At 65.1% G+C, this 226,280-nt stretch carries 206 protein-coding genes, 2 tRNA genes, 1 other RNA gene and 1 riboswitch (2 of these 210 only partly in view); of the genes, 124 read left to right on the plus strand and 85 right to left on the minus strand.

Annotated elements, in window-relative coordinates; genetic code table 11:
* A protein-coding gene (locus ABIC76_RS14465) for an MFS transporter (RefSeq protein WP_354534394.1) crosses the window boundary here: on the minus strand, positions 1 to 480 show its start. The gene continues 1,077 nt to the left of window position 1, outside the view; only the first 480 of its 1,557 coding nucleotides appear in the window; its start codon is at positions 478 to 480; its stop codon lies beyond the left edge, outside the window.
* Between the two features lie 73 nt (positions 481 to 553).
* Here ABIC76_RS14465 and ABIC76_RS14470 point away from each other — a divergent pair, with 73 nt between their 5' ends.
* The 3 genes from ABIC76_RS14470 to ABIC76_RS14480 all read left to right on the plus strand — a co-directional run bounded on the left by ABIC76_RS14470 (position 554) and on the right by ABIC76_RS14480 (position 2,995).
* Complete coding sequence (locus ABIC76_RS14470; RefSeq protein ID WP_354534718.1) at positions 554 to 1,462, plus strand: LysR family transcriptional regulator; 909 nt, start codon at positions 554 to 556, stop codon at positions 1,460 to 1,462.
* A gap of 64 nt (positions 1,463 to 1,526) precedes the next feature.
* Positions 1,527 to 2,492, plus strand: coding sequence for a LysR family transcriptional regulator (locus ABIC76_RS14475; RefSeq protein ID WP_012762713.1), 966 nt, complete (start codon positions 1,527 to 1,529; stop codon positions 2,490 to 2,492).
* 35 nt (positions 2,493 to 2,527) lie between these two features.
* Positions 2,528 to 2,995 carry an MliC family protein gene (locus ABIC76_RS14480; RefSeq protein WP_354534395.1) on the plus strand — a complete coding sequence of 156 codons (468 nt, stop codon included), beginning with the start codon at positions 2,528 to 2,530 and terminating at the stop codon, positions 2,993 to 2,995.
* Here ABIC76_RS14480 and ABIC76_RS14485 read toward each other — a convergent pair.
* From ABIC76_RS14485 to ABIC76_RS14505, 5 genes are all read right to left on the minus strand, one after another.
* The gene (locus ABIC76_RS14485) at positions 2,992 to 3,957 is read right to left on the minus strand and encodes an MBL fold metallo-hydrolase (protein ID WP_354534396.1); all 966 of its coding nucleotides are present in this window, start codon (positions 3,955 to 3,957) and stop codon (positions 2,992 to 2,994) included. The genes ABIC76_RS14480 and ABIC76_RS14485 overlap by 4 nt on opposite strands.
* Before the next feature lie 38 nt (positions 3,958 to 3,995).
* Positions 3,996 to 4,448 carry a DUF192 domain-containing protein gene (locus ABIC76_RS14490; protein WP_102066664.1) on the minus strand — a complete coding sequence of 151 codons (453 nt, stop codon included), beginning with the start codon at positions 4,446 to 4,448 and terminating at the stop codon, positions 3,996 to 3,998.
* Between the two features lie 91 nt (positions 4,449 to 4,539).
* On the minus strand, positions 4,540 to 5,871 hold the full coding sequence (locus tag ABIC76_RS14495) for a cytochrome-c peroxidase (protein WP_354534397.1): 1,332 nt from the start codon (positions 5,869 to 5,871) through the stop codon (positions 4,540 to 4,542).
* Positions 5,868 to 7,382, minus strand: a complete 1,515-nt coding sequence (locus ABIC76_RS14500) for a metallophosphoesterase (protein ID WP_354534398.1) — start codon at positions 7,380 to 7,382, stop codon at positions 5,868 to 5,870. The genes ABIC76_RS14495 and ABIC76_RS14500 overlap by 4 nt, the downstream gene beginning before the upstream one ends.
* Positions 7,383 to 7,568: 186 nt before the next feature.
* The gene (locus ABIC76_RS14505) at positions 7,569 to 7,778 is read right to left on the minus strand and encodes a hypothetical protein (RefSeq protein ID WP_009241324.1); all 210 of its coding nucleotides are present in this window, start codon (positions 7,776 to 7,778) and stop codon (positions 7,569 to 7,571) included.
* A 278-nt stretch (positions 7,779 to 8,056) separates the two neighbouring features.
* Here ABIC76_RS14505 and ABIC76_RS14510 point away from each other — a divergent pair, with 278 nt between their 5' ends.
* The 3 genes from ABIC76_RS14510 (at position 8,057) to ABIC76_RS14520 (ending at position 11,041) form a co-directional block, all read left to right on the plus strand.
* On the plus strand, positions 8,057 to 8,539 hold the full coding sequence (locus ABIC76_RS14510) for a sugar dehydrogenase complex small subunit (protein ID WP_354534399.1): 483 nt from the start codon (positions 8,057 to 8,059) through the stop codon (positions 8,537 to 8,539).
* A 259-nt stretch (positions 8,540 to 8,798) separates the two neighbouring features.
* The gene (icd, locus tag ABIC76_RS14515) at positions 8,799 to 10,049 is read left to right on the plus strand and encodes an NADP-dependent isocitrate dehydrogenase (protein ID WP_004631917.1); all 1,251 of its coding nucleotides are present in this window, start codon (positions 8,799 to 8,801) and stop codon (positions 10,047 to 10,049) included.
* Between the two features lie 341 nt (positions 10,050 to 10,390).
* Positions 10,391 to 11,041, plus strand: a complete 651-nt coding sequence (locus ABIC76_RS14520; protein WP_354534400.1) for a hypothetical protein — start codon at positions 10,391 to 10,393, stop codon at positions 11,039 to 11,041.
* A 124-nt stretch (positions 11,042 to 11,165) separates the two neighbouring features.
* Here ABIC76_RS14520 and ABIC76_RS14525 read toward each other — a convergent pair whose 3' ends face one another.
* The 3 genes from ABIC76_RS14525 to ABIC76_RS14535 form a co-directional block, all read right to left on the minus strand.
* Positions 11,166 to 11,786 (minus strand): DUF4126 domain-containing protein, encoded by a 621-nt coding sequence (locus ABIC76_RS14525; protein WP_354534401.1) that lies wholly within the window; start codon positions 11,784 to 11,786, stop codon positions 11,166 to 11,168.
* Between the two features lie 82 nt (positions 11,787 to 11,868).
* On the minus strand, positions 11,869 to 12,324 hold the full coding sequence (locus tag ABIC76_RS14530; protein ID WP_354534402.1) for a YjjA family protein: 456 nt from the start codon (positions 12,322 to 12,324) through the stop codon (positions 11,869 to 11,871).
* Positions 12,325 to 12,509: 185 nt separating this feature from the next.
* Complete coding sequence (locus ABIC76_RS14535) at positions 12,510 to 12,713, minus strand: cold-shock protein (RefSeq protein ID WP_004631953.1); 204 nt, start codon at positions 12,711 to 12,713, stop codon at positions 12,510 to 12,512.
* A gap of 576 nt (positions 12,714 to 13,289) precedes the next feature.
* On the opposite strand from ABIC76_RS14535, the gene clpS reads away from it, so the two are divergent.
* The gene (gene clpS / locus ABIC76_RS14540; protein ID WP_003261876.1) at positions 13,290 to 13,616 is read left to right on the plus strand and encodes an ATP-dependent Clp protease adapter ClpS; all 327 of its coding nucleotides are present in this window, start codon (positions 13,290 to 13,292) and stop codon (positions 13,614 to 13,616) included.
* Positions 13,613 to 15,901 carry an ATP-dependent Clp protease ATP-binding subunit ClpA gene (clpA, locus tag ABIC76_RS14545; RefSeq protein ID WP_012762704.1) on the plus strand — a complete coding sequence of 763 codons (2,289 nt, stop codon included), beginning with the start codon at positions 13,613 to 13,615 and terminating at the stop codon, positions 15,899 to 15,901. Before clpS ends, clpA begins: the two co-directional genes overlap by 4 nt.
* Positions 15,902 to 15,968: 67 nt before the next feature.
* Here the strand turns inward: clpA and dut are convergent, their stop codons facing one another.
* The 3 genes from dut to coaBC are packed head-to-tail and all read right to left on the minus strand — an operon-like array spanning position 15,969 to position 18,660.
* Positions 15,969 to 16,415, minus strand: coding sequence for a dUTP diphosphatase (dut, locus tag ABIC76_RS14550; protein ID WP_024974963.1), 447 nt, complete (start codon positions 16,413 to 16,415; stop codon positions 15,969 to 15,971).
* Entirely contained in the window at positions 16,412 to 17,458 is a 1,047-nt protein-coding gene (locus tag ABIC76_RS14555; RefSeq protein ID WP_343547619.1) for an LLM class flavin-dependent oxidoreductase, read from the minus strand. The genes dut and ABIC76_RS14555 overlap by 4 nt, the downstream gene beginning before the upstream one ends.
* Entirely contained in the window at positions 17,455 to 18,660 is a 1,206-nt protein-coding gene (gene coaBC, locus ABIC76_RS14560; protein ID WP_316889875.1) for a bifunctional phosphopantothenoylcysteine decarboxylase/phosphopantothenate--cysteine ligase CoaBC, read from the minus strand. Before coaBC ends, ABIC76_RS14555 begins: the two co-directional genes overlap by 4 nt.
* A 149-nt stretch (positions 18,661 to 18,809) precedes the next feature.
* Here coaBC and ABIC76_RS14565 point away from each other — a divergent pair, with 149 nt between their 5' ends.
* Positions 18,810 to 19,388: a YdcF family protein gene (locus tag ABIC76_RS14565; RefSeq protein WP_354534403.1), complete on the plus strand. Its 579-nt coding sequence runs from the start codon at positions 18,810 to 18,812 to the stop codon at positions 19,386 to 19,388.
* Between the two features lie 3 nt (positions 19,389 to 19,391).
* Here ABIC76_RS14565 and ABIC76_RS14570 read toward each other — a convergent pair whose 3' ends face one another.
* From ABIC76_RS14570 to ABIC76_RS14585, 4 genes are all read right to left on the minus strand, one after another.
* A complete protein-coding gene (locus tag ABIC76_RS14570; protein ID WP_354534404.1) occupies positions 19,392 to 19,769 on the minus strand; it encodes a DUF4180 domain-containing protein in 378 nt (125 codons plus the stop codon).
* A 7-nt stretch (positions 19,770 to 19,776) separates the two neighbouring features.
* Positions 19,777 to 20,301, minus strand: a complete 525-nt coding sequence (lspA, locus tag ABIC76_RS14575) for a signal peptidase II (protein ID WP_354534405.1) — start codon at positions 20,299 to 20,301, stop codon at positions 19,777 to 19,779.
* Positions 20,301 to 23,180, minus strand: coding sequence for an isoleucine--tRNA ligase (gene ileS, locus ABIC76_RS14580; RefSeq protein ID WP_102066653.1), 2,880 nt, complete (start codon positions 23,178 to 23,180; stop codon positions 20,301 to 20,303). The genes lspA and ileS overlap by 1 nt, the downstream gene beginning before the upstream one ends.
* A 109-nt stretch (positions 23,181 to 23,289) precedes the next feature.
* The gene (locus ABIC76_RS14585) at positions 23,290 to 24,288 is read right to left on the minus strand and encodes a bifunctional riboflavin kinase/FAD synthetase (RefSeq protein WP_045787515.1); all 999 of its coding nucleotides are present in this window, start codon (positions 24,286 to 24,288) and stop codon (positions 23,290 to 23,292) included.
* Positions 24,289 to 24,508: 220 nt separating this feature from the next.
* On the opposite strand from ABIC76_RS14585, the gene ABIC76_RS14590 reads away from it, so the two are divergent.
* Positions 24,509 to 26,341 (plus strand): ATP-binding response regulator, encoded by a 1,833-nt coding sequence (locus tag ABIC76_RS14590; RefSeq protein WP_027680728.1) that lies wholly within the window; start codon positions 24,509 to 24,511, stop codon positions 26,339 to 26,341.
* Positions 26,342 to 26,407: 66 nt separating this feature from the next.
* Here the strand turns inward: ABIC76_RS14590 and ABIC76_RS14595 are convergent, their stop codons facing one another.
* Positions 26,408 to 27,073 (minus strand): response regulator transcription factor, encoded by a 666-nt coding sequence (locus ABIC76_RS14595; protein WP_027680729.1) that lies wholly within the window; start codon positions 27,071 to 27,073, stop codon positions 26,408 to 26,410.
* Between the two features lie 402 nt (positions 27,074 to 27,475).
* Between ABIC76_RS14595 and purN the strand changes: the two genes are divergently transcribed.
* The 7 genes from purN to nadC all read left to right on the plus strand — a co-directional run bounded on the left by purN (position 27,476) and on the right by nadC (position 35,278).
* Positions 27,476 to 28,126: a phosphoribosylglycinamide formyltransferase gene (purN, locus tag ABIC76_RS14600; RefSeq protein ID WP_354534406.1), complete on the plus strand. Its 651-nt coding sequence runs from the start codon at positions 27,476 to 27,478 to the stop codon at positions 28,124 to 28,126.
* The gene (locus ABIC76_RS14605; protein ID WP_102066651.1) at positions 28,123 to 29,517 is read left to right on the plus strand and encodes an RsmB/NOP family class I SAM-dependent RNA methyltransferase; all 1,395 of its coding nucleotides are present in this window, start codon (positions 28,123 to 28,125) and stop codon (positions 29,515 to 29,517) included. Before purN ends, ABIC76_RS14605 begins: the two co-directional genes overlap by 4 nt.
* Complete coding sequence (locus ABIC76_RS14610) at positions 29,514 to 30,083, plus strand: phospholipase D family nuclease (protein ID WP_354534408.1); 570 nt, start codon at positions 29,514 to 29,516, stop codon at positions 30,081 to 30,083. Before ABIC76_RS14605 ends, ABIC76_RS14610 begins: the two co-directional genes overlap by 4 nt.
* Positions 30,084 to 30,108: 25 nt before the next feature.
* Positions 30,109 to 31,485 carry a mechanosensitive ion channel family protein gene (locus ABIC76_RS14615; protein WP_354534409.1) on the plus strand — a complete coding sequence of 459 codons (1,377 nt, stop codon included), beginning with the start codon at positions 30,109 to 30,111 and terminating at the stop codon, positions 31,483 to 31,485.
* A gap of 370 nt (positions 31,486 to 31,855) precedes the next feature.
* A complete protein-coding gene (locus ABIC76_RS14620; protein ID WP_009241308.1) occupies positions 31,856 to 33,046 on the plus strand; it encodes a DesA family fatty acid desaturase in 1,191 nt (396 codons plus the stop codon).
* A gap of 187 nt (positions 33,047 to 33,233) precedes the next feature.
* Entirely contained in the window at positions 33,234 to 34,382 is a 1,149-nt protein-coding gene (nadA, locus tag ABIC76_RS14625) for a quinolinate synthase NadA (RefSeq protein ID WP_354534410.1), read from the plus strand.
* Positions 34,379 to 35,278: a carboxylating nicotinate-nucleotide diphosphorylase gene (gene nadC / locus ABIC76_RS14630; RefSeq protein ID WP_354534411.1), complete on the plus strand. Its 900-nt coding sequence runs from the start codon at positions 34,379 to 34,381 to the stop codon at positions 35,276 to 35,278. Before nadA ends, nadC begins: the two co-directional genes overlap by 4 nt.
* Positions 35,279 to 35,287: 9 nt before the next feature.
* Here the strand turns inward: nadC and nadB are convergent, their stop codons facing one another.
* The 4 genes from nadB to radC all read right to left on the minus strand — a co-directional run bounded on the left by nadB (position 35,288) and on the right by radC (position 38,339).
* Positions 35,288 to 36,889 (minus strand): L-aspartate oxidase, encoded by a 1,602-nt coding sequence (gene nadB / locus ABIC76_RS14635; RefSeq protein ID WP_102066646.1) that lies wholly within the window; start codon positions 36,887 to 36,889, stop codon positions 35,288 to 35,290.
* A 177-nt stretch (positions 36,890 to 37,066) separates the two neighbouring features.
* Positions 37,067 to 37,237 carry a 50S ribosomal protein L33 gene (gene rpmG / locus ABIC76_RS14640; RefSeq protein WP_003262397.1) on the minus strand — a complete coding sequence of 57 codons (171 nt, stop codon included), beginning with the start codon at positions 37,235 to 37,237 and terminating at the stop codon, positions 37,067 to 37,069.
* 13 nt (positions 37,238 to 37,250) lie between these two features.
* Positions 37,251 to 37,484 carry a 50S ribosomal protein L28 gene (gene rpmB, locus ABIC76_RS14645; RefSeq protein WP_004631999.1) on the minus strand — a complete coding sequence of 78 codons (234 nt, stop codon included), beginning with the start codon at positions 37,482 to 37,484 and terminating at the stop codon, positions 37,251 to 37,253.
* A 180-nt stretch (positions 37,485 to 37,664) separates the two neighbouring features.
* A complete protein-coding gene (gene radC / locus ABIC76_RS14650; RefSeq protein ID WP_027680736.1) occupies positions 37,665 to 38,339 on the minus strand; it encodes a RadC family protein in 675 nt (224 codons plus the stop codon).
* Between the two features lie 119 nt (positions 38,340 to 38,458).
* Between radC and ABIC76_RS14655 the strand changes: the two genes are divergently transcribed.
* The 7 genes from ABIC76_RS14655 (at position 38,459) to ABIC76_RS14685 (ending at position 45,406) form a co-directional block, all read left to right on the plus strand.
* Positions 38,459 to 38,947 (plus strand): FKBP-type peptidyl-prolyl cis-trans isomerase, encoded by a 489-nt coding sequence (locus tag ABIC76_RS14655; RefSeq protein WP_027680737.1) that lies wholly within the window; start codon positions 38,459 to 38,461, stop codon positions 38,945 to 38,947.
* 1 nt (position 38,948) lies between these two features.
* On the plus strand, positions 38,949 to 39,932 hold the full coding sequence (gene ispH / locus ABIC76_RS14660) for a 4-hydroxy-3-methylbut-2-enyl diphosphate reductase (protein WP_354534412.1): 984 nt from the start codon (positions 38,949 to 38,951) through the stop codon (positions 39,930 to 39,932).
* A 454-nt stretch (positions 39,933 to 40,386) separates the two neighbouring features.
* On the plus strand, positions 40,387 to 41,595 hold the full coding sequence (locus tag ABIC76_RS14665; RefSeq protein WP_027680739.1) for a branched-chain amino acid ABC transporter substrate-binding protein: 1,209 nt from the start codon (positions 40,387 to 40,389) through the stop codon (positions 41,593 to 41,595).
* 210 nt (positions 41,596 to 41,805) lie between these two features.
* Positions 41,806 to 42,741 carry a branched-chain amino acid ABC transporter permease gene (locus tag ABIC76_RS14670; protein ID WP_027680740.1) on the plus strand — a complete coding sequence of 312 codons (936 nt, stop codon included), beginning with the start codon at positions 41,806 to 41,808 and terminating at the stop codon, positions 42,739 to 42,741.
* Between the two features lie 13 nt (positions 42,742 to 42,754).
* Positions 42,755 to 43,882 carry an ABC transporter permease subunit gene (locus ABIC76_RS14675; protein ID WP_027680741.1) on the plus strand — a complete coding sequence of 376 codons (1,128 nt, stop codon included), beginning with the start codon at positions 42,755 to 42,757 and terminating at the stop codon, positions 43,880 to 43,882.
* 13 nt (positions 43,883 to 43,895) lie between these two features.
* On the plus strand, positions 43,896 to 44,672 hold the full coding sequence (locus tag ABIC76_RS14680; protein ID WP_004632013.1) for an ABC transporter ATP-binding protein: 777 nt from the start codon (positions 43,896 to 43,898) through the stop codon (positions 44,670 to 44,672).
* Positions 44,673 to 44,689: 17 nt separating this feature from the next.
* Positions 44,690 to 45,406, plus strand: coding sequence for an ABC transporter ATP-binding protein (locus ABIC76_RS14685; protein ID WP_009241298.1), 717 nt, complete (start codon positions 44,690 to 44,692; stop codon positions 45,404 to 45,406).
* Between the two features lie 75 nt (positions 45,407 to 45,481).
* Here the strand turns inward: ABIC76_RS14685 and ABIC76_RS14690 are convergent, their stop codons facing one another.
* The 3 genes from ABIC76_RS14690 to ABIC76_RS14700 form a co-directional block, all read right to left on the minus strand.
* Entirely contained in the window at positions 45,482 to 45,958 is a 477-nt protein-coding gene (locus ABIC76_RS14690) for a GNAT family N-acetyltransferase (protein WP_354534413.1), read from the minus strand.
* A gap of 79 nt (positions 45,959 to 46,037) precedes the next feature.
* Positions 46,038 to 47,225, minus strand: coding sequence for an acetylornithine transaminase (locus ABIC76_RS14695; protein WP_004632019.1), 1,188 nt, complete (start codon positions 47,223 to 47,225; stop codon positions 46,038 to 46,040).
* 271 nt (positions 47,226 to 47,496) lie between these two features.
* Positions 47,497 to 48,546, minus strand: a complete 1,050-nt coding sequence (locus ABIC76_RS14700; protein ID WP_354534414.1) for a CDP-6-deoxy-delta-3,4-glucoseen reductase — start codon at positions 48,544 to 48,546, stop codon at positions 47,497 to 47,499.
* A 79-nt stretch (positions 48,547 to 48,625) separates the two neighbouring features.
* On the opposite strand from ABIC76_RS14700, the gene ABIC76_RS14705 reads away from it, so the two are divergent.
* The gene (locus ABIC76_RS14705) at positions 48,626 to 49,627 is read left to right on the plus strand and encodes an NAD-dependent epimerase/dehydratase family protein (protein ID WP_354534415.1); all 1,002 of its coding nucleotides are present in this window, start codon (positions 48,626 to 48,628) and stop codon (positions 49,625 to 49,627) included.
* Between the two features lies 1 nt (position 49,628).
* Positions 49,629 to 51,293, plus strand: a complete 1,665-nt coding sequence (locus tag ABIC76_RS14710; protein ID WP_354534416.1) for a sensor domain-containing diguanylate cyclase — start codon at positions 49,629 to 49,631, stop codon at positions 51,291 to 51,293.
* A gap of 9 nt (positions 51,294 to 51,302) precedes the next feature.
* Here ABIC76_RS14710 and ABIC76_RS14715 read toward each other — a convergent pair whose 3' ends face one another.
* Positions 51,303 to 53,120 carry a chloride channel protein gene (locus tag ABIC76_RS14715; protein ID WP_354534417.1) on the minus strand — a complete coding sequence of 606 codons (1,818 nt, stop codon included), beginning with the start codon at positions 53,118 to 53,120 and terminating at the stop codon, positions 51,303 to 51,305.
* A gap of 4 nt (positions 53,121 to 53,124) precedes the next feature.
* The gene (locus tag ABIC76_RS14720; protein ID WP_354534418.1) at positions 53,125 to 53,562 is read right to left on the minus strand and encodes a MarR family winged helix-turn-helix transcriptional regulator; all 438 of its coding nucleotides are present in this window, start codon (positions 53,560 to 53,562) and stop codon (positions 53,125 to 53,127) included.
* Between the two features lie 242 nt (positions 53,563 to 53,804).
* Between ABIC76_RS14720 and ABIC76_RS14725 the strand changes: the two genes are divergently transcribed.
* The 3 genes from ABIC76_RS14725 to dkgB are packed head-to-tail and all read left to right on the plus strand — an operon-like array spanning position 53,805 to position 56,778.
* Positions 53,805 to 54,749, plus strand: a complete 945-nt coding sequence (locus ABIC76_RS14725) for a TIGR03571 family LLM class oxidoreductase (RefSeq protein WP_354534719.1) — start codon at positions 53,805 to 53,807, stop codon at positions 54,747 to 54,749.
* A complete protein-coding gene (locus tag ABIC76_RS14730) occupies positions 54,746 to 55,948 on the plus strand; it encodes an MFS transporter (protein ID WP_354534419.1) in 1,203 nt (400 codons plus the stop codon). Before ABIC76_RS14725 ends, ABIC76_RS14730 begins: the two co-directional genes overlap by 4 nt.
* Before the next feature lie 23 nt (positions 55,949 to 55,971).
* Positions 55,972 to 56,778: a 2,5-didehydrogluconate reductase DkgB gene (dkgB, locus tag ABIC76_RS14735; RefSeq protein WP_354534420.1), complete on the plus strand. Its 807-nt coding sequence runs from the start codon at positions 55,972 to 55,974 to the stop codon at positions 56,776 to 56,778.
* 83 nt (positions 56,779 to 56,861) lie between these two features.
* Here dkgB and ilvD (ABIC76_RS14740) read toward each other — a convergent pair whose 3' ends face one another.
* The 5 genes from ilvD (ABIC76_RS14740) to ABIC76_RS14760 all read right to left on the minus strand — a co-directional run bounded on the left by ilvD (ABIC76_RS14740) (position 56,862) and on the right by ABIC76_RS14760 (position 62,147).
* Positions 56,862 to 58,721 (minus strand): dihydroxy-acid dehydratase, encoded by a 1,860-nt coding sequence (gene ilvD, locus ABIC76_RS14740; protein WP_102066636.1) that lies wholly within the window; start codon positions 58,719 to 58,721, stop codon positions 56,862 to 56,864.
* A 202-nt stretch (positions 58,722 to 58,923) separates the two neighbouring features.
* A tRNA-Leu gene (locus ABIC76_RS14745) sits at positions 58,924 to 59,008 on the minus strand.
* A gap of 66 nt (positions 59,009 to 59,074) precedes the next feature.
* Positions 59,075 to 59,959 (minus strand): NAD(P)-dependent oxidoreductase, encoded by an 885-nt coding sequence (locus tag ABIC76_RS14750; protein ID WP_354534421.1) that lies wholly within the window; start codon positions 59,957 to 59,959, stop codon positions 59,075 to 59,077.
* A gap of 34 nt (positions 59,960 to 59,993) precedes the next feature.
* Positions 59,994 to 61,163 (minus strand): ABC transporter substrate-binding protein, encoded by a 1,170-nt coding sequence (locus tag ABIC76_RS14755; protein ID WP_354534422.1) that lies wholly within the window; start codon positions 61,161 to 61,163, stop codon positions 59,994 to 59,996.
* Between the two features lie 42 nt (positions 61,164 to 61,205).
* Positions 61,206 to 62,147, minus strand: a complete 942-nt coding sequence (locus tag ABIC76_RS14760) for a CysB family HTH-type transcriptional regulator (RefSeq protein ID WP_012762606.1) — start codon at positions 62,145 to 62,147, stop codon at positions 61,206 to 61,208.
* A 153-nt stretch (positions 62,148 to 62,300) separates the two neighbouring features.
* On the opposite strand from ABIC76_RS14760, the gene ABIC76_RS14765 reads away from it, so the two are divergent.
* The 7 genes from ABIC76_RS14765 (at position 62,301) to cobA (ending at position 69,405) form a co-directional block, all read left to right on the plus strand.
* Positions 62,301 to 63,074, plus strand: coding sequence for a sulfite exporter TauE/SafE family protein (locus tag ABIC76_RS14765; RefSeq protein WP_102066633.1), 774 nt, complete (start codon positions 62,301 to 62,303; stop codon positions 63,072 to 63,074).
* 125 nt (positions 63,075 to 63,199) lie between these two features.
* Complete coding sequence (locus ABIC76_RS14770) at positions 63,200 to 64,861, plus strand: nitrite/sulfite reductase (protein WP_027680756.1); 1,662 nt, start codon at positions 63,200 to 63,202, stop codon at positions 64,859 to 64,861.
* An 18-nt stretch (positions 64,862 to 64,879) separates the two neighbouring features.
* The gene (locus ABIC76_RS14775; protein WP_354534423.1) at positions 64,880 to 65,425 is read left to right on the plus strand and encodes a DUF934 domain-containing protein; all 546 of its coding nucleotides are present in this window, start codon (positions 64,880 to 64,882) and stop codon (positions 65,423 to 65,425) included.
* Complete coding sequence (locus ABIC76_RS14780; RefSeq protein ID WP_102066631.1) at positions 65,422 to 66,249, plus strand: phosphoadenylyl-sulfate reductase; 828 nt, start codon at positions 65,422 to 65,424, stop codon at positions 66,247 to 66,249. Before ABIC76_RS14775 ends, ABIC76_RS14780 begins: the two co-directional genes overlap by 4 nt.
* 20 nt (positions 66,250 to 66,269) lie before the next feature.
* Entirely contained in the window at positions 66,270 to 67,220 is a 951-nt protein-coding gene (gene cysD, locus ABIC76_RS14785; protein ID WP_102066630.1) for a sulfate adenylyltransferase subunit CysD, read from the plus strand.
* 2 nt (positions 67,221 to 67,222) lie between these two features.
* Positions 67,223 to 68,542, plus strand: coding sequence for a sulfate adenylyltransferase subunit 1 (locus tag ABIC76_RS14790; protein WP_354534424.1), 1,320 nt, complete (start codon positions 67,223 to 67,225; stop codon positions 68,540 to 68,542).
* A gap of 56 nt (positions 68,543 to 68,598) precedes the next feature.
* Entirely contained in the window at positions 68,599 to 69,405 is an 807-nt protein-coding gene (cobA, locus tag ABIC76_RS14795; protein WP_354534425.1) for a uroporphyrinogen-III C-methyltransferase, read from the plus strand.
* Positions 69,406 to 69,420: 15 nt separating this feature from the next.
* Here the strand turns inward: cobA and ABIC76_RS14800 are convergent, their stop codons facing one another.
* The gene (locus ABIC76_RS14800; protein WP_354534426.1) at positions 69,421 to 70,437 is read right to left on the minus strand and encodes a zinc-dependent alcohol dehydrogenase family protein; all 1,017 of its coding nucleotides are present in this window, start codon (positions 70,435 to 70,437) and stop codon (positions 69,421 to 69,423) included.
* Positions 70,438 to 70,562: 125 nt separating this feature from the next.
* Here ABIC76_RS14800 and ABIC76_RS14805 point away from each other — a divergent pair, with 125 nt between their 5' ends.
* Both ABIC76_RS14805 and ABIC76_RS14810 read left to right on the plus strand, forming a co-directional pair.
* Positions 70,563 to 71,459: a LysR family transcriptional regulator gene (locus tag ABIC76_RS14805; RefSeq protein ID WP_354534427.1), complete on the plus strand. Its 897-nt coding sequence runs from the start codon at positions 70,563 to 70,565 to the stop codon at positions 71,457 to 71,459.
* A 29-nt stretch (positions 71,460 to 71,488) separates the two neighbouring features.
* The gene (locus ABIC76_RS14810) at positions 71,489 to 71,905 is read left to right on the plus strand and encodes a 5-carboxymethyl-2-hydroxymuconate Delta-isomerase (RefSeq protein WP_354534428.1); all 417 of its coding nucleotides are present in this window, start codon (positions 71,489 to 71,491) and stop codon (positions 71,903 to 71,905) included.
* On the opposite strand, the gene ABIC76_RS14815 is transcribed toward ABIC76_RS14810, so the two are convergent.
* The 3 genes from ABIC76_RS14815 to lptF are packed head-to-tail and all read right to left on the minus strand — an operon-like array spanning position 71,902 to position 74,584.
* On the minus strand, positions 71,902 to 72,273 hold the full coding sequence (locus ABIC76_RS14815; protein WP_354534429.1) for a sirohydrochlorin chelatase: 372 nt from the start codon (positions 72,271 to 72,273) through the stop codon (positions 71,902 to 71,904). The genes ABIC76_RS14810 and ABIC76_RS14815 overlap by 4 nt on opposite strands.
* The gene (gene lptG, locus ABIC76_RS14820) at positions 72,273 to 73,466 is read right to left on the minus strand and encodes an LPS export ABC transporter permease LptG (protein ID WP_102066917.1); all 1,194 of its coding nucleotides are present in this window, start codon (positions 73,464 to 73,466) and stop codon (positions 72,273 to 72,275) included. The genes ABIC76_RS14815 and lptG overlap by 1 nt, the downstream gene beginning before the upstream one ends.
* Complete coding sequence (gene lptF, locus ABIC76_RS14825) at positions 73,466 to 74,584, minus strand: LPS export ABC transporter permease LptF (protein ID WP_027680766.1); 1,119 nt, start codon at positions 74,582 to 74,584, stop codon at positions 73,466 to 73,468. The genes lptG and lptF overlap by 1 nt, the downstream gene beginning before the upstream one ends.
* A gap of 114 nt (positions 74,585 to 74,698) precedes the next feature.
* Between lptF and ABIC76_RS14830 the strand changes: the two genes are divergently transcribed.
* From ABIC76_RS14830 to ABIC76_RS14840, 3 genes are read left to right on the plus strand one after another with little or no spacing between them, the layout of a single operon-like run.
* Positions 74,699 to 76,207, plus strand: a complete 1,509-nt coding sequence (locus tag ABIC76_RS14830; RefSeq protein ID WP_027680767.1) for a leucyl aminopeptidase — start codon at positions 74,699 to 74,701, stop codon at positions 76,205 to 76,207.
* A gap of 22 nt (positions 76,208 to 76,229) precedes the next feature.
* Entirely contained in the window at positions 76,230 to 76,658 is a 429-nt protein-coding gene (locus tag ABIC76_RS14835) for a DNA polymerase III subunit chi (RefSeq protein ID WP_354534430.1), read from the plus strand.
* Positions 76,655 to 77,080, plus strand: a complete 426-nt coding sequence (locus tag ABIC76_RS14840; RefSeq protein ID WP_354534431.1) for a DUF2486 family protein — start codon at positions 76,655 to 76,657, stop codon at positions 77,078 to 77,080. The genes ABIC76_RS14835 and ABIC76_RS14840 overlap by 4 nt, the downstream gene beginning before the upstream one ends.
* 55 nt (positions 77,081 to 77,135) lie before the next feature.
* On the opposite strand, the gene ilvD (ABIC76_RS14845) is transcribed toward ABIC76_RS14840, so the two are convergent.
* Positions 77,136 to 78,809, minus strand: coding sequence for a dihydroxy-acid dehydratase (gene ilvD / locus ABIC76_RS14845; RefSeq protein ID WP_354534432.1), 1,674 nt, complete (start codon positions 78,807 to 78,809; stop codon positions 77,136 to 77,138).
* 128 nt (positions 78,810 to 78,937) lie between these two features.
* Between ilvD (ABIC76_RS14845) and ABIC76_RS14850 the strand changes: the two genes are divergently transcribed.
* Together ABIC76_RS14850 and lgt are read left to right on the plus strand one after the other, a co-directional pair.
* Positions 78,938 to 79,882, plus strand: coding sequence for a LysR substrate-binding domain-containing protein (locus ABIC76_RS14850; RefSeq protein WP_102066620.1), 945 nt, complete (start codon positions 78,938 to 78,940; stop codon positions 79,880 to 79,882).
* A 14-nt stretch (positions 79,883 to 79,896) separates the two neighbouring features.
* The gene (gene lgt, locus ABIC76_RS14855; RefSeq protein WP_354534433.1) at positions 79,897 to 80,799 is read left to right on the plus strand and encodes a prolipoprotein diacylglyceryl transferase; all 903 of its coding nucleotides are present in this window, start codon (positions 79,897 to 79,899) and stop codon (positions 80,797 to 80,799) included.
* A gap of 66 nt (positions 80,800 to 80,865) precedes the next feature.
* On the opposite strand, the gene ABIC76_RS14860 is transcribed toward lgt, so the two are convergent.
* The 5 genes from ABIC76_RS14860 to ABIC76_RS14880 form a co-directional block, all read right to left on the minus strand.
* Positions 80,866 to 81,567, minus strand: coding sequence for an SIMPL domain-containing protein (locus ABIC76_RS14860; protein WP_102066618.1), 702 nt, complete (start codon positions 81,565 to 81,567; stop codon positions 80,866 to 80,868).
* Between the two features lie 94 nt (positions 81,568 to 81,661).
* Positions 81,662 to 82,132 (minus strand): EVE domain-containing protein, encoded by a 471-nt coding sequence (locus ABIC76_RS14865; RefSeq protein ID WP_102066916.1) that lies wholly within the window; start codon positions 82,130 to 82,132, stop codon positions 81,662 to 81,664.
* Between the two features lie 153 nt (positions 82,133 to 82,285).
* Positions 82,286 to 82,505, minus strand: a non-coding RNA gene (gene ssrS / locus ABIC76_RS14870) — 6S RNA.
* 215 nt (positions 82,506 to 82,720) lie between these two features.
* On the minus strand, positions 82,721 to 83,038 hold the full coding sequence (locus tag ABIC76_RS14875) for a cell division protein ZapA (protein ID WP_027680775.1): 318 nt from the start codon (positions 83,036 to 83,038) through the stop codon (positions 82,721 to 82,723).
* A gap of 2 nt (positions 83,039 to 83,040) precedes the next feature.
* Complete coding sequence (locus ABIC76_RS14880; RefSeq protein WP_012762586.1) at positions 83,041 to 83,361, minus strand: hypothetical protein; 321 nt, start codon at positions 83,359 to 83,361, stop codon at positions 83,041 to 83,043.
* A 166-nt stretch (positions 83,362 to 83,527) separates the two neighbouring features.
* Positions 83,528 to 83,778, plus strand: a riboswitch (cobalamin riboswitch).
* 240 nt (positions 83,779 to 84,018) lie between these two features.
* Between ABIC76_RS14880 and ABIC76_RS14885 the strand changes: the two genes are divergently transcribed.
* From ABIC76_RS14885 to cobC, 7 genes are read left to right on the plus strand one after another with little or no spacing between them, the layout of a single operon-like run.
* The gene (locus ABIC76_RS14885; RefSeq protein WP_180815256.1) at positions 84,019 to 85,908 is read left to right on the plus strand and encodes a TonB-dependent receptor plug domain-containing protein; all 1,890 of its coding nucleotides are present in this window, start codon (positions 84,019 to 84,021) and stop codon (positions 85,906 to 85,908) included.
* Entirely contained in the window at positions 85,905 to 86,924 is a 1,020-nt protein-coding gene (locus ABIC76_RS14890; protein ID WP_102066616.1) for a FecCD family ABC transporter permease, read from the plus strand. The genes ABIC76_RS14885 and ABIC76_RS14890 overlap by 4 nt, the downstream gene beginning before the upstream one ends.
* Positions 86,921 to 87,760 carry an ABC transporter ATP-binding protein gene (locus ABIC76_RS14895; RefSeq protein ID WP_354534434.1) on the plus strand — a complete coding sequence of 280 codons (840 nt, stop codon included), beginning with the start codon at positions 86,921 to 86,923 and terminating at the stop codon, positions 87,758 to 87,760. The genes ABIC76_RS14890 and ABIC76_RS14895 overlap by 4 nt, the downstream gene beginning before the upstream one ends.
* Positions 87,750 to 88,370: a cob(I)yrinic acid a,c-diamide adenosyltransferase gene (cobO, locus tag ABIC76_RS14900; protein ID WP_316878800.1), complete on the plus strand. Its 621-nt coding sequence runs from the start codon at positions 87,750 to 87,752 to the stop codon at positions 88,368 to 88,370. The genes ABIC76_RS14895 and cobO overlap by 11 nt, the downstream gene beginning before the upstream one ends.
* A complete protein-coding gene (gene cobT / locus ABIC76_RS14905) occupies positions 88,370 to 89,434 on the plus strand; it encodes a nicotinate-nucleotide--dimethylbenzimidazole phosphoribosyltransferase (RefSeq protein ID WP_502947858.1) in 1,065 nt (354 codons plus the stop codon). The genes cobO and cobT overlap by 1 nt, the downstream gene beginning before the upstream one ends.
* Positions 89,431 to 90,201, plus strand: a complete 771-nt coding sequence (locus ABIC76_RS14910; RefSeq protein ID WP_354534435.1) for an adenosylcobinamide-GDP ribazoletransferase — start codon at positions 89,431 to 89,433, stop codon at positions 90,199 to 90,201. Before cobT ends, ABIC76_RS14910 begins: the two co-directional genes overlap by 4 nt.
* Entirely contained in the window at positions 90,186 to 90,764 is a 579-nt protein-coding gene (gene cobC / locus ABIC76_RS14915; protein WP_354534436.1) for an alpha-ribazole phosphatase, read from the plus strand. Before ABIC76_RS14910 ends, cobC begins: the two co-directional genes overlap by 16 nt.
* Before the next feature lie 12 nt (positions 90,765 to 90,776).
* Here the strand turns inward: cobC and ABIC76_RS14920 are convergent, their stop codons facing one another.
* Genes ABIC76_RS14920 through cobU form a run of 4 tightly spaced genes read right to left on the minus strand, consistent with a single transcriptional unit; the run spans position 90,777 to position 94,301 of the window.
* A complete protein-coding gene (locus ABIC76_RS14920; protein WP_354534437.1) occupies positions 90,777 to 91,733 on the minus strand; it encodes a cobalamin-binding protein in 957 nt (318 codons plus the stop codon).
* An 11-nt stretch (positions 91,734 to 91,744) separates the two neighbouring features.
* Entirely contained in the window at positions 91,745 to 92,752 is a 1,008-nt protein-coding gene (gene cobD / locus ABIC76_RS14925) for a threonine-phosphate decarboxylase CobD (protein ID WP_354534438.1), read from the minus strand.
* Positions 92,749 to 93,729, minus strand: a complete 981-nt coding sequence (gene cbiB / locus ABIC76_RS14930) for an adenosylcobinamide-phosphate synthase CbiB (RefSeq protein ID WP_354534439.1) — start codon at positions 93,727 to 93,729, stop codon at positions 92,749 to 92,751. Before cbiB ends, cobD begins: the two co-directional genes overlap by 4 nt.
* Complete coding sequence (gene cobU, locus ABIC76_RS14935) at positions 93,726 to 94,301, minus strand: bifunctional adenosylcobinamide kinase/adenosylcobinamide-phosphate guanylyltransferase (RefSeq protein ID WP_354534441.1); 576 nt, start codon at positions 94,299 to 94,301, stop codon at positions 93,726 to 93,728. Before cobU ends, cbiB begins: the two co-directional genes overlap by 4 nt.
* Before the next feature lie 61 nt (positions 94,302 to 94,362).
* Between cobU and ABIC76_RS14940 the strand changes: the two genes are divergently transcribed.
* Together ABIC76_RS14940 and ABIC76_RS14945 are read left to right on the plus strand one after the other, a co-directional pair.
* On the plus strand, positions 94,363 to 95,859 hold the full coding sequence (locus tag ABIC76_RS14940) for a cobyric acid synthase (protein WP_354534442.1): 1,497 nt from the start codon (positions 94,363 to 94,365) through the stop codon (positions 95,857 to 95,859).
* Positions 95,860 to 95,934: 75 nt separating this feature from the next.
* Positions 95,935 to 96,600 carry a nucleotide-binding protein gene (locus ABIC76_RS14945; protein WP_343547576.1) on the plus strand — a complete coding sequence of 222 codons (666 nt, stop codon included), beginning with the start codon at positions 95,935 to 95,937 and terminating at the stop codon, positions 96,598 to 96,600.
* 48 nt (positions 96,601 to 96,648) lie between these two features.
* On the opposite strand, the gene panC is transcribed toward ABIC76_RS14945, so the two are convergent.
* From panC to ABIC76_RS14960, 3 genes are read right to left on the minus strand one after another with little or no spacing between them, the layout of a single operon-like run.
* Positions 96,649 to 97,500 carry a pantoate--beta-alanine ligase gene (gene panC / locus ABIC76_RS14950; protein WP_027680789.1) on the minus strand — a complete coding sequence of 284 codons (852 nt, stop codon included), beginning with the start codon at positions 97,498 to 97,500 and terminating at the stop codon, positions 96,649 to 96,651.
* A gap of 39 nt (positions 97,501 to 97,539) precedes the next feature.
* The gene (locus ABIC76_RS14955; RefSeq protein ID WP_354534443.1) at positions 97,540 to 98,421 is read right to left on the minus strand and encodes a segregation and condensation protein A; all 882 of its coding nucleotides are present in this window, start codon (positions 98,419 to 98,421) and stop codon (positions 97,540 to 97,542) included.
* 39 nt (positions 98,422 to 98,460) lie between these two features.
* Entirely contained in the window at positions 98,461 to 98,649 is a 189-nt protein-coding gene (locus tag ABIC76_RS14960) for a DUF3460 family protein (protein WP_012762570.1), read from the minus strand.
* 237 nt (positions 98,650 to 98,886) lie between these two features.
* Here ABIC76_RS14960 and ABIC76_RS14965 point away from each other — a divergent pair, with 237 nt between their 5' ends.
* The 3 genes from ABIC76_RS14965 to ABIC76_RS14975 all read left to right on the plus strand — a co-directional run bounded on the left by ABIC76_RS14965 (position 98,887) and on the right by ABIC76_RS14975 (position 105,229).
* Complete coding sequence (locus tag ABIC76_RS14965) at positions 98,887 to 100,674, plus strand: autotransporter assembly complex protein TamA (protein WP_027680791.1); 1,788 nt, start codon at positions 98,887 to 98,889, stop codon at positions 100,672 to 100,674.
* An 8-nt stretch (positions 100,675 to 100,682) separates the two neighbouring features.
* Entirely contained in the window at positions 100,683 to 104,591 is a 3,909-nt protein-coding gene (locus tag ABIC76_RS14970; protein ID WP_502947864.1) for a translocation/assembly module TamB domain-containing protein, read from the plus strand.
* 95 nt (positions 104,592 to 104,686) lie between these two features.
* Positions 104,687 to 105,229, plus strand: coding sequence for a hypothetical protein (locus tag ABIC76_RS14975; protein WP_354534445.1), 543 nt, complete (start codon positions 104,687 to 104,689; stop codon positions 105,227 to 105,229).
* A gap of 578 nt (positions 105,230 to 105,807) precedes the next feature.
* Here the strand turns inward: ABIC76_RS14975 and metG are convergent.
* Entirely contained in the window at positions 105,808 to 107,877 is a 2,070-nt protein-coding gene (metG, locus tag ABIC76_RS14980) for a methionine--tRNA ligase (RefSeq protein ID WP_354534446.1), read from the minus strand.
* 307 nt (positions 107,878 to 108,184) lie between these two features.
* Positions 108,185 to 108,814, minus strand: a complete 630-nt coding sequence (locus tag ABIC76_RS14985; protein ID WP_012762565.1) for a YiaD family glycine zipper/OmpA-like lipoprotein — start codon at positions 108,812 to 108,814, stop codon at positions 108,185 to 108,187.
* Positions 108,815 to 109,018: 204 nt separating this feature from the next.
* Here ABIC76_RS14985 and apbC point away from each other — a divergent pair, with 204 nt between their 5' ends.
* From apbC to ABIC76_RS15060, 15 genes are all read left to right on the plus strand, one after another.
* Entirely contained in the window at positions 109,019 to 110,107 is a 1,089-nt protein-coding gene (gene apbC, locus ABIC76_RS14990) for an iron-sulfur cluster carrier protein ApbC (RefSeq protein ID WP_027680795.1), read from the plus strand.
* A gap of 4 nt (positions 110,108 to 110,111) precedes the next feature.
* Positions 110,112 to 110,639 carry a DUF3305 domain-containing protein gene (locus ABIC76_RS14995; protein ID WP_354534447.1) on the plus strand — a complete coding sequence of 176 codons (528 nt, stop codon included), beginning with the start codon at positions 110,112 to 110,114 and terminating at the stop codon, positions 110,637 to 110,639.
* Between the two features lie 11 nt (positions 110,640 to 110,650).
* Positions 110,651 to 111,220, plus strand: coding sequence for a DUF3306 domain-containing protein (locus tag ABIC76_RS15000; RefSeq protein WP_354534448.1), 570 nt, complete (start codon positions 110,651 to 110,653; stop codon positions 111,218 to 111,220).
* Between the two features lie 82 nt (positions 111,221 to 111,302).
* Positions 111,303 to 113,462, plus strand: coding sequence for a 4Fe-4S binding protein (locus tag ABIC76_RS15005; protein ID WP_354534449.1), 2,160 nt, complete (start codon positions 111,303 to 111,305; stop codon positions 113,460 to 113,462).
* Positions 113,463 to 113,505: 43 nt separating this feature from the next.
* Positions 113,506 to 114,177, plus strand: a complete 672-nt coding sequence (locus ABIC76_RS15010) for a TorD/DmsD family molecular chaperone (RefSeq protein WP_354534450.1) — start codon at positions 113,506 to 113,508, stop codon at positions 114,175 to 114,177.
* Between the two features lie 234 nt (positions 114,178 to 114,411).
* Positions 114,412 to 114,663, plus strand: coding sequence for a twin-arginine translocation signal domain-containing protein (locus ABIC76_RS15015; protein ID WP_065859915.1), 252 nt, complete (start codon positions 114,412 to 114,414; stop codon positions 114,661 to 114,663).
* Positions 114,664 to 114,730: 67 nt separating this feature from the next.
* Positions 114,731 to 117,736: a molybdopterin-dependent oxidoreductase gene (locus ABIC76_RS15020; RefSeq protein ID WP_354534451.1), complete on the plus strand. Its 3,006-nt coding sequence runs from the start codon at positions 114,731 to 114,733 to the stop codon at positions 117,734 to 117,736.
* A 16-nt stretch (positions 117,737 to 117,752) separates the two neighbouring features.
* A complete protein-coding gene (gene fdh3B, locus ABIC76_RS15025) occupies positions 117,753 to 118,430 on the plus strand; it encodes a formate dehydrogenase FDH3 subunit beta (protein ID WP_354534452.1) in 678 nt (225 codons plus the stop codon).
* A complete protein-coding gene (locus tag ABIC76_RS15030; protein WP_027680803.1) occupies positions 118,427 to 118,672 on the plus strand; it encodes a hypothetical protein in 246 nt (81 codons plus the stop codon). The genes fdh3B and ABIC76_RS15030 overlap by 4 nt, the downstream gene beginning before the upstream one ends.
* Positions 118,673 to 118,695: 23 nt before the next feature.
* A complete protein-coding gene (locus ABIC76_RS15035; protein WP_027680804.1) occupies positions 118,696 to 119,859 on the plus strand; it encodes a formate dehydrogenase subunit gamma in 1,164 nt (387 codons plus the stop codon).
* 34 nt (positions 119,860 to 119,893) lie between these two features.
* Positions 119,894 to 120,211, plus strand: coding sequence for a hypothetical protein (locus ABIC76_RS15040; protein WP_027680805.1), 318 nt, complete (start codon positions 119,894 to 119,896; stop codon positions 120,209 to 120,211).
* Positions 120,212 to 120,305: 94 nt separating this feature from the next.
* A complete protein-coding gene (locus ABIC76_RS15045) occupies positions 120,306 to 120,857 on the plus strand; it encodes a superoxide dismutase family protein (protein WP_027680806.1) in 552 nt (183 codons plus the stop codon).
* A 90-nt stretch (positions 120,858 to 120,947) separates the two neighbouring features.
* Positions 120,948 to 121,823 carry a formate dehydrogenase accessory sulfurtransferase FdhD gene (locus ABIC76_RS15050; RefSeq protein WP_354534453.1) on the plus strand — a complete coding sequence of 292 codons (876 nt, stop codon included), beginning with the start codon at positions 120,948 to 120,950 and terminating at the stop codon, positions 121,821 to 121,823.
* A gap of 194 nt (positions 121,824 to 122,017) precedes the next feature.
* Positions 122,018 to 122,584 carry a dCTP deaminase gene (dcd, locus tag ABIC76_RS15055; protein ID WP_012762552.1) on the plus strand — a complete coding sequence of 189 codons (567 nt, stop codon included), beginning with the start codon at positions 122,018 to 122,020 and terminating at the stop codon, positions 122,582 to 122,584.
* Between the two features lie 73 nt (positions 122,585 to 122,657).
* On the plus strand, positions 122,658 to 124,937 hold the full coding sequence (locus ABIC76_RS15060) for an Orn/Lys/Arg family decarboxylase (protein ID WP_354534454.1): 2,280 nt from the start codon (positions 122,658 to 122,660) through the stop codon (positions 124,935 to 124,937).
* 121 nt (positions 124,938 to 125,058) lie between these two features.
* Here the strand turns inward: ABIC76_RS15060 and ABIC76_RS15065 are convergent, their stop codons facing one another.
* From ABIC76_RS15065 to ABIC76_RS15080, 4 genes are all read right to left on the minus strand, one after another.
* The gene (locus tag ABIC76_RS15065) at positions 125,059 to 125,790 is read right to left on the minus strand and encodes a DNA alkylation repair protein (RefSeq protein WP_354534455.1); all 732 of its coding nucleotides are present in this window, start codon (positions 125,788 to 125,790) and stop codon (positions 125,059 to 125,061) included.
* Between the two features lie 162 nt (positions 125,791 to 125,952).
* A complete protein-coding gene (argH, locus tag ABIC76_RS15070; RefSeq protein WP_027680809.1) occupies positions 125,953 to 127,368 on the minus strand; it encodes an argininosuccinate lyase in 1,416 nt (471 codons plus the stop codon).
* A 103-nt stretch (positions 127,369 to 127,471) separates the two neighbouring features.
* A complete protein-coding gene (locus tag ABIC76_RS15075) occupies positions 127,472 to 128,191 on the minus strand; it encodes an anti-sigma factor (protein WP_354534456.1) in 720 nt (239 codons plus the stop codon).
* Positions 128,191 to 128,838, minus strand: coding sequence for an RNA polymerase sigma factor (locus ABIC76_RS15080; protein ID WP_102066589.1), 648 nt, complete (start codon positions 128,836 to 128,838; stop codon positions 128,191 to 128,193). The genes ABIC76_RS15075 and ABIC76_RS15080 overlap by 1 nt, the downstream gene beginning before the upstream one ends.
* A 206-nt stretch (positions 128,839 to 129,044) precedes the next feature.
* Here ABIC76_RS15080 and ABIC76_RS15085 point away from each other — a divergent pair, with 206 nt between their 5' ends.
* Positions 129,045 to 129,650 carry a ferritin-like domain-containing protein gene (locus ABIC76_RS15085; protein ID WP_354534457.1) on the plus strand — a complete coding sequence of 202 codons (606 nt, stop codon included), beginning with the start codon at positions 129,045 to 129,047 and terminating at the stop codon, positions 129,648 to 129,650.
* A gap of 32 nt (positions 129,651 to 129,682) precedes the next feature.
* On the opposite strand, the gene ABIC76_RS15090 is transcribed toward ABIC76_RS15085, so the two are convergent.
* A complete protein-coding gene (locus ABIC76_RS15090) occupies positions 129,683 to 130,567 on the minus strand; it encodes a LysR family transcriptional regulator (RefSeq protein ID WP_354534458.1) in 885 nt (294 codons plus the stop codon).
* 125 nt (positions 130,568 to 130,692) lie between these two features.
* On the opposite strand from ABIC76_RS15090, the gene ABIC76_RS15095 reads away from it, so the two are divergent.
* A complete protein-coding gene (locus ABIC76_RS15095) occupies positions 130,693 to 132,120 on the plus strand; it encodes an MFS transporter (RefSeq protein WP_354534459.1) in 1,428 nt (475 codons plus the stop codon).
* Here the strand turns inward: ABIC76_RS15095 and ppc are convergent, their stop codons facing one another.
* Positions 132,121 to 135,129, minus strand: coding sequence for a phosphoenolpyruvate carboxylase (gene ppc / locus ABIC76_RS15100; RefSeq protein WP_102066586.1), 3,009 nt, complete (start codon positions 135,127 to 135,129; stop codon positions 132,121 to 132,123).
* Positions 135,130 to 135,238: 109 nt separating this feature from the next.
* Here ppc and hemC point away from each other — a divergent pair, with 109 nt between their 5' ends.
* The 3 genes from hemC to ABIC76_RS15115 are packed head-to-tail and all read left to right on the plus strand — an operon-like array spanning position 135,239 to position 139,581.
* Positions 135,239 to 136,255, plus strand: a complete 1,017-nt coding sequence (hemC, locus tag ABIC76_RS15105) for a hydroxymethylbilane synthase (RefSeq protein WP_354534460.1) — start codon at positions 135,239 to 135,241, stop codon at positions 136,253 to 136,255.
* Between the two features lie 15 nt (positions 136,256 to 136,270).
* Positions 136,271 to 138,385 carry a fused uroporphyrinogen-III synthase HemD/membrane protein HemX gene (hemDX, locus tag ABIC76_RS15110; RefSeq protein ID WP_354534461.1) on the plus strand — a complete coding sequence of 705 codons (2,115 nt, stop codon included), beginning with the start codon at positions 136,271 to 136,273 and terminating at the stop codon, positions 138,383 to 138,385.
* Between the two features lie 2 nt (positions 138,386 to 138,387).
* A complete protein-coding gene (locus ABIC76_RS15115) occupies positions 138,388 to 139,581 on the plus strand; it encodes a heme biosynthesis protein HemY (protein ID WP_027680818.1) in 1,194 nt (397 codons plus the stop codon).
* 45 nt (positions 139,582 to 139,626) lie between these two features.
* Here ABIC76_RS15115 and ABIC76_RS15120 read toward each other — a convergent pair whose 3' ends face one another.
* The 3 genes from ABIC76_RS15120 to ABIC76_RS15130 all read right to left on the minus strand — a co-directional run bounded on the left by ABIC76_RS15120 (position 139,627) and on the right by ABIC76_RS15130 (position 143,318).
* A complete protein-coding gene (locus tag ABIC76_RS15120; RefSeq protein ID WP_354534462.1) occupies positions 139,627 to 140,961 on the minus strand; it encodes an MFS transporter in 1,335 nt (444 codons plus the stop codon).
* Positions 140,962 to 141,083: 122 nt separating this feature from the next.
* On the minus strand, positions 141,084 to 141,842 hold the full coding sequence (locus tag ABIC76_RS15125) for an SDR family oxidoreductase (protein ID WP_004636373.1): 759 nt from the start codon (positions 141,840 to 141,842) through the stop codon (positions 141,084 to 141,086).
* Positions 141,843 to 141,881: 39 nt separating this feature from the next.
* Positions 141,882 to 143,318, minus strand: coding sequence for an aldehyde dehydrogenase family protein (locus tag ABIC76_RS15130; RefSeq protein ID WP_354534463.1), 1,437 nt, complete (start codon positions 143,316 to 143,318; stop codon positions 141,882 to 141,884).
* A 169-nt stretch (positions 143,319 to 143,487) separates the two neighbouring features.
* Here ABIC76_RS15130 and ppa point away from each other — a divergent pair, with 169 nt between their 5' ends.
* A complete protein-coding gene (gene ppa, locus ABIC76_RS15135) occupies positions 143,488 to 144,015 on the plus strand; it encodes an inorganic diphosphatase (RefSeq protein WP_009241241.1) in 528 nt (175 codons plus the stop codon).
* Between the two features lie 299 nt (positions 144,016 to 144,314).
* Positions 144,315 to 144,506, plus strand: a complete 192-nt coding sequence (locus ABIC76_RS15140) for a hypothetical protein (RefSeq protein WP_027680822.1) — start codon at positions 144,315 to 144,317, stop codon at positions 144,504 to 144,506.
* A 66-nt stretch (positions 144,507 to 144,572) separates the two neighbouring features.
* On the opposite strand, the gene ABIC76_RS15145 is transcribed toward ABIC76_RS15140, so the two are convergent.
* Positions 144,573 to 145,805, minus strand: coding sequence for a GNAT family N-acetyltransferase (locus tag ABIC76_RS15145; protein ID WP_354534464.1), 1,233 nt, complete (start codon positions 145,803 to 145,805; stop codon positions 144,573 to 144,575).
* Positions 145,806 to 145,860: 55 nt separating this feature from the next.
* On the opposite strand from ABIC76_RS15145, the gene ABIC76_RS15150 reads away from it, so the two are divergent.
* From ABIC76_RS15150 to ABIC76_RS15160, 3 genes are read left to right on the plus strand one after another with little or no spacing between them, the layout of a single operon-like run.
* The gene (locus tag ABIC76_RS15150) at positions 145,861 to 147,498 is read left to right on the plus strand and encodes an NAD+ synthase (protein ID WP_354534465.1); all 1,638 of its coding nucleotides are present in this window, start codon (positions 145,861 to 145,863) and stop codon (positions 147,496 to 147,498) included.
* A gap of 9 nt (positions 147,499 to 147,507) precedes the next feature.
* Complete coding sequence (locus tag ABIC76_RS15155) at positions 147,508 to 148,134, plus strand: class I SAM-dependent methyltransferase (RefSeq protein WP_206275018.1); 627 nt, start codon at positions 147,508 to 147,510, stop codon at positions 148,132 to 148,134.
* 14 nt (positions 148,135 to 148,148) lie between these two features.
* Complete coding sequence (locus ABIC76_RS15160; protein ID WP_004631293.1) at positions 148,149 to 148,487, plus strand: P-II family nitrogen regulator; 339 nt, start codon at positions 148,149 to 148,151, stop codon at positions 148,485 to 148,487.
* A gap of 43 nt (positions 148,488 to 148,530) precedes the next feature.
* Here ABIC76_RS15160 and ABIC76_RS15165 read toward each other — a convergent pair whose 3' ends face one another.
* From ABIC76_RS15165 to trxB, 3 genes are all read right to left on the minus strand, one after another.
* Positions 148,531 to 149,154, minus strand: coding sequence for a trimeric intracellular cation channel family protein (locus ABIC76_RS15165; protein ID WP_037028273.1), 624 nt, complete (start codon positions 149,152 to 149,154; stop codon positions 148,531 to 148,533).
* Positions 149,155 to 149,176: 22 nt separating this feature from the next.
* Positions 149,177 to 149,842, minus strand: a complete 666-nt coding sequence (locus ABIC76_RS15170; RefSeq protein WP_027680827.1) for a Smr/MutS family protein — start codon at positions 149,840 to 149,842, stop codon at positions 149,177 to 149,179.
* Between the two features lie 129 nt (positions 149,843 to 149,971).
* On the minus strand, positions 149,972 to 150,928 hold the full coding sequence (trxB, locus tag ABIC76_RS15175; protein ID WP_102066576.1) for a thioredoxin-disulfide reductase: 957 nt from the start codon (positions 150,926 to 150,928) through the stop codon (positions 149,972 to 149,974).
* A gap of 219 nt (positions 150,929 to 151,147) precedes the next feature.
* On the opposite strand from trxB, the gene ABIC76_RS15180 reads away from it, so the two are divergent.
* From ABIC76_RS15180 to ABIC76_RS15190, 3 genes are all read left to right on the plus strand, one after another.
* Positions 151,148 to 153,493: a DNA translocase FtsK gene (locus ABIC76_RS15180; RefSeq protein ID WP_102066575.1), complete on the plus strand. Its 2,346-nt coding sequence runs from the start codon at positions 151,148 to 151,150 to the stop codon at positions 153,491 to 153,493.
* Positions 153,494 to 153,592: 99 nt separating this feature from the next.
* A complete protein-coding gene (lolA, locus tag ABIC76_RS15185; protein ID WP_354534466.1) occupies positions 153,593 to 154,240 on the plus strand; it encodes an outer membrane lipoprotein chaperone LolA in 648 nt (215 codons plus the stop codon).
* A gap of 46 nt (positions 154,241 to 154,286) precedes the next feature.
* On the plus strand, positions 154,287 to 154,712 hold the full coding sequence (locus ABIC76_RS15190) for a hypothetical protein (RefSeq protein WP_102066574.1): 426 nt from the start codon (positions 154,287 to 154,289) through the stop codon (positions 154,710 to 154,712).
* A 15-nt stretch (positions 154,713 to 154,727) separates the two neighbouring features.
* On the opposite strand, the gene ABIC76_RS15195 is transcribed toward ABIC76_RS15190, so the two are convergent.
* Entirely contained in the window at positions 154,728 to 155,624 is an 897-nt protein-coding gene (locus ABIC76_RS15195; RefSeq protein WP_354534467.1) for a LysR family transcriptional regulator, read from the minus strand.
* Between the two features lie 130 nt (positions 155,625 to 155,754).
* Here ABIC76_RS15195 and speB point away from each other — a divergent pair, with 130 nt between their 5' ends.
* From speB to ABIC76_RS15220, 5 genes are all read left to right on the plus strand, one after another.
* Positions 155,755 to 156,714: an agmatinase gene (speB, locus tag ABIC76_RS15200; protein ID WP_354534468.1), complete on the plus strand. Its 960-nt coding sequence runs from the start codon at positions 155,755 to 155,757 to the stop codon at positions 156,712 to 156,714.
* Between the two features lie 30 nt (positions 156,715 to 156,744).
* Positions 156,745 to 158,049: an MFS transporter gene (locus tag ABIC76_RS15205; protein WP_354534469.1), complete on the plus strand. Its 1,305-nt coding sequence runs from the start codon at positions 156,745 to 156,747 to the stop codon at positions 158,047 to 158,049.
* Positions 158,050 to 158,138: 89 nt separating this feature from the next.
* Positions 158,139 to 159,446, plus strand: coding sequence for a replication-associated recombination protein A (locus ABIC76_RS15210; RefSeq protein ID WP_354534721.1), 1,308 nt, complete (start codon positions 158,139 to 158,141; stop codon positions 159,444 to 159,446).
* A gap of 79 nt (positions 159,447 to 159,525) precedes the next feature.
* Positions 159,526 to 160,842: a serine--tRNA ligase gene (gene serS, locus ABIC76_RS15215; protein ID WP_027680835.1), complete on the plus strand. Its 1,317-nt coding sequence runs from the start codon at positions 159,526 to 159,528 to the stop codon at positions 160,840 to 160,842.
* 79 nt (positions 160,843 to 160,921) lie between these two features.
* Positions 160,922 to 161,011, plus strand: a tRNA-Ser gene (locus tag ABIC76_RS15220).
* 52 nt (positions 161,012 to 161,063) lie between these two features.
* On the opposite strand, the gene yihG is transcribed toward ABIC76_RS15220, so the two are convergent.
* The 5 genes from yihG to ABIC76_RS15245 form a co-directional block, all read right to left on the minus strand.
* Entirely contained in the window at positions 161,064 to 162,014 is a 951-nt protein-coding gene (gene yihG, locus ABIC76_RS15225) for a 1-acylglycerol-3-phosphate O-acyltransferase, YihG family (protein ID WP_354534470.1), read from the minus strand.
* A gap of 183 nt (positions 162,015 to 162,197) precedes the next feature.
* The gene (locus tag ABIC76_RS15230; protein ID WP_354534471.1) at positions 162,198 to 163,328 is read right to left on the minus strand and encodes a porin; all 1,131 of its coding nucleotides are present in this window, start codon (positions 163,326 to 163,328) and stop codon (positions 162,198 to 162,200) included.
* A 260-nt stretch (positions 163,329 to 163,588) separates the two neighbouring features.
* Positions 163,589 to 164,518 (minus strand): MBL fold metallo-hydrolase, encoded by a 930-nt coding sequence (locus ABIC76_RS15235; RefSeq protein ID WP_354534722.1) that lies wholly within the window; start codon positions 164,516 to 164,518, stop codon positions 163,589 to 163,591.
* A gap of 40 nt (positions 164,519 to 164,558) precedes the next feature.
* Entirely contained in the window at positions 164,559 to 165,506 is a 948-nt protein-coding gene (locus tag ABIC76_RS15240; RefSeq protein WP_354534472.1) for a quinoprotein relay system zinc metallohydrolase 1, read from the minus strand.
* On the minus strand, positions 165,503 to 166,282 hold the full coding sequence (locus ABIC76_RS15245) for a quinoprotein dehydrogenase-associated SoxYZ-like carrier (protein ID WP_354534473.1): 780 nt from the start codon (positions 166,280 to 166,282) through the stop codon (positions 165,503 to 165,505). Before ABIC76_RS15245 ends, ABIC76_RS15240 begins: the two co-directional genes overlap by 4 nt.
* 285 nt (positions 166,283 to 166,567) lie before the next feature.
* Here ABIC76_RS15245 and exaC point away from each other — a divergent pair, with 285 nt between their 5' ends.
* From exaC to ABIC76_RS15275, 6 genes are all read left to right on the plus strand, one after another.
* Positions 166,568 to 168,088, plus strand: a complete 1,521-nt coding sequence (gene exaC / locus ABIC76_RS15250) for an acetaldehyde dehydrogenase ExaC (protein WP_024972380.1) — start codon at positions 166,568 to 166,570, stop codon at positions 168,086 to 168,088.
* 261 nt (positions 168,089 to 168,349) lie between these two features.
* A complete protein-coding gene (locus ABIC76_RS15255) occupies positions 168,350 to 170,971 on the plus strand; it encodes a TonB-dependent receptor domain-containing protein (RefSeq protein ID WP_354534474.1) in 2,622 nt (873 codons plus the stop codon).
* A 20-nt stretch (positions 170,972 to 170,991) separates the two neighbouring features.
* The gene (locus tag ABIC76_RS15260; protein WP_354534475.1) at positions 170,992 to 172,065 is read left to right on the plus strand and encodes a beta-propeller fold lactonase family protein; all 1,074 of its coding nucleotides are present in this window, start codon (positions 170,992 to 170,994) and stop codon (positions 172,063 to 172,065) included.
* Positions 172,052 to 172,609 carry a cytochrome b gene (locus ABIC76_RS15265; protein WP_354534476.1) on the plus strand — a complete coding sequence of 186 codons (558 nt, stop codon included), beginning with the start codon at positions 172,052 to 172,054 and terminating at the stop codon, positions 172,607 to 172,609. The genes ABIC76_RS15260 and ABIC76_RS15265 overlap by 14 nt, the downstream gene beginning before the upstream one ends.
* Positions 172,610 to 172,815: 206 nt before the next feature.
* The gene (locus ABIC76_RS15270) at positions 172,816 to 174,570 is read left to right on the plus strand and encodes a PQQ-dependent methanol/ethanol family dehydrogenase (protein ID WP_354534477.1); all 1,755 of its coding nucleotides are present in this window, start codon (positions 172,816 to 172,818) and stop codon (positions 174,568 to 174,570) included.
* Between the two features lie 71 nt (positions 174,571 to 174,641).
* Complete coding sequence (locus ABIC76_RS15275) at positions 174,642 to 174,974, plus strand: c-type cytochrome (RefSeq protein WP_354534478.1); 333 nt, start codon at positions 174,642 to 174,644, stop codon at positions 174,972 to 174,974.
* A 71-nt stretch (positions 174,975 to 175,045) separates the two neighbouring features.
* Here the strand turns inward: ABIC76_RS15275 and pqqE are convergent, their stop codons facing one another.
* The 5 genes from pqqE to pqqA all read right to left on the minus strand — a co-directional run bounded on the left by pqqE (position 175,046) and on the right by pqqA (position 178,314).
* Positions 175,046 to 176,248, minus strand: a complete 1,203-nt coding sequence (gene pqqE, locus ABIC76_RS15280; RefSeq protein ID WP_354534479.1) for a pyrroloquinoline quinone biosynthesis protein PqqE — start codon at positions 176,246 to 176,248, stop codon at positions 175,046 to 175,048.
* Positions 176,220 to 176,492: a pyrroloquinoline quinone biosynthesis peptide chaperone PqqD gene (gene pqqD / locus ABIC76_RS15285; protein WP_027680847.1), complete on the minus strand. Its 273-nt coding sequence runs from the start codon at positions 176,490 to 176,492 to the stop codon at positions 176,220 to 176,222. The genes pqqE and pqqD overlap by 29 nt, the downstream gene beginning before the upstream one ends.
* Positions 176,473 to 177,183, minus strand: a complete 711-nt coding sequence (gene pqqC, locus ABIC76_RS15290) for a pyrroloquinoline-quinone synthase PqqC (RefSeq protein WP_354534480.1) — start codon at positions 177,181 to 177,183, stop codon at positions 176,473 to 176,475. The genes pqqD and pqqC overlap by 20 nt, the downstream gene beginning before the upstream one ends.
* Positions 177,180 to 178,097: a pyrroloquinoline quinone biosynthesis protein PqqB gene (pqqB, locus tag ABIC76_RS15295; RefSeq protein ID WP_354534481.1), complete on the minus strand. Its 918-nt coding sequence runs from the start codon at positions 178,095 to 178,097 to the stop codon at positions 177,180 to 177,182. The genes pqqC and pqqB overlap by 4 nt, the downstream gene beginning before the upstream one ends.
* A 142-nt stretch (positions 178,098 to 178,239) precedes the next feature.
* Positions 178,240 to 178,314, minus strand: a complete 75-nt coding sequence (gene pqqA / locus ABIC76_RS15300) for a pyrroloquinoline quinone precursor peptide PqqA (RefSeq protein WP_009277446.1) — start codon at positions 178,312 to 178,314, stop codon at positions 178,240 to 178,242.
* 103 nt (positions 178,315 to 178,417) lie between these two features.
* On the opposite strand from pqqA, the gene ABIC76_RS15305 reads away from it, so the two are divergent.
* The gene (locus tag ABIC76_RS15305; protein WP_354534482.1) at positions 178,418 to 179,362 is read left to right on the plus strand and encodes an alpha/beta fold hydrolase; all 945 of its coding nucleotides are present in this window, start codon (positions 178,418 to 178,420) and stop codon (positions 179,360 to 179,362) included.
* Here the strand turns inward: ABIC76_RS15305 and ABIC76_RS15310 are convergent.
* Positions 179,348 to 181,360 (minus strand): sigma-54-dependent Fis family transcriptional regulator, encoded by a 2,013-nt coding sequence (locus tag ABIC76_RS15310; protein ID WP_354534483.1) that lies wholly within the window; start codon positions 181,358 to 181,360, stop codon positions 179,348 to 179,350. The genes ABIC76_RS15305 and ABIC76_RS15310 overlap by 15 nt on opposite strands.
* Before the next feature lie 266 nt (positions 181,361 to 181,626).
* On the opposite strand from ABIC76_RS15310, the gene pedF reads away from it, so the two are divergent.
* Positions 181,627 to 182,112, plus strand: a complete 486-nt coding sequence (gene pedF, locus ABIC76_RS15315; protein WP_041668233.1) for a cytochrome c-550 PedF — start codon at positions 181,627 to 181,629, stop codon at positions 182,110 to 182,112.
* Positions 182,113 to 182,208: 96 nt separating this feature from the next.
* A complete protein-coding gene (locus tag ABIC76_RS15320) occupies positions 182,209 to 183,090 on the plus strand; it encodes a substrate-binding periplasmic protein (protein WP_354534484.1) in 882 nt (293 codons plus the stop codon).
* An 86-nt stretch (positions 183,091 to 183,176) separates the two neighbouring features.
* Here ABIC76_RS15320 and ABIC76_RS15325 read toward each other — a convergent pair whose 3' ends face one another.
* From ABIC76_RS15325 to ABIC76_RS15335, 3 genes are all read right to left on the minus strand, one after another.
* Entirely contained in the window at positions 183,177 to 183,617 is a 441-nt protein-coding gene (locus ABIC76_RS15325; protein ID WP_231479648.1) for a hypothetical protein, read from the minus strand.
* Between the two features lie 326 nt (positions 183,618 to 183,943).
* Positions 183,944 to 184,759, minus strand: a complete 816-nt coding sequence (locus tag ABIC76_RS15330) for a MipA/OmpV family protein (RefSeq protein WP_354534485.1) — start codon at positions 184,757 to 184,759, stop codon at positions 183,944 to 183,946.
* Positions 184,760 to 184,944: 185 nt separating this feature from the next.
* Positions 184,945 to 185,217 (minus strand): hypothetical protein, encoded by a 273-nt coding sequence (locus ABIC76_RS15335; RefSeq protein WP_004631175.1) that lies wholly within the window; start codon positions 185,215 to 185,217, stop codon positions 184,945 to 184,947.
* Between the two features lie 443 nt (positions 185,218 to 185,660).
* Between ABIC76_RS15335 and ABIC76_RS15340 the strand changes: the two genes are divergently transcribed.
* The 3 genes from ABIC76_RS15340 (at position 185,661) to ABIC76_RS15350 (ending at position 186,979) form a co-directional block, all read left to right on the plus strand.
* Positions 185,661 to 185,891 (plus strand): signal peptidase, encoded by a 231-nt coding sequence (locus tag ABIC76_RS15340; RefSeq protein WP_102066553.1) that lies wholly within the window; start codon positions 185,661 to 185,663, stop codon positions 185,889 to 185,891.
* Between the two features lie 139 nt (positions 185,892 to 186,030).
* Positions 186,031 to 186,606, plus strand: coding sequence for a MerR family transcriptional regulator (locus ABIC76_RS15345; protein ID WP_354534486.1), 576 nt, complete (start codon positions 186,031 to 186,033; stop codon positions 186,604 to 186,606).
* Entirely contained in the window at positions 186,509 to 186,979 is a 471-nt protein-coding gene (locus tag ABIC76_RS15350) for a carboxymuconolactone decarboxylase family protein (RefSeq protein ID WP_354534487.1), read from the plus strand. Before ABIC76_RS15345 ends, ABIC76_RS15350 begins: the two co-directional genes overlap by 98 nt.
* Here the strand turns inward: ABIC76_RS15350 and paeA are convergent.
* The gene (gene paeA, locus ABIC76_RS15355) at positions 186,919 to 188,235 is read right to left on the minus strand and encodes a polyamine export protein PaeA (RefSeq protein ID WP_354534488.1); all 1,317 of its coding nucleotides are present in this window, start codon (positions 188,233 to 188,235) and stop codon (positions 186,919 to 186,921) included. The two genes, ABIC76_RS15350 and paeA, sit on opposite strands and share 61 nt — an antisense overlap.
* Positions 188,236 to 188,742: 507 nt before the next feature.
* On the opposite strand from paeA, the gene ABIC76_RS15360 reads away from it, so the two are divergent.
* From ABIC76_RS15360 to ABIC76_RS15440, 17 genes are all read left to right on the plus strand, one after another.
* Positions 188,743 to 191,559: a bifunctional glycoside hydrolase/polysaccharide deacetylase family protein gene (locus tag ABIC76_RS15360; protein ID WP_502947859.1), complete on the plus strand. Its 2,817-nt coding sequence runs from the start codon at positions 188,743 to 188,745 to the stop codon at positions 191,557 to 191,559.
* On the plus strand, positions 191,546 to 195,649 hold the full coding sequence (locus ABIC76_RS15365) for a tetratricopeptide repeat protein (RefSeq protein ID WP_354534489.1): 4,104 nt from the start codon (positions 191,546 to 191,548) through the stop codon (positions 195,647 to 195,649). Before ABIC76_RS15360 ends, ABIC76_RS15365 begins: the two co-directional genes overlap by 14 nt.
* A gap of 69 nt (positions 195,650 to 195,718) precedes the next feature.
* Positions 195,719 to 196,279: a hypothetical protein gene (locus ABIC76_RS15370; protein ID WP_027680861.1), complete on the plus strand. Its 561-nt coding sequence runs from the start codon at positions 195,719 to 195,721 to the stop codon at positions 196,277 to 196,279.
* The gene (locus tag ABIC76_RS15375; protein WP_354534490.1) at positions 196,279 to 197,772 is read left to right on the plus strand and encodes a PelD GGDEF domain-containing protein; all 1,494 of its coding nucleotides are present in this window, start codon (positions 196,279 to 196,281) and stop codon (positions 197,770 to 197,772) included. The genes ABIC76_RS15370 and ABIC76_RS15375 overlap by 1 nt, the downstream gene beginning before the upstream one ends.
* A 25-nt stretch (positions 197,773 to 197,797) precedes the next feature.
* Positions 197,798 to 198,784 (plus strand): tetratricopeptide repeat protein, encoded by a 987-nt coding sequence (locus tag ABIC76_RS15380; RefSeq protein WP_004631158.1) that lies wholly within the window; start codon positions 197,798 to 197,800, stop codon positions 198,782 to 198,784.
* A complete protein-coding gene (pelF, locus tag ABIC76_RS15385) occupies positions 198,781 to 200,394 on the plus strand; it encodes a GT4 family glycosyltransferase PelF (protein WP_354534491.1) in 1,614 nt (537 codons plus the stop codon). Before ABIC76_RS15380 ends, pelF begins: the two co-directional genes overlap by 4 nt.
* The gene (gene pelG / locus ABIC76_RS15390; RefSeq protein ID WP_092969166.1) at positions 200,394 to 201,764 is read left to right on the plus strand and encodes an exopolysaccharide Pel transporter PelG; all 1,371 of its coding nucleotides are present in this window, start codon (positions 200,394 to 200,396) and stop codon (positions 201,762 to 201,764) included. The genes pelF and pelG overlap by 1 nt, the downstream gene beginning before the upstream one ends.
* A 1,063-nt stretch (positions 201,765 to 202,827) precedes the next feature.
* On the plus strand, positions 202,828 to 204,327 hold the full coding sequence (locus ABIC76_RS15395) for an ATP-binding protein (RefSeq protein ID WP_354534724.1): 1,500 nt from the start codon (positions 202,828 to 202,830) through the stop codon (positions 204,325 to 204,327).
* On the plus strand, positions 204,309 to 205,682 hold the full coding sequence (locus ABIC76_RS15400; protein ID WP_354534492.1) for a sigma-54-dependent transcriptional regulator: 1,374 nt from the start codon (positions 204,309 to 204,311) through the stop codon (positions 205,680 to 205,682). The genes ABIC76_RS15395 and ABIC76_RS15400 overlap by 19 nt, the downstream gene beginning before the upstream one ends.
* Before the next feature lie 439 nt (positions 205,683 to 206,121).
* Complete coding sequence (locus ABIC76_RS15405) at positions 206,122 to 206,655, plus strand: hypothetical protein (protein ID WP_354534493.1); 534 nt, start codon at positions 206,122 to 206,124, stop codon at positions 206,653 to 206,655.
* On the plus strand, positions 206,652 to 207,944 hold the full coding sequence (locus ABIC76_RS15410; RefSeq protein ID WP_354534494.1) for an MFS transporter: 1,293 nt from the start codon (positions 206,652 to 206,654) through the stop codon (positions 207,942 to 207,944). Before ABIC76_RS15405 ends, ABIC76_RS15410 begins: the two co-directional genes overlap by 4 nt.
* A 136-nt stretch (positions 207,945 to 208,080) precedes the next feature.
* Positions 208,081 to 209,634, plus strand: coding sequence for a methyl-accepting chemotaxis protein (locus ABIC76_RS15415; protein WP_354534495.1), 1,554 nt, complete (start codon positions 208,081 to 208,083; stop codon positions 209,632 to 209,634).
* An 83-nt stretch (positions 209,635 to 209,717) separates the two neighbouring features.
* On the plus strand, positions 209,718 to 209,963 hold the full coding sequence (locus ABIC76_RS15420; RefSeq protein WP_354534496.1) for a hypothetical protein: 246 nt from the start codon (positions 209,718 to 209,720) through the stop codon (positions 209,961 to 209,963).
* Positions 209,915 to 210,379 (plus strand): hypothetical protein, encoded by a 465-nt coding sequence (locus ABIC76_RS15425; protein WP_354534497.1) that lies wholly within the window; start codon positions 209,915 to 209,917, stop codon positions 210,377 to 210,379. The genes ABIC76_RS15420 and ABIC76_RS15425 overlap by 49 nt, the downstream gene beginning before the upstream one ends.
* 316 nt (positions 210,380 to 210,695) lie before the next feature.
* Positions 210,696 to 212,249, plus strand: a complete 1,554-nt coding sequence (locus ABIC76_RS15430) for a methyl-accepting chemotaxis protein (RefSeq protein WP_354534498.1) — start codon at positions 210,696 to 210,698, stop codon at positions 212,247 to 212,249.
* Between the two features lie 471 nt (positions 212,250 to 212,720).
* Positions 212,721 to 213,989, plus strand: a complete 1,269-nt coding sequence (locus tag ABIC76_RS15435; protein WP_354534499.1) for a D-amino acid dehydrogenase — start codon at positions 212,721 to 212,723, stop codon at positions 213,987 to 213,989.
* A gap of 112 nt (positions 213,990 to 214,101) precedes the next feature.
* Positions 214,102 to 215,025, plus strand: coding sequence for a glutamate/aspartate ABC transporter substrate-binding protein (locus ABIC76_RS15440; RefSeq protein ID WP_354534500.1), 924 nt, complete (start codon positions 214,102 to 214,104; stop codon positions 215,023 to 215,025).
* 75 nt (positions 215,026 to 215,100) lie between these two features.
* Here ABIC76_RS15440 and ABIC76_RS15445 read toward each other — a convergent pair whose 3' ends face one another.
* The 6 genes from ABIC76_RS15445 to ABIC76_RS15470 form a co-directional block, all read right to left on the minus strand.
* Complete coding sequence (locus ABIC76_RS15445; protein WP_102066542.1) at positions 215,101 to 215,850, minus strand: amino acid ABC transporter ATP-binding protein; 750 nt, start codon at positions 215,848 to 215,850, stop codon at positions 215,101 to 215,103.
* Positions 215,847 to 216,539, minus strand: a complete 693-nt coding sequence (locus tag ABIC76_RS15450; protein WP_027680869.1) for an amino acid ABC transporter permease — start codon at positions 216,537 to 216,539, stop codon at positions 215,847 to 215,849. Before ABIC76_RS15450 ends, ABIC76_RS15445 begins: the two co-directional genes overlap by 4 nt.
* 2 nt (positions 216,540 to 216,541) lie before the next feature.
* Positions 216,542 to 217,237, minus strand: coding sequence for an amino acid ABC transporter permease (locus tag ABIC76_RS15455; RefSeq protein ID WP_102066541.1), 696 nt, complete (start codon positions 217,235 to 217,237; stop codon positions 216,542 to 216,544).
* A 60-nt stretch (positions 217,238 to 217,297) separates the two neighbouring features.
* Positions 217,298 to 218,143: an ABC transporter substrate-binding protein gene (locus tag ABIC76_RS15460; RefSeq protein ID WP_027680871.1), complete on the minus strand. Its 846-nt coding sequence runs from the start codon at positions 218,141 to 218,143 to the stop codon at positions 217,298 to 217,300.
* A gap of 356 nt (positions 218,144 to 218,499) precedes the next feature.
* Complete coding sequence (locus tag ABIC76_RS15465) at positions 218,500 to 219,078, minus strand: hypothetical protein (protein ID WP_102066539.1); 579 nt, start codon at positions 219,076 to 219,078, stop codon at positions 218,500 to 218,502.
* An 89-nt stretch (positions 219,079 to 219,167) separates the two neighbouring features.
* A complete protein-coding gene (locus ABIC76_RS15470; protein WP_354534501.1) occupies positions 219,168 to 219,959 on the minus strand; it encodes an IclR family transcriptional regulator in 792 nt (263 codons plus the stop codon).
* A gap of 320 nt (positions 219,960 to 220,279) precedes the next feature.
* Here ABIC76_RS15470 and ABIC76_RS15475 point away from each other — a divergent pair, with 320 nt between their 5' ends.
* From ABIC76_RS15475 to ABIC76_RS15505, 7 genes are all read left to right on the plus strand, one after another.
* On the plus strand, positions 220,280 to 220,975 hold the full coding sequence (locus ABIC76_RS15475) for a 3-oxoacid CoA-transferase subunit A (protein WP_446928547.1): 696 nt from the start codon (positions 220,280 to 220,282) through the stop codon (positions 220,973 to 220,975).
* Positions 220,972 to 221,634 carry a CoA transferase subunit B gene (locus ABIC76_RS15480; protein WP_354534503.1) on the plus strand — a complete coding sequence of 221 codons (663 nt, stop codon included), beginning with the start codon at positions 220,972 to 220,974 and terminating at the stop codon, positions 221,632 to 221,634. Before ABIC76_RS15475 ends, ABIC76_RS15480 begins: the two co-directional genes overlap by 4 nt.
* Before the next feature lie 22 nt (positions 221,635 to 221,656).
* On the plus strand, positions 221,657 to 222,859 hold the full coding sequence (pcaF, locus tag ABIC76_RS15485) for a 3-oxoadipyl-CoA thiolase (RefSeq protein ID WP_354534504.1): 1,203 nt from the start codon (positions 221,657 to 221,659) through the stop codon (positions 222,857 to 222,859).
* A gap of 13 nt (positions 222,860 to 222,872) precedes the next feature.
* Entirely contained in the window at positions 222,873 to 224,234 is a 1,362-nt protein-coding gene (locus tag ABIC76_RS15490; protein WP_354534505.1) for a 3-carboxy-cis,cis-muconate cycloisomerase, read from the plus strand.
* Positions 224,235 to 224,256: 22 nt separating this feature from the next.
* Positions 224,257 to 225,069, plus strand: coding sequence for a 3-oxoadipate enol-lactonase (gene pcaD, locus ABIC76_RS15495; protein WP_354534506.1), 813 nt, complete (start codon positions 224,257 to 224,259; stop codon positions 225,067 to 225,069).
* Positions 225,062 to 225,460, plus strand: coding sequence for a 4-carboxymuconolactone decarboxylase (gene pcaC / locus ABIC76_RS15500; RefSeq protein WP_354534507.1), 399 nt, complete (start codon positions 225,062 to 225,064; stop codon positions 225,458 to 225,460). The genes pcaD and pcaC overlap by 8 nt, the downstream gene beginning before the upstream one ends.
* A gap of 84 nt (positions 225,461 to 225,544) precedes the next feature.
* Positions 225,545 to 226,280: the 5' portion of a branched-chain amino acid ABC transporter permease gene (locus ABIC76_RS15505; RefSeq protein WP_316884114.1), read on the plus strand. Its footprint extends 134 nt past the window's final position; 736 of the gene's 870 nt are visible here — the first part of the coding sequence; its start codon is at positions 225,545 to 225,547; its stop codon lies beyond the right edge, outside the window.

The raw sequence follows: 226,280 nt of genomic DNA on the forward strand, positions 1-226,280 counted from the left end.
CAGCCCGAACAAGCCGACGCTGAACATCAGCATTGGCGGAATGCGCTCGTCCGGCTCCGCCGTGAGCTGCACGAGGATGCGCGACGCCGAGAACAGCCCGCCCGCGCCCAGGCCCTGAATGGTCCGTCCGATGACGAGTTCGCCGATGTTGTTGGACTGCGCGCACACCACGCAGCCAATGGCGAACAGCACGATGCCCACCAGCGAATACATCCGGTAACCCACGTGCGCCGCAATGCGGCCGATGGCGAGGTTGGCGACGACGGCTGCCACGGCATACGCTGTGACAGCGTACAGATAGGCATCGGGGCTCGCATGCACACCGCCCTGGATGTGCTGGCCCGCCACGGCGAACATTTGCGACGAGACGAAATCGAGACCCGTTGAGAGCCCCATCGCCAGCCCGAAAGCATGGACGCGCGCCGAAGAAAAGTGGGGAAATGCCCGCAGCGACGCGGGTTTGAGGATTTGCAGCGACATGTGCCCGAGCATAAACTTGCCCGCCAGCCGGATAAACGGCCAACTCTAGGAACACTGTCCAGTCATGCGAACAATGGAGTGGAACGACTGGGAAACCTTCTGCCGTGTGGTGGAGGCCGGCAGCTTCACCGCCGCCGCCGAGGCGCTGGGCATCCCCAAATCGACCGCCAGCGCCGCCGTATCGCGGCTCGAAGCCGCGCTGGGCGTGCGGCTCATGACACGTACCACGCGCCAGTTGCGGTTGACCGAAGCGGGCTCGCACTTCTATGACGACATCGCCCCCCTGTTCGAGCGCCTGCGCGAAGTGCACGCCGACACCACCGCCGCCAGCGAGACCGTGGCCGGTACGCTGCGCATCGCCGCGCCGTACGAAGTGGGCGCCCAGCACCTGACCGAACCGGTGTGCCGCACGCTCGAGAACTATCCGCATCTGCAAATCCAGGTGCACATCTCGTGGGAACAACCCGACCTGCTCGCCAGCGGCTACGACATCGTCTTCGTGATGGTCGATCAGGTGCTGCCGGATTCCTCGCTGGTGGCGCGTCGCGTGGTGCTGATCCCGCGCGGTTTGTATGCGTCGCCGACCTTGCTGGCGGAACGCCCGCCGCTCAAGACGCCAGCAGACCTTGCCGGCTGGCCCTGCCTTTCGGGCCCCGACGACGCGAGTTGGGCCTTCCGCCCCGTCGGCGAGCCGACCGCCGAGCCGATCGAAGTCCCGATCCAGCCGCGCCTGCAGACCCTGAACGCCGAAATGCGCGCCCGCGCCGCCGTGCGCGGCCTGGGGGTGGCACGCATGGCGCGCTCCGTGGGCGATACGGAAGTCGCGGCCGGCAGGCTCGTGCGCGTGCTGCCCGATTTCGAGCTGACCGCGCTGCGCGTCTACGCGCTGATGCCGGCTCGCAAGCTGGTGCCGCGCAAGGTGCGCGTGTTTCTGGATGCGCTGGAAGCAGAGGGCGCTTCCGCCATACCCGCGCCCGCCTAGCCGAAGACCGGCGCTGGATGTCACAATCGGCGCTTCCCTATTCGGATTGTGAGGACCGGCGGCCATGCGTCTGCGCCAGATTGAAGTCTTCCGCGCCGTGATGCTGGTCGGGACGGTCAGCGAGGCGGCGCGCATGCTGAACGTGTCGCAACCCGTGGTGACGCGCGTGCTGCAGCACACCGAGCTGCAACTCGGTTTCCGCCTGTTCGACCGCACCAAGGGCCGCCTGCAGCCCACCGCCGAGGCGTTCGAGCTGTTCAGCGAAGTCGAGCGGCTGTACCAGGAGGTCGAGCGCGTGCGGCGCGTGTCGGCCAATCTGCGCCACAAGGGCGCCGGGCGCTTGCGCGTGGCGGCAACGCCCAGCCTGGCCCCAAGCATCCTCGCACCGGCCGTGCGGCGTTTCTCGCAGCGCCATCCCGATACGCTGGTGCGCGTGTTCACGCATCACACGGCCGAGATCGTGCAGGGGTTGCTCTCGCAGGACATCGACGTCGGCTTTGCCTTTGCGCCGCCCGTGCATCCGGCCATCAGCACCACGCCGGTCGCGCAGGGCCGCATCCTCCTGGCCGCGCCGCGCGCCTGGGTGGGCGGCAAGACCGACGGCCGCGCGCTGCACAAGCTCGTTGCCGAGAAGCCGTTCATCGGACTGGAAGACCAGATCTCGCTCGGCTCGCTGGTCGGGCAGACGCTGGCGCGCGGCGGGCTGGCGCCGCAGTCGACGCTGGAAGTGCAGACGTATTCGCTGGCGCGCTCGCTGGTGGAGGAATCGCTCGGCGTGACGATGCTCGATCAGTTCACGGCCGCCACCGGCAGCATGGAGCGCATCGCGCTGTTCGCGCTGGAGCCGGCGCAGACATTCGATGTGCGTGCCATGCGTGCCGAGCATCATGCACCGTCATCGTTGGCCGACAGCCTGGTGCAGTGCTTTGCGGAGGCCGCGCGTGCGCTGTCGGACGAACTTCCGCAGCGCGTCGAACCGACCGCATTCGTGCTCAAGCCCACCGAACCTGACAGCGACGCGGCGGACTAACCGACTTGCGCTGACCATTCTCAGGAGACGGATCCATGCGTCGTTTTGCAACTGCAGTGATGTTCGGGCTGGCGCTGGGCGCCGGTGTCTTCAGCGGTGTCGCCACCGCCCAGCAATCGCCGGTGCCCGGCATGTCGTCCGACGATCTGAACACCGCGCTCGACTTCGCCAAGGCGGGGCTCAACAAGGCGATCGATCACGCGCGCGCGTATTCCGCGTTGCCGATCAAAGACCCGCACGACGTGCGCTACACGTGCGAGGGCGGCAAGACGCTCCTCGTGAAATACATGACGGTGGGCGACACACCGCTGGCCGCCATGACGCTCAACGGCAAGACGCTGGTGTTTGCCAACGTGATGGCCGCTTCGGGTGCGCGCTATGCGTCGGGCCAGTATGTCTGGTGGACGAAGGGCGCCACCGGCTTCCTTGTCGACGAGACCTTGCCCGGCAGCCGCAATCAGCTCTACCGCGATTGCAGCGAAGCCACCAGCGGCCGGCCTTAAATTTCCTGCAGATCGTGCCCGACGATGATCTCGCCCTTGAAGTGCGGGCGCACGGCATCGAGCCAGACTGAATCTTCCAGATACGGATAGCCGCCGGGCACGAAGTGCGACAGCACCAGCGTCTTCACCTTGGCCTCGGTGGCGATGCGGCCGACCTCTTCGGTGGAGGTGTGGCTCGCCAGCAGATGCTCGCGCAGCGTCTTGGCGTTGGGCTCGGTGGACAGCAGCTTGTCGAGCGACGGCAGGTGCATCACCTCATGGACGAGCACATCGGCGCCGTATGCCAGGCGCACGAGGTTTTCGCTCGGTGCCGTATCTCCGGAAATGACGATCGAGCGGTCCGCTGAATCGAAGCGAAACGCAAATGCCGGCGACACCGGCGGATGCTTGACCAGCGCGCTCGTCACCTTCACGTTGGCATCCTGCATGACGAGCCCGCCTTCGGTCAGTTCGTGCGGATGCAGCATCGGCGCCAGCGGCGGGCGACCTTCGTCGGCAATGCGGGTGCGGATGTCGTAGTCGTACAGCTCGAGGAACTTGGTCGTCATCGCGGCCAGCGGGGGCGGGCCCCAGGCATCGACGGGGCCGGTCAGGTCGGTGGCCCACGCCAGCAGCATCAGCGTGCCGTAGTCGGCGTTGTGATCGGAGTGCTGATGCGTGAGGAAGACGTGGCGGATGTCCTTGAGCTTGAGGCCCGCCGTCACATACTGGCGTGCAACACCGTTGCCGCAATCGATCACGTACGACACGCCGTTGATGACGATCACCTGTGCCGGCGCCGAGCGGTTCTTCTTGGGCGTCGGCCCGCCTGCCGTGCCGAGCAGGATCAACCGCGTGCCCTTCTTGGGCGCATCGGCGGCCAAGGCACCCAGCGGCAATCCTGCCGACGCCGCGCCCGCACCCACGGCCAGCGCGCCGGCCTGCCGCATCCAGCGGCGACGGTTGTTGTCGAAAGCGTGCATGCGGCGGTCTCCTCTCTGTTGTTGCAGGTGCGTGGGCTTCAGCGCGGCAGCCCGCCCACCTTCATGCCGGGCTTGACGCCCTTGCGAGCAAACCAACCCTTGTTCATTTCCAGCGCATAGCTGCCGGCCTTGGTGGGGCAGTGGTTGTCTTCGGTCTGCGGCTTCATCTCGGCAATGTCGGAGATGGTGCCGTCGTCGGTGATGAAAGCGATGGACAGCGGCAGGTCGGTGTTCTTCATCCAGAAGCAGTGGCCGGCGGATTCATCGAACACGAACAGCATGCCCGCGGTATCGGGCATGGTCTTGCGGAACATTAGGCCGGTCTCGCGCGTTTGCGGGGTGGCCGCCACCTCGGCTTTGACCTTGTACATGCCGATGGTCAGGTCGACCACGGGCAGGCCGGTATTGGGCGCAGTGGGTGTCTGGGCGAGCGCTCCGGTGGCGGCAACGGCCAGCGACAGAGCGACAAAGAGGCGGGACAGGGTGGTCATGGCGCGAACGGGTCGGAAACGAAACGCTCCATGATCGGCACTCGGCCAGCCGCCGTCAATCAGACTGCGGCTGGCCAGGGCGACGAAGTTGTTACCGCGTATTGGTGGCTTGCCGGCCGACGACGATCGTCTGCGCGGCCACCTTGGGCGCATGCGCAGCGCGCGCCTTGTCCGCCGCCGGGTCGGGCATCAGTGCCACGTAACGCGCATCGGTGAGCGTGCGCAGGAACGCAACGATGTCGTCGATCTCGTCTTCCGTCAGCGCGGGCGTGGTGCCGGGGCGGCGGTTCATCGGCACGGCATTCACGTTGATATTGCCCTGGTATTTGGCGGGCACGTCGTTGAAACGCTTGCCGTCGGGGTACCACTGCGCGGGGTCGGTCGAGCGTGTGGCATAGAAGGCCACCGTGTCGCGCAGGGTGCGGAACACGCCGTTGTGCATGAACGTCTGGCGCACCGCCACGTTGCGCAGGCCCGCCGTGCGGAAGTAGCCGCACCACTGGTCAGGCTCCGGCCACTTCAGCGTGCGGGCGGTCTGGCACAGGCCGACGTCGAAGTGGCGTGCGTCCTTGTTGGCGGGCAGCAGCGGGTTGCGCGGCACGGCGATGGCGTCGTAGCCGAAATCCGTAAACAGAGAGCGCTCGGGGCGTGACGACGATTCCACCATCAGGTGACAAGACGCGCAGTTACCTTTGTCCGGATTGCGGAACAGGGCGAGGCCGCGCATCTCTGCGGGCGAAAGGGGCGTGCGCTTGCGCAGGAAATCGTCAAAGCGTGAGGTGAACGGCGCCAATTCGTCGCTCTGGAAATACGCCTCCAGCGCCTTGCCCAACGCGCCGACGAGGCGTTCAGGCTCACGCACTGCATCGGCGCCGAACTGTTTCGTCAAGGCCTGGCCGAGGTCCGTGCCGGCCACCTTGCGCTGCAGCTCGCGCGCCGAACGGTTGCCCATCTCATCGGGATTGAACAGCGGGCCGCGGATCTGCTCGGGGATGGAGTCGGCACGGCCATCGGCAAAGAAGCCGCCAAACGGCGACGGGAAGCTCGCGTCGTCGTCCTGGAAGAAATAGCGACGCGGGATGTAGCGCAGATACAGCAGCGACGGCGCATTGCGTGCCGCCACATGCCCGGGGCGGCTGCCCGCCGGCACGCCGATGCGCAGCGCCTCGCCCTTCAGCGTGGGCGCGAACGCGCGGCCGGGGTCATGGCACGCCGCGCACGACGTGCCTTGCGGCTCCGACAGGCGCGGGTCGAAAAACACCCGCTTGCCGAGCGCGACGAGGTTCGGGTCCGGCTTGAACGCGGTCGACTCGGCAGGCGGCGGCACGGCGTCCAGCTTGGGCGTCATGCCGATCGATTCGGCGGCCGCCGCACCCGGGATGAGAGCAGCGGCGACCCACAGCGCAATGCTCAGGCGCTTCAAGGTGCGACGAAGCCGGTCTTGTCGCACACCAGGCTCGTGCCGTTCTGCGTGCACGTGGTCAGCAGCTTGCCGGCCACGGTGTAGGCCTTGAACAGCCAGCCCTTGGCGGGCGCGGGCTGGCGGTCCATCACCATGAAGCCGAACGAGTTGTTGTGCGAGATGCTGCCCACCGTCACGCCCGAAGCCGGGCTGATCGCCGGGAACGGATCGGGCAGGGCCACGTCGAGCGAGTCTCCGGCGTTGCCCGCAACGATGGTCGCCGGATGGTTGCTGGTGAAGTTGATGGCCTGGAAGTCATGCACGTGGCCGTGCAGCGCGACTTGCACGCCCGGCGGGTAATACGCCGTGGCGTTCAGGCTGTTCATGACCGAAAGCAGCGCCGCATTGCCGCCCAGCGGCGTGCTGCCCGCGATGGGCACGAAACCCAGGATCGGGTGGTGATTGGTAAAGATCGACATCACGCCCGGCTTGGCGGCCAGCGTGCCGACCGTGCTGAACTGCTTCTGGTAGGTCTGGAACCACGGGTCGGTCGTCGCCAATGCCGTCGTGCCCGCCTTAGCCGAATCGAACACGATGACCTGCGTATCGCTGCCGATGGCCACGGCGTACGGGTCCGACGCGTTAGCTGCCGTGTCGTTGGCCGGGTTGTCACACGAGCGGTCGGCCGAATACGGACGCGGATCCAGGAAGCGGTACCACCCCTGGCCGGCACGCGCGCATTCCTCGTGGTTGCCGCGCACCAGCACCCACGGCGCCGCAGCCATCAGCGGGGCGGCGGGCTGGAACAGGTCGGCCTGCCACGTATCCCAGCCGTAGCCCCAGGGGCTGCCCTGGCACCCGGCCACGTCGGGCGGGCAGGCGTTTTCGCGGTAGTGGTAGTCGCCCACGTGAAGGACGAGGTCCGGGTTCATCTTGGCGGCCGTGGCGGCAGCGCTGGCAAACGGCCACGACAGCGGGTCGTTGCACGACTGGAACGTGTTGCTCGACTTCTTCATGCGGCAGCCGGTGTCCGCCAGGATCACCACGCGCTGCGGGTTGGCTTTCGGCAACGGCAGCACGCGCGAGCCGATCGACGCGGCCTTGGCCGTGGAGGCCACGGTGGCTTCGCAGGCATTCACAGGGAACGACGAGGCTTTCGAATCGCTGGCGGCGCTGGCCGTGGTGCGCTGCGCCGGCGTGCCGGCCGCCACACGCAGCGTCATGCGCGTGGAGGTGCCGTCCACCGTCAGCAGCGGGCAGACCGAGCTGTCGACGGGCGAGGTGCTGTTCGTATAGCTCGTGACGGCGCGTACGACAGCCTGGTTGCTGTCGCCGATCTCCACCCACGCGGCCTGGATGTTGGCGTCAGCCGTGGCCGCATCCGACGGCGTGGCCGTCGACACCGGCGTCGAATCGGACGACGAGCCACCGCAGCCTGCAATCACAGCGGCAGCGGCCAGCGCGGCAAGAGAGAGCATCGTGAACACGGTGCGTTTTCGTCGCACCGGAGCGAACATCGATCGGAATTCCATTGCGCCATCCCTGTTTCTTGTTGTGAGGAATGGGCAAGGTACTCAAGCTTGATGGCGCTATTTTGACAGCCCTGCATGCGCGTCCGGGTTTCCGCTCAGCACGTGAGGGCGAAAAAAAAAGCAGATGCATAAGCACCTGCTTTTTCTGTATCGGCCGAGCCGCGTGGGCCCGGCAGAAACACAAGCTTATTGCTTGGCGGCGTCAGCAGCCGGAGCCGAAGCGTCAGCAGCCTTCTTGGCAGCCTTCTTGTGGTGGTGCTTCTTGGCCTTCTTGGCCTTCGGGGCAGCCTTTTCAGCAGCCGGAGCAGCAGCTGCGTCAGCAGCCGGAGCGGAGGCTTGGGCGAACACACCGGTGGCGAACAGGCCGGCGATCAGGGCAGCGATCAGCTTCTTCATGGTGAATCCTTTTATAGATCAGTGAGTTAACCAACGACCCGCTAAATGAGTCATCTGCAATAACGCAGGCCGTTACAGGCGCGTTGACATGTTCCATCGAATTTTTTGTGGGCCCCGGCGAAAGCCTCTGCGCCGCCCGATCCGCCATGTGGCGCATGTTGCGCTGCGCAAGAAAGGTGCCCGCCGGCCGATGCGTCGTGACTGCGTTTCGGACCCATCTGATTGGACGCCGGGGCCCGCGCCTTGAAAATGCGAGCCGATTTTGCTCAAGGCCCGCCGTGTCTCTGCCGTCGTCATCTCCCCGCCCCACCAAGCCCGCCCAGCCCAGCAAGCCGGCCCATTTCCGGCGCCGCGATTTTGTTCTGGGCTGCGGCGCCTTGCTTGTGCTGGGCGCCGCGCCGGGTTTTCGTCCGCCTTCGCATGACGCTTCCAGCCTCGACGATTTCATGCTGGTGTCGCAGACGATCGCCGGTGCCCCGCTGGACCGCCACGTCGGCCTCGCCTGCTTCAGCCATTTGCACGGGGCCGACGATCGCTTCATCCAACACATCCAGACCCTTGCGTGGCTGGTCCGGCGCAATCCGGGCCTGGACGGCGTGGGCCTGGTCCGCTTGCTCGACGCCGACAACGCGTACGAACTGCGCGCCGCCTTGGCTCGACTGGTGGATGCCTGGGGCGTCCGGCTGGACGCGCATCCCGCATGGGGCGACGTCCGGCCGCTCATCGTCAGCGTTTCCGGCGCCGGCCTGCCAGGCAGTTGACAGGGGCCCCGCCGCGTGCAGCAGTATGGCGGATGGTGAAATTTTCCGGCATAATGCGGAATTCACTCTTGTGTCTTATATAAGAGTTGCGGCTTGCGCGGGATGCGAGATTTGTGCGGTGCATCGTGAGCGCGTCATCGTAGGCCGTTAGAATCGCCAGTTCATTGCAGCGCGCCACGCCGGCCAACCCGAGAGCGGCGCGCTGTGCTGTCAACCCCCACCGTCCACCCGCTACCTGCGGTCTGCACTGGAGTCGTCCATGTATCAACACATCAAGGTCCCGGCCGGCGAGAAGATCACCGTCAACCAAGACTTCTCCCTGAATGTTCCGAACAACCCGATCATTCCGTACATCGAAGGTGACGGCACCGGCTTCGACATCACCCCGGTGATGATCAAGGTGGTGGATGCGGCGGTTGAGAAGGCTTACAAGGGCGAGCGCAAGATTTCCTGGATGGAAATCTACGCCGGCGAGAAGTCGACCAAGGTGTACGGCCCGGACGTGTGGCTGCCGGAAGAGACCCTGCAAGTCCTGAAGGACTACGTGGTGTCCATCAAGGGCCCGCTGACGACGCCGGTGGGCGGCGGCATCCGTTCGCTGAACGTGGCGCTGCGCCAGGAGCTGGACCTGTACGTCTGCCTGCGCCCGGTGCGCTACTTCAAGGGCGTGCCTTCGCCGGTCAAAGAGCCGGAGAAGACCGACATGGTCATCTTCCGCGAGAACTCGGAAGACATCTACGCCGGCATCGAATTCGAAGCCCAGAGCGACAAGGCCAAGAAGCTCATCAAGATCCTGCAAGACGAATTCGGCGTGAAGAAGATCCGCTTCCCGGAAACGTCGGGCATCGGCGTGAAGCCGGTTTCGCGCGAAGGCACGGAGCGTCTGGTGCGCAAGGCCATCCAGTACGCGATCGACAACGACAAGCCGTCGGTCACGATCGTGCACAAGGGCAACATCATGAAATTCACGGAAGGTGGTTTCCGTGACTGGGCCTACGCGCTGGCACAGAAGGAATTCGGCGCCGAGCTGATCGACGGCGGCCCGTGGTGCAAGTTCAAGAACCCGAAGACGGGCAAGGAAATCATCGTCAAGGACGCGATTGCCGACGCCTTCCTGCAGCAGATCCTGCTGCGTCCGGCCGAGTACTCGGTTGTGGCCACGCTGAACCTGAACGGCGACTACATCTCCGACGCCCTGGCTGCACAAGTCGGCGGTATCGGTATCGCTCCGGGTGCCAACCTGTCGGATTCGGTGGCGATGTTCGAAGCCACCCACGGCACCGCGCCGAAGTACGCTGGCAAGGACTACGTGAACCCGGGTTCGGAAATTCTGTCGGCCGAAATGATGCTGCGCCACATGGGCTGGACGGAAGCCGCTGACCTGATCATCTCGTCGATCGAGAAGTCGATCCTGTCGAAGAAGGTCACGTATGACTTCGCCCGCCTGCTGGAAGGTGCGACCCAAGTGTCGTGCTCGGGCTTCGGTCAGGTGATGATCGACAATATGTAAGCATGTCGCTCGCGGCTCCGGCCGCGATGGATGTGGCAAAACCCCGGCAGCTTCGGCTGGCCGGGGTTTTTTGTTTCGAATGTTCCAGTGCGCGAGTCGTCCGAGTGTCGTGATCGAGTCCGCCCGCGGGGGGGTGATCGGCAGGTCGCCGCTGCGGAAAAAGCGCTGTGATATAACCGCGAGCATTCTGTACTTTCGCGAGCAAATTGCACGTGGTTCCGTCAGACGCCCAGCCCCCGAAGCGAGTCTTTGCCGCCGGCTTCTTTGCATTGGTCGCGCTGGGTACGGCGGCATTGCTTTCGCCGTTCCTGCTGCCGCCATCTCGCCAATGGGCGATTGCGATGCCCTTCCTGGCGGCAGCCTGCGCGTATGTCTGGGCTTGGGTGCTCTATCCCCGCGATGGCGCGGAGCTGTACGGTGCGCTGCGCGGTGTTGGGGTCGCGTTGTTGGCCTACTTGAGTTTTACGGCGATTCTTGCGGTCTCGGGCTATCCGGAGGCGGGGCTCCTGCTCGCGGGCTTCCTATGGACGCCCTTTCCGTGGTTGGTGCTGACGGCAGGTGCGGCAACCGGCGGTACGAACCTGCGCAACGTCCGCGCGCGTATCGATGCGTCGGCTGCGTTCGCGTGTCGTGTCTGGGCGACGTGTGTTGCCGCTGTGCGGGCCACCTATGCACGGCTTGACCAGTGGGCTGCCGACCCGCGCGCCTTTGCAATCGTCACGATGATCGTCAGCGGCTCCCTCTTGTTCGCAGGAGGCGCGTTGGGCCTTGCATGGCTTTCGCCTCGTCTCGCATCCGCCGGCGAGGGTCTCAGCATGTCGCAACGATTGCTGCCCGGCATGGTGGCATTGATTTTGGCCGTGACGGGGCGGACCTGCGGGCGCGCGTTGCTGGCCGTCATGCCGGCCGCCCACCGTCTGCATGTCACGCTGACGGCGGTCGCCATCGCCGGTGTTTCGGCAGTCTGGTTCTCAATCAACCTCGTCGCCTGAGGCGGGGTCGCCGGAAATTTGCGTTGGTCTCGTACCTGGAGGCGAGGCTCTCAGCATGTCGGAACGATTGCTGCCCGGCATGGGAAGGCGCATGCGCGTTCTCGCCGCTGCGCGCGGATGGCGCCTAGTGCGGCAACCGCGTTGTGCCGGGCGATTGCGGCCCCGGCGAGCGCCCGCGCAGCACATCGCGCAGCCGCCGCACGCCGCGCCACAGCTTGGGCAGCAGCCACGCCGATACCAACAGCAGCAGCGCGAGCACCACCAAAAACGCAATCGGCAGGAAGAACGCCATCAACAAACCGCCGCTTGCCGCCACGTCCTCGCTGAACGACGCCACCCAGTTCGAGAACGGTTCCGGCGACGTGTTGATCAGCGCGCGCGTGCCGGCTTTGGTGGCATGCGCCGTGCCGGCCAGCGTCCCGCCGATCAGTCCGGCGGCCACCATCCATTGCGGATCGAGCTGTCCGAACGCAGCTGCAGCCAGGATCGCACCCGCAGGCACGCGGATGAGGGTCTGGATGCCATCCCACACCGAATCGAAACCGGGAATCTTGTCGGCCAGGAATTCCGCCACCGCCAGCACGCCGGCCAGGCCGATGACCCACCATGATTCCAGCATCTGCAGGCCGGGCGGCAAATGCAGCCAACCCGTGCGGCCCAGCACGCCCGCAGCAAATACGGCCAGGTAGAGACGGAATCCGCTGGTCCAGGAGAGTCCGGCAGCCAGCGCGGCGGTTTCCAGCATGAGGTTCCTCGGAAGCGAAGAAAGGGACAGGCGAACGGCCGATCGATATTGCAGTGTAGTGCGCGCTTGCCTGCGCAGCGGCTTAAAGCAGCGATTTGCCCTGCGCGAGGATCTTGTCGCAAGCCTGCCGGGTGATCTGCGACTTGAGGTTGCTCAGGTCGAACGTGTTGCCATCCGCGCTGGTCAGGATGCCCTTTGTGCCGTCGGTGTAACCCGGGTTGGAGGCCGGCGCAGCGCCCAGCTTGCCGAGCAGCCTGTCTTTGACCGAGGCCGCGTCGGTGGCACCCCCCAAGTAGTTGTTTTTCATGCAAAACTCCAACACGCCCGCCACATTGCTGGTGCTTCCCGACGTCAATGCGCCGAGCGACGGCATACCGCCCAGGCTACCGATGCTGCCGAGGCTACCCGTGCCGCCCTGGCCGTTGCCCTGCGTGGCCCCCTTGAGGAGTTCTCCCAACTGGGCGTGGGCGGCGGCGGGAAGCAGCGCGGCAATCAGCAGCGTTGCTGTGGCGGCGGTGCGGGTCAGATGGCGTTTCATGTGGGGGGCTCCTGGAAATGACACGGGGATTACCACACCGTGGTGCGCGACCCGCCGAAATGACGTGTTGCGCGCGGTGCATCCCTGTCATTGTCCTGCGCCCGGGCAACAAAAAACCCGGCATGTCGCCGGGTTTTTTGCATTTGGACACCGCCGCCGTCAGGCCGGGTGCCGCGCAACGCCAATCAGGCAGCCTGGATGTTGGTAGCCTGCTTGCCCTTCGGGCCTTGCGTCACTTCGAACGAGACGCGCTGATTTTCCTTGAGCGTCTTGAAGCCAGCCATTTGGATGGCCGAGAAATGCGCGAACAGCTCTTCGCCGCCTTCGTCAGGCGAGATGAAACCGAAACCCTTGGCGTCGTTAAACCATTTGACCGTACCGAGTGCCATGAAAACCCCTCCGTTAAAACACAAGTCAGAGCCGGGAGGGTATGCCTGTCGGGGCAGTGCAGAGCGGTACCGCGCAGTCATCGCCCGGCCGCCGGCCTGCGAGGCACGACGAATGGCGCGGGTGGAACCGCGCCGCAAGCGATCGGTCTTCTTGTGGCAAACACCACAGCCTGAAGCGGTTGTCGATCTGTTGTCGACTGGTGTGAGGCCTCCCGGGCTCACCATTCATGCGGCTCGCTGCCAACGGTTTGCGGGGCAGTAGGGCGCACATGTTGAATTCGATTGTTCGAGGAATGCAACAGACTGTCAAGGCCACAATAGGTGGGTCTGTGGCGAAAAACGGTCAGTTTCTGAAGAGGATTTGCTCGAAATCGGGTTGATCGTCCCAAAGTACAGAAAACGATTGGCGTTTCAGGCCCGGACCTTGCGGCCGTTCCCACCAGCGTGCAGGCGGTAAAACCCTTCGCGTCCGAGGGCTGATGGACGCACGCGGCGCTGGCCAAACCGTTTGTAGACCTTGAAGTCGGCGTTATTTCCCCAAATTGCGAACTCGAAAGGAGTGGTTAGAATAAGACCATGGCAATCCGGCAAGCGACCACTCCACAACACGATGCAGGCACCGTCCTGGAGCGGAAAGAGCAAGCGCTCAAACCGCCCGCGATGTACAAGGTGCTGCTGCTCAACGACGACTACACCCCGATGGAATTCGTCGTGATGATTCTTCAGCAATACTTCAGCAAAGACCGGGAGACTGCCACACAGATCATGCTGACTGTGCATCGGGAAGGTAAGGGCGTGTGCGGTATCTACACTCGGGATATCGCCGCGACGAAAGTGGAATTGGTATCAACCCATGCACGGCAAGCGGGTCATCCGCTGCAGTGCGTGATGGAGGAAGCATGATCGCGCAAGAACTGGAAGTCAGCCTGCACATGGCGTTTGTCGAAGCCCGCCAGGCTCGCCACGAATTCATTACGGTGGAGCACCTGCTGCTTGCGCTGCTGGACAATCCGACGGCCGCGGAGGTGCTGCGCGCCTGCGCCGCCAACATCGAAGATCTCCGCACGCACCTGAAGAACTTCATCGCTGACAACACGCCTGTCGTGCCCGGCACCGACGAGGTGGACACGCAGCCGACGCTCGGCTTTCAGCGCGTGATCCAGCGCGCCATCATGCACGTGCAATCGACCTCCAACGGCAAGAAGGAAGTCACGGGCGCGAATGTGCTGGTGGCCATCTTCGGCGAGAAGGATTCGCACGCGGTGTACTACCTGCAGCAACAGGGCGTGACCCGGCTGGATGTCGTCAACTTCATCAGCCACGGCATCCGCAAGGACCAGGCGGAGCCCGCCAAGCAAGGTGAGGGCAACCCCGAAGGCGAAGGCGGCGACGGCAAGGAAAGCCCGCTCGAGCAGTTCACCCAGAACCTGAACGCGCTGGCCAAGGCCGGCAAGATCGATCCGCTGATCGGTCGCGAGCAGGAAGTCGAGCGCGTGGTGCAGGTGCTGTGCCGCCGCCGCAAGAACAACCCGCTGCTGGTCGGCGAGGCCGGTGTCGGCAAGACAGCCATCGCCGAAGGCCTGGCATGGCGCATCACGAAGGGCGAAGTGCCGGACATCCTCGCGAAGTCCGTCGTCTACTCGCTCGACATGGGCGCGCTGCTGGCCGGCACCAAATACCGCGGCGACTTTGAACAACGCCTGAAGGGCGTGCTGAAGTCGCTCAAGGACAACCCGAACGCGATCCTGTTCATCGACGAAATCCATACGCTGATCGGCGCTGGCGCCGCTTCGGGCGGCACGCTGGACGCGAGCAATCTGCTCAAGCCGGCGCTGTCGTCGGGCGCGCTCAAGTGCATTGGCGCGACGACGTTCACGGAATACCGCGGCATCTTCGAGAAGGACGCAGCGCTGTCCCGCCGCTTCCAGAAGATCGACGTGGTGGAGCCGACCGTCGACCAGACCGTGCAGATTCTGCGCGGTCTGAAGTCGCGCTTCGAAGAACACCATGGCGTGAAGTACGCGTCGTCGGCGTTGACTGCGGCGGCTGAGCTGTCGGCGCGCTTCATCACCGACCGTCATTTGCCGGACAAGGCGATCGACGTGATCGACGAAGCCGGTGCGGCCCAACGCATCCTGCCGAAGTCGAAGCAGAAGAAGACGATTGGCAAGGGCGAGATCGAAGACATCGTTTCGCGCATCGCACGCGTCCCGCCGCAAAGCGTGTCGCAGGACGATCGCAGCAAGCTGCAGACGCTGGAGCGCGACCTGAAGTCGGTCGTGTTCGGGCAGGATCCGGCCATCGACGCGCTGGCTTCGGCCATCAAGATGTCGCGTGCCGGCCTGGGCAAGACGGACAAGCCGATCGGCTCGTTCCTGTTCAGCGGCCCGACGGGCGTGGGCAAGACGGAGGTCGCCAAGCAGCTCGCGTTCATCCTCGGCATCGAGCTGATCCGCTTCGACATGTCGGAGTACATGGAGCGCCACGCGGTGAGCCGGCTCATCGGCGCGCCTCCGGGCTACGTGGGCTTCGACCAAGGCGGTCTGCTGACGGAAGCCGTGACCAAGAAGCCGCACTGCGTGCTGCTGCTGGACGAGATCGAGAAGGCGCACCCGGACATCTTCAACATCCTGCTGCAGGTGATGGACCACGGCGCGCTGACGGACAACAACGGCCGCAAGGCGGACTTCCGCAACGTGATCATCATCATGACGACCAATGCGGGCGCCGAGACGATGAACAAGGCAACGATCGGTTTCACCACGGCGCGCGAACAGGGCGACGAGATGGCCGACATCAAGCGCATGTTCACGCCGGAGTTCCGCAACCGTCTGGACGCAACCATCAGCTTCCGCTCGCTCGATGAGGAAATTATCATGCGCGTGGTCGACAAGTTCCTCATGCAGCTGGAAGAACAGCTGCACGAGAAGAAGGTGGATGCCATCTTCACCGAGAAGCTGCGTCGCTTCCTGGCGAAGAAGGGTTTCGACCCGCTGATGGGCGCGCGCCCGATGCAGCGTCTGATTCAGGATTTGATCCGCAAGGCGTTGGCCGACGAGCTGCTGTTCGGCAAGCTGGTCAACGGCGGAAAGGTGGTCGTGGATCTGGACGATGCGGATGCGGTGAAGCTGGAGTTCTCCGAGAACGAAGCGCCGCCGGCACCTGCCCAGGAAGAAGCGGAAGCTTGACGCGTTTGTCGCACCAAACAAAAAGGCCCGGAAGTTCCGGGCCTTTTTTTATGTCGAGGCGATGTTGTCAGTGGCGCCCGGTGCTGCCGAAACCACCGGCGCCGCGCTCGCTCTCGGCAAAGTCGTCGACGATGTTCAGCTCGGCTTGCACGACCGGCACGATCACGAGTTGTGCAAGGCGCTCCATCGGGTTGAGCACGAACGCCGTGCTGCCACGATTCCAGGTGCTGACCATCAGCTGGCCCTGGTAATCCGAATCGATCAGGCCGACCAGGTTGCCGAGGACGATGCCATGTTTGTGGCCCATGCCCGAGCGCGGCAGGATCAGCGCGGCATAACCGGGGTCGGCCAGGTGGATGGCCATGCCGGTCGGGACCAGATGCGTAGTGCCGGGCTCGATGGTGAGCGGGGCGTCGATGCAGGCGCGCAGGTCCAGCCCGGCGCTGCCGGTGGTGGCGTACTGCGGGAGTTGCTCGTGCAGGCGGGCGTCGAGGATCTTGACGTCGAGTTTCATGCGGGGCAGGCCGAAGAGGTTGCAGAAGCCGGAGATGGTAGCGCAAACGCCTCGGCCAGCAGCTCGTACGAGCGCAGGCGCGCCTTGTAGCTCGGCGCGACGGTCAGCACGATGAGCTCGTCGGCGACAAAGCGGTCCTTGAGCGCATGCATTTGCTCGGCCACGGATTCCGGCGTGCCGATGATGCTGCGCGGCCGCTCGCGCATGACGATGGCCTGGTCGCGTTCGGTGTAGACGTGTGCTTCGCCTTGCTCGACGGTCGGAATCGGGCCGTTCACGCCAATCGCCATCTGCACGCGGCGCAAGTCAATCGCAGCTTCGTAGCGGCGCGCCTCGGCCTCGGTGTCTGCCGCGATCACGAAGACGGCGGCAGCGCTGTACGGCCGTGCGTCGTAGCCGGGTTCGAAATCCGTGCGGTACTGCTGTGCGACGATGTGCCCGACGTGCGGATTGATGAAGTGCGCAAACGCGAAACGGATACCGAGGCGCGCGGCCAGCGCGCCGCCAAAATCGCTGGAGCCCAGCACCCACAGTTCGGGTTGGGTGTCGATCTCGGGCTGCAGGATGACGCCGTAGGCGGGGTGATCCGGCGGCAGCGTGCCCGTCAGGTGCCAGATCAGTTCCTGGACCTGCTGCGGGAAGATGTCGCCGCGGTTGTAGTCGCCCATGGCCACGGCCTGGGCGGTACGCATATCGCCGCCGGGTGCGCGGCCGACGCCCAGGTCGATGCGGTTCGGGAACAGTGCCTCCAGCAGGCGGAACTGCTCGGCCAGCTTGAACGGGCTGTAATACGGCAGCATCACGCCGCCAGAGCCCACGCGCAGGTGCTTCGTGGCGCTCGCCACGCGGGCGATCATCACTTCCGGCGCCGGGTTGCTGACGCCCCGCAGGCCGTGGTGCTCGGCGCACCAGTAGCGCGTGTAGCCGAGCGAATCCGTCAGTTGCGCCAGGTCGACCGTCGCGGCGATGGCATCGCGTGCGCTGTGGCCGTAGATGACGGGGCTTTGGTCCAGGACCGATAGACGGATCGGCGCGGCGCTCATGACCGTGCTCCGTGCACGCGGTCGGCGATGGCGGCGACGATCTGGCGCGCCAGCGTCAGCTTGTCGGCGCGCGGCAGGCGCGTGATGCCCTTTGCATCGAAGAGCGCGACTTCATTGTCGTCGCGGCCGAAGGTCTGATGGCCGAGATTGCCGACCAGCAACGGGATGCCTTTTTTCTGACGCTTGGCCTCGCCGAACTCTTCCAGGCGTTCGGTTTCTGCTGCAAAGCCGACGCAGAAGGGCGCATTCGCACGGCGTGCCACGGCGGCCAGGATGTCCGGGTTTTGCGTGAACGTAAGTGTCGGTACGTCGGAGTCGCTCTGCTTCTTGAGCTTCTGCTCCGCGGCTTGAGCCACACGCCAATCCGCCACGGCGGCCACGGCGATGAAGATGTCGTTCTTCGTGGTGTCCAGCTCGCGCATGACGGCATCGTGCATCTGCTGGGCGGTCTGCACGTCGATGCGTAATACGCCTGCAGGCGTGTCCTGATGGCACGGACCGGCGACGAGCGTGACTTCGGCACCGGCCTGCGATGCAGCCCGCGCCAGCGCAAAGCCCATCTTGCCGCTGGACAGGTTCGTGATGCCGCGCACCGGGTCGATCGGCTCGAAGGTCGGGCCGGCTGTCAACAGCACGCGGTGGCCGCGCAGCAGCTTGGGCTGGAAGAAGCCGATGAGTTGCTCGACGATGTCTTCCGGCTCGAGCATGCGGCCGTCGCCGACTTCGCCGCAGGCCTGGTCGCCGGCATCGGGGCCGAGCAGGGTGACGTCGTCGGCGCGCAGTTGAGCGGCATTGCGTTGCGTGGCGGGCGCGGCCCACATCTGGCGGTTCATCGCGGGTGCCACAAGCAGCGGGCAATCGCGCGCGATGCACAGCGTGGAGAGCAGGTCGTCGGCCATGCCGTGCGCGAGCTTGGCGAGAAAGTCGGTGGACGCCGGCGCGATGATGATCGCATCCGCCTCGCGCGAGAGGTCGATGTGCGGCATGTTGTTGCCGATGCGGCCGTCCCATTGCGACGTGAAGACCGGGCGACCGGAAAGCGCCTGCATCGTCACCGGCGTGATGAAGTGCGTGGCGGCCTCGGTCATCACCACCTGCACGGTTGCGCCCGCCTTGGTCAAGAGCCGCACCAGCTCGGCCGACTTGTAGCACGCGATGCCCCCGGTCAGGCCGAGCACGAAATGTTTGCCTTGCAGTTCCATAACAACCCGCTTGGGAATCCGATTGACGCAATATGCGCGGGCAGGATACAACCCGGTGCCCGGGCTTCCTGCTGAACAGTGGCGATGATACCGGCTTGCCCCGGGGCGCGTCTGGCGCTCGGGTTTTTCCTCAAACGCGCATTCTCGATATGGTTTTCGGTCGTTCCGCAGTTCGCAATGTCCTCGCCTGGATTGGCGGTTGCGCCATCGTGGCGGTGGTGGTCGGCGCTACGCTCGTGTGTGGAGCGAAGACATGGCTGCGCGAGGAGCCGAAGCTTGGGCACGCAGACGTGATCGTCGTGCTGGGCGGCGAATCGGGCCAGCGCGTGATCGGCGCCGCCGAGCTGTACCACGCAGGCATCGCGCCACGCGTGTTTGTCAGCGGGCAGGGGGATTGCCTTCTCATCGCGCGCCGCCTAGTGATGGCCGGTGTGCCGGCAGAGCGCATCGGCCAAGAATGTGTGTCCGGCAGCACGATGGAGAATGCGCGGATGACGCGAGAGACGCTGGCAGACCAGCACGTCAACAGCGCAATACTGGTCACGAGCTGGTATCACACCGGCCGGGCGCTGGCCGTGTTCCGCAAGGTATGGCCGGAGGTCAACTGGGGTGCACAGGGCGTATTCCCGGGTGACACGCTGGCCAAGTCGGTTCCGATCTACGAAGCCGGGTCGATTCTTGCCGAGTACGTCAAACGGGCGTGGTACGCCGTCCGCTACTGGGCGTGAGCCTCATTCGGCAGGCATGGGCCGCGCATCGGCGGCCAGGTCGTCCAGCGAGGGGACGAAGCGGATCGTGTCGCGCTTGTTGGATTCCCGCACCCAGTCGCGCAGCGCGCTGCTGGCGTCCAGGTGCGCGGAGATGTCGCCGACCACGGCGAGCTTCAGTCGGTAGTTCGTGATCTTCTGCGCGATGCCGCCGGCCAGGCCGGTGCGCAGCGCAAAGAACGCGGCGTCGAGGCGGCTGACCGGCACGGCAACCATCGATGCGCCATGCCCCAGCGCCTCGCCGATCAGATGGTCCAGTGCGTCCTGTTCGGTAGCGATGCGCGGGCCGGTCTCATCGAGGCACAGCACCGCTTCGCCGTTCCAACGCTGGAGATTTGACACGGCAGCCTTAGCGACGCACGCGCCGCAGTTCGTCGACGATCAGCAGCACCGCACCGATGCAGATACCGCAGTCCGCCACGTTGAAGGCCGGCCAGTGGTAGTTGTGCAGGTAGAAGTCGAGGAAGTCCACCACGTGACCGTAGAGGACGCGGTCGATCACGTTGCCCAGCGCGCCGCCCAGAATCAGTGCCAGCGCAAAGCAGAACATCTTCTGCCCGCTGTGCCGCTTGAGCAGCCACACGATGAACAGCGCAGCCGCCACGCCCAGGCCCGTGAAGAACCAGCGTTGCCAGCCGCCCGCCGCCGCCAGGAACGAGAACGCCGCTCCCTTGTTATAGGCCAGCACCAGGTTGAAGAACCCGGTGACCGGCCGCGACTCGCCGTACGTGAAGGTTTTGAGGACGGCGATCTTGGTCAACTGGTCCAGCAGGATCCAGATGACGGCCAGGCCCAGCCAGGGGCCCACGCCATGACCGCCGCCGCTCTTCTTCATCCCGATCGATTTGCTCTTGCCGTTGTTGCGAGTGGCCATCAGGCAGCGCTCCGTTGTTCGCCGGCGCCGAACAGGTTGTCGGTGCAGCGCTTGCAGAGGGTCGGGTGGGCGTGGTCGTGGCCGACGTCGGCGCGGTAGTGCCAGCAGCGCTCGCACTTGGCGTGCGTCGACGGCACCACGGTGATGAGCAGATCGCCGCCTTCCGGGGCGCGTTCCAGCTTGGCCGCCGACGTGATCAGCACGAAGCGCAGGTCGTCACCGAGGCTGGCCAGTGCGTCATGTACCGACTCACCCGCCGACACCGTCACTTCCGCCTGCAGCGACGAACCGATCTTGCCGTCGATGCGCAGCGCTTCCAGTTGCTTGGTCACTTCGCCGCGCACGTTGCGGATGGCGGCCCACTTCTCCAGCAGCGCGCTGGCGCCTTGCGGCACCGGGGCGTCGTAGTAGGTGCTGGTGAAGATGGTGTCGGTGTGCTCGGTGCCGTGTGCGAAGACCTGCCATGCCTCTTCGGCCGTGAACGACAGGAACGGCGCCATCCAATGCAGCATCGCCTGGGTGATGTGATACAGCGCGTTCTGTGCCGAGCGGCGCGCCACGGAATCGGGCGCCGTGGTGTACAGGCGGTCCTTCAGCACGTCGAGGTAGAAGCCGCCCAGGTCTTCCGAGCAGAACGTCTGCAGCTTGGCGACGACCGGGTGGAATTCATAGACGTCGTAGTGCGACAGGACTTCCTTCTGCAACGCATCCGTCAGCGCGACGGCATAGCGATCGATTTCGAGCCATTGCTCGGTCGGCAGCGCGTGCTTGGCGTGGTCGTAGTCGGTCAGGTTGGCGAGCAGGAAGCGCAGCGTGTTGCGGATGCGGCGATAGCCTTCCACCACGCGCTTCAGGATCTCGTCCGAGATGGCGAGTTCGCCCGAATAATCGGTCGAGGCCACCCACAGGCGGATGATCTCTGCGCCCATCTTGTTGGCGATTTCCTGCGGCGCGATCGTGTTGCCGATCGACTTCGACATCTTCCGGCCTTCGCCGTCCACCGTGAAGCCGTGCGTGAGCAGGCCCTTGTACGGCGGCTTGCCGTACAGCATCGACGCCGTCAGCAGCGACGAGTGGAACCAGCCGCGGTGCTGGTCGGAGCCTTCCAGGTACAAGTCGGCCAGGCGACCGTCGGGCAGGTCGGCCGAAGCGTCGTACAGATCCGCCGCATGCGAGCCGCGGATGACGTGCCAGTGCGTCGTGCCCGAGTCGAACCACACGTCGAGCGTGTCGCGATTCTTCTCGTACATGTCAGCCTCGTCGCCGAGCAGCTCGCGCGGGTCGAGCGTTTGCCAGGCTTCGATGCCGCTCTGTTCGATGCGCTGCGCGACCTGTTCCAGCAGCTCGGGCGTGCGCGGGTGCAGCGCGCCGGTTTCCTTGTGCACGAAGAAGGCCATCGGCACGCCCCATTGGCGCTGGCGCGACAGCGTCCAGTCCGGGCGGTTGGCGATCATGTTGTGCAGGCGCTGCTTGCCCCACGACGGGTAGAACGCGGTGGCATCGATGCCGGCCAGCGCCGTTTCGCGCAGCGTGGCGTTGCCGTCGTTGGGCTGCACGTCCATCCCCGCAAACCACTGCGACGTGGCGCGATAGATGATCGGCGTCTTGTGGCGCCAGCAGTGCATGTAGCTGTGCGCGTACTTGTGCGCATCGAACAGGTTGCCCGAGTCGCGCAGCACCTCGACGATCTTCGGATTGGCATCCCAGATCATCTGGCCGCCGAACAGCGGCAGCGTCGATGCGTACACGCCGTTGCCCATGACCGGGTTGATGATTTCCGAGTCGGGCATGTTGTGCGCCTTGCACGACTGGAAGTCTTCCACGCCGTAGGCGGGCGCGGAGTGGACGATGCCGGTGCCGGTGTCGATGGTCACGTAGTCGCCCAGGTAGACGGGCGAGGTGCGATCGTAGCCCGCGTCCATCTTGGCGAGCGGATGGTGGAAACGCACGCCCGAGAGCGCTGCGCCTTCGCACGTGGCCAGCACGGTGCCTTCGAGCTTCCAGCTTTGCAGGCAGGCCTCGACGCGCTCCTTGGCGACGATCAGCAGCCCGCGCGGCGTGTCGACCAGCGCGTATTCGATTTCCGGGTGCAGGTTCAGCGCCTGGTTGGAAGGGATCGTCCACGGCGTGGTGGTCCAGATCACGATCCAGCCCGGCTTGGCCTTGAGCACATCGGCGCCGACGTGGAAGGCGCTCGCCAGCGCGTCGATATCGGCGAACGGGAAGCCGACGTCGATCGACAGGTCGGTGCGATCCGCATATTCGACTTCGGCTTCGGCCAATGCGGAGCCGCAGTCGAAGCACCAGTTGACCGGCTTCAGGCCGCGGAAGACGTAGCCCTTTTCCAGGATCTTGCCCAGCGCGCGCACTTCATCCGCTTCGTTGCGGAAGTTCATGGTCAGGTACGGATCGGCCCAATCGCCCAGCACGCCCAGGCGTTCGAAATCCGCCTTCTGGCGGGCGATCTGGCCCGTGGCGTACGCGCGCGCTTTCTCTTGCACTTCTTTGACCGGCAGGCCCTTGCCAAATTGCTTTTCGATCTGGATTTCGATCGGCATGCCGTGGCAGTCCCAGCCCGGCACGTAGACGGCGTCCAGCCCGGTCAGGCCGCGCGCCTTGATCACCATGTCCTTGAGGATCTTGTTGACCGCGTGGCCGATGTGCAGATCGCCATTGGCATACGGCGGGCCGTCGTGAAGGATGAACTTCTTCGCGCCTTTGCGCGCGGCGCGGATCTTCTTGTACAGCTGCTTGTCCTGCCATTGCTTGACCCACAGCGGTTCGCGCTTGGGCAGGTCGCCGCGCATGGGGAAGGGCGTGTCCAGCAGGTTGACCGGGTACTTGCTCTTCTCCGGCGTAGGCTTCTTGGAATCGGACATGGTGTGATGTGGGGCAGATTCGGGCAATTCGGGTGGGTGCAGGCGCGGCTGACAGTGCAGGACGCGCGTGCGCAGCGTGTGGCTTCTGGGCGGCGAACGTGTCGGCCGCCTACTGAATTCGGTCGGTGGCGGAGGTGGCGAAGTCGCGCCGCAGCGTGGGCGACTCGCCGGCCGGCGGGACGGGCAGGCCGAAGAACTGCCGCGCGTGAACACAGTCCTGCGCGATGGCGTCCTTGAGCGCATCGAGCGAATCGTAGCGAGCCTCGTCGCGCAGCTTCTTCATGAATTCCACGCGGACCAGCTTGCCGTAGACGCTGGCGTTGTAATCGAAGACGTGCACTTCGAGCAGCACGCGGCCGGAGTCGTCCACCGTCGGGCGTACGCCAATGCTCGCGACGGCCGGCAGCGGCTTTTCAGCCAGCCCGTGCACCTGCACGACAAAGATGCCGGCCACTGCCGGCTTGCGGTGCGAGATGCGCAGATTCAGCGTCGGGAAGCCGAGCGAGCGGCCGAGCTTTTGCCCATGCACCACGTGCCCGCTGATGGCATAACCGTGACCGAGCAGGCGGCGGGCATGTTCGAGGTCGCCCGCGGCCAGCGCCTCCCGCACCGCCGAGCTGGAGATGCGGATGCCGGACTCGGACACCGAGCCCATCTGCTCGACTTCAAAGCCGAACTGCGCGCCGGCGGCCTGCAGGTAGGTGAAATCTCCGGCGCGCTTGGCGCCAAAGCGGAAGTCATCGCCCACCAACAGCCAGCGCGCGTGCAGACCATCCACCAGGACATTGCGGACGAATTCGTCGGGCGTTTGGCCCGCAAAATGCGCGTTGAAATGCTCCACGACCACGCGATCGACGCCCTGGCGGCGCAGGCTTTCCAGCTTGTCGCGCAGCAGCGCGATGCGGGTGGGCGCGCGGTCCGGCATGAAGAATTCGCGCGGATGCGGCTCGAACGTCATCACCGTGAGCGGCAATCCGCGTGCGTCGGCCGCCGCGCGTGCGCGGGCCAGCAGAGACTGGTGCCCGCGGTGCACGCCGTCGAAGTTGCCGATGGTCAACGCGCAGGGCGCGCGACTTTCGGCGTTAGGCAGGCCGCGAAAGACTTTCACGAGAAGCGTCGGTGGTCGAGGAAGGGGAAATGCGTTTTTGGACCGGATTGGCGTAGCAGCCGGCCAAAATCCAGCAAAACGCACATTATATAAGGGATTGCCCCATCCCCGGCGGGTCAAGGGAGGATGAGGCTGGGTGTTGCGCAATCGTCCGAACGATGCGCCCGCGCGGTTCATGCTTGCGGCACAATCCGGTATCCAGTTTCTTGCCGACATCTCCTTGAACGCCTCGCTGCGCCTTTTCTTCGCCAAGTTCGGGCTTGCCAGCCGCGCGCCGCTTGAACTGGACGCCCGAGCCAAGCTGCTCGCCGCCGTGCATCGCGGGGCGCCCATGGGGATCGCCGCCTCGGTCGTCCTGCCTGCCTTGACGGTCGCCGCATTCTGGGATGCCTCGAACCGCCCGGGGCTGCTGGGCTGGTGCCTCATCATGCTGTGCCTGACGGCGTCGGGCCTGCGCTTCTATTTCGGTTATCGCTACGACCTGACCCGCATGACGCTGGCCGCGCACACCCGCAAGTGGTGGACGGGCATGCACGTCATGTCGGCGGTGGGCGGGGTGGCGTGGGGCTGTTCGGCAGGGCTGTATCTGATGTCGCCGTCGCTGGAGTTCAGCAGCCTGCTGATGATCGTGATCATCGGTGTGGCGGCAGCGGCGGTGTTGTCGCAGGCGCCGGTGCCATCCAGTTTGCTGATCCTCGGGACGGGCATCCTGGCGCCGCACTTTGTGCTGGCCGAGCAGGCGTTTCCGGGGCACGGGCTGTATTTGCGCGGCGTGCTGCTGTTTTTTGCGGCGCTGCTGACGCGGCATGCGGTGAACATCCACAACACGCTGGTGCGCGAAATCCAGCTTGAGAACGAGAGCCGCCAGCTCGCGCGCCGCTACCAGGATGAAAAGCAGCGCGCCTTGTCGGCGTCGGAAGAAAAATCGCGCTTCCTGGCCGCGGCCAGCCACGACTTGCGCCAGCCGGTGCATGCAATCGTGCTGCTGGTGGAGGCCCTGCGGGCGCGCAACCAGTCGGAATCCTTGGCGCCGCTCGTGGAGCAACTCGCTTCGGGCGCTGCGACCATCGATTTGCTGTTCCGCTCACTGCTGGACTTGTCCAAGCTGGAGAGCCGCAAGACCTCGCCGACGCTGGAGCCGGTGGATCTGGGCGAAGTGATCACCGAGGTGGTCCAGCAGTTCATGCCGGATGCGCGCGCCAAGGGCCTGACGCTCGCGGCGCGTATTCCGCCGCTGCCCGTGTTCGGGATGGCCGAGCCGGTGCTGCTGCGTCGGGCGCTGTTCAACCTCCTGCAGAACGCGCTGCGCTACACCGAGCGCGGCGGCGTGATGGTGGCACTGCGCGTGCGTCAGAAGCATCTGCGGATCGAGGTCTGGGATACCGGCATCGGCATCGCGCCGGAGCACCAGAAAGACATCTTCTCGACGTACTACCAGGTCGAAAACCCGGAGCGCGACCCGAGCCAGGGTCTCGGTTTGGGCCTGTCGATCTACAAGGAATGTGTGCGTCTGCTGCGCGGCACGTTTGGCGTGCGCTCGGTGCCGGGGCGCGGCTCGATGTTCTGGATGGCGCTGCGGCCGGTGCCCGCCGAGATCAAGGCGCCGCTGGCGACGCAGCCGCGCGCCGAGCAGAAGCGCGCCGTGCTCGACCAGCCGCGGTTCTCTGGCGTGGTGCTGGTGGTGGATGATGATCCGCAGATCCGCAAGGCCTGGCACGCGTTGCTCGAAGCGTGGGGCGTGGAGGTCCACAGCGCGGCAGATGGCCGTTCCGCCGAGCAACTGCTCGCGCGCGGCATCCGTCCGCAGATCATCTTCTGCGACTTGCGCTTGCCCGGCGAGGAAGACGGCCTGCAACTGCTCGAACGCTGGCAGGTCAGCCACCCCGATGCCCACGCTGTGCTGCTGACCGGCGATCGCAACTCCGCCGCCCTGGCGCGCGCCGAAGAAGCCGGCTACCTGCTGCTGGCCAAGCCGATGGACCCGAACATGCTGCGCGTGCTGCTCAAGCGCTGGCTGCGCGGCCGCTCAGCCGAGCCGCAGGTCGCTTACTGATACGGACGGGAATGTAAAACGGCGCCGTCGATGGCGGCGCCGCGATGATCAGGCCAAGCGTGCAGATCAGGCCGCGCCCGTCAGGCGGAAGCGCTCCATGCGCGAAATGATCTGGATGCGCGTGCGCACGCCGAGCCGCTGCAAAATCGCCGAGACGTGTTCTTTGACGGTGTTTTCCGTCAGGCCCAACTGACGCGCAATCGACTTGTTCGGCAGACCTTCGAGCAGCAGCGCCAGCACCGAGCCCTGACGCGGCGTCAGCCCCAGTTCCGCCGGCGTGATCGGGATGCCGTGCGAGGCGCCGCCCTTGCCGTTCGTGCCGCCCATATCGTCTTCCGACGGGAAGGATGCATCGCCGCCAAAGATGCCGGCGACTGCCTTGGAGAAGGCATGCGCATCGGCGTGCTTGCCGATGAAGCCGATGGCGCCCAGCGCTTGGGCCTTGGCGACGATTTCTGGCGTGTTTTCCGCCGACATGAAGGCAAAGCGCGCTTCCGGCAGTTTGCCGCGCAGCTCCCGCATGGCGTCGAAGCCGGTGCAGTCGGACAGCCACACGTCCAGCAGCACGACGTCCGGACGGACGCCTTCTTCCACCAGCGCAAGCGCCTGGCGCCGGCCAATGGCCGCGTGCACCTGGACTTCAGGCAAGGCGTGTGCAAGAAACGTGGTCGTGCCAGATAAGGCGAGAGGGTGGTCGTCGACCACCAGCAGGCTACGCAGCGAGCTCGTCATTCTTATTCCCCGGTGAGGGCAGAGCCCTCTTGTTGTTGTACGCGTGTCGACCCGGCGCGGGCGATGGCCGACGGGCCGGGCGTCTCACCCTGTGCCGATCGACCGTCACGGTATCGCCCGCACGATGTTGCAGCGCGGGATGAACGGCGGCCGCATACGCGTCGGATCATCGCTGGCTGCACACCCGACCCCTCGGGAGCGCGGACAATTATGGTGCTGAGATTATCAGAGCGCGCCAAAGCACGCCAACGGTTGCCCCTTCCTTTTGCCGGCGCGACAGGGTTTTTGCCGGCACGCGTCGGCAAAATGCCACGGTGACTGCAAAAGCGCCCGCGGCATGGCCCCGCAGCCGTCACACCCGATTTTCTCGGGGAACTGCGGCGCACTTGATAAAATGCCGCGATGAAAAACATCGTCATTCTCATTTCCGGACGCGGCTCCAATATGGAAGCCATTGTCCGCGCCTGTCAGGCCGAAGGTTGGTCGGGACGCATTGCCGCCGTCATTTCTAATCGGCCCGAAGCGGCAGGACTTAAATTTGCCGCGTCGCACGGCATTGCGACCGCGGTGGTCGACCACAAGACTTTCCCCGATCGGGACAGCTTCGACGCCGCTCTGGCGCAGGTGATCGACGGCTTTTCGCCTGATCTCGTGGTGCTGGCCGGTTTCATGCGCATCCTTACGCCCGGCTTTGTAAAGCGCTACGCGGGCCGCATGCTGAACATTCACCCATCTCTGCTGCCGTGCTTCCCTGGTTTGCATACGCACGAGGCGGCGCTGGCCATGGGCGTGAAGGTGCACGGCGCCACAGTGCATTTCGTGACCGCTGACCTGGACCACGGCCCGATCGTGCTGCAGGCCGTCATCGACGTGCGTCAGGACGACACGCCTGACTCGCTCGCCGGGCGGCTGCTGGCACAGGAACACACGATCTACCCGCGTGCCGTGCGCTGGTTCGTGGAAGGGCGGTTGTCGATCGAAGACGGTGTCGTGCGCGTCTCGCCGGATGAATCGCAGCTTGTCATTGGCGCCAACGCCCGGGAGGCAGCATGAGCCAGGATCGTCAGCGTTCGCGCGGCAACGGAAACGGCGGATCGGGCAACAAGCGGGCGGGTTCGGGTGGCGGTGGCTGGTACCGCGCACCGCAGGGCAAGCCTGCCCCCCGCAGCGCTCCGCGTCCCCGCACGGGCGTGCATGGCAGCCATCTGGAGCACCTCGACAAGGTGCTTGCGCGCCTGCTGCACTTTGCGGCGCCCGCCGACATGGTGGTCAGCCAGTACTTCCGGGAGCACCACGAACTTGGCCACCGCGAGCGCGGCATCATCGCCGAAGCCGCCTTTGCCGTGCTGCGCCGCAAGGTGGAATTCGGCCAGTTTGCCGAGAGCGGCACGGGCCCGGCGCGTCGCCGTCTGGTACTGCTTGGCTTGTTGCAGACTGCCGGACGTGAGGCGATTGCCCCGTTCCTGAACCCGGCCGAAGCCGAATGGCTGGATCGCTGGGAAAACCGCGACCGCGCGGCGTTGGCGGCCCGCGTGCGCGCCAATCTGCCCGACTGGCTGTTCGACGCGCTGGTTGCCCAGCACGGTGCGGAGTTCACCGAAGCGTTGGCTCAGGCGTGGTTGACGCCCGCACCGCTGGATCTGCGTGTGAACACGCTCAAGGGCGAACGCGACGCCGTGCTCGGCACGCTGGCCGAAGCCGGCATTGAAGGCGCTGCGGCGCCGCTCTCGCCGGTGGGCATCCGCCTAGCGGGCAAGCCGGCGCTGAACAAGCTCGACATCTTCACCAACGGCACGGTCGAGGTGCAGGACGAGGGCAGCCAACTGCTGTGCCAATTGCTGGCACCCAAGCGCGGCGAAATGGTGGTCGATTTCTGCGCCGGTGCCGGCGGCAAGACCCTGGCGATTGGCGCGGCGATGCGCTCGACGGGGCGCCTGTATGCCTTCGACGTATCGGAAAAGCGCTTGTCGAACCTCGGCCCGCGACTGGCGCGCAGCGGCCTGTCCAACGTGCACCCGGGCCGTATCGACAGCGAGCACGATGCCAAGGTCAAGCGTCTGGCCGGCAAGATCGATCGCGTGTTGGTCGACGCGCCGTGCAGCGGCCTCGGCACGCTGCGCCGCAATCCGGACCTGAAGTGGCGCCAGTCGGCGCAGGCCGTGGAAGAAATGTCGGCCAAGCAGCTGTCGATCCTGACATCGGCGGCGCGGCTGCTGAAGGCGGGTGGCCGCCTCGTCTACGCGACTTGCAGCGTACTTGCGCGCGAGAACCAGCGGGTGGTGGAGCAGTTCCTGGCGGCACATGAAGACTTCGTGCTCGTGCCCGCCGGCGAGGTGCTGGCCGCGCAGAAGATCGCGCTGGAAATGGGGCCCTACCTCGAGCTGTATCCGCACACGCACCAGACCGACGGCTTCTTCGCGGCCGTGCTGGAGCGCCGCGCATGATGGTGCGCCGCTTCGGTTGGCTGCTGGCCGCATGGCTGGCGTTGGCTGCAGGTGGCGTCGCACTGGCCCGCAGCGCGCCGCCGGTGCAGCCGGCCAAGGGCACGGTGCAGGCCGCGTTCACGCCCGATGACGACATCGAAGGATTGTTGGCCGATGCCATCGACGAGGCGCGCGAGCAGGTGCTGGTGCAGGCGTATCTGCTGTCGAACAAGGCCATCACGCGTGCGCTGCTGGCGGCGCATCAACGTGGTGTGGATGTTCGCGTGCTCGCCGACCGTGAGCAGATGACGCGCTCCGGCGGCAGCCGCGTGCCGGAGGTCGCCAACGCAGGCATTCCCGTCTGGCTGGAGGTGCGCTACAAGAATGCGCACAACAAGGTCATCGTGATCGACCCGCGCGGCGCGCATCCGGTGCTGGTCACCGGCAGCTTCAATTTCACGCAGACTGCGCAGCGCGGCAACGCCGAGAACGTCCTGATCGTGCGCGGCGATGCCGATCTCGCCCAGCGTTATGCCGCCAACTGGCAGAAGCATGTGGCTGACGCGTTGCCCTATCGGACCCAGTAAGGGTTTGCAATCACCCGCTAACCCAATGAACGGATTGCCGCTGAACCTGAACCACATCGCGCTGGGCCACATGATCGACGACATCGTCTCCGATCTGGGTGGTCCGCGCTTTATCTGGCAACTGGGCGCGCTGCTGCTGGTGCTCGTTGCGGCCTGGCTGATTGCGCGGCCGATCTCGCGGCGCCTGCATGCGGCGCATGTGAACGAGACCTTCGCCCTGCGTTTTGCCTGGTCGAGCCTGGAGCGGGCGATGTTCCCGCTGATCGGCTGGCTGCTGGTGGTGGGTGCGCGCTATGCCCTGGTTGGCACCATGCCGATCAGCGTGTTCCGGCTGGCCGCGGTGCCGCTGTTTGGCCTAGCGATTCTTTATCTCGGCTTCTACGTGTTGCGCCGCGTGCTGTCGGCCAACGGCGAGCTGCACGGCATGCTCGTCCTCGCAGAGCGCGTGCTGACCACGCTGATGTGGATCGGCATGGTGCTCTACGTGCTCGGCGTGCTCGGCGATGTGGTGGATTACCTCGACGGCATCCGCTTTGCGCTGGGTGGCAAGCAGAAGGTGAGCCTGGCGGCCATGCTGATGGGCGTGGTGTGGATTCTCGTCACGGTGCTCGTGGCAATGTGGTTCGGCTCGTGGCTGGACAGCCGCATCACGCGTGCTTCGGCCATTGACGCCAACCTGAAGGTGGTGCTGTCGCGCGTGACCAAGGCAGTGCTGCTGCTGGTGTCGCTGCTGCTGAGCCTGTCGCTGGTGGGCATCGACCTGACGGTGCTGTCGGTGTTTGGCGGCGCGCTTGGCGTGGGCCTGGGCTTTGGCTTGCAGAAAATCGCCAGCAATTACGTCTCGGGCTTCATCATCCTGCTGGAGCGTTCGCTCAAGCTGGGCGATCAGATTACGGTCAGCACGTACACCGGCATCGTCACGCAGATCCGCACCCGCTACACCGTGGTGCGCAATGGCGACGGCGATACGCTCGTCCCGAACGAACTGATGGTCGCGCAGGCCGTGCAGAACCACAACGAGCGCGGCACCGTGCGCGTGGCGGTGCGCGTGCAGGCGTCGTATGCCGCTGATCCTGAAAGCGTGCTGGCGCTGCTGCTGCAATGCGCCGAGGGCATCCCGCGCGTTCTGCCTGAGCCAGCGCCCGCCGCTTTCATGGCGTTGTTTGCCGACAGCGGCATCGAGTACGAACTAGGGGTGTGGATCGGCGACCCGCACAACGGCAAGCTCGGCGTGCAATCCGACCTGAACCGCGCCATCTATCGCCGCTTCAAGGAAGCTGGCATCGAGATCCCATACCCGCAACGTGAAGTGCGGGTGCTCGGGGCCCAGGCGCTGCAACAGGGCGCTCCGAGCACTTCGGGTGATGTGGGAGCCGCATCGAACCCGTCCCCCTCGGCCTAACACACCTACGCGGGGAACGGCGCCCCCTTGTCCGAGGTCAAAACGGCGGTTTTCCCCCATGGAATAGAGGGGGTGTTCGGTTAAAATGCCGATTGCTCCCACGAAGGATTAGACGGCTCGTCGCAAAGGCTCGGTATTTGCGACAAAGCGCTGCGAATGCCTTGTATTGCGCAGGGGCGGAGGTCATATCAATGGCGGCAGGAAGCTGGCCGATGTGACGCGCAAGCCGGGTGCCAACACCCGCATCCCCGCCAACACGACCCCGTTGTCGTAACGCTGCGACAACGGATGGCCTTAAGAGGCAGCATGGTTTGTTCGATTGACGGACCAAGGGCTGCTTTGATCACCCGAGTTGACCACGGAGAACACTTTGATCGACTCCTTTCTGACTTTCCTTGCCAACGGCACCCTGGATTGGGCCTGGTGGCAAATCCTGATTTTCACGCTGGTGATGACGCACATCACCATCGCCAGCGTCACGATTTTTCTGCACCGTTGCCAGGCGCACCGGGCGCTGGATGTGCATCCCATCGCCGGACACTTCTTCCGTTTCTGGCTGTGGCTGACCACTGGCATGGTCACGAAGGAATGGACCGCCATTCACCGCAAGCACCACGCCAAGTGCGAAACCGAAGAGGATCCGCATAGCCCGCAGACCCGAGGCATCCGCAAGGTGCTGATGGAAGGCGCCGAGCTGTATCGCGCCGAGGCCAAGAACAAGGAAACGATCCAGAAGTTCGGCCACGGTACGCCGGACGATTGGGTCGAGAAGAACGTGTATTCGAAGTTCACGTGGCAAGGCGTCGGTCTGATGCTGATCCTGGACGTGCTGATGTTCGGTGCGCTCGGCCTGACGGTGTGGGCCGTGCAGATGCTGTGGATCCCGATCCACGCTGCCGGCATCATCAACGGTCTGGGCCACTTCTGGGGCTACCGCAACTTCGACTGCGAAGACGCTTCGACGAACGTGTCGCCGTGGGGCATCATCATCGGCGGCGAAGAGCTGCACAACAACCACCATACGTATGCCACGTCGGCCAAGTTCTCGGTCAAGTGGTATGAGTTCGACATCGGCTGGGGCTACATCCGCGCGCTCGAAATCGTCGGTTTGGCGAAGGTCAAGAAGGTGGCGCCCAAGGCCCGCTTTGGCGACGTGAAGCCGGTCGACCAGAACACGCTGGAAGCCATCATCGCCAACCGCTACGACGTGATGGCCCGCTATGCCAAGACCGTCAAGGCGGCCTATCGCCAGGAGCTGGCCAAGCTGAAGGATTCGCGCGCTGTCGAGTACCGCGCGCTGAAGCCCGCCCGCAAGTGGTTCCACCGCGACGAGACCAAGCTGGGCGCGCCGCAGCGCGAGCAGCTCTCGCAAATCGTGTCGGACCATTCGGCGCTGCACACCTTCGTTGAGATGCGCCGTGAGCTTGGCGCGCTCTGGGGCCGTTCGAACGCCACGCGCGAGCAATTGCTGCATCAGCTGCAGGAATGGTGCAAGCGCGCTGAGGAAAGCGGTATTCACGCACTGCAGGAATTTGCTGTGCGCCTGCGCCGCTACGCCTGAGTTTCTTGTTTCATAGGTGAAGCCCCGCTCCGCAGCGGGGCTTTTCTTTTGGGTAAACTGCCCCAATTCCCATTTTTAATACGCCGCGACAATGTATCGCGGTGCCAGTCCTCCTCACACGCCGTCCGTTTCATTGCCGCGCCAGCTTCTTGGCGCCTTCACAGCGCGAATGGACGCGGAGACCACCATGGAAACCCACATCAAGACGGTTGAATTCGAGCGCCCGGATATGCTTTCCGAGGCGCAATCCGGCGCAAGCTGCGTCGCCCACGCCTGGGCCAAGGTGCCGCCGGTGCTGTCGCGCGAGGAACGCGACGGCCTGAAAGCCCGCATCAAGCGCCTGCTCAAGGAGCGTGAGGCCGTGTTGGTTGCGCACTACTACGTTGACGCCGACCTGCAGGACCTGGCCGAAGAAACCGGTGGCTGCGTATCCGATTCGCTGGAAATGGCGCGCTTTGGCCGCGACCATTCGGCCAAGACATTGGTTGTGGCGGGCGTGCGCTTCATGGGCGAGACCGCCAAGATTCTGAGCCCCGAGAAGACCGTGCTGATGCCGGATCTTGACGCCACCTGCTCGTTGGATCTGGGTTGCCCGCCGGATGAATTCGCCGCCTTCTGCGATGCGCATCCGGATCGCACCGTGGTCGTCTATGCCAATACCAGCGCCGCAGTGAAGGCGCGCGCCGACTGGATGGTGACCTCGTCCATTGGCCTGAAGATCGTGCAGCACCTGCACGCCCAGGGAAAGAAGATCCTGTGGGCACCGGATCGTCATCTCGGCAGCTACATTCAGAAGCAGACCGGTGCCGACATGCTGATGTGGCAGGGCTCGTGCCTGGTGCACGACGAATTCAAGGGCGTCGAGCTTGACCTGCTGCGTGCCGAACACCCGAACGCGAAGATTCTCGTGCACCCGGAATCGCCGGAATCGGTGGTGGCGCAGGCTGATGTGGTGGGTTCGACTTCGCAACTGATTGCCGCGGCGCAGTCGTTGTCGGCGCAGGAATTCATCGTCGCGACCGACAACGGCATCCTGCACAAGATGCGGATGGCCGCCCCCGGCAAGCGCTTCATCGAGGCCCCGACGGCGGGTAACGCTGCCACGTGCAAGAGCTGCGCGCATTGCCCGTGGATGGCGATGAACGCGCTGACCAATCTGGCCGAGGTGCTGGAAACCGGTCGCAACGAGATTCACGTCGATCCGGCCATCGGGCGGCAAGCCGTGGTCTGCATCGACCGCATGCTCGACTTTGCCGCGCGCGAGAAAGCCGCGGTTCGCCCGCAAGGCGACCTGGCCGCCAACGCACAACTCTTTCAAGGAATCGGCCCGGCATGACGGCAACACAGATGAACACGACAAGTCCTGCCCCTTCGGCTGAGGCAATTTTCGATAGCTTTGGTCCGGCGCTGCGCGAGGCGTTGTCCGCCAACGTGGCCGCAGCCATTGCAGAGGACGTCGGCACGGGCGACCGCACCGGCTTGCTGATCCCCGCCGATCGCCATGCGCGGGCCCGCGTGATCGTGCGCGAGGACGCTGTGCTCTGCGGCACGCCCTGGTTTGACGCCTGCATGCGCGCCGTTGACCCGACGCTGCGTGTCACGTGGCGCCAGCACGAAGGCGATCGCATGGCGCCCGATTCCGTGGTGTGCGAGATCGAAGGCCCGGCGCGTTCGCTGTTGACGGCGGAACGCCCGTCGCTGAACTTCCTGCAGTTGCTGTCCGGTGTGGCGACGGCAACTTCGCGTTACGCCGCTGCCGTCGAAGGCACGCGTGCCCGCGTGCTCGATACGCGCAAGACGCTGCCGGGCTTGCGCCTGGCGCAGAAGTACGCCGTGCGAATCGGTGGCGGCGAGAATCAGCGTCTAGCCTTGTACGACGGCATCCTCATCAAGGAAAACCATATCGCGGCGGCAGGTGGTGTGACGGCCGCCCTGCGCGCGGCGCAGGCGTTGAATGCCGGCGTGACGATCCAGATTGAGGTGGAAACGCTCGCGCAGCTGGATGAAGCGCTGGCGGCCGGTGCCACCTCTGTGCTGCTCGACAACTTCGAGCCGGCTGCGATGCGCGAGGCTGTGCGGGTGACCGCGGGCAGGGCGCTGCTGGAGGTGTCCGGCGGCGTGAACATCGAGACGATCCGCACCTTTGCCGAGACGGGCGTGGACCGCATCTCCGTCGGTGCGCTCACGAAGGACGTGCGCGCAACCGACTTCTCTTTGCGGATCGTCGAGTAAGCCTAAGCCTCAGCGTTTCCGGGCGATCTGCCGATGGGTCGGCTGCATGACCGTCGGCAGCGCCTTGGGCAACGTTTCGGGGTAGTCGCGCGAGAAATGCAGGCCGCGGCTCTCATGCCGTGACAGCGCGCTGTCGACGATCAGCGAGGCAGCCTCGACGAGGTTGCGCAATTCCAGCAGATCGTGGCTCACGCGGAAGTTGGCGTAGTACTCCGTGATCTCTTCGCGCAACAGCGCAATGCGGTGCTGCGCCCGCTCCAGCCGCTTGTTCGTACGCACGATGCCGACGTAGTTCCACATCATGCGACGCAGTTCGTCCCAGTTGTGCGAGACGACGACTTCCTCATCGGGATCGGTCACGCGGCTTTCGTCCCATGCGGGAATTTGCACCGATGTGGGGTCCGAGGCCGGTTGCGCGAGGATGTCTTCCGCCGCGCCGCGTCCGATCACCATGCATTCGAGCAACGAATTGCTCGCCAGCCGGTTAGCGCCGTGCAGGCCGGTGTAAGCCGTCTCGCCGACGGCGTACAGGCCAGCGATGTCCGTGCGCCCAAGATGGTCGGTCACCACGCCGCCGCACGTGTAGTGCGCTGCCGGCACGACCGGAATCGGTTGGCGCGTGATGTCGATGCCCAGCTCCAGGCAGCGCGCCATGATGGTCGGGAAATGCTCCTGGAGGAACGCCGGGCTCTGATGGCTGATGTCCAGATAGACGCAGTCCAGGCCGCGCTTCTTCATCTCGAAGTCGATGGCGCGCGCGACGATATCGCGCGGCGCCAGCTCCGCTCGCTCATCGTGCGCAGGCATGAAGCGCGTGCCGTCGGGCAGGATCAGCTTGCCGCCTTCGCCGCGCACGGCTTCGGTAATCAGGAAGGACTTCGCGAACGGGTGGTACAGGCACGTGGGATGGAACTGGATGAACTCCATGTTCGCCACCCGGCAGCCTGCACGCCACGCCATGGCAATGCCGTCGCCGCTGGCCGTGTCCGGATTCGTCGTGTAGAGATAGACCTTGCCCGCACCGCCCGTGGCCATCACGGTTTGGCTCGCGGTAATCGTCTTGACGTGGCCCGACGCAATGTCGAGCGCGTACAGGCCATGGCAGCGCATGCCGGGCAGGCCCAGCTTCGCGTCGGTAATCAGGTCGATCGCGAAATGGTCTTCCAGCAGCGTGATGTTCGGGTGATTGCGCACCTTCTCGACCAGCGTCGTGACCACGGCATGGCCGGTAGCATCGGCGGCGTGGATGATGCGTCGATGGCGATGGCCGCCTTCACGCGTCAGGTGGAAGCCGAGTTCGGCCTGCTCGTCACGCGTAAAAGGCACGCCATGGCCGATCAACCATTCAATGGCCGAGCGCCCGTTCTCGACGATGTAGCGGGTCGCGGCTTCATCGCACAGGCCTGCCCCGGCAATGAGCGTGTCGTCGACGTGCTCGTCATGGCTGTCGCCCGAATCGAGCACCGCGGCAATGCCGCCCTGTGCCCAGTCGCTGGCGCCTTCCGGCAGGCTGCGTTTGCTGATGACGACCACGCGGCGGTGATCGGCTAGGTGCAGGGCGACGGTCAGGCCCGCCAAGCCGCTGCCAACAACGGCAACATCGAAATTCATGGAAGACGCGGGATGCGGTGCAGGCGCGGCTGGAGGTAACACAGTCGCGTGTCAATCGGAAAGAGAAGCAGTGTACACCGCAGCATGTGCCAAACAGCAGGCAACAAAAAACCCGCCTGAAAGCGGGTTTTTGCTGTCGGTCATGCCGACGGAAACAAGATGCGCAATCCGCGAGGATTACTTGATCTTGGTTTCCTTGTAAGCGACGTGCTTGCGGGCGACGGGATCGAACTTCATGATCTCCATCTTTTCCGGCTTGGTGCGCTTGTTCTTGGTGGTCGTGTAGAAATGACCCGTACCTGCGGTCGATTCCAGCTTGATCTTGTCGCGTCCGCCTTTGCTGGCCATGTTTAACTCCTAATTAGACTTCGCCGCGTGCGCGCAGATCCACGAGCACTTCGTCGATGCCTTTTTTATCGATCAGGCGCAGACCAGCGTTCGAGACGCGCAGGCTCACCCAGCGGTTTTCGGATTCGACCCAGAAGCGGCGATTCTGCAGGTTCGGCAGAAAACGGCGCTTGGTCTTGTTGTTTGCGTGGGAAACGTTATTGCCGACCATCGGCGCTTTCCCGGTCACTTGACAGACGCGTGCCATGGAGCACTCCTAACTAAATTCGTTGGCTACAGTTTGCGACCGGGCGCTGGGACCAAAACCAAGCGCAGCGCCACTGTAGAGGTGGGACTTCAGCGAAACGCGGATTATACACACAAAACCGCTGACAAATCAACGAGATCGATGGATTGCTGTTGGGCACCGTGCGATGCGGTGTCGGCACTACATTTTGCCGTGTTCCAGGAAGCCGTAGACGTGGCTGCGGCCGACGATCATGTGATCGAGGACGATCACGTCGAGCATGGCCAGCGCGCGGCGCAACTCGCGGGTGAGGGTGATATCCGATTCGCTGGGCTGCGTATCGCCCGTGGGGTGGTTGTGGGCCAGGATCACGGCGGCTGCATTGTGATGGAGGGCGCGCTTGGCGATCTCGCGAGGGTAGACGCGCGCTTCGGTCAGGGTGCCGCGAAAGAGCTCTTCCCAGGCGATCAGCCGGTGCCGTACATCTAGAAAGAAGCAGGCGAACACCTCGTGCGGGCGGTGCCCCAGGGTCAGGCGCAAGAAATCCTTCACGCTTTGAGGCGATTCAAAGGTCTGACCGTGCGCGAAGTCTTCTTTCAGTGCACGCCGGGCAACTTCCAGCAGCGCATGCAGTTGTGCGTATTTGGCCGGGCCCATGCCGTTGATCGAAGAGAACTCTTGTTGGGAGGCGTGGCACAGCCGCGCGAGCGACCCAAAGTGAGAAAGCAGTTCGCGGGCGAGGTCGACGGCGCTTTTGCCTGGCATGCCGACGCGCAGGAAGATGGCCAGCAGCTCCGCATCGGAGAGAGCGGCGGGGCCGTGGGCGAGCAGTTTCTCACGCGGCCGCTCGTGGGCGGGCCAGTCGACGATTGCCATAGGGTGACATGAGCGATGGAAAAGCCCTCGACCGCAGGAGTGCGGCGTACGTCGCGCCTGCGGCCGCGCGGAGGGCTGACGTACAATAACGGGTTACTTTTTGGTCAAGCAGGTTGAGCGTGCAAAATTTGGTGAACGAGGCGTCCGCGACGACGCCAGACGGCGCAGGCAAGGTGGTCGGTCCGGATTCATTTCTGACGCTGCACTATCGCATCGCGCTGGAAAACGACACGGACATCGTCACCACCTTCGACGACAAGCCGGCCACGCTGCTGCTCGGCCAAGGCCAGATGGCGCCCACGCTGGAGCAGGCGCTGCTCGGGATGCGCGAGGGCGAGCGCACGACGTTCCGCCTGGCGCCCGAGCATGCGTTCGGCCCGCGCAATCCGGAACTGCTGCAGCGTGTGTCGCTGGCCACGCTGCGCGAAAACTCTTCGTTCGAAGAGGATTACCAGCCGGGCGACCTGGTTGAGTTCAATGCGCCCAGCGGCGGTAAATATGCCGGCGTGCTGAAGGAAGTCGGCGAGACGTCGGCGCTGTTCGACTTCAACCACCCGCTGGCCGGCCAGACGATCGTGTTTGAAGTCCAGCTGATCGGCATTCTTTGATATGGGTAACCCTGTGAACGCCCCGCTCGACTCCATTGATCCGGTCACCCAGGCTGACGCCGAGGTTTTGCTGGCGCAGCCACGCGGCTTCTGTGCCGGCGTGGATCGCGCCATCGAAATCGTCGAGCGCGCCCTGGAGCTGTTTGGCGCGCCCATTTACGTGCGTCACGAGATCGTCCACAACGCCTATGTGGTGGGCGATCTGCGCAACAAGGGCGCGGTGTTCGTGCAGGAACTCGACGATGTGCCGGTGGGCGGCACGGTCATCTTCAGTGCGCACGGTGTGTCGCGGGCGGTGCGCGAGGCGGCCGAAGCGCGCGGCCTGCGTGTATTCGATGCGACGTGCCCGCTGGTGACGAAGGTGCACGTGGAAGTCTCGAAGATGCGTGCGCAAGGCTTCGAGATCATCATGATCGGGCACAAGGGCCATCCCGAGGTGGAAGGCACCATGGGCCAGGCCAACGACGGGATGCTGCTGGTCGAATCCGTCAATGACGTGGCGCATCTCGAGGTGAAAGACCCGACGCGCCTGGCCTACGTCACGCAAACCACGCTGTCGGTGGATGAGACCCAGGAAATCGTGGCCGCCATCAAGGCACGCTTCCCGGCGGTGCACGAGCCGAAGAAGCAGGACATCTGCTACGCGACGCAGAATCGGCAGGACGCCGTGAAGTTCATGGCGCCGCAGGTGGAAGTGGTGATCGTTGTTGGCAGCCCGAACAGCTCGAACTCGAATCGTCTGCGTGAGCTGGCCGAAAAGCTGGGTGTGCCTGCCTATATGGTGGATACGCCCGAACAGGTCAAGCCCGAGTGGGTGGCCGGCAAGCGTCGCGTCGGCCTGACCGCCGGTGCATCGGCGCCAGAAGAGTTGGCGCAATCGATCGTCGATCGGCTCAAGGCGCTGGGCGCGCGCACCGTGCGTCCGCTGGACGGGATCCAGGAAAACATGTCCTTCCCCCTTCCGAGGGGGCTTCAAATGAATTGAATGCGTTTATGTAAATGCCCACTTAAAAGCGCACAAAAACTGTGCGCCCTAATGCGGTGCATAAATCGCTTTTGATGATTCAACGGCCACTTCTTTCGGGAGTGGCCGTTTTGTTTTGTGCATTGCAGAAACCCCTTCAACGCCCGCGAAGCCTTGATTTACCGTGGAAATCGCCCGCCAAGCCGCCTGGATAGGGGGTTTCCCCTACTCTGGCACGGTTCTTGATATGGCTATGCGCCGTTCGCGAATGCCTGCGCGAAATGACGCCTGTTTGGGCATTGGGGAAAGCCCGTAAAGCGGCGTAGTTACTGTAAAAATCGTTGTTGCGACGCGTATTGCATCCGCAATAAAAGGGGATACAATTCGCGCGTTTCAAATTGAAACAATCGGCGCGGGGGGAGCGGCCGGGAGGCAGGACGCTCTTCTTGCTCTTGCGAGATCTAGGAGATCACTCATGCAAATTAAGTTTGCCAAAGTTCTGCCGCTTGCGGCTGCCGTGGCACTCGTAGCAGCTTGCGGTAAGAACGAGGAAAAGCCCGCAGACCAAGCTGCTGCACCTGCAGCAACGTCGGCTCCGGCTGCTGCTGCCGGTGGCGGCGAGACCGTCATCAAGATCGGTCACGCGGCTCCGCTCACGGGCGGTATTGCTCACCTTGGCAAAGACAACGAAAACGGTGCCCGCCTGGCCGTTGAAGAAGCCAACAAGGAAGGCCTGACCATCGACGGCAAGAAGATCAAGCTGGAACTGGTCGGTGAAGACGATGCAGGCGATCCGAAGACCGGCACCGCCGTGGCGCAGAAGCTGGTTGACGAGCACGTTGTTGCCGTCGTCGGCCACCTGAACTCGGGCGTTTCGATCCCGGCCTCGAAGATCTACAGCGACGCAGGCATCGTGCAGATCTCGCCGTCGTCGACCAACCCCGACTACACCAAGCAAGGCTTCAAGACGACCTACCGCGTGGTTGCAACCGACGCGCAACAAGGTCCGGCACTGGCGAACTACGCCGCCAAGACCCTGGGCGCCAAGACCGTGGCCATCGTTGACGATGCCACCGCCTACGGCAAGGGCCTGGCCGACGAGTTCGAGAAGACCGCGAAGGCAGGTGGCGTGAATGTCGTGGCGCGTGAGGCAACCAACGACAAGGCGACCGACTTCAAGGCCATTCTGACCAAGATCAAGGGCAAGAAGCCGGACGTGATCATGTACGGCGGCATGGACGCCACCGGTGGTCCGTTCGCCAAGCAAGCCAAGGAACTGGGCATCACGGCCAAGATCGTTGGCGGCGACGGCGTGTGTACCGACAAGGTGGCCGAACTGGCTGGCGACGCGATCGACAACATCGTCTGCTCGGAAGCAGGCCTGGCGCTGTCGAAGATGGAGAAGGGCGCAGACTTCGAGAAGAAGTACCAAGCGCGCTTCAACACGCCGGTGCAGATCTATGCACCGTTCACGTATGACGCCGTCAACGTGATCATCGACGCGATGAAGCGTGCCAACTCGACCGACGCTGCCAAGATCCTGGCTGCCATGCCGGCAACCAACTACAACGGCGTGATCGGCAACATCGCGTTCGACGACAAGGGTGACCTGAAGCAAGGCTCCATCACCCTGTACAACTACAAGGACAAGAAGAAGAGCGTTCTTGACGTTGTGAAGATGTAATCGAAGGGCTACCGCCCTGAAAACGGCACCGCGCCTACCCTAGCGGTGCCGTTTTTTATAGCCTCGCCAGTTACACAAGGCCCTCACCATGGGCGCGTTCGGCAGGCCGCTTACCAGCAACCTCACCTTACCCATCCGATTGATCGCATACCTTGCGGGCACGTCATCCCGTCGCCTACAACAAAGCAAGGCATAGCAGGAGCTGTTCTCATGGATATCTTTATCCAGCAGATCGTGAACGGTCTGGTGCTCGGCAGCATTTACGCGCTGATCGCACTTGGCTACACCATGGTCTACGGTATTCTCGGCATCATCAACTTCGCCCACGGCGATGTTCTGATGGTCGGTGCAATGTCTGCCCTGACTGCCATCAACTTCCTCCAGAAATATTTCCCCAATCTGCCTGACTGGCTCACGCTGGTGTTCGCATTGCTGTTTGCAATGCCGGTCTGCGCCATCGTTGCCTACACCATTGAACGTGTCGCTTACCGGCCGCTGCGCAATGCGCCGCGCCTGGCGCCGCTGATCACCGCCATCGGCGTGTCGATCGTGCTGCAGACGCTGGCGATGATGATCTGGTCGCGCAACCCGCTGACCTTCCCGCAACTGCTGCCCTCGAACCCGATCGATATCGGCTCCACGGGCGCGACCATTACGGGCAAGGAAATCGTCATCATCGTGGTGTCGATCCTGGTCATGGTCGGGCTGATCCTGCTGGTCAACCGCACCAAGCTCGGCCGTGCCATGCGCGCGACCGCCGAGAACCAGCGTGTGGCGGGCCTGATGGGCGTCAACCCGAACTTCGTGATCTCCGCCACGTTCATGATCGGTGCTGCCATGGCAGCGGTTGCCGGCGTGATGATGGCGACCAACTACGGCAACGCCCACTTCTACATGGGCTTCATCCCCGGCCTGAAGGCGTTTACCGCTGCAGTGCTGGGCGGCATCGGCAACCTGGCTGGCGCCATGGTCGGCGGCATGCTGCTGGGCCTGATCGAAGCACTGGGTGCCGGTTATATCGGCGATCTGACTGGCGGTGTGTTCGGTTCGAACTACCAGGATGTGTTCGCATTCATCGTGCTGATTGGCGTGCTGCTGTTCCGCCCGTCCGGCATCATGGGTGAACGCGTTGCGGACCGCGCATAAGAAGGGGAGCGCCATGACAGAAAATTTCAAAGCGCCGATGAAGACGCGCGCCGCGTTGTACGGCTTCCTGATCCTTGCGATCTTCGCGCCGTTCATCGTGGGAGCCGCAGGTGGCAACTACTGGGTGCGCGTGCTGGACTTCGCACTGCTGTACATCATGCTGGCCCTGGGCCTGAACATCGTGGTGGGCTTTGCCGGCCTGCTCGACTTGGGCTACATCGCGTTCTACGCGGTCGGTGCCTACATGATGGCGTTGCTGGGTTCGCCGCACCTGACCAACCAGTTCGAGTGGATCCACAACCTGTTCCCCAATGGGCTGCACCTCATCGTCTGGTGGGTGATTCCGCTGGGTGCCGGGCTGGCGGCGCTGTTCGGCATTCTGCTGGGCACGCCGGTGCTGAAGCTGCGCGGTGACTACCTCGCCATCGTGACGCTGGGCTTTGGTGAAATCATCCGGATCTTCATGAACAACCTCGACCGCCCGGTGAACATCACCAACGGTCCGAAGGGCATCAACCTGATCGAGCCGGTCAAGATCTTCGGGTTCGACTTTTCGAAGCGCCACGATTTCTTCGGCATCCGCTTCGACTCGGTCTACATGTACTACTACCTGTTCGTGATCCTGGCCGCGATCATCATCATCGTGTGCCTGCGGTTGCAGAACTCGCGTATCGGTCGTGCATGGGTGGCGCTGCGTGAAGATGAAATCGCCGCCAAGGCGATGGGCATCAACACGCGCAACATCAAGCTGCTGGCCTTTGCGATGGGTGCGTCGTTCGGTGGTGTGTCGGGTGCGATGTTCGCGTCGTTCCAGGGCTTCGTGTCGCCGGAATCGTTCGTGCTGTGGGAGTCGATCTACATCCTGGCGATCGTGGTGCTGGGTGGTATGGGGCATATCCCGGGCGTGATCCTGGGCGGCATTCTGCTGGTCGGTTTCCAGGAGTTGCTGCGTGCGCTGGCCGAGCCGGTGCAGAACAAGCTGTTCGGCCATGTGATCGTGGAAGCGGAAGTGCTTCGTCAGCTGCTGTTCGGCCTGGCGATGGTGGTGGTGATGCTGTATCGCCCTGCGGGCCTGTGGCCCTCGCCGCGCAAGGAAGACCGTCCGCAAAAGCAGCGGGCTGGTGGACTGTCCCGTATCTGATGGAGGCACGCACATGAGCAACAACAACGTCCTCCTCTCGATCCGAGGAGTGCAGAAGCGTTTCGGCGGCCTGCAAGCGCTGTCCGACGTGAGCCTGGAAATTCGCGAAGGCGAAATCTACGGTCTGATCGGCCCGAACGGCGCCGGCAAGACCACGTTCTTCAATGTCATCACGGGGCTGTACACGCCGGACGCGGGCGAGTTCGTGCTGGGCGGTACGCCCTACCAGCCGACCGCCGTGCATGAAGTGGCCAAGGCTGGCATTGCGCGCACGTTCCAGAACATCCGCCTGTTTGGCGACATGACCGCGGCGGAAAACGTCATGGTCGGCCGCCACGTCCGCACCAAGGCCGGCCTGATCGGCGCGGTGTTCCGCACCAAGGCGGCACGCGAAGAAGAGCAGTCGATCGAAGACTGGGCGCACGACCTGCTGGACTATGTCGGTATCGGCAAGTACGCCAACTACACGGCGCGCAACCTGTCGTACGGTCACCAGCGTCGTCTGGAAATCGCCCGTGCCCTGGCCACGCAGCCCAAGCTGCTGGCCCTGGACGAGCCGGCCGCCGGCATGAACGCCACGGAAAAGGTGGAACTCCGCGGCCTGCTCGACAAGATCCGTTCCGACGGCAAGACCATCCTGCTGATCGAGCACGATGTGAAGCTGGTGATGGGCCTGTGCAACCGCCTGACCGTGCTCGATTACGGCAAGGTGATCGCACAAGGCCTGCCGCAGGAAGTGCAGAGCAACCCGGCCGTGATCGAGGCCTACCTCGGCGCATCGGCGCACTGATGCGGAGGAACGGAACAATGAAACCAGTAATGTTGAAGATCGACAGCCTGAAGGTCGCTTACGGCGGCATCCAGGCGGTCAAGGGCGTGGATCTGGAGATTCGCGAAGGTGAGCTGGTCACGCTGATCGGTGCCAACGGCGCCGGCAAGACGACCACCATGAAGGCCATCACCGGCCTGCAGGGCTGGGCCGGCGGTGATGTGCAGTATCTGGGCAAGTCCATCAAGGGCGTGCCGAGCTACAACCTGCTCAAGCAGGGTCTGGCGATGGTGCCGGAAGGCCGCGGCGTGTTCGCGCGCATGACCATCGTCGAGAACCTGCAGATGGGTGCCTTCACGCGCAACGACGAGGCCAACATCAAGGCCGACATCGACCGCATGTTCGGCATCTTCCCGCGCCTGAAGGAACGTGCAAACCAGCTGGCCGGCACGATGTCGGGCGGCGAGCAGCAGATGCTGGCCATGGCGCGTGCGCTGATGAGCCAACCGAAGCTGCTGTTGCTGGACGAGCCGTCGATGGGTCTCTCGCCGATCATGGTGGAGAAGATCTTCGAGGTCGTGCGCGACATCTCGGCGCAAGGCGTGACCGTGCTGCTCGTTGAGCAGAACGCGCGTCTGGCGTTGCAGGCTGCGCACCGCGGCTACGTGATGGACTCCGGTCTCATCACCATGAGCGGCGATGCCAAGCAGATGCTCGACGACCCGAAGGTGCGTGCCGCCTACTTGGGCGAATAAGCACCATCAAGCACCATCAGCATCATGAAGAAGCCCCGCAATTGCGGGGCTTTTTCTTTGCGTGTGCCCGACGTTTCAGGGCGACGTTGCTGTGTAGATGTTCGGCCGATGCAATTGCATGAAGCCGATGCCCTCGGGCACATCGGTAAAGCCATGCTTGCGATAGAGCCAGTCGGCGCCCGTTGTCACCAGCACTGTGCGGCGCAGCGTCTGCAGGTCAGGATGCTCGCGCAGGAATTCCATCAGCACGTGCGAGACGCCTTTTCCGCGCCACGCCGGCAGCACGAACACGTCGCACAGATACGCAAACGTCGCGCGGTCGGTGATGACCCGCGCAAAGCCCACGAGGTCGCCATGCGAGTCATCGTCGTTCCGACGATAGGCGGCGAAGCACAGCGAGTTCGCGACCGATCGGTCGAACACCTCTCGCGGCAGACCGCGGGCCCAATGCGTTTCCTGCGAAAGGAACTGGTAGATCTGGTCCAGCGGAAGCCACGCGGAATCATCGGACAAAACGATCCCCGTGGCCGGAACTTCTCGCGTCACGGCCATGGCAAACCTCAGAGTGGGAACAGGGGTAAGGCGATGCAGGGCGACGCATTGCGCGCCGCCCCAGGGTATGCGGTGCGCCTTAGGCGTGTGCCTTCAGCAGCGTGCGCAGCATGCCGATCATCGTGTCGATTTCTTCAGTCGTCACGTTCAGCGCGGGCATGAAGCGCAGGATGTTCGGACGCGGGGCGTTCAGCAGCAGGCCCGTCGGGTTCATCTCGCGTGCCGCTTCGACGAGTTGGCCGCCGATGTCCTTGCCGAGCAGCAGCGCGCGCAGCAGACCGTTACCGCGCTCGCCGGCCAGGCCGAACTCTTCGCTCAGCTTGAGCAGTTGCGTGCGCAGATAGGCGCCGCGTTCTTCCACGCCAGCCAGAAAGCCCGGCGCCAGCAGTTGCTCGATCACCGAGCAGCCGACGGCCGTCATCAGCGGGTTGCCGTTGTAGGTGCCGCCCTGGTCACCGGCTTCGAAGCTCGCCACTTCATCGGTGCACAGCAGGGCCGACAGCGGCACGCCGCCGCCGATGCCCTTGCCCAGCGTCATGATGTCCGGCTCGATGTTCGAGAGCTGGTAGGCGAAGAGCGTGCCGCAGCGGCCGCAACCGGCTTGCACTTCATCGACGATCAACAGGATCTTGTGCTTCTTGGTCAGCGCGCGCAGTTGCTGCATGAATTCCGGCGTGGCCGGCAGCACGCCGCCTTCGCCTTGCACCGGCTCCAGCATCACGCCGACCGTCTCGTCGGTGATGAGCGCTTCGACCGAGGCGATGTCGTTCAGGATGGCCTTCGGGAAGCCCGGCACCTGCGGGGCGAAGATGGTGTCCCAGCCTGCCTTGCCGGATGCGCTCATGGTGGCGAGCGTGCGGCCGTGGAAGCTGTGGTCGAACGTGATGATCTGGAAGGCGCCGTTCTTATGCTTCTTGCCCCACTTGCGGGCGAGCTTGATGGCGCCTTCGTTGGCTTCGGCGCCGCTGTTCGCGAAGAACACCTTGTCAAAGCAGCTGTGCGCCGTGAGCAGACCGGCCAGCTTGGCCATCGGCTCGTTGTAGAACGCCGGGCTCGGGTTGATCAGCTTGCGAGCCTGCGCGTTCAGCGCTTCGATCATGCCGTCGTTGGAGTGGCCGAGGCAGTTGACGGCCCAGCCTTGCACGAAGTCCAGGTATCGCTTGCCGTTGTGGTCCGTCAGCCACGAGCCCTTGCCTTCGGTGAAGACGATCTCGGGCCGGTTGGTGATGTACATCAGGGACTGGACGGGGTAGTCAGCAAACGCCATGGCAAAGCTCCAGAAAAAGGCGGCAGGAAGATGAAAAACCGAAAAAACGCGCGTTGGAAAAAGACAAAGGCCACGGGGGGCGCCCCGTGGCCTTGTGATCGTCGAATCCTGTGAACCCGATATGCAATCAGCAGACAGCCGCGTGGCTTCCCGGAGGGAGCAACGTACGGCGGCGTCGGAGGTGCAGGGCTTGGTTCATAAGGCGCAAGAATAAGACGGATGCCAAGTCAAGTCAAAACGAAATTTTGGCCTTCTTTGGATTTGTGCAACGTCAGCCGGCCGGATGGAGATCGGCCTCCGAGGTGAACGAATCGGCGAAGAATGCGTCCGGATGCATTCCGCACTGGGCAGCGAAGTCCGCGCGGGCGGAGTTGATCACCACCGGCGCGCCGCAGGCGTAGACCTCGTGCCCCGACAGATCGGGGTAGTCGGCCATCACCGCCTGGTGAACGAAACCGGTGCGGCCCGTCCAGGCGTCTTCGGGCAGGGCGTTGGAGACGACCGGCACGTACGTGAAGTTCGGCAGCGTGCGCGCCCATTCTTCGGCCTTGGCGTGCATGTACAGGTCTTGCGGGCGGCGGCCGCCCCAGTACAGCGTCATCGGGCGCGTGCTGCCGATGAACTGGGCATGCTCGATGATTGCCTTGATGGGCGCAAAGCCGGTGCCCGAGGCCAGCAGGATGATCGGCTTGTCGGATTCTTCACGCAGGAAGAAGCTGCCCAGCGGACCTTCGAAGCGCAGGATGTCGCGCTCCTTCATGGCCGGGGCGCCTTCCTTGGCGCCAAACACGTAGTCGGTAAACGCGCCGCCCGGCATGTGGCGGATGTGCAGCTCGATCGGGCCGTCGTCGTGCGGCGGGTTGGCGATCGAGTAGCTGCGGCGCTTGCCGTCGCGCAGGAGAAATTCCACGTACTGCCCGGCCAGAAATTGCATACGCTCGGTGGCAGGCAGTTGCAGCTTGACGATGGTGACGTCCGGCGCGGCCTTCTCCAGCGACGCGACGCGGCATGGGATCTTCTTGATGGGGACATCGCCGGCGCCGTGCACTTCGCGCACTTCGATGGTGACGTCCGTGGCAGGCGTGGCGCAGCAGAACAGCGCGCGGCCTTCGGTGGCCTCCTGGGCGGTCAGCGCGTTGGGCGAGTGGTTGCCCTGAACGATGGAGCCCTCGCGCACTTGGCCCTTGCACGAGCCGCACGCGCCGTTCTTGCAGCCGTACGGCAGGCCGATGCCCTGGCGCAGCGCTGCTGCAAGGATGGTCTCGCCGTCTTCGGCCTGGAACTGGCGGCCGCTGGGCAGCACGTTGATCTGGTAAGCCATCTACAATCCGAATATGTTGAAAAGAGTGTCTGGTCGCCCTGATGGGCATGCAATCGTGGTCAATCCGGCAGCACGTCCGATGGTGAATCAGTCAGTCGCTCGGCCATCCAATCCTGCACCACGCCTGGGACGCCCGCGCGTGCTGATCGTCGGCTGCGGCGATGTCGGGCAGCGCTGCCTGACGTTGCTGCGCTCGCGTTTTCGCGTCTTTGCCGTCACCTCGCGCCTTGAAGGCCGCGCTTCGTTGCGCGAAGCGGGTGCCGTGCCGATTGTCGCCAACCTGGACGATGCCGCGTCGCTGCAACGGCTGCGAGGGTTGAGCCCCCGCGTGCTGCATCTGGCACCGCCGCCCGCAGTTGGCAACGATGATCCGCGTACCGCCGCGCTCCTGCATACGCTGGCGCAACCATCCCCGAATTCCACCGCCACAAAACGTCGCATTTTACCCGAGCGGGCGCACAAGTCCGGTGGCCTCACTGGCCGCTTGAAAACCCGCCTCCAAGCGCGCGCGTTTGTCTATGCCAGCACCAGCGGCGTCTACGGTGATGCGGGAGGCGCCTGGGTGGACGAAGCCCGGCCCGTGAAGCCCACCACGGCGCGTGCGCAGCGCCGGGTCGCCGCCGAGCGCCGCGTGCGCTGGTTCGGCGCGGGCGGCGGCTGGCGCACGTCGATCCTGCGCATTCCCGGCATTTATGCGGCGGACCGGCTGCCCGTCGCGCGGCTCCAGCGCGGTACGCCCGCCCTGCGCGCGGAGGATGACGTTTACACCAACCACATTCACGCTGACGACCTCGCGCGCGCCGTCATTGCCGCGCTGTTCCGGGGCCGGCCACAGCGCGTCGTGCACGCCAGCGACGCCTCTGAGTTGCGCATGGGCGATTACTTCGACGCCGTGGCCGATGCGCGCGGCTTGCAGCGGCCGCCGCGCATTTCGCGCGCCGAGGCGATCCAGCAGATCGAGCCGGCGCTGCTGTCGTTCATGAGCGAATCGCGCCGGCTGCGCAACACCCGGCTTGCGCGTGAGCTGCGGGTGGCGCTGCGCTACCCGACGGTCGCGGATTTCCTGGGCAGCGAGGCCTGACATGAAGGCGCCGGCGCCCGCCCCAACGTCGTCGCATGGCGCCCGGCTGCGCATTGCGCGATGGGCGCTTTGGCTGTCTGCGGCGCTGGTGGGCGTGGGTGTCTCGTGGTTTGCCGCCTGCTTCGTGGCCGATTCGATGAGCGCGCGCGACGTGCAGCAGATGGTGGATGCGCGGCGCCAGTTGGCCGCCCAGGTGGCGGAGGGGATGTCGAGCCAGATCACGGCGGACGTGGCCCTGCTGCGCGCGCTGCCGCAGACGCTTGCGCAGATCGACGCCATCCCGCGCGCGGTGCAGCGCGTCGACACCCGGCGCTGGAACCTGATGGACCAGGGCTCGCGTGCGCAACAGGCGATGTCGCATCCCGAAGTGGTCGACATCGACGCATTCCTGAACGCCACCGCCGGCAATCTCGGGCTGGACTACGTGTGGGTCGTGAACCAGAACAATTACGTGGTGCTGGCCAACAACGCCGGTCGTGCCGATTCGTTCGTCGGCGTGCAGTCGAGCATGCAGCCGTACATGAAGGAGGCGATGCTGGGCGGCCTGGGCGAGCAGTTCACGGTGGGCCGGGTGACGGGCGTGCCGGGCCTGTTCTTCGCCGCGCCGGTGTATGACGCGGGTGGATACCTGATCGCGGTGATGGGCACCAAGGTGAGCCTCGCGCGGTTGCAGCACTGGGTATCGCACCCGACCTCGCTGGTGACCGATCCGAATGGGCTGATCATTCTGTCGACCGATGCGTCGCTGGTGGGCAAGATCCTGCCGGATGCGCGCCTGCAGCGCATGGGCGCCAGCGACCGGTACAACGCCTACCAGCGCGTCGACTTCGAACCGTGGCCCTATCAGCCGACCGCGAAGGCGCATCCCGACGTGCCGAGCTGGGTGCCGCCCGAGGTGCGCGATACGCTGGCCTGGCGCGAGGGCAGCGCGATGCCATCGCTGACCGTGTCGCGCAATGCGAGCGCAGACCTCACCGTCGTCGTGGCCGAGCCGCTGCCGGCGTGGGGGCAGCAGATCGCCAACCATGCGCGCAATCGGATGATCGGGTTCGTGCTGTTCGTGAGCGTGCTGGCTACGTTCGTGCTGGTGGCGTGGTCGTTGGTGCGCGAGCGGCAGCACCACCGCGTGACGCGCCATCTGAACCAGCGGCTGCAGCGCACCAACAGCGCACTTGCCAACGAGGCGCATTTCGACCATCTGACAGGTGTGCTGACGCGCCGGCGCTTCCTGGCGCTGTTCGACACGGTGCTTGCGCGTGCCCACAATCGCGCCGAACCACTCGTGCTGGTGCTGGCCGATCTGGATCACTTCAAGCGGATCAACGACACATGGGGCCACGCTGTGGGCGACATGGCGCTGCAGCGCTTTGCGTCGCTTGCCACGGGCGTGCTGCGCAGCAGTGACCTGGTTGGGCGGTTGGGCGGAGAGGAATTCGCCATGGTGATGGGCCGCACCACGCTGGAAACCGCCACCGAGGTGGCCGAGCGCTTGCGCACCGCGGTGGCCGAGAGCGACGAAAGTTTCCCGACCGGGCTCTCGATGACGGTCAGCATGGGCATGACGGTCTGCCGGCCGGGCGATACCGCGTCGGAAATGCTCAAGCGCGCTGATCTCGCGCTGTATCGCGCCAAGGAAAGCGGGCGCAACCGGCACGTGGCCGGCTGAGGGCTGAGGCTAGCGCCGCGCGCGGCCCGCGCGACGACGGCGCAGTTCAAGCTGCGTGCGTGCGCCCGACAGCGGCACACGGCGGAAGCGTTCACGGCGCTGTTCTTCATCAAAGAAGGCCAGCGACGGTTTGACCAGATCGCTGCGCGAGACAATGCCTACCAACGCGCGCGATTGCGAATCGGCCACCACAGGCAGCCGCTCGAGCCCATGCACCGCCAGCCGTGTGGCAACGATGCGGCAGGTCTCGCCAGGCAACGCCATCACGGGGGCGTTTGCGCCAAACAATTCGGCCACGGTGACGGCGCCGCGCGTCTGGCCCGCCAGCAGCGCCTCGCGGTCGAGCATGCCGATCAGCCTGCCATTCGGCGCGCCTTGCACCACCGGAAATGCGCGGTGCGCCTGCGTGGCGCCAAAGCGGTCCGCGAGTGTATCGGCCAGCGTGGCCTGTGCGTCGATGGTCTGCACCGAACGCGTCATCACCTCATCCACGGCGTGGCGCTCGAGCGGGTCGACCGCGTATTCGCGATAGATGTGGAAGCCGCGGCGCGCGATCTTCTCGGTCATGATCGAGCGCGGCATGGTCAGCACGACAAAACCGTAGGACACCGCGACCGCCAGCAAAATCGGCAGCAGCGCATTCACATCGTGCGTGAGCCCGAAGGCGAAGACGATGGCCGTGAGCGGGGCGCCCAGCACACCCGCCAGCATGGCGGCCATGCAGACGAGCGGCCACAGGCCCGGATCACCGCCCGGCAGCACAGGCCCGATAAGCACACCAAGACCAGCGCCCATCATCAGCAGCGGAGCGAGCACACCGCCCGACGTGCCCGAGCCCAGCGCGATCACCCAGATGATGGCCTTGACCACCAGCAGCGCCAGCGCCACGCGGATGGCGAGATGGTTGTGCAGCAGGTCGCCGATGACGTCGTAGCCGACGCCCAGGGCGCGCGGTTCGAAATAGCCGCCAATGCCCACCACCAGGCCGCCGATGGCCGGCCACCACATCCAGTGGATCGGCAGGCGGCCGAACAGGTCTTCGGTCTTGTACAGCGCCATCGACAGCGAGCGTGCCAGCGCGCCGCACAGCAACCCGGCGATCACGCACGAGCCCAGCGCAGGCAGCGTCGCGGGCGCGGTTTCCAGCGGGAAGAGGGGGCCGGGCTCCAGCACCAAAACACGGAGGAAGCCCGCCACCGCGCAGGCCACCGCCACGGGCAGCATGCTGCGCGGGCGCCATTCGAACAGCAGCAGTTCCACCGCCAGCAGCAAGGCGGCGACTGGCGTGCCGAATACGGCGGTCATGCCGGCCGTGGCACCGGCCACCAGCAGGGTCTTGCGCTCAGCCGCCGTCAGCTTGAAGAACTGCGCGAACAGCGAGCCGATCGCGCCGCCTGTCATGATGATCGGGCCTTCCGCGCCAAATGGCCCGCCGCTGCCGATCACGACACCCGACGACAGCGGCTTGAGCACCGCCACCTTCGGCGACATCTTGCTCTTGCCGAACAGAATCGCTTCGATGGCCTCGGGAATGCCGTGACCGCGGATCTTCTCCGAACCGAAGCGCGCCATCAGCCCGACGATGAGCCCGCCGATGAGCGGCACCGCAATCACCCAGGCGCCGAGCGTATTGGTGGCCGGCGAGCGGTCCGCCAGCGACAGCGTCTGGAAAAAGAACAGGTTGGTGAAGAAGCGGATCAGGTTGAGGAGCACCACCGCTGCCAGCGTGGCAATGGCTGCGATGACGACCGCAAGTGCAGTCGTGCGGAACAGCGTGGTGTCGGTCGCAAAGTCGCGCCGATGCGGCGAGTGTTCAAGGGTTGGCATGGCGTCACTGCTCGGCGGCGGGTTCGGCCGGTTGATCGAGGTGCGGAAGCTTGAAGGCGCGGCTGAAGGCCGACAGCTCGCTCTGGTGCAGCTCGGCCAGCAGCGCAACCAGGTGATCGCCCTTTCTGGAAAGATGCACTTCCACCTGGCGGGCGTCGGTATCGCTCGGGCGGCGCACGACCAGCCCGGCTTCTTCGCAACGCGTGACGAGCGCCGCCGTGCCGTGCGGCGCCGCCTGCAGGCGCTCGGCCAGTTCGCCAACGGTGGCCCATTCACGCCCGGCATAGCCTTTCACGTGCAGCAGCAATTGATACTGCAGCGGGGTGATGCCCTTGGCCTGGATCAGATCTTCGGACGCGCGCAGGAAGCGGCGCAGGTGGTAGCGGAAATTGGAGAGGTTCTCGAAATCCTGCTTGGACAAAGGGCGTGCGGAAGTGGACATGGCGCAAATAATGGGTTTGCGGTCGAATATATCACTATGTGACATATATTGGAAAGCCGACGGGCGCGCTGCACTGGCACCCCGGCGTGCGCCCCAATCAACATGCATTGTTGATTGACAATCAAGACTGTTTCGTCGACGGACGGGTTTTTCTGCAAAGGTGGAACCCGCACACTGCCATCCATGCTCATTACGCCGGTCGCGGGCGTGCCCTCTTAGCGCCTTTTGAACCGGTCAAAACCATGTCCCCCGCACTCGACAAACTGACACACGGCGGCTTCAGCATCGGCATCGAGTTGCCGCTCGACAACGATTGGTCCCCGGCCGGCGACGCGAAGCGCCTGCGTGACGGGCGCCGCCACGGTGTCCCTGATCTTGAACAGCACGCGACGCTCGCCAAGCTCGCCGATTCGCTCGGCTTTCGTGCCCTGTGGGTGCGCGATGTACCGGTGTACGACCCCGCATTCGGCGATGCCGCGCAGGTGTTCGAAGTGTTTTCGTACCTGGGCTATCTGGCCGGCATCACGCGCAACATCCTGCTCGGCACGGCCGCCGTGGTGCTGCCGTTGCGCGAGCCGCTGCTGACGCTCAAGTCGGCAGCGACGATTCAGGAACTGAGCGGCGGTCGTCTGTTGCTCGGCGTGGCCAGCGGTGACCGGCCTGTCGAATATCCGCTGTTCGGCCGCGACTTCGAGTCGCGCGGCGCCAGCTTCCGCGACCAGATCGCGCTATTGCGTGATGGTGCGCGCGGCAGCTTGCCGGCCGGCTTGGAAGTTCTTCCGGCCGTGCGCACGCCGGTTCCGCTGCTGGTGGCCGGCCTCGCGCAACAGACGCCGGCCTGGATCGGCGCGCACATGGACGGTTGCCTTGCCTATCCGGGCACGCCAGCCGACCACGCGCAACGCGCCGCCGCATGGCGTGCCGTTGCCGGCGACAAGCCCTACGTGAGCTTCATCCACCTCGATCTGGCGGATGACCCGCACGAACCGCTGCAACGTCATCGCTTTGGCGCACGCGCCGGGCGCATTGCATTGTCCGAAGAATTGGCGGCGATGCGCGAGGCCGGTGTGCAGCATATCGGGCTGCATTTCCGCCGAAATCGTCGCCCGCTTGCTGAAACGTTTGCGGAAATCGCGGCAGAGGTCCTGCCCGCTTTCCAACCCTCTGCTCTGGAGTACACCGCATGAACCCCACCCCCGCTTCCACCGAGCCCACGCGCGGCAGTGCCACGCTGCCGTTGCTCGCGCTTGCCGCCGGCGCCTTTGGCATCGGCACCACCGAGTTCTCGCCGATGGGCCTGCTGCCCGTGATCGCCGACGGCGTGCATGTATCGATTCCGCAGGCCGGCATGCTGATCAGCGCGTACGCCATCGGCGTGATGGTCGGTGCGCCGATCATGACGTTGCTGCTTGCACGGTGGCCGCGCCGCAAGGCGCTGATCGCGCTGATGAGCATCTTCACCATCGGCAACCTGCTCTCTGCTGTGGCGCCGGATTACACGACGCTGCTGCTCGCGCGGCTCGTCACCAGTCTCAACCACGGGGCGTTCTTCGGACTGGGCTCCGTGGTGGCCGCCAGCCTTGTGCCGCGCGAGAAGCAGGCCAGCGCCGTGGCCACGATGTTCATGGGCCTGACGATCGCCAACGTCGGCGGTGTGCCGGCCGCGACGTGGCTTGGCCAGATGATCGGCTGGCGTATGTCGTTTGCCGCCACGGCAAGCCTGGGTCTCATCGCCATCGCGGGCCTGTTCACCGCACTGCCGAAGGGCGATGCCGGCAAGATGCCCAACCTGCGCGCAGAGCTGGCCGTGTTGACACGTCCCGTTGTGCTCGGCGCGCTTGCCACCACAGTGCTTGGCGCCGGCGCGATGTTCACGCTCTACACGTACGTCGCCCCGACGCTCGCACAGCTGACCGGTGCTTCGCCGGCGTTTGTGACGGCCATGCTGGTGCTGATCGGCATCGGTTTTTCGATCGGCAACATTGCCGGCGGCCGCCTGGCCGATCGCTCGCTCGACGGCAGCCTGATCGGCTTCCTGGTGCTGTTGATCGTGACGATGCTCGCGTTTCCCGTGTTGGCCAAGACGCACGTCGGTGCCGCCGCCGCGTTGCTGGTATGGGGCATTGCCACGTTTGCAGTCGTGCCGCCGCTGCAGATGCGCGTGATGCGTGCCGCGGCTGAAGCGCCGGGCCTTGCGTCGTCGGTCAACGTGGGCGCGTTCAACCTCGGCAACGCGCTGGGCGCGGCAGCGGGCGGTGCGGCCATCTCCGCAGGCCTGGGCTATGCGGCAGTGCCGATTGTCGGCGCGGTGATCGCTGCGGCGGGCCTTGCGCTGGTGGGCCTGCACGTCGTGCAGCGCCGGGCGCGCCTGGCCATGAACCCCTGATTCGATTTTCCCTGGAGCACAAGATGAACAAGATTCCCGCTTTCGGCCTCGGTACGTTCCGCCTGAAGGGCCAGGTTGTCATCGACTCGGTTCGCAATGGCCTGGAACTCGGCTACCGCGCAATCGACACGGCACAGATCTACGGCAACGAAGCCGACGTGGGCGAAGCCATCGCAAGCTCCGGTCTGCGCCGCGAAGACCTCTTCCTCACCACCAAGATCTGGGTCGACAACTACGCCAAGGACAAGCTGGCGCCGAGCCTCGAAGACAGCCTCGCCAAACTGCGCACCGACTACGTCGACCTCACGCTGATCCACTGGCCTGCGCCCAACAACGGCGTGTCGCTCGAAGAATTCATGACTGCGTTGGCCGACGCCAAGGCCCGGGGTTTGACGCGCGAGATCGGCGTCTCGAACTTCAACATCGCGCTGACGCAACAGGCGATGGCGGTGGTCGGCAAAGACGCCATCGCCACCAACCAGATCGAGCTGAGCCCGTATCTGCAGAACCGCAAGCTCGTCGAATTCCTGCAGCGCGAGGGCATTCACGTCACGTCGTACATGACACTCGCCTACGGCAAGGTGCTGGGCGATCCGGTGATCGGCGCGATTGCACAGCGGCACGAGGCGACGCCGGCGCAGGTCGTGCTGGCCTGGGCGATGCAGCTGGGCTATTCGGTGATCCCGTCGTCGACCAAGCGTGAAAATCTTGCGAGCAACCTGCGCGCACAAACGCTGCAACTGACCGCCGACGACATGGCGCAGATCGCCGCGCTTGAGCGCAACGGCCGCGAGGTTTCACCGGACGGGCTGGCGCCGCACTGGGATTGAACATCGCTGCACCGACGCAATAGAAAAAGCCGCTCCGAAGAGCGGCTTTTTTCGCGTCGATCGAGCGCTTGGCCCGTGTTGCGTCAGTCGTCCAGTTGCGACAGGTCGCGCACTGCGCCCTTGTCCGCCGACATGACCAGCTTGGCGTACGCCTTGAGCGCGGCCGACACCTTGCGCGGACGCGGTTGCGCAGGCTTCCAGCCCTTGGCGTTCTGCTCTTCGCGGCGACGCGCGAGTTCTTCATCCGACACCAGCACGTTGATCGTGCGGTTGGGGATGTCGATGCGGATCCTGTCACCGTTGCGGACCAAGCCGATCGCGCCGCCCGCAGCCGCTTCCGGCGAGCAGTGACCAATCGACAGCCCTGACGTGCCGCCCGAGAAGCGGCCGTCCGTCAGCAGCGCACAGGCTTTGCCCAGGCCCTTGGACTTGATGTAGCTCGTCGGGTACAGCATTTCCTGCATGCCGGGGCCGCCCTTCGGCCCCTCGTAGCGCACGACCACCACGTCGCCGGCCTTGACCTTGTCGGCGAGGATGTTCTCGACCGCTTCGTCCTGCGATTCCGTCACATGCGCCGTGCCTTCGAACACGAGGATGCTCTCGTCCACACCCGCGGTCTTCACCACGCAGCCGTCCAGCGCGATGTTGCCCCTCAGCACGGCCAGGCCGCCTTCCTTGGAGAATGCATGTTCGTGCGAGCGGATGCAGCCCTCGGCGCGGTCCAGGTCCAGGCTCGGCCAGCGCGTGTTCTGGCTGAACGCGACCTGCGTCGGGATACCGGCCGGGCCGGCACGGTAGAACGTCTGCACGGCTTCATCCGACGTGCGGACGATGTCCCACTGGTCCAGCGCGTCCTTCATCGTGGGCGCGTGTACGGTGGGTGCGTCGGTGTGCAGCTTGCCGGCGCGGTCCAGCTCACCCAGGATGGCCATGATGCCACCGGCGCGGTGCACGTCTTCGATGTGGTACTTGTTCGTGTTCGGCGCGACCTTGCACAGCTGCGGCACGACGCGCGAAAGGCGGTCGATATCCGCCATGGTGAAGTCGATCTCGGCTTCCTGTGCGATGGCCAGCAGGTGCAGGATCGTGTTGGTCGAGCCGCCCATCGCGATGTCCAGCGTCATAGCGTTCTCAAATGCCTTGAAGCCGACCGAACGCGGCAGCACGCGCTCGTCTTCCTGCTCGTAGTACTGGCGGGCCAGTTCGACGATGCGGCGGCCGGCGCGCTTGAAGAGCTGTTCGCGGTCTGCGTGCGTGGCGACCACGGTGCCGTTGCCGGGCAGCGACAGGCCGAGCGCCTCGGTCAGGCAGTTCATCGAGTTGGCAGTGAACATGCCCGAGCACGAACCGCAGGTCGGGCAAGCCGAGCGTTCGACTTCGGCCACTTCCTCGTCGGAATACTTGCTGTCGGCCGCGATCACCATCGCGTCGATCAGGTCGAGCTTCTTGATCTCGATGGCCTTGGTGATGGGGTTGGCCAGGCGCGTCTTGCCTGCTTCCATCGGGCCGCCCGAGACGAAGATCACCGGAATGTTCAGGCGCATGGCGGCCATCAGCATGCCCGGGGTGATCTTGTCGCAGTTCGAGATGCACACCATGGCGTCGGCGCAGTGCGCGTTGACCATGTATTCGACCGAGTCGGCAATGATGTCGCGGCTGGGCAGCGAATACAGCATGCCGTCGTGGCCCATGGCGATGCCGTCATCCACGGCGATCGTGTTGAATTCCTTGGCAACCCCGCCTGCGGCTTCGATTTCACGCGCGACGAGCTGGCCCAGGTCTTTCAGGTGCACGTGGCCGGGAACGAACTGGGTGAACGAGTTGACCACCGCGATGATCGGCTTCTGGAAGTCTTCGTCTTTCATGCCGGTGGCGCGCCACAGCGAGCGTGCCCCCGCCATGTTGCGGCCGGCGGTGGAGGTTTTGGAACGGTATGCGGGCATTTTGGGTGCTGAAGAAAGTCGATGGTGGGGCGGGCCACGCGGATAAAGGCCCTCGCGCGCCCGTGCGATCAACCTCTTGAGCCGCGCCCGGGGCAAAACCGCCATTATCCCACGCCGCGCTGGGCGTGTTGCCGGCCGTCATCGCGTTGCCGAACGCCCAATGAAAAAGCCGCTTCTGCGTGAACAGAAGCGGCTTGAATTCTGGTGCCCGAGGCCGGAATCGAACCGGCACGCCTTGCGGCGGGGGATTTTGAGTCCCCTGCGTCTACCAATTTCACCACTCGGGCAGGTGCTGATGAGCCGGCAATTATGCCAGAAGTCCGGCCAGCCAAACAAGGCGGGCCGGAAGACGCTCAATCCGTCTGCTGGTTGTTCTGCTGCTCGAGCACGCGCAGCAGCGACGCCGTATCGTCATACCCCCAGCCGTTGGCGACCAGCGTATTGAGCTGCGAAGCCACCAGCTCCATCGCCGGCATTTGCAGGCCGAGTTCCTGGGCGATCTCGCGTACGAGGCCGAAATCCTTGTCGTGCAGGCGCGCTTCGATGCCGGCGGCAAAGTTGCGCTCCGCCATCTTGGGCCCTTCCAGATCGAGCATGCGGCTGCCGGCAAAGCCCGGGCCGATGGCGGCCAGCACGCGCGACGGATCGGTACCTTGCGCGCGTGCAAACAGCATGGCTTCGGCTATGCCCTGGATATTGATGACCTGCACGATCTGGTTGCACGCCTTGGCGACCTGGCCGGCCCCGTGATCGCCGACGTGCGTGATCGTCGTGCCCAGCAGTTGGAGCAGCGGCCGCACGCGTTCCAGCACATCGGCCTTGCCGCCGACCATGATCGACAGCGTGGCCTTTTGCGCCCCGGCAGTGCCGCCGGAGACCGGCGCATCCAGGAACTCCAGGCCCGCCGCTTCCAAATCGGCTGCGATCCGGCGTGTAGCCACAGCGGAGATCGTGCTGTGATCGATGCACACCGCACCACGCGGGGCGCCATGGATGACGCCGTCCGAGCCGAGCAGCACGCTTTCCACATCAGCCGTGGACGTCACGTTGGTGAAGATCACCTCCGCGTCGCGCGCCGCTTCGGCGGGGGTGTTGCAGGGCTCGGCGCCGAGGGAGCGGGCATTGTCGGCAGCCTCCGGACGGCGCACATAGGCGCGCACGGTGTGTCCGGCGGCAATCAGGTGCTGGACCATCGGCGTGCCCATGTTGCCGAGGCCGATGAAGGCAATGCGTGTCATGGCAAATCTCTGCGTGTTGCGTATTGATATCGAATTAGCGCGGGCCGGCGTATGCGAAACGGCCGTTCCTGATGATGCCCATCACGCGCGAACGTTGGTCGAAGCCTTGGTGATCCTGGGCATTCAGGTTCAGCACGCCGTTGGGCACGGTCAGATCGCGCGTCGTTTCCAGCGCGTCGCGCAGGGCGGCGCGGAAGGCGGGCGTGCCGGGCGTGGCGCCGCTCTTGAGCGCCCGCGCCGTGGCATTGTCGAGCAGCTGCCACGCGCCCCATGCATCGCCCGCGAACTGCGTGACGGTGTTGGCGCCGTACTTGGCTTCATAGCGATCGGCAAATTCCACGGCCACCTTGCGCACCGGGTGGCTGGCCGGCAACTCGCGCGCCACGACCACGGGGCCGGTCGGGAAGAGCGTGCCTTCCACGTCCTTGCCGCCCACCTTCAGGAATTCGGTGCTGGCGATGCCGTGCGTCTGATAGATGCGGCCCTTGTAGCCGCGCTCCACCAGCGTGCGTTGGGGCAGGGCGGCCGGGGTGCCGGCGCCGGCAATCAGGATGGCGTCGGGCTTGGCCGCCATCAGCTTGAGAATCTGCCCCGTCACGCTGGTATCCGTGCGCGCAAAGCGCTCGTTGGCCACCACGCGCAGCTTGCGCACGTCGGCCAGCTTCGAGAATTCACGCCACCAGCTCTCGCCATACGCATCCGTAAAGCCGATGAAGCCGACGGTGTGCACGCCGTTGTCCGCCATGTGCTGGGTGACGAGCGTGGCCATCTGCGAATCGTTCTGCGGCATCTTGAAGGCCCAGCGGCGCTTGGCGTCCTGCGGTTCGACGATGGAGGCCGAGGCGGCGAGCGTAACCATCGGCGTTTGCCCTTCGGCCACGGCATCGAGCGAGGCCAGTGCCGTCGGCACGATCGTCGGGCCAACGATGACATCGACCTTGTCTTCGGCAATCAGCTTGCGCACGTTGCGCACCGCCATCGACGGGTCGGATGCGTCGTCGAGCACGATGACCTGCGCGCGCTGGCCGCCGATGGTCGTCGGCCACATCTGCACGGTGTTCTTGCTGGGAATGCCGATGGCCGCCGCGGGGCCGGTGGTCGACAGCACCACGCCCACGCGGATGTCGGCGTGGGCGGGCAGGGCAAGTGCAGCAGCGCTGGCAAAGAGCGCCATGCCGCACAGCAGGCGACGTCGGGTCGTCATGAAATCTCCAGGAGGTTCGAGAGTTGCAGGTTGCTCATGGGATCAAAGCTCGTACGCTTCGTGATCGCCGGACATGAGTTGTTCGACCAGCTTGCGCGTGAGCGTCGGCGCAAACAGTTCGATGAAGGTGTAGACGAAGCCGCGCAGGTACGCCCCTTGTTTGACGCCCAGGTGCGTGACGTTGGTGCCGAACAGGTGTCCGGCCGGAATGGCGCGCAGGTTGCGGTCGCGCTCGGCATCGAACGCGACGCCGGCCACGATGCCCACGCCCAGGCCCACTTCCACGTACGTCTTGATGACGTCGGCATCGATGGCTTCGAGCACGATGTCGGGCTTGATCTGGCGCAGCTCGAACGCGTGGTCGATCTTGGGCCGGCCGGCAAAGTGGTGGTCGTACGTGATGATCGGGTAACCCTTCAGGTCGTCCAGTGTCAGGTGCTGGCGCGACAGAAGCGGGTGGTCAGGCGGCGTCACCACCACATGCTGCCACTGGTAGCCGGGGATCGAGATCAGATCCTTCACGTGCGACATGCCTTCAGTGGCGATGGCGATGTCGGCCTGGTCGTGCAGCACCATCTCGGCGATCTGCGCGGGCGTGCCCTGCTGAATGGAAAGGCGCACCTTGGGATATTTGCGCGTGAATTCGGCAATGGCCTTGGGCAGGGCGTAGCGCGCCTGCGTGTGCGTGGTCGCGATGGTGAAGTTGCCCTGGTCCTGTGCGGCGTAGTCCTTGCCGACGCGCTTGAGGGTTTCCACTTCTTCGAGCACGCGCTCGACGGAGGCGAGAATGCGCCGACCTGGCTCCGTGAGACCCCGGATGCGCTTGCCGTGCCGGGTGAAGATATCGACGCCCAGCTCCTCTTCCAGCTCGATGATGGCCTTGGAGACGCCGGGTTGTGATGTATAGAGCGCTTTTGCGGCCTCTGTCAGGTTGAATTTCTGCCGCACGGCTTCGCGCACGAAGCGGAATTGGTGGAGGTTCATGGCTGCGCGGTCAATAAGAAGAACGGGTGCGAACTGAACGCTACTTATAACCGACACCATATAAACAAACAATTTTTTATTGGTTTGGGATATGAGGCCAGTTCATTACGATGCTCGAACTTCGTGATAACACGCCCTCACTGTCCCTGCGCTATGACGCTTGCCTATACGATTTCCGGTCTGCTGGTCGGCCTCCTGGTCGGCCTGACGGGCGTTGGCGGCGGCTCGCTGATGACGCCGCTGCTGACGCTGATGTTCGGCTTTTCGCCGGCGACCGCCGTGGGCACGGACTTGGCATTCGCCTCGCTGACCAAGGGCGCCGGCACCATCGCGCATCGCAGCCATGGTCATGTCCGCTGGGACATCGTCAAGCGCCTCTGCCTGGGCAGCCTGCCCGCCGCGCTGGTGACGGTGATCGTGCTGAAGAGCGCCGGCAACCTCGACGCTGAATGGATGCACGTGATTCGCCTGACGATTGGCGTGTCGGTCATCCTGACCGTGATTTCGCTGTTGTTCCGCCAGCGCGTGCTGGGCTGGCTGGCCCGCAACCCGCGCTATCGCCTGCAGGGCACGGCACTGGCCGCAGCCACCGTTCTCGTTGGCGCGGTGCTGGGCGTGCTGGTGACGGTGTCGTCCATCGGTGCCGGTGCGGTGGGCGCGACGCTCATCCTGATCCTGTATCCCGAGTTGAAGAGCGCCGAAGTGGCCGGCACCGACATCGCCTATGCCGTGCCGCTGACCGCCGTGGCGGGCCTGGGCCACATGTACCTGGGCACCATCGACTGGAACCTGCTGGTGTCGCTGCTGGTGGGCTCCATCCCGGGTATCTGGCTGGGCGCGCGCCTGTCCAAGAATCTGCCGGAACGTCTGGTGCGCGGCGCGCTTGCCGCCACGCTGACGATCACGGCCATCAAGCTGGTGTCGTGATGCGTGATCTCATGCCGGCGCCGCTTGATTGCCGCTGTTGTCGCTGAGACGACAGCAGCGCCATCACGAAACGCATTCCCCCAATTGAATCGCATGCCGGCCCAGCCGGATTGGACTGAACAGTCATGTACCAATACGACGCTTACGATCACCGCCTCGTCGCCGACCGCGTTGCGCAGTTCCGCGACCAGGTGCGCCGCCGTATCTCGGGCGAACTGACCGAAGAAGAGTTCCTGCCGCTGCGCCTCCAGAACGGCCTGTACTACCAGCGCCACGCCTATATGCTGCGCGTGGCGATTCCGTACGGCCATCTGCGCGCCAACCAGATGCGCATGCTCAGCCATATCGCGGCGGAGCACGACCGCGGCTATGGCCACTTCAGCACGCGCCAGAACATCCAGTACAACTGGATCGAGCTGGAGCAGGTGCCGGACATCCTGGCCAAGCTGGCCTCGGTCGAAATGCACGCCATCCAGACTTCGGGCAACTGCATCCGCAACATCACGACCGACCAGTTTGCCGGTGTCGCGCCGGACGAGGTGATCGACGCGCGCCCGCTGGCGGAAATTCTGCGCCAATGGTCGACGTTCATCCCCGAGTTCGCGTTCCTGCCGCGCAAGTTCAAGATTGCGGTGTCGGCTTCGCGCCAAGACCGCGCCGTGACGCAACTGCACGACATCGGCGTCTACGCCTATGAGAAGGACGGCCAGACGCTGCTGCGCATCCTGGCCGGTGGCGGCATGGGCCGTACCCCGATCTTGGGCGCGATCATCAAGGAAGACCTGCCGTGGCAGCACATGCTGTCGTACATCGAAGCCGCCGTGCGCGTGTACAACCGCTACGGCCGTCGCGACAACAAGTACAAGGCGCGCATCAAGATTCTCGTGAAGGCCATCGGCGCTGAGGAATTTGCGCGCCAGGTGGAAGAAGAGTGGCAGCACATCAAGGACGGCCCCTCGACCATCACGCAGGCCGAATTCGACCGCGTGGCGCAGTTCTTCGCGCCGCCCGCGTATGAAAAGCTGGCCGACACCGATGCCGGCTATGAAAAGGCGCTGCTGGAGAACAAGGCGTTCGCACGCTGGGTCAGCCGCAACGTGCATCCGCACCGCGTGCCGGGCTACGCCGCGGTCACGCTGTCGCTCAAGCCGGGCGCGGCGCTGCCCCCGGGCGATGCCACGGCCGAGCAGATGGCGCTGGTGGCGGATTGGTCGGAGCGCTTCGGCTTTGGCGAGGTGCGTGTCGCGCACGAGCAGAACCTGATCCTGCCGGACGTGAAGAAGCACGACCTGCTGGAGCTGTGGCAGCTGGCCAAGGAGCACGGCATGGCCACCGCCAACATCGGCCTGCTGACCGACATCATTGCGTGCCCGGGCGGCGATTTCTGCTCGCTGGCCAACGCCAAGTCGATCCCCATCGCGCAGGCGATCCAGGCGCGTTTCGACGATCTCGATTACGTGCACGACCTGGGCGAGCTGTCGCTCAACATCTCGGGTTGCATCAACTCGTGCGGTCACCACCACGTTGGCAACATCGGCATCCTGGGTGTCGATAAGCACGACGAAGAGTGGTACCAGGTGTCGCTGGGCGGCGCGCAGGGCAACGATTCGGCGATCGGCAAGATCATCGGCCCGTCGTTCAAGGCCGAAGAAATGCCCGACGTGATCGAGCGCATCATCGACACCTTTGTTGCCAACCGCACGGAAGACGAGCTGTTCATCGACACCTATCACCGCATCGGCATGACCCCGTTCAAGGAACGCGTCTACGCCCGTGCAGAAGCCTGAATGCCGAGGGAAACGAACATGAGCAAGATCATCAAGCTGCAAAACGGTGCCCCGCAAATCGTGGCTGACGAATGGACCGTACTGCGCGCGCCGGAAGGCGGCGAACTGACGCAAGCCGATGTGGATGCCGCCGCGCAGGCCGTCGTGCCGCTGGCCTATTGGCAAGCGCATCGTGACGCACTGCTCGGCCGCGCGCGTGCCGGCACGTTGGCCGTCTGGCTGGCACCGGACGACGAGCCGTTCGCGCTGGAAGCCGATCTGCCGAACCTGTCGCTCGTGGCGGTGGATTTTCCGGTCTTCCGCGATGGCCGTGGCTACAGCACCGCGTTTTTGCTGCGCCAGCGCCTGGGCTTCACGCGTGAACTGCGCGCCATTGGCGACGTGCTGCGCGACCAGCTCGACTTCATGCGCCGTTGCGGTTTCGACGCCTACGCCGTGCGCGCAGACAAGAACATCGACGATGCACTGAATGGCTTCGGCGAGATCAGCGTGCGCTACCAAGGTGCCGTCGACGAGCCGCGTCCGTTGTTCCGCCGCGAGCGTGCCGTTCAGGAGGCCGCGTGAGCGACGTGCAAGACGTGAGCGTGTCCGAAGTGCCGGTGTCCGCAATCGGTCGCCCGGTGCTCTGGACGCGTCCGGCCTACACCGGCACGGCTGAAGCCCTGGCCGCGAAGGAAGCCGCGCTGTTCGAACGCCTGGCTGAGATTGCCGCCAAGCACGGCGTGGCGAAATTCGCCACCAGCCTCGCTGCCGAAGACATGGTCGTGACCGATGCGATCCTGCGCAGCCCCGAGGCCGTGCGCGCGCACCTGCCGATCTTCACGTTGCAGACGGGCCGTCTGCACGCCGAAACGCTGGAGATGCTCGATCGCGTCCGGACGCATTACGGTTATGCCATCGAGCAGTACGCGCCGGACGCCCGCGCAGTGGAAGCCTACGTGCGCGACCACGGCCTCAACGCTTTTTACGACAGCATCGAGCTGCGCAAGGCCTGCTGCAACATCCGCAAGGTGGTGCCGCTGAACCGCGCCCTGAAAGACGCCGACGCGTGGCTCACGGGCCAGCGCCGCGAGCAGGCCGTCACGCGTGCCGACCTGCCGTTTGCCGAAGATGACGAGGCTCGCGGCATCGCCAAGTACAACCCGCTGTTCGACTGGTCCGAGGCCGAAGTCTGGGCATACCTCGAGCAGCACAACGTGCCCACCAACGCGCTGCATGACAAGGGCTATCCCAGCATCGGCTGCGAGCCTTGCACGCGCGCGGTGCGTGCTGGCGAGGACGTGCGCGCCGGCCGCTGGTGGTGGGAATCGCGCGACAGCAAGGAATGCGGTCTCCACGCGGCAAATGCGGTGACAAATTCGGCGACGAACCTGTCGCAAAAGAATTGAGCGAAAGCGAAGGAAGAATCATGGGAGTGATGAGCGAGATCCCCGGCACGGCGCTGACGCCGGTGCAGAACGAACACCTCGACTGGCTGGAAGCCGAGTCGATCTACATCATCCGTGAAGTGGTGGCCGAGTGCCGCAATCCGGCGCTGCTGTTTTCCGGCGGCAAGGATTCGATCGTCATGCTGCATCTGGCGCTCAAGGCGTTCCGTCTGGGTGACCGCAAGATCGAACTGCCATTCCCGCTGGTGCACATCGATACGGGGCACAACTACCCGGAAGTGATCCAGTTTCGGGACCAGCGCGTTGCGGAACTCGGCGCGCGCCTGGTGGTCGGCCACGTGGAAGACTCCATCAAGCGCGGCACCGTGCGCCTGCGCAAGGAAACCGATTCGCGCAACGCCGCACAGGCCGTCACGCTGCTGGAAACGATCGAAGCGAACGGTTTCGATGCCCTGATGGGCGGCGCCCGTCGCGATGAAGAGAAGGCCCGTGCGAAGGAACGCATCTTCTCGTTCCGCGACGAATTCGGCCAGTGGGATCCGAAGGCGCAGCGCCCGGAACTCTGGAGCCTGTACAACGCCCGCATGGCGCAGGGCGAGCAGATGCGCGTGTTCCCGATCTCCAACTGGACGGAACTCGACGTGTGGCAATACATCGCCCGCGAGAACCTCGCCCTGCCGCCGATCTACTACGCGCATCAGCGTGAAGTCGTGCGCAAGAACGGCCTGCTGGTGCCGGTGACGCCGATCACGCCCAAGGCCGATGGCGACGTGAGCGAAGTGCTGTCGGTGCGCTTCCGCACCGTGGGCGACATCAGCTGCACCTGCCCCGTGGCGAGCACCGCCGCCACGCCGGCCGAGATCATCGCCGAGACGGCCGTGACCGAAATCACCGAACGCGGCGCCACGCGCATGGACGACCAGACGAGCGAAGCCTCGATGGAGAAGCGCAAGAAGGAAGGATATTTCTGATCATGACAACGCATTCGACGCATCCTGCATCGCACCAAGGCCTGCTGCGCTTCATCACCGCCGGTTCCGTCGACGACGGCAAGAGCACGCTGATCGGCCGCCTGCTGTACGACAGCAAGGCCGTGCTGACCGACCAGCTGCAAGCGCTGGCCAACGCCAAGAACAAACGTACCGCCGGCGAGCAGATCGATTTCTCGCTGCTGACGGACGGCCTGGAAGCCGAGCGCGAGCAGGGCATCACGATCGACGTGGCGTACCGCTATTTCTCGACCGCGCGCCGCAAGTTCATCATTGCCGACACGCCGGGCCACGAGCAGTACACGCGCAACATGGTGACGGGCGCGTCGACCGCGCATGCCGCCATCATCCTGATCGATGCGACGCGCGTGACGACCGTCGACGGCAAGACCGAGCTGCTGGCGCAGACCAAGCGCCATTCGGCCATCGTGAAGCTGCTGGAGCTGCAGCACGTGATCGTGGCCATCAACAAGATGGACCTGGTCGACTACAGCGAAGCGCGCTTCAACGAAATCCGCACCGCCTACGATGCACTGGCCACGCAACTCGGCCTGCACGACGTGCGCTATGTGCCGGTCTCGGCGCTGCGCGGCGACAACATCGTGCATGCCTCCGAAGCCATGCCGTGGTATCAGGGCGAGCCGCTGCTGGCGTTGCTCGAAGACCTGAAGGTGGAAGAGACCGCCCCGGTGGGCGACGATGCGCTGCGCTTCCCGGTGCAGTTGGTGGCACGCCAGGATGGCTCGCAAGCCGATGATTTCCGCGGCTACATGGGCCGTGTGGAAGCCGGCACCGTGCGCGTTGGCCAGGCTGTGCGCGTGCTGCCTGCCAATCGCGAAACCACCGTGGCCGAAGTGCTGACGCCCAATGGCTCAGCTGATGCGGCCGGCCCGGGCGAGACCATCACCGTGCGTCTGGCCGACGATGTGGACATTTCGCGCGGCGACACTATCGTCGCGGCTCCGACCACTGCCGCCAACGCCGCCAAGAAGCTGCACGCCGACCTGTGCTGGTTCGACGAACACGAGCTGAACCCGGCTCGCAAATACGTGCTCAAGCACACCACGGCCACCGTATTCGCACGCGTGTCCGATGTGGAGCGGGTGCTCGACGTGCATACGCTGTCGCACGAAACCGGTCGCAAGCAAATCGCGCTCAACGATATCGGCACGGTCAACATCAGCCTGCAGAAGCCGATCGTGTGCGATGTGTATGGCGATAACCCGGCCACCGGCGCGTTTATCCTGGTGGATGAAGCCACGCACCACACGGTGGCGGCTGGCATGATCCGTGCGTTTTCCTGATGTGAAAGGGGCGCGGTCACTTGCGTCCCACGAGGAAAAGGCAAAGGAAGCTGCAAATGGAAGCGAAGACCCCCAAGACACTCGGCCACGTGAGCCTGATTGGTGCGGGCCCCGGTGCTGCGGACCTCATCACGGTGCGCGGCGCACGGTTGTTGGGCGAAGCAGAGGTCGTGCTGCACGATGCTCTCGTCTCGCCCGAGGTCTTCCAGTACTGCCCGCAAGCCGTGCTCATTCCGGTGGGCAAGCGATGCGGCAAGCGTTCGACGGCGCAGCGCTTCATCAACCGGCAGCTCGTCGATCTGGCCACGAAGTACCAACGCGTCGTGCGCCTCAAGGGCGGTGATCCGATGCTTTTCGGCCGCGCCGATGAAGAATTGCAGGCGCTGGAGCAAGCCGGCATCGGCTACGAAATCGTCCCGGGCATCACGGCCGCGCTGGCAGCCGCATCGGCCATCCGTCAGCCGTTGACCAAGCGCGGCGTCGCTCGCAGCGTCGCGTTTGTTACGCAAGCCAAGGCAACCGACCCGGACACGCCGCAACCCGAAGGCGTCGTGCCCGGCCCCGTCGCGCAGGCCGATTCGCTCGTCTACTACATGGGCCGTGATCAGGCTGCGTCCATTGCAGCCGACCTGATCGCCCGGGGCCGCGCACCGTCGACACCCGCCTGGGTAGTCGAGGCCGCGACCACACCCGAGCAGCGCTCGGCGTGCTTCACGCTGCAGCAGATGGCCGACGGCGCCGCTGCGCAGTGGATCAACCCCGAGCATCCGAGCCTGCTGATGATCGGCGACGCCTTTGCCGTGCGCGCCTCGGCAGCGGCGCCGGAAATTCTCGCGGGCGAGCCGCATATCCTCGCTGCCTGAGGCCTTCAGCCGGCCTCAGAACGTCAGCGCAATCTTCCCGAACACCTTCCCCGCCTGCAGTGTCACGAACGCTTCGGGCGCGTCCTGCCACGGCAGCACCTGATCGACGATCGGGTGCAGGCCGTGCAACGCCAGCGCGCGGTTCATCGCTTCAAATGACGCGCGCGGCCCCACCGATGCCGGCCGGATCACCGCCTTGCGCGCAAAGATCTCCAACGGCGTGACGCCGCCCTCGCGTCCGGCGAGGTAGCCAACGAGGTGAATCTGTCCCCCGATCCGCAACGCCTTCAGCGAGCGCTGCAGCGTGCCGCCGCCGCCCACTTCGATGACGTGATCGACGCCCCGGCCGTCCGTGCGTGCCAAGACGGCCTCATGCCATTCCGGCGTCGATCGATAGTTGATCGTGTCCGACTCGGGAACGCCCAGGGCCCGGACGCGCTCCAGCTTGGCGTCGCTGCTGGATAGCACGATGGGCCGCGCGCCCGCCATCCGCGCAAATTGCACGGCGAACATCGACACGCCGCCCGTGCCCTGCACAAGGACGGTCTCGCCGGGTTGCAGGTTGCCTGCTTCGATCAGGCAATGCCAGGCGGTGACCCCCGCGCAGGGCAGTGTGGCCGCCTCCGCGTCGCTCAGGTGCGCAGGGACGATCACCGCGCCGCCGGCGTCCAGCCGCATGGCGTCGGCCAGCCAGCCGTCGATGGGGCCGCCGAGCATGCGGCGCGTGTCGGCGTTGCGGAAGTCGCCGGCATCCCAACGTTGCCAGAACGTGCCGGCCACGCGGTCCCCGGGGTGCACGCGCGTGACGCGTTCGCCCACCGCCACGACCTCGCCAACCCCGTCCGAGAGCGGAATCAGCGGCAACGGAAAGCGCGTGAAAAAGGTGCCGCAGACGATTTCGAGATCACGGTAGTTGAGCGATGCGGCGCGCGTCCGAACGATGATCTCGTCGGGCGCGGGCGTCGGGTCATCCCGTTCGATGGGGCGCAGGGCATCGATGCCGTAACCGTCGGTCAGAGCCAGGGCTTTCATGGGTTCCTCTTCGCTTAAGTCTTTGGGGCCGCGCACGAGGCGCGTCTGGCACGACTTTGGCGCATGTCATAAGATGAATCCAATTCAATTTAGTCAGAAAAAACATAACGAAGAGGAATGTCGGCATGCTCGAGGAAATGCGTACCTTTGTGCTGTTGGCGCAGACGGGCTCGATCGCTCGCGTAGCGGAGCGCCTGCCGCTCACGCAGCCGGCCGTCACCAAGCAGATTCAGCGGCTCGAGCGCGCCCTGGATACCGTGCTCTTCGACCGCCGCGTCAAGCCATTCCGCCTGACAGCCGAGGGCGAGGCGGTGCTTGCCCGGTGCCGCACCATCGTCGGCGAATTCGAAGCGTTGCGGGGCAGCGTGCGGTCTTCGGGCGAACCGGAAGGCGTGCTGCGCGTGGGCGTCAGCCACGCCGTGGGCGACGCGCGATTCGCTCGTGTACTGTCGGGCCTGCGGGAGCGCTATCCGGCGGTGTCGTTTCGTTTGAGCTGCGAGTGGGGCGGCGTCCTGCGTGAGCGGCTTCAGCGCGCCGAACTGGATGCGGCGCTGTGGCTGGCGCCGTCGGGTGTTGCCGGCCATCGGTCGGACGGCGGTATCCGCGTGATCGGCACGGAGCCGGTCAGTCTGATTGCCGCGCCCTCGCGCAAGCTGCCGGCCGCAGTCTCGATGGCCCAGGTCCGGGACGAAGCCTGGGTGCTGAATCCGGCCGGGTGCGAGATGCGCGCCTGGTTGCTCGGGCGCTACGAGGCCGACCGGCTGACGCCCAACGTGGCTGCCGAGGTGCAATCGGTGCCGTTGCAGCATGCGTTGGTGGCGGAGGGTTTCGGGCTCGGCTTTGCGCCGTTGCGGCTCATCGGCGCGCAGCTTGAGGACGGGGCACTCTCGGCGCACAAGCTGGCAGCAGCGCCGGCACTGTGGGATGTGTGCGTGCAACGGGGGCCGTCGCTCGGCCGGCTGGGGCGGGTGGTGGATGCGCTCGAAACGGCGCTGTCCACTGAAGCCGCGGTGGTGCGTTAATCACCTAACGTTCTTTTCAGGCGCCTGCGATGCCGCACGTCATCATCGAATACACCGCGAATGTCGAAGCCGATGCGCGCATCCCCGAGCTGATGCGCACGCTCAACGATGTGCTGATCGGCCACGCCGATGTGTTTCCCACCGCGGGCATCCGCACACGCGCGCTGCGCCTGGACCAGTACCGCATGGCCGACGGCGGTGCGGACGACGCCTTCATCCACGTGACGTTCAGGATCAAGGCTGGCCGGCCCAAAAACGTGACGGGGCCGATCTGTGCGGCTATGTTCGCCGCCATGCGCGCGCATCTGGCCGACGTGTTTGCGCGCCGTTATCTCGGGCTGACACTGGAGCTGGTGGAGTTCGACCCGCACGGCTTTCACGTCGAGAACAACGTGCATTCGCGCTTTGCGCGCGTAGCCCAATCGCAGCAGGACGGTCTGGCTTAGCCGAGTTGGCGGACGCAGTAACCGGCGATGGCGTCGAGCACGGCGTCGTCTTCGCCAACGGCGTCGACGCAACGGATGGAAAGCGTGGGGTAAGCCTGCGCGCATTGCGCGATCAGCGCAGGCAGATCGCGCCGCAAGTGGCCGCCCTGGCCGAAGAACACCGGCACGATGGTGACCGTCTGCGTGCCCTTTGCGGCCAGGTCTTCGATGGTGCCCGGCAGATCGGGCGCCATCAGTTCGAGAAAGGCGAGGCGTGTGTCGACGTCGGGCTGCTGTGCAGCCAAACGCTCGCGCAGGCGGTCGAACGGTTCACGCCAGCGGGCATCGCGCGCGCCGTGCGCAAACAGGACAAGCGCGCGGGCCGCCATCAGTGGCGCTCCACCCAGCGCAGGCTGACCAGCGCCAGTGCCAGATACAGCGCGCCCGGCACGATGGCCGTGAAGATGGCCGGCCAGGTGTTCAGCAGGCCGACGTGCGAGAACAGGTTGTTGACCAGCTGGAACGACAACCCCAGCATGATGCCGCCGAACACCTTCAGGCCGACCGCCCCCGCACGTGCATGCAGATACGCAAAGGGCAGGGCCAGCGCCATCATCACCAGCACGGTGAACGGATAGACCACTTTCTTCCACAGCGCGATCTCGTAGCGCTGCGTGTCCTGCTTGTTGTCGCGCAGGTGGCGGATGTACTGGAAGAGGTCCAGCGTGGCCATGCGGTCGGGTGTGACCATCAGCACCGACAGGATCTGCGGCGTCAGTTCGGAGCGCATCTCCTGGTGCGGCAGCTTGGTCTGCTCGCCGCGGAAGTCGGGCGCCAACGCATCGGGTGCGCCCGCCACGGCCTGCACGGTGTCTTGCGGGGCGACCGTGCCGGGCTTGCGCGGGAATTCAATGAAGCGCGTCTCCGTCACGTCGTTCAGTTGCCAGTTCTGGTGGCCCTGGTAGCGCGCCTGCTCCGCCACACGGATCGAACTCAGGCGGTAGTCCGAATCGAATTCATAGATGCGCAGGCCCTTGATGGACTGGTCCGGCTGCAGCGCGCCCACGTTGACGAAGCGGGTGACTTCGCCGCCCGTGCCGTCCGGCTTGGCGGGGCCACGATCCTTCACCCACACGCCCGAACGGAAGCCGGCCGACACCGTCGCGCCCAGCGCTTCCAGTCGCACCTTCTGTGCGTACTCTTCTGCTTTCGGCCCGATGAATTCACCAAAGATGTACGTCACGAGGGCCAGCGGCAGCGCAATCTTGAACAGCGACAGCAGCGCACGCCGCGTATCCAGCCCCGCCACGCGGAAGATCGTGAACTCCGACTGGCTCGCCATCTGCGAAAACACATAGATGGCGCTGATGAGCGCCGCCACCGGAATCACCTCATACACCCGCGTCGGCGCCTGCAGCATCACGTGGAAAAACGCGACAAGCGTGGTGTAGCGTCCCACCACTGAGCCCAGCTCGCCCAGCATGTCGAAGAAGATGAACAGCGCCAGCACCGCAAACAGGATGAAGACGAACACGCCGTAGATCTGGCGCGCGAAGTACTTCTCGTAGACGGGCATCTTCATCATGCACCCGCCTTCTTGGGCGCAAAACCGAGCACGGCGGAAATCCCCTTCAGGCCGGCCGCGCTGTAATGCCGGAAGCGGAACAGCAGCACCGCGCAGATGAAGGCGACGAGGTGGATCGGCCACCAGGCCATGAACACGTTCATCTTGCCCTGCGAAACCCAGGCCTGCGACAGGTTCAGCAGGTTCGAATACGTCAGGTAGATCAGCACCGCGAAGATCATCGGTGTGTAGCGGCCCAGACGCGGGTTGACGTAGGCCAGCGGAATGGCGATCAGCACGAAGTTCAGCGCCAGCAGCGGCAGGCCGATCCGCCACACCAGTTCGCCGAGGTTCTCGGGCGTCGGATTGGCGAGCAAGTCTTTGGTGGAGCGGCTCTTGGTCGGCAGGTTGGCATCGGCCTGGGGTGGCTTGTTGGCGACCTTCACGCCGTATTTGTCGAATTCGACGATGCGGTAGTCGAGCTTGCCGGGCGTGCCTTCATAGCGGCGCCCCTTGTCGAGCACGACAAAGCGGTCGCCATTGGGCATGGTCTTGAATTCACCAGTCTTGGCCATCGCCACGCCGATCTTGTCCTGCTCGGCATTGGCGACGAACAGGTTGCGGGCGTGCTTCATGCCGTTATCGACGCCCTCGATGAAGAGCACGTAGTTACCGTGCGCGGGCTCGATGAAGCGGCCGGCGGAGATCATCGACAGCACGTCGCGCTGCTCGAAGCGGTCGCGGAACAGCGCGCTCTGCTGGTTGGCCCACGGCCAGCCAAATAGCGCCAGCAGCGCCACCAGCACGATGAACGGCAGCGAGAAGCGCAGCACGGGGCGGATGAAATCCGTCAGGCTGATGCCCGAGGTGAACCACACCACCATCTCGGAATCCTTGTACCAGCGCGTCAGCACCAGCAACACCGAGATGAAGAGCGTGGCGCACAGCAGAATCGCCAGGTAGCCCAGCGTTGCCAGGCCGATAAGGAGCAGGACGTCGTTCGGGTTCGCCTCGCCGTTGGCGGCCATGCCGAGGATGCGGATCACCAGGGTGGTCAGCATGAACGTCAGCAGCACGAGAAAGACGGCGCCGGCGGTGAAGGACAGCTCGCGTCGCAGGGCTTGTTCGAAAATCATGCGGATGCGGGATGGGAGGGCGAGGTCATGACCAGTGTGCGTTCCACCGGAGCCCCTGCGCAAAATCGCGGATAATATGGGCTTTCGTTGACTCGCCTCATAGAGAGAAGCGCGATGGAATTTAGCACAAAAGCCCTGGACTGGGCCAAAGCCGGCGCGTTGGCCGCCAAGAGCGATTGCCTCGTGATCGGTCTGTTCGAGTCGCAGACCCTGGCCGGCGCCGCAAAGGCACTGGACGTGGCCACCAAGGGCTTGGTTGCCCGCCTCGTCAAGTTGGGCGATTTTGAAGGCAAGCGCGGCACGTCGCTGCTGCTGCACGAAGTGGCCGGCGTGGGTGCTGCCCGCGTGCTGCTCGTCGGTCTGGGCAAGGAAGCCGACTTCACCGACCGCGCCTACGCCGAAGCCGTGCGCACCGCACTGCGCGCGCTGGCCAGCACCAAGGCCGCCAGCGTGACGTGGACGCTCACCGAGCACACCGCGCGCGACAAGGACACCGCCTGGGCCGTGCTGACTGCCGTCACGCTCATCCGCGAAGCCAGCTACCGCTTCATCGAGCGCCACCCGGAACTCAAGAGCAAGCGGGACAAGAGCAGCACCGGCCTGCGCAAGCTGGTGCTGTCGGTGCCGGCCGCCGACGCCAAGGCCGCCAGCGTAGCCGCTACGCGCGGTACCGCCATCGCCAACGGCATGGATCTGACGCGAGATCTGGGCAATCTGCCGTCCAACATCTGCACGCCGACCTACCTGGCCAACACCGCTCGCCAGATCGCCAAGGATTTCAAGCTGAAGGTCGAAGTGCTCGGCCGCAAGCAGATCGAAGCCCTGAAGATGGGCGCCTTCCTGGCTGTGACCAAGGGCAGCGAAGAGCCGCCGCAGTTCATCGTACTGCGCTATGAAGGCGGTCCCGCCAAGCAGGCTCCGGTGGTGCTGGTCGGCAAGGGCATCACGTTCGACACGGGTGGCATCTCGCTCAAGCCGGGTGAGGGCATGGACGAGATGAAGTACGACATGTGCGGCGCCGCCTCCGTGCTGGGCACGCTGCGCGCTGTTGCGGAGATGGGCCTCAAGCAGAACGTCATCGCCGTGGTGCCGACCTGCGAGAACATGCCCAGCGGCATCGCCACCAAGCCGGGCGACGTGGTGACCAGCATGTCGGGCCAGACCATCGAGATCCTGAACACCGACGCTGAAGGCCGCCTGATCCTGTGCGATGCGCTCACGTACGTGGAGCGCTTCAAGCCGGCGGTGGTGATCGACGTTGCAACGCTCACCGGCGCCTGCATCATCGCGCTGGGTCACATCAACACCGGCATGTACGCTCGCAGCGATGCGCTGGCCGATGCCCTGGTGGCGGCGGGCAAGCAGTCGCTGGATACCGCCTGGCGCATGCCGCTGGACGAGGAATACCAGGAGCAGCTCAAGTCGAACTTTGCCGATATGGGCAACATCGGCGGCCGCCCGGCCGGCAGCGTGACGGCCGCCTGCTTCCTGGCGCGCTTTACTGAAAAGTACGACTGGGCCCACCTCGACATCGCCGGTACGGCCTGGAAGAGCGGCGCCGCCAAGGGCGCCACGGGCCGCCCGGTGCCGCTGCTGACGCGTTTCCTGATGGACCGCGGTTGACGAGCCGGAGGCACTGCACTGTATGACCCGCGTCGATTTCCACAGCAATGTGCCCGGCAAGCTGGCGTACGCGTGCCGGCTCGTGCGCAAGGCCTACGGCGCGGGCCAGAAGGTGATTGTGGTCGGAGATCAGGCTGCGCTGGAGGCGTTCGACACGCAGCTGTGGACATTCAGCCAGCTCGATTTCCTGCCGCACTGCGGCCTGCGGCATCCGCTCGCCGCGCAGACGCCCATCCTGCTGGCCGATGTAACCGAGCCCCTGGACGATGCGCCGCATCACGACATCCTGGTCAACCTGTCGCCCGAGCCGCCTGCGCTGTTCGCGCGCTTCAGCCGGTTGATCGAAATCGTGGGCGATGACGATGCCGATCGCGCCGCTGCGCGCGATCGCTTCCGTTTCTACCGCGATCGCGGTTATCCGATCCAACACCACGACGTGGGGCGCGCATGACCGACGGACGCTATCCCGGGTCCCAGGCGGACAACAACATCCCGGTTCTGACGGAGATTGTCGAACTGGAGGACGCGGCACCCGCTGTAGCGCCTGCCGCGCCGCCGCGCACGCCTGCTCAAGCCTTCAACGCGGACGTCCCGCCCGCCCTGCGCGAGCAAGGCCTTGCGCCCACCTCGGCCATGCCGCCCGCAGGCACCGACGCCGCCCGCGTGATGGGCGACGTGATGTGGCGTTTCCAATCCGAATGGCCAGCGTTGATCGAAGCGCAATGCCGCGCCGCCATGGAATCGCGTCTGTCGTTGCTGAGTGAACAGCTCGCAGCGGAATTGACGCGCACACTGGAGGCCCGCCTGATGGATTGGCTGGGCGCCGCGCTGGACGATGCGCTCGCCGCGCAGCAGAAGCCGCCGCAGCGCTGATCGCGCAAAGAAGAACCCGCCGTGTGGCGGGTTTTTTGTGGGTGTCGCCAACGAATCAATCCGTTACCGCGCCCTTGCTGGCCGTTGCTGCCAGTTTTGCAAACTTCGCCAGCACGCCCCGCGTATAGCGCGGCGCCGGTTGCTTCCACGCGGCGCGGCGGCGGGCAAGCTCATCGTCGGGCACATTCAACTGCAGCAGTCGCTGGTGCGCGTCGATGGTGATCGAGTCGCCTTCGTGCACGAGGCCGATCGTGCCGCCCACGTACGCTTCAGGCGCGACGTGGCCGACCACCATGCCCCACGTGCCGCCGGAGAAACGTCCGTCGGTGATAAAGCCGACCGACTCGCCCAGGCCCTTGCCGATGATGGCTGACGTCGGTGCGAGCATCTCGGGCATGCCCGGACCGCCTTTCGGTCCAAGATACCGCAGTACGAGGATGTCGCCGGCCTTGATCTGGTCGCCCAGGATTGCGCTCATCGCGCTTTGCTCGTCGTCGAACACGCGCGCCGGGCCGGTGATGACCGGGTTCTTCAGGCCGGTGATCTTTGCCACGGCGCCTTCCTCGGCAAGATTGCCTTTCAGGATAGCCAGGTGGCCTTCCTTGTAGAGCGCCTTGTCGATCGGCAGGATCACGTTCTGATCGGCGCGCGGCTGGTCGGGCACATTGGCGAGTTCTTCTGCCAGCGTCCTGCCCGTGATGGTGATGCAATCCCCATGCAGCAAGCCTGCATTGAGCAGCAGCTTCATCACCTGCGGGATGCCGCCAGCCTCGTGCAGGTCGGTGGCCACATACTGGCCCGACGGCTTGAGGTTGCAGATGACCGGCACGCGCTGGCGGACCCGCTCGAAGTCATCGATCGTCCATTCCACTTCGGCCGCGTGCGCAACGGCTAGGTAATGCAGCACGGCGTTGGTGGAGCCGCCGGTCGCCATGATCACGGCCACGGCGTTTTCGATGGATTTTCGCGTGATGATGTCGCGCGGCTTCAGGTCACGGCGTACGGCTTCGACGAGCACGCGGGCGGATTCGGCGGCGCTGTCGACCTTCTCCTGATCGGGATTGGCCATCGTGGACGAATACAGCAACGACATGCCCAGCGCTTCAAACGACGAACTCATCGTGTTGGCCGTGTACATGCCGCCGCACGAACCGCTCGACGGGCAGGCGTTTTTCTCGATGCCCTCGAAGTCCTCCTCGCTCATGCGGCCGGCGGTGAATTCGCCCACGGCCTCGAACGACGAGACGATGGTCAGGTCCTTGCCCTTCCAGTGCCCCGGCTTGATGGTCCCGCCGTACACGTAGATGCCCGGCACGTTCGTGCGCGCCAGGGCGATCATGCCGCCGGGCATGTTCTTGTCGCAGCCGCCGATGACGACGACGCCGTCCATCCATTGGCCGTTGACGCAGGTCTCGATGCAGTCGGCAATCACCTCGCGCGAGATCAGCGAGAACTTCATGCCCTCCGTGCCCATCGACATGCCGTCGGAAATGGTGGGCGTGCCGAAAATCTGCGGATTCGCGCGGGCGTCCTTCACGGCAGCCACTGCGGCATCGGCAAGCTTCTGCAGGCCGGAGTTGCACGGCGTGATGGTCGAATGGCCGTTGGCTACGCCGATCATCGGATTGTCGAAGTCGTCTTTCGTGTAGCCCAGCGCGTAGTACATCGAGCGGTTGGGCGAGCGCGCCACGCCCTGTGTGATGTGCTGGGAACGCTTGTTGTCTGGCATGGGGGTCTCCGTGGGGTCGGCACCATCGTTGTAGTCAACCGGGTGGCGCCCAGCATGCACTTGGAGAAATGGCGCGTCAAATATATTATTGAGCGACTATTGAGTCGTAAAAAGTATCAATTGCCGATATGGACCTGCGCCAGCTTCGCTACTTCGTGACCGTTGCCGAAGAACTGCATTTCGGGCGTGCCGCCGAGCGGCTTTCGATGACGCAGCCGCCCCTGTCGCAACAAATTCGCGCCCTCGAAGACGAACTGGGCGTCACGCTGTTCCACCGCACGCAGCGTTCCGTGGCGCTGACGGCGGTCGGCGCGCGTTGGCTGGGGGAGGCTCGGCGCGTGCTGGCAGAGGCGAACGCGCTGCCGGGGCTGGCGCAGCGGCTGGCGCGGGGGGAGGTCGGCACGCTGTCGCTGTCCTTTGTCAGCACGGCGGATTACGGCATCCTGCCCGCCTTGCTGCGGCACTTTCGCGATGCGCGGCCCGATGTGCAGCTTCTGCTGCGCGAGGCCACGAGCGATGTGCAAATCGAAGCGCTCCTGGCGGGCGATGTGGATGCCGGCGTCGTGATTGCGCATCACGCCGGCTCCGTGCCGGGCGAACTGGAATACCGCCCGCTGGTGCGCGAGCGCCTCGTGCTGGCGGTACCTGCGTCGCGCGCTGCGCAATGGGGCCTGGCGCCGGGCCAGCCGATTGCACTGGCAGACGCCGCGGCTGACCCGCTGATCATCTTCCCGCGTCGGTCCGCGCCCGCGCTGTATGACATCATTACCGGCTATCATGCCGCGCACGGCGGACGGCCCGAAGACCCCGGTGCCGCCACGCGCATCGGCCAGGAAGCCATCCAGATGCAGACCATCGTCAGCTTGGTTTCCGCCGAGATGGGCGTTGCGCTGGTGCCGGCATCGCTATGCAACCTCCAGCGGACCGGCGTGGTCTATCTCGAACTCGCCGCGCCCAGCCCGATCATCGAGACCGGTCTGGTGTGGCGGCGCGATGCGGCTTCGCCGGTGCTGCCGTGGTTCGTGGCCAGTGCCGAAGCCGTCGCCAAGCTGCAAGAAGACAACCAAACCTGACACCTACAGGATTCATGCTCATCCATCCGCAATTCGATCCCGTCGCCCTGCATCTGGGGCCGCTTGCCATCCGCTGGTACGGCCTGATGTATCTGGCGGCGTTCATCATGTTCCTGTGGTTCGGCCGCCTGCGCACGCGCCAGCCGCACATCGCCGCCGAAGGCTGGACCGGGCGGGACCTCGACGACATGCTCTTCTACGGCGTGCTCGGTGTGATTCTCGGCGGCCGCCTCGGCTACGTGCTGTTCTACAAGGCGGATTGGTATTTCGCCCACCCGCTCGACATCTTCAAGGTCTGGGAAGGCGGCATGGCCTTCCACGGCGGCTTTCTCGGCGTGGTCGTGGCGATGATGCTGTATGCGCGCATGCGCGGGCGCTCGTGGATGCAGGTGACCGATTTCATCGCGCCGATGGTGCCGTGCGGGCTCGCAGCAGGGCGCCTCGGCAACTTCATCAACGGCGAGCTGTGGGGCCGCGTGTCGTCGCCCAACCTGCCGTGGGCGATGATGTTCCCGCAGGCGCAGGGCGAAGACCGCGAGTGGTTGCTTTCGCATGCGCAGGAGGCTGCCACCCGCGGCCTGCAGGCCATTTTCGACCAGTACCACATGCTGCCGCGCCACCCGTCGCAGCTCTACCAGTTCGCGGGCGAGGGCGTGCTGTTCTTCATCCTGCTGTGGCTGTATGCGCGCAAGCCCCGGCCGATGGGTGCGGTGTCGGGCGCATTCCTGCTCGGCTACGGCGTGTTCCGCTTCGCCGCAGAATTTGCGCGCGAGCCGGACAACTTCCTCGGCTTGCTTGCAGCGAATCTCTCGATGGGGCAGTGGCTGTCGTTGCCGATGATCCTGATCGGCATCGCCATGCTGGTCTGGTCCTATCGTCGTGCAGGCAACGGTGCAAAAAACCAGGCGCACGCCTGACGTCGCTGCCGCGCAAAGAAAAAGCCACCGAACTTCGGTGGCTTTTTTCATGGACCGGCTCGCGGCTTACTTCAGCATCTGCACGGCGCCGGAAACCGTCACCGTGACCTGCGCCTTGCCGCCCTCGATGGGCACCGGCGCCGAATCGAACGATGCCGGGGCGGCTGCCATGCGCATCATCGGACGCGGGCCCGGGTTGTTGCTGCCCTCGCTCACGTGCACGTCGCGGATCGTGTAGCTCGTGTAGCCAAACAGCTTGGTGGTCGCCAGAGCCTTGTCGCGGAACGAACTCACAGCCTGATCGATCAGCTTGGCTTCCGCCGCCGTGCGCGCTTCGCGCGAGAGCGTGAAGTTCACGTTCTGCACCTGCATCTGATTGGCCAGCTGGCCGGCCAGCTTGGACGCCGCCGCAAAGTCCTTCGACGTGATGCGCACTTCGGCACGGCCGCGCCAGACGCTGATCTTGCCGTTGCGATCGGTGTTCGGATAGATATTGAAGCCGCCGGTTTCGGCTTGCACGCCAGACGTCCGCTTGGCCTGATTGATCACCTCATCGGCCTTGCGCGACAGCGTCGTGGAGATGGCGCCCGGGTCTGCCCCTTCCTGCTCGGCGCTCAGCGTGAGCGTGACGGTGTCGGTCGGCACTTCGGCCACGGCCTGGGCATCCAGCGAAAGCACGCCCGAATGATTCGTCTCAGGAGCGGCCTGTGCGAAAGCAGTCGTCATCATTGCAGTCCCCAAAATGGTTGCGGCCAGGACAGATTTCATTGTGTTCTCCCAAAAAAGCAATGTGATGCGTCTGACTGGCTCCTACGCGCATCGTTCATCACGTTTGTAACAATTTCCCGCCGCGCACCGTCATTTACTCAGGATCGCGCATCAATTTCGTGGTGATGTAACGCCACTGCGCCGGTGTGACGGGCGTGATCGAAAGGCGGTTGCCGCGTTGCAGCACCGTCATGTCGGCCAATGGTTCGTGCGCGCGCAGCGTCGGCAGATCAATCAGTGCGCACTTGCGTACGAACTTCACGTCGACGAGCATCCAGCGGGGCGCTTCCGGCTTCGACGCGGGATCGTGGTAGTGGCTTCTGGCGTCGAACTGCGTGGGATCCGGATAGCTGGTCGAGCAGACTTCCGCCAGCCCCGCGATGCCGGGCTGCGGACAGGACGAGTGGTAGAACAGCACGCCGTCGCCGATGCGCATGCGGTCACGCATGAAGTTGCGCGCCTGATAATTGCGCACGCCGGTCCAGGGCAGGGTGCCTTCAGCGCGCAGCGTGTCGATGCTGGCCTCGTCGGGCTCGGACTTCATCAACCAGTATTGGGTGGCCATCGTGTGAGACGTGCGGGCGACGTGCGGAAGTGGCGGTGTGCGCAGCATAGCAACACGGCCGCCGCCTCGCCATTGGCCGCGCACCAACGGCGAGCGCATTCACGATAGGCAAAGAAAAAGGCGGTAGCGCACATGTGCACTACCGCCTTTTGTTGGGTCCCCACCTTGGCCGCTAGACCCGCATCCTGAACCCAAGTGAGGTTCAGAGTGGCAGCGGAAGCCGCATTTCGGGTACATCACCGGCGCAGGGAGCCCACGACTTGCGTCGCACGCTATGCACTGGAAGACGCGCTCGCCCACACGGCATATCCCGCACCAAGCAATGCTTATCGGTTCAAGGAATTAATGGCCATGGCGAACCAGGCAGGGAAACTGTCAGACGCATCATCACGCTGTGTTTCGAGCGCATGGCGATGCGTCTGAGAGATTCATCGCAGGCAACCGTTTTTCTCGACTCTGTAGCCGCTAAAGCCTTATGGTGTAAGGGTTTGCGGGAGATGCCGGAAGCCATTGGGTGACACTATACACCCGTTCGCATCCGAACCCAAGCCCGGATGCGATCCGGTTACAAACACGTTTTGTATTGAATCAAATGACTTCGCCGTACTGGCGCAGCGCCTCGTCCGTGCGGGCGTTCAGGTCGGCCAGCTTGGCGCGAATCGTGTCGATCGGCAGGGCAGAGTCGGATGCGGCCTGGCGTTGCATCGACAGCAAATCCGATGCGATGCTGATGGCGGCCATTACGGCGACGCGCTCGATGCCCTTGGTGTTCGAGCCGTTCTTGATGCGCGTCATCTGGTTGTCGACCATGGCTGCGGCTTCACGCAGCGCAGCCTCGTTATCGGCGGAGACAGCGAACTTGTAGGGCTGCCCGGCGATGTTTACTTCAATTTGCTTGCTGCTCATGCTTAGGTCTCCGAGTGCGGGGCGGGGGCGGCCGCTGTATCGTCGGCGCCTGCGGCCTGGCCGAGGAGGTCAAGCTGGCGGGCGTCGGTGGCCGTGGGCAGCTTGTCGAGAATCGATTGGATGCGCAGTTGCGCTTCTTCGATCTTGGCATTGAGCACGCTGCGATCAGCGACCATCGCGTCGCGCTCGGTCTTGAACGCCTCGGCTTCCGCCTGAAGCCGCTCGACTTCGGCGCGCAGGCGCTGGTTCTCGGCGGCGAGCGCATCGGCGTGACGCAGCACGCGCGCGATCTTGCCGGCAAGTTGTTCGAGTTCGTTCAGCATTGGGTGTCAATCAGAATCGAGTGGGGGGATTTTAGCCGATCATGCGCGTCGCGCCTGTCCTCCATACGGATGCGCGATACGTGGCGGCATGAGGCGACGCACTGGGCACAACGTGCCGAGGTGTGTTTTTACCGCGACTGCGACGGGTTTGGGGTGCCTTTTCCGTTAAACTTCGCCGCGTCCTGGTGCCCGCAGCACCATCTGCAGTTAAACGGGAAGCAGGGAGCGCGCGCCCCAAGCGATGCGCCAACCTGCGCTGCCCCCGCAACGGTAAGCGAACGCCGCGTGTACCCGCCATCTCGCCAACAAGAAGATGGGTGCCGCGCGGTCTGTCCATACGCCACTGTTCCTTCGGGAATGGGAAGGCGGACAGGCCGCTTCGCCAGCCCGGATACCGGCCAGGACGGTGGATCTCAGAGAACCAATTCACGGTCCTGCTGCGCCGCCCGATCTTGGCCCTGTGATACTCGCCGTACCCATGTACGGCTGCGTTTCTCGGTCCAACCTCGGGCGGCTCGCTACGGACCGTGAGCCGGTTCTAAGCCGATGTGAGGGAACCGCATCGAGATCCTGCTGCCAGCGACCCGCGGGGGAACGGGTCCGGCTGACGCTTCTTGTCTTTTCAACATGAGCTTGACTACAAAGCGGCCACTCCGGATGCCCCGGACGGCCATGCGCGCGCTTGCCGCCGCACTCACGGGGGTCATGGCAGGTGCAGTTGCACCGGCCTGGGCACAAAGCACTACACAGGTTGCCAGCACGCCCGTGGGCGAGCTGAATCCGACAGTGGTCACGGCTTCGCGCAGCGAGCAGCCCCTGTCGGACGCGCTGCCGCACACGACGGTTATCAGCCGCGCCGATATCGAGCGCTCGCAGGCGCCGGATGCGGTGACGCTGCTGCGCCGCGAAGCCGGCATCGAAATCGCGCAGAACGGTGGCCCTGGCACCAACGCCAGCCTGTTCATGCGCGGTGCCAGTTCCAATCAGACGCTGGTTCTGATTGACGGTGTGCGCGTGGCGTCCGGCACTTCGGGCGGCGCCCAGATCGGGCAATTGATGGCCGATCAGATCGATCACATCGAGGTGGTGCGCGGCAACGTGTCTGCGCTGTACGGCTCCGATGCGATCGGCGGCGTGGTGCAGATCTTCACGCGCAACGGTCGCGGCCACGGCCCGCTCGCCAATGCCGAGATCGAATACGGCGCCCGCAATACCAAGCGCGCGCAGGCCGGCATCAGCGGCTCGCTGGGCGAGAACGGCGATACGTCGTTTGCGGTGTCGGTGTCGGAATTCAAGACCAACGGCTTCTCGACCATCAACCCGCTGCAGGCCCCCAAGGCTAACCCGAACGACAACTCGTACACGAACAAGAGCGTGTCGGCACAGTTGTCGCATCGTTTCTCCGCTGACTGGCAAGCGGGCCTGACGTACTTCCAGACCTGGGGCGATGTCAGCTACGACAGCGCCTTCGGCAAGCGGACCGATGACAACGTTGCGCACAACGTGGTGCGTTCGATGTCGGCCTACGTTGACGGCAAGGTGACGCAGGACTGGAAGACGCGCGTGACGCTGTCGCAGGGTGACGACCGCAGCCTGAACTTCACGAACGGTGTTCTGCAAGTGCCGTCGCGCTTCAATACGCGCAATCAGACGGCGAGCTGGCAGAACGACTGGGCCTTCATGCCCAACCAGTTGCTGAAGGTGGGCCTGGAGCATCTGCAGACCAGCGTCGACAGCGATGCGTACAACGTGCCCACGCGCAACGTCGATTCCGCCTACATCGGTTACGAAGGCAAGTTCGGTCCGCATCAGCTGCAGTTGAACCTGCGTCGCGACCGCTACTCGGACTTCGGGGGCGCCAACAGCTATTACGCCGGCTACGGCTTCGCATTCAATCCGCAATGGAAGGCGGTGGCGAGCGTGAGCAATGCCTTCCGCGCGCCGAGCTTCAACGAGCTTTACTACCCGTTCTTCGGCAGCCCGACTCTGCAGCCCGAGAAGGCGCGCTCGGTGGAAGCCGGCGTCGAGTACAGCAGCGCGATGGGCCTGGTGCGCGTGACGGCGTTCGAGACCGACTACAGCAACCTGATCACGAGCGCGTTCGATCCGGTGTCGGGCAACTTCCTGGCCGCCAACGTGAACCGCGCGCGGGTGAACGGCGTGGAAACCTCGTATCGGGGTTCGATCTATGGCGTGGACCTGCGTGCCAGCTTTACCATGCAGAACCCGCAGGACTTGTCGGCCAACCAGTTGCTGTCGCGCCGGGCACGGCACTTCGGCAGCGTTTCGGCGTACAAGACGTTCGGGCCCTTCTCGGCGGGCGTGGAGTGGAATGCAGCGGGGGACCGCCAGGATTCGACCAAGACGCTCGGCGGCTACGGCTTGCTGAACCTGGTCGGCCGCTACCAGATCACGCCGGACTGGGCGGTGTCGGCACGTGTTGAAAACGTGACGAACAAGAACTACCAGTTGATCTACCCGTACAACACGGCATCGCGTGGGGTGTTCTTCACGCTGTCGTGGCAACAGCACGAACCGAAGCGATGACAACACCTGCACTGCCCGCACGCGGTTTTGCCTGGCGACTGTGGTCGCTGCTGGCACTCGCGTGCGTGGTGGTGCTGGTGGCGTCGTTGATGCTCGGCAGTGTGAGGCTATCGCCCGCCGAGGTCTGGCGGGCCCTCTTTTTTGGCAATAGCGGTGGCGATAGCTTGGCTGCGGGCATCGTCACCGAATTGCGCCTGCCGCGTGCAGGTGCTGCGTTTGCTGCCGGCGGGCTGCTGGCCTTTGCCGGGGCGCTCATGCAGATGCTGCTGCGCAATCCGCTGGCCGATCCGTATGTGCTGGGCGTCTCCGGTGGCGGGGCAGTGGCGGCGCTGACGGCGATGTTGTTTTCGCTGCCGTGGTGGGCAGTGCAGACGAGCGCCGGCGCCGGAGCACTGCTGTCGATGGCGCTGGTGGCCGCGTTGGCGCGCCAGCACCTGTGGCGCGGCGAGCCGGGCGAGGCCAACGCGCGCCTGCTGCTCGGTGGCGTGGTCATGGCGTCCGGCTGGGTTGGCCTGATTACGCTCATCCTGACTGTTGCGCCCGAGAACAAGCTGCGCGGCATGATTTTCTGGATGGTCGGCGACCTCGGTGGCGCCGATCGTTACGCGGGCGCGTTGCTGGCGCTCGTGGCGGCGGTGGCCGCTGTATTGCCGCACGCGCGTGACCTGAACGTGCTGCTGACCGGCGAAACGCGCGCCCGTGCGCTGGGCGTGCCGGTGGCGCGGGTGCGTGCGCTGATCTACGTGGTGGCTTCGCTATGCACGGCGGTGGCGGTCACCATTGCGGGTTCCGTCGCCTTTGTCGGCCTGCTGGTGCCGCACATGGTGCGCCTGGCGTGGACGCGCGACGTGCGCATCCACTTGCCTGCTACGGCGATGGCCGGCGGTGGGCTCCTGATGCTGGCCGACCTGATCGCCCGCACACTGATTGCCCCAACGCAACTGCCCGTGGGCGTGATCACCACCATGCTCGGCGTGCCGACGTTTCTCTATTTGCTGATGCGGAGCGCGCGATGAGCTGGTGGCGCCGTCCAAGTCCTGCTCCGGATGCATTCGCGCGATTGGACGCAGCGCCCGAACTGGCGCTGCGCGATCTGCGAGTGGCCATCGATGGGCGTGTGCTGATCGAGCGGTTGTCGATGACGGCCACCGCCGGGCAGCTCTGGTGCGTGGTCGGCCCGAACGGCGCAGGCAAGTCGACCTGGTTGTCGGTGCTGGCGGGCTTGCGTTCGCCGGACGGCGGCAGCGTCGCGCTCGACGGTGTGCCGCTTGCCGATTGGCCTGCACTGGCGATGGCGCGGCGCCGCGCGTTTCTGCCGCAGACCTTGCATGACACGTTCCCGATCACTGTGTACGATGCCGTGATGACGGGCCGCCATCCGCACCTTGCGCGCTGGGAGTGGGAAGGCGACGCCGATGCCCGCGCCGTGGATGCCGCGATGTCTGCACTGCAATTGCAGCCGCTTGCCCAGCGCGATGTGCGCACCCTTTCCGGCGGTGAGCGACAGCGCGTGGCGATGGCTGCCGTGGTGGCGCAGGAGGCGCGCGTGCTGCTGCTCGATGAACCTGTCGCCCACCTCGATTTGCATCAGCAGATCGCCGTGCTGCGCCTGCTGCGCGAAGGCTGCCGCAAGCAGGGCTGGCTGGTCATGCTGACGGTGCATGACTTGAACCTTGCGCGCCGCTTCGCCACGCACGCCCTGTTGATGGACGGCGCGGGACACACCAACGCCGGCATCGCGGCCGATGTGCTCACGCCCGAGCACTGCGCGCGCGTGCTGCGCACCCCCATTGCCGAGGTGGCTGACGGCCGCCACACGGCCCTGATTCCTGATGAACCCGATGACGACTGAAGACAACAACGATGGCCTGAACGAGCGCCACCGCTCACGCATGCAGCGCAAGAAGGCGGTGGTGGACGCCAAGATTGCCGCCGCGACCGACGTTCGTGGTGTGCTGCTCGTCAACACCGGCAACGGCAAGGGCAAATCCAGCTCCGGCTTTGGCATGGTGATCCGCGCCATGGGCCACGACATGCAGGTCGGCGTGGTGCAATTCATCAAGGGCGCGATCCCGACCGGCGAAGAACGTTTCCTGCGCCGCTTTCCCGAACAATGCCGCTTTCACGTGATGGGCGAAGGCTACACATGGGAGACGCAGGACCGCACGCGCGACATTGAAAAAGCCCAGGCCGCATGGGCTTGTGCCCGTGAACTGCTGAGCGATCCGACCATCGGCCTGGTGCTGCTGGACGAACTGAACATTGCGCTCAAGTATCACTACCTTGACGTGCAGACGGTATTGGCCGATTTGCGTGCGCGGCCGCCGGCGCAGCATGTGGTGATTACCGGACGCGGCGCGCCGCCGGAGCTGATCGACGCTGCCGACACCGTGACCGACATGACGCTGGTCAAGCACGCGTTTTCCCAAGGCATCCAGGCGCAGCCGGGAGTCGAACTGTAATGAAACAAGCGATGCACATTCCGCCATTTGACGATGCGTTGCGCGCCCGCCTGCAGGCGGCCGTGGATTGCAAGACCAAGCCGCTCGGCGCGCTTGGCCGGCTTGAATCGCTGGCCGTGCAGATCGGCCTGATCCAGAACACCGACACACCGCAGCTGACGCGCCCCGCAATGGTCGTGTTTGCTGCAGACCACGGCATCGCCCACGCTGGCGTGAGCGCGTATCCACAAGCGGTGACAGCCCAGATGGTGCTCAACTTCATCGCGGGCGGCGCGGCCGTCAACGTGTTCTGCCGCCAGCACGGGTTTGCGCTGGAAGTGGTGAACGCAGGCGTCGCCGCGCCGTTGTGGACGGCCGATACGCCGGGCCTGATCGATGCGCCCGTTGGCCCCGGTACGCGCAACTTTGCCGCCGAGGGCGTTCAGCAAGCGGCCATGACCGCCGACGAACGCGACCGCGCCATGGCACTCGGTGCGCAACGCGTAGCACACCATGCGGCGCTGGGCACCAACGTGATCGCGCTGGGCGAAATGGGCATCGCCAACACGGCGTCTGCCGCCTGCCTGATGGCGCGCTTGTGCGATCTTCCCGTCGCGCAATGCGTGGGCCGCGGCACCGGGCTGGACGACGACGGCCTCGCCCACAAGCGCGCCGTGCTGGAAGCGGCGATGGCAAAGCACGTTGACGTCCGCAAGCCGCTGGACGTGCTTGCGTGCTTCGGCGGCTTCGAGGTCGCGGCGATGGTGGGGGCGGTGCTTGAAGCGGCGCAGCGGCGCATGGTCATCCTCGTCGACGGGTTCATTGCGACGGCCGCCGTGCTGGTGGCGGCCCGTGTGGCGCCCGACGTGCTGCGCTATTGCGTGTTCGGTCATGTCTCGGACGAGCGCGGGCATCGCGCGTTGCTGGAGGTGCTCGATGCGCGGCCATTGCTGTCGCTGTCGTTGCGGCTGGGCGAGGGCAGCGGTGCGGTGCTGGCGTATCCCGTGGTCGTCTCGGCGGTGGCGTTCCTGCGCGAGATGGCGACCTTCGCCAGCGCAGGCGTGAGCGAGCGCGCATCGCCATGAATGCCTGGCGCGAACATTGGCAGGCGCTGTGGACGGCGGTCGGGTATTTCACCCGCATCCCCGTGCCGGCGTCGGTCGGGTTCTCGCAAGCGGGGTTGAATCGCGCGGCGCGCTACTTTCCGCTGATCGGGTGGCTGGTGGGCGCGGTGGCAGCCGCGGTGTATTGGCTCGTGTCGCGCACGGTGCCCGCGCCCGGTGTGGCGGTGGCCGTGTCGATGGTGGTGACGCTGTTGCTGACCGGTGCGTTTCACGAAGACGGTCTGGCCGATTGCGCAGACGGTTTTGGCGGCGGCTACACGCCTGAAGACCGGTTGCGCATCATGCACGACTCGCGCATCGGCGCGTTCGGCGCGATTGCCGTGTGCATGGCGCTGCTGCTGAAGTGGCAATTGCTGAGCGCGATGGCGCCGCATGGCATTGACCTCCTCGTTGCAATGGTGGCTGCGCACGCTGCCAGCCGCGCTGCTGCCGTCAGCTACCTGCTCACGCATGACTACGTGCGGGCGGAAGGCAAGGCCAAGCCGGTCGCGCAACGCATGCGATGCAGCGACGCACTGTGGGCTGGCGCGTTCGGTGTCGCGCCTCTGCTGTGGTTCGGGCCGATCTGCGCGGCGTTCATCGTCGTCGGCTTGATCGTTGCGCGCTGGCTGCTGGGCCGCTACTTCGTGCGCCGCATCGGTGGCATCACGGGCGATTGCCTGGGCATGGCGCAGCAGATGTTCGAGCTGCTGATCCTGTGGGGACTGCTGGCATGGATGTCATCCTGATTCGCCACGCGCGGCCCGCCATGACGGCAGGTCTCTGCTATGGCCGCACCGATCTGGAGCTGGCGTCGCCGATGGACCCGGAGCCGTCGGCCATCGTCGAGAAACTCGCCGCACACGCTCCGCATCGTCTGCTGGCAAGCCCGTTGCAACGCAGCCGCCTGACGGCCGAAGCGATGGCGCAAGCGGCTCAACTCCCTGCGATCGAACTCGATGCGCAATTGATGGAACTCGATTTTGGTGCCTGGGAAGGCTGCCAATGGGATGACATCCCGCGCGCCGAAATCGACCGCTGGGCGCGCGATCTCGTGCACTGCAATCCGCACGGCGGAGAATCGGCGGCGGATCTGCTGGCCCGCGTGACGACGTGGGCTGAGGCAACAAGCGCGACGCCCGTGCCCTGTGTGTGGGCGGTGACGCATGCCGGGTGCATGCGCGCGCTGGCGGCGCATTGGTTGCAACGGCCGCTGGCCGAGACGCTGCAATGGCCGTTGCAATGGGGGGCAGCCTGCGGCTTTCGCGTGCTGCCCGACACGTTGCCGGTGCTGCTGTTCTGGAACCGCTGAGCGGCGCGAGGTTTAACGACCCGGCCCGTTGACGGCTTGTGAACCGAGGCGCCGCGTGCGGGCTTGCTCCAGGTCTTCGCACAACACGGTCGCGGCTTCCACAAGGCGCGGACCAAAGCGGTTGATCAGGTCGCCGTTGATGCTGAAGAGGTTGCCGCGCTGCACGGCCAGCAATTGCGGCCAGCGCTTCCATGCGTCGAGCGTATCGATCGGACGGCTGCCTTGCGTGGCGCCCATGCTGGCGGTCAGCAGCACTTCCGGGTTGGCTGCGATCACGGCCTCGGGCGAGACCGTCGGCACCAGCAAAGGCTCTCCCGCAAACACATTGCGACCGCCGCACAGCGCCAGCATGTCAGAGAAGATGTGCTGGCCGTTGAGCGTCATGAGCGGTTGGTCCCAGACCTGATAGAACACCGAAACCGGCGGCCGGCTCGCGTAGCGCTGACGCAGCGCATCGGCGCGTTGGCGAAATTGCTGCGCGGCGTCGTGCGCGCTCGCGCGGGTATCGAGCAGTGTGCCGAGCGCTTCGATCGAGCGCGGAATATCGCTCATGCGATGCGGCTCGGAGAAGAACAGCGGAATGCCGAGCGCGCGCAGGCGGTCGATCTGTTTCTGCGCGTTGCCGTGGCGCCAGACCACCACCAGGTCAGGCTTGAGGGCGGCGATGCGTTCCAGATCGAGCGAGCGGTTATCGCCCACGTGGGGAATGTCGCGCGCGGGCGGGGGGTAATCGCTGTAAGCCACGGTGCCAACGATGCGTGCCCCGCCGCCCGCCGCGAACAGCAGCTCGGTTGCATGCGGCGCGAGGCTGACGATGCGTTGTGCAGGGCGCTGTAGTGTCACGGCTGTGCCGGTATCGTCCGTGACGGAAATGGCCGCACATGCCGGTGCGGCAGCGATCGTGAGCGCAATGGCGGACAGACCGCACACATACAGGCGACGGGCGAGGCGAGAGAGACGAGCGGGCATCGGGGGGGAGGTCAAGCGGAGTGCGACAGCGATGCTAGCGCATCGGCAAGGCGTTGCCATCCGGTCTCGTCCGGGGGCAGGCCGAAGCGCAAGCCGCTGACGGGCGCATCGAACAGGCGCGTCCAGATGCCGAGGCGCGCCAGGCCTACGTGCAGCGCCGGTGCGTGCGTAGCGGGTGCCCAGGCAAACAGCGGTGTTGCGACATTCGGCAGCCCGTGGCGATCAAGCAACGCCGAGAGCCGCGCGCCGGCCGCCTGCAGTTGCGCGCGCGTGGCAGCTTGCCAGGCGGTGTCGGCCAGCGCCGACCGCACGACGGCACGCGCCGGACCGTTGACGGTCCAGTGTCCCAACGCCTCGCGCAGCGCGGTCAACAGTTCGGGTGCTGCCAGCGTGAAGCCGATGCGGGCCCCCGCCAGCCCGTAGAACTTGCCGATCGACCGCAGCACGACGAGCCCCGGCGTTCCTGCCAAAGGGGCCAACGTGGGGCCATCGTCGAACGCTTCGATAAACGCCTCGTCGACGATCAACGTCCCGCCGCGCGCATGCAGACGCATGTGCCAATCGCGCAGCGTTTCCGCGGGCACCAGGCGTGCCGTGGGGTTGTTCGGATTGACGACGACCAGATGCTGTACGTCCTTCGGCAGATCGCCGAGGAAAGCGGATTCGGGCAGCGGCACGACGTCGTGGCCAGCGCGCGCAAAGGCGGGCGCGTATTCGCTGTAGCCGATCTGCGCGATGCCGGTTCGCCCTCGCGGGAGCAGTGTGGGAAGGGTGCGGATCGCCGCCTGCGAACCAGCAACCGCCAGCACGGCATGCGCGTTGATCACGCCGTAGTGTGCGGCGGCCAGCGCTTCGAGGCCGTCGTCTTCGGGCAGGCGCAACCAGGCGTCGGGCGGGATCGGCGGAATGGAGTAGCCGTGCGGATTGATGCCTGTGGACAAGTCCAGCCAGCCGCCCGCTGGCTCGCCGTACCGCGCGCGTGCCGCAGCGAGATTGCCGCCATGCATGATGCCGCTCACGACAGACCCCACGCCAACGCTGCGATCAGGCCGAGCGCGCCGAGCCACAGCCACAACGTGTGCGACACGAGCGTCAATGCACGTGTGATATCGGCGGCTGTTGCTGGCTTGCCCGCGCCAAGCGGCGGACGTGCTTCTTCAACGCCTTCGTAGCGTGCCGCGCCACCGAGTTGAACGCGCAGGCTTCCGGCGCCCGCGGCCATCACCGGGCCGGCGTTCGGGCTCGACCATTGCGGTGCTTGCGTGCGCCAGCAGCGCAGCGCATCGGCGGTGCTGCCAAGCAGCGCGTAGCTGACGGCCGTGAGTCGCGCGGGCATCCAGTTGAGCACGTCGTCGATGCGCGCGGCGGCCCACCCAAAGCCGGTAAAGCGCGCATTGCGGTAGCCCCACATTGCATCGAGCGTGTTGGCCAGCCGGTACAGCATCACGCCAGGCGCGCCGGCCACAACCAGCCAGAACAGCGGCGCGAAGACGGCATCGCTACCGTTCTCCAACGCCGATTCCACCGCGGCGCGCGCGATGGGCTCGTCGGCCGCTTGCGTGAGGTCCCGCGAGACGATGCGCGAGGCGAGGGCGCGTGCGCGGGGCAGATCCGCATCGCGCAACGCAAGCGCGATCGGCGCGATGTGTTCATGCAGGCTGCGCGCGCCAATGGCGAAATACAGGGCGATCGCATCAAGCGCGACCACCAGCCACGGCGACACATCGCGCGCCATGACGACGAGCCATCCTGCCAGTAGCACGAAGGGCAGCACGGTCGCCGCCCATGCAAGAAGGCCGACGATGCGCGACCAGGCAAGCGCTGCCGGCCTGCGGTTCATGCGACGCTCCATCGCGGTCGCGATGCGTCCGAAGCCGACCAGCGGGTGCCAGCGCGGCACCTCACCGAACAGCCGATCGAGAAATACGCCCGCAAGCGCGGCCAGCGTCACGAGCGTCCACCCGAGATCGAACACGCCCCCCGACGATAAGCTCACGGTGCCGCGCCGAGTGCCGGCCCTTTCACCACCATTGGAATGCCGGCCACCAGCAGATGCACGTTGTCGGCCAGTGCGGCGAGGCGTTGGTTCAGCCGGCCCAGTTCGTCCACGTAGAACCGCGTGACGGCGCCCATCGGCACCACGCCCAGGCCGATTTCGTTGCTGACGAGGATGACCTCGCCGGGCAGCAGCGGCAGAGCGGTGAGGAGCGCGTCGATTTCGGCCGTCCAGGCTTCGGGCGGCGTGACGAGGCCGGTCTCAGGGTATTGGTGATGCTCTGAGAAGAGCAGGTTGTTGAGCCACAGCGTCATGCAGTCGACGAGCACGCAGCCACCGTGCTGCGCGTGCGTGTAGAGCGCTTCGGCCAGGAGCACGGGCTCTTCGACCAGCCCCCAGTTGGCGGGGCGGCGCGCACGGTGCAGGGCCACGCGCAGTTGCATTTCCTCATCGCCGTCGCCGGCGGTGGCAACGTACGTGACGGGTCCCGCGCATTGCAGCGCGAGCTGTTCGGCGTGGTGGCTCTTGCCTGAGCGGGCACCCCCGAGAACGAGTGTGAGACGGCGTGACATTCCCGCATTCTAGCGAGGGCGCAGCAGCTAGGCACGACAACGGCGATGCGATAATCCGCGCATGTCGAAAGCTCCATTTCCTGTGTCGCCGGACTTGCTTCGGGGCACGCTGATGATCCAGGGCACCACGTCCGACGCCGGCAAGAGCACGCTGGTCGCCGGCCTGTGCCGCGTCGCGCATCGTGCGGGTGTGCGCGTGGCGCCGTTCAAGCCGCAGAACATGGCGCTCAACAGCGCCGTCACCGCAGATGGCGGAGAGATCGGCCGCGCGCAGGCGTTGCAGGCGCAGGCGGCGGGCGTGGCGCCCACGGTCGACATGAACCCCGTCCTGCTCAAGCCCAACAGCGACACCGGCGCGCAGATCATCATCCACGGTCAGCCGCGCTGCGACCTCGACGCCCGTGCGTACCACGACTACAAGCCCACCGCCATGGCCGCCGTGCTCGAATCGCACACGCGGCTGCGCGCGCGTTACGACCTCGTGCTGGTCGAGGGCGCGGGCAGCCCGGCGGAGATCAACCTGCGCGACCGCGACATCGCCAACATGGGCTTTGCCGAAGCCGTCGATTGCCCCGTCGTGCTCGTTGCGGACATCGACCGCGGTGGCGTGTTCGCGCACTTGGTCGGCACGCTCGCCTGCTTGTCGGACAGCGAACGCGCGCGCGTGACGGGCTTCATCATCAACCGGTTTCGCGGCGATATTTCATTGCTGACGCCGGGGCTCGACTGGCTGACCGCGCAGACAGGCAAGCCGGTGTTTGGCGTGCTGCCGTATCTGCATGGCCTGCACCTCGACGCAGAAGACGCGGTGCAGACGGCGCAGCGCGCAACCTCGGCCGATGCGCTGCGCGTTGTCATTCCGGTGTTGCCGCGCGTGTCCAACCACACCGATTTCGATGCGCTGCGTGCGCATCCGCAGGTGGACGTTCGACTGGTCGGCCCTGGCCAGCCGATTCCGCCCGCCGACCTCATCATCCTGCCCGGCAGCAAGAGCGTGCAGGCCGATCTGGCCTGGCTGCGTAGCAACGGTTGGGAAGCGGCCATCGCGCGGCATCTGCGCTACGGCGGCAAGTTGATCGGTATCTGCGGCGGCATGCAGATGCTGGGGCGGCGCTTGCATGATCCGCAGGGGCTGGAAGGTGCGGCAGGCAGCGTCGACGGTCTTGGTTATCTCGATTTCGAGACCACGCTGGAGGCCGCCAAGCAGTTGCGCCAGGCGCGCGGCACGCTGGCGGGAAGCGGTGGGGCCATCGCCGGCTACGAAATCCACATGGGTGTGACCGAGGGGCCTGCGCTGGCATGCCCCGCCGTGCTGCTCGATGATGGCCGGGCAGATGGCGCGATTTCGACCGACGGGCAAATCTTCGCGACGTATCTGCACGGCTTGTTCGACTCACCCGAGGCCTGCCGCGCGCTGCTTGCCTGGGCCGGCGTGCGTGACGCGCAGGCGCAGGACTACGCCGCGTTGCGTGAGGCATCGCTCGAACGTCTGGCCGACACGTGCGAGACGCATCTGGATCTCGCCGCGCTCTTCAGAACGCTGCCACGTGCAGGCTGAGCCATAATTGCCGGATGGGCAGATTCGCCGGGTGATCGACTCGGCACATGATTCAACGAGCGCAAGGAGGCAGGCATGCCGGTGGCCGTTGTAGCGAATCCGAAGGGCGGGGTGGGCAAAAGCACGCTGGCCACCAATCTGGCCGGCTACTTTGCCGCGCAGAATCACGCCGTGATGCTGGGCGACACCGATCGCCAGCAGTCCTCGCGCGAATGGCTGGCCCTGCGTCCGGAAACCGCCAAGCCCATCCGCACCTGGGAAATCAACGCCGACCACATCGCCAAGCCGCCCAAGGGGACGACGCACGTGGTGCTCGATACGCCGGCGGGCCTCCACGGCTGGCGGCTGGGGGACCTCGTCAAGATGTCCGGTTACGTGATCGTGCCGCTGCAGCCTTCCATGTTCGACATCCTCGCCACGCAGGCCTTCCTGCGCAAACTGGCCGATGAAAAGCCTGTGCGTCATGGCGAGGTCAAGCTGGGCGTGGTCGGCATGCGCGTGGATATGCGTACGCGCGCGGCCGAACAGCTTCAACGTTTCGTGCAGGGGCTGGACGTGCCCATCCTCGGCTACCTGCGCGATACCCAGAACTACGTGCAACTCGCCGCGCATGGCTTGACGCTGTGGGACGTGGCCCCGTCGCGCGTGGCGAAGGATGTGGAGCAGTGGAGCGGCATTCTCGAGTGGCTGGGAGAATCGCCCCCGCAGACCAGCGTTGCCGATACGTCGGCGGCGGCATGAAAAAAGCCCGGCACTGCCGGGCTTTTTCGTGGACCAAGGCGCCGTCGCTCAGATTTCGAGGTTATCGATCAAGCGCGTCTTGCCGAGTTTGGCAGCCGTGAGCACGACCAGCGGTTCGCCGGCAGCGATGTTCTCGGGCGTCGGTTTTTGCAGGTCGGAGCGGCGGCGCACGGCCACGTAGTCGGGCTGCCAGCCACGGCCACGCAGGTATTCCATGGCCTTGGCCGTCACCTCTTCGTGCGACGCCTGACCTTGCAGGACGGTTTCCAGCACGTCCTGACGGACTTGGTGGAGCGTGCGATACAGCTCGGGAGCTTCGGCGCGCTCTTCGTTGGTCAGGTAGACATTGCGCGACGACAGCGCGAGGCCGTCGTCCGCGCGCACCGTTTCGGCGGGAACGATATCGACCGGCAACGCAAACTGATGCGCCATGCGGCGCACGATCATCAACTGCTGGTAATCCTTCTTGCCGAATACAGCGACGCGCGGTTGCACGCAGCAGAACAGCTTCATCACCACCGTGCACACGCCCTTGAAGAAGCCCGGGCGGAACTCGCCTTCGAGCGTGTCGCCCAGGTCGTGCGGCGGGTCGACGCGGTATTCCTGCGGCTCCGGGTACATGTCGCGCTCGGTGGGCGCGAACAGTACGTACACACCTTCCTTCTGCAGTTTTTCGATGTCGTCCTGCAGCGTGCGCGGGTATTTGTCGAAATCTTCGTTCGGCCCGAACTGCAGGCGGTTCACGAAAATGGACGCCACCACCGGGTCGCCGTGCTGGCGCGCCAAGCGCATCAGGCTCAGGTGGCCCTCATGCAGGTTGCCCATGGTCGGCACGAACGCGACGCGGTTCTGGCCGCGCAGCTGGTCGCGCAGTTCCTGGATCGACGAGATGACTTTCATAGTTGTTGTATGACCTGGCGCTGAGTCAGGTCGGACGGATTACGTCGGTGAATAGGCGAGACGCACGTAAATGGGCGCGTACGGTTCGGCCTGCGTGATTTCGAGCAGGGATTCGCGCGAAAGCTCGAGCATGGCGACAAAGTTGACGACCACGACGGGCGCACCCTTGCCGGACTGGATCGCTTCTTCGAACAGCTCGGTGAACTCCATGAACCGCGCGTGCTGCAGCCGGCGCAGGATCTGGCTCATGTGCTCGCGCACGGACAGCTCTTCGCGCGAGATCTTGTGGTGCTGTGTGAGCTTGGCCCGACGCAGCACGTCGGCCCAGGCGGCACGCAGGTCGTCGGAATCGACGTCGGGGTAGCGCGGCGCCAGGCTTTGCTCGATATACACCTGCGCGCGCAGGAAGTCGCGGCCCAGTTGCGGCACGGTGTCGAGCTTCTGCGCGGCCAGCTTCATCTGCTCGTATTCGAGCAGGCGGCGGACCAGTTCGGCGCGCGGGTCTTCGGGCTCGACGCCTTCGTCGGTCTTCTTGACCGGCAGCAGCATGCGCGACTTGATCTCGATGAGCATGGCCGCCATGAGCAGGTATTCGGCGGCCAACTCGAGGTTGGTCGCGCGAATTTGCTCGATGTACGCCAGGTACTGCCGCGTGACCTGCGCCAGCGGAATGTCCAGCACGTTGAAGTTCTGGCGCCGGATCAGGTACAGCAGCAAGTCCAGCGGCCCTTCAAACGCTTCAAGGAAGACCTCGAGCGCATCGGGCGGGATGTAGAGATCCTGCGGGAGCTTGAACAGCGGCTCCCCGTAGAGCCGTGCAAAGGCGAGGCCGTCGACCTGCGCGGGCGTGGAGTCCTGATCGGGCGCCACGCTGGGCAGCTCGACGGGCAGTGGCAGCTTGTCCTGCGCGGAAGTGGTCATGCGGCGGCGCGCCTGGCGGGCTGAAGGCCGGTCGGCCGATCAGTCCAGCGAATAGACGTACGGCTTTTGCGCCACGCGGGCGGCCTTGGCGCGTGCGCGCTCTTCCAGGTCGATCGGGTCCTTGTCCCACAGCAGGGAGCGACCTTGGCGTTGCTGCGCTTCCAGGTCGGGCTTCTGGGTCTTGAGTTCTTCCAGGAACTGGGTGATCTCGGACTTGTACAGGGCCATGGCGGTATGTGATGTTGGATGAACTTGCCCGCACGGAAGGCACCCCGGCGGAAAACCGGCGCATTTTACCGTATTGGCCGTCGCTCCGGCCCTTGGCACGGCGCGTGCGGAACGCCTCCGGCCGATCCGGAAGGCAGTATTCGTTGCATTTGCCTGGGCACCCGTGCGGGTCGGTATGGTCAAATACGCCTTTCCTTCGACTTAGCCGGCCCGTGGGGCGGCGCCACGCTTGCCACGATGACCGGCTCCAATCGACCATCGCGACCGTCACGACCACCACGCTTTCGCCTTTATGGTTTGCCCGCCCTGATGCTGGCGGCCGGCTGTGCCGTGTCCCTGGCCTGCGCGCCGGCGCACGCGGAATACGACGTCAAGATCGACGCGCCGAAGTCCATTCGCGACCTGCTGGAGCGCCATCTGGACCTGTCGCGCTACAAAGACCGCAAGGACATCACCGACGATCAGCTCCAATACATGGTCGAGACCATTGGCGACCAGGTCACCAAGCTGACGGCCACGGAAGGCTATTTCGTACCGAAGGCGACCGCGAAGCTGGACGGCCCGCCGGACCACCGCGTGGTCAACGTGAAGGTCGAGCCGGGCCCGCGTACCACCATCGACAATGTGGCGCTCGACTTTACCGGCGCCATCACGCAAGACGCCAAGCGCATCGACGAGTTGAAAAAATCCTGGAGCCTGCAGCACGGCATGGCATTCCGCCAAGCGGGCTGGGACAAGGCCAAGGACGACAGTCTGGCCGCCCTGCAGAGCAAACGTTATTACGCGGCCAAGCAGACGTCGTCGCAGGCACGTGTCGATCCGGACGAAAGCAAGGCTGACCTGTCGGTGGGCTATGACAGCGGTCCGGCCTACACGCTGGGGCCGCTGGATGTGCAGGGCTTGTCGCGCTACCCGATCAGCATCATCAACCACGTGAACCCGCTGCGCGTGGGCGAGGACTACTCCGCCGATCGCCTGCAAGCGCTGCAAGCCGCCATCCAGGGACAGCCGTATTTTTCCAATGCGATCGTCGACCTGGGTGACGACCCGAAGAACCCGGTCAACGCGCCGGTGCGGGTGCGTGTGCGGGAGTACCCGCCCAACCGCATCACCAGCGGTGTGGGTTACGGCACGGACACGGGCGCCTCGCTGGAAGGGCGCTATCAATATCTGAACCTGTTCAGCAAGGCGTGGGTGCTCGACACGCAGGCCCGCATCGAACAGCGCCGCCAGTACCTGTTTGCCGGCGTGACGGTGCCGCCCGACGACAAGCAATACGTCAATAGCCTCTACACGAGCATGGACCGCACCGACACGTCGGGCACCGAGACGCGCAGCTATCGTTCGGGCTTCAAGCAGACGCGTGTGCGCGGCATCTATGAAACGTCGTTCACCGTTGATTTCTACTACGACGACCTGCGGCCCGATGGCGCCGAGCGGCAGTTGAGCAAGGCGCTCGTCCCCGGTTTCGCCTGGACGCGCCGCGATGTGGACGACCCGCTGTTCCCGCGCCGCGGCAACATCATCACCACGCAGATTGGCGCGGCAGTGAAGGGCGTGCTGACGGACCAATCGTTCGTTCGGTCGTATAGCCGCATCCGCCAGTTCGTGCCGGTGGGGCAACGCGACATTTTCGTAGCCCGCGGCGAGCTGGGTGCGGTCATCACCTCCGGTTCCGGCGATGGCGTGCCGGCCACACTGCGCTTTCGCACGGGCGGTACGCAGTCGGTGCGCGGCTACGATTTCCAGAGCATCGGTAACGACGTCAATGGCAGCACGCTGCCGACCAAGTTCCTCGTGACCGGCGGGCTGGAGTATCAACGCTGGTTCCTGCCGCAATGGGGCGCCGCCGTGTTCTGGGATACCGGCACGGCCACCGACAATTGGTCGGAGCGCCGCTGGTTCAACGGGGTGGGCGTCGGCGTGCGGTGGAAGAGCCCGGTCGGGCCGATCCAGCTCGACATGGCCTATGGCATCCAGCAGAAGCAGTTCCGGCCAAGCGTGTCGCTGGGCATCGCGTTCTGAACATGACGATGACCGATCCGCAAACACCTGAACCGAAGCAGCCCGAAGCCCCTCGCTCTGCGCGTACCAAGCGTGGCTGGGGCCACCGCACCCTGCGCTGGCTCGGCGGTTTGATCGCACTTGTCCTGGTGATCGTGCTGGCGCTGGCCGGCTGGCTGGTGTGGGCCATCCATTCGCAATCGGGCACGGCGCAGTTGTGGTCGCTCGCCACGCGCTTCGGCAACGCCTATGTCTCGGGCAAGCTGGATGGCGGCACCGTGCGCGAGGGCCTCTCCCTGCGAGATCTGCACGTCCGCGCGGGCAGCACCGAAGTGCGCATCGACCATGTGGAAGGCCGCTGGGTTCTCACGCGCGGTCCGTGGCATGCGCACTTCGCGTATCTGCGGGCCGGCAATGTCGACGTGATCCTGCATCCGACGCCGCCGACACCGCCGAGTGGTCCGCCCAATTCGCTGGTGCTGCCGCTGGCCCTGGATGTGGACCGCCTTGCCGTCGATCGCCTTGCCATCCGGCAAGGCACGTCGACCACCGAACTGAAGGCGATTGCCGGAAGCCTGCACACCGACGGCACGCATCACAACGTGCTGCTCGACGGCATGGAGACACCCGCCGGCAAGTTGGCCGCCACGCTCCGCATGACCGGCACGCGGCCGTATCCGCTCACTGGCGCGGCAACACTCGCGACGCAGTTCGAGGTGAACGGGCAGAAGCAGGATGCGGCGGTGTCGGCGCAGCTGTCAGGCTCGCTGGAGGCGCTGCACATCGACGCGACCGGCACCGGCGCCAAGCTGACCGCGCAGGCGCTGATCGACGCCACGCCGTTTGGCGCGTTGCCCTTGTCGCGCGCGGTGGTGTCGGCGAAACACGTGAATCCGCGGGCGTTTGCGCCGGGCGCGCCGGAAGCATCGCTGTCGATCCACGCTGATCTGCGCCCCGACGCGCAGGCCAAGACGCTGACGGTGGCCGGTCCCATTCAGGTCGACAACGCGCAGCCCGGCACGCTCGACAAGCAGAAGCTGCCGCTGCAATCGCTGCGTGCGCAGGTGCGGCTGAACGAAAACGATCAGCAACTCACCGGTCTCGATGTGCGGCTGCTCGGCGGCGCGGTGCTCACGGGCGGCGCCGATGTGCAGAAGGGGCATGGCGCACTGCGCGTGGATGTGCGCCAGCTTGATCTGCAGGCGCTGCATGCATCGTTGGAGAAGACAAAACTCGCGGGCCCCATTACCGTCGATTTTGCGGGCGGCACGCAGCATGTGGCGCTCGACCTGGCGGGCGGCGACATGCGTGCGCAAGCGAAAGCCGTGCTCGATGCCGCGCAGGTCGCGGTGGAAAGCGCCCAGGTGTCGCTGGGGCGCTCGCGCCTGACGCTGGCGGGCACGCTCAAGCACGACGACGCGCAGTCGTTTGCCTTCAAGGGCAACCTGGCGGAGTTCGATCCATCGCGCCTTGCGAAGGTGGCCAAGGGCCGCATCAACGCCGAGTTCGATGCGCGCGGCACGCTGGGTGAACCGATCGATGCCGCCGTCAAATTTGCCGTGCGCGATAGCGATTACGCCGGCTTGCCGATGACCGGCGACGGCAATGTCCACCTGCGCGGTGAACGCCTGCTGCCCAGCGACGCCAGGCTCGACGTGGCCGGCAACAAGGCCAGCCTGCGGGGCAGCTTTGGCGCGGCGGGCGACCGCATGCATGTTGAAATCGATGCGCCGCAGCTCGCACGCTTGCAGCTTGGCGTGAGCGGGGCGGTCACCTTGTCCGGCGATGTCTCCGGCACGATCAAGCGCCCGCAGGTGGACGCCACGTTCCGCGCGAGCCAGCTCGCCTATCAGGGAAACAAGATCGACACCGCCAACGGCCGCGCGCAGATCCGCGACGGCATCGATGGGCCATTGCTGTTCGACCTGACCGCGCAGCGTGTAACCGGCCCGAGCCTGTCGTTGCGAGAAGTGCATGCCACGCTGGACGGCACGCGACGCGCCCACCGCTTCCGCGCCGACGCCGACGGCAACGTCCGCAACCAGCCGTTCAAGTTTGCGCTGGCCGGCGACGGTGCGCTGACGCCGGGCAAGGATGGCGACGGGTGGGACGGCACGATTTCCACGCTGTCGGCGCAGGGCGCGCCCAACCTGCAGCTCACGGCGCCAGTGAAGCTGTCGGTGGCACCCGGCCGCCTGATGATGGGCCGTGCAGACCTGACGCTGGATCAGACGCCCATCCATATCGAGCGAGTCGAATCCGCCCAAGGCCACGTCCGCAGCGCCGGCCGCGTCGACGGCTTGCAGATTGCCCGGGTGCTGGAGCTGGTGCGCACCTGGACGGGCCAGGCTCCGCCCGTGCGCACGGATCTGGTTGTCGACGGCCAATGGGATCTGGATCTCGGCAGCACGGCCACCGGCACCGCGCGCATCACCCGGCGCAGCGGCGATCTATCAATCAACGCGGGCCGGGGCTTCACACCGCTGGGCCTGACCGAAGCGACCGTGGACGCGCGCGGCGAGGGCATGCGCCTCGGGCTGCGCGGCACCGTGCAGTCGACGCGCGTGGGCAACCTTTATCTCGATGCGGGTGTCGGGCTCGTGCGGGATCCGGGGCCGGGCACGTTGGCGCTCATGGCGCCCACGTCGCCGCTCTCCGGCGGCTTGACGATCAACCTGCCGCATCTCAAGAGCATCGGTGATCTGCTCGGGCCGGACGTCGCAACGGACGGGCAGCTTGCGGCCAGCCTGACATTTGCTGGCACCGTGGGCGCGCCCAAGGTGAGCGGCTTCCTGACCGGCCAGGACGTCGAGGTGGCGCTGTACGACCAGGGCATCCGCCTGACGAAGGGCGTCGTGCGTGTGGCGCTCGACCAGAACGTGGTCGACCTGCAAGAGGTGGTGTTCCACGGTGGCGACGGCACCGTGCGCGCGCAGGGCCGCGTGCAGCTTGGCGAGGCGAACCCGAACCTCGCAGGCTCCATCGTCGCCGACAAGCTGCAGCTCTTTGCCGATCCGGACCGCACGCTGGTGCTGTCGGGCCAGGCGCGCATTGCCAACGACAATGACCGCGTGGCCATCACCGGCAAATTCAAGGTCGACCGCGGCCTGTTCGATCTGCCGAAGGACGGCGCGCCTTCGCTGGGCGACGACGTGGTCATCGTCCGCCGCGCCGACGCCGCCCGCAACCAGGCCGAACGCGGCGTCAAGCGCGAAGAGAAGCCGGCCGGCCGCTTCAGCCCGGTGGTCGATGTGGACGTCGATTTTGGCGACAACTTCCGCTTCAAGGGTGCCGGTGCGGACCTGTCGCTTGGCGGCCAGATGCACGTGCACAGCGAGCCGCTCGTTCCCTTGCGCGGCACCGGCACGATCTACGTGCGTCAGGGCAGCACGTACGAAGCATTCGGCCGCAAGCTCGCCATCGAGCAGGGCGTGCTGAACTTCGTCGGGCCGATCAACAATCCGTCGTTCAACATCACCGCCATGCGACGCAACCAGGAAGTCGAAGCGGGGGTGCAGGTGACCGGCACGGTGCGCCAGCCACGCGTCAAGCTCGTCTCCGAGCCGAACGTGCCCGATGAAGACAAGCTTTCGTGGCTGATGTTCGGCTACAGCGCGTCGAATGCCGGGCTGGGCCAGCAGCAGGCGATGTCCGGCGCGGCGCTCGGCCTGCTGGGCAACGTGGCCGGCAAGAACGTGGCGCGACGCTTCGGGCTCGACGAGTTCTCGATCGGGCCGTCTACCGCCGGCTTGACCGACCCGCAGGTGGTGAGCCTGGGCAAGGCAATTTCGGAGCGCATCACCGTCGGCTATGAGCAGAGCCTGTCGACAGCGGACTCCATCGTCAAACTGACGTGGCAATTCTCGCGGCGGTGGTCGGTGGTGGCACGCGGCGGCACGATCAACGGTGCATCGGTCCTGTTCAACAAGCGTTGGTAATCGGATAGCCCGGCTGCCAGAATGGCGACGGGTACAAGTTTCGAACGAGGAGTTCCATGTCGCATCTTCGTCAACTCGCACAAGTGGGAGTCACCATGGGCATTCTGGCTTCATTGCTGGGGTTGTTCGGCTGTGATCAGCAGAAGGTCGACCAGGCAGTGGATCGTGTGGGCGATGCCGCCAAGCGGGCGTGGCAATCGGCCAAGCCGGACAACCTGCTGTTCAAAGGCATCGTGGCCGGGCAATCCACCGAGGACGATGTCAGGGCCACTGCCGGCCAGCCGGAGACGATCTGGGAGAACGAAGGCGGCACACGGCAACTGGAGTATCCGCGCGGGCCGGAAGGGACTTCAACGTGGATGGTGACGATCGGGCCTGACGGGCACGTGCAGAAGATCGAGCAGGTGTTGACCGCCGAGAATTTTGGACGCGTGCGGGTGGGGCAGAGCAAGGATGACGTTCGCCGGATGCTGGGCAAGCCGGGGAAGGTGGAGGTGTTTAAGCTGAAGCAGGAAGAGGTTTGGGGGTATCGGTGGATGGAAAGCGCGACCGAACGGGCTTTCTTCAATGTGCACTTTGGGGTGGATGGGCGTGTTACGACGACTTCGCGGAGTGATGATCGGTTGAATGGGGGATAGGGGGGTTGGGGTTTTTGGCTCTGGTCTTATTTGTGGTGCATCCCCTGTTTCGTACCCTGCCGGGCACGACTCACTTTTCTTTGTCTTGCCAAAGAAAAGTAAGCAAAAGAAAGGCGCGCCCGAGATGGCGACCCATCCCTTGAATTTGCGTAACCGGGCGGAGACGGGAAAAACTCGCTTCGCTCAAACAGTTTCCCGTCTTGTTTCCGCCCGCTTACAAAAATTCAAGGCGCCATCAAGGGCCTAACGTCAAAAGAGAAAGGCCAACCCATCGTGCGGTTGGCCTTTTCGTTTGGACTTGCGCCCCGAGGGTTTGGGTTTGGTTTTTGTCCTTTGACTTTCCCTGCCCTAGATGGCGCCTTGAATTTCTGTTGCAGGGAGGAAAAAGAGGGGAGGCTGTCTGAGCGCAGCGAGTTTGCCTCCCCTCCCTCCCTGCGACATAAATTCAAGGAATGGGTCGCCGTCTCGGGCGCGCATTTCTTTGCTTACTTTCTTTGGGCAAGACCAAAGAAAGTGAGTCAGCCCCGGCAGGGGATGAAACAAGGGATGCACCACCAAGGCCATCCCAAACACACCCATTACCGCACCCGCATCCCCGGCACCGCCCCAGAATGCGGCTCAAGAATATAAAGCCCAGGCTGAGCCTTCTCATCAGCAGCCGAAGCCGCCAACACCATCCCTTCCGACATCCCGAACTTCATCTTGCGCGGTGCCAGGTTGGCAACCATCACGGTCAGCTTGCCCACGAGATCTTCCGGCGCATACGCCGACTGGATGCCCGAAAACACATTCCGCGTCTGTCCTTCACCCACATCCAGCGTCAGCTGCAGCAGCTTGTTCGATCCTTCCACGCGCTGGCAGGCGACGATCTTGGCGACACGCAGGTCGATCTTGGCGAAGTCGTCGATGGTGATGGTCTCGGCGATCGGCTCGATGGCGGCAGCACCGTTGGCGCCAGCCGCCGGTGCATCGGCGGTCGCTTGCAGGGACTGACGATTGGCCTCCACCAGCGCATCCACCTGCTTCTTGTCCACGCGCGTCATCAGGTGCGAGTACGGCTGGATCGGCTTGTCCGACGAGAGTTGCGAATCGATCGAGCGCCACGTCAGCGGCTCAACGTTGAGGAACGCTTCGATGCGCTCGACCGTGGTCGGCAGAATCGGCTTGAGGTACACGGCCAGCAGGCGGAACGCTTCCAGCGCGACCGAGCACGCGGCGTGCAGCTTTTCGCGGTTGGCCTCGTCCTTGGCCAGATCCCACGGTTTTTCAGTGTCGACGAAGGCGTTGACGGCGTCGGCCAGTTCCATCACGGCACGCAGCGCCTTGCTGTACTCGCGCTTTTCGTACAGATCGGCGATCTGCGGGGCGGCTTCGCGCAGTTGCACCATCAGCGGATGACCCAGCGCGGCATCGCTCACGCGGCCCTCGAAGCGCTTGACCAGGAAGCCCGCCGAGCGGCTGGCGATGTTGACGAACTTGCCGACCAGATCACTGTTCACCCGCGCGATGAAATCGTCCAGGTTCAGGTCTAGGTCTTCCATCGTCGCGTTCAGCTTGGCGGCGAAGTAGTAGCGCAGCCATTCCGGATTCAGGCCAGTGTCGATGTAGCTCTGTGCGGTGATGAACGTGCCGCGCGACTTGCTCATCTTGGCGCCGTCCACGGTCAGGAAGCCGTGGGCGAACACGTTGGTCGGCGTGCGGTGGCCCGAGAACTTGAGCATCGCGGGCCAGAACAGCGTGTGGAAATACAGGATGTCCTTGCCGATGAAGTGGTACTGCTCGGTGGTCGAGTGTTCGTTGATCCACGCGTCGAAATCGAGACCGCGCTTGGCGCACAGGTTCTTGAAGCTGGCGTAGTAGCCGACCGGCGCATCCAGCCACACATAGAAATACTTGCCCGGCGCGCCCGGAATCTCGAAGCCGAAGTACGGCGCGTCACGCGAAATGTCCCAGTCCGAGAGCTTGGCCTCGCCTTCCTCGCCGAGCCATTCGCGCATCTTGTTGGTGGCTTCCGGCTGCGCCAGGTCTGCCACCCAGTCGCGCAGGAAATTTTCGCAGCGCGGGTCGGAGAGCTTGAAGAAGTAGTGCTCTGACGACTTGCGCACCGGTGTCGCGCCCGACACCACGGAATACGGGTTTTTCAGGTCGGTCGGCTGGTACGTCGCGCCGCAGACTTCACACGAATCGCCGTATTGGTCTTTCGCGCCGCATTTCGGGCATTCGCCCTTGATGAAGCGGTCCGGCAGGAACATCTCCTTGACCGGGTCGTAGAACTGCTCGACCTCGCGCACGTCGATCAGGCCGGCTTCCTTGAGCTTCAGGTAGACGTTCTGGCACAGCTCCTTGTTTTCGTCGGAGTCGGTGCTGTAGTAGTTGTCGAACGAGACGAGGAAGTTGTCGAAGTCGCGTTTGTGTTCCGTCCAGACGCGTTCGATCAGCTGGCGCGGCGTCAGGCCTTCCTTCTCTGCACGTAGCATGACGGGCGTGCCGTGCGTGTCGTCGGCGCCCACGTAATAGGTCTCGTGGCCGCGCATGCGTTGGAAGCGCACCCAGATATCGGTCTGGATGTACTCGACCAGGTGGCCGATGTGAATCGGCCCGTTGGCATAGGGCAGGGCGGAAGTGACGAGGATGCGACGTTCGGACATGGGCAGGCCAGAAAGGTGCGGGCGGGCCGCAAACAGGGCGCGGCGCGCGGAGAAACGCATATTTTAGCGCGCCCGGCGGTATCGGGCCGGGTGCAGACGAATCTGCGGAATGGCGGGTGTGATCGTCCGCTCTGGCCGATGCGTCAAGATGCCGCGCATGGCGTGGCCCCAAAAAAAAAGCGCCGGTCAGCGCCGGCGCAGCTTTCCACAACGGAAAAGGAGGAGAAATCAGGTACCGCCCGGGAGGTCAGCCACGCATCGCGAGCCAGCAACGTGTGGCAAGCGGCACCTGTTTTCTATGACAGGGTTACCCCTGAATTGGTTTCAAATAAATTTCGACGCGGCGATTTTGGGCGCGGCCGGCCTCGGTGGCGTTGTCGGCAACGGGCTGGTTTTGGCCGCGGCCTTCGGCGGACAGGCGATTGCGCGCCACACCTCGGTCGGTTAGGTAGCTCGCCACGCTCTGCGCACGTTTTTGCGACAGCGTCATGTTGTAGTTCGGGTTGCCGGTGCTGTCCGTGTGGCCGACCACATTGGCCGCCAGTTCCGGATGTTGCGTCAGCGTTTGTGCCACGCTATCCAGCGGGCCGCGGAACGACGGCTTGATCACCGCGCTGTCGGTGTCGAACGAGACCTGGCTCGGAATGTTCAACTTGAGCGAGCCGTCGGGCTGCTCCGAAATCTGCGTGCCCGTGCCGGCCGTATCGCCCGCCAGCTTGGACTTGATTGCGCCCCAGTTGTAGCCGACGGCTGCACCGGTGGCCGCGCCCAGCGCACCGCCAATGGCGGCGCCCTTGCCGTTGCCGACCAGCGCGCCGATGCCAGCGCCCACGGCCGCACCAACGCCGGTGCCCATGGCGGTCTGGTTCTGCTGCTCGGTGGCGCAGCCGGCGGCCAGCAGGGCGATGAGCGAGACGGAAATAAGCTTGGCTTTCATGGTTTCTCCTACGGGTAACGGGATCGGTTCTTGTGGACTTGCCGATATCCGGCGCATCGGAGGGATATTGGGGGGAATCGGACGAAGGATGCGCCGGCAAAATACAATAGCAAAACAGTACGTAGAGTGGCCAGGGCGCCGCAAAGTTCATGCCGCGTCACCGTTGGCCCGTCCCCCATTCGCATTAGATTTGTGGAGCAAATGTTGAGCGTAACCATCGAACAGATCACCGAAGCCCTGCGCGGCGTGGTGGATCCCAATACCGGGCGCGACCTCGTGTCGTCCAAATCGGCGCGCAACATCCGGGTCGATGGCGGCGAGGTATCGCTCGACGTGGAGCTGGGCTATCCGGCCAAGAGCCAGTTCGATCCGATCCGCAAGCTGGTGATCGGGGCGCTGCGCCAGGTGCAAGGTGTCGAAAATGTGAGCGTGCAGGTATCGATGAAGATCGTCGCGCACGCCGTGCAGCGCGGCGTGCATCTGATGCCGAACGTGAAGAACATCATCGCCGTGGCCTCCGGCAAGGGCGGCGTGGGCAAGTCGACGACCGCCGTGAACCTGGCGCTGGCGCTGGCCGCGGAAGGTGCCAACGTCGGCATTCTCGACGCCGATATCTACGGCCCGAGCCAGCCGATGATGCTGGGCATCCAGGGCCAGCCGGAGTCAGCCGACGGCAAGACGATGGAGCCGATGGAGGGTCACGGCCTGCAGGCCAATTCGATCGGTTTCCTGATCGAGCAGGACAACCCGATGGTCTGGCGCGGTCCGATGGTCACCTCGGCGCTGGAGCAACTGCTCAAGCAGACGAACTGGCGCGACCTGGATTACCTCATCGTCGACATGCCGCCGGGCACGGGCGACATCCAGCTCACGCTGTCGCAGAAGGTGCCTGTGACGGGCGCGGTGATCGTCACCACGCCGCAGGACATCGCGCTGCTCGACGCCAAGAAGGGCCTGAAGATGTTCGAGAAGGTGGGGATCCCCATCATTGGCGTGGTCGAGAACATGGCGGTCTACTGCTGCCCGAACTGCGGTCACACCGAACACATTTTCGGTGCCGGCGGCGGCGAGAAGATGTGCGAACAGTACGGCGTGCCGTTCCTGGGCAGCCTGCCGTTGAATCTGTCCATCCGCGAGCAGGCCGATTCGGGCCGTCCGACCGTGGTGGCCGACCCGGACGGCGCCATTGCCGGCGTCTACAAGCAGATCGCGCGCCGCGTCGCCATCGCCGTGGCCGAGAAGGCGAAGGACATGACGAGCAAGTTCCCGTCGATCGTCGTGCAGAACACCTGACGCCATGGAGCCTACGTCGCCGCTGCCTGCCGACCGCCCCTCCGTACGGGTGGCGGTGGTGCTGTGCCGCCGCCCGACGGCCAACCGTTGGCAGCCGTATCAGTGGCGGCTGGAAGCGGTCGTGCCCGACCTGGGCGAATACGGCACGGCACCGCGCTGTCTCGATCGGGCCGACGATGGGCCCGGCGAAGAGCGTTGGCTCACGCCGGGCTTCTCCGTCACGCTGTTTCGCGACGAGGCCGAGGGCTATTACTTGAACGTGACCTCCGCCGCGCCCTGCTGGTTTGTGCTGTGGCGCCTGGGCGAGCCGGGCACGGCCGACGAAGGCCGCGCGATCCCGCATACGGTTTCGCTGAGCTACAACGAAGCCGGTCGCTGGCTCGACGGCGGCGAGACGGTCGAAAACGTACCGTTGGATGCCGCTGCGCTGGAGTGGTTGCAGGCGTACGTGGCTGAAAACTACCGGCCCGAGCCGAAGAAGCGGCGCCGCCCGGAGTCGTTTCTGCCGCCGGAAGACCGCGCGAAGTTCTGAGTGAAACTGCCGTGAGCGAAGAAACTTTCCTCTCGCGCTGGTCGCGCCGCAAGGCTGCCGAGCGGCGGGGCGAACCCGAGCCGGAACCGGAACCGCCAGCGGCCCCGCCCGCCGACCCTGCGCCGGTGGTCGTGCCCGAAGCGTCGGCGGCCGAGCCCGCGCCGGAGGCGCCACCGCCGCTGACGCTGGCAGACGCCGCCAAGCTGACGCCCTCCGATGATTTCGCGCCCTTCGTCGCGCACGGGGTGGACGAAGCCGTCAAGCGCGCCGCACTTAAGAAGCTCTTTGCCGATCCGCACTTCAACGTGATGGACGGCCTCGATACCTACATCGACGACTATTCGCAGCCTGACCCGATCCCCCCCGAGATGTTGCGCGAGCTGCGCCATACGGCGGAATTGCGGTTGTTCGAACCGCTTGACGACGATGTAGCGCCGCCGGCAGGAGTCGAACCGGTATCGGACGCTTCGCCCGCTGTGACCGGCGAGACCCCGCCTGAAGCCGCGGATGCCGAGCCGCCCGCCGACGACCCCGCCCAGGCAAGCCCGCATGGCGGCGCTAAGCCACCGTCCGTAGAATAAAAAAAGAGTACCGCCCGGCAACGACCGCGCGGCCATGTCCCCACAGCCTGCGCCATGCACGCAGGCGCTTACGCTCAGATCCATGCCGACGCTGCTCTGCAGTTGCAATCACACCATGCCGCTCGATGCCGATGCGGTGGGCGACGCCCTGCGCGCGTCCGACGCCGCCATCGATGCGCCCGGCAAGACCCACCATCTGCTGTGCCGGCGCGAGATCGGCGCCTTCACGCAGGCGCTGGACGGCACGGAAGACGTCATCGTCGCGTGCACGCAGGAAAAGGCGCTGTTTGCAGAAGTGGCCGCACAGCATGAAGGCGTGACCGCGCCGATCCATTTCGTCAACGTGCGCGAAACGGGCGGGTGGTCGGCCGGGGCCAAGCGCGATGCGCGCGGCCTCCATGCCAAGACAGCGGCGTTGTTGGCCGTGGCAGGGTTGCCGGCGCCGGACCCGGTACCGGTGGTTGACTACCGCTCCGATGGCAATGTGCTGATCGTCGGCCCTGCCGAGCGTGCGATGCCTTGGGCGGAGCGCCTGGCCGCCCAGTTGAACGTGACGGTGCTCGTCACCGGACGCGACCGCGCGAAGGGTGCGCTTGTGCCGCCGATGGAGCGTCGCTGGCCCGTACACGCGGGCGAGCTGGTGGAGATGAAGGGCTGGCTCGGCGCGTTCGAGGTGAAGTGGCGCAACCGCAATCCGATCGACCTGGACCGCTGCACGCGCTGCAACGCCTGCATCGATGTCTGCCCGGAAGGCGCCATCGACGCGCTGTACCAGATCGATCTGGAGGCATGCCGCGACCACCGCGCGTGCGTCAAGGCGTGCGGCGACGCAATGGCCATCGATTTCGGCCGCCTGGAGGCACCCCAGGCGCTATCGGGCCAATTCGACCTGATTCTCGATTTGAACGATGCGCCGGCGTTTGCCCAGCACCAGCCGCCGCAGGGGTATTTCCATGCAGGCGCCGACGCGGGCCGCCAATTGACGGCATCGCTGGCGCTGCTGCAGATGGTGGGCGAGTTCGAGAAGCCCAAGTTCTTCCAATACAAGGAATCGATCTGCGCGCATGGGCGCAACGGCCAGGTCGGTTGCGACGCTTGCGTGCAGGTGTGTTCCGCGTCGGCCATCGCGTCGCAATGGAAGGACGGCCGCGGCAGCGTGCAGGTCACGCCCAATCTGTGCGTTGGCTGCGGCGCGTGTACGACGGCGTGCCCGACCGGCGCCATGACGTACGCCTATCCCAATGCGCCGTACCAGGGACGCAAGCTCAAGACGCTGCTGAGCACGTATGCGTCGGCGGGCGGGCGTGATGCCGTGGTTCTGCTGCACAACGGAGAGCGCGGCCGCACGCTGATCGAGCAACTGGGCCGTGCCGCCCGCATCGGCAAGGCGCAGGGCGTGCCGGTGAATGTGCTGCCGGTTGAAGTTTTCCATGCGGCATCGACGGGGTTGGACCTATGGTTTGCTGCCCTGTCTTACGGCGCCGCGCGCATCGCGATTTTGCTAACGGAAGACGACGCACCGCAGTACCGCGCGATGCTCGCCGAGCAGGTTGCCGCGGCCCAGGCCATACTGCACGGGCTGGGCGAGCCGGCGGATGGGGCGGGCGTGGTGCTGATCGACGTGGCCGATGCGGTTGCGCTCGACGCGCACCTGGGCCGCGCTGACGTGTCGGGCCCGCTGCGCGGCTTTCGCCGTGACATGCCGGCTGCCACCTTTGCCGTGGCCGCAGCCAAGCGCGAAACGCTCGATTTCGCCCTCGACCACCTAGCGCGCCACGCCAAGGCCACCGAGGCCGTCATCCCGCTGCCGGCCGGCGCACCGTTTGGCGCCATCACCGTGAACCGCGAACGCTGCACGCTCTGCATGGCGTGCGTTGGCGCATGCCCGTCGCAGGCGCTGCGTGATCAGGCCGAGCGCCCCGTGCTGGCCATGATCGAGCGCAACTGCGTCCAATGCGGCCTGTGCGAAACGACGTGCCCCGAAAGCGCCATCGCACTCGTGCCGCGGCTGAATCTGTCGGCCGAAGCGCGCCAGCCGGTCACGCTCAACGAGGCGCAACCGTTCCATTGCATCCGCTGCAGCAAGCCGTTCGGCACCGCGCAGATGGTCACGACGATGCTGGCCAAGCTCGGCGCGCATCCGGCGTTCTCCGGGGCCGCCGCCGAGCGCCTGAAGATGTGCAGCGACTGCCGCGTGATCGACATGATGCAGCACGGCGAACGCCCGGGCGCCCCGCACTGAAAACCGCGTATTGAAGCCGCGCATTGAAGCCGATCCCGATCCCATGACCGACGCCCAGCCCCTGCAATTCCAGCCCGCCGCGACGCCTGCCGACAGCGCCGAGGACCTCGCCCGTGCGGACCTCTACGGCCTGCTGGCCACGCTGTTCTTCCACGCGGCGGACGCCGATTTGCTGCAGCGCATCGCCGCCGCGCCGCTGGAGCCCGCAGGCGATGACGATACCGCCCCGGCCGACGCGGAAGCTGCCGCCAGCAGCGCACTGACTCAGGCCTGGCGGCGGCTTGTCGCCCGCGCCGGCAAGACGACCGCCGCGCAGGCCGACGACGAATACACCGAACTGTTCATCGGCGTCGGCAAGCCCGAGGTGTTCCTGTACGGCTCGTACTACCAGGCCGGTTTCATGAACGAAAAGCCGCTCGTCGTGCTGCGGGACGATCTGCGTCGCTTCGGCCTGGAGCGCGCCGAGGGCGTCACGGAAACAGAAGACCACCTCGCCACGCTGTGCGAGGTCATGCGTTATCTCATCGCCGGCGATGACGTCGACCTTGCGCGCATCGAAGAGCAGCGCGCATTTTTCCAGCGTCATCTGGCGCCGTGGGTCGATACGGCTTGTGATGCTGTATTGCAGCATCCGCGCGCTGCCTTCTATGCCGATGTGGCGGGATTGGCGAAAGCGTTTTTCGACGTCGAGCGGCTCGCCCTTGAATTGGCGTGACAGCCTTCGCCTGGCTGCCTAAAAATTAAGCGCAAGCCGAAGAGCCGCGCCCCGCCCACGTCACGGCGGACCGGTTCAAACCGCACTCATTGAAAAAATTCATCGGTAAATCGTCAGGAAAATCCCAGGAAGAGGGGTTTTGGGCATGGTTTTCCCATGCCGTTGCTCCTAAAATGTGTTCAAAAATTCCTATTACATTCGGTCATCGGTTTGATTGAGCCGGGGAGCATCGAAATGCCAAGTCCGAACACCGTCCCTCACGCGCGCCCAGAAGCGGATTCCGCTGACGCTGCACCCACTCGCCGCCGCTTCCTGATGGGGGCGGCCGTTGCAGCCGCGGCTGCAGGCACGGCCGCCACAGCGGGCCATCTGGTGCAAGCGCCCACCGCTCCGGCTACACCCGCCACTGACGCAGCGGATGACGGCGCTACCGGCTACCGTCTGAGCGAACACATCCGCAAGTACTACAAGACGACGTGGATCTGACGCGGCCGCATGCGCGCCGCTTCCGCTTCATCGTCATTGCACGCACCCCACATCTTCAGGTGACCTCATGCTTCTGACCCGCAAACCGGCGGTACAGGACACCAAAGCCGCTTCGGCGCGACGTTCAGGCGGCCAGGGCGCTTCGTCGCTCACTGGCAGTTTGGCGCGCAGCCTGGCCGGCGCATTGCCGACCATGGACCGTCGCACGTTCCTCAAGCGCTCTGGCATCGGCGTCGGCGCAGGGCTGGCCGCAACGCAACTTTCGCTGGTGAAGAAATCTGTGGTGGGCGACGCCCAGGCCGCCGAAGGGAAGGGGGACATCGTCGTACGCCGCACGGTGTGCTCGCACTGCTCGGTCGGGTGTTCGGTGGACGCTGTCGTGCAGAACGGCGTGTGGGTGCGCCAGGAGCCGGTGTTCGATTCGCCGATCAACCTCGGCGCGCATTGCGCCAAGGGCGCCGCCCTGCGCGAGCATGGTCACGGCGAATATCGCCTGAAGACGCCGATGAAGCTCGTCGACGGCCGCTACCAGCGCATCAGCTGGGAGCAGGCGTTGAACGAGATCGTCGCCAAGATGCAGAGCATCCGCCAGGAGACCGGACCGGATTCGTTCTTCTTCGTCGGCTCATCCAAGCACAGCAACGAGCAGGCGTACCTGCTGCGCAAGTGGGTGTCGTTCTTCGGCACCAACAACTGCGACCACCAGGCACGCATCTGCCACAGCACCACCGTCGCCGGCGTGGCCAACACGTGGGGCTACGGTGCGATGACGAACTCGTACAACGACATGCAGAACGCCAAGTGCGCGTTGTACATCGGTTCGAACGCAGCCGAGGCGCATCCGGTGTCGATGCTGCACCTGCTGCATGCCAAGGAAACGGGCTGCAAGGTTATCGTCGTCGACCCGCGCTATACGCGGACGGCGGCCAAGGCCGATGAATACGTGCGCATCCGCTCGGGCACCGACATCGCGTTCCTCTTCGGCGTGCTGTATCACATCTTCAAGAACGGCTGGGAAGACAAGCAGTACATCCACGACCGCGTCTACGGCATGGACAAGGTGCGCGAGGAAGTGCTCGCCAAGTGGACACCGGACAAGGTCGAAGAGGTGTGCGGCGTGCCGGAAGCGCAGGTCCACAAGGTCGCCGAGATGATGGCGATGAACCGCCCCAGCACGCTGGTGTGGTGCATGGGCCAGACGCAGCACACCATCGGCAACGCCATCGTGCGCGCATCGTGCATCGTGCAGCTGGCGCTCGGCAATATCGGCAAGTCGGGCGGCGGCGCCAATATCTTCCGCGGCCACGACAACGTGCAGGGCGCGACCGACGTCGGCCCGAACCCCGATTCGTTGCCTGGCTACTACGGCCTGGCTGCCGGGGCGTGGAAGCACTTCGCCAACGTCTGGGGCGTGGATTACGACTGGATCAAGGGCCGCTTTGCTTCGCAGGCCATGATGGAGAAGTCGGGCACCACCGTCTCGCGCTGGGCCGACGCGGTGCTGGAGAAGAACGACCTGATCGATCAGGACAACAACGTCCGCGCCGTTTTCTATTGGGGTCACGCGCCCAACTCGCAAACGCGCGGGATGGATATCAAGCGCGCGCTCGACAAGCTCGACCTGCTCGTCGTGATCGATCCATACCCGTCGGCCACCGCGGCGATGGCCAACATGCCCGCCGCCGATGGTACGCCGCCCAACCCGAACCGCGCCGTCTACCTGTTGCCGGCGGCCACGCAGTTCGAGACGTCCGGCTCGTGCACCGCGTCGAACCGCTCGCTGCAATGGCGCGAAAAGGTCATCGACCCGCTGTTCGAGTCGCAGCCGGACCACGTGATCATGCAGGCCTTTGCCGATCGCCTCGGCTTCGGCAAGGAGCTGTCGAAGAACTGCAAGATCACCGAATACAAGCGTGCCGGCATGACATGGCGCGAGCCGGAGATCGAATCGATCCTGCGCGAGATCAATCGCGGCAACTGGACGATCGGCTACACGGGCCAATCGCCGGAACGCCTGAAGGCCCACATGCGCAACATGCACCTGTTTGATGTGCGCACGTTGCGCTGCAAGGGCGGCAAGGATGCCGAAACCGGCTACGACCTGACCGGCGACTACTTCGGCCTGCCGTGGCCGTGCTACGGCACGCCGGAACTCAAGCACCCCGGCTCGCCCAACCTGTACGACACCAGCAAGCATGTGATGGAAGGGGGCGGTAACTTCCGCGCCAACTTCGGCGTGGAGCGCGACGGCGTCAACCTGCTGGCCGAAGATGGCTCGTTCTCGCTGGGCTCGGAGCTGACGACTGGCTACCCCGAGTTCGACCACGTCTTCCTCAAGAAACTCGGCTGGTGGGATGACCTGACCGATGTCGAGAAGAAGGCCGCCGAAGGCAAGAACTGGAAGACCGATCTGTCCGGCGGCATCCAGCGTGTGGCGATGAAGCACGGCTGCCATCCGTTCGGCAACGCCAAGGCGCGCGCCATCGTGTGGAACTTCCCCGACGGCATTCCGCAGCACCGGGAGCCGCTGTATTCCACGCGGCCCGACATGGTCGCCAAGTACCCGACGCACGACGACAAGAAGGCCTTCTGGCGCTTGCCGACGCTGTACAAGACGGTGCAGCAGCGCAATATCGAAAACAAGGTCTACGAGAAATTCCCGATCATCCTCACGTCCGGCCGCCTTGTCGAATACGAGGGCGGCGGCGAGGAGACGCGCTCCAACCCGTGGCTTGCCGAGCTGCAGCAGGAGAACTTTGTCGAGATCAACCCGAAGGCCGCATCTGACCGCGGCATCCGACACAACGATTTCGTCTGGGTCAAGACGCCGACCGGCGCCCAGATCAAGGTGCGCGCGCTGGTGACGGAGCGTGTGGGGGTCGACCACGCCTTCATCCCGTTCCACTTCTCGGGCTGGTGGCAGGGCAAGGACCTGCTCGATTACTACCCGGAAGGCGCCCACCCGATCGTGCGCGGGGAGGCCGTCAACACGGCCACCACCTACGGCTACGACTCGGTGACGATGATGCAGGAAACGAAAACGACGGTCTGCCAGATCGAGCGGTTCGCATAAGGACGGGGAGATCAACATGGCACGCATGAAATTCATCTGTGACAGCGAGCGCTGCATCGAATGCAACGCCTGCGCCACGGCCTGCAAGAACGAACACGAGGTCCCCTGGGGCGTGAACCGGCGCCGCGTGGTCACTATCAACGACGGCATGATCGGCGCGGAGAAATCCATCTCGGTGGCGTGCATGCATTGCTCCGATGCGCCGTGCATGGCGGTCTGCCCGGTCGACTGTTTCTACCGCACCGAAGACGGCGTGGTGCTGCACGACAAGGACGTCTGCATCGGATGCGGCTATTGCTCGTATGCGTGCCCGTTCGGTGCGCCGCAGTTCCCGAGCCAGGGCACCTTTGGCGTGCGCGGCAAGATGGACAAGTGCACCTTCTGCGCGGGCGGCCCTGAGAAGAACGGCAGCGAGGAAGAGTTCGAAAAGTATGGCCGCAACCGCCTGGCCGAAGGGAAGCTGCCGTTGTGCGCGGAAATGTGCTCGACCAAGGCGCTGCTCGGCGGCGATGGCGACGTGATTTCCGACATCCTGCGTAACCGCGTCATGAAACGCGGGAAGGGCGCGGAGTTGTTCGGATGGGGCACGGCCTACGGCGGCGCGCAGGGCAAGGGCGGTCAGGCGGCACCGGCCACCCCGGCCGCACCGGCCGCACCGGCCACGCCGGCTTCCGCGCCGGGAGCGCAATCATGATCGCCCGGGCACGATCGACCGGCCTGCTGGTCGCGCTTGGCGCCGTGCTGCTGCTCGGTGCCTGCGGCGAGCGCCCGCAAACCGCGTTCGCTTCGCACCGCAAGGACGACGCGCCTGCCTACAAGGGGGCGGAAGGCGACCCGTTCATGGCCAAGAACTGGACACCCGGTGACCGCACGAGCTGGCAGAACCAGATCCGCGCACGCGGCCAATACCAGAACGAGTACAACAAGACGCCATGACGCGCGCAAGCGGAGGTTCGTCCATGGGCACTTCCTGGAAACATCTTGTGATGGCCGTGTTGCTGGGCAGCGCAGCAGCGTTGGCGAGCGCGCAGCAGCCGGCCAGTGCGCCCGCGGCCGACGCCGCCCCGGTCAATCCGGCCGTACAGCCGGCACAGCCGTTCTCCAACATCGTCTCGGAGAATGTGTTTGATCTGCAGAAGCGCGATCTTTCCAAAGAGGCGCACGACCAAGCCGCACGCCGCGCCGCGCAACCGGGCAACAATGCGCCCGTCTGGCGTGAAGTGAACTCAGACCAGGCGCATTACGCGAGCATTCCCGGGCTGGAGGCCGGCGTGCTGATTCAGCGCACCGGGCAGAAATGGCGGCTGTTCCGCAATGGCGTGATCACCGTGTGGGGCGGTTGGCTGATGGTGCTCGTGCCGCTGGTCATCCTTGGTTTCTTCCTTTGGCGCGGCATGATCCCGCTGAAGGAAGCGCCCACCGGCCGCAAGATCGAGCGCTTCACCCCCACCGAGCGCTACGTGCACTGGACGATGGCCATCTCGTTCGTCACGCTCGGCGTGTCGGGCATCGTCATGCTGTGGGGCAAGCATTTCCTCTTGCCGATCCTCGGCCACCAGTTGTTCGGCTGGCTGACGTATGTGCTGAAAAACCTGCACAACCTGGTGGGGCCGCTCTTCACGGTCAGCATCATCGTGGCCTTCGTGATGTGGGTGCGGGACAACCTGCCGCGCCAGGGCGACGTGAAATGGCTGCTGAGCCTGGGCGGCATGTTTGCCGGCGAACACGGCGCAGAAGTGCCATCGCACCGCTTCAACGCTGGCGAGAAACTCTGGTTCTGGGGCGGGCTTGTCGTGTTTGGGCTGATCCTGTCGGCCTCGGGCTGGACGCTCGATCGCATCGTCCCGGGCGTGGATTACTACCGCAGCACGATGCAACTGGCCGAGATCATTCACGCGATTGCGGCGGTTGGCATGATGTGCATGTCGCTCGGCCACATCTACATGGGCACGATCGGCATGGAAGGCGCTTACCGGGCCATGCGCGACGGCTATGTCGACGAGGCCTGGGCGAAGGAGCACCACGAGCTTTGGTACGACGACGTCAAGGCCGGCAAGATTCCGGCGCAACGTTCCCAGCCGCCTGCACCGCCGTCGCCCAGCGAGCAGCCCGTCAAGTCATGACGCCATCGACCGCACCGATTCGAGGAACCTCTCCATGCATGCATCCGCGCTGACCCGCGCCGCAGGTATGGCGCTTGCTGCCGCCATGCTGAGCCTGACAAGCGGACTGGCCGGCGCCAAGCTGCCGGCGCCGACGGAAGAACAGAAAGCCCAGGCGGACTTGGCGAAAGCCAAAGCGGCCTGGGGCGACAAGGTGGCCGCGTTCCAGACGTGCAAGGCCCAGGACAAGGTGGCGGCGTCTTACCAGGCCGGTGGCAAGGCGGCGCATACGCAGCCGGGTGCGCCGTGCGTTGACCCCGGGCCGTTTGTCGCACCTGTCCCGCCCGCGTCAGGGCCGGCGGCCAAAGGGTGAGCCGAAGGGTGAGCCGTTGCTGCCAATGTTGCTTGTTCATCATCCGGCAGTACAATCGTCCGCTCCCCGAGTGAACCCTGACTGGAGGTGACACATGAAGCAACTCGTGATTGCACTCGCCGCGATCGGCCTGATGGCCGGCTGCGCATCGAACTCAGCGTCGACGGCCAAGGCCGGCAATGCCGGTGACGGCGCCATGGCGGCCTCCGCCGTGCTCGCACCCAAGAGCGGCAGCACCGTGCAAGGCAGCGTGAAGCTCGCACAGCAAGGCGACAATCGGGTTGCCATGGCGGTGGATATTTCCGGCCTGCCGGCCAACGGCATGTTCGGTTTCCACGTGCATGAGAAGGGCGATTGCTCCTCGCCGGACGGCAATAGCGCGGGTGGGCACTTCAACCCGACCGGCCAGCAGCACGGTGATCCGCGTCAAGGCGCGCATCACGCCGGCGACATCCCGATGCTGCAATCCGATGCCAACGGCAAGGCTGTCGGCTCCATCGTTCTTTCCGGCGTGACGCTGTCGCCCGGGCCCACCAGCCTGGTCGGCCACGCGTTGATCGTTCACGCAGGCAAGGACGACTACATGACTCAACCCACCGGCAATTCCGGCGGGCGCGTCGCCTGCGGCGTGATCGTGGCGAACTGATCGCCCGCACGCGGTATCCGCTTTCGGGCGGGTACCGGCGGCACCATGCGCACGCTTGCCGTGCGCATTTTTATTTGAACGAAGACATTGATGCCGCTGCGTCCAGAACTGACCAACGCTTCCGTTCCCCTGCTCGACGAGGTCGAAGTGCTCGACGAGCTGGGCCGCGCTCGCCATGTCTACATTCCCGGCGAGCGCCCGCTCACCGTCTACCTCGACAAGCGCGAACTCGTCACGCTGATGACGCTGGGCGGTGCCCCCGAAGCGCTCGTGCTGGGCTATCTGCGTAACCAGCGCCTGGTCGGCAGCATCGAAGACATCGCTTCCATCCAGGTCGACTGGGAAACCGAATCGGCTGCTGTCACCACGCGCGCCGGCATTGCCGACCTGGACGAGAAGACGGCCCGCCGCACCGTGACCACCGGCTGCGGGCAGGGCACCGTGTTCGGCTCGCTGATGGACGAGATCGACGCCATCCATCTACCGCCCGACGCGCGCATGACGCAGACCACGCTGTACCGCGTGGTCGACACCATCCGCCTGCAGCAGTCGATCTACAAGCAGGCGGGCTCGGTGCATGGCTGCGCGTTGTTCGACGCGCAGGGCGAACTGCTGCACTTCATCGAAGACGTCGGCCGCCACAATGCCGTGGATGCCATCGCCGGTCGCATGTGGCTCGAGGGCATGGACGGCGGCGACAAGATCTTCTACACCACCGGCCGCCTCACCTCCGAGATGGTCATCAAGGGCGCGCAGATGGGCATTCCGTTCCTGCTGTCGCGCTCGGGCGTTACGCAGATGGGCCACCAGATGGCCGAGCGCGTCAACCTGACGCTGTTTGCGCGGTGCACTGGGCGGCACTTTCTGCTCTACACAGGGCGCGACCGCTTCGTGGCCGAACCGGAGATGGCGGCCACCGTGGGGCCGCGCGGCGAGTTGCCCCAGGCGGCGGAATCCGGTCGCTGATCCGCTCGGCGGGTTCGATAAGGCCAGCGCAAGCCATCGGCTGCCCCGGGGTTTTCCGTCACAAGTTTGGGAGTACAATCCGCGTTCCAAAACCGGGCCAAAGATCGACGGCCTGGCTGGCATGACCAAATGGGGACAGTTTTCGCACCGCGAAGCCTGCCCCCATTTGTTCATCCAAGGTATCTGGACGCTCCATGAGCATCAAATCCGACAAGTGGATCCGCCGCATGGCCGAGCAGCACGGCATGATCGAGCCGTTCGAGCCCGGTCAGGTGCGCGAATCCGAAGGGCGCCGCATCGTTTCCTACGGCACGTCGAGCTACGGCTACGACATCCGCTGCGCCGACGAATTCAAGATCTTCACCAACATCAACAGCACCATCGTCGATCCGAAGAACTTCGACGAGAAGTCGTTTGTCGACTTCAAGGGCGATGTGTGCATCATCCCGCCGAACTCGTTCGCGCTGGCCCGCACGATGGAGTACTTCCGCATCCCGCGCACCGTGCTGACGGTGTGTCTGGGCAAGAGCACGTACGCGCGCTGCGGGATCATCGTCAACGTCACGCCGTTCGAGCCCGAGTGGGAAGGCTACGTGACGCTGGAGTTCTCCAACACCACGCCGCTGCCTGCCAAGATCTACGCCGGCGAAGGCTGCGCGCAGGTGCTGTTCTTCGAGAGCGACGAGGAATGCGAAACCTCGTACAAGGATCGTGGTGGCAAGTACCAGGGCCAGCACGGTGTGACGCTGCCCAAGACCTAGTTTTTGTAGTCCGTTTCCGCGCGTTCAGGCGTATCCGGAGCGGTGCCTTTAGCTTCATCCATAAGGAACCACGATGAAATTCCGTTTTCCCGTCATCATCATTGACGAGGACTTCCGCTCCGAGAACATCTCCGGGTCGGGCATTCGCGCGCTGGCCCAGGCCATCGAAACCGAAGGCATGGAGGTCATCGGCCTCACCAGCTATGGTGACCTGACCTCGTTCGCGCAACAGTCGAGCCGCGCGTCCACCTTCATCGTCTCGATCGACGACGATGAATTCATCAACCCGGACAACGACAAGCCGGAACCGGAGGCGGTTGAAAACCTGCGCGCCTTCGTGGCCGAAGTGCGTCGCCGCAACGCCGACATCCCCATCTTCCTGTACGGCGAAACGCGCACCTCGCGCCATCTGCCGAACGACGTGCTGCGCGAGCTGCACGGGTTCATCCACATGTTCGAGGACACGCCCGAGTTCGTGGCCCGACACATCATCCGTGAAGCGCGCAATTACCTGGATTCGCTGCCGCCGCCGTTTTTCAAAGCCCTGATCGACTACGCGCAGGACAGCTCGTATTCGTGGCATTGCCCGGGGCACTCGGGCGGCGTGGCGTTCCTGAAGAGCCCGGTGGGGCAGGTGTTTCACCAGTTCTTCGGCGAGAACATGCTGCGCGCCGACGTCTGCAACGCCGTGGAAGAACTGGGTCAGCTGCTGGACCACACCGGCCCCGTCGCCGCGTCTGAGCGCAACGCTGCGCGCATCTTCGGTTCCGACCACATGTTCTTCGTGACCAACGGTACGTCGACGTCGAACAAGATGGTGTGGCACGCCAACGTGGCGCCCGGCGACATCGTGGTGGTCGACCGCAACTGCCACAAGTCGAATCTGCACGCGATCATGATGACGGGTGCGATTCCCGTGTTCCTGATGCCGACGCGCAACCACTTCGGCATCATCGGCCCGATCCCGAAGAGCGAGTTCGAGCCGGAAACGATTGCCAAGAAGATTGCCGACCATCCGTTTGCCAGCAAGGCCAAGAACAAGAAGCCGCGCATCCTGACCATCACGCAGGGTACGTACGACGGCGTGCTGTACAACGCCGAGATGATCAAGAACATGCTGTCGACCGAGATCGACACGCTGCACTTTGACGAAGCCTGGCTCCCGCACGCGTCGTTCCACCCGTTCTACGAGAACATGCACGCGATCGGCCACGGCCGTCCCCGCAGCAAGGACGCGCTGGTCTACGCGACGCAGAGCACCCACAAGCTGCTGGCCGGTCTGTCGCAGGCCTCGCAGATCCTCGTGCAGGATTCCGAGACGCGCAAGCTCGATACGTACCGCTTCAACGAGGCGTATCTGATGCACACGTCGACGAGCCCGCAGTACTCGATCATTGCCTCGTGCGACGTCGCCGCGGCGATGATGGAAGCGCCGGGCGGCACCGCGCTGGTGGAAGAGAGCATTGCCGAAGCGCTGGATTTCCGCCGCGCCATGCGCAAGGTCGAGCACGAATACCTGGGCGCGAATGGCGGCAACGGCCGCGGCGACGACTGGTGGTTCAAGGTCTGGGGCCCGGACGACCTGTCGGACGAAGGCATCGAAGAGCGCGCAGCGTGGATGCTCAAGGCCAACGAGCGCTGGCACGGCTTCGGCAACCTGGCCGAAGACTTCAACCTGCTCGATCCGATCAAGGCCACGATCATCACCCCGGGCCTGGATGTGGACGGCAAGTTCAGCGATTCCGGCATTCCGGCCGCCATCGTCACGCGCTACCTCGCCGAGCACGGCATCATCGTCGAGAAGACCGGTCTGTACTCGTTCTTCATCATGTTCACCATCGGCATCACCAAGGGCCGCTGGAATTCGCTCGTGACGGAGCTGCAGCAGTTCAAGGACGATTACGACAACAATCAGCCGCTGTGGCGCGTGTTGCCGGAATTCGTGCGCCAATATCCGCAATACGAGCGCATCGGCCTGCGTGAACTGTGCGACAACATCCACAGCGTCTATCAGGCCAACGACGTGGCCCGCGTGACGACCGAGATGTACCTGTCCGACATGGAGCCGGCGATGATCCCGTCGGACGCCTGGGCGAAGATGGCGCACCGCGAGACCGAGCGTGTGGCGATCGACGATCTGGAAGGCCGCATCACCGGTATCCTGCTGACGCCGTATCCGCCGGGCATTCCGCTGCTGATTCCGGGCGAGCGCTTCAACAAGACGATCGTGCAGTACCTGCAGTTCGCACGCGAGTTCAACAAGCTGTTCCCGGGCTTTGAGACCGACATCCACGGGTTGGTCGAGGAAGAGGTCGACGGCAAGATGGGGTACTTCGTCGACTGCGTGCGCTGAGTTTTAGTCGTACCAAGAGAAAAGCCGCGCGAGAGTATCGGGCGGCTTTTTTGTTTGGCGCTTCTGCGCCGCATTCGGCTGTATGAAGTGTTACCGACCGCTGCAAGGCAAAAAACGTGGGCTATCGGTTCTTCGCCCGGAGGCGTTGCAGCCGCTGCTGCTGCGATGGCTCCAGCGCTCGGGTCGCCTCCCTGAAAGTCAAAGCCGACATCTCGCCAGCATGTCGCTCCACGAAGCCGATCGTTCGCAATGGCGTCTTTTTGCAGGTCGAGCGCAGCACCCATCCGATTGCCTTTCGGATGAAGAACTCCCGCTCCTGCAGCATCGGAGCGGCCCGCCGTTCGAAACGTTCGAAGTCACCTTGGCCGGCTGCGAGTCGGTCATGATTGGCTAACAGCGCACTGCGCCGCACCCAGAAATTCGTGTGTGCGGACCATTCGTCCAGGTCCGTCTCGACCGCTGGTATCCGGGTGGCCAGCGCGCCAACCACTTTGATCGCAAGCCAGTCGACATGGGCCCAGGTCGTGCTTCGATCGATCAGGCCCTTCAACCATCCGACATCCGATTTGCGGAGCAGGTCGCTCCGCAGTTCGAGCACCGCGATTCCAGCGGATCGCAACTCATGGGTGTGCGTATTCCAGAGCGCCCCGACCAGCCCCTTGAGGTCTTCCACAGTAAGGGCAGGGTGGTCGGCGACAAAGGTGCGGGCCACCCGTCGCACAGCTGGCACGGAAGCACCGATGAAGCGGAGCTCGCTCTTCAGGTATTGCTTTTCTTGTTCCGCCCTCTCGGCAGTAGCGGCCCCGGCGAGGGACTCGGCCAACTGGGCGACAACGGTCGTCTGGTCGTTCAAAAATCGCCCTCCTGTGCGCGTTGGCTTGCAGCATAGCCGTGCTTCGCAAACATCGGCAATTCGCCAGACCGCGCCAGCGATCGAGAGTGCCAGCGTGCGTCACAAACAAAAACGCCGCGCTGATCAACTCAGCGCGGCATTTTTGTTTGAAGCGGCTGCGAATTACTCAGCCAGTGCAGCCCGCGCAAACGCAATGGCCTGCTTCACCTGCTCCGGCGCCGTCCCACCGATGTGGTTACGCGAGGCGACCGAGCCTTCCAGCGTCAGCACGGCGTGCACATCGTCGCTGATCAGATCGGACTTGTCGCCCAGGCCGCAGATGTCACGCAGTTGCGCAACCGACAGGTCCGCCAGGTCGCAACGCAGGTCGTCGCAGGCGCGCACGGCGTGGGCCACGGCTTCGTGCGCATCGCGGAAGGGCAGGCCGCGCTTGACCAGGTAGTCGGCCAGGTCGGTGGCGGTGGCGTAGCCCTGCAGCGCGGCGGCACGCATGGCGTCCGCCTTGACCGTGATGCCCGGCACCATGTCGGCAAAGATGCGCAGCGTGTCGACCACCGTATCCACGGTGTCGAACAGCGGTTCCTTGTCTTCCTGGTTGTCCTTGTTGTACGCCAGCGGCTGGCCCTTCATCAGGGTGAGCAGGCCGATCAGGTGGCCGTTGACGCGGCCGGTCTTGCCACGCGCCAGTTCGGGAACGTCCGGGTTCTTCTTCTGCGGCATGATCGAGCTGCCGGTGCAGAAGCGGTCTGCAATGTCGATAAAGCCCACGCGCGGGCTCATCCACAGCACCAGCTCTTCAGAGAAGCGCGAGATGTGCGTCATGACGAGCGCGGCGGCGGCGCAGAATTCGATGGCGAAGTCGCGGTCCGACACGGCATCCAGCGAGTTGCGGCACACGCCGTCAAAGCCGAGTTGCTGGGCGACGAATTCGCGGTCGATCGGGTAGCTCGTACCGGCCAGCGCGGCGGCGCCCAGCGGCAGGCGGTTGACGCGCTTGCGGGCGTCGAGCATGCGCTCGGTGTCGCGCGTGAACATCTCGACGTAGGCCAGCAGGTGGTGGCCGAACACCACCGGTTGCGCGACCTGTAGGTGCGTGAAGCCCGGGACGATGGTGTTGGTGTGCTGCTCCGCCAGGTCCAGCAGCGCGCTGCGCAGGGCCTTGAGCAGACCGACGATGTTGTCGATCTCGCTGCGCAGCCACAGGCGGATGTCGGTGGCGACCTGGTCGTTGCGCGAGCGGCCCGTGTGCAGGCGCTTGCCGGCGTCGCCCGCCATGGCGGTCAGGCGCGCTTCGATGTTCAGGTGCACGTCTTCCAGATCCAGCTTCCACTCGAACGTGCCGGCCTCGATCTCCTGGCGGATCTGCGCCATGCCCTTTTCGATTGCGGCGCGATCGGCTTCTGCGATGATGCCCTGCTTGGCCAGCATGGCAGCGTGCGCCAGCGAGCCCTGGATGTCGAACAGAGCGAGGCGCTTGTCAAAGAACACCGACGCGGTATAGCGCTTGACGAGATCGGACACCGGCTCGTTAAAGCGGGCGGACCACGCTTCGGCCTTCTTGGCGAGTTGGGAGGTCATGGGCGGACAGCAGGAGGAGCGCGGCCGGCGAGGCGCCAGCCGCAAATTCAGGAAACCGCGATTATATCGCCCGCCGGGCCTTCCGGCCCCCGCGCCGGGGTGCCTACAGCGTGCTGTCGATCAGCGCGCCCTTGAAGACCACCGGGCCCGTCGGCCCCTCCGGATTGGGCGAGCCACCACGCGGTTCCACGCTGATGGCGAGCGCCGGCACTTGCCGCAACGGCTGCGCCACCGTCAACCGCACGGCACGCTGGTGCCCGATCACCCCAAGTGACTGCGGATGCCCGCCGGGTGGCAGCGCCCAGAGCTGCAAGGCCTGTTCGGTATTGAGCGGCGTTGCGTCCAGTCGCTTGAGCGACAGCGTGCCGGTGCGCGCATCCCAGGTGACGAGGACGGCCGCCTGGGCCTGCGCGTCCTGCAGCACGGCCACGGCGTTGGCGACAGGCGCTTCGCGCAATTGCTGCGCCAGCCGCAGGTTCAGCCCAATCGCGACCGCTGCGACCACCGCCGCGACCGCCGTGGCGCTGCGCCAGAAGCCTGCACCCTGCCAAAGCCGTTGCCAGAGCGCCTTCTGCTGCGGCGCGGGCTCGCGCCAGCCGAGTTGCACTTCGATGCGGCGGAGAATGTCCGGCAACGGTGCCGTGGCCGGCTGAAGCGAGGGCAGATCGGCCAGATAGCGCTGCCAGCGTTCCACCGTCGCGCGCGTGGCGGCGTCGTGGCGAATGATCTGCTCGAAACGGCGGCGTGCGCCGGCGCGCAGCGTTCCGACCGCGTATTCAGCGGCCAGCTTGTCGACGAGTTCGGGGTGGCGGCGCGGGTCCATCACGGTGCTCCGAGGCATTCGCGCAGGCGGTCCAGACCGCGCCGCATCCAGGATTTGACGGTGCCCAGCGGCAGCGACAGCGATTGCGCCAGCTCGCTGTGCGACAGGTCACGCAGATACGCGAGCGACACGACCTGGCGTTGCTTCGGGTCGAGCCGCTTGAGGCATTCGGCGAGCGCGCGGGCCTGCTGACCGGCGAGCGCGATGTCCGCAGGGCCCGGAGCGTGGTCGGCCAGGACATCGGCGTAGGCGTCGTCCAGGGGCACGGATTCCTGCACGCGCTCGGCATGCTGGCGGCGCAGGCAATCGAGTGCACGGTTGCGCACGATGGTGGTCATCCACGTCATGGGGGCGGCCAGATGCGGGCGGTAATCGCCGGCATGGCGCCAGATGTTGACGAAGCTTTCTTGCAAGACGTCCTCGGCCCAGTCCTTCCTGACCAAGATACGCAGCGCGAGCCCAAACAGTTTCGGTGCGCAGCGCGTATATAGCGTGCGCAGGGCGTCGCGGTCACCCAGGCTGATGCGTTGCAGCAATGCGGCCAGCTCTTCAGCGTCGGCGCTCGAGAGGCGCGCTGCCGCGGACGTCGCTGGCGGGTCGGCAGGTTGCTCGGCGGGGTCTTCGGCGGAGCGCTGATAGGTGAGCACGTGGGCAGGTTTCTGTGGACGGTTTTGCCCAAAGTGTAGGTAGAAACCGTGCTCGTGGGTGAATTCACGTGAAAGGCGCTGAGGTTTTTTTGCATCCAGTTGGGCACGCCCTTCGTACAAGCGATCAGGCGCTGGATAAACGCCCGCGATTCGGACTTCGTACCGCACGGGTCGCGCTTCCTTCCCACAATGCAAGGAGATCGACGATGGATACAACCCAAGAGATGGATCAGTTGGCGAGCGACAGCCCGCGCATCGATGCACGCCGTCGGGTGTTGCTGCGCGCGCCGGGGCTGATGGCGCTGGGCTCGCTGGCGGCGGTGTCGCTGGGGCAGTCGATGCCGGCCTGGGCGCAGACGCAATCGGGCAGCGTGAAAGACGACGTCAACATTCTGAACGTGGCGCTGGGCCTCGAATATCAGGCCATCGCCGCGTATCAGGTCGGCGCGGAAAGCGGCCTGTTGCAAAAGCCCGTGCTCGCAACGGCGGTGAAGTTCCAGGGCCACCACAAGGCGCATGCGTCGGTGCTGGCGGGGGCGATCTCCAAGCTGGGCGGCACGCCGGTCATGGAGAAAACGGCGGCGGAATACAACTTTCCGGTCAGCCAGTTGAAGACGCAGGCCGACGTGCTGCGCTTTGCCGCGGGACTGGAGAAGGGCGCTGCCTCCGCTTACCTGGGGGTGATACCCAGCTTCTACACGCGCGACCTCGCCAAGGCCGCCGCCAGCATCCTGGGCGACGAGACGATGCATTGGGCGGTGCTGCTCTCGGCGCTGGGTGAAGACCCGGTGCCGGTCGCGTTCATCAGCTAGGCGGTTTGTTGGGCCGCCACACCGGCCGCTCGTTACGGTGTGGCGGTTTTTTTGTGCGCGTCGAACGCTTCGACGATGCAGTCGAGCAAGGCACGCACGCGCGCGGTCTTGTGCAGATCGGCGTGCGTCACGAGCCAGACGTCCTGCATGCTGCGGCGGTTGGGTAGCACGCGCACCAGTTGCGGATAGGCCTCCGCACGGCGGCAGACCAACTCGGTGATCCCCATGCCCGCAGCCACCGCCTCAAACAGCGCCAGCGCCGAGTTGCTCTGCAAGACGACACGCCCGCGCGTAATGGGCTCGCCGCAGAGGTCTTCCCACATCCATGGCACTTCGTTGCGCGGATAGAGCACGAGATCGTGCCCCGCAAAGGCCGTCCCTTCCTCGGGCTCGCCACGGGCAGCCACGTAGCTCCGGCTCGCATAGATACCGGTTTCCATTTGTCCGATACGCCGCGCGATGAGGTCCGGAGAATCGGGCCGCAGCGTGCGCACGGCCACGTCGGCCTCGCGCTTGGTGAGGTTGGCAATGCTCTTGGACGCCATGCAGACGACGTCGATGCCCGGATGCTGCTGCCGCAGCTGCGCGATGGCCGGCAGCACAAACGTGGCGGCCATGGTGTCGGTCGTGGCCACGCGGATCGTGCCGGCGAGTTGATCGTCGATGCCGGCAACGCGGCGCTCAATGGTGTGCGCCGCCTGCTCCATCGCTTCGGCCGGGCCGATCAGCGCTTCGCCGGCAGGCGTGAGCACCAGCGCGGTCGACGTCCGCAAGAAGAGCTTGGCTGACAGCTCGTCTTCCAGCGCGGCGATGCGGCGGCCCACCGTGGCCTGATCCACGCCCAGACGCTGGGCCGCGCCGCGCAGCGTGCCCGTGCGCGCCACGGCCAGGAAAAAGCGTCCGTTATCCCAGTTCACGTCTGGCTCCGAATGTTCGTAGATGGATGATGCAGATTTGCAGTGGTGCGATGCAAAAACGCTGCTTTTTTGCATGCAATCCCCAGCCTACACTGGGCTGCATGAAATTTCCAAACGGTTCCGCCATGTCTTCATGCAACGCCAACTCCATGGGAGCGGCGCCCCGGGCTGATTTGCAACCCGACCTCAGCCGGTGGCGCCGCAACGCCACGCTGGGCATTCTCACGTCGGGCGTGTTCATGGCCGTGCTCGACACCACCGTGGTCAACGTGGCGCTCATCGCCATGCGCGACAGCCTGCACAGCAGCGTCGCAGAACTTGCTTGGATCGTTGACGCCTACACGCTGGCGTTCGCCGCCTTCATCCTCACAGGCGGTTTGCTGAGCGATCGCATTGGCGCGCGCACCGTGTTCATGGCGGGGATGGCGGTCTTCATCGTTGCGTCGGCCGGTTGTGGAGTGGCGCCGACCGTCACCACGCTGATTGCCGCGCGCATCCTGCAGGGCGTGGGCGCGGCGATGTTTCTGCCGAGTTCGCTGTCGCTGATCCGCAGTACGTTCGAGGATCCGCGCGAGCGCGCCTGGGCCATCGGCCTGTGGGGCGCCATCGTCGCGACTGCCGCAGCCGTGGGCCCGGCGTTGGGCGGCGTGCTGGTCGACACATACGGCTGGCGCAGCGCCTTCCTGATCAACGTGCCGCTGGGCGTGGTCGGCATGCTGGGCACGTGGATGATCGTGCGCAACGACCCGCCGGCACGGGCCAAGCCATTCGACTGGGCGGGGCAGGTGACGAGCGCCGTGATGCTCGCGGCGCTGTGTTTTGCCGCGATCGAGTGGCCGGTGCGCGGCGCGCTCTCGCCCTGGGTGTGGGGTGCGGCGCTGCTGACGGTGGCGGCCGGCGCGCTGTTCGTTGTGGCCGAACGCCGTGCGCGCGCGCCGCTCGTGCCGCTGGCCTGGCTGGGGCATCGCACGCTGGGCGCGGTCAATGGCGTGGGGTTCCTGCTGAATTTCGGCTATTACGGCGCGCTGTTCGTGCTGAGCCTGCATTTGCAGAACGTCGAGCACCTGAGCGCACGGCAGACCGGTCTCGTCATGCTGCCGATGGCGGTGAGCCTGTCGGCGGGTAACATCTTCGCCGGCAAGCTGATGGCGCATTTTTCCACGCCGACGATGATGCTGAGCGGCCTCGTGATCGGCGCAGCGGGTTTGCTGGCAACGTCGGCTGCGCTGACGGGCCATGTGCACCTGTGGGTGGTGAGCGCGACGATGGTGGCTTACGGCGGCGGTACCGCGCTGGCGATTGCGCCGATGACCTCGACGATCCTGTCGGCGGCGCCGGGCGAGCTGGCCGGTACGGCGTCGGGCCTGCTCAACGCCGCGCGGCAGACGGGCAGTTTGCTGGGCGTGGCAGCGGCGGGCGCCGTCGTGACGGTGGTGCCCGAGCTGGCGCACGCCTCGCCGATGGTGTTTGGCCTGATGACGCTGTCGTACGCCGGCGCGATGGCGATGGCGTGGATCAGCCGACGCCCGGCCGCCACCGCGCTGGCTGCCTGATCAGCCGCTGTTGCGCAGCCCGGCCGCAATCCCGTTGATCGACAGATGGATGCCGCGCCGCACGCGTGCATCGTCGCTGCCGGCCTTGCCCGAGCGGAAGCGCTTGAGCAGCTCGACCTGCAAGTGGTTCAGCGGGTCGAGATACGGGAAGCGGTTCTTGATGGAGCGCGCCAGCAGCGGGTTGTCGGCCAGGCGCTCCGACTGCCCCGTGATGGCGGCCAGCATCTGCTCGGTCAATGTGAACTCGGCCGAGATGCGCGAGAAGACCGCGTTACGCAGCTTGCGGTCGTCGCAGAGCTGCGCGTAGCGCGACGCCACGTTCAGATCCGCCTTGGACAGCACCATGTCCATGTTCGACAGCAGGTTCGCAAAGAACGGCCACTGCTTGTGCATGCGCTTGAGCGTGGTCAGGCGCGCGGCGCGGGCCTTGGCGTTGCCGGCGTCGTCCAACCAGCGCTGCACCGCGCTGCCAAAGCCGAACCAGCCCGGCAGCAGCAGACGGCATTGGCCCCATGAGAAGCCCCACGGAATCGCACGCAGGTCTTCGATGCGGCGGTGCTTCTTGTCCATCAGCTTGCGCGAGGCCGGGCGCGAACCGAGGTTCAGGTCGGCAATTTCGGTGATGGGCGTGGTGGCGAAGAAGTAATCCTTGAAGCCAGGGGTCTCGTAGACGAGGTTGCGGTACGCGGCAAAGGCGTTGTCCGACAGCGCCTGCATGGCGGCTTCGAACTCCTCCAGGCCCTTGGGGCGGTTGCGCGTAGGCAGCAGCGTCGCTTCCAGCGTGGCAGCGACGATGGTCTCCAGGTTGCGCCGGCCGATCTCCGGATTGGCGAACTTGCTGGAGATGATTTCGCCTTGTTCGGTCAGACGGATCTGGCCGTTCACGGTGCCCGGCGGCTGCGACAGGATGGCCTGGTAGGTCGGGCCGCCGCCTCGGCCCACCGTGCCGCCGCGGCCATGGAACAGGCGCAGGCGCACGCCCTTGCGCTCGAACAGTTCCACCAGCGCCAGCTCGGCCTTGTACAGCTCCCAGTTGGAGGTGAGGAAACCGCCGTCCTTGTTGGAGTCCGAGTAGCCGAGCATCACTTCCTGCTCGTTGCCCTGCGCGGCCAGCACGGCATCGAAGCCGGGCAGGGCCAGCAGATCGCCCATGATTTCCGGGGCATTGCGCAAGTCTTCGATGGTTTCAAACAGCGGGATCACCATGACGTCCAGCGCGGCGCTGCCGCTGCCATTGGCGCCCGTGCGGAACATACCGGCTTCCTTCTGCAGCAGCATCACTTCGAGCAGGTCGGACAGCGTCTCGGTGTGCGAAATGATGTAGTTGCGCACGATGCGATTGCCGTAGCGGGCACGCACCTCGCGCGCGGCGCGGAAGATGTCGATTTCCGACGTGGTCTGTTCGCTGTACGCGTGGAACGGCAGCGTCAGCACGCGCGGCTGTTGCAGCTCGCGCAGCAGCAGCGTGCGTTTGTCGGCCTCGGACAGCGCCGCATAGGCGCCTTCCACACCGGCCACCTTCAGCAGCTCGGCAACGGTCGCTTCGTGCACGTCCGACACCTGCCGCAAATCGATCGACGAGAGATGGAAGCCGAACACATCGATCGCGCGCGCCAGCGATGCCAGCCGCGCGTCGGCCAGCACCTCGCCGTGGTGCGCCGCCAGCGAATCGATCACGATCTGGATGTCGGCGCGCAGTTCTTCTGCGTTGCTGTAAGCCGGAGCGGGCCCGACGGCGTGGCGGCCGGCGTCTTCACCGGTCAGCTCACGGCACGTGGCGGCCAGTCGCGCGTAGACGCCGATCAGCGCGCGGCGGTACGGCTCGTCCGCGCGATGTTCGGAGTGGTCGGGCGAGCGTTCGGCCAGCGCCTGCAGTTCCGCGCTCACATCCACCAGCGACGTCGACATCGACAGCTCCGCGCCCAGCGCGTGGATCTCTTCCAGGTACCACGCCAGGATCACGCTTGCCTGCTTTTGTGCCGCGTCGCGCAACGTCGCTGCGGTGACGAAAGGATTGCCGTCGCGGTCGCCGCCGATCCACGAGCCCATCTGGAAGAAGGGCGGCAGCGGGGCCGGCTCGCCGCGTGCACCGCGACGCGGGAACACGGTCGCGATGTCTTCTTCCAGCTCACGGTACAGCGCCGGGATTTCGCGCAGGAAGGTGGTCTGGTAATACGACAGCGCGTTTTCAATCTCATCGGCCACCATCAGGCGCGTGGTGCGCAGCATGCGCGTTTGCCACAGCTTGGTGACGTGGGCGCGCAGCAGCGCCGTGTTGCGCTCGCGCTCGCGTGTGGTGAGGGGTGCGTCGCGTTCGGCCAGCAAGCGCGCGATTTCGCGTTGCGCATCGAGCGTGCTCTTGCGCTGCACCTCGGTCGGGTGCGCGGTCAGTACCGGCACGATCAGCGCGGTTTCAAAGAAGCGACGCAGCACGTCGCCCGACAAGCCCTCGTCTGCGGCCGACAGCAGCGCGCGCATCAGGCTGCCCGGCTGCGGCGGCGATCCGGCCAGCGCATGCACGCGGCGGCGGCGATTGTGATGCTGGTCTTCAGCGATGTTCGCCAGATGCGAGAAGTAGCTGAAGGCGCGCACCACCGACGTGGTCTGGTCGCGCGAGAGCGTTTTCAGCAGCCGGTCGAGATCCTGCTCGGCCTGGCGGTCGCCGTCGCGGCGGAAGCGCACGGCGGTCTGGCGGATGGTCTCGACGGTTTCGAAAACGGTGCCGCCTTCCTGGTCACGCAGCACGTCGCCCAGCAGGCGCCCGAGGAAGCGGATGTCTTCCTTCAGCGGCTGATCCTTGGCCGCGGCGCTGCCCGACGAGCGTCGGGAAGTGGGGCCGAGTGATGCGCCATTGGCTTCGTCCGCGCCATTGGCCTTGGCCACCGGTTTCGCGGCGGGCTTGGCTGTCTTGATGGCCTTGGGGGTCTTGCTGGTCTTGGCGGGGGCGGCGGAAGCCTTGCGGGCTGTGGTCGCGCGCGAGGAAGCGCGGCGCGCGGCGGGCTGCGTCATGGTGTCTCCTAGGTTGGGTGCTCGAAGGTGCCTGAAGGGCCCTCGTTTCTGTATCACTTCAACGTGATAGCCGGACTGTCGCGAAAAAGCTGCGTGCTACCATTGCCGCATGTCTTCCAACGCCCGTCCGACTCCCGTCGAATCCCAGCTTGCAACGACTCCTGCAGCCCAGGCGCCGACCAAGCTGGTCATTGCCTCGCGCGAAAGCCGGCTCGCCCTCTGGCAAGCCGAACACGTGCGTGCTGCATTGCAAAAATACTATCCCGCGTGCGACGTGTCCATCCTTGGAATGACCACGCGCGGCGACCAGATTCTCGACCGGTCCCTCGCCAAGGTGGGGGGCAAAGGTTTGTTTGTGAAGGAACTGGAAGTCGCGCTGGCCGAGGGCCGTGCCGATCTGGCGGTCCATTCGCTCAAGGATGTGCCGATGGAACTGCCGGAAGGTTTTGCGCTGTCGACCATCCTCGAACGCGAAGACCCGCGCGACGCCTTTGTTTCCAACGACTACGCCGATCTGGCTTCGTTGCCTGCCGGCGCCGTGGTGGGCACGTCGAGCCTGCGCCGCGAGGCTTCGTTGCGGGCGCGGTTTCCGCATCTGGTGATCCAGCCGCTGCGGGGCAACCTCGATACGCGCCTCGGCAAGCTCGATCGCGGCGACTACGCTGCCATCATCCTGGCTGCCGCCGGGCTCAAGCGCCTCGGGCTGGCCGATCGCATTCGCTCCATCATCGCGCCGGAAGAGTCGCTGCCGGCAGCGGGGCAGGGTGCGCTCGGCATTGAAATTCGCGCGGATCGTGAAGACGTGCGCGCGTGCCTCGCGCCGCTGCACGATGCACCGACTGCGCTGGCCGTCACCGCTGAACGCGCTGTTTCCCGCATTCTCGGCGGTTCGTGCCAGGTGCCGCTCGCCTCGTTCGCGCAGTGGTCGGGCGCAGGCACCTTGCGCTTGCGTGCCTTTGTCGCGTCGCAGGACGGCACCCGCAAACTTGCCGCAGATGGCGAAGCCACGCCATCTACGCTGGCCGAAGCTGACGCACTGGGTGTGCGCGTCGCCCAGCAGATGCTGGCCGGCGGTGCACGTGACATCCTTGCCATGCTGGGCGCCGACGCGCCGCCTGCTACCTAACTCCCACGGCCCGCCATGGACGACCACTTGCCACCGCGCTTGTCACCATCGTCGCCCGCATCCAGCACGCCGCCTGTTCAACCGGCACCCCCGCCCGTGGTGGTGGTCACGCGGCCGCGCGCGCAGGCGCCCATGCTGGTGGCGGCGCTTGAGCGCCACGGCATGCGCACGCACCAGTTCCCGCTGCTCGACATTGCGCCGACGCCCAATCTCGACGACTTGCGTGCCGCGCTGAGCGATCCTTCGCGCTATGCGCTGGTCGTGTTCGTGAGCCCGAACGCCGTGCAGCAGGCCTTTGCCGCCATGCCCGAAGGGTTTCGCTGGCCGCAGGAAGTGCCTGTGGCCGTGGTGGGCCCCGCGAGCGCACAGGCGCTTGCCACGCATGGGGTCGCGCCGCCCGCGCACCGCGTGATCAAGCCCGACACGCATGCCGACGATGCGCGCCAGGATTCCGAGGCGTTGTATGAGCGGCTGGATGTGCCTTCGCTCGGCGGTCGTGAGGTGCTGATCGTGCGCGGCAACGGTGGCCGTGAATGGCTGGCCGATCAACTGCGCGAAGCCGGTGCATCGGTCCGCACGGTGGAAGCCTACCGCCGCAGCGTTCCGGTGCCCGATGCTGCTGCGTGGCTCGCGTTGCGAGCGGTGCTGTCGGCCCGCCATGCCTGGACGCTCACCAGTTCGGAAGCCGTGCGCAATCTCGATGAGCTGGCTCGCGCGAATCTGTCGCCGGCCGATCTCGACACGCTGCATGGCGCGCCGTGCTTTGCTTCGCACGCCCGCATCGTCGAACAGGCCAAATCGCTGGGCTTTCGCGACGTGACGCTGACCGGCGCCGGCGACGACCGGCTGCTCGCCAGCGTGCTGGCCTGGGCCGGGCCGGTATCGGTGCCCGAGCATGGGTCGCCAGCGGCGCCGGCTGAATCAACCCCGTCTATTTCTTCTTCCACTGTGACGCAGACTCCCGTTCCCTCGTCCGCTCCCGCTTCGACATCCGCACCGGAATCCGCGCCGGCCGCCGCCACGCCCACGCCGGCCCCCGCGCCTGCAGCGTTTGCGCCCACCATGACGGTCAACCATGCGCCAGCCCGCGGCGGTTGGTTGATTTGGGTAGTCCTGGTGGCCATCGTGGCGGCGGTGGCCGCGCTGCAGGTGCGCAATGAGCGCCTTGCACGCGAGATCCGCCAGCACGCCCAAACGAACGAGGCGCTGGCGCAGGAGATGCGCGTGCTATCGCGTGCGGATCAGGATTCGGTTTCCCAACTGCAACAGAAGTTCGGTGCGCTGGATGCCCGTACCGCGGAAACGCGCGATCGCCAGGCTGCCCTGGAGCAGGCCAATCAAGACCTCCTGCGCAACCGCGACGACTGGCAGCGCGCCGAGATCCAGCGTTCGCTGGAAGTCACCGCCGAGCAGTTGCAACTGACGGGCAACGTCGCGGGCGCACTGGCAGCGCTGCAAACGGTCGATGCGCGCCTGGCCACGCTCGACAAACCGCAGTTCAACGCGGTGCGCCGCGCGGTATCGCGCGACATCGCCAAGCTCAAGTCGATGCCGTCGTTTGATCTGGCCGGTGCCGCGCTGCGATTGGACGACGCCATCAACGCGGTCGATACGCTGCCGCTCGTCTCGTCGGCCCAGCCGCTGGAGGCGGAACAGGCTGCGCAGGCGCCGCATGCTGCCGCGAAATCCACGAAAAATGCCAAGGCGCAGGCTGCGTCGGCACCCGTGGCATCGACGCCGCCAAACGCCGGATGGTCTGCTGGCGTACGCGCCTGGTGGGGCCGCTTGTGGAATGACGTGCGCGGCGAACTCGGCCAGATTGTGCAGGTCCGCCGCGTCGATCAGACCGAGGCGCTGCTGCTGTCTTCCGACCAAGCGTGGTTCCTGCGCGAAAACCTCAAGCTGCGCCTGATGAATGCGCGCCTAGCGCTGCTCTCGCGCAATGACGCCGTATTCCGCGCCGATCTCGGTCGCGCCGATACGCTGCTCGCGCGTTACTTCGATACGCAGTCTTCGCGCGTGACCACCGTGCAGAACCAGCTGGCACAGGTGCGCGCGATGGTGGGCACGCTGCAGGTGCCGACGCTGGCCGACAGCCTTGCCGCCGTGCGCGGTTCGGGCAAGGAGTGACCATGCGCTGGGTATTCTGGGTCGCGCTCCTGTTTGCCGCCGCTGTCGGGCTGGCGCTGTTTACTGAACTCAATCTGAGCAACGTCGTGCTGTTTTATCCGCCTTACCGGGTGGAGATGTCGCTCAACTTCGTACTGGCCGCGCTGCTGGCGACCTTCGTGGTGCTGCATCTGGTGATGCGTCTTTTCCACCATGTGGCGGGTATGCCGGCACGTGCTGCGGCGTATCGCGAGCGCAACCGCATCCTGAAGGCATCCGCCGCGCTGCGCGAAGCGATGGAAAGCCTGTTTGCCGGACGCTTCGGCCATGCGGAGCGCCAGGCGCGAGAAGCCCAGGCCTGGGAGCCGCAGCGCGAGACGGCCGCACTGATCGGCGCGCGTGCCGCACACCGCATGCAGGAAACCGAACGCCGCGACGCGTGGATGGCGGAAGTCGCCTCGCCCGATCGTGAGCAGGCGAAGCTCGTGTCGATGGCGGAATTGCTGGTCGATGCGCGCGATGCCGAAGGCGCGCTGGAGAAGATCGCGCAATTGCAATCGCAGGGTTCGCGGCAGATTCAGGCGCAGCGCATTGCACTGCGCGCGCATCAGCATCTGAAGAATTGGGGCGAGGTGCTGCGCCTCACGCGCGCACTGGAAAAGCGCAACGCGATCCATTCGGTGCTGGCCGCGCGTCTTAAGCAGATGGCGTGTGAAACGCTGCTGGCCGAGCGCCGCCACGATGCCGATGCCCTCAACGGCTTCTGGCGGGAGCTGACCACGGAGGAGCGCCGCTCGCCGCGCATCGCTTCGCAGGCGGCGCTGTATTTTGCGCAGCTTGGTCGCACGGATGACGCCAAACGCATCGTCGAAGACGGCTTGAAGGCGCATTGGGATGGCCGTCTGATCCGCCGTTACGCTGATTGCGCCGTGCCGGGCAAGGCACTGCCGCTGATCCAGCAAGCCGAGAAATGGCTCGGCCAGCATCCGGTGGATGCCGACCTGTTCTACACGCTCGGCATGTTGTGCTTCAAGGAGCAGCTCTGGGGCAAGGCGCAGTCGAGCCTGGAATCGGCGCTGAAGTATGCCGATGCAGATCATTCCGGCAACTTGCGCGCCCATGCGCACCTGGCGCTCGCCCAGATGTTCGAGCAGACGGAGCGGATGGAAGACGCCCAGCGACACTATCGGCAAAGCGCCTTGCTTGCCGTGAAATGAAAAAGGCCGGGGTGACCCGGCCTCTTTTCTTGCGGGTGACGGCGCTTATTTGTTCACCATCCGCGCCGGCACGGAAAGCGTGAGAACTGCGCCCAGCACCATCGATGCGGCCAGCATGTACATGCCCGAATCGGTACTCTGCGTCGCGTCTTTCAGCCAGCCGACGGCGTAGGGGCTCAGGAAGCCCGCGAGGTTGCCCAGCGAGTTGATCAGCGCAATGCCCGCGGCAGCGCCGGTGCCCGCCAGGAAGGCGGTCGGTAGGCTCCAGAACAGCGGCAACGTGGTGAGGATGCCCATGGTGCCGAGTGTGAGCGCGGCCATGGCCAGTGTGGTATCGGCGTGCCAGACGGCCGACAGCACGAGCCCCACCGCGCCCACCACTGCCGGAATCGCGATGTGCCAGCGGCGCTCGCGCAGGCGATCGGCGCTGCGGGCCACCAAGACCATCGCGACGACGGCCGCGCCGTACGGAATCGCCGTCAGCAAGCCCACTGAGAACGGATCGGCCACGCCGGTCTGCTTGATCAGGGTGGGCAGCCAGAAGCTCACGCCATACAGGCCCATCACAAAGGTGAAGTAAATCAGGCTCATCAGCCATACGCGCGGGCTGGCCAGGACGGTGCCGATGGGCGGGTCTTCCTTGTCGGCGTCTTCCGTGGCGATGTTGCGGGCGAGCAGCGCCTTCTCTTCGTCGGTCAGCCACTTCGCGTGGGTGATGCGGTCGTCCAGATACGCCAGCACGAAGATGCCGACGATGATCGACGGAATGCCTTCGATCAGGAACATCCACTGCCAGCCGGCCAAGCCGTACACGCCGGCAAACGCCTTCATCGCCCAGCCCGAGATGGGGCCGCCGATCACGCCCGACAGTGCAATCGCCGTCATGAAGAAGGTGGTGGTGCGCCCGCGCCGCTGCGCCGGATACCAGTACGTGAGGTACAGGATGATGCCCGGGAAGAAGCCGGCTTCTGCCAGCCCCAGGAGGAAACGCATGACGTAGAACATGGCCGGCGTGGTCACGAACATCATGGCTGCCGAGATCACGCCCCACGAGATCATGATCCGCGCGATCCAGATGCGCGCGCCCACGCGGTGCAGGATCACGTTGCTCGGCACTTCAAAGAGGAAGTAGCCGATGAAGAAGATGCCGGCGCCCAGGCCGTAGATGGTCTCGCTGAACTTGAGGTCGTTCAGCATCTGCAGCTTGGCAAAGCCCACGTTGACGCGGTCGAGGTACGCGACCACGTAGCACAGCAGCAGGAACGGAACCAGGCGCCACGTCACCTTGCGGTAGGTGGCCTCTTCAAATGCGCTGGCGGACTGAGGCGGCAGCGTGCCTGCGCCGCCGACCGGTGAGGTGGGTGGGGTGGTGATGGCCATCGGGTCTCCAGAGTTATTGTGAGTTCAGGCCGAGTGCTCCTCGTTACCTACCTCGGCCTGGAAAACCGCCACAGCATTCTGCGCTTCTCGGGCGGGCGCGCCAAGACGCCCGCCGGCAGGGTTTATACGCAGCGCCCGCCGTCCACTTCCAGGCAGGCGCCGGTAATGAACTCGGCCTCGTCCGACGCCAGATACAGGCAGGCGTTGGCCACATCCTGCGGCGTGGACAGCCGCCCCATCGGGATCGTCGCCAGGAAGCGCGCGCGGTTCTCGGGCGTATCGGGTACGCCCATGAACTGCTCGATGAGGCCCGTTGCGCCCATCACCGGGTTCACGCAGTTCACGCGGATCTTGTCCGGGCCCAGCTCGGCTGCCATCGCCTTGCTGGCCGTGATGACGGCGCCCTTGCTGGCGTTGTACCAGACCAGTCCCGGCCGCGGCCGGATGCCCGCCGTGGACGCCACATTGACGAACACGCCGCCGCCGCGCTCCCGGAAGTGCGGGACGATGTGATGCGCCGTCCAGTAAATGCTCTTCACGTTGACGGCCATCACGCGGTCGAACTCGTCTTCGGTGATCTGCAGCAGCGGCTTGTTCTTGTGCGTGGTGCCGGCGTTGTTCACGACGATGTGCAGATCGCCATAGCGCGCCAGCGTGGCGCCCAGCAGCTTGGCAACGGAATCGCCATTCGAGACATCGGCCTGCACGAAGTGCGCATCGCCGCCGGCCACGCGGATGGCACTGGCCACGCGTTCACCGGCCTCCGCATTCAGGTCGTTGACGACGACGCGCGCGCCTTCGCGGGCAAAGGTGTTGGCGATGCCCTCGCCAAACCCTGAACCCGCACCCGTGACGATGGCAATCTTGCCGGCAAGCCGCATGGTGTCTCCTCGTGTTGTGGGTGGATGTTGCGTTGTGCCTTAGCCGTGGCGGATGGCGATGGTCTTGAGCGTGGTGAAGCCGTAGAGCGCTTCGAAGCCCTTTTCGCGCCCGTGGCCCGATTGGCCCGTTCCGCCGAAGGGCAGTTCAACGCCGCCGCCCGCGCCGTAGTTGTTGATGAAGACCTGGCCGGCCCTGAGCTTGCGTGCAAGGCGCATCTGGCGGCCGCCGTCGTTCGTCCACACGCCGGCTACCAGGCCGTAAGGGGTGCCGTTGGCCAGGGCCAGCGCTTCGGCTTCGGTGTCGAACGGCATGGCGGCCAGCAGCGGGCCGAACACTTCCTGCTGCGCGAGGCGGTGCGTGTGCGGCACATCGCGCAGCAGCATCGGTGCCTGGTAATAGCCGGTCTCGGGCGCTTCGGGCACCACCTGGCCCTGCGCCATCACCGGAATGTTGGCGTGCTGCGCATCCGAGACGAAATCCCACACGCGCTGCTGCTGCTTGGGGTTGATGAGCGGGCCGCAATCCAGGTCCAGCGACGACGGGCCGACCCTGATGGATTCGAACACCATGGCCAGCCGGTCCAGCATCGCCTCGTACACGCTGCGCTCGATCAGCACGCGGCTGCCGGCAGAGCATGTCTGCCCGGCGTTCTGGATGATGCCGTTCACCACGGCCGGAATGGCCGCTTCCAGATCGGCGTCAGCAAATACGATCTGTGGGGATTTGCCGCCCAGCTCCAGCGTGACGGGCACGTGGTTTTCCGCCGCCACGCGCACAATCGCCTTACCCGTTTCTGGCGAGCCCGTGAACGACACATGGTTGACCCCGGGATGCGCCGCCAGAGCCGCACCGGCTTCGTGGCCATAGCCGGTGACGATGTTGAGTGCGCCATCGGGCAGGCCGGCTTCGGCCGCCAGTTCGGCCACGCGCAACACCGACAGGCACGCATCTTCCGCCGGCTTGACCACGCACGCGTTGCCGGCCGCCAATGCAGCGCCCACGCTGCGCCCGAAAATCTGCATCGGGTAGTTCCACGGGATGATGTGCGCGGTCACGCCATGCGGCTCGCGCACGGTCAGCACGGTGGTATCAGCCGAATAGGGGATGGTCTGTCCGTGCAGCTTGTCGGCCGCGCCGGCGTAGAACTCGAAGTAGCGCGCCACGGCGCGGGCATCGGCGCGCGCCTGGCGCATAGGCTTGCCGGTGTCGCGGGCTTCTAGGCGGGCCAGTTCTTCTTCGTGATCGGCCAGGCGCAGGGCTACGCGCATGAGCACGCGGCCGCGCTCGGCCGGCGCCAACTGGCCCCACACGCCTTCGAACGCGCGCCGCGCGGCATGCACGGCCACGTTGATATCGGTGGCGTTGCCGCGCGCAATCTCGGCAAAGGACTGGCCGTCGGACGGATCGAACACCTTGATGCGCATCCCCGAATCGGGCGACATCAGACGGTTGGCGATGAAGTGCTGGGCATGCATGGGGGGTTCCTGCAAAAGATCGGCAACGCGCGATTTTCGCACGCGCGCGCGCCGGGTAGGGCAAGCGGCCGGGTGTGAGGGGCTATAATGCCCGCCGACAGTTTTTTACGCTTCTTTCCAACCATTTGCGTCGCGTTTTTACGCACTTCGCGCATTCCGGAGCATTTTCATGAGCTTCAACAACGTCTCGCCGGGCAAGGACATCCCCAACGACTTCAACGTCATCATCGAGATCCCGGCGCAGAGCGACCCGGTCAAGTACGAAGCCGACAAGGAAACCGGCCTGCTGTTCGTGGACCGCTTCGTTGGGACCGGCATGCGCTATCCGGCGAACTACGGCTTCATCCCGCAGACGCTGTCGGGCGATGGCGACCCGGTGGACGTGCTGGTTGTCACGCCGTTCCCCCTCATCCACGGTTGCGTGGTGCGCTGCCGTGCCCTGGGCATGCTGAAGATGACGGACGAATCCGGCGTGGACGCCAAGCTGGTTGCCGTGCCTGTCAACAAGCTGAGCCCGGCGACGGCCCACGTGACCGATCTGTCGGACATCGGCCAGAACCTGCTGGACCAGATCAAGCACTTCTTCGAGCACTACAAGGCGCTGGAAGCCGGCAAGTGGGTCAAGGTCGAAGGCTGGGGCGGGATTGAAGAAGCCCACAAGGAAATCGCCGACGGCGTTGCCAACTATAAGAAGTAAGCTTTTTTAGGATTTCGCCGTACGGCGTGTCTGACAAATCCCGGCCTCCGGATGGAGCGCCGGGATTTTTTCTTTGCAAGTCGCGATCGGCCTGACGCGTCTTGGTTGGCCAACTCGCGTCAGATCGCCATCTCCGCGCGGTGTCGGTGTTCTATGTGTTTCGTGATCATTTTCATGAGATTCGCATACTTACCGTCCGGTAGTTCTGCTACACAGAGATTTAAGAAACACTCATTTGCCCACCGGAAACGACCCCTCTAGACTCCCCGTCAAGTTTGACTCCAACCCCTGGTACTGCGATGTTGAACAAGACTGTTGTCGTTCCCGTGCTGTCCGCTGTGGCCATGGCTGCATTCACCGTGTGGGCGTTGCTGGTGGGTCCGCCGGACGCAGCCCACGCTGGCGAGCGTGCTGTCGCCTCGGCCTCCATGGCTGTTGATTCGAACGCCGCACATTGCGTGATTGCTCAGCAGAAACCTGCCGCGCACTAAGCTTGGCCCCCGCGTCCGCCGTTCGTGCGGACGCTGTCTTTTCCCGCCTTCGCTGTTTTCCCGCCGCTAGTCCGATTCCAGCCGTTGCTTGAACGGCGAGCGGTCCGTCAGTTCGTCCAGATACGCTTCCATGCCGGCCGTTTCGCGGTCAAGGAACCTGCCCACTGCATCGGCAAATGCAGGGTGCGCCAGCCAGTGCGCCGACAGCGTTGCCACGGGCTCGAAGCCGCGTGCCATCTTGTGTTCGCCTTGCGCGCCACCTTCGAACGTGCGGATGCCGTGCGCGATGCAGTACGTCAGCGGCTGGTAATACGCCGTCTCGAAGTGCAGGCAGGGGTGATGCTCGATCGCGCCCCAGTAACGGCCGTACATGACCGACGTCTCGGGGCGCATGTCGATCACCAGCAGCGCGCTGGCGATATCGTTGCCATCGCGCGAGGCGATTACCAGCAGGAGGTTTTCCGGCATCGTGCGGCCAATCTGGCGGAAAAACTCCAGGTTCAGATACGGCGACGAGTGATGCTCGCGGTAGGTGGTGCGGTAACACCGGTGGAAGAAGCGCCAGTCCGCGTCCGTCGCGGCTGCGCCGGGCACGTGGCGGAAGGTGATGCCTGCGTCGTGCACGCGCCGGCGCTCGGCACGGATGTTCTTGCGCTTCTTCTGTTCCAGCGCGGCCAGAAAGTCCTCGAAGCTGGCAAAGCCCGGATTGCACCAGTGGAACTGCACGCCCTGTCGCAGCAGCATGCCGGCGCCGCGCAGTTGCTCAGCTTCATCAACGGTGGGAAACAGCACATGCAGCGATGACAACTCGCTCTGCCGCGCCACCGCCAGCATTGTGTCGACGAGCGCCGCGCGTGCAGCCGCATCCCGCGCCAGCAAGCGCGCACCCTGCACCGGCGTAAACGGCACAGCGGACAGCCATTTCGGGTAGTACTCCAGCCCGTGCTGCGCATACGCATTGGCCCACGCCCAATCGAAGACGTACTCCCCGTAGGAGTGGCCCTTCACGTACAGCGGCACGGCCGCCGCCAGCACTTCGCCGTCGGGGCCGTCTTGCCACAGCGTCAGGTATTGCGGCGACCACCCGGTGTCAGGCGACGCGCTGCCGCTCTCATGCAGGGCGTGCAGGAAATGGAAGCGCAGAAAAGGCGTCGCTTCGGGCTGCAGGGCAAGCAGGGCATCCCAAGCGTCGCGGCCGATGTCGCGCAGATCGGTCACAAGTCGCGTGCGATAATTGGCCAATTCGTGTCGCGAACCAGCGCGCGCTTGAGGCTCGGGAACAAGGGGGCGAGAGGTCATGCCGCCGATTCTAATTCCAGCTTCGACTGGCGCGCTTGCAATCCATATTGCCCCCATGACCGTCTCTGTCGCTCTCGCCCAGATCAACTGCACCGTCGGCGATTTCGCCGGCAATGCTGCCCGCATCGTCGCCGCCGCGCGCGAAGCGCACCAGGCTGGTGCGCGCATTCTCCTCACGCCGGAACTGTCGCTCACGGGCTATCCGCCCGAAGATCTGCTGCTGCGTCCGGCGTTTATTGATGCCAGTGCGCGCGCGCTTGACGCGCTCATCGCCGAACTGGCGGCCTTCCCGGGTTTGCACGTGCTCATCGGGCACCCGCAACTCTCGCTGGAGGCACCGGCGCCCGGCGTGCTGCCCAAGCCGACCAACAGCGCGACGGTGGCCGTGGATGGCCGCGTGGTCGGCCGGTACAACAAGCTCGAACTGCCCAACAACGAGGTCTTCGACGAGAAGCGCTACTTCCAGCCCGGCACCGAGCCGTTTGTGTTCGAAGTGGACGGCACGCGCTTCGGCGTCGTCATCTGCGAAGACGCCTGGTATGCCACCGCCACGGCTTACGCCAAGGCAGCCGGCGCGCAGGTGGTGCTGATCCCGAACGCGTCGCCGTATCACCTCGACAAGGAAGACCTGCGCGAGCGGATCATCGGCGCGCGCGTGAAGGAATCGGGCTTGCCGCATGTATATGCGAACCTGGTCGGGGGGCAAGACGAATTGGTGTTCGACGGGGGCTCGTTCGTGCTCGACGCCGAAGGCAACGTCGTCGTGCGGATGGGGCAGTTTGTCGAGGGCGTCGGCTACGTGCAGTTCGACGGTGGACGCGCGTTGCCGGGCACGGTCGTGCCGGAGGCGCCGCTGGAGGCCCAGGTGTATGAGGCGCTCAAGCTGGGCGTGCGCGATTACCTCGGCAAGAACGGCTTCCCGGGCGCGATCATCGGCTTGTCGGGCGGTGTCGATTCAGCGTTGGTGCTGGCGATTGCCGTCGATGCGCTGGGCGCCGATCGCGTGCGCGCGGTGATGATGCCCTCGCGTTACACGGCGGATATCTCGTGGCTCGACGCCCGCGACATGGCGGCCCGCCTGGGCGTGCAGTACGACGAAATCGCCATTAGCCCGATGTTCGACGCATTCAAGGGCGCGCTGGCGGAGGAGTTCCGCGGGCTGCCGGAAGATGCGACGGAAGAGAACATCCAGGCGCGCATTCGCGGCACGCTGCTGATGGCGCTGTCGAACAAGAGCGGCCGGATCGTGCTGACCACCGGCAACAAGAGTGAAATGGCCGTCGGCTACTGCACGCTGTACGGCGACATGGCCGGCGGTTTTGCCGTCATCAAGGACATCTTCAAGACGCTGGTCTATCGCCTGTGCCGCTACCGCAATGCGTTGTCGGAAGTGATTCCGGAGCGCATCCTGACGCGCGCGCCGTCGGCCGAGCTGCGTGAAAACCAGACCGACCAGGACAGCCTGCCCGAATACGATGCGCTCGACGCCATCGTGCAGCGCTACATGGAGCAGAACCAGCCGGTGGCCGACATCATCGCGGCCGGCTTTGCCGAGGCCGATGTGCAGAAGATCGTGCGTCTCATCAAGATCAACGAATACAAGCGGCGTCAGGCGCCGGTGGGCATTCGCGTGACGCAGCGGGCGTTCGGGCGCGACTGGCGGTATCCGATCACGTCACGCTTCAAGGAATAAGTCGCCGCCATGCTCGACTACTACGCCAAACGTGCCCCCGAATACGAGCGCATCTATACGAAGCCCGAGCGGCAGGGCGATTTGGCGTGGTTGAAGGCACGCGTGCGCGACGTGACACGCGGCGCGCGGGTGCTGGATCTGGCGTGCGGTACCGGTTTTTGGACCGAGGCGATGACCGACGCGCGCAGCATCGTCGGCGCCGATTACAACGACACCGTCCTGCGCATTGCGCGCGGCAAGGGCATCGCCGGAGCGTCGTTCGTGCGCGCCGACAACGATGCGCTGCCGTTCGCGCCGGGCGCCTTCGACGTGATGACGGCTGGCTGCTGGTGGTCGCATGTGCCGCTGCAACACCTGCGCCGGCACGTTGAAGGGTTGCACCGCGCCTTGGGGCCCGGCGTGCGGGTGCTGTGGTTCGATAACCAGTATGTGTTTGGCTCGAGCACGCCCATTGCCTACAACGACGAACATGGCAACACGTGGCAGCGTCGCCCCCTGCGTGACGGCAGCGAGCACGACGTACTGAAGAATTTTCCCGACGATCCGACGCTGCTGCAGACGGTGTCCGGCATCGCCCGGGATGTGCGCATTAACCGGCTCCAGTATTATTGGACGCTTGAATACTTCACCAACTAGTGAGCGAGACACCCATGAAACAAATCACCGCCATCATCAAGCCCTTCAAACTGGACGAAGTGCGCGAGTCGCTCGCCGACGTGGGGGTGACCGGCCTGACTGTCACCGAGGTCAAGGGTTTCGGCCGTCAGAAGGGCCACACCGAGCTGTATCGCGGTGCGGAATACGTGGTCGACTTCCTGCCGAAGATCAAGATCGAGGTGGTGGTGGCCGAAAGCCAGGTCGAAAACGTGATCGACACGATCGTCAAAGCCGCCAAGACCGGCAAGATCGGCGACGGCAAGATCTTCGTGATGCCGGTGGAGCAGGTGATCCGCATCCGCACCGGCGAGAAGGACGAAGCCGCGGTCTGAAGCCGCCGCCTGTGGCCGGCGCGCTCGCGCCGGTCGGCGTTGGTCAACGCGGCAGGGTGATGTTCCAGCGCAGCGTCACCAGCCGCCCGATCACGATCGCCAGCGTGGCGATCACCACGGACACGCTCGGCAGCAAGTCCGTGTGCGTCAGCCCGACGTAGAGGAAGCACCCGAGAAACGCGCACGTTGCGTACGGGTGATTGTCCCGCAGCAGCATGGGCACTTCATTGCAGACCACATCGCGCAGCAGGCCGCCAAAGGCCGCCGTGATCACGCCCATCATCACCGACACGAAGACCGGCACGCCCGCATCGAGCGCCAGCTGCGTGCCCAGCACGCCAAAGAGCCCCAAGCCGATGGCGTCGGCCACGATCAGCACGCGGTCGGACACCAGCTGGCTCACCAGCCGGATCACCCAATTGGCAAACAGGCTCATCACGAACAGCGCGAGCAGGTATTGCTCGTGCTCGATCCAGTAGAAGGGCCGCCGATCCAGCAACAGATCGCGCAGCGTGCCGCCTCCAAACGCGGTCAGGAAGGCGACGATGAACGCGCCCACGGCATCGAGGCGTCGCCGTTTGGCCTCGGCCAGCCCCGAGATGGCAAACGAGAAGACCGCGAGGATCTCCACCCAGTGCATCACCAGCTGCAGGCGTGTTACGTGCATGTGTGTGCTGTCCGACTGCGCATCAGGAGCCGTACGGCTGGCGCAGCAGCACGAGCACGGCGCCCGCGCCGCCCGCCGTGTTGCGCGGCTCGACGAAGGCGATGACTTCTTCCTTCTGTACCAGCCACGAACGCACCTTGCCCTTGAGCACGGGCGTTTTGTCGGGCGAGCCGAGGCCCTTGCCGTGGATCACGCGCACGCAGCGGATGCCGCGCTGCACGGCACGGCGCAGGAAGGCGGCCAATGCCTCGCGGGCTTCTTCGCGGCGCATGCCGTGCAGGTCGATCTGGTCTTGCGTGGCCCACTCGCCGCGGCGCAGCTTCTTGAGCACGTCGTCGCCGATGCCCGGGCGACGGTAGGACAGCGTGTCGTCGGTTTCGAGCAAGTTGTCGACATCGAATTCATCCGACAGGGAATCGCGCAGGACGGTCTGCTCTTCGGCGCGCGAATGCACAGGGTCCGGCGCGGGCGGATTGCGCGGATGTTCCACGCGCTTGTTCTGGCGCAGGGCGCTCACCTCGCCGATGCTGGCACGGAACACGTTGGCTTCTTCTGCGGCCTTGCGTGCGGCGGCTTCGGCGCGCTGGCGTTCGGCTTCGCGTGCCTCCGTCTCGTGTTTGAGCTGGTCACGCAAGCCGGCCAGGTCGGTCAGGCTGAGCTTGTTGGCGGAGGAAGAAGCGCGTTTCATGGTGAAGGGCGGGCGAGCACGTCGGGGGGAGCGTCTATCGATTATACGAAGGCGCCGCACATGGCAAAACGGCCGATGGTTACCCATCGGCCGCGTTGTCTGCGCCCGGGAAACCCGGGGCGGTGAAGCTTATTCCAGGCTTTCCAGATAGCGCTGGGCGTCCAGCGCGGCCATGCAGCCCGTGCCGGCGCTGGTGATGGCCTGGCGGTAGATGTGGTCCTGCACGTCGCCGGCGGCGAACACGCCCGGGATGTTGGTGGCCGTGGCCATGCCGTCCAGGCCGCTCTTCGTGCGGATGTAGCCCGTGTCGTTCATGTCGAGCTGGCCGCGGAAGATGTCGGTGTTCGGCTTGTGGCCGATGGCGATGAACACGCCAGCCACCTTGACCTCTTCGACCTTGCCTTCGTTCTCGTTCGTGCCCTTCAGGCGGGCGCCCGTCACGCCGGAGTCGTCGCCCAGGATCTCGTCGAGCACCATGTTGGTCTTGATCTCGATCTTGCCTTTCTTCTCCTGCTCATGCAGGCGGTCGATCAGGATCGGCTCGGCGCGGAACTTGTCGCGGCGGTGGATGAGCGTGACCTTGCTGGCGATGTTGGCCAGGTACAGCGCTTCTTCCACGGCGGTGTTGCCGCCGCCCACCACGGCCACTTCCTGGCCCTTGTAGAAGAAGCCGTCGCACGTTGCGCACGCAGACACGCCGCGGCCCGCAAACTTCTCCTCCGACGGCAGGCCCAGGTATTGGGCCGAAGCGCCGGTCGAGACGATCAGCGCGTCGCAGGTGTATTCGCCGGAATCGCCTACCAGGCGGATCGGCTTTTCCGTCAGATGCGCGGTGTGGATGTGGTCGAACAGCACTTCGGTCTTGAAACGCTCGGCGTGCTCCAGGAAGCGCTGCATCAATTCGGGGCCTTGCAGGTGTTCCTTGTCAGCGGGCCAGTTTTCCACGTCGGTGGTGGTCATGAGTTGGCCGCCCTGCGCCAGACCGGTGACCAGCACCGGGTTCAGGTTGGCCCGGGCAGCGTAAATCGCGGCCGTGTAGCCAGCGGGGCCGGAGCCAAGGATCAGCACTTTTGCGTGTTTTGCCATGATGCGTTCTGAGTGTGCGCGGCACGAGGGGTAGAGCGCCGCCGTGCAGGCTAGGTGAGGGTGATGGGCGCCATTATAAAGTGGCACCCCCTCGTCCGCCCGGTTGTAAATTCCAATGGCGGTGATAGGGCCGCGTTACAATCCTTGGCATCGTATTTGTGCTGTCCCAAGCCGCGTGGCCTTGTCCAAGCGGTACATCCGTCTCTCCGCGTCCCCCGCATGGCTCGAGCTTCCACCACTCCGACAACCCGCACTGATCCATCCGCACTGCCGTCCCGCATTGGGCGGCTGCTGGGGGAGGTCCGCTGGTTCCTGTTGCTGGCGGTGACCATCGCCTTCCTGATCATTCTTCTGTCATACAACCGGGCCGACCCCGGTTTCACGCACGCCAGCCAGGTCGACGAAATCCGCAACCTGGGCGGTCGCGTGGGCGCGTGGCTGGCCGATCTGCTGCTGTTTGTCTTTGGCGCGTCCGCCTACTGGTGGGCGGTGCTGCTGGTGCGCAAGGTCTGGCGCGGCTGGCGCGAGCTGATGTCGGACGAACGCCTGCCGCGCACGGCCATGCCGCGCGTGGATGCCAGTGTCACGTGGATCGGCTTTGCGCTGATCCTGGCCTCCAGCATGGGTCTGGAAGCCATTCGCATGTACTCGCTGCACATGAAGCTGCCGCGCGCGCCTGGCGGCGTGCTGGGCGATGTGATCGGCGGGGCGGTGCAGCATTCGCTGGGCTTTACCGGCGGCACGCTGGCGCTGCTGTTTGCGTTCCTGGTGGGGCTGTCGCTGTTCTTCCATTTCTCGTGGCTGAACCTGGCCGAGCAGATCGGCGCAGGCGTCGAGATGCTGTTCGTCGGCTTCAAGACACGCCGCGAGAGCAAGCAGGACCGGGCCATCGGCGAGGCGGCCAAGGTCGAGCGCGAAGAGGTGGTCGAAACACGCCGCGTGCGCATTGAAGAATCGCCGCCGGTGCAGATCGTGCGCCCGACCGCCGTGGTCAAGAGCGAGCGCGTGGAGCGCGAGAAGCAGCAGCCGCTGTTCGTTGATATTCACGATTCCGACCTGCCGCCGCTGGCGCTGCTCGATCCGATTCCGCCGGTTGTCGAAACCGTGAGCGCCGAGACGCTGGAATTCACCTCGCGCCTGATCGAGAAGAAGCTTAAGGATTTCGGCGTGGAAGTGCAGGTGGTGGCGGCCTATCCGGGCCCGGTCATCACGCGCTACGAAATCGAGCCCGCCACTGGGGTGAAGGGCAGCCAGATCGTCAACCTGGCCAAAGACTTGGCGCGTTCGCTGTCGCTGGTGTCGATCCGCGTGGTGGAGACGATTCCGGGCAAGAACTACATGGGCCTGGAGCTGCCGAACCCCAAGCGCCAGGCCGTGCGCCTGTCGGAGATTCTCGGTTCGCAGGTCTACAACGAGAGCGCATCGCAGCTCACGCTGGCGCTGGGCAAGGACATCGCCGGCAAGCCGGTGGTGGCGGATCTCGCCAAGATGCCGCACTGCATGGTGGCCGGCACCACGGGTTCCGGTAAGTCGGTCGGCATCAACGCGATGATCCTGTCGCTGCTGTACAAGGCGAAGGCCGACGCGGTGCGCCTCATCCTGATCGACCCGAAGATGCTGGAGCTGAGCATCTACGAAGGCATTCCGCACCTGCTGTGCCCGGTCGTGACCGACATGCGCCAGGCCGGCCATGCGCTCAACTGGGCCGTGGGCGAAATGGAGCGCCGCTACAAGCTCATGAGCAAGATGGGCGTGCGGAACCTGGCCGGCTTCAACAAGAAGATCGAAGAAGCCGCCGCGCGCGAAGAAAAGATTCCCAACCCGTTCAGCCTCACGCCCGACGCGCCGGAGCCGCTCGACAAGCTGCCGATGATCGTCATCGTGATCGACGAACTGGCCGACCTCATGATGGTGGTCGGCAAGAAGGTCGAAGAGCTGATCGCGCGGATTGCGCAGAAGGCGCGTGCGGCCGGCATCCACCTGGTGCTGGCGACGCAGCGTCCGTCGGTGGACGTGATCACGGGCCTGATCAAGGCCAACGTGCCGACGCGGATTGCGTTCCAGGTCAGCAGCAAGATCGACTCGCGCACCATCCTGGACCAGCAGGGCGCCGAAGCGCTGCTCGGCATGGGCGACATGCTGTACCTGGCGCCCGGCACCGGGTTGCCGGTGCGCGTGCACGGCGCGTTCGTGTCGGACGACGAAGTGCATCGCGTGGTCGACAACCTCAAGGCGCAGGGCGAGCCGAACTACATCGAAGGCATTCTCGAAGGCGGCGTGGCCGATGGCGAGGGCGGTGGCGATGGTTTTGGTGGCGGCGCTGGCCTTGTCGGTGCGGGCGGCGGCGAGGCCGATCCGCTGTATGACCAGGCGGTCGACGTGGTGCTCAAGAACCGCCGCGCGTCGATCTCGCTGGTGCAGCGTCACCTGCGCATCGGCTACAACCGCGCCGCGCGCCTGCTCGAAGACATGGAAAAGGCGGGGCTCGTGTCCGCCATGTCGGGTAACGGCAACCGCGAAATCCTGGCGCCCAACCGCAACGGCAACGTCGTCGAAGAGGAATGACGCTGCCCGCATTTTGCGGTTACATCGCGTTACCGCGCGGGCGGAATGTTCCGGCGCGGCCGGCCACTAACAACAAGATCAACTGAAACCGGGATTCCTATGTTTGTGTTGAAAGCACGTCACCTGATGGCCACCGGGCTGGTCTCGCTGGCGGCATGGTCTGCCGGCGCCTATGCAGGCGCAGTCGAACAGCTCAACGCGTTCGTGAGCAATGTCAGCACCGCGCGCGGCGAGTTCGTGCAGCGGCAAGTGAAGGGCGGCACCAACGGCAGCCCGCTGCGCGTGGCCGGGACGTCCAACGGCGATTTCGTTTTCTCGCGCCCGGGGCGCTTCGTCTGGCGCTATGTGAAGCCCTACGAACAGCAGCTCTCGGCCGACGGCCAGACGCTCTACATCTTCGACAAGGACCTGAACCAGATCACGGAGCGCAAGCTCGATGCGTCGCTGGGCTCCAGCCCGGCCGCCATCCTGTTCGGCAGCAACGATCTGGCGAAGAATTTCACGCTCAAGGAAGGTGGTACCAAGGACGGCATCGACTGGGCCGAACTCACCCCCAAGGCCAAGGACACCCAGTTCGAGCGCATCGCCATCGGTTTTCGCAGCGGCGAGCTGCAGGGGATGGAGCTGCGTGACGCCTTCGGGAACACCACCCTGCTGACGTTCTCGAACATCCAGAAGAATCCGCAACTGCCGGCCAACGTGTTCCGCTTTACGCCGCCCAAAGGGGCCGACGTCATCAAGCAATGACGCGTGGAGGCCGGCGCCGTTGCTGTCCTAGACCAGGAGACCGACCATGCCTTTGCCGTTCACCACGTCGCTGCACCGAGCCGCCGCTGTTGTCGCTGCGGCGTCAGCGGCGGTTGTGTTTGCGGGATGCGCCTCCACGGGTGCGTCCCGTTTTGATGTCGATTCGTTCCTCACCGCGCCAGACACGGTGCTGGCCGAGGCCTTGGTCAACAAGGATTTCCTGCACGCGACCGAACTGCCTAACGCCGAGTGCAGTGCCTTGGTGAAAGGCCACGCCGGGCAGGTCGTGCCGATCCAGGCGCCGGTTGATCCGCGTCTGCCAGAGGCTTCGGCGCGTCAGCCGTTCGTGATTCAGCCGCCGGCCAGCGAGAACGTCTGGCTGCTGCTGCGCGCGTCCAACGGCACGCAGTCGTGCCATGGGCCGCTGCCGGCCAAGGCGTTCATGGGATTGGTGCAGCGCGCGTCGAACTGACAGCTTGCGCGTCTTCTACGCGTGGGCCGCTTTCATGTCGGCAATGAAGGCGGCCAGTAGATCATTGCGCCGGGCATCGCGGCGCACCACCATGTCGAACGGCACCTCGTAGCGCATGGCAGCGGGTGCCAGCGGCGTCAACAAGCCCTGGGCCACATAGGGCGCCGCAAAGTGCTGCGGCAGGTAACCCAGGTGCCGGCCGGACAGCACCAGCATTGCCACCGCTTCCATGTTGTCTGCCACCGCAGTCACGGGCCGCTCGGCCGGCGACCCCGCCGCTTCCGGCAGCGGATAGCTGCGCCACGCCCACGCGTGCGAGAGTGCCCGCGCGGGCGTCACGTCCTCAGCCTTGCTGAACAGCGGATGGCCGCGCCCCGCATACGCAAGCTGCGTCTCGTGGAAGATCGTCGTGTAGTCCAGCGCCGGCACGCGGTGCCAGAAATAGCCGATCGCCATATGGATCTTGTTGTCGAGCAGCAGTCCTTCCAGCTCCCCGGGCGGGCGTACCGAGACCGTGAAATGCACGGATTCATCGCGTTGCCGAAAGCGCTCGATGGCCTGGCTGATGCGCGCATTCGCATTGACGGGCGCATGGCCGATCAAGCCGAGATTCAGCGTGCCGACCAGCGTGCGGCCCACTTTGCGAGCCTCTGCACTGAAGACGTCGAGTGCGCCCAGCAGCTTGCGTGCGGAATCGACGAAGCGTTCGCCGCGCGCGGTGAGCCGGAAGCCGCTGCGGCCGCGCTCGCATAGCCGGTAGCCCAGTCGCGTTTCGAGCGTGGACAGCTGCGTGCTGATGGTGGACTGCCCTACGTTCAGCGTTGCCTGGGCAGGCGTGATGCCGCCCGCGTCGACCACGGCGAGAAATACGCGGATCAGTCGCAGATCAAGATCGGAAGCTTGTCCCAGCACGGTCGATACATCGATTTATGTCGATGTTTGATTCGGAGATTTCGCATTCTACGTGCGAAATCCATCGGCAAGAATGCAGTGTATTGACACTACTTACATCGCCTCGGGACGATGTGACCATGCGACTGCCATGAACGACCGCGCCGATCTCTTCCAGCCCGCTTCGGGCAACGCCATGCCGCGTTTTGGCGGCATTGCCACCATGATGCGGCTGCCTGCCGCCACGTCTGCCGCCGGGCTGGACGCCTGCTTTGTCGGCGTGCCGTTCGACCTCGGCACGTCCAACCGCAACGGCGCGCGGCTGGGGCCCCGGCAGATCCGCGCAGAATCCGTCCTCCTGCGGCCGTACAACATGGCCACGCGCGCTGCGCCGTTCGACTCGCTGCGCGTGGCCGACATCGGCGACGTGCCGACCAACCCATACAACCTGCATGACTCGATCGCGCGCATTGAGGCGGCTTACCGGGAGATCATCGCCGGCGGATGCCGCCCGATCGGCCTGGGCGGCGACCACACCGTCACGCTCCCCATCCTGCGCGCGATGCACGCCAAGTACGGCCGCATCGGCCTGATCCACGTGGACGCGCATGCCGACGTCAACGACACGATGTTCGGCGAGAAGATCGCGCACGGCACGCCATTTCGCCGCGCGGTGGAAGAGGGCTTGCTCGATTGCAACCGCGTCGTGCAGATCGGCCTGCGCGGCACCGGCTACGCGGCCGAGGATTTCGACTGGTGCCGTGAACAGGGCTTTCGCGTGGTGACCGCCGAGGAATGCTGGCACCACTCGCTCGCGCCGCTCATGGCAGAGGTGCGCGCTCGCGTGCAGGGCGGGCCGGTCTACATCAGCTTCGACATCGACGGGATCGACCCGGCCTATGCGCCGGGTACCGGCACGCCGGAGATTGGCGGCCTGACCGTGCCCCAGGCGCTGGAGATCGTGCGCGGTGCGTGCGGTCTCGACATCGTGGGCGCTGATCTCGTCGAAGTGTCCCCGCCATACGACCCGTTCGGGACGACGGCGTTGCTCGGCGCGAACCTGGCGTTCGAGATGCTGTGCGTGCTGCCCGGCGTCGAATACCGCGCCTGACCCGACACCATAAGAACGCAGAGGAGACCCATGCAGGCAACCCAATCGACCCGACAGCCGCGCCGTGCGGCGATGGCATCGTTCATTGGCACCACGATCGAGTGGTACGACTTTTACAGCTACGCCACGGCGGCTGCGCTTGTCTTCGGGCCGCTGTTCTTCCCGGGAGAGAACCGCCTGCTGGGGTTGCTGGCCTCGTTCGGGTCGTTCGCCATCGGCTTCCTCGCCCGGCCCATCGGCGGTGTGCTGTTCGGCCGCATCGGCGACAAGCTCGGCCGCAAGCGCGCGCTCATGGGTACGCTTACCCTCATGGCCGTTGCCACCGTGCTGATCGGTTGTCTGCCCACCTATGCGCAGGCCGGATGGATTGCGCCGGTCGCGCTGGTCGCGTTGCGTGTGCTGCAAGGCATTGCCGTGGGTGGCGAGTGGGGCGGCGCGGTGCTGTTGGCCGGCGAGCATGCGCCGAGAGGCCGGCGTACGTTCTTCGCCTCGTTCGCGCAGCTTGGCAGCGCCGGTGGCCTGATCCTGTCGATGCTGGCCTTTTCCGCCGTCAGCCGGCTCGAGCCGGAGGCCTTCATGGCGTGGGGCTGGCGCTTGCCCTTCCTGGCGAGTGCGGTGTTGCTGGCCGTGGGTTTTGTGATCCGCATGTCGGTCAACGAATCGCCGGAATTCGAGGCGATGCAGGCCTCCGGCGACGTGGCGAAGCGGCCGCTGGCGGAGGCACTCAAGGCCTGGCCGCTGATCGCGCTGGCCATTGGCGCCAACGTGTACGGCATCGCGGGCGTGTACTTCAGCAACATCTTCATGATTTCGTATGCCACGCAGTACCTGCAGCTGGATCGCGCGATGATTCTCGACTGCATGTTCTGGGTGGCCCTGCTGCAGTTCTTCGTGCAGCTTGGTGCGGCCACGCTGGCCGACCGTTTCGGAACGCGCCGCATGCTGGTCATCCTCGCAGCCTTCGCGGTGGTCGTGCCGTTCATCATGCTCCCGCTGGTCCGCATGGGCGAGGCGCATACCGTGTTTGCAGGGGTGGCCATCGCAACGCTGGCCGAGTCCGGCTACTACGCGATCATCGCGGGCTTCGTCAGCGGCATGTTTGCCGCGCGCATCCGCTACACGGCGATCTCGTTGTCGTATCAGGTGTGCGGGGCCTTTGCGGGTGGCCTGACACCGCTGCTTGCCACGGTGCTGGCTGATCGTTTCTTCCCGCTGTGGTGGCCGATGGCGATCTTCTATGCCGGTTTTGCGGCGCCGTCGCTGATCTGCGTGCTTTTGATCGGCCGGAGCAGGCCGGCCGCAGAGGCGCCGGCGTTGGACGCACGAGCCGCCTGACGTTGCCGGGGAAGCGGCCGGCGGGCGGATTCTGCGACAATCTCCGCATGAACGCTTCCGCATCTCTCTTCCCGGACGCGCCCGCCCACATGCCGCTGGCCGAGCGCCTCCGCCCCCGTTCCGCCGACGATGTGATCGGCCAGCAGCATCTGCTGGGGCCGGGCAAGCCGCTGCGCGTCGCCTTCGCCTCCGGCGAGCCGCATTCGATGATCCTCTGGGGGCCGCCCGGCGTCGGGAAGACCACGCTGGCGCGGCTGATGGCCAATGCGTTTGACGCAGAATTCATCGCGCTGTCCGCCGTGCTCTCGGGCGTCAAGGACATCCGCGAGGCCGTCGAGCGCGCGGAGCAGTTTCGCGCCAATGGCCGCCGCACGCTCGTCTTCGTCGACGAGGTCCATCGCTTCAACAAAAGTCAGCAGGACGCCTTCCTGCCGCACGTGGAAAGCGGGCTGTTCACCTTTATCGGCGCGACGACGGAAAACCCCTCGTTCGAAGTGAACGGCGCGTTGCTGTCGCGTGCCGCGGTGTACGTGCTCAAGAGCCTGTCCGACGACGAGCTGAAGCAGCTGGCCGAACGCGCACGCCAGGAGCTGGGCGGGCTGGAGTGGACGCCCGCCGCACTCGACGCCATCGTCGCGTCGGCCGACGGCGATGGCCGCAAGCTGCTCAACAACGTGGAGATCGTCACCCGCGCTGCGCGTGCGCAGGCCGAGGGCGATACCGTTCCGGTGATCGACGAGGCGCTGCTGGCCTCCGCGCTGTCGGAAAACCTGCGCCGCTTCGACAAGGGCGGCGACGCCTTCTACGACCAGATCAGCGCGCTGCACAAGTCCGTGCGCGGCTCCGATCCGGACGGCGCGCTGTACTGGTTCTGCCGCATGCTCGATGGCGGCGCAGACCCGCGCTATCTCGCGCGCCGCATCGTGCGCATGGCGTGGGAAGACATCGGCCTGGCGGACCCGCGCGCCGGGCGCATCACGCTCGACGCCGCGGAAACGTACGAACGCCTGGGCTCGCCGGAAGGGGAACTGGCGCTGGCCCAGGCGGTGATCTACCTGGCCATCGCGCCCAAGTCGAACGCCGGCTACAACGCCTACAACGCGGCGCGCGCTTTCGTCAGCCAGGACAAGTCGCGCAACGTGCCCGTGCATCTGCGCAATGCGCCGACCAAGCTGATGAAGGAACTCGGCTACGGCCATGCCTACCGCTACGCGCATGACGAGCCCGAGGCCTACGCTGCCGGCGAAACCTACTTCCCCGACGATTTGCCGCCGCAGAACTGGTACGTGCCGACGCCGCGCGGCCTGGAAGGCAAGATTGGCGAGAAACTGCGGCACCTGCGCGAGCTGGATGCGCAGTGGCACGCCGAGCAGGACCAATCCTCCCGTAACAAATAGGCCCCACGGCCGGTACGATAAAATCGGCGTTTTCGATCGTTCAGATCGCTTGCCATCTTCGGTTTCCTTTTTCCCCACCATGCTTGATATCCAACTGCTGCGCAAAGACATCGACGCCGTCGCCGCGCGCCTCAAAGATCGCGGCTACGTGCTCGACGTGGCCGGCTTTGCCGCGCTCGAAGCGGAACGCAAGGCCATCCAGACCCGCACCGAAGAGCTGCAGGCCCGCCGCAACAGCCTGTCCAAGCAGATCGGCATGCTCAAGGGCAAGGGCGAGGACGCATCGGGCGTGATGGCCGAGGTGTCGGGCATCGGCGACGAGCTGAAGGCGTCTGCCGCGCAACTCGACGTGGTGCAGGCGAAGTTGCAGGAGCTGATGCTGTCGATCCCGAACCTGCCGCACGAAAGCGTGCCGGCTGGCCGCGACGAGACGCAGAACGTGGAGGTACGCCGCGAAGGCACGCCGCGCACGTTCGACTTCCCCGTCAAGGATCACGTGGACCTGGGCGCCGCGCTGGGGCTGGATTTCGATGCGGGCGCCAAGCTGTCGGGCGCGCGATTCACCGTCCTGAAAGGGCAGGTGGCGCGTCTGCATCGCGCACTCGCGCAATTCATGCTCGACACGCACACGCTTGAGCACGGCTACACCGAAGCGTACGTGCCGTACATCGTCAACGCTGCGTCGATGCGCGGTACGGGCCAGTTGCCGAAGTTCGAGGAAGACCTGTTCCGCGTGCCGCGCAAGATGGGGCACAGCGCCGAAGGCGAAGACGGCGAGCGCGTCGAGAATTTCTACCTGATCCCGACCGCCGAAGTGCCGCTCACGAACCTCGTGCGCGATGAGATCGTGGCCGCCGATGCGCTGCCGATGATGTTCGCGGCGCATTCGCCGTGCTTCCGCTCCGAAGCCGGCTCGTACGGCAAGGACACGCGCGGCATGATCCGCCAGCATCAATTCGACAAGGTCGAGATGGTGCAGATCGTGCAGCCCCACACGTCGTTCGACGCGCTGGAAGCCATGACGAACGCCGCGGAGAACATCCTGCGCAAGCTGGAGCTGCCGTTCCGCACCGTCGTGCTGTGCACCGGCGACATGGGTTTCGGCAGCACCAAGACGTACGACATCGAGGTGTGGATCCCGGCGCAGAACACGTACCGCGAAATCAGCTCGTGCTCGAACATGGGCGACTTCCAGGCGCGCCGCATGCAAGCGCGTTTCCGCAACGCGCAGGGCAAGCCGGAACTGGTCCACACGCTCAACGGTTCGGGCCTCGCCGTGGGCCGTACGCTGGTGGCCGTGCTGGAGAACTACCAGAACGCGGATGGCTCGGTCACGGTGCCGACGGTGCTGCGCCCGTATCTGGGCGGCCAGGAAGTGCTGAAACCGGCAGTTTGATCAGTTGTACCGACCCTCTTGATCAGGTCGGAAAATTTTTGTTATACTCGCGGTTTCGCGATTCAGCGACCCAGTTACCGGAGAGGTGGCAGAGTGGTCGAATGTACCTGACTCGAAATCAGGCGTACCGGCGACGGTACCGTGGGTTCGAATCCCACCCTCTCCGCCAGCAGTAGCAAAAGCCCCTTGGTTTTACGACCAAGGGGCTTTTTGTTTGGTGTCTAGATTTGGTCTGGCGAAAAAACGTCGGCACCGGTGGTCATGCTGCGCCGCTGGCCCGCTCGCGCCAGCATGCTCTCAATCTGCTGATCTTTCTCCTCCCAAAGCTGGGCAAGCCAGCGGTGGAAATCGCTGCGGAAGGCGGCGTCGGTGCTGTAGTCGTGCGTGCAGAAATCCGGCGGAATCGGCAGCTCGCGAATGTGCACCATCACGCGGCCGGCTTGGCCGCAGGCCAGTTGCCAGAAGCTCGGCGTGCCGTCCGGATAGGCGATGCTGATATCGAGCAGCGACTGGAACCGCTCGCCCATGGCGTTGAGCGTCAGGGCCAGCGCGCCGGCCTTCGGCTTGAGCAGATGGCGATAGGGGGACGACTGCGTCCGGTGCTTTGCCGGCGTGTACCGCGTGCCTTCGGCAAAGTTCATGACGCTGGTCGGCACGTGGGCGAACTTGGCGCAGGCGCGCCGCGTGGTTTCGCGGTCTTGATTGCGCAGCTCGGGGTGCTTGCGCAGCGCCGCCTTGGAGTGCCGCCGCATGAACGGAAAATCCAGCGCCCACCAGGCCAAGCCGATGACCGGCACATAGATCAACTGTTGCTTGAGAAAGAACTTCAGCAGCGGGATGCGCCGGTTCAACACCCGCTGCAACACGAAGATGTCCACCCACGACCGATGGTTGCAATTGACCAGGTACCAGCCCGCGTAACGCAGGTTGTCGGCGCCTTCCACGCTCCAGGGCTCGCGTTGCAGCACGCCGATCCAGGCGTTGTTACAGCCGATCCAGCACGTAGCGACCCAATTGAGCATCGGGTCGATCCGGCGGCGGACGGCTGCTGCGGGCACCAGCAGCTTGAACGCCGACAGCGTGAACAGCGGCACACTCCAGAACAAGGTGTTCAAGGCCAGCAGGATGAGGCTGAGCGTGCCGAGGACAAAGGCAGGCAGGACGCGAATCAAGGCACCTCCAATGAGCGCCGCCGCGTGGATTCGGCAGGCAGGAATCGTGACGTTGAGAATATTTCAGCGTAGCGCGGATCGCCTGTCCAGACCATGCGCTGCGTCAGGATTCCTTCTTCATATCCCGAGGCCAAAAAAACCCTTGGTGTTGGCCAAGGGCTTTTCTTCCTGCTCGGTTCCCGCTCAGAACGAATGCTTCAGCCCGACGCCTGCGAGTACGGTCTTCGCGCCCGGCGCCGTGCCGCCTGCAACGATCGACGTCTTGAGGCTTTCCAGCGGATCCGCCGTGCCCACTGGGCCCGCGTTGACGTACACGAGTTGCGCGTACAGCGTGGTGCGCTTGGAGAACGCGTAGTCGTTGCTCAGCACGATCGATTTGGTGGAGCTGTCGTGCGTGCTGCTTTCGTACTTGCTGTAGTAGCCGGCCAGCGTGGCGGTATTGGCAGGGCTCCACTTGTAGTCGAGCCCGACGCCGATCGATTTGACGTCCGACACACGTTGCCCGGTCGGCGCATTGTTGGTGACGCCGATGTAGTTGACCCGCCCCGTGAAGGCATCGAACGGCACGGCGACACCTGCGCTCCACAAGCGGCTGAGGGTCTCGCCTGTGCCGCTGTCCGCCGTCGATTGATAGCCGAGACCGACGGTGACCGGGCCGGTGTATGTGGCCCCCAGCGACAGCTCATTGCCGCGCTTGAAGCTGCCGGCAGTCTCTCCGAGTGAATAGGCAACGCCCAGCCACACGGGGCCGAAGTTGTTGGAGTACTGCAGTGCGTTGCCGATGAACACGCCCACGTCGTTGCCGGGGTTGGTGCCTGCGCCCATCGCGTTGCCCGGTGCGGGGAGCTGGTTGTAGGCCCAGCCGTACAGGTTCGAGAACTGCTCCTTGAAGCCGCGCGCTTCCGTGCCGATCGTGCCGATGAGGGCTGGGCTGTACTGACGCCCCAGCGTGATCGCGCCCCAGTTGCCGCTCAGGCCGACGTTGGCTTGCCGGCGGAACAACTCTGAGCTGAAGCCCGGGCCGGTGGTGAGCGTGCCGGTGTCGCTGCTGAAATGCCCCTCGAGGTTGAAGTTGGCCTTCAGCCCGCTGCCCAGGTCTTCCGAGCCCTTGAGGCCCCAGATGCTTGGGCTGATGCCACCCGAATGCATTTCGGTGATGCTGCCGCCGGCCGCACTGCGGTTTTGATACTGAAGTCCGGCATCGACGGTGCCGTAGATCGTGACCGACGATTGCGCGATCGCGCTACCCGCTGCGCAGCCGAGGGCGGTTGCGATGGCGGTCAGGACGCCGGGTCGAAGGCGTGAGTTCTGCATGGTGTCTCCGTATTGTCGTTGTCTGATGCGTCCATTGAATTGGCTCGGACGCATGCGGTGTTGGCGCCAAACACGCGGGGGCGCGCTCAACGCCGGCGGGACTTTGCAATATGCGTACCACGGCGTTCGCAGGGCATTGCAAGGAGTTGCATGCCGTTGATTAACGTTTGCGACACGTTCGCCGATGCGGGCGATGTGGCGTGGCGGGACAGTCGGCGCAACACTTGTCCGCGGTCTGTTCCGCAATGGAGCAGCCGCGATCAGACGCTCGGCGCGCTTTGCATCCAGCGATCTTCAAGCTCGCGCCATGCACGTCCGACGTTCAGCGCATGGCGAGGGTGGAAGTTTCGCCAGTCGCGATAGGTGTCGCCCGGGACGTAGTCGAGTGCGCGGGCCGCGTCGCCGCCGGCTTCAATGGCGCGCGTGATCGTGCTGCCCAGCATGTCGAGATACGACAAGGTCGGGCGCAGCATCTGCGCAGGCGTGCCGATGGCGGTGCCGACGACCATGTGGGCGGGCAGTTGCTCCAGCGCATGCAGCGCGCGTTGCCACCCGACCAGCGAGCCGTCCTGCAGGTCTGGGACGCGCTGCCGATATGCCAGCCCGCCTGTGCACAGCACCCCGCGCTGCGGCGCGTACAGCACCGTGTCGGATGCGCTGTGTGCTGCTGTGTAGACATGCACTTGCCACGCCGTCTTGCCGGTGTGCAGCCAATCGCCATCGCGCAGTGCCGGTTCCGGATAAACGATCTGCGTTTCATGCATGACGCGCGCGCCCAGCATGGCGGTCAGCCGCGCAAGACACGTTTCGCAACGCTGGCGCATCAGGTCGGCAGTGGCGGCGGACGCCAGGAAAGCAGGGCGCGGCTGCAGTTGTGCGAAGGCCGCGTTGGCGAGCACGTGCTCGGGGTGCGCGTGCGTGTTGACCACCCAGCGAATGGGCTCGGCCGTGATGTGCCGGATGGCCGCGATCAGCTGGTGTCCCCATCGCGCGTGCGGGCCAGGGTCGACCACGAGTACGCCGTTGCCGGTGGTGTGTACCAGCGTGGGCACGACTTCTCCGGCATTCGCGCGTGAGGCTTCTGCGTTGGCAGCGCGCGCAGCGTACAGGCCGTCCTGCAGGCGCAGCAGCGTGACACGTGCGGGTGCGGCAGACACCGTCGGCGCCGGCGTGATCAAGGTCGCGAGCATCATGCGCATCCAGCGTCGGCGTGCGGGGTCGGGCGCCATGTCAGGGCGCCAGCGCGGCGTGCTCGTAGCCCGGGTAGAAGCGCGTCAGGTTGCGCACGTACTCTGCGGGCATGCCACCCCACTGCGCGTAGGGCGCGTCTACCGGCATCGCAATCACCTCGGCCAGATCGCGTCCTTCGGTTGCCGCGCGGCGCATGCGGGCATCGAGCCACTGCAGGTACTGGCGTGTCTGTGCGATGGCGTCTGCGTTGCCCAGGGCGGGCCCGTGGCTCGGGATCAACACGCGCGCGCCGCTGTCGGCAACGATCTTCTGCAACCGATCGAGACTCGCCAGCCAATGCGCAAAGTTGGCGTGCGGCGTGGTGGGAATCCGGTCTCGAAAGGCAATGCCGCCAGCGAAGACTACGCCGCTGGTCCGGTCCACGATCACAAGATCGTCATCGGTATGTCCGTCGAGGCGGATGAGGTCGATGCGATGGCGCCCCATGGTGCGTGTACCGGGCGTCAATGGCGTGCCGGGCGGTGTCGATACCGTGTTGTGCATCCACGCGCCGCAGATGCGGTAGAGATTGTCGGCATAGGCCGCGCCCTCGCGTTGCGCACCGGCGATGGTGCCGGGTAGCGCTTGCGCGCCGACATCCGCATAGGCCTGGTTGCCGAAGAAATAGTCAGGGTGCAGGTTGAGGTTGAATACCCAGCGCACCGGCGCCGATGTGACCGTGCGGATAGCTTGGCGCTGCTGCTCGCCGTACAGCAGCGACGGCCCGGTATTGATGACGAGCACGCCGTCGCCGGTATCAATGAAGCCGGTGTTGATGATGTTGCAGCCGTTGCGCGCAGAAAAATCCGCGTTGGCGCCTTCCAGCACCCAGACGTCCGGCGCAACCGCGCGCGGTACGAGGTGGTAGTCGGGGCCCGCCGCACGTGCGAGGGCACTCAACATTGCAAGACACAGCAGGAGGCCCAACCGTGGGTGGCGTCGGCTCATCGTGTCACCTGTGCGCGGATGCGGTTGCCGTTGTTGTCGACGCCGGCGACGCTGATGCCGCGTTCAACGGGGCCATCCATATCGAACGAGAAGATCGGGTTCTCGGCGACGGGCTCGTACAGCGCGAGTTCAAGCATGGGCTGGCGGTTGGCATCAAGCAGGTTGAGCTGCTCGATATGGAAGGACGGAATGCCCGCCACGAGGCCCGTGTCCATCGGGTGCATCACGCGTACGCGGATGCGGCTGCCTGCGCCGTTGAAGCCCGGAAACACGCGCGACTCGACCTGGTTGAGCGTGGTGCTCCAGATTGCGTTCTGGCGTGTGGCGCCCGGCAGCGTGCAGCCGCCGCCGGTGGCGTCCACCTGCAACGTACCGACATGCCAGACACCGTCCTGCGTACGCGCCGCCACGCGCAGCGCAGACGCTTCTTGCAGCTTGAACCGGAACGATAGCGCCGGCCGCGCACGCATCGGCGCGAATTCCAGCACCTTGCGGATTGGGTTGCGATCGACCACGACGATGATGCGCTCCACCTTGCCGAGCGCCGACGCATCAAACGCAATCGGCACCTGCATCGGGTCTTCCGCAAATGCCGGGCCCGTGATCCTGATGCGGTTGTCGAACGTCGTCCGCGCTGGGCCAAATACCTCCTGACGAATGGTCGGCCACAGCGGCGAGCCCGCAGGGTCGACGTTCGTATCGGCACAGGCCTGAGAGGACAGGCACGCCACGGCCAGCGCGGCAGCGGCAGCAGCATGAAGTGGAGCCGTTCTCATCGTGTGGCTTGGAAGTTCGGATGAAAGGCTCGCATCGCGAAAGTCGTGCCATGTGTGCAGCGTGTTCGCACGCGGGGCCACGGGTTGCTCAGGCGATGGGGCGTTGCGCTTTGCAACACCCGTTGTTCCATTCTGGAGCAGTCCGGCAAGCCAGCCGAGGTGAACTGCCGATCTGGAGAGCACGCCACATCCGCTTCAGGGGATGGCCCGGGTTTTGCAGATGACGACCGGACACAGCGCAGACAACGACGCTGCGGTCATCACTCAAACATCAGGAGACAACCCATGCGTTACGCTCATCCCGGCACCCCCGGCGCCATCGTTTCGTTCAAGCCGCGCTATGGCAATTTCATCGGTGGCGAGTTCGTGTCGCCGGTCAAGGGCCAGTACTTCACCAACACGACCCCGGTGACGGGCGAGGTGATCGGCGAGTTCCCGCGCTCGACCGCGGAAGACATCGACCGCGCGCTCGACGCCGCGCATGCCGCTGCTGATGCGTGGGGCCGCACCTCGGTGCAGGACCGCTCGCTGATCCTGCTGAAGATCGCCGACCGCATCGAACAGAACCTCGAACTGCTGGCCGTGACCGAAACGTGGGACAACGGCAAGCCCGTGCGCGAAACGCTGAATGCCGACATCCCGCTGGCTGTGGACCATTTCCGCTACTTCGCCGGCTGCATCCGCGCGCAGGAAGGCTCCGCGGCCGAGATCAACGAGCACACCGTGGCGTATCACATCCACGAGCCCCTGGGCGTGGTTGGCCAGATCATCCCGTGGAATTTCCCGCTGCTGATGGCCGCATGGAAGCTGGCGCCCGCACTGGCGGCCGGCAACTGCGTGGTGCTCAAGCCGGCCGAGCAGACGCCGCTGGGCATCTGCGTGCTGATGGAGCTGATTGGCGACCTGCTGCCGGCGGGCGTGCTCAACGTTGTGCACGGCTACGGCAAGGAAGCCGGCGAGGCACTGGCCACCAGCAAGCGCATCGCCAAGATCGCCTTTACGGGCTCGACGCCGGTCGGCTCGCACATCATGAAGTGCGCGGCCGAAAACATCATTCCGTCGACGGTGGAGCTGGGCGGCAAGTCGCCCAACATCTACTTCGAAGACATCATGCAGGCCGAGCCGAGCTTCATCGAAAAGGCCGCCGAAGGCCTGGTGCTGGGCTTCTTCAACCAGGGCGAGGTGTGCACGTGCCCGTCGCGCGCGCTGGTGCAGGAATCCATCTACAGCCGCTTCATGGATGCGGTGATGACCAAGGTGGCCGCCATCAAGCGCGGTGACCCGCTAGACACCGACACGATGGTCGGCGCGCAGGCTTCGGAGCAGCAGTTCTACAAGATCCGCAGCTACCTGGAGATCGCGCAGGAAGAAGGCGCCGAATGCCTGGTCGGCGGCGATGTGGAAGTGCTGCCCGGCAATCTGTCGAAGGGCTATTACATCAAGCCGACGCTGCTCAAGGGCGACAACAGCATGCGCGTGTTCCAGGAAGAGATCTTCGGCCCGGTGATTGCCGTGACGACGTTCAAGGACGAAGCGCAGGCGCTGCAGATTGCCAACGACACCGACTTCGGCCTGGGCGCCGGTCTGTGGACGCGCGACATCAACCGCGCGTATCGCGTGGGCCGTGCCATCAAGGCAGGGCGCGTGTGGACGAACTGCTACCACCTGTATCCGGCGCACGCAGCGTTCGGCGGCTACAAGAAGTCGGGCGTGGGCCGCGAGACCCACAAGATGATGCTCGACCACTACCAGCAGACCAAGAACCTGCTGGTGAGCTACGACACCAAGCCGCTGGGCTTCTTCTGATGGTGTAGCGGGACGGCTGGCGACGGGTCATCGACCCCGCGCGCCAGCCGCTGACCTGCGAGGCAACGACCCCGCAGGCGAAAAAAGAAGAGGAGACATGGCCGTGTGCCAACCATTTGCCCTGCCGCAACGCGCGCAGGTGTCTTCCCCATTGCCGCTGACTCCCTGCCGGGATGAGCCACCGCCACGCCTGTTCTTTGGGATGCGTCATTGAGACCCGCGCCCCGAGAACCGCGAGCGAGAACATCAGGGAGACACTTCGTGCATTCGAATACCAGCCGTTCGGGGAAGGGCGCCCGCCGTGCGCGCAATGCCGCGCCGCGCCATGCTGGCGGCGTCGCTGCGCTCGCTGCCGTGGGGCTGTGCTCGCCGGCGTTTGCCGAAGACCAGATCGTGGCGGTGGCATTGCCGACCGCGCAGGTCGTCGGCTCGACCCCGATCGACAGCATTGGCGTGCCGCTGTCGCAGTTTCCTGCCAATGCGCAGCGTGTGAGCGCGAAGGATGCGCGCGAGCAACGCAACTCGAACCTGGCCGACCTGCTGAACGACAACCTCGGTCAGGTCAGCATCAGCAACGGATCGGGCAACCCATACCAGAACGACATCAACTACCGCGGGTTTCAGGTGTCGTCGCTGCTGGGCGTGCCCATTGGCGTGTCGGTCTACTTTGACGGCGTGCGGATGAACGAGCCCTTCGGCTCCATCGTGAACTGGGATCTGATTCCCATGAACGCGATGTCCAGCGTCAACATCCTGCCAGGCTCCAATCCGATGTTCGGCCTCAACACCCTGGGCGGCGCGCTTGTCGTCAACACCAAGAACGGCAAGGACAACGCCGGCACGTCGATCGAGGCGCTGGGCGGGTCGTTTGGCCGCCGTGCGCTGAGCTTCGAGACGGGCATCGTCGACAAGGCTCACGGCACCGATTACTTCGTCGCCGGCAACTTCGACCGGCAAGACGGCTTTCGCGATCACTCGGGTTCGAACGTCAAGCAACTGTATGGAAAAGCGCGGTGGCACGGCAACGACGGCGCTACCCAGCTCGAGCTGTCGGCCGCACTTGCAGACACGTCGCTGAGCGGCACGCAGTCGTTGCCGGTGGACATGATGGCCAACCGCAGTGCCGCCTATACGTGGCCCGACACCATCTCAAACCGGATGGCGCTGCTGAACCTGAAGGGCAGCCATTGGCTGAACGACACCAACCAGCTCGCCGGCAGCGTCTACTACCGCAAGGCCAGCCTTCACAACGTCAACAGCAATGCGCAGCTCGACGACGGCTGTTTCAACGACGACGGCTCGCTGGCAACGACCACCGCAGGTGGCATCACCACGTACAAGTGCGCGAACAAGGCGCCCAATGGCACGGCCGTGAATGCCGTGACGGGCGCGAATGCGCTGGCGCTCGGCTACGGCCGCTGGACCAACGCCATCAACACGAGTGTCGTCGATTCCGCCACGCATGAAGACACGGTGGGTACGTCCCTGCAGTGGTCCAACTTCAGCCAACTGGCGGAACGCAACAATACGTTCACCTTCGGTGGCGCGTTCGACCATTCGCGCATCACGTACGACCAGACCACCTACCTGGCGCGGTTGGTCAACTATCAGACGGTGGTGACGCCCAATCAGGCGTACGGATTCACCATCAACGGATTGGCGCCGTCTGCATCGAACCCGGCATTGTTTACCGGCAGCAACGTCATCGGCGCGGTCAACCTGTCGTCCAACGTCAACAACTTCAGCCTGTACTTCACCGATACGTTGAGCGTGACGGAAAAGCTCAGCGTGACTGCATCGGGCAGCTTCAACTACACCACGCTCAACCAGGGCGGCGCCAACAACCGGTACCTGAACGAAGACGGCGGCTATTCCTGGACGGACGAAGTTTCGGGCGTGTCGTACTACAACCCCGGCTACGCCAACGCGTATCGGTATTCGAACGCGGGATCGGGTGCAGCAGCGGCTCCCAACGGTGTACCGCCCGGGGCAGTGGCCGGCCCGGAAACCAACAGCCTGGCCGGCTCGCACCATTACCACCGGTTCAACCCGGCGCTCGGTTTCAACTACGACCTCGGGGCGGGGCAGGGCATCTTCGGCAGCTATAGCGAATCGATGCGCGCGCCGACATCGATCGAGTTGTCGTGTGCCGATCCGAACAGCCCATGCTCGCTTCCCACGGGGTTCAACGGCGATCCGGACCTGAAGGCTGTGGTGGCCAAAACCATCGAGTTCGGCGGCCGCGGCAAGCTGGGCAAGTCCACCTACTGGAGCGCGTCTCTCTACGACTCGCGCCTCAGCAATGACATCCAGTTCATCGCCACATCAAACACGTACGGCTACTTTGCCAACGTCGGCAAGACGGAGCGGCGCGGCTTTGAACTGGGCGCGAGCACGAAGATCGAGAAGTGGTCGCTGTCGGCCAACTTCGGTTATGTCGATGCGATCTACAAGTCGGCATTCACCACGGCCAGCGGGCAGAACGTCGTCAGCGGCAACAAGATCCCGGGCATCCCCGCGAAGACGCTCAAGCTGGGCGCGTCGTACGCCTTCAGCCCGAACCTGTCGATGGGCGGGAACGTGGTCCTCGTCAGCAAGCAGATCGCGCACGGCAACGAAAGCAATGCCGACCCGAACGGCGAGGTGCCCGGCTACGGCCTCGTCAATCTGAACCTGCATTACAAGCCGACGAAACATCTCGAGATTTCGGCGTACATCAGCAACCTGTTCAACAAGCGCTATTCCACGTACGGCCTGTCGGGCATGCGGAGCATCTACACGCTGGCGACGCAGCAGTTCATGACGCCGGCATCGCCGCGCGCGATCTGGATTGGCCTGACGTATTCGTTCGGAGGCAAAACCGCGGGTGCCGACGCGGATTGAGCCCCTCAGAAGAGACCATCATGAACGCACTGACCTTTTACCTCCGGATCGCCACGTTGCTCTGCGTGGGCTGGGTATCGACGCTCCAGGCGGTTGCCGTGGTGCCGGACCCCGTCGCCTATGTCACCAACCAGGGCGGTGGCGTCACGGTGCTGAACGCACACACGCTCAAACGGCTCGACGAGATTGCCGTGGGCAAGGACCCGCGCGGCCTTGCTGTCACGCCCGACGGCCGCTGGTTGCTGACGGCCAACCAGGGCAGCGCCGATGTGTCCGTGGTCGATACGGCCACGCGCAAGGAGGTCAAGCGCATCGCGGTCGGCAGGAACGTCGAATTCATGCGCATCTCGCCCGACGGTCGCCGGGCGTTCGTCACATACGAGCCATCGTCCGAAGGCGGGCCGCCGGGCAAGAGCAACCCAGGCAAGAAAGAAGGGGACGATGAGAAGGACGAAGCCCCCGCTGAAGTCGCGATCATCGATCTGAGCCAGTGGGCGGTCGTCGGCCGCATCAAGGCCGCACGCGAGACCGAAGCCATCGAGTTTTCACCGGCCGGCACGTTGCTGCTGGTCGCCAATGAGGGTGACAACACGGTCGGCGTTTATGAACTGTCGACGCTCAAGCAGATCCGGCGGGTGGATGTTGCACCGTTCGGCAATCGGCCGCGCGGCATCAAGATCGCGCCGGACGGAAAGACCTATGTGGTGACGCTGGAAAACTCGAACAACCTGTTGTTGCTGGATGCCGGTTTCAATCCGATCAAGACCGTGCCGACGGGCCAGGGCCCATACGGTGTTGCGTTTGATCGAGAGGGCCGATATCTCTGGGTGGCAGCCAGCCGCGCAGATCAGCTGCAGGTGTTCGATGCCCGCACGTTTGCGCCGGTCGCCACCATCCCGGTCGGCAAGCGTTGCTGGCATTTCAGTTTCACGCCGGGTGACCAGAAGCTGCTGCTGGCCTGCGGCCGCTCGAACACGTTGCAGGTGATCGATCCGCAGAAGCGGGAGGTTGTCGATGCGCTGCCGGGCTACAAGCTGCCCTGGGGCGTGGTGACGTATCCGACATCGGTGGGCAGCCTCGATGCGCCGCGCTGATCCACCCGTCTACGCGGGCTTGCCGATTGCCTTGCATTGGGTGAGTGCCTTGCTGTTAGGCAGCCTGTTCGCGCTGGGCTTCTACATGACCGGTCTGGCCAAGGGCGCGCCGGGGAAGGCGGTCTTGGTGAATCTGCACAAATCGCTCGGCCTGACGGCGGCGCTGGTGATTGCGTGGCGCGTGGTTGTGCGTGTCCGCCGCGCTGCGCCACCGTCCATTCCGGGGCTGCACTGCTGGGAGACGGAGCTGGCGCGCATCACCCACCGCCTGCTCTACATGTGCATGGTCGTCATGCCGGTGTCGGGTTATCTCGGGTCTTCGTTCAATGCATACGGAACGCGTTTCTGGGGCGTGCCGCTGCCGCGCTGGGGCTGGGTCGACAGCGCACTGCAGCACATGTTCTACACGGTGCACAGCACGACGGCCGATCTGCTGCTCTGCCTGGTGGCGCTCCACGTTGCCGGGGTGATCAAGCATCAGTGGTTCGATGCGCAGCGCTGCATGCAGCGCATGTTGCCGGGCCGGCGCACGCGCGCGCTGTAAAGCTGCGCGGGCCGCATGCATTGCGTTGCTCCATTTCGCAACAGAACAAACGATGTGTTGCGGTATGGCACGCAATACCGCGCTGCAAGTCGCCTGAAACCGCGGTTTCACGGCGTTTTTCGATGGCACGGGATTTGCCCTGAGTCCGACCGGTGTGACATCACACTGCCGGACCTGGACCATAAAGAGAGGTAGAGGAGACAAGAATGAGGACACTACGAGTGATTGCACTTGCGGCTGCCATGGCGGCAGCAAGTGTTGCCGTGCACGCGGCAACGCCCCCCGTTACCGACGCCATGATCGCGAACGACGCGAAATCGTCGAACGATGTGCTGACCTGGGGCATGGGTACGCAAGGGCAGCGCTTCTCGACGCTCACCAAGATCAACACGAAGAATGTCAGCCAGCTCGTGCCGGCATGGTCGTTCTCGTTTGGCGGTGAGAAGCAGCGCGGGCAGGAAGCCCAGCCGCTGATCTACAACGGCAAGATGTTCGTCACCGCGTCGTACTCGCGCATCTATGCGATCGACCTGAAGACCGGCACGAAGCTGTGGAAGTACGAGCAGCGCCTGCCCGAAGGCATCATGCCGTGCTGCGACGTGGTCAATCGTGGCGCTGCGCTGTATGACAACCTCGTCATCTTCTCCACGCTGGATGCGCAGCTGATCGCGCTCAACCAGGACACCGGCAAGATCGTCTGGAAAGAGAAGATCGATGACTACGCCGCCGGTTATTCGACCACCGCTGCACCGTTGATCGTGAAAGGGATGGTGCTGACCGGCGTGTCGGGCGGCGAGTTTGGCGTGGTGGGCCGTGTGGAGGCGCGCGACGCCAAGACCGGCCAGCTGATCTGGTCGCGCCCGACGGTCGAAGGCCACATGGGCTACAAGTACGACAAGGACGGCAACAAGACCGAGAACGGCATGACGGGCACGCTCAACGCGAGCTGGCCCGGCGAGACGTGGAAGACCGGTGGCGCATCGACGTGGCTAGGCGGCACGTATGACCCGCAGACCAACCTGGTCTACTTCGGCACCGGCAACCCCGGCCCGTGGAACAGCCACCTGCGCAAGGGCGACAACCTGTATTCGTCTTCCACGCTGGCCATCGATCCCGACACCGGCAAGATCGTCTGGCACTACCAGAACACCCCGAACGACGGCTGGGATTTCGACGGCGTGAACGAGTTCGTGACGTTCGACATGGACGGCAAGCGCGTCGGCGGTAAGGCCGATCGCAACGGCTTCTTCTACGTGAACGACGCCAAGACCGGCAAGCTGCTCAATGCGTTCCCGTTCGTGAAGGTCAACTGGGCAACCGGCATCGACCTCAAGACCGGCCGCCCGAACTACGCGTCGGACCACCGCCCCGGCGACCCGGCCGAAGCGACGGGTGAAGAGAAGAAGGGCAAGTCGGTGTTTGCCGAGCCCGGCTTCCTGGGCGGCAAGAACCAGATGCCGATGGCGTACAGCCCGCAAACCGGCCTGTTCTACGTGCCCGCCAACGAATGGGGTATGGACATCTGGAACGAGCCCGTCAGCTACAAGAAGGGCGCGGCTTACCTGGGTGCCGGCTTCACCATCAAGCCGCTCAATGAGGATTACATCGGCGCACTGCGCGCGATCAACCCGAAGACCGGCAAGATCGAATGGCAGATCAAGAACAACGCGCCGCTGTGGGGCGGTGTGATGACGACAGCCGGCGGCCTGGTGTTCTGGGGCACGCCCGAAGGCTATCTGAAGGCGGCCGATGCCAAGACCGGCAAGGAGCTGTGGCAATTCCAGACCGGCAGCGGCATCGTCGCGCCGCCCGTCACCTGGGAGGACAAGGGCGAGCAGTTCGTGGCCGTGGTGTCGGGTTGGGGTGGTGCAGTGCCGCTGTGGGGCGGTGAAGTGGCCAAGCGCGTGAACTTCCTGGAGCAGGGCGGTTCGGTTTGGGTGTTCAAGCTGCACAAGAACTGACGTGCGTGGTGGAGTGCTGTGCGCCCCGTGCGGCGTGCAGCCTCTCCCACAGCTTCAAGGAGTTTCAGATCGTGATGATGCGTAATGGAGTGTTCTCGCTGCTGGCCGTCGTGTCTGCAGCAATCGCGGCGGCGCCCGCCCACGCCGCGCCCGACATGCAGGCGCTGGCAGACAAGAGCGGTTGCTTTTCGTGCCACAGCATGCATGCCAAGATCGTCGGCCCCGCCTTTGCCGACGTGGCCGCCAAATACAAGGGCGATGCCGATGCGCCAGCCAGACTGGCGCAGAAAGTCCGTGAAGGCGGCAAGGGCGCGTGGGGCCGCATCCCGATGCCCCCGCATCCCAACCTCAAGGAAGACGAAGCAAAGCAACTCGTGACCTGGGTGTTGAGTACGGGCTCCTGAGTTTCTGCGTTGTTCGCCAGGAAAAAAAGGGCCGGCATTGACCGGCCCTTTCTCTTTTCCGGGATTGCGTTCTATGGCCGCGTGAGCCGGCGCGAGTTGGCATCCGTGCGAAATACGATGGGGACCTCGCCGGTGCGGGTGTCGCGCATGTGTCCGAACCCGTTCATCGCGGCCATCCGGCCTTGCAGTACCACCGTCTGCAGCGTGCCGCGATCTGCCGATTTGCCACACACCGGGTCGGTGCGCGTCGCATCGCCCGTCAGCAGATAGGCCTGACACCGGCAGCCGCCTGCGTCTTCCTCGCGCGACTCGCACGACTGGCACGGCTCGGGCATCCAATGCGTGCCGCGAAAGCGCTGAAAGGCGTCGCTGCTTCGCCAGATGTCACGCAGCGGCTGGCTGAGCACGTTCGGCAGTTCCAGCCCCGGCAGCATGCGCGCGGAGTGGCAGGGTAGCGCAACCCCATCCGGCGCAATGCCGAGAAACGTCGTACCCCAGCCGTTCATGCACTTCTTCGGGCGCTGCTCGAAGTAGTCGGGCACGACGTAGAGCAACTGGCATCGGCTGCCGATGCGGGTGCGATAGTCGTTCACCACCGCTTCGGCATCGCGCAGTTGCTCGAGAGTGGGCATCAGCGCCAGGCGGTTCTCCCATGCCCAGCCGTAGTACTGCGTGTTGGCCAGCTCCAGGTATTCAGCGCCGATCTCCAGCGCCATGTCGATGATGGCGCCGATGTGCGGCAGGTTGTGCCGGTGCATCACGCAGTTCATCACCATCGGATAGCCGTGGGCCTTGATCAGGTCCGCCACGCGGCGCTTCAGGTCAAAGGTGCGCGTGCTGGAGAGAAAGTCATTCAGCTCGCGCGTGGAGTCCTGGAACGACAGCTGGATATGGTCGAGCCCCGCAGCCCGCAACGCCCCGAGCCGCGCATCGGTCAGGCCCACCCCGGACGTCACGAGGTTCACGTAGAACCCGAGCGCATGCGCATGCGCGACAAGCGTTTCGAGATCCTTGCGCAATAGCGGCTCGCCGCCCGACAGGCCCAGCTGCACCGCGCCCAGCGCCCGGGCCTGCGTGAACACATCGCACCACTGCTCGGTAGTGAGTTCCTGATCGTGCCGCGTGTAGTCGACCGGGTTGGAGCAGAAGGCGCAATGCAGCGGGCAGCGATAGGTCAGCTCGGCCAGCAACCAGAGCGGCGGCCCGGGCGTGGGCATCGCCGCGGGTGCCAGCAGCGATTCGGCCTCAAACGAGCCAGCCGCGTTCGAATGCATGTTTGACAAAGGCGTGGACCTCCGGAGCGATGCCCTGCACGCCAAAGGCGGATTGCAGGTCGTCGATCAGCATGTCGAGGGTATGCGCACCGTCGCAGCGCTGCAGGATCGCGGCGGCGCTGTCATTGAGCGTGACCATGCCCTCGGGATACAGCAGCACCCAGCTTTGCTGCATGTCTTCCCATTGCAGCCGGAAGGTCCGGTGCAGTGTGGGGTGGGCCGGATCAGACAAGGGCGGGTTCATGGGCGTGGGCCTGTTGGATGGCATCGAGCATCGACCAGAGGATGTCGAGCTTGAACTGCAGGATGTCCAGCGCGCGCTGTTGCTGCTCGGGCGTGCGGAAGTAGTCGAGTGTCACGCGCAGGCCGTGCTCGACGTCGCGCGAGGCCAGCGGAATGCGCGAGCGGAAGTACGCCAGCCCGTCAGGCTGCACCCACGGATAGTGGTCGGGCCAGCCGGCCAGCCGTTCTTTGTGGATGTCCGGCGCGAACATCTCGGTGAGCGAGGAGCACACCGCTTCCTGCCACGGCGCGCGGCGCGCGAAGTTCACATACGCATCCACCGCAAAGCGCACGCCCGGCAGCAGATGCCGGTGAGACCACAGCGCGTCGCGCGTCAGGCCCACGGCTTCGCCGAGGCGCACCCAGCTCTCGATGCCGCCCGGCTGCGCGTCGTCGCCGTCGTGGTCATGGATCCGGACGATCCACTCGCGGCGCGTTGCCCGGTCAGGGCAGTTGGACAGGATGGCTGCATCCTTGAGCGGGATGTTGACCTGGTAGTAGAAACGGTTCGCCACCCAGGTGCGGATTTCCTCTGGCGTGCATTCACCCGCGCGCATGCGCAGGTTGAACGGATGATGAATGTGATAGCCCGCCTGCTTCGCGCGCAGCCGTGCTTCGAACTCTTCGGCGGTCCAGGCAACAGGGTGTGTCATAGCGAGATTTCCATGCCGTCGTAAGCCACCTCGATGCCGTGCGCCTCCAGCTCCCGGCACTGCGGCGAATCTTCATCGAGGATCGGGTTGGTGTTGTTGATGTGGATGAGCACCTTGCGCGTGGCCGGCAGCTGGTCGAGCACGTCGATCATGCCGCCGGGGCCGGATTGCGCGAGGTGGCCCATGTCGGCTGCCGTCTTGGTGGAAAAACCGAGGGCGAGCATCTCGTCGTCTTGCCAGCAGGTGCCGTCCACCAGCACCACGTCAGCCGCGCCCAGTTCGTCGAACACATGCGGCTCGACGCGCGCGAGACCGGGCGCGTAGAACGCACGCCGGCCGCTCTTGCGGTCGACGATGCGCAAGCCGATGTTGTCGCCCACGCGGCGCGCGTTGCGGCTGGGCGAGTAGGGCGGCGCCTTGCTCTCCAGCGGGATGGCCGTCAACGCCACGTCGTCGAGTGGCGGCACCGAGAACGCCGTGCCGTCCAGCGCCAGCGCGCGCGTGTCGAGCCCGCAGTAGTGCGACAGCATGCGTGTGAGCGGGAAGGCGGTGGACAGATCGCTGATGACCGCGGCGCTGGCATAGACGGGCAGCGCCTGGCGATGCTCGCGCAGCATCAGCAGACCGGTCACGTGGTCGATCTGCGCATCCATCAGCACCACGCCCACGATGCCCGTATCGCGCGGTGTGCGTGCCGGTTGCAGCGCCGGCGAACTGCGTAGCTGCGCGAGGATGTCCGGCGAGGCATTCACCACGATCCAGTTATGTTCGCCATCACCGAGTGCGATGGAAGACTGCGTGCGCGGCGTGGCCCGCACGGTGCCGCGCCGCACACCGTCGCAGTTGCGACAGTTGCAGTTCCACTGTGGGAAGCCGCCGCCGGCGGCCGAACCGAGAACCCTGAGTATGGTCATGATGCAAATCCAACGTGTCGGGCGGATTGAGCAAGAATTCGGCCAGGGGATGGCTGTCAGGCATGCGCGCCGCGAGCCGAAAAAAAACCCGCCGTGAAGAACCGGCGGGTTCGTGCAGCCTTGCGTGCTCAGCCGTGCAGCATCAGCGGTTGGCGATGTACATGGTGATCTCGAACCCGAGTCGCAGTTCGGTATAGGCGGGCGTCGTCCAGTTCATGTCTCCTCCTTGAGGGTTGGCATAGTTAGTGAGTGCACTGCGGTGTTCAGCGGTGGCGCAGGCGTTTGCCCGGCGCTGCCGCATCGTCATCAAGGCAACATCCATGCCCACTTCCGACTGGCCGGCCACCTCCGCCGGCTTCAACCTCCGCACGCCGGACGGCCACCGCCTGCACGTACGCCAATGCGGGCCCGACAGCGGTGAACCGTGGCTGGTGCTGCATGGCGGCCCGGGCAGCGGCTGCACGCCGTCAATGGCTGCGTGGTTCGATCCGCTGCGGCATCGCGCGGTGCTGCCGGACCAGCGCGGCGCGGGGCGCTCGCGACCGGCCGGCTCGCTACGGCGCAATACGGTGACGGCGCTGCTGGCGGATCTGGAGCAGTTGCGCATTGCGCTCGGCATTGCCCGCTGGGGCGTGGTCGGCGGGTCATGGGGCGCAGCGCTGGCATTGGCCTATGCCGATCGCTTTCCCACTGCCGTATCGGCGCTGGTGCTGCGCGGCGCTTTCCTCACCGGTTTCGACGATGTGCAGGCGCTGTTCAACGCGCGCGGTGCCGGGCGCTGTCTCTTGCGAGGCGTCGGTGCGCGACGCGAGGGTTTTCCCGCGGCCCGCGGTCGCCTTCTCGTTGCAACAGACATGTTGCAGCTTGGTACAACTGTTCAGAAATTGAACATCGCCCGGGCGTGGCAGCGCGCGGAACGGCGGCTGTTGGGATTGCGTCCGGAGGCACGTCGCCAGACGTGGCCGGAGCAGCTGGCGTTGGTGCGCAAGTACCAGCTGCAGGCGCATTACCTGTATCGGCGGGCGGGGCTCGGAAAATCTGCGTTGCTGCTGGCGGCAGCGCGCATCGGCGCGCGGGGTCTGCCCATGACGCTGCTGCATGGGCGGGAAGACAACGTTTGCCGACCCGGCAATGCGCTGCGGTTGTCTGCAGCGAACCCGCATGCGCGGTTGGTGTGGGTGCCAGGCGGGCACCTGGCGGTGGGGGAGATGGCGACAGCGCTGGCCGCTGCCATCCGTGCGTCGGCGTGGTCAGTCGGTATCTGAGGGCAAGCCGCCGGCTTCGTCGATCCTGCGGTAGATCGTGTTGCGCGAAATGCCGAGCGCCTTGGCAGCTGCGGAGATATTGCCGTTGTGCGCCTTCACGGCCGCCATGATGGTCATGCTTTCCACATCGGCCAGCCGCTTCGGCTGCGTGCCGCCAACGGTTTGAGCGACAGGCGGCGCAGCCGCTGCCAGCGCCCCATTCACCGCCGGCTGGTCGCCATGGCGCGCCTGCCAGTCTTCAAGGAAATCGTCGGGCAGATGGTCTTCGGTGATCTCCGGCGCGCCTTCCGCCATCAGCCGGGCCGTGCGCAACAGATTGCCGAGCTGGCGGATGTTGCCGGGCCAGTGGTAGCTGCGGAACATCTGCATCACGGCTTCGCTGATCGGGGGCGCGTCGGCCTGTTCGAGTTTCAGCAGCTTGTCGGCCACCACGTCGAGGTCGGTGCGTTCGCGCAATGCCGGCAGGCGCACGACCAGCCCGTTGAGGCGGTAGTACAGGTCTTCGCGGAACTGCCCGCTGGCCACCATCTCGCGCATGTTGCGGTGGGTCGCGCATACGACCGTCACATCGACCTGGATCAGCTTGTTGCTGCCCAGCGGCGAAACCGCGCGCTCTTGCAGCGCCCGCAGCAGGCGGGCCTGCAGGTGCAGCGGCATGTCGCCGATCTCGTCGAGGAAGAGCGTGCCGCCGTTGGCCAGCACCATCTTGCCGATGCCGCCCTTTTTGCGCGCGCCGGTAAAGGCGCCTTCTTCGTAGCCGAACAGTTCGGATTCGATCAGCGCTTCCGGGATCGACGCGCAATTCACGGCGATGAAGGGGCCGGCGTGGCGCGGGCTGTCGGCGTGGATGGCGCGTGCGAGCAGCTCCTTGCCGGTGCCGGTTTCGCCGAGGACCATGACCGGGATGTCCTTGCCGATGACCTTGCGCAGCTTGCCGATCACGGTCTGGATCTGTGCGTCGCCGGTGTCCAGCGCTTCGAGGCTGGCGGGCTGCCGGGGCGGCTCGATGTAGGCGCGGCGCGGGGTGCTGTCGCGGTCGGCGGAGAGATCGGCGCCCATCGCGCCGCCCACCATGCGGTTGGCCAGCTGCTTCCATTCCACGCGCGCAAACACCTTCACACCGCTGGGCAGCTGCAGCTGCACGATGCCCGCTGCTGCGGTGCGTTCGCGGTCGATCAGCTGCGACATCGACAACCCAAACAGCGATGAAAACGTATGGGCATGCAGCGCGCGGATCGACAGGCCGAGCTGGAATTCGCCGCTGCGGTTGGCCGACAGGAAGCGCCCCGCCGGCGTGAAGGCCGCAATGCCTTCGACCAGCGTGCCGATGAATTCCGGGCGTGAGTGAAAGTGGATGCAGACCACGTCCTGGAACGTGTTGGCAAACAGCTGGTTCTCGATCATCTGCGCCGACATGCGCACCAGCGCCATGGTGTGCTTGTGGAAGCCACGATGATCGCCCGTCACATCCAGCGCACCGACGGTGGCGCCGTACGGATCGAAGATCGGCGCACAGGAGCAGGTGAGGAACTGGTTGGCCTGCAGGTAATGCTCGGAGCCATGGACCAGCGTGGGTTTGCCGTCGGCCAGCGCCGTGCCGATGGCGTTCGTGCCGCGGCTGGCTTCCGACCACAGCGCGCCCGGCTGGAGGGCCACCTTGCTCGCCTGGGCCAGGAAATCGTCGTCCCCCATCGAATGCAGGATCAGGCCCGAGGTGTCGGTCAGGATCACCATGCTCTGCGTGTTGACGATCTGGCTGTAGAGCGTCTCCATCACGGGCAGCGCGTGCGTAAACAGCGACTGGCTGCGCTCGATCTCGGTCTTCAGCTCGCTGTGCAGCACCGGGCAGAAGTCGGGCGACTCGTAGGGCCGCAGGCCGTAGGACTTGGATCGTTCATGGGATTGCGCGATCAGTTCGGGCTGATCGTGCGGTGCGTCACCGAGCGTGGCCGGAGCGTTGTCGGAAGCGCGCGGGCCGGGCGCCGCGTGAGGGGTCATGGTGTGTCTCCTTTAACCTCGCCCGCAATCTGTGTGCGGGTCGCCCGGATCGCCTGACTTCGTCAAGTTACGAACCGGAAGTGTTGCGCCATGAAGCAAGACCCTTGCCAGGGTGTTGCATTCCTGAGCACCTGTGCCAACCCCGGCTTCCGGTCTCTGGAGCGCCTAAGGGACGTTGCCCGGGATTGTCGGCAGGTTTTCGCCTTGGTATGGCTCTTGCAGAAATGCCTCCAAAAGATCGCTTCAACGACAACAAGGAGACACTCTTGAAAACGCCTCGCAACTTGCTCGCGCTGCTTTCTGCCTGCGCACTTCTGGCCGGGGGATTGCCCGCAGCCGTATCCGCTCACGGCGATGTCACACCGCAGGCCGTAGACACACACACCTTACCGCAACTCGGCGCCGATTGGCGTCAGGACAATCCATACCGGACGGGCCCCGCACACGACGAAGCACTGCGGATCGGTTCGTCTGCGTTCAACCAGAACTGCGCGCGCTGCCATGGGCTGGAGGCCATCTCCGGCGGCATCGCCCCCGACCTGCGCAAGCTCGACACCGACTGCATGTCGCTGGCCGACGCCAAGAAGAAGGAAGCCTGCTACGGCGAGGTCTCGCAGTACTTCACCGCCACGGTCCGCCACGGCCGCACCCGCGACGGCCGCGTCTACATGCCGCCCTTTGACGGCGTGCTCAGCCAGGAAGCGGTCTGGTCGATCAAGACGTATCTGGAATCGCGCCGCGTACAGGAGTAGTAGGTCGGCCTGCCGCTATGGCAGCTTTGCGAGCCGATGCTGTCCCTGCCTTCGTGTGCGTCGGCTCGCGCATTTTTTTCCGCCAGGAGAGGTCTCATGAACGCCCGTTTTCGGTTGGCTGCGGCCCGCGTCTTACGTCGCCTTGCCAGCCTGCTGTTTGCTGCGGCAGCCATGGTGGGCAGTGTCGCGCCGGCCCACGCCGACATGGCGAAGATCCGTCAGAGCGGTGCGCTGAAGGTCGCGCTGTACAAGGGTCTGCCGCCGTTCTCCGATAACGTCGGGGGGCAGTTCAGCGGCATCGACGTGGCGCTTGCCAACGCACTCGGCAAACAGATGGGGCTGTCGGCGTCGTTGCTGCCGTTTGATGCCGATGACGACGGCATGTCGGGCGACCTGCGCAACATGGTGTGGAAGGGGCATTACCTCGGGTATGGCCCGGCCGACGTGATGCTGCATGTGCCGGTCGACCCGAACTTCATTCGCCAGAATGGCCAGGTGCTGATCTTTGCGCCGTACCTGCGCGAAGCCTATGTGCTGGTGTACGACAGCGAGCGTGTGCAGAGCGTCAGAAGTTTCGAAGACCTGACCGGCCAGGCGACCGGCGCCGAGCAGGGATCGGGCGGTGCGAGCGCGTTGCTTGCAGCCGCCAACGGCGGCCTGCGCGACAAGGTGAAGATCTATCCGGAAGCCAACGAGGCCCTGCGTGCGCTGTTTTCCGGCCAGATTGCCGCGGCAATGGTGACGCGCGCGCAATATGAAAATGCGCTGAAAACGCAGAGCCAACCTGCCACGCGCTTTGTGGCAACCGAACTCCAGTCGCCACTGTTGCCGCCACGTGGCTGGGCGATCGGCATGGCCGTCAAGGCGGACCAGCGCGAACTGGCGCAGGCGCTCGAGAGCGCGCTCAACGCGCTGCGTGCGAGCGGCGAACTGCAGCGGATTTTTGCCCAGTACGGCGTGTCGATGGTGGCACCGTAGGCGCCACCGCTCGCGCACGGAGCCGAACGTGTCGACGCAACTGAAGCGCAGTCACTGCGGGCTGGCCGCACCGGCCAGCGCACGCGCTACGCCTTTTCCGCCGCGGCGTGCTTGGAGGGCAGCGCACTCACGTTGTCGTCGAACGCCGAATCCACGGGGATCTTCGAGAAGTGGTGGATCTTCGGCGCATGCGAGTCGTCGCCCTGGGCGTCGTGCGGCTCGATGAACGACATCGCCGTGCGGCGCCGGAGCATGTGTGAATCGCGCGATTGCGATTCGCGCCACAGCTCGGCGGTGAACTTGAGCCCGGCGCGCAATGCGTGGGCGCTTTCCTGCTTGCCCTTGCGCTGGTCGGAGACGCGCTCGATGCCCTTCTTGACGACGTCTTCCAGGAACGTGATACGGGCGCGGTAATAGTCCGCGTGCATTTGTGCATCCATCACGCGCTGCTCTGCCTGGTACAGCTCCATGCGCAATTCGCTTAGCGCGCGTTCGGCCTGCTTCTCGGGAGAGGGTGCGTGGCTCAAGGCCCAGTTTGCAATCCACCGCAACATGGTCAAGCCCTCCTGTCTTGCGGTGTCCGCCGCCGGTGGGAAGACACCGTTCACTGCCCGCGCATTGATCGGAAGTGATCGCCGCTTGCGAAACAGACTAGCAAAAAAAGCAGGGCGATTGCGCTAATCCAGGTGCATGCCTGTTGTGAAAAGGAAGCATGGTCCGTTTGGGTGAGAGGCGCGCGGGGCAAGTTCTGGTTTCATGATCGGATTGCCTCGTTTGCACGGGCGCAAGGCAAACAACCTCCTGCCTGCGCAAGCGATTGCGCACACCGCGGCGCCTGATGCTGGCGGAAATGTCAGCGGAACCGGTACGTGAGCGATGCCATGGCCGTGGTCTGCTGGCGGCGCTGCGTGATCGGGCTGTCTGCCGCATCGCCACGCAGTCGCGCGACCGTGACCGAGCCATTGGCCGTCCACCGATCATCGAGCTTGCACGTGACGATGGCATTGAAGTGGATGTCGCGCAGCCCCGCATGCGTGGCAAATACCGGCAAGCCCGAGCGCGCGCTCTGCCCATCGTCCACGCCGAAGAACGTACGCATGTACTGGCCGTTCGTCCACGACACGCCGGTCCCGAGGCTGAACAGCCAGCGGCCCACCGGCGCACTCGCATAGACATCGGCATTGGCGATCAACCCCTGGCGGTTGCCAAGAATGTCCTGCTCCGCATCGGTGGACAGCGTGAGGAACGACGCCGTGTACTGCGCGAACGCCTTGGCGCGCACCGTGGCGTTGACGTTGCCCAGCCCGTTCAGGCGCGCATCGTCATGCGCATGGCGCCACGTCGGGTCGAACTGGAAGTTGCCGCCCACCTGCCACGCGTCGTTGTTGGCGAGGTACACGCCGGCAAAGTCCATCCCTTTCGAAAAGAACCGGTGCTTGTATTCGATTTCCTGATCGATCCACGGAAACACGAAGCTCGATTTCGCACCCGGATACTTTGGTGACGTGTAAATCGCCGGGCCGACAGCGATGCTCCAGTCGCTGGCTTCGGCGGTGTTTTCCGCGTTGGCGGCCGGTGCTGTCTGTGCCCTCGCGGTGGTGCTCAATGCGCCGATGGTCATCAGAAGGAAGAACGCAAAGCGGGGCAGGGCACGCGAAGACAGCGGCATGGGAAGGCGGAAATTCGAAAGGAATGTGAGCGAGGGAAACGGCGGGCACGCCATTCTAGTGGAACCGTCGGAGCGCTGGACCCCGATCGAAGAGGGGAAGCCTCGGAGGCATCTGCATGGATGCAATGGGAAACAGGCAAAAAAAACGCCGGGAATATCCCGGCGTCTTTCATGGCGCGACTGCCTTATTGCTTGGCGGGCGCGGCGGCCTTCGGTGCCGAAGCGGCGTCGGTCTTGGCTTCCGACTTGGCTGCAGCCTTGTGGGCCTTCTTGTGAGCGTGCTTCTTCTCGTGCTTGGCTTCAGCCTTCGGTGCCGAAGCGGCATCGGTGGTCGTCGCTGCAGCGGTCGCTGCCGGTGCAGGTGCGGCGGCCGGTGCGGAGGCGGTGCCAGCTGCGAACACGGGGGCTGCGAAGGCACCAGCAACGATCAGAGCGGCCAGGGATTGAGCGACTTTCATGTGAGACTCCTTAATCAGATACAAGCGGGATATTGGGACTCCAGATACATGGATCTCGTCCCATTTGCGATCCATGCCTCCAAAAACGCCTGACATTGCGCACGCGCTGACCGCCGTTTGTAAGCGTTCTGCCCACGGTGTAAGCGCGCGTAACAAAGCACGTTTCTTCGGCTCCGATGTTCGTTGCGATGGGTTGAGACACATCAAGGCGCTGCCCCGCGCGTGGGCGTACCGTCAGGCTTCGGGTGGACAACCGCTGGCGCCTACACCACACTGCCTGGTGATGCGTGGGTCATTCCGGGGTCATTCCGATGGGGTTATTCCGATGGGGTCATTCCGATATCGGGCCGCGCATTGCACAGCAGGCGCGGGAGCGCATTGGGTCACGCTCCATCCGATACCGGAACGCGCCACAAACCAGTCTCTTCTATAAGGACAACACGATGAACAAGCTCCTGGCTGCCCTTGTGGCTGCAGTCTTCAGCGCCGGCGCATTCGCGCAGGCATCCGCCCCGGCCGCTCCGGCCCCCGCTGCGCCCGCCGCTGCCGCGCCGGCACCTGCGGCATCGGCACCGGCCGCAGGCGAGAAGAAGGCACACCATCACAAGAAGAAAAAGAAACGCGACCACCGTCCGAAGCTGCAGGACAAGAGCGCATACGGCGTGGGCGGCTGATCAGCGGCAGCCTGCCGATTTTTCTGCACACCCAGGCGCCGGCCTCCGACAAGGGGCCGGCGCTTTGTTTTGGGCGGTTCGGAAGAATTCGCGTAAAGTCGCTTGACTTAGAGTGCGCTCTAACTTCTAAGCTCCGTTCATGACCACATTCCTGACCATCGCCCAAGTTGCAGAAGCCACCGGCCTGTCGACGCATACGCTGCGCTATTACGAGCGCATCGGCCTGCTCGACAGCGTGCAGCGGCGCGATAACGGCCATCGTGTCTTCCGTGCCGAAGACATGACGTGGCTGGAGTTCCTGCTGCGCCTGCGCGATACCGGCATGCCGATCGCGCAGATGCAGGCGTACGCCGCGCTGCGGCGGCAGGGCGACAGTCTGGAGAGTGTGTCGGCGCGCCAACGCCTGCTGGAGTTGCATGCGGCGGCGCTGGAAGCGGAGCTGCGCGCGCGGGCCGAAACGCTGGCCGTGCTGCGCGTCAAACTCGTGGTCTACGACGGCATCCGGGCACGGATTGAAGCCGCGGAAGGCACGGGAGGCGCGAAAGGCGCCAAGGGCTCGGCTTCCTCATCTCCCAAATCGAAGCACACGCCAAAACGCCAACCGAACGAGGACGCACATGACCCTGAACGCCCGCACCGCACCAGCCGCAAACCACGCCAACCTGCAGGACGACCGTTACGCACGGGGCTGGCAAAAACTCAAGGAAGTCGATGACGTGGCCGGCGAGCGCGTGGTCGAGGCCATGGCCGACATCGCACCTGACCTCGGCCGCTACATCGTCGAATTCGGGTTTGGGGATGTCTACTGCCGCCCCGGCCTGACGCTGCGCGAACGCGAGATCGCCACCATTGCCGCGCTCACGGCGCTGGGCAACGCGGCCCCACAACTGAAGGTGCACATTGCGGCAGGGCTCAACGTGGGGCTGACGCGCAAGGAGATCACCGAGACGATCCTGCAGATGGCGCTATACGCGGGCTTCCCGGCGGCGCTCAACGGCATGTTTGCCGCCAAGGAGGTGTTTGCCGCTCATGACGCCGAGGGCACGGTCGCTGCCGGCGGGTCGATGCGCCGCGACACCAGCAACTGATCGATGCGGTGGTTGTCGATGTCGAGCACTTCAATATGCAGCGGCCCGATATCGACGGTCTCGCTCTTCTTGGGGATGCGCTTGAGCGCGTAGATGACGAGCCCGGCAAGCGTTTCGACGTGATGCTCGCCGGGCAGGTCGTCAAGGTCGAAGGCGCGCTTGACGTCGCCCAGCGGCGTGACGCCGTCGATGAGGCACGAGCCGTCATCGCGGCGCACGATCTGCTCGTCTTCGCCCAGGTACAGGATGTCGCCCATCACCGCGCCGACAATGTCGTCGAGCGTCACCACACCCACCACCAGCCCGTATTCGTTGACCACCGCGCCAAAACGCTCGTGCATCTCGCGAAAGCGCGTCAGCGCCTGTGACAGGTTGAGCGTGTCCGGCAGTACCAACAGGTTCTTGTCGTAGTGCTTGCTGATGTTGCGGATCACGGCGGAGGACTCCTCCGACAGGATCTGCTGCAGGATGTCCTTGGACGCAATGAAGCCGAGCACCGAGTCGATGTCTTCGCGGCAGACGAGGTATTCCGCGTGCGGCTGCGCAATGATCTTCATCTTGATCGACTCGAGCGGCTCGTCCACCGTGAAGTAGATCACCTCGTCGCGCACGGTCATGACCGAAGTGATGGTGCGCGATTCCAGCTCGAACACGTTCTCGATCACGGCCAGCTCGTGCTTGCGCAGCACGCCGGCCTCGGCACCCGCGCCCACCATGGCGGCGATGTCTTCGGTGGTGATCTGCTCGACGCGGTGCGTCGGCACGCCAAACAGCTTGAGGAACATGTCAGCCGCCCCGTTGAACAGCCACACCACCGGCCGCAGCACGCGCAGGCACGACTGCATCGGCCCGATGATCGACATGGCGCAGCGCTCGGGGTAGAGCACGGCCAGGCGCTTGGGCAGCAGGTCGGCAAAGAGGATGAACAGCGCCGTCACGATGATGAAGCCGGCGATGCTGCCGATCCGTTCCGCGCGGGCAGCCGGTAGCCAGTCGCTCAGCACCGCGGCCAGCGGCACCGAAATCTGGCTGTCGCCGATGACGCCGGCCAGGATGGCCACCGCATTCACCCCGATCTGCACCACTGTAAAGAAGTTGCCCGGCATGTCCTTGAGCTGCAGCACGCGCAGGGCGCGGGTGTCGCCGTCGTCGGCCAGGGTTTGCAGACGCGTGCGCCGCGAGGCCGTCAGGGCGATTTCAGAAGCGGAAAAAAAGGCGCTGATCAGGACCAGCAGGGCAAGGAGGAGGGCTGACATGGTGTCGATTGCGGCCGTCGCTGTTGCGCTGCGGAAGAGGAGGGTGTGCGTCAATGCGCCGCGCGGCCGCCTGAAATGTGGCTTCGGCGGATCATGGTGCAGCGCCGATCCCTTTGTCAAACCAGCACTTCTGGCACCTACCGCAAACAATTACCTATGTCCACCGTAGGGGGTTGGGCATCCAAAATGTGGTTTGCTGCGTACCCATGGCTTGGGCGATACTTGCACGGGCTGACCATACTGTCCCGATTAGCCTTGCGGGGCCTGCGTTTGCAGGCGGCGATCGAGAGTGAAGACAGATGTTCGGCCGGGCGCAAACGGAGGCGCCGCAGGTTCATTGGGGTGCCGGCGCAGATCGGCCTGAAGTGTATGCACGTCGTTGCATGGGAGTGGGTTATGTGGATTCTCTGCCGTTCAGTGCGGCATTCCGGGGGGAAGCGGGGGAATACAGGACCAGCAAGGATCATCGGGCGCTTGGCGGCAGTATTGACGGCCGTGCTTGTATGCATGCCTTGGGCGGCGCGTGCCCAGCAAACGGCTGGCGCATCAGAAAACACATCCTCCGCTGCGGCCAGCGCGCCGAACATCGCGTGGTACTACGGCGACAAACCGCCCGTGGGCCAGTTGCGCGCATTCGATGCCGTCGTGGTCGAGCCGGACCACGGCTTCGACCCATCCCAGTTCAAGACACCCAGCACGCAGTGGTTCGCCTACGTGAGCCTGGGCGAGGTCACGCCCGAGCGCCGCTGGTTCAAGGAACTGCCCAAGGCGTGGTTGCTCGGCGACAACGCCGCATGGGCCTCGCGCGTGGTCGACCAGGCCCAGCCCGAGTGGCCGGCGTTCTACGTCGACCACGTCATCAAGCCGCTGTGGGACAAGGGCTACCGCGGCTTTTTCCTCGATACGCTCGACTCGTACCAGCTCGTTGCCAAGGACGACGCCTCGCGCGCGGCGCAGGAAGCCGGCATGGTGCGCGCAATCCGTGCGATCAAGGCGCGCTACCCCGACGCCAAGCTGATCTTCAACCGCGGCTTCGAGATCCTGCCTCAGGTGCACGACCAGGCGTATGCCGTGGCGTTCGAATCGCTGTATCGCGGCTGGGACCAGGGCGCCAAGCAATACAAGGAAGTCAACGACGCCGACCGAGCATGGCTGATGGGCCAGGCGCGCAAGATCCGCGACGAATACCACCTGCCGGTCATCTCGATCGACTACTGCCCGCCGGCGGACCGTGCCTGCGCGCGTGACACCGCCAAGCGCATCAAGGCGCAGGGCCTGATCCCGTATGTGACCGATCCGGCGCTGTCGACCATCGGCGTGGGCCGCATCGAAGTCCTGCCGCGCAAGGTGCTGATCCTGCAGGAGCGGGCGCCGCGCACCACCATCGAGACCAGCGAGGGCGTGCGCTTTGTCGCCATGCCGCTCAATTTTCTCGGCTACGACGTCGAATACGCCGACATCAATCAACCGCTGCCCGCCGACGTGCCGCCCGACCGCTATGCCGGGGTGGTGGTATGGGTGAATACGAGTCCGGTCAAGCAAGTCGGGGCGCTCAATGCGTGGGTGCGCGCCCGCATGCGCGACGGCGTGCGCATTGCCTTCATGAACCGTTTCGGCCTGCCGGTGGATGGCAGCCTGGCCGACATGCTGCACCTGCAATACGTACGCGGCATGGCCAATGTGGGCAACAGCAACGGCGGGCCGGTGTCGGTCGTGTCGCAAGACAGGATCATGGGCTTCGAGATGCCGCCCCGGCCGCTGGCGCGCGAGACGGTGCCCATTCGGGCCGGCGCATCCGCGCAATCGCTGCTGCGGTTGAAGTCCGGCAATCAGGAGTTTGACGCCGCCGCCATCACCGACTGGGGCGGCTACGTGATGTATCCGTTCGCGGTGTTTGCGCTGGAAACCATCGACCAGGCGCGCTGGGTGGTGCAGCCCATCGAGTTCCTGCGCCGCGCGCTGGCGCTGCCCGACATGCCGATTCCCGACCTGACCAGCGAAAACAGCCGCCGCCTGATGCTCGTGCATGTGGACGGCGACGGGTTTGCCTCGCGTGCGGAATTTCCGGGCCCCGAATATTCGGGCGAGGTGCTGCTGCAGGAGGTGTGGGACAAGTACCGCATTCCGACCACGCTTTCCGTCATTGAAGGCGAGGTGGGCCCGACGGGCCTGTATCCGAAGATTTCGCCGCGCCTGGAGGGTATTGCCCGCAGGATGTTCGCGCTGCCGTATGTCGAGCTGGGCTCCCACACGTATTCGCACCCGTTCGACTGGAGCCGCACGGTGCAAAGCCCGACGGCTGGCCCCGGCAAGGACGCGGGCGGCGGCGATACGGCCTTCGCGCTGACCATTCCCGGCTACAAGTTCAGCCTCGACCGCGAGATCGCCGGCTCCATCCGCTACATCGACGAGCGCCTGGCGCCGCCGGGCAAGCGCGTGAAGGTCCTGCAGTGGTCGGGCGACTGCCGGCCGCCCGAAGTGGCCGTGCGCATGGCGTGGCAGGCCGGTGTGGTCAACATCAACGGCGGCGACACCATCATCACGCGCAGCTCGCCGTCGTGGACGGACATTGCCTCCATCGGCATCGACAAGGGCCCGGGTGCTTACCAGGTGTTTGCGCCCAATCAGAACGAGAACGTCTATACCAATGACTGGACCGGGCCGTACTACGGCTTTGAACGCCTGATTGAAACGATGCAGATGACGGACGCGCCGTACCGCTTCAAGCCGATCAACATCTACTACCACATGTATTCGGGTACCAAGCTTGCGTCGCTCAAGGCCTTGAAGAAAGACTACGACTACGCGCTCTCGCAACCGGTGTTTCCCATCTACTCCACGGAATACGTCGCCAAGGTGATGGACTTCCGCGACATGGCCATCGCCCGCGATGACGACAACTGGATCGTGCGCGGCAACGGCGACCTGCGCGAACTGCGCTGGATGGCGCCCGGCACGCCGCGTCTGGCCGATGCCCGCGGCGTGGTCGGCTACGACAAGGCGCCAGGCGGCATCTACATCCACATGGACAACGGCGCGGCACGCTTTGCGGTCACGCCCGCCGCCGAGACCGCCAAGCCGGCCTACATTGCGGAAGCTGCGGCCTTTGTGCGTGATTTCACGCGCAGCGGCAACGGCCTGTCGTTCGAAGCCGGCGGCTATTACAAACCGTTTGTCCGCCTGGCCAACGTTGGCGCGTGCCGCGTGAAGGTCAACGGCGCGCCGGCCCACACCATCCGTGCACAAGGCGATACGGTGCGCGTTGACTTGAACGGCGTCGCCGCCCAATCCGTGACCTACCAACGTATCGATGTGGTCTGCTGACCTGACGCCGCGCGAACGGCTGCTTCCGCCCTGGCTGATCGGCACGCTCGGCGCGCTGATCGGGCTGGCGCTCGCCCTGATGTTCCCGCGCGAGCGGCTCGAAGCGCGCCTGCTCGAAGGCGGCAAGGTCGATGCCCTGTCGGTGGCGTATCTCGAAGCCTGGCTGCGCGTGCGCCCGAATGACGGCGAATTCCTGAGCGTGCTGGCCGCGCAATATGTGCGCACCGGCCGTCTGGACGAAGCCGAAGCCATGCTCAACCGCATGCGCGCGCTGCACGACAAGTCGCTCGAACGTGAAGCGCTGTTGCTTGAGATTGCGATTCGCGAGCAGCGCGCCTATGCGCTGCCGCCGAACGACCCGCAGCGCGCGTCGATCCTGAACGACTTGCGCGGCCTCCTCAAGCAGGCCTTGGACTACCGCTGGACCGCCGCCGAGCTGGAAATCCTCGCCGGCAAGGCCCGCGCGCTGGATCAGGGCGCGATTGCCGTGCAGCTCTACCAACGCCTGGCCAAGCAGGACGTGGCCCGCGCCGCGCAATGGCAGGCGCGCACGGCCGAGATTGCGCTGGGCGTGGGCGAATACCGCGCGGCCGCCGCCGCCAACTTTGCCGCGCAGGCCAGCGCCAAATCGCTCGACGAGCAGCGCCGCTACTTCATCGCCGGGCTCAAGGCACTGCAGGGCGGCAATCTGCTCGACGACGCCATGACCGAAGCGCAGCGCCGCGCAGGCCCGCTCCTGGACGACACCGAAACGCTGCGCTTCCTCACGCGACTGGCCCTGGCGTGCAACCGGCCCGACCTGGCCGATCAGTACGCGCGCCGGCTGCTGCATCTATCGTGGCGGCAGACGGAAGAGGGCATTGCGCTGGCGGCAGGTGCGGCGCGGCATGACTGGACCTTCGCGGGCCGGCCGGAGCCGTTGCCATCCCCAACGGATGCGGTGTTCATGGATGGGCCGGAAGGGCTGGCCCGCCGCCAGCGCCATGTTGCGCGCATCCGCCGCGTGGCGGACAAGGCGAGCGATGGCGCCGCCTCCGCTGTCCCGGCCGCCCCTGCTGCTCCCGCCGCACAGCCCACCGGCACCGAGGCCATCGCGCGCGGTATCGCGCCCTTCAATGCGGACGATTACGACCTCGCGTACCGCGTCTTCATGAGCAGCGGCAACCTGAACGACGCCATGCGCGTGGCCGAAGCCGCCGTACGCCAGCGCCCGGACCTGAAGATCTGGACCGAGCGCGCCGCGCAGGTATCGGAGTGGAACCGCCAGCCGATGTCCGCGCTGAAGTACTGGCTGGCCTACGCCCAGTCGACCGGCGACGACGCGGCCTGGCAGAACGTGCTGCGCCTGGCGCCCGCGCTCAACGAAGACCACGCCTATCTGGCCGGCCTGCGCTATCAGGCGAGCCGCCAGCCCGGCGACATGAAGCTGCTCGATCAGGTCATTGCCGCGTATGAGCGGCTGGGCGAGCCGGTGGAAGGGCTCGCCTATCTGAACGGCATTGCGCGCGGCCCGCATCGCCAGGCGATCCTGGAGCGTTACGCCATGCTGGCCGAGCGCGCCGGCAAGGACGATCAGGCCTACGACACCTACGTGCGCCTGCAGAAGGAATTCGGCCCGAATGCGCGCTATGCGCTCAAGCTCGCCAACATGCTCTACGTGCGCGCGCAGTTCGAGCAGGCGCTGTCCGCCATGGAAGTCGCCAGCAAGGTGGCCTCGCCGACCGACGATCTCTACTGGCGTACGTTCGCGCAGCTCGCACGCCTGAACCAGCGCGACGACCTCTCGCGCGAGGCGTATCGCCAGCTGCTGATCGGCGGCAATGCGCAGCCCGACGACCTGTCGGCCATGATCGATTTCTACGACGCCAGCCCGATCGATGCCGGCCGCCTGGCCGAACTGGCCTTCCACAAGAGCGGCACGATGGCGTCATTGCAGCAGGCCATCTACTACTACACGCGCGCCCGCGCCTTCCGCCGTATCGACGGGCTGCTGGCCTCGCTCACGCCTGAACAGCGGCGCGCCGCCGAGCAATCGCCGGGCGTGTTGGGCGCCCGCGCCGAGTACTTCCGCCAGAGCGGTCACTGGGATCTCGCCATGCGCGATCTGCGCCGCGCCGTCTCGTTGCCCGATGCCGGCAGCGACGTGAAAGCCGCCTTCCTGTGGGGCCTGCTCGATTCTGGCCAGAACGATGAACTCAAGCGTGCGCTGACCCTGTGGCGTGGCGAAGCGGAAAACGATTCCGCCTACTGGGGCGCCTATGCCGCCGCCGGCCTGCAGCTGTTCGACGCCAACCTCGCGTTGCGCTTCCTCGGCCGCCAGGGCAAGTCGATGCGCAACGATCCGCTCTGGCTGTTGGCCTTTGCCGATGCGCGTGAAATGGCCGGGCAAGCCGACGCCGCCTGGCGCCTGCGTCGGGAGGCATGGTGGCTGCTGTGGCGTGCCGACGGCGCCAACGGTGCCGGCAGTGCTGATACCGCCGAGGGAGCGAACACCAAGGACAAGGCCCCCGCCAGCCGCCGCGTCGGCACGCGCGTCGTCGTGGGCAGTAACGGGGCAGGCAACGATGCCGTACCGCTGGAAGACGGCGCCCGCACCGAACTGCGCGCCCGGCGCATTGCGCTGGCGCAGACCTTCGGCTCGGGCGATCTTGCCCAGCGCCTGCTGATCGAGCTGCTGCGCGATGACCGCCGCGCCACGCGGCAGGCCCGCGAGGGCGGCAGCGCCACCGTGCAGAAATCGGAGCTGGGCGACATCGATACGCTGCCGCCGGAGCCGCCCGAAGACCCGGCAGACAAGCGCAAGAACGCCCGTGTGAGCGACCAGTTGGTCTCTGCCGTCGCCAAGGAAGCGGCGCTGGGCTGGGCGCTGTCGCAGGAGGCGAATGATCTGGCGCGTGCGTGGCTGCTGCAGCAATACACGCGCCGCATGACGCGCCCGGCCTATGCCGAGATCTCCATCGCCCTGGCCGAGCGCGATCTGCAAACGCTCAACCGCCTGCTGGACGACACGCCCGATCGCATCCCGCTCTACAACCGGATCGACGCCAACACGCTCACGGACCGTCTGGGCGAAGCGCAGCGCCTGTCGTTCGAAGGTCTGACGACCGCCCCGGACGACGAGCAGATTCACCAGCGCCTGCAGGAAACCCTGTTGACGAACGCGCAGGCGCTCGAGCCGCGCGAAACGTGGTTCAAGCAGGCGCCGCTCACGTACTTTGAAAGCAGCGCGGCTGCCGGCATCCGCCTGACCGATCACTACAGCATGCTGGTGCGCGCCACGCAGCGGAACCAGCGCTCGACCGACGAGACGCAACTGACCGGCGTGCCCGCGCAGGATCGCCGCGTCGACTGGATCTCGCAGTACCAGACGCAAGACAGCCAGTGGAAGGGCACGGTGGGCTGGCGCCAAGGGCTGGCGTCGTTCTACGCGTTCCGGCTGGATGGCTTGCTGGGGCAGACCGGCCCGTTCGGCACCGAGCTGTCGGTGGGCCGCAATCAGCCCGCCGAAGAAACCACGCAACTGCGCGTAGGCGGCGTGAAGGATCTGGTGTCGATCGGGGGCAACTGGCGCCTGACGCAGCGCGAATACATCCGCGCGCGCATCGAAGGCAACCGCTTCTACGGTCAGGACCGTTCGTTCCTGGGCAGCGGCATGGTGTTCGACGCCGAAGCTGGCTACCGCTTCCGGGTGGAATACCCCGACTACACGATCCGCGTGGTCGGCACGCGGGCGAACTACAGCGCCTCCGGCACGCCCAGCGCGTTGCTGGGGCGGCTGTTGCCGGCGGCGGCGGCCGATACGGCGCCCGATGCCACTGCCTTCATGCCGCAGTCGTTCACGCAGTTCGGGCTGCTGTTCGGCTTTGGCACGGACTATCTTGACCGCTATACGCGGGCGTGGCGCCCGTTCATGGATGTCGGGCTGCTGCATGACAATCGCGAAGGGTGGGGCACGCAACTCCAGCTCGGGGTGGCGGGCAGCGTGTTCGGCAACGACCATCTGGCGCTGGTATTCAGCCATGCCTCCATCACGCGCGCCGGTACCTCGCCGATGACGGAGATCGGCCTGCGCTACCGCTGGCTGTACTGACAAGCAAGAACAAGACAACGGGGAAGAAACGACATGAAGCACACAACGGAAGACTCCAGGGAGAACGCGATGACACCCTTGATCAACACGATGAAAGCCGGCCGCCGGCGCTGGCTGGCGCTGGCAGCGGGCGTCGGTGCAGCGCTGGCGTTGTCCGCCTGCGCGGTGGTCGACAGCGCGCGTGCGCCGGCAACCAGCGCATCCGACGCATGGGTCGTGCTGCCCATCGTGAACTACACCGAAACGCCGCAGGCCGGCCTGCGTGCCGAGACGATCGCGGCCAGCATCCTGAAGGCGCGCGGCTTCTCCAACCTCAAGCAGTACCCGGCCAACCTGAACAGCGAATCGCTGTTCGAGCCGGCCGAGCGTGAAGCCGTATCGCGCGCGCTGGATTGGGCGCGCGGCGAGAAAGCCCGCTATGCCCTGACCGGCGCCGTGGACGAGTGGCGCTACAAGGTCGGCGTGGATGGCGAACCCGCCGTGGGCATCACGCTGCAGGTGATTGACGTGCAGACCGGCAACGTGATCTGGAGCGCAGCCGGCAGCCGCACCGGCTGGAGCCGCGATGCCGTGTCGGCGGTGGCGCAGAAGCTGCTGCGCGAGCTGCTCTCGCCGCTGGGCCGGGGCTGATGAAGACCGAGTCGGCAGGTTCCGCCCAATCGGCCTCAGCATCGGCGTCGGCAGGCCGTGTCGCCCCCGATGCGGGCGGCCAGGGCGGGCGCAATGAGCGTCGGCGCAACGCGCAGGGCATTGGCGCGTCGACCTGGTATGGGCGGCTGATTGCGCCAGCGGTGTCCAGCCCGAGCGCGGTGCTCGAAACGCTGGGCGCAGTGGTGGCGGCCATCGGCGTCGTGTGGCTGTTCGTGCCGGACAACCCGCTGCTGCTCGGCTACGGCTTTCCGTGGATGTGGCTGGTGCCGCTCATCCTGGCGCTGCGCTACGGGACGCTGCTCGGCGCGCTGGCCGCGCTGGTGGTGCTGGGCGCCTGGGCCGTGTTCTACGGACAGACGGCCGCCGCCGGCAGCTTCCCGCGCATGTACTTCCTGGGCGGCCTGATGCTGGTGTTGATTGGCGGGCAGTACGGCGATATCTGGGGCGCACGGCTGTCGCGCGCCCGCACCGTCAACGGCTACCTGAACGACCGGCTGGCGGCGCTCACCAAAAACCATTTCCTGCTGCGCCTGTCGCACGAGCGCCTGGAAAACGACCTGCTGGCCAAGCCGACCACGCTGCGCGACACGCTCACGCAGCTGCGCAATATCGCGCTGGCCGCGCGCGAGCACGGCACGGGCGACAACGCGCCTGACGTGGCGCAACTGCCTGGCGCCGAGCCCTTCCTGCAATGGACGGCACAGGCCTGCCAGCTGGAAGTGGCGGCCATGGTGCGTGTAACAGGCAACCGCATCGATACCGAACCGGTCGCTCGCGTCGGCACGCCGTTCGACATCGTTGCGGATGATCCGCTGATCCGCCATTGCATCGACACCCATACGCTCGGCCACCCGCAGGCGCCCGAGCTGCGGAATGTGAACAACCCCGAAGACAGCTCGCGCTACGTGGCGTGTGCGCCCGTGCTGTCGGGTGCGGACGAGCTGATCGGCCTGGTCGTCGTGCACCAGATGCCGTTCCTCTCGCTGTCGTACGAGAACCTGCAGTTCCTGCTGGTGCTGCTCGGCTATTACGCCGACGGCGTGCGCCACCTCACCGTCAGCTCCGAGATCCTGGATCTCGTGCCCGACGCGCCGTACGAGTTCGCGCTCGATCTCGGCCGGCTGGCACGCCTGCATCGCGATACCGGCATCGATTCGTCGGTGGTGGCGCTCATTTTTGACAAGGACGAGACCAGCGACGCGCTGTTCGAGAGCGTGGTACGCAGCCGCCGCGCGCTGGATGTGGTGTGGCAGGCCAACGGCAAGAACCGCCGCGCCATCATCACGCTGATGCCGCTGTCGGGCGCGGGTGCCGTGTCGGCCTATCTGGTGCGCATTGAAGACAGCCTGCGCGCGCAGTTCGGTGTCGATTTCGAGGGCGGGCGGATCAGCGTGCAGACCTTGCACGTGACCGGCGAGCACCCGGGCGAAGCGCTGCAGCGCTTCCTCTCGCGCTGCCATCTCGATGCATAGGGGCGCATAGGCATGCGGATCGACCATGTTTAAGCTCACGCTCGGCGGCATCTCGGCCCAGATTGCGGCAGTGGTGATGGCACTGCATGCCGGCAACAGCCTTGCGCTGCTGCTGTCGTGCCTGATGCTGCAGGGCACCGCCGCGGCGCTGATCGGCCTGGCTGCGTGGCGCCTGCTGCCGCGCCGTTATCGCGTGCCGTTCGTGTGGACGTATGGCTACCTGACGGCGCTGTGCTTTTTCGTGCCGGTGGCCGGTGGCCTGCTGGTGCTCGGCAGCCTGCTGCTGGGCAAGCTGTTCCCCAAGCCCGAAGACGACAAGGACATTGCCGAGATCGGTCTGCCGGTGTTCGTGGCGCATTTGATCTCGCGCGTAACGCACGGCGGCGGCGCGCGGCTGCGTGCACAGCTCAGCAACGAGCGCGCGCCGGTGCAAAGCCGCATGACTGCGCTGGTGGCCATGCAGTCGATGCCCACGCGCACCGCCAGCCCTGTGCTGCGTGACCTGCTGGCCGACCCGGTGGACGATATTCGCCTGCTGGCCTACGGCATGCTCGACAACGCCGAGAAGGTGCTCACGCAGAAGATCCTGGCCGAGCTGCCGCGCCTGGAAGAAGCCACCACGCCCGAGGCACGCTACGAGATCAACAAGCGCCTGGCCGACCTGTACTGGGAGCTGATCTACCAGAACCTGGTGCAGGGCGACGTGTACCGCTACACCGCCGAGCAGGTCGAGCGCTATGCCAGCGCCGCGCTCGACATCCAGCCGGACAACGCCGCGCTGTGGTACATGCGCGGCCGGCTTGCCCTGTCGCGCCGCGAGCCCGACGTGGCCGAGTCCCATCTGCGCCGCGCTGAATCCCTCGGCTTCCCGCGCGACCGCCTGCTGCCGCCGCTGGCCGAAGCCTGCTACCTGCGCCGCGACTATGCCGGCGCGCGCGCCGCGCTGGCGCAGTTCTCCAGCCGGTCTCCGCTGCCGTTGCTGCGCCCGCTGTTGCGCTACTGGACATCATGAGCAACGACCAATTTCCTCGCGCCCAGTCGGCCGATGTCGCGCTGCTGCTCGAAGGGACCTTTCCCTACGTGAGCGGCGGGGTGTCGAGCTGGGTCAACCAGATGATCCGGGCGTTTCCGGACATCCGCTTTGCCATCGTCTTCATCGGCAGCCGCCGCGAGGACTACGGCAAGCCCGTCTACGCGATTCCCGACAACGTGGTGCACCTGGAGTGCCACTACCTGTACGACTTTCCGCCGCCGCCGCTGGTGCAGGCCAGTGGTGGCGATGCCGCCGCGTTCGAGCGCTCGCGCAAGCTGCACGACGCGCTGCGCAACCCCGCCAACAAGGACGAGACGGCCGAGCTGATCCGTGCCTCGATCGCCGACCTGCGCGACGACGGCCCGCTGGCCGAGGAACAGTTCCTCTACAGCCACCGCGCGTGGGACATGATGACGGACTACTACCGGCGCTATTGCACCGACCCGTCGTTCACCGACTACTTCTGGACTGTGCGCATCATGCACAAGCCGCTGTGGCAGCTTGTGCGCATTGCAGAAAACCTCATCCCGGTGAAGGTGTTCCACACCATCTCGACGGGCTATGCGGGGTTCCTGGGCGCGCTGCTGCGCTACAGGCGCGGGCGGCCGCTGCTGGTGTCGGAGCACGGCATCTACACGAAGGAACGCAAGATCGACCTGTTCCAGAGCCAGTGGATCCGTGACAACCGCAGCATCTTCGAAAAGGACATCGCGCAGATCAGCTACTTCCGCGACCTGTGGGTGCGCTTTTTCGAGACCATGGGCCGGGTCTGCTATGACGCGGCCGAAGACATCGTCGCGCTGTACGAAGGCAACCGGCAGCGGCAGGTCATCGACGGCGCGCCGGCCGAAAAGACGCGCAGCATTCCCAACGGCATCAACCTGCCGCGCCTGGCCGCGCTGCGCGAGAAGCGGCAAGCCAGCGTGCCGCGCGTGATGTGCCTGATCGGCCGGGTCGTGCCCATCAAGGACGTGAAGACGTTCATCCGCGCGATGCTGACCATCACGCGCGAGATGCCCGACGCGGAAGGCTGGATTGCCGGCCCGGAAGACGAAGATCCGGAATACGCGCAGGAATGCCACAGCCTGGCTGAAAGCCTGGGCCTGGGCGACCGCATCAAGTTCCTGGGCTTCCAGAAGATCGACGACATCCTGCCGAAGGTGGGCGTGCTCGTGCTGAGTTCGATCAGCGAGGCGCTGCCGCTCGTGGTGCTGGAAGGGTTTGCCGCCGGCGTGCCGTCCGTCACCACGGATGTGGGTTCGTGCCGGCAGCTGCTGTTCGGCCTGGAGGGCGAAGACGCGGCGCTGGGCGCGGCCGGCGCCGTGGTGCGCATTGCCGACCCGGCCGCCCTGGCGGCTGAAGTGCTGACGCTGCTGCGCGATGAAACGCGCTGGCATGCGGCCCAGGCGGCCGGCATTGCCCGCGTCGAGCGTTACTACACGCAAGAAATGATGGTCGGCAGTTACCGCGAGCTGTACACGCGTCTGCAGACGATGCCCGACCTGAGCACCGAGCACGGTGTGAAGGCTGCCGCGGCGGCGTGCCCGTACCACGCCCAGCAGAACACGCCGCAAGAGGGAGCCCGCTGATGGCCGGCATTGGTTTTGAGCTGCGCAAGATGCTCAAGCGCGACAGCCTGCTCGGGCTGCTGCGTGCCTATACCTACGCCGGCATCATCAGTTCCGGGCCGTGGATTCTCTCCATCGTCGGGATTCTGCTGATCGGTATCCTGAGCCTGCCGTTCGTCATTCCCGGCTCGCTCATCACGCAGTTCCAGGTGTCGGTCACCTACCTGATTGCGGTGAGCCTGATCCTGACCGGGCCGCTGCAGCTTGCCTTCACGCGCTTTACGTCCGACCGCCTGTTCGAGAAGCGCGACGACCTGATCCTGCCCAACTACCACGCCGTGTCGCTCGTGATGACGCTGGTCGCGGGCGGTCTGGGGCTGCTCGTCATCCTCTTTGCGTTTCCGCAGCAATCGGCCATCTACCGGCTGCTGATGCTGGCCGGTTTCGTGGTCATGGCCAACATCTGGATCGCGGTGATCTTTCTGTCGGGCATGAAGCAGTACAAGGCGATCGTGTGGATCTTCCTGATCGGCTACACGCTCACCGTGCTGCTGGCGCTGCTGTTCAACCGGCTGGGGCTCGAAGGGCTGTTGCTGGGCTTCGTCACGGGGCAGCTGTGCCTGCTCATCGGCATGGCCGCGCTCATCTACCGCAATTTCAGCGGCCGGCGCTTCCTGTCGTTCGAGGTGTTCGACCGGCGGTTCGCGTACCCGTCGCTCATGCTGATCGGGCTGCTGTACAACCTCGGCATCTGGCTCGACAAGTTCATGTTCTGGTATGCGCCCGGCACGGGGCAGCAGGTGATCGGCCCGCTGAATGCGTCGGTCATCTACGACATTCCGGTGTTCCTGGCGTACCTCGGCATCATTCCCGGCATGGCTGTGTTCCTGGTGCGCATCGAGACGGATTTCGTCGAGTACTACGACGCCTTCTACGACGCCGTGCGGGGCGGGGCATCGCTTGAGCACATCGAAGACATGCGCAACACGATGGTGCAGACCATCCGCGCGGGCCTGTACGAGATCGTGAAGATCCAGGCCATGGCCGCGCTGGTGCTGTTTGCCGTGGGCGCCTCGGTGCTGCGCGCGTTGCAGATTTCCGAGCTGTACCTGCCGCTGCTGTATGTCGACACCATTGCCGCGAGCTTGCAGGTGGTGTTTCTGGGCGTGGTGAACATCTTCTTCTACCTCGACCGGCGCCGCGTGGTGCTGGCGCTGACGGCGGCGTTTGTGGTGCTCAACGGCGCGCTGACCTGGATGACGCTGCAGCTTGGCCCCGCCTGGTACGGGTACGGATTTGCCGTCTCGCTGCTGTTGGTCGTGATGGCCAGCCTCGTGATCCTGGACCGCAAGCTCGATCGGCTGGAATACGAGACGTTCATGCTGCAGTAAGACCTGCCGACAGCCACGGCCGCCGTCCGGACGCTCGCGCCCGACGCTTCAACCTCCGGTCATGGCCCCTCAAGCCTCGCGCACGGCGCTCCAAGCGCCAGCCGCGAGGCTTTTTGCTCTGCGCGTGCTGCTTTTAGCGGCAACACCATGGCGCTTTTTGCTCCGTCATCGGGGCTTGGAGGCCGGCGCCCCGGGCTTTGTGGTCCACGCGTGGGGGTTCGAGTTCGGCCATCGGCACTTTTTGCTCGAAAATTTCGAGCTCCGACCTCGACGGTTGAGGCTTTGCACTCGGCGAATGGGGTTCCGAACTCGACTGCCCGAGCTTTTTGCTCGGCAAATGGAGCTCTGAGCTCGGCGGTCGGAGCTTTTTGCTCGGCGAATGGAGCTCAGAGCTCGGCAGTCGGAGCTTTTTGCTCGGTGAATGGAGCTCAGAGCTCGGGGGTCGGGGCTTTTTGCTCGGTGAATGGAGCTCAGAGCTCGGCGGTCGGAGCTTTTTGCTCGGTGAATGGAGCTCGGAGCTCGGCGGCCGGAGCTTTTCGCTCGGCGGATGGCGTTCTGAACTCGACGGCCCGAGCTTTTTGCTCGACAGCCGTACATGCCGAGAGGGCGAATGCCTCACAACGATGGCGTTTAAATCAGCACGTTTGCTAGAAAACGCTGCTATGGAAGGTGAATCGGCAGATTCGATTGAATTTGCTTGGCCCCGTGTCGATTGCATTTGCGCAAACCCTCGCGCGTGGTGCCGTCGGCTAGATTGGAGGCCTTGACCGGGATCCCCAGCGCCGGTTGCGTGTCTGTCATGACAGCGGGATGAGCGCACGCGCACTGTGCCGGGCCGAGATACGGGCATGCTGCAAGGCGGATGAAAGGCCCCCCGAGAGAAACTCTTCTTTGAGCGCGGTTCAATGAATGCCAGGACAAACCAACATTCAGGTCGCATTGAGCTGGCCGACTGGTTCGCATCTTTCAAGGTGTCGATGTTCGACCCCGCTCGCATTGCTTCCCGCCTGTTCACGGCCAAGAACCGGTTCAATCGTTCTGCTGTGCCGTCATGGTCATCCCGATGAAACGTCCGTCGTTCTCCGCCCAGCTCGCTGTCCTGTGGGGGCTTGTCGCCATCATCTGCGCCACGCTTCTCGTGGTCGTCTGGGTGATGGCCCGCTCTGCGGCAGACCGGCACGTGGCGAGCGCAAAGCTGCAAGCCACGGCAACCTGTGAAGCCGTTGCGTCGCGCTATCGTCAATCGATACTGCCGGCGGATGCAGTTGCCAGTGCCGACCTGATGCGCGGCATTCTCGACGTCGTTCTGGCCTCGGCGCCGGGCGTGGAGGGCGGGTTCTGGTCATCGCGCGCGGCGCTCAGCCAGAACGGCTTTCTCGCTTATTCATTCCCGACCTACCAGGGCAGCGGTATCAAGCGGGACATTCCAGAGGCGGAAATACCGCTGATCCTCCGCACGTTGCAAGCCGGCCTTCAAGGGCAGCAGGCCGCCACAGACGCCGTGGTGACCGGGCACGATGCCGTGGTTGTGGCAGCGTGCCCGATCCAGGACCACCAAGACATGTTCGTCTGGACCATGACGCGAGCCCAGCCCGCGCTTGGACAAACGGGCCGAGAGCTGGTGACCGGCCTTGCCGTTGTGCTGGTAGGGATCCTCGTAACCGCAGTGGCCTTTGGGGTTGTGCTGCGCCGCTGGAAGCGTCAACTCGGGCAACTCGAAATGGCCTTGCCGCCCCGTGGTGACGGTACGCGCCTGCCGCTGGTGGGGGAACCGGATCTCGATCGCATCGTCGATGCGTTCAATGGTTACGTGGCGCGTGCGGAAGCCCTGCAGCATGAGACGGCCAGATTGGGGCAGCGGCTGGCACAGGCTGAGCGGTTCAGCGTGCTCGGCAAGCTGGCCGCGCAGGTCGCACACGAGATCCGTAACCCGACCGGGGCCATGCGGCTCAAGGCGGAGAACGCCCTGGCCGGCGACAGCACACGCCACCAGGAAGCGCTTCGCGTCATCCTCGAGCAGATCGGCCGCATCGAAACACAATTGACCAGCCTGCTGGCGCTGACACAGCCCGTGCGCCTGCACGTGCAAGAAGCCGATGTGGCGCGGTGGATGGACGGCGTCGTCGGCGCGCATCAGGAGCTTGCGCAGCAAAGGCGCGTGACCCTGGTTTCCACGTGCGACATCGGAGGAGCGGGCGGCGGCGCGCTGCCGGGCTCGGCACGCTTCGATCAGGAACAATTGCGGCGGGCGCTCGACAACCTGCTGATCAACGCGATCCGCCATGCAGGCCCCGGTGGCTCGGTGACGGCCCATGCAAGTCGCACCGACCTCGGCAGGCGGCCGCGCCTCAGGATCACCGTATCCGACAATGGCCCGGGTGTGCCGCCTGAGCATCGCGACCACATCTTCGAGCCTTTCGTGACGGGGCGTCCGGATGGCTCGGGGCTTGGCCTGGCCGTGGTGAGCGAGATCGCCGCTGCACACGGCGGCCGGGCATGGCTGGACGAGACGTCCGAGACCACCTCATTCGTAATGGAAGTGCCATGGCAACCATCCTCGTAGTCGACGACGACAAAGCATTCCGCGAGGGCCTGACCGAAACCCTGACCGATCTCGGGCATCACGTGGTGGAGGCCGTGTCCGGAAAGGCCGCGCTGCAGATGCTGGGCGACGGGTTGAGCGCCGAGTGCGTGTTTCTCGATTTCCGCTTGCCCGATCTGAATGGCCTCGATGTGCTCGAGGCGCTGCGCGAAAAGCCCGCGCTGAAGGCGCTTCCGGTCGTCATGCTCACTGCATACGCCAGTTGCGACAACACCATCGGCGCGATGCGCCTGGGCGCCTTTGAGCATCTGACAAAACCGGTCGGACGCCGCGACATTGCTGTGCTGCTAGAGCGGATCTTCTCCGCCAATCAGCCGTGCGCCGGGTCGTCTGACAACGGCGCGCCGTTCGTGGATGCGCCCGAAGCCGACCGACCTCAACTGCTGGGTATCAGCGCCGCGATGCGGACCGTGCAGAAGTTGCTCGGCCGGGCTGCCATGACCGACGCCACGGTGCTCATCACCGGTGAGACAGGAACAGGCAAGGAAGTGGCGGCGCGCGTGCTCCATGCTTGTTCCAGTCGGCGGGGCGGCCCGTTCGTTGCCGTCAATTGCGCCGCCATTCCGCATGATCTGCTCGAAAGTGAACTGTTCGGGCATTGCAAGGGCGCATTCACCAATGCCACCTCGGACCGCGTCGGCAGACTAGTGGCCGCCAATGGCGGTACGTTGCTGCTCGATGAAATCGGCGACATGCCCACCGCCATGCAGGCGAAGCTGCTGCGCACGTTGCAGGAGCGTCAGGTGACGCCGCTGGGGACCAACCGGGCCGTAGCGATCGACCTGCGAGTGGTGGCCGCCACGCATCGCGATCTCGATGCGATGGTGGCAGCGGGCCAGTTCCGCCAGGACCTGCTCTACCGGCTCAATGTTGTCGCGCTTCATCTGCCGCCCCTGCGCGAGCGCGTGGCCGATATCGTTCCCCTGGCTGAGTATTTCCTCGCTTCGGCTGTGCGCGCGACGGAGCGCCCCATGCACCTTTCCGCCGAGGCGCAGCGCCTGCTTGTCGAGCACGCGTGGCCCGGCAACGTGCGCGAGCTGAAGAACGCCATGGAGCGCGTCTGCTCGCTGGCGCCCGGGCCTGCCATCACGGCAGACGATCTGCAGTTCCTGCGCAAGCCGCCTGCAGTGCACGGCTGTGCATGGCCTGCCGAGCTTATCGAACTTCCGCTTGCGGAGGCGGTGGAACGTGTGGAGCGGGCGATCATCACCCATGCGCTCGCGCTGGCGAACGGCAATCGGGCCGATGCTGCGCGCCGGCTGGGCATCAGCAGGCAGTCCCTCTATACCAAGATGGCGGCGCTCGGGTTGAGCTAGCCCGTCAAGAAATCAGACACTCGGGTGTCAAGCAAACGGACAGACCCGGGCGCGACTTGCCACGGGGGCCTTGTCCTATCAAGGCCGTTGGGATGGCACAGCGTTTGCAATGGAGTCGCCGCCCCGCGACGGGAGTGAACCATGCAACGAATCCAGTCCACCCCTCAAGCTCGACATGCTGCGCGTCCCCCGCGCGCGCTTCGCAACGCGCATGTCGTGCCGTGCCCGTCGATCCTGCCCCCTCCCATAGCGCCTGTCCTGCAAGAGCAGACGCGCCCAGTACCGCACTGTTCTGCAGGCCGCCGCTCCAGGTCGGGTCTGCAAGACGGCGCAACTTCACGGCCGCTTTTCCACATCCCACTTGATTGAAGCGTGACCGATGCATCCGATCGACCCGGCACGACCGACTGAAGCACACGGCACTGTTACGCAATTCCTGATGAACGAACACGGGGACCTGGACGGCTTCATTCTCGACGGTATCTGGCAGGTGTATTTCCCGCCGCACTTGTCGGCAACCGTTGCGACGCATGTCATGCAAGGCGACACGGTACGCGTGAAGGGCGTTGCGCCGCTCAGGCTCGACGTGATGTCGGTGGTTGCGATTGAAGCCGAGAGCGGCAAGACCATCGTCGACGACGAATCCCAGCACAATCGGGGCCGTCACAACGATAACGAGCGAGACGTTGAACGGGTACCGGTCGACATGATCGGTACGGTGGTGCTGCCGCTCTATGGCCCAAAGGGCGAACCGCGCGGCGCGTTGCTGGGCGGTGGTACTTCGCTGCGCATGGCCGTGCGCGCCGCTGAAGACGCGTCGAGCTATTTCACACCGGGCACCCGGGTGCACGCGTGGGGAGAACTCGTCGCAAGTGCGCTGGCCAGTACGCTCGATGTGGACAAGATTGCGTTGGCCAGCGACGGCATTGCCCCTCCAGCTACCCGGACAGACCGGGCGAGCGCCGCCCGATGACGATGCATTCCGTCGCCACCAACACCAACCTGGAGCTGCGCGGCCGCCGTACCGCTTCCACACGCAGCTTGCGGGGCCTCGACGCACTCAGCTTCCTGATGGCTGACGTCCGGGACGGCGTCGGGCCGTTCCTGGCGGTGTTCCTGAAGGGGACGCAACAGTGGTCTTCGGCGGACATCGGTCTTGTCGTGGGTGCAAGCGGGCTCGCCGGTGCCGTTGCGCAGATACCGGCGGGCATGCTGGTCGACGCTGTGCGCGCCAAGCGCGCCATGATGGCCATCTCCGCCGGTGTGATCGGACTCGGTTGCATGCTGATCGCATGGTCGCCTACCTGGTCCGTCATCTTGTACGCGCAGATTGCGCTGGCGTTGGTCTCGGCGGTCATCGGGCCGTGCCTTGCATCGTTGAGCCTTGGGATCGTCGGCCACCGCCGGTTGCCCGCACGCGTGAGCCGCAACGAGGTCTTCAACCACGCCGGCAACTTCAGCGGCGCGGTACTGGCCGCCACCGTCACGCACTACGCAGGCACGCTGTGGCTCTTCTATATCGTCTGCGCGTTCTCTGTGGCCAGTGCCTGCGCGGTGGCACTCATACGGCCGGCCGACATCGACTATGAGGTCGCGCGCGGCAGCGAAGCGCTGCACCCGCAAGGCGGGAGCGGGCAACCGCAGCCCATTCCGGACGTGTTCAAACGGCGCGATCTGCTGGTGCTGCTCGCCACCGTCGTGCTGTTCCATTTGAGCAATGCGGCCATGCTGCCGCTGGCGGGACAGATGATTGCCGTAGAAGCGCCGCACAAGGGCGTTCTGTGGCTGGGCGCCTGCGTGATCGCGGCGCAGCTGGTGATGGTGGTGGTGGCTGCCGGTGTCGGTCGTGCCATCAAGGCCGGGGTCGGCCAGAAGAAGCTGTTCCTTGCGGCGCTGGCGGTGCTGCCGGTACGCGGCGTTCTGTTTGCACTCACGAGCAGTCCTTACGCCGTCATTGCCATCCAGCTTCTGGATGGTGTGAGCGCCGGCATCTTTGGCGTGGTGATCACGGTCATGCTTTCCGATCTTATGCGCGGCACTGGGCGCTTCAACCTGGCGCAAGGCGCCGTCTCGTTGGGCTTGGGCATCGGTGCGGCACTCAGCAATCTCACCAGCGGCCTGTTGGTGGACCGCTTTGGCTTTGCAGCCGCGTTCTTTGCGCTTTCGGCGGTGGGCGTTGCGGCAGTCCTCGTCTTTGCGGTCTTTATGCCGCAGAGCGATTCACGCGATGGGGCCACGCAAGCCGCACAGTCAAGCGCATGACCCAGCAATGAAACCAGGAGGGCAGAGGCACCACGACGCAACGTTGTCGGGCAACGCAGCTTGAACGGTACAGGCCGCACGGCGGCTTGCATAAACGTCTTCAGAGAAAGACTTTCTTTTGAAATTGGGGAGCAGCATGAAGGTCAAGACACAACTCTTTTCCGCGTTCGCGGCACTCGCAGTTCTGGTAGCCATCGTCGCCACCATGACGTGCTTTCAGTTGAATGCAATCAGTACGAAGTTTGGGAATTTCGAGCGCGGGCTTTACTTCAGGTCGAAGCTTGTAGCCGCGGTGCAGGTGGAAGTCGAACGAAGGGCCGTTGCCGCGCGCAACCTGGTGCTTGCCGATACGGATGCAGACCGGCGCACTGCCTCAGACGCCATCGCCAAAGCCCATGCAGAGGTGCAACGCCAACTGACACGCCTGGAAGAAGAAGCGAAGAATGGCCCCGATGCCACCGACCAGACTCGCGCCCTGGTGGCTGCCATTCGCGCGGTTGAGAACAAGTACGGCCCTGTTGCGCTGGCCATTGCGCAGTTGGGCGAGACGGGGCATCGCGACGCCGCAATCGACAAGATCAATCGGGAATGCGTGCCGCTGCTTGCCGCGCTGGACGACGCTGTAGAAACGTATGAGACGTTCGTATCCAAGCGATCGGTCGATGCTGTGGAGGCAGCGCAGGCGTATGCAACCACCGCGATGTGGATTGCTGTGGCCGTGGGCGTGTTTGCTTTCGCAGCCGCCGGCGTGCTGGGCGTCGCCATTGCGCGAAGCGTGCTGGGTGCCCTTGGCGCGGAACCCGCAAGTCTTGCAGTCATTGCCACCCGCATTGCAGGCGGCGATTTTCGTGCGCAGGAAGCATTCAACGTCGCGCCCAATGGAAGCGTGCTGTCGTCAATGAAGCAGATCTGCGACGGGCTGGGCACGCTCATCGGCCGGGTGAGCGATTCGGCGCAGTCGGTTTCTGCTGGCTCCAGCCAGATCGCCAGTGGCAATGTGGATTTGTCGAGCCGCACGGAAGAGCAGGCGTCGGCACTGGAAGAGGTGGCCTCCAGCGTGGAAGAACTGACCACCACGGTGCAGCAAAACGCCGCCAATGCGCGGGAGGCGGCCACGCTGGCCGTCAACGCCTCGGACGTTGCCCGGCAAGGCAGTAACGAGGTCGACAACATGGTCGAGACCATGGGCAAGATCAGCGCAGGTTCGGTCCGCATCAACGAGATCACCGCGCTCATCGAGGGGATCGCCTTCCAGACCAACATCCTCGCGCTCAACGCCGCGGTGGAGGCTGCGCGTGCCGGTGAGCAGGGCCGTGGCTTTGCAGTGGTCGCCAGCGAGGTGCGCACGCTTGCGCAGCGCTCGTCTTCTGCAGCCAAGGAAATCAAGGAGCTGATCGAGTCGTCGCTCGAGCACGTACGCGAAGGCGATGTTGCCGTGGGACGCGCGGGACACACCATGCGATCTGTCACCACGGCCGTGGCCAACGTGACGCGCCTGATCGAGGACATTGCGTCTGCCAGTGCGGAGCAGAGCCAGGGCATTGCGCAGATCCATACGGCGGTTTCCGAAATGGATGAGATGACGCAGCGCAACGCAGCACTGGTGGAAGAGGCGGCCGCGGCATCGCAGGCATTGGAAGAGCAGGGCAACCTGCTGGCGGAATCTGTAAAGCACTTCCAGGTTGCCTAGCACGCCGCGCCCTAAGCGCGCTCGTGTTGCTCCGTGTTCGAGGTCCGTCCTGGATGGCCGCCTGACGAATTGGAGCGAAGGGCATGGTGGCACGCGACGCGCGCAAGACCGGTGAGGAAAACCGAGAAGAGCTGCACGAGGGCGGCGGATTGCACGCTGCCCCGTTTGTCCACGTCGTGATGGGCGTATTTGCAGTCGCCGTCTTTGCCGCCGTGATGTTCGACGTGATGAATGTGGATGGTTATCTGGCCGCCTGGTACACCGCTGTCACCGGCTACGAATGGCCCTGGCCAGCACGCTGCCTGCTTTTGCCGTGCTCCCGCAGCTAGGCGATTCGGCACGTAGTACGCCGGGAGATGCGGCGGGAGAGCGCGGCCAGCGATATGGCAGCCACAACGAGATGGAAAGAGAAACGGGGGAAATGATGCGAGGCTGGCAGATTCAGCATTTCTACGGCTGTGCGATACACGTGCTCGTTGTGCCGGGCACCAAGGGGCGGCTCGGCTATTCGTACACAGGCTTTGTCTGCACGCGGGAAAACGACGTGATGATGTATCCGCGCCTGGAGCGTTTCCATAACCCCTCGGCCGATTTCGATTCGGCGGACGCTGCCATGACAGCCGCGCTGGGGCAGGGAAAAACCATTGCGGCACGCCTGCTTGCAGTGGCCAGAGACGAAAACGTGCCGTGTTTCACGGCCAGTATGCTGCTGGCCCCGCCCGTCCCGCGTAAAGAGCAGCCGTGACGAAGGGTGACGGGCTGGCTTCCGGCCCGCACCGAGCTGGCTGAGTAAAAACTGCCCGGCAGACGTGGGTTCAGACGTTGGGTTCAGATTCTCCACTTCGATCCGATAGGAAAGAAGGGCCTCTTTGAGGGAATGGTTTCTCGCACCCCTCAGCCCAATCAGATTTCTTGGCCGATTCGTTTTCTCTATTGCGCATCGCTTGGCTGCCGCTCCGGCGCTGAACTCACCACCCGGACTGCGGCACAGCTGACGAAGCATCGGCGGAGACCGTAAACAGCCTAGGTGGCCACGCGGGTGGCGAAGGGAACGGAACAGAATGCAGCTCATCAGGAACATGGGAATCGGCAAGCGTCTTGCCTTCGGATTTGCCGTTGTGCTGGCGTTTTCCGTCGTCATCACCGCCATTGCAATCTGGCGTCTGGACAATGCCGCGACGGCCACGCGGGCCATGATGAATGAGCCGCTGCTCAAGGAGCGTCTGATTGGCGACTGGTATGCCAATCTGGTCGTCGGCATCCGCCGCACGATTGCGGTCGCAAAGAGCGCCGATCCCACACTGGGGCCGTATTTTGCGCAAGAGGCGGCGGCTTCATCGAAGGCCTCGGGCGAGTACCAGAAGAAGGTGGAAGCGCTGCTGTCCACCGAGGAAGAGAAGACGCTGTTTGCCAAGATCGGCGAGCTGCGCAAAGGCTATCTGAGCGCGCGGGATGCCATCAATGCGGCCAAGGCGGCGGGCAATCCAGACGAGGCCCAGCGGGTGCTCGACCAGGTCTTCGTGCCAGGTTCCAACGCGTACCAAGACATCATGCGTCAGCTGCTGGAAGTGCAGCGCCGCACCATCGACGATATCGCGAAGGACATCGACGCCAGCGCCGCAAAGAGCCGCACATTGTTGATGGTGCTGGAAGGGCTGATCCTGGTGCTTGGCCTTGTCTTTGCCTATTTCCTGACCGTGAGCATCACGCGGCCATTGCATGTGGCGGTTGGTATTGCAAGTCGTGTGGCAGCAGGGGATCTGTCGAGCGTGGCCGCTGCCAACTCGAACGACGAGACCGGCAAGCTGTTGCAAGCCCTGGCTGACATGACGCAGCAACTGGTGGGTACGGTGGGAAGCATCCGCAGTGCAACCGAGTCGGTGGCCGGCGCCGCAGGCCAGATTGCAGCGGGCAACATGGACCTGTCCACGCGCACCGAGCAACAGGCTGCCTCCATCGAGGAGACAGCGGCCAGCACGACGGAACTGACCGAGGCAGTCAAGCGGAACGCCGAGAACGCACGTCAGGCCACGTCACTCGCAGCCAGTGCGAAAGAGATGACGGAAGCCGGACGCGCTGAAGTGACGGCGATGGTGCAAACGGTGAGCGAGGTCAGCACGGCCTCGAAGAAGATTGCCGAGATCACCGGGCTGATCGAGGGTATTGCGTTCCAGACCAACATCCTGGCACTCAACGCTGCCGTGGAAGCCGCGCGAGCCGGCGAGCAGGGCAGGGGGTTTGCCGTGGTGGCCGGCGAAGTGCGATCGCTGGCGCAACGCGCATCCGGGGCTGCGAAGGAAGTGAAGGAGCTGATCGAGGCATCCACCGGAAAAGTGGAACTCAGCTCCGAGCAGGCGTCGGGCGTGCATGCCGCGATGGCCCGCGTGAGTGTGGCCATTGAAGGCGTGTCGAGCATCATCGCCGAGATTGCAGCGGCATCGGACGAGCAAAGCCAAAACCTCGAGCAAGTGAGCCAGGCCATCAGCCAGATCGACCAGGTGACGCAGCAGAATGCCGCGCTGGTGGAAGAGTCCGCGGCGGCGGCACAAGCGATGCAGGAGCAATCCGGCAACCTGCGCCGCGCCGTCAGCGTCTTCAGGCTCGGGGCGAGCTAGCGGCAAGCGAGCGGCGCTGCATCACCCGCCGCTCACGCACGGAATTTCGCCCCGGCGGACCACTCAATTCCCGCATGCGGCGTGCGCTCCCAGCACGCCGACCTCACCCCACCGCCGGTTCGGCCTTTGACGTTCCTGCCCTAGATGGCGCCTTGAATTTTCGTAAGCGGGCGGAAAAAAGAACGGGAACTGTCTGAGCGAAGCGAGTTTTCCCGTTCTCCGCCCGGTTACGGAAATTCAAGGAGTCTTTCGCCATCTCGGGCGCGCCTTTCTTTTGCTTACTTTTCTTTGGCAAGACAAAGAAAAGTGAGTCAGCCCCGGCAGGGGATGAAACAAGGGATGGACCACCAGTCCAAAAGAACCCACCAAAAACCCATAGCCCCACAACATCCCCCCCAACAACTCCGCATTTGCCCAACCACCGCCCGCCTCCTTAAGCTGCACCGACATTCCAAAATACGCAGCTTCTTCATGCACATCGCAGTCGTCGGCGCCGGCATCATCGGCATCAGCACGGCCCACGCGCTGGCTCAGGAAGGCCATCAGGTCACCCTGGTCGAGCGCCATCCGGGTCCGGGCGAGGGCACCAGTTACGCCAACGGCGGCCAACTGAGCTACAGCTATGTGGCGCCGCTGGCCGGCCCCGGCGTGCTTTCGCACGTACCAGGCTGGTTGCTGCGCCGCGATTCGCCGCTGCGCCTGAAGCCTTCGCTGGACCCGGCGTTGCTGCGTTGGGGGCTGCGCTTCATCGCCGCCTGTAATCGTGACCGGGCCGATCGCACCACGCGTGAGCTGCTCGCGCTGTCGTTCTACAGCCGCGCACGCATGGAAGCGTTGCGGGAGGCGTCGCCGGATTTGGCGTTCAGCTTTGCGCGCCGCGGCAAGCTGGTGGTACATCGCGATGCTGCGGCGTTTGAATCGGCACGCGCACAGGTTGGCTATCAGGCGACGCTCGGCTGCGAGCAGCATGCGCTGTCCGCCGACGAAACGGTCGCCCACGAGCCCGCGCTTGCCGGCGTGCGCGACCAGATCGTCGGCGCCATCTACACGCCCGACGAAGACGTGGCCGATTGCCACCAACTCTGCGTCGGCCTGTTCAACCGGCTGCGCGCGATACCGAACGTGACGCTGCGCTTCAATACCGGTGTCGATGCGTTGTGGACCGAAGGCCGCCGTGTGCGCGGTCTCAAACTGGCCGGTGGCGAGCAGGTTGCCGCTGATGCCGTGGTGATGGCCGCGGGCGTGACGAGCGCCAGGCTGCTCAGCCCATTGCGCATCGACGCAGGGCTGTATCCGCTGAAGGGTTACAGCATCAGCCTGCCGCTTGGGGAGGGCGATGTTGCCCCGGTCATCAGCGTGACGGATGCCGCCCGCAAGATCGTCTACGCCCGCATTGGGCAGACGTTGCGTGTGGCGGGCATGGCCGATCTGGTGGGTTGGTCGACGGCGCTGGACACGCGCCGCGCCCAGACGCTGTATGACGAAACGCGTGCGCTGTTTCCGGGTGCCATGCGCGCCAATGACGCGGGTGCCGATGCGGCGCCGTGGGCGGGCATGCGGCCTGCAACGCCAACCGGTGTGCCCGTGGTCGGGGTGTCGCCGGTGCAAGGGCTGTGGCTGAATGTTGGTCACGGGGCGCTGGGCTTTACCCTGGCGCTTGGCAGCGCAGGCTTGTTGGCCGACCTGATTGCCGGCCGCAAGCCCGCGATTTCCCCAGTGCCGTATGCGCTGGCCGCGTGACACAAGTACGAGATTCAAGAGACCGAGCGCGCAGGCTCGATGATGTGTATCCGGCCCGCGCCAATTGGTAACCAACGTAGTCTGGAGCGAACACACCCATAGGAGGGGAAGCATGAAGACCTTGCAATCGACCAAACGGATTCTGTCTGGCCTGACGCTGGCTGCGGCCGGTGCGCTGGCGGCGCTGTCGACCGGTGCGCAGGCGCAGTCAACCGACACGCTGGCCAAGATCAAGCAATCGGGTGTGATCTCGGTGGGCTATCGCGAGTCGTCGATTCCGTTCTCGTACCAGGCTGACGCGAACACCATCACCGGCTATTCGCAGGAAATCTCCAACATGATCGTCGCGGGCGTGGAAAAGGCCGTGGGCAAGAAGCTGCAGGTCAAGCTCACGCCGATCACGTCGCAGAACCGCATCTCGCTGCTGCAGAACGGCACGATCGACTTCGAGTGCGGCTCGACCACCAACAACCTCGAGCGCCAGAAGCAGGTCGCGTTCTCGAACAACATCTTCATCTACGGCATGTTGATGCTGGTGAAGAAGGATTCGGGCATCAAGGACTTCCCCGACCTGAAGGGCAAGACCGTGGTGACCACCGCCGGCACGACGGAAGACCGCATCCTGCAGAAGATGAACGGTGAGGCCAAGGACGCCGACAAGATGAACCTGATCCTCGCGAAGGATCACGGCCAGGCATTCCTGACGCTGGAATCGGGCCGCGCCGTGGCGTTCGTGATGGATGAGCCGCTGCTGTACGGCGAGCGCACGAAGGCCAAGAACCAGGCTGACTGGGTGGTCACGGGCACCCCGCTGCAGACTGAAACCTACGCCTGCATGATGCGCAAGGACGACCCGGCGTTCAAGAAAGTGGCCGACGACGTGATTGCCGACCTGATGAAGTCGGGCAAGGCGAACGACTTGTACAAGAAGTGGTTCCTGTCGCCGATTCCGCCGAAGGGCCTGAACCTGAATTACCCGATGACGGCCGGCATGAAGGATCTGTACGCGCACCCGAACGACAAGGCCATTCAATAAGCCGCGTTGTCATGCATCCAAAGAAAAACGGGGAACAGTGTTCCCCGTTTTTTCATTTGGCCGCTGCCTGACGATTCAGGCCGGTTCGCTCCACGGCGAGCGGATGTCGGCCAGGAAGCGTTGTGCGCGGGGGTGCTGCGGCCGCTGGAAGAAGTCTTCGGGCGTGGCGCGTTCCAGCACCTGGCCCTGGTCCATGAACAGGACGCGGTCGGCCACTTCGCGCGCGAAGCCCATTTCGTGTGTGACGCAGACCATGGTCATGCCGTCGCGGGCGAGATCCTTCATGACCAGCAGCACCTCGTTCACCATCTCCGGGTCCAGCGCGGAGGTCGGCTCGTCAAACAGCATGACCGGTGGCTTCATGGCCAGGGCGCGGGCGATGGCCACGCGCTGCTGCTGCCCGCCGGACAGTTCGCCAGGGTAGGCGCCGGCCTTGTGCGGCAGGCCCACGCGTTCGAGCAGACTCATCGCAAAGTCCTTCGCTTCCTGGGGTGCCATGCGCTTGAGTTGCACCGGCGCCAGCGTGCAGTTCTGCATGACGGTCAGGTGCGGAAACAGGTTGAACTGCTGGAACACGAAGCCGATGCCGCTGCGCAGCATGTTGACGTCGACGCCCGGCGCATGCACTTCATGCCCGTTCACGACGATGCGGCCCTTCTGAATGGCTTCGAGCCGGTTCAGCGTGCGGATGAGCGTCGACTTGCCCGAGCCCGACGGCCCGCACACGACCACCACTTCGCCCTTGGCAACGGTTTCGTTGATGTCGACCAGCGCGTGGTAATCGCCGTACCACTTGTCGACGTGTTCGATCGCGATCATGTTCATGGTTTGGACGGTGCGTGCGCTGCAAGGCGGCGTTCAAGGTAAAACGCCACGCGCGTGAGGCTGAAGCACATGATGAAGTAGCTGATGCCGAGCAGGCCGTACACCTCGGCAGACTTGACCATCACGGCGGTGCTGATCTGCCCGGCCACGAACGACACCTCGGGCAGGCTGATGATGTAACCGAGCGAGGTCTCCTTGATGGTCGACACGAGCTGATTGACGAGCGACGGCAGCATGTTGCGCAGCGCCTGCGGCAGGATCACGCGGCGCATCGCCTGCATGTACGACAGGCCGAGCGAACGGGCGCTTTCCATTTGCCCGCGCGGCAACGCCTGGATGCCTGCGCGCACGATCTCCGCCAGATATGCGCCGTCGAAGATCACCAGCGCGGTCAGCATGGTGCTGAACTGGTCCGTGCGCTGGCCGGTAACGGACGGCAGCAGGAAATACGCCCAGAAGATCACCATCAGCAGCGGCGTGCCGCGCACGATATAGACGAGCGCGGTGGCGGGCCAGCGCAGCGCGGCAATCGGGCTGACGCGGCACAGGCCCAGCAGGATGCCCACCGGCAGCGCGAGCACGAGGCCCGCGGATGCCAGCAGGAACGTCAGCGCCAACCCGCCCAGCGGCCCATTCGGGTACTGGCCGATGAGGTAGTAGATACCGTAGGTTTGAATGAGATCGAGCATGGCTACAGCGTCCGGACGGGGTAGCGATGCTGATACCAGGCGGAGAACACCGTGATCGCGATCGAGATGGTCAGATAGGCCGCGGTGGCAAACGCAAACGCCTCAAAGCCGCGGAACGTGGCGGACTCCACCTGCTGCGCCTGGTACATCAATTCGGCCACGCCGATCACCATGGCGATGCTCGAGTTCTTCCACAGGTTCAACGTTTGGCTGACCAGCGGCGGGACGGTCACGCGCAGCGATTGCGGTAGCACCACCAGCCGCATGGCCTCCAGGAACGAGAGTCCGAGCGCGCGGCTGGCCTCAAGCTGTTCCTTCGGAATCGAGCGGATGCCGCTGCGGATGTCTTCCGCCATGTACGCGGCCGTGTAGAGCACGAGCGCAATGACGGCGCTCGCGGCCTCGTAGTTCATGCTGTAGAGCCAGTCCCGGATGAACTCCGGCAGGATCTGCGGCGCGCCGAAATACCAGAACAGCATGTGGGCGAGCAGCGGCACGTTGCGGATGGCTTCGACAAAGGCTTGGCCGATGCCGCGCAGCGGTGCAGCCGGCGCCAGGCGCAGCAGCGCCACGACGATGGCAAGCGGCAGCGCCAGCACGAAGGCCAGTACGGAGAGCTTGATCGACAGGAAGAAACCGCTGACGAGCCACTGGTGATACTGCCCCGAGAGCAGCATCGACAAATCAAAATGGGGCATGGAGATTCACCGCCCGGACGCAGTTTGGAAACCCGGTCCGGGCGACCCGACCTTTAGCGATTAATCGATCTTGTCGGTAGAAATCTTGAAGGTGCGCTGCGGGAAGGCCATCTTCGTATTCGGGCCGAACCACTTGTCGAACAGCTTCTGCGCCTCGCCGCTCTTTTCCATGCCCAGCAGCACGTCGTCGACCTGCTTCTTGAAGGCCGGCTCGCCCTTGCGGATGCCCAGTGCGAGGTGTTCGGTCGACAGGTTTTCCGGCAGCAGCGCGTAGTCCTTGGCTGCCGGGCCCATCTTGGCCATGTTGCCGATCAGCGTGGTTTCGTCGTTCACGTAGGCGACGCCCTTGCCTTGCTGCAGGGCCAGCAGTGCCTGCGGGCTGTTGTCGAACGAGACAACATCGGCGTTCTTGATGGCCTTGGCAATGTTGGCTTCCATGGTCGAACCCTTGACCGTCAGCAGCTTCTTGCCATCCAGCTGGCCGAGCGACGTGATGCCGCTGCTCTTCTTCACCATGGCCTTCTGGCCGGTGATGAACGTCGACACCGAGAAGTCGATCTGCGCCTCGCGCTCCTTGTTGTGCGTGAGCGAGGCGGCCAGCAGGTCCACGCGGCCTTGCTGCAGTTCGGGCAGGCGGGCGGCCACGGCCAGTTGCTTGAGCACGGGCTTGACGCCCAGGCTCTTGGCGATGGCGTCGCACATGTCGACGTCGTAGCCGACGATCTCGCGGCTCATCGGGTCCTTCAGGAAGCTGAACGGCTCGTCGGTGCCGAGCACGCCGCAGACCAGTTCGCCCTTCTTCTTGATGTCGGAAACTTGATCAGCGTGCGCAGTGGTGGCGACCAGGGTTGCCGCGGCCAGGATGGCGGCACCTGCAAATTGGGTCAGACGTCGGTTTGTTTTCATCGGATTTCCTCCTTGACGACTTCGGTGGTGAATAGTGTGCGAATCAGAACCGCCCGCGAGCATACCGGCGTATGCGCCGTTTGCATGCGCGGACTTCGGATAACCATATGACGCCGAGCGAAACGCCCAACTATAGTCCATGCCGGCGTGGCACAGATGGCGGATGGCAAGCAGGGCGGGGTGCAGTGCACAGGCGGGATTGTGGGGGTGGCCGGGTTGCGAGCCAGCAGCCTGGTGAGGCTGGCGCGGCAAGGCAGCAGCCCGGCGGACGTTGCATGAAATGAGACGTTGTCTGCCATTAATGACATGGCAGCCGACTGCGCTCCATCAGGGGATTCCCGGGGCGAAGCGCGCGCTCAGAGCGTGCCGCAGATCGATTCGTTGATGGGCACGTCGCCCACGGTCTCGTGGTCGTTGCCGCGATAGCGGTAGACCAGGCTCAAGCCCAGGCGCGTGAGGATGCGCACGTCGCCGTTATTGCAGATGTTCTTCTGCAGGATCGGCACGAAATTCAGGCGAAAGCCCTGCGAGGCGGCCGAGTGCGCCGCGTAGTTGGTCAGCGTGATGACGAAGACGAGGTTCTTCTTCTGCGCCAGCGAGCATTGCACCAGCGCGGTCTCGCGGTCGAGCGGGACGGGGGTGAAACGGTTGATTTCGGTGCAGGCCTGGGCGAGGGCGCGGTCTGCATTGCGGGCGGGGCCCGTGAGGGCGGGCACGCCGGCGGCGGCCGTGCTGCGACCCGTGGCGGCGCCCACCAGCATGCGGGCCAGCGGCGTCAATTCCTGCATGGCCGTCGCCAGCGGCGTCGATTGGGCCCACACGGGGCTAGACAGCAACGGCAGGGCAAGCGCCAGGACGCGCGAAGCACGCACCCGGCGTTGGCAACCTTTCACATCCAGACCGGTGTGAATGGCGGTGTGTTGAGTCACAGACATCCTCTTTGCCCACGGAGCCACAATTTTATTGAAAAAAGTGTCGGGATGCGAGGCGCGAAGCGCACTGGCGTTGCCGCGCTCAACTCAGGTCAGGTTCGTACGCGCACCATGGCCGAAATGCGCTCGGCCGCCTGCTGCAGCGGACCGAGAAACTGCTTCGTCATCTGTTTGCCGGAAGTTCGGTTGGCCTGCCCGCTGATGTTCATGGCCGCGATGATGTCGCCTGCCCGGTTGCGGATCGGCGCCGACAGCGAAATCAGCCCCTCTTCAAGCTCCTGGTCAACCAGTGCCCAACCCTGTTGGCGCACGCCGGCAATGACCTCTTTCAATGCGTCGATGTCTGTAATGGTGCGCTGCGTGCGGGCGCGTCGGTCCGATTCACGCAATGCAATGTCGAGCCGATCTTCGGGCAGGCCCGACAGCAACACGCGGCCCATCGATGTGCAGAAGGCCGGCAGGCGGCTGCCGACCGACAGGTTCAGCGCGATGATCTTCTGCGTGGGCACGCGCAAGACGTAGACGATTTCCGTCCCATCCAGTACCGAAGCAGAGCAACTTTCGTGCACTGTCTGTACCAGTTCTTCCATCACCGGCTCGGCGAGGTTCCAGAACGGCATCGACGTGAGATAGGCGAACCCCAGATCGAGGATCTTGGGTGTAAGGCGGAAGAGGCGGCCTTCAAAGCTGACATAGCCGAGGCTGACCAGCGTGAGCAGGATGCGGCGGGCGCCGGCACGGGTCAGGCCCGTGGCCTCGGCGACTTCGGAGAGCGTCTGCTCCGGCCGTTCGGCGTTGAACGCACGGATGACCGACAGCCCCCGTGCAAAGGACTGGACGTAGGAATCGCTGGGTTTTTCGGCAGGCAGTTCGGCGGCAGACATGCAAAGACAGGCAAAAGCGGTGCAGTGGCCTCAAGACTACTGGCATTGCCCCGGTTTCGCCACTCGAACACCCGATCGGGATGCGTACGCCTTGACACGCTCGGGAGGGGAGGCGTAGATTCGTTCTTGGATCGAACGTTGGTTCTAATAGCGAACAAACGAGAGGCAAGGTAAGCCCGGGCCGGACAGCAAAGGCCTGTGTCGATCCGATCGTCAACAGGAGACTCGCAGGCCGCCCGGTTGCGGTTCGGCCATGTCCGGCCCCCGCGATGCTCCGACCTGCGCCAGCCATCGAGAATGTGCGGCGCCCTTGCCGGAGAATGCACGTGATCAACAAGCTTTGTCCGTCTGTGGAGGCCGCCCTGGCCGATATCCCGGACGGTGCCACCATCATGATCGGCGGGTTCGGTACCGCCGGCATGCCATCGGAACTCATCGACGGGCTGATCGCGCACGGCGCGCGTGAGCTGACCATCATCAACAACAACGCCGGCAACGGCGAGACGGGCCTGGCCGCGCTGCTCAAGGCGCGCCGCGTACGCAAGATCGTCTGCTCGTTCCCCCGCCAGGCCGATTCGTATGTATTCGATGCGCTCTACCGCGCCGGCGAGATCGAACTGGAGCTCGTGCCGCAAGGCAACCTGGCCGAGCGCATCCGCGCCGCAGGGGCCGGCATTGGTGGGTTTTTCTGCCCGACCGCCTACGGCACGCAATTGGCCGAAGGCAAGGAAACGCGCATCATCGACGGCAAGCCGTACGTGTTCGAGCTGCCGCTCACGGCGGACTACGCCCTCATCAAGGCCCTGCGCGCTGACCGCTGGGGCAATCTCGTCTATCGCAAGACTGCTCGTAACTTCGGGCCGGTGATGGCCATGGCGGCCAAGTGCACCATCGCGCAGGTCAGCGAGACGGTGGAACTGGGCGAGCTGGACCCCGAGCACATCGTCACGCCAGGAATTTTCGTTAAGCGCGTCGTCCAGCTCGTCTCCGCGCAACCCGCCAAGGAGGCAGCATGAGCGCCGAAACTACCGCCAAGATCCAGCGCTGGACGCGCAATCAGATCGCTGCCCGTGTGGCGCGTGATATTCCCGATGGGTCGATCGTCAACCTCGGCATCGGCCTGCCGACGCTGGTGGCGAACCAGCTGCCGGCCGATCGCGAAATCATTCTGCACACCGAGAACGGCCTGCTCGGCATGGGCCCGGCGCCCGCGCCCGGGCAAGAAGACGAAGACCTCATCAACGCCGGCAAGCAGCCGGTGACGGTCAAGCCTGGCGCATCGTTCTTCCATCACGCCGATTCGTTTGCCATGATGCGGGGCGGCCATCTCGACTATTGCGTGCTCGGCGCCTTCCAGGTGTCGGCCACGGGTGACCTGGCCAACTGGCACACCGGAGCACCGGATGCCATCCCCGCCGTGGGCGGCGCGATGGACCTGGCTATTGGTGCCAAGCGCGTCTTCGTCATGATGGAGCACCAGACCAAGCAGGGCGAAAGCAAGATCGTGCCGTCGTGCACGTACCCGCTGACGGGCATCGGCTGTGTCGATACCATCTACACCGACCTTGCCGTGATCGACATCACGCACGAGGGGCTGGTGGTGCGGGAGATGGCCGACGGCCTCGATTTCGATACGCTGCAGACGATGACGGCCGCGCCGTTGCGTCGTGCCTAGAACCATTGGAGACAGAACCATCATGACCGAAGCCTTTATCTGCGACGCCATCCGCACCCCCATCGGCCGATACGGCGGCAGCCTGTCCGCCGTGCGCGCGGATGATCTGGGTGCCGTGCCGCTCAAGGCGCTGATGGCGCGCAACCCGCAGGTCGACTGGACAGCCATCGACGACGTGATCTTCGGCTGCGCCAACCAGGCGGGCGAAGACAACCGCAACGTGGCGCGCATGTCGTCGCTGCTGGCCGGGTTGCCCGACAGCGTGCCGGGCTCGACCATCAACCGCCTGTGCGGCTCGGGCATGGACGCCACCGGCACCGCTGCGCGCGCCATCCGCTCGGGCGAAACCGGGTTGATGATCGCGGGCGGCGTGGAAAGCATGAGCCGCGCGCCGTTTGTGATGGGCAAGGCGGCCACCGCCTTCTCGCGCGATGCTGCCATCTACGACACCACCATCGGCTGGCGCTTCATCAACCCGCTGATGAAGGCGCAATACGGCGTTGACTCGATGCCTGAGACCGCCGAGAACGTCGCCACCGACTACAAGATCAACCGCGAAGATCAAGACCGCTTCGCGCTGAGCAGCCAGGCGAGCGCCGCACGTGCGCAGGAAGACGGTACGCTGGCGCAGGAAATCACGCCCGTAACGATTCCGCAGAAGAAGGGCGATGCCATCGTTGTCAGCCGCGACGAGCATCCGCGCGCGACAACCATGGAAGCGCTCGCCAAGCTCAAAGGCGTGGTGCGTCCGGACGGCACGGTGACGGCTGGCAATGCGTCGGGCGTGAACGATGGCGCCTGCGCGCTCCTTCTTGCCAATGAAGAATCGGCCAAGCGCTTTGGCTTGACCCCGCGTGCCCGCATTGTTGGCATGGCCACGGCTGGTGTGCCGCCGCGCGTGATGGGCATTGGGCCGGCACCGGCGTCGCAAAAGCTGCTGAAGCAACTGGGCCTGACGATCGACCAGATGGATGTGATCGAGCTGAACGAGGCGTTTGCAGCGCAGGGCTTGGCCGTGACACGTCAACTGGGTCTGCGTGATGACGACCCGCGCATCAACCCGAACGGCGGCGCCATCGCACTGGGCCACCCGCTCGGCATGAGCGGCGCGCGCCTGGTGACCACGGCGATGTATCAGTTGCAGCGCACCGGTGGACGCTACGCGCTGTGCACGATGTGCATTGGCGTGGGCCAGGGCATTGCGCTGGTCATCGAACGCGTTTGAGTTTGATACGGCCATGACCAGCGGATTGCTCGATCGCGCCTTCTCCACACCGGCCATGCTGGCGGTGTGGTCCGATGCGGCCACCGTGCGCGCGATGCTCGATGTGGAGGCTGCGCTGGCGCAGGCCGAAGGCGCGGTTGGTGTGATCCCGGCGGAAGCCGTTGCGCCGATTCGCGCGGTGTGCGCCAAGGCCACATTGGATCTGGAAGCGCTCGGCAATGCCGCTGCCAGCGCAGGCAACCTGGCGATCCCACTGGTCAAGCAACTGACTGCCGCTGTCGCGCAGCACGATGAAAACGCTGCGCGCTACGTGCACTGGGGCGCGACCAGCCAGGACATCATCGATACCGGTCTGATGCTGCAGTGGCGGCAATCGGCTGCGTTGCTCGAAGCGGATTTGCAAAAGCTTGCCGACGCGCTCGCTGCACTGGCGCAACGTCATCGCAATACGCCGATGGTGGCGCGCACGTGGTTGCAGCAGGCCCTGCCGACGACGTTTGGGCGCAAGGTTGCGGGCTGGCTGGAAGCAGTGCATCGCGCGCAGGATCGTTTTGCCGCGCTGCGCGCGCATGTGCCCGTGCTTCAGTTTGGCGGGGCGGCAGGCACGCTTGCCAGCCTGGGTGAACATGCACGCGCTGTTGCTCAAACGCTGGCGCACGAACTTGATCTGCCGCTGCCAGCGCTCGCTTGGCACGGCGAGCAGGATCGAATCGCCGAGATTGGCACGACGCTCGCGTTGCTGACCGGCACACTGGGCCATGTCGCGCGCGATCTCTCGCTCATGATGCAAACAGAGGTGGGCGAAGTAGCGGAGCCGTCCGGTGCCGGCAAGGGCGGGTCTTCCACCATGCCGCATAAGCGCAACCCGGTTGGCTGTGCGACGGTGCTGGCTGCGGCCACGCGCATGCCCGGCCTGGCGAGTACGCTGCTGGCTGCGCTGCCGCAGGAGCACGAACGCGCGCTCGGCGGTTGGCAGGCGCAGTGGGCGACGTTGCGCGAGATGGCCTGTCTCGCGGCGGGCGCGCTCGATCGGATGTGCGAGATCGCCGGAGGTTTGCAGGTCGACGCTGCTCGCATGCGCGCAAATCTCGACCTTACGCAGGGCCTGATTCTCGGTGAAGCCGTGATGCTGGCGCTGGGGGCGGATCTTGGACGCCTGCAGGCGCACCATGTGGTCGAAGCTGCCAGCCGCAAAGCGGTACAAGAGAACAAGACGCTGCATGACGTACTGGCGCAGGATGCCGACGTCCTTCGTATCTGGGGTGCAGCCGCGCCGCAACGGCTGAGCGCGCTGCTCGACCCCACCCATTACCTTGGCGATGCGGGCGCCGCTGTTGACCGCGCGCTTGCGGAACACGCCCGCCGCCACCCCTGAACACGGATTCCACGGAGACACCATGCCCTGGCTTGAACACGACAACGTCCGCCTGTATCACGAATTCGACGATGGGCCCGCCACGGGTAAGCCGGTGCTGGTGCTGTCGAATTCGCTCGGCACCAACCTCGGTATGTGGGAGCCGCAGCTCGAAGCGCTGCGCCAGCACTTCCGCCTGCTGCGCTATGACCAGCGCGGCCACGGGCAATCGAGCGTGCCGGATGCGCCGTTTGGCGTCGCGCAACTCGGCGGTGATGTGCTCGCGCTGCTCGACCACTACAACATTGAGCTGGCGCTGTTCTGCGGCCTGTCGATGGGCGGGCTGACGGGCCTGTGGCTGGCCGCGCATCACGGCGAGCGTTTCCCGCGCATGGTCGTGACGAACACCGCCGCGCTGATCGGCACGCAGCAAAGCTGGAATACGCGCATCGCGCAGGTCGAGCAGGGCGGCATGGCCAGCATTACCGAAACGGTGCTGGAGCGCTGGTTCACGCAGGGCTACCGCGATGCCAACGCCGGCCGCGTCGACATCGTCAAGGCGATGTTGCTGTCCACGCCGGACGCCGGCTACAACGGCAATTGCGCAGCCATTCGCGATGCAGATCTGCGCGCGCAGCTGCCGAACATCCGCGTGCCGATGCTGGTGATTGGCGGCACGCACGATATCTCTACCCCGGCAGCTCAGACCAAGCTCATTGCCGACGGCGTGCCCGGCGCCCAGTACATCGAACTGTCTGCCGGCCACCTCGCCAACTGGGAGCAGGCCGACGGCTACACCGAAGCGCTGGCCAGCTTCTTGACGACCGGCGTGGCGCGCGAGGTTGCCCATGGATGATCGCGAACGCTACGCCGCCGGCATGGAAGTGCGCCGCGCTGTGCTGGGCGATGCCCACGTCGATCGTGCCAATGCCGCGCAGACCGATCTGACGGCTCCGTTTCAAGACCTCATCACGCGCTACGCCTGGGGCGAAATCTGGACGCGCCCGGGCTTGCCGCGCCACACCCGCAGCCTGCTGACGATCGCCATGATGGTCGCCCTCGGCCGCGACGGCGAATTGCGCCTGCATCTGCGCGCCGCCTCCAACAACGGTGTCACGCGCGACGAGATTCAGGAAACGCTGCTGCAGACCGCCATCTACTGCGGCGTGCCGGCTGCCAACCATGCCTTCCACCTCGCACAGACCGTGTTTGCCGAGATGGACGCGGAGGGCGCTACGACGAAGTAACACCGCCGTCTCCCGGGAGACGCCACGCAACACACCGGGCAAACCGGCCGCCGAGCTGGGGAAAAAAGCCCAAGGAGGAGACCCATGCTCAGCGCATTGGGTGTGTTGTTCGACGGGCTGGCTTACGGCAGCCTGCTGTTCCTGATCAGCATCGGCCTGTCGGTCACGATGGGCTTGATGAACTTCATCAACCTCGCGCACGGGGCCTTCGCCATGGCGGGCGGCTATGTGTGCGTGGTGCTGATGAACCGCCTCGGCGTGCCGTTTCTGGCGACGCTGCCCATCGTCTTCCTTGTCACCGCAGCTATCGGTTTTGTGCTGGAGCGTACGCTGTATCGGCGGCTCTATCGCGCGAGCCCGCTCGATCAGGTGCTGTTCTCCATCGCGCTCGTTTTCATGGCGATGGCGGGTGCGACTTACGTGTGGGGGCCGTCGCAGCAGCCCGTGGAGCTGCCGGAGATGCTGCGCGGGCAATGGCGGGTTTTCGATAGCGGATTGGAAGTCGGGCGTTATCGCGTGTTCCTGATTGGCGTCGTGATTGCGCTGACGGCGCTGCTCGCTTGGCTGATCGAGCGCACGCGCTTCGGCGCGCAGGTGAGGGCGTCCGTGGACAACCAGCAGGCGTCTGCAGGCCTGGGCATCAACGTGAGCCTGGTGTTTTCCGTCACGTTCGCGCTGGGCTCGGGGTTGGCAGGGCTGGGCGGCGGATTGGGCATCGACGTGCTCGGGCTCGACCCGGCCTTCCCGATCAAATACATGGTGTACTTCCTGCTCGTGGTGGCAGTTGGCGGCGCCGGTTCCATCAAGGGCACATTGCTGG

This window comes from Ralstonia sp. 1138 (assembly GCF_040544795.1).
In the GTDB taxonomy this organism is placed as follows: domain Bacteria; phylum Pseudomonadota; class Gammaproteobacteria; order Burkholderiales; family Burkholderiaceae; genus Ralstonia; species Ralstonia flatus.

Bases quoted from the DNA above. Each gene is read 5' to 3' on its own strand.
- ABIC76_RS14470 (WP_354534718.1), top strand. From the start codon at position 554: ATGGAGTGGAACGACTGGGAAACCTTCTGCCGTGTGGTGGAGGCCGGC.
- ABIC76_RS14475 (WP_012762713.1), top strand. From the start codon at position 1,527: ATGCGTCTGCGCCAGATTGAAGTCTTCCGCGCCGTGATGCTGGTCGGG.
- ABIC76_RS14480 (WP_354534395.1), top strand. From the start codon at position 2,528: ATGCGTCGTTTTGCAACTGCAGTGATGTTCGGGCTGGCGCTGGGCGCC.
- ABIC76_RS14485 (WP_354534396.1), bottom strand. From the start codon at position 3,957: ATGCACGCTTTCGACAACAACCGTCGCCGCTGGATGCGGCAGGCCGGC.
- ABIC76_RS14490 (WP_102066664.1), bottom strand. From the start codon at position 4,448: ATGACCACCCTGTCCCGCCTCTTTGTCGCTCTGTCGCTGGCCGTTGCC.
- ABIC76_RS14500 (WP_354534398.1), bottom strand. From the start codon at position 7,382: ATGGAATTCCGATCGATGTTCGCTCCGGTGCGACGAAAACGCACCGTG.
- ABIC76_RS14505 (WP_009241324.1), bottom strand. From the start codon at position 7,778: ATGAAGAAGCTGATCGCTGCCCTGATCGCCGGCCTGTTCGCCACCGGT.
- icd (WP_004631917.1), top strand. From the start codon at position 8,799: ATGTATCAACACATCAAGGTCCCGGCCGGCGAGAAGATCACCGTCAAC.
- ABIC76_RS14520 (WP_354534400.1), top strand. From the start codon at position 10,391: ATGCCCTTCCTGGCGGCAGCCTGCGCGTATGTCTGGGCTTGGGTGCTC.
- ABIC76_RS14525 (WP_354534401.1), bottom strand. From the start codon at position 11,786: ATGCTGGAAACCGCCGCGCTGGCTGCCGGACTCTCCTGGACCAGCGGA.
- ABIC76_RS14530 (WP_354534402.1), bottom strand. From the start codon at position 12,324: ATGAAACGCCATCTGACCCGCACCGCCGCCACAGCAACGCTGCTGATT.
- ABIC76_RS14535 (WP_004631953.1), bottom strand. From the start codon at position 12,713: ATGGCACTCGGTACGGTCAAATGGTTTAACGACGCCAAGGGTTTCGGT.
- clpS (WP_003261876.1), top strand. From the start codon at position 13,290: ATGGCAATCCGGCAAGCGACCACTCCACAACACGATGCAGGCACCGTC.
- clpA (WP_012762704.1), top strand. From the start codon at position 13,613: ATGATCGCGCAAGAACTGGAAGTCAGCCTGCACATGGCGTTTGTCGAA.
- dut (WP_024974963.1), bottom strand. From the start codon at position 16,415: ATGAAACTCGACGTCAAGATCCTCGACGCCCGCCTGCACGAGCAACTC.
- ABIC76_RS14555 (WP_343547619.1), bottom strand. From the start codon at position 17,458: ATGAGCGCCGCGCCGATCCGTCTATCGGTCCTGGACCAAAGCCCCGTC.
- coaBC (WP_316889875.1), bottom strand. From the start codon at position 18,660: ATGGAACTGCAAGGCAAACATTTCGTGCTCGGCCTGACCGGGGGCATC.
- ABIC76_RS14565 (WP_354534403.1), top strand. From the start codon at position 18,810: ATGGTTTTCGGTCGTTCCGCAGTTCGCAATGTCCTCGCCTGGATTGGC.
- lspA (WP_354534405.1), bottom strand. From the start codon at position 20,301: ATGGCCACTCGCAACAACGGCAAGAGCAAATCGATCGGGATGAAGAAG.
- ileS (WP_102066653.1), bottom strand. From the start codon at position 23,180: ATGTCCGATTCCAAGAAGCCTACGCCGGAGAAGAGCAAGTACCCGGTC.
- ABIC76_RS14595 (WP_027680729.1), bottom strand. From the start codon at position 27,073: ATGACGAGCTCGCTGCGTAGCCTGCTGGTGGTCGACGACCACCCTCTC.
- purN (WP_354534406.1), top strand. From the start codon at position 27,476: ATGAAAAACATCGTCATTCTCATTTCCGGACGCGGCTCCAATATGGAA.
- ABIC76_RS14605 (WP_102066651.1), top strand. From the start codon at position 28,123: ATGAGCCAGGATCGTCAGCGTTCGCGCGGCAACGGAAACGGCGGATCG.
- ABIC76_RS14610 (WP_354534408.1), top strand. From the start codon at position 29,514: ATGATGGTGCGCCGCTTCGGTTGGCTGCTGGCCGCATGGCTGGCGTTG.
- ABIC76_RS14615 (WP_354534409.1), top strand. From the start codon at position 30,109: ATGAACGGATTGCCGCTGAACCTGAACCACATCGCGCTGGGCCACATG.
- nadA (WP_354534410.1), top strand. From the start codon at position 33,234: ATGGAAACCCACATCAAGACGGTTGAATTCGAGCGCCCGGATATGCTT.
- nadC (WP_354534411.1), top strand. From the start codon at position 34,379: ATGACGGCAACACAGATGAACACGACAAGTCCTGCCCCTTCGGCTGAG.
- nadB (WP_102066646.1), bottom strand. From the start codon at position 36,889: ATGAATTTCGATGTTGCCGTTGTTGGCAGCGGCTTGGCGGGCCTGACC.
- rpmG (WP_003262397.1), bottom strand. From the start codon at position 37,237: ATGGCCAGCAAAGGCGGACGCGACAAGATCAAGCTGGAATCGACCGCA.
- rpmB (WP_004631999.1), bottom strand. From the start codon at position 37,484: ATGGCACGCGTCTGTCAAGTGACCGGGAAAGCGCCGATGGTCGGCAAT.
- radC (WP_027680736.1), bottom strand. From the start codon at position 38,339: ATGGCAATCGTCGACTGGCCCGCCCACGAGCGGCCGCGTGAGAAACTG.
- ispH (WP_354534412.1), top strand. From the start codon at position 38,949: ATGGGTAACCCTGTGAACGCCCCGCTCGACTCCATTGATCCGGTCACC.
- ABIC76_RS14665 (WP_027680739.1), top strand. From the start codon at position 40,387: ATGCAAATTAAGTTTGCCAAAGTTCTGCCGCTTGCGGCTGCCGTGGCA.
- ABIC76_RS14670 (WP_027680740.1), top strand. From the start codon at position 41,806: ATGGATATCTTTATCCAGCAGATCGTGAACGGTCTGGTGCTCGGCAGC.
- ABIC76_RS14675 (WP_027680741.1), top strand. From the start codon at position 42,755: ATGACAGAAAATTTCAAAGCGCCGATGAAGACGCGCGCCGCGTTGTAC.
- ABIC76_RS14680 (WP_004632013.1), top strand. From the start codon at position 43,896: ATGAGCAACAACAACGTCCTCCTCTCGATCCGAGGAGTGCAGAAGCGT.
- ABIC76_RS14685 (WP_009241298.1), top strand. From the start codon at position 44,690: ATGAAACCAGTAATGTTGAAGATCGACAGCCTGAAGGTCGCTTACGGC.
- ABIC76_RS14690 (WP_354534413.1), bottom strand. From the start codon at position 45,958: ATGGCCGTGACGCGAGAAGTTCCGGCCACGGGGATCGTTTTGTCCGAT.
- ABIC76_RS14695 (WP_004632019.1), bottom strand. From the start codon at position 47,225: ATGGCGTTTGCTGACTACCCCGTCCAGTCCCTGATGTACATCACCAAC.
- ABIC76_RS14700 (WP_354534414.1), bottom strand. From the start codon at position 48,546: ATGGCTTACCAGATCAACGTGCTGCCCAGCGGCCGCCAGTTCCAGGCC.
- ABIC76_RS14705 (WP_354534415.1), top strand. From the start codon at position 48,626: ATGGTGAATCAGTCAGTCGCTCGGCCATCCAATCCTGCACCACGCCTG.
- ABIC76_RS14710 (WP_354534416.1), top strand. From the start codon at position 49,629: ATGAAGGCGCCGGCGCCCGCCCCAACGTCGTCGCATGGCGCCCGGCTG.
- ABIC76_RS14715 (WP_354534417.1), bottom strand. From the start codon at position 53,120: ATGCCAACCCTTGAACACTCGCCGCATCGGCGCGACTTTGCGACCGAC.
- ABIC76_RS14720 (WP_354534418.1), bottom strand. From the start codon at position 53,562: ATGTCCACTTCCGCACGCCCTTTGTCCAAGCAGGATTTCGAGAACCTC.
- ABIC76_RS14725 (WP_354534719.1), top strand. From the start codon at position 53,805: ATGTCCCCCGCACTCGACAAACTGACACACGGCGGCTTCAGCATCGGC.
- ABIC76_RS14730 (WP_354534419.1), top strand. From the start codon at position 54,746: ATGAACCCCACCCCCGCTTCCACCGAGCCCACGCGCGGCAGTGCCACG.
- dkgB (WP_354534420.1), top strand. From the start codon at position 55,972: ATGAACAAGATTCCCGCTTTCGGCCTCGGTACGTTCCGCCTGAAGGGC.
- ilvD (WP_102066636.1), bottom strand. From the start codon at position 58,721: ATGCCCGCATACCGTTCCAAAACCTCCACCGCCGGCCGCAACATGGCG.
- ABIC76_RS14750 (WP_354534421.1), bottom strand. From the start codon at position 59,959: ATGACACGCATTGCCTTCATCGGCCTCGGCAACATGGGCACGCCGATG.
- ABIC76_RS14755 (WP_354534422.1), bottom strand. From the start codon at position 61,163: ATGACGACCCGACGTCGCCTGCTGTGCGGCATGGCGCTCTTTGCCAGC.
- ABIC76_RS14760 (WP_012762606.1), bottom strand. From the start codon at position 62,147: ATGAACCTCCACCAATTCCGCTTCGTGCGCGAAGCCGTGCGGCAGAAA.
- ABIC76_RS14765 (WP_102066633.1), top strand. From the start codon at position 62,301: ATGACGCTTGCCTATACGATTTCCGGTCTGCTGGTCGGCCTCCTGGTC.
- ABIC76_RS14770 (WP_027680756.1), top strand. From the start codon at position 63,200: ATGTACCAATACGACGCTTACGATCACCGCCTCGTCGCCGACCGCGTT.
- ABIC76_RS14775 (WP_354534423.1), top strand. From the start codon at position 64,880: ATGAGCAAGATCATCAAGCTGCAAAACGGTGCCCCGCAAATCGTGGCT.
- cysD (WP_102066630.1), top strand. From the start codon at position 66,270: ATGGGAGTGATGAGCGAGATCCCCGGCACGGCGCTGACGCCGGTGCAG.
- ABIC76_RS14790 (WP_354534424.1), top strand. From the start codon at position 67,223: ATGACAACGCATTCGACGCATCCTGCATCGCACCAAGGCCTGCTGCGC.
- cobA (WP_354534425.1), top strand. From the start codon at position 68,599: ATGGAAGCGAAGACCCCCAAGACACTCGGCCACGTGAGCCTGATTGGT.
- ABIC76_RS14800 (WP_354534426.1), bottom strand. From the start codon at position 70,437: ATGAAAGCCCTGGCTCTGACCGACGGTTACGGCATCGATGCCCTGCGC.
- ABIC76_RS14805 (WP_354534427.1), top strand. From the start codon at position 70,563: ATGCTCGAGGAAATGCGTACCTTTGTGCTGTTGGCGCAGACGGGCTCG.
- ABIC76_RS14810 (WP_354534428.1), top strand. From the start codon at position 71,489: ATGCCGCACGTCATCATCGAATACACCGCGAATGTCGAAGCCGATGCG.
- ABIC76_RS14815 (WP_354534429.1), bottom strand. From the start codon at position 72,273: ATGGCGGCCCGCGCGCTTGTCCTGTTTGCGCACGGCGCGCGCGATGCC.
- lptG (WP_102066917.1), bottom strand. From the start codon at position 73,466: ATGAAGATGCCCGTCTACGAGAAGTACTTCGCGCGCCAGATCTACGGC.
- lptF (WP_027680766.1), bottom strand. From the start codon at position 74,584: ATGATTTTCGAACAAGCCCTGCGACGCGAGCTGTCCTTCACCGCCGGC.
- ABIC76_RS14830 (WP_027680767.1), top strand. From the start codon at position 74,699: ATGGAATTTAGCACAAAAGCCCTGGACTGGGCCAAAGCCGGCGCGTTG.
- ABIC76_RS14835 (WP_354534430.1), top strand. From the start codon at position 76,230: ATGACCCGCGTCGATTTCCACAGCAATGTGCCCGGCAAGCTGGCGTAC.
- ABIC76_RS14840 (WP_354534431.1), top strand. From the start codon at position 76,655: ATGACCGACGGACGCTATCCCGGGTCCCAGGCGGACAACAACATCCCG.
- ilvD (WP_354534432.1), bottom strand. From the start codon at position 78,809: ATGCCAGACAACAAGCGTTCCCAGCACATCACACAGGGCGTGGCGCGC.
- ABIC76_RS14850 (WP_102066620.1), top strand. From the start codon at position 78,938: ATGGACCTGCGCCAGCTTCGCTACTTCGTGACCGTTGCCGAAGAACTG.
- lgt (WP_354534433.1), top strand. From the start codon at position 79,897: ATGCTCATCCATCCGCAATTCGATCCCGTCGCCCTGCATCTGGGGCCG.
- ABIC76_RS14860 (WP_102066618.1), bottom strand. From the start codon at position 81,567: ATGAAATCTGTCCTGGCCGCAACCATTTTGGGGACTGCAATGATGACG.
- ABIC76_RS14865 (WP_102066916.1), bottom strand. From the start codon at position 82,132: ATGGCCACCCAATACTGGTTGATGAAGTCCGAGCCCGACGAGGCCAGC.
- ABIC76_RS14875 (WP_027680775.1), bottom strand. From the start codon at position 83,038: ATGAGCAGCAAGCAAATTGAAGTAAACATCGCCGGGCAGCCCTACAAG.
- ABIC76_RS14880 (WP_012762586.1), bottom strand. From the start codon at position 83,361: ATGCTGAACGAACTCGAACAACTTGCCGGCAAGATCGCGCGCGTGCTG.
- ABIC76_RS14885 (WP_180815256.1), top strand. From the start codon at position 84,019: ATGCCCCGGACGGCCATGCGCGCGCTTGCCGCCGCACTCACGGGGGTC.
- ABIC76_RS14890 (WP_102066616.1), top strand. From the start codon at position 85,905: ATGACAACACCTGCACTGCCCGCACGCGGTTTTGCCTGGCGACTGTGG.
- ABIC76_RS14895 (WP_354534434.1), top strand. From the start codon at position 86,921: ATGAGCTGGTGGCGCCGTCCAAGTCCTGCTCCGGATGCATTCGCGCGA.
- cobO (WP_316878800.1), top strand. From the start codon at position 87,750: ATGACGACTGAAGACAACAACGATGGCCTGAACGAGCGCCACCGCTCA.
- cobT (WP_502947858.1), top strand. From the start codon at position 88,370: ATGAAACAAGCGATGCACATTCCGCCATTTGACGATGCGTTGCGCGCC.
- ABIC76_RS14910 (WP_354534435.1), top strand. From the start codon at position 89,431: ATGAATGCCTGGCGCGAACATTGGCAGGCGCTGTGGACGGCGGTCGGG.
- cobC (WP_354534436.1), top strand. From the start codon at position 90,186: ATGGATGTCATCCTGATTCGCCACGCGCGGCCCGCCATGACGGCAGGT.
- ABIC76_RS14920 (WP_354534437.1), bottom strand. From the start codon at position 91,733: ATGCCCGCTCGTCTCTCTCGCCTCGCCCGTCGCCTGTATGTGTGCGGT.
- cobU (WP_354534441.1), bottom strand. From the start codon at position 94,301: ATGTCACGCCGTCTCACACTCGTTCTCGGGGGTGCCCGCTCAGGCAAG.
- ABIC76_RS14940 (WP_354534442.1), top strand. From the start codon at position 94,363: ATGTCGAAAGCTCCATTTCCTGTGTCGCCGGACTTGCTTCGGGGCACG.
- ABIC76_RS14945 (WP_343547576.1), top strand. From the start codon at position 95,935: ATGCCGGTGGCCGTTGTAGCGAATCCGAAGGGCGGGGTGGGCAAAAGC.
- panC (WP_027680789.1), bottom strand. From the start codon at position 97,500: ATGAAAGTCATCTCGTCGATCCAGGAACTGCGCGACCAGCTGCGCGGC.
- ABIC76_RS14955 (WP_354534443.1), bottom strand. From the start codon at position 98,421: ATGACCACTTCCGCGCAGGACAAGCTGCCACTGCCCGTCGAGCTGCCC.
- ABIC76_RS14960 (WP_012762570.1), bottom strand. From the start codon at position 98,649: ATGGCCCTGTACAAGTCCGAGATCACCCAGTTCCTGGAAGAACTCAAG.
- ABIC76_RS14965 (WP_027680791.1), top strand. From the start codon at position 98,887: ATGACCGGCTCCAATCGACCATCGCGACCGTCACGACCACCACGCTTT.
- ABIC76_RS14970 (WP_502947864.1), top strand. From the start codon at position 100,683: ATGACCGATCCGCAAACACCTGAACCGAAGCAGCCCGAAGCCCCTCGC.
- ABIC76_RS14975 (WP_354534445.1), top strand. From the start codon at position 104,687: ATGGGCATTCTGGCTTCATTGCTGGGGTTGTTCGGCTGTGATCAGCAG.
- metG (WP_354534446.1), bottom strand. From the start codon at position 107,877: ATGTCCGAACGTCGCATCCTCGTCACTTCCGCCCTGCCCTATGCCAAC.
- ABIC76_RS14985 (WP_012762565.1), bottom strand. From the start codon at position 108,814: ATGAAAGCCAAGCTTATTTCCGTCTCGCTCATCGCCCTGCTGGCCGCC.
- ABIC76_RS14995 (WP_354534447.1), top strand. From the start codon at position 110,112: ATGGAGCCTACGTCGCCGCTGCCTGCCGACCGCCCCTCCGTACGGGTG.
- ABIC76_RS15005 (WP_354534449.1), top strand. From the start codon at position 111,303: ATGCCGACGCTGCTCTGCAGTTGCAATCACACCATGCCGCTCGATGCC.
- ABIC76_RS15010 (WP_354534450.1), top strand. From the start codon at position 113,506: ATGACCGACGCCCAGCCCCTGCAATTCCAGCCCGCCGCGACGCCTGCC.
- ABIC76_RS15015 (WP_065859915.1), top strand. From the start codon at position 114,412: ATGCCAAGTCCGAACACCGTCCCTCACGCGCGCCCAGAAGCGGATTCC.
- ABIC76_RS15020 (WP_354534451.1), top strand. From the start codon at position 114,731: ATGCTTCTGACCCGCAAACCGGCGGTACAGGACACCAAAGCCGCTTCG.
- fdh3B (WP_354534452.1), top strand. From the start codon at position 117,753: ATGGCACGCATGAAATTCATCTGTGACAGCGAGCGCTGCATCGAATGC.
- ABIC76_RS15030 (WP_027680803.1), top strand. From the start codon at position 118,427: ATGATCGCCCGGGCACGATCGACCGGCCTGCTGGTCGCGCTTGGCGCC.
- ABIC76_RS15035 (WP_027680804.1), top strand. From the start codon at position 118,696: ATGGGCACTTCCTGGAAACATCTTGTGATGGCCGTGTTGCTGGGCAGC.
- ABIC76_RS15040 (WP_027680805.1), top strand. From the start codon at position 119,894: ATGCATGCATCCGCGCTGACCCGCGCCGCAGGTATGGCGCTTGCTGCC.
- ABIC76_RS15045 (WP_027680806.1), top strand. From the start codon at position 120,306: ATGAAGCAACTCGTGATTGCACTCGCCGCGATCGGCCTGATGGCCGGC.
- ABIC76_RS15050 (WP_354534453.1), top strand. From the start codon at position 120,948: ATGCCGCTGCGTCCAGAACTGACCAACGCTTCCGTTCCCCTGCTCGAC.
- dcd (WP_012762552.1), top strand. From the start codon at position 122,018: ATGAGCATCAAATCCGACAAGTGGATCCGCCGCATGGCCGAGCAGCAC.
- ABIC76_RS15060 (WP_354534454.1), top strand. From the start codon at position 122,658: ATGAAATTCCGTTTTCCCGTCATCATCATTGACGAGGACTTCCGCTCC.
- argH (WP_027680809.1), bottom strand. From the start codon at position 127,368: ATGACCTCCCAACTCGCCAAGAAGGCCGAAGCGTGGTCCGCCCGCTTT.
- ABIC76_RS15075 (WP_354534456.1), bottom strand. From the start codon at position 128,191: ATGGACCCGCGCCGCCACCCCGAACTCGTCGACAAGCTGGCCGCTGAA.
- ABIC76_RS15085 (WP_354534457.1), top strand. From the start codon at position 129,045: ATGGATACAACCCAAGAGATGGATCAGTTGGCGAGCGACAGCCCGCGC.
- ABIC76_RS15095 (WP_354534459.1), top strand. From the start codon at position 130,693: ATGTCTTCATGCAACGCCAACTCCATGGGAGCGGCGCCCCGGGCTGAT.
- ppc (WP_102066586.1), bottom strand. From the start codon at position 135,129: ATGACGCAGCCCGCCGCGCGCCGCGCTTCCTCGCGCGCGACCACAGCC.
- hemC (WP_354534460.1), top strand. From the start codon at position 135,239: ATGTCTTCCAACGCCCGTCCGACTCCCGTCGAATCCCAGCTTGCAACG.
- hemDX (WP_354534461.1), top strand. From the start codon at position 136,271: ATGGACGACCACTTGCCACCGCGCTTGTCACCATCGTCGCCCGCATCC.
- ABIC76_RS15115 (WP_027680818.1), top strand. From the start codon at position 138,388: ATGCGCTGGGTATTCTGGGTCGCGCTCCTGTTTGCCGCCGCTGTCGGG.
- ABIC76_RS15120 (WP_354534462.1), bottom strand. From the start codon at position 140,961: ATGGCCATCACCACCCCACCCACCTCACCGGTCGGCGGCGCAGGCACG.
- ABIC76_RS15125 (WP_004636373.1), bottom strand. From the start codon at position 141,842: ATGCGGCTTGCCGGCAAGATTGCCATCGTCACGGGTGCGGGTTCAGGG.
- ABIC76_RS15130 (WP_354534463.1), bottom strand. From the start codon at position 143,318: ATGCATGCCCAGCACTTCATCGCCAACCGTCTGATGTCGCCCGATTCG.
- ppa (WP_009241241.1), top strand. From the start codon at position 143,488: ATGAGCTTCAACAACGTCTCGCCGGGCAAGGACATCCCCAACGACTTC.
- ABIC76_RS15140 (WP_027680822.1), top strand. From the start codon at position 144,315: ATGTTGAACAAGACTGTTGTCGTTCCCGTGCTGTCCGCTGTGGCCATG.
- ABIC76_RS15145 (WP_354534464.1), bottom strand. From the start codon at position 145,805: ATGACCTCTCGCCCCCTTGTTCCCGAGCCTCAAGCGCGCGCTGGTTCG.
- ABIC76_RS15150 (WP_354534465.1), top strand. From the start codon at position 145,861: ATGACCGTCTCTGTCGCTCTCGCCCAGATCAACTGCACCGTCGGCGAT.
- ABIC76_RS15155 (WP_206275018.1), top strand. From the start codon at position 147,508: ATGCTCGACTACTACGCCAAACGTGCCCCCGAATACGAGCGCATCTAT.
- ABIC76_RS15160 (WP_004631293.1), top strand. From the start codon at position 148,149: ATGAAACAAATCACCGCCATCATCAAGCCCTTCAAACTGGACGAAGTG.
- ABIC76_RS15165 (WP_037028273.1), bottom strand. From the start codon at position 149,154: ATGCACGTAACACGCCTGCAGCTGGTGATGCACTGGGTGGAGATCCTC.
- ABIC76_RS15170 (WP_027680827.1), bottom strand. From the start codon at position 149,842: ATGAAACGCGCTTCTTCCTCCGCCAACAAGCTCAGCCTGACCGACCTG.
- trxB (WP_102066576.1), bottom strand. From the start codon at position 150,928: ATGGCAAAACACGCAAAAGTGCTGATCCTTGGCTCCGGCCCCGCTGGC.
- ABIC76_RS15180 (WP_102066575.1), top strand. From the start codon at position 151,148: ATGGCTCGAGCTTCCACCACTCCGACAACCCGCACTGATCCATCCGCA.
- lolA (WP_354534466.1), top strand. From the start codon at position 153,593: ATGTTTGTGTTGAAAGCACGTCACCTGATGGCCACCGGGCTGGTCTCG.
- ABIC76_RS15190 (WP_102066574.1), top strand. From the start codon at position 154,287: ATGCCTTTGCCGTTCACCACGTCGCTGCACCGAGCCGCCGCTGTTGTC.
- speB (WP_354534468.1), top strand. From the start codon at position 155,755: ATGAACGACCGCGCCGATCTCTTCCAGCCCGCTTCGGGCAACGCCATG.
- ABIC76_RS15205 (WP_354534469.1), top strand. From the start codon at position 156,745: ATGCAGGCAACCCAATCGACCCGACAGCCGCGCCGTGCGGCGATGGCA.
- ABIC76_RS15210 (WP_354534721.1), top strand. From the start codon at position 158,139: ATGCCGCTGGCCGAGCGCCTCCGCCCCCGTTCCGCCGACGATGTGATC.
- serS (WP_027680835.1), top strand. From the start codon at position 159,526: ATGCTTGATATCCAACTGCTGCGCAAAGACATCGACGCCGTCGCCGCG.
- ABIC76_RS15230 (WP_354534471.1), bottom strand. From the start codon at position 163,328: ATGCAGAACTCACGCCTTCGACCCGGCGTCCTGACCGCCATCGCAACC.
- ABIC76_RS15235 (WP_354534722.1), bottom strand. From the start codon at position 164,518: ATGCTCGCGACCTTGATCACGCCGGCGCCGACGGTGTCTGCCGCACCC.
- ABIC76_RS15240 (WP_354534472.1), bottom strand. From the start codon at position 165,506: ATGAGCCGACGCCACCCACGGTTGGGCCTCCTGCTGTGTCTTGCAATG.
- ABIC76_RS15245 (WP_354534473.1), bottom strand. From the start codon at position 166,282: ATGAGAACGGCTCCACTTCATGCTGCTGCCGCTGCCGCGCTGGCCGTG.
- exaC (WP_024972380.1), top strand. From the start codon at position 166,568: ATGCGTTACGCTCATCCCGGCACCCCCGGCGCCATCGTTTCGTTCAAG.
- ABIC76_RS15260 (WP_354534475.1), top strand. From the start codon at position 170,992: ATGAACGCACTGACCTTTTACCTCCGGATCGCCACGTTGCTCTGCGTG.
- ABIC76_RS15265 (WP_354534476.1), top strand. From the start codon at position 172,052: ATGCGCCGCGCTGATCCACCCGTCTACGCGGGCTTGCCGATTGCCTTG.
- ABIC76_RS15270 (WP_354534477.1), top strand. From the start codon at position 172,816: ATGAGGACACTACGAGTGATTGCACTTGCGGCTGCCATGGCGGCAGCA.
- pqqE (WP_354534479.1), bottom strand. From the start codon at position 176,248: ATGCATTCGAACGCGGCTGGCTCGTTTGAGGCCGAATCGCTGCTGGCA.
- pqqD (WP_027680847.1), bottom strand. From the start codon at position 176,492: ATGAACCCGCCCTTGTCTGATCCGGCCCACCCCACACTGCACCGGACC.
- pqqC (WP_354534480.1), bottom strand. From the start codon at position 177,183: ATGACACACCCTGTTGCCTGGACCGCCGAAGAGTTCGAAGCACGGCTG.
- pqqB (WP_354534481.1), bottom strand. From the start codon at position 178,097: ATGACCATACTCAGGGTTCTCGGTTCGGCCGCCGGCGGCGGCTTCCCA.
- ABIC76_RS15305 (WP_354534482.1), top strand. From the start codon at position 178,418: ATGCCCACTTCCGACTGGCCGGCCACCTCCGCCGGCTTCAACCTCCGC.
- ABIC76_RS15310 (WP_354534483.1), bottom strand. From the start codon at position 181,360: ATGACCCCTCACGCGGCGCCCGGCCCGCGCGCTTCCGACAACGCTCCG.
- ABIC76_RS15320 (WP_354534484.1), top strand. From the start codon at position 182,209: ATGAACGCCCGTTTTCGGTTGGCTGCGGCCCGCGTCTTACGTCGCCTT.
- ABIC76_RS15330 (WP_354534485.1), bottom strand. From the start codon at position 184,759: ATGCCGCTGTCTTCGCGTGCCCTGCCCCGCTTTGCGTTCTTCCTTCTG.
- ABIC76_RS15335 (WP_004631175.1), bottom strand. From the start codon at position 185,217: ATGAAAGTCGCTCAATCCCTGGCCGCTCTGATCGTTGCTGGTGCCTTC.
- ABIC76_RS15340 (WP_102066553.1), top strand. From the start codon at position 185,661: ATGAACAAGCTCCTGGCTGCCCTTGTGGCTGCAGTCTTCAGCGCCGGC.
- ABIC76_RS15345 (WP_354534486.1), top strand. From the start codon at position 186,031: ATGACCACATTCCTGACCATCGCCCAAGTTGCAGAAGCCACCGGCCTG.
- ABIC76_RS15350 (WP_354534487.1), top strand. From the start codon at position 186,509: ATGACCCTGAACGCCCGCACCGCACCAGCCGCAAACCACGCCAACCTG.
- paeA (WP_354534488.1), bottom strand. From the start codon at position 188,235: ATGTCAGCCCTCCTCCTTGCCCTGCTGGTCCTGATCAGCGCCTTTTTT.
- ABIC76_RS15360 (WP_502947859.1), top strand. From the start codon at position 188,743: ATGCCTTGGGCGGCGCGTGCCCAGCAAACGGCTGGCGCATCAGAAAAC.
- ABIC76_RS15365 (WP_354534489.1), top strand. From the start codon at position 191,546: ATGTGGTCTGCTGACCTGACGCCGCGCGAACGGCTGCTTCCGCCCTGG.
- ABIC76_RS15370 (WP_027680861.1), top strand. From the start codon at position 195,719: ATGACACCCTTGATCAACACGATGAAAGCCGGCCGCCGGCGCTGGCTG.
- ABIC76_RS15375 (WP_354534490.1), top strand. From the start codon at position 196,279: ATGAAGACCGAGTCGGCAGGTTCCGCCCAATCGGCCTCAGCATCGGCG.
- ABIC76_RS15380 (WP_004631158.1), top strand. From the start codon at position 197,798: ATGTTTAAGCTCACGCTCGGCGGCATCTCGGCCCAGATTGCGGCAGTG.
- pelF (WP_354534491.1), top strand. From the start codon at position 198,781: ATGAGCAACGACCAATTTCCTCGCGCCCAGTCGGCCGATGTCGCGCTG.
- pelG (WP_092969166.1), top strand. From the start codon at position 200,394: ATGGCCGGCATTGGTTTTGAGCTGCGCAAGATGCTCAAGCGCGACAGC.
- ABIC76_RS15395 (WP_354534724.1), top strand. From the start codon at position 202,828: ATGAAACGTCCGTCGTTCTCCGCCCAGCTCGCTGTCCTGTGGGGGCTT.
- ABIC76_RS15400 (WP_354534492.1), top strand. From the start codon at position 204,309: ATGGCAACCATCCTCGTAGTCGACGACGACAAAGCATTCCGCGAGGGC.
- ABIC76_RS15405 (WP_354534493.1), top strand. From the start codon at position 206,122: ATGAACGAACACGGGGACCTGGACGGCTTCATTCTCGACGGTATCTGG.
- ABIC76_RS15410 (WP_354534494.1), top strand. From the start codon at position 206,652: ATGACGATGCATTCCGTCGCCACCAACACCAACCTGGAGCTGCGCGGC.
- ABIC76_RS15415 (WP_354534495.1), top strand. From the start codon at position 208,081: ATGAAGGTCAAGACACAACTCTTTTCCGCGTTCGCGGCACTCGCAGTT.
- ABIC76_RS15420 (WP_354534496.1), top strand. From the start codon at position 209,718: ATGGTGGCACGCGACGCGCGCAAGACCGGTGAGGAAAACCGAGAAGAG.
- ABIC76_RS15425 (WP_354534497.1), top strand. From the start codon at position 209,915: ATGGCCCTGGCCAGCACGCTGCCTGCTTTTGCCGTGCTCCCGCAGCTA.
- ABIC76_RS15430 (WP_354534498.1), top strand. From the start codon at position 210,696: ATGCAGCTCATCAGGAACATGGGAATCGGCAAGCGTCTTGCCTTCGGA.
- ABIC76_RS15435 (WP_354534499.1), top strand. From the start codon at position 212,721: ATGCACATCGCAGTCGTCGGCGCCGGCATCATCGGCATCAGCACGGCC.
- ABIC76_RS15440 (WP_354534500.1), top strand. From the start codon at position 214,102: ATGAAGACCTTGCAATCGACCAAACGGATTCTGTCTGGCCTGACGCTG.
- ABIC76_RS15445 (WP_102066542.1), bottom strand. From the start codon at position 215,850: ATGAACATGATCGCGATCGAACACGTCGACAAGTGGTACGGCGATTAC.
- ABIC76_RS15450 (WP_027680869.1), bottom strand. From the start codon at position 216,539: ATGCTCGATCTCATTCAAACCTACGGTATCTACTACCTCATCGGCCAG.
- ABIC76_RS15455 (WP_102066541.1), bottom strand. From the start codon at position 217,237: ATGCCCCATTTTGATTTGTCGATGCTGCTCTCGGGGCAGTATCACCAG.
- ABIC76_RS15460 (WP_027680871.1), bottom strand. From the start codon at position 218,143: ATGAAAACAAACCGACGTCTGACCCAATTTGCAGGTGCCGCCATCCTG.
- ABIC76_RS15465 (WP_102066539.1), bottom strand. From the start codon at position 219,078: ATGTCTGTGACTCAACACACCGCCATTCACACCGGTCTGGATGTGAAA.
- ABIC76_RS15470 (WP_354534501.1), bottom strand. From the start codon at position 219,959: ATGTCTGCCGCCGAACTGCCTGCCGAAAAACCCAGCGATTCCTACGTC.
- ABIC76_RS15475 (WP_446928547.1), top strand. From the start codon at position 220,280: ATGCACGTGATCAACAAGCTTTGTCCGTCTGTGGAGGCCGCCCTGGCC.
- ABIC76_RS15480 (WP_354534503.1), top strand. From the start codon at position 220,972: ATGAGCGCCGAAACTACCGCCAAGATCCAGCGCTGGACGCGCAATCAG.
- pcaF (WP_354534504.1), top strand. From the start codon at position 221,657: ATGACCGAAGCCTTTATCTGCGACGCCATCCGCACCCCCATCGGCCGA.
- ABIC76_RS15490 (WP_354534505.1), top strand. From the start codon at position 222,873: ATGACCAGCGGATTGCTCGATCGCGCCTTCTCCACACCGGCCATGCTG.
- pcaD (WP_354534506.1), top strand. From the start codon at position 224,257: ATGCCCTGGCTTGAACACGACAACGTCCGCCTGTATCACGAATTCGAC.
- pcaC (WP_354534507.1), top strand. From the start codon at position 225,062: ATGGATGATCGCGAACGCTACGCCGCCGGCATGGAAGTGCGCCGCGCT.